Below are 230,686 nucleotides of genomic sequence, written 5' to 3'. Positions count from 1 at the left end.
TTGTACTGGGATTGCTCTTGAAGCTGATCTTGCAATACCCGGCGATCCGGATCTTAGAAGTCTATGGTCCCATGGTAGCGACGATGATCGGATTCAGTTTGACGTGCTATTTGAATCTGCGGAAAATGTATAAGATCGCACGCTTCAACTATCCGTTAACATTGCGCCGGACTGTCTTGATCCTTTTACTGACCTTTGTCATGCTGATCATTGCGTTTATTACCCGCCAAGTCGCGGACTTGTTCTTGAATACCGATAGCAAGAGCCAATCATTTATCATGATCTTGTTAGTTGCCGGCACTGGTGGTTTCAGCTATGTCTTTATGGCGTTGAAAGTCCGATTGGCAGATAAACTGTTAGGTCCTTCGGCAATCAAGATGCGAAAAAAATTACGAATAAAATAAAAGAGCGTCTTACGGCAAATGCCGTCTGACAGAAAAATCCGAACGAGAAAGATCGCTCCTGCAGTCGACAAGTCAGCACAAACATCGATGATCAGGAGCTTTCCGACAGCGTTCGGGTCTTTTTTTATCGAGCAGACAGTTTTTAGAAATTAAGGAGTGAAATGAATGCGTTTGGATAAATTTTTAGCGGATATGCAGATCGGCAGCCGCAAAGAAGTCAAAAAATATATCAAAGATCGCCGGGTAACGGTCAATGGACAGGTGATAACTTCCGACAAGATACAGGTCGCGGACCATGATGTAGTCACTTTTGACCATCAGCCGGTCCAGTATCAAAAATATTTTTATTATCTGCTGAACAAACCGCAAGGAGTCGTTTCTGCAACGACAGATCCGCGAGATAAGACTGTACTCGATCTTTTGAAAGACAAAGATCAGCGGGATGATCTGTTTCCGGTTGGTCGTTTGGATAAGAATACTGAAGGACTGCTTTTGATCAGTAACGATGGGGTATTAGCCCATCAGCTATTATCCCCCAAAAAGCATGTTGAAAAAGAATATTATGCAGAAGTAGCTGGGATTTTGACTGTAGAAGATGTCGCCGCATTTGCAAAAGGGATCATAATCGATGGCAATGAACAAACATTGCCGGCGGAGATGACTATTTTAGCTGTAGACCCTAAACAAGAATGTTCCCAGATGCGTCTGATCCTTCATGAAGGGAAATTCCACCAAGTCAAACGGATGGTCAAAGCTGTGGGGAAAGAAGTCACTTATCTAAAACGTGTCAGAATGGGAGATTTATCGTTGGATGAAGAATTGGCATTAGGTGACTATCGCCCTCTTACTGAAGCGGAACTTGCGTTATTGAAAAATGCTGTAAAATAAAAAATCCAGTAGTGAATGCCTTAAGAAAATCCTAACTGTCTTTAAATAAATTTATATAAGACGTAATATAAAGGGGATTTTGTCACTGTTGTGTAACAAAAGAAGCGTTATGTTTCAAATAGATAGAGCGAGTGATAATAAAATGTAATCGCCCTGTTATCCTTTTTATAAAATTTCATGTTAAATTATGCAAAGTGAAAAAATTATGAAAAGGGGACTATTATTGAAATTTAAAACAACTATCGTTTTAGCTGCATTAGTCATGAACCTGGGAGTTTCTGCTACGGCCTTCGCCTCGGAAACCACCGATCAAATAAATAGCACACAAAAAGCATTAACGGCCGATCAAAAAACATTGGCTGATTTACAACAACAAATCAAAGACATTGACCAACAAACAGCAGACTTGGCAAAACAAAAACAAGAAACAGAGAATGCCGCTGAGGAAGCTGCTGAAAAATTGAACAACCTGAAAGAGGAATTACAGACCATTACTCTTGAAGAAACAGAAGCACAGTCCACGATGGCCTCAGATATGTATTCTGTATCGCCTCAATCTTCAGCAAATAATTATTCTCAACGCGTGTTGACAGCTTTTAGAAAATTGAATGATTTAACAGAACAGAAAGAAAAATTGACTGCCGAAAAATCCGACGTACATACTTCATTAGCTACTTTACAAGGAAAAATCGAAACTTTTGCTGATCAAGCGGCTGAACTACAAGCCAAAAAAGCGGAGTTGACAGAAAAAGTCAAAGACACCGATGCCGCGATCAAAAAAGAGAACACGGCAATAGAAAAATTGAAGAAGACTGAAAAAACGGAAAAAGCTAAAGCAGAAGCGGAAAAGAAAACAGCAAAAACAGGATTTGCTTCTCCGTTGGCAACTAAATTATCTGTCAGCAGCGGCTTTGGCGGCCGTCAAGATCCTACTGGTTATTCCGGCACCCAGCATGATGGGATCGATTTACCAGGGGCTTACGGACAAAAAGTCATGGCTGCTCGCGACGGTGTCGTGGAAATGGCAGGAACGGATCCTAGTGCCGGTAATTACGTCATCATCAAACATGACAATGGTTACTATTCTTACTACATGCATTTGAGCAAAATCAGTGTTTCAAAAGGTCAAAAACTCAACGTCGGTCAAACTGTCGGCTTGATGGGTTCTACCGGAAATTCTACCGGCGTTCATTTGCATTTTGGATTAAGTAAAGCGGTTTGGAGCGGATTTGTCGATCCATCTTCATTCTTAGGATTGTAATAGGAATAAACACACTTAGCGGAGCGTTAAGCTCAACTAAGTGTGTTTTTTTACAGCATAAAAGTTGTTCTCAAATAGAGACTATTCTACCAAAGTCCCGGTCCCGCGGTGATTTCCATCTTTTCCTTGGTGAAGGGATGGACCAGAAACATCTGATAGGCATGGAGCTGCAAACGTCCGGTTGGCTTGCCGTACAAAGGATCGCCGATGATGGGATGACCGATACTTTTCAGGTGGACCCGGATCTGATGCGTCCTGCCAGTATCCAACACGCAAAAAATCTCACTTTGTTTTGGATCGGCATGATGGACGGTTATGTGAGTGACAGCTATCTGTCCGTGTCTTTCATCAATGATCCGTTTGCGGCGGTCGTGACGATCGCGGCCGATCTTTTTATTGATGGTGAGATCTCGGGTCAGTTTGCCGGCAACGATTGCTTGATAGCGGCGATAGATCTTTTTTTGTTCCAATAGACGTCCTAAAATCGGCAGGACCAAGGGATTTTTAGCAAATAAAACAACGCCGCTGGTTTCTTTGTCTAACCGATGGACAACATAAGGCCGTTGTTGTTTTTGATGAAGATAAGCTGCTAGATCATTGAAAAGCGTCCCGGTTTCTTGAGGTTGATTAGGATGTGTTTTGATGCCGGCAGGTTTATCGACGATGATCAAATGCTCATCTTCATATAGGACTGCGATATTCTCAGAATCCCCGAAGACAACTTCTTGGTATTGATAGTCTTCATCTTCGAACTGCAAAAGCAGAGTATCGCCGGCCGTGACCTCTTGATGAAACATCGCCGGCTGTCCGTTAAGCCAGACGTTTTTGCGGATACGCAAAAAATGCCGGACTTTACGAGGAACTAACCACTCTTTTTCCAGCAACTCCCGTATGGTGATCGTTGGTTGGTTTTTTGGTAATGTGATTTCGAATTTCATCAGATGATCCTTTCTGTTAAATTTCTTCTAAAGTATAGCATTTTTAGAGGATATTTAAGAAAAAAATAACTTTTTTCCGGAAATTAAATGATATGATTATTTTCATATGAGTGAATAAATCCAGATTCCGTCTTAAGACGCATTTCTTTATGGATTTGTTATGATACACTCAGGAGAAATGAAACAAGGAGTCTGAATAAATGGATTTTCAAAAAATACTTACGAAAATCAAAACGGGGCTGGCTGTTTTTTGGCGTTGGCTCAAACCGTATTTGATTCAGTTTCATCATTGGCGCAAACGGATCTGGAAAAAATATCATGTCAATAAAATCATCATTTTAGTGGGCATGGTCGTCGTCTTGATCACGAGTGCCTATCTATTCTATTTGGCAAAGCAGGTCAATGTCGACCGTTTGGAGTCTGATTTGAAAGAATCGACAGTGGTATACGACAAAGATGGTGATGAAGCCGGTAAACTCTATGCCCAAAAAGGTACGTATGTCGATCTGGATCAGATTTCGCCTTATGTGCGAGATGCCGTGATTTCCACTGAAGATCGGAATTTTTATCATCATCACGGGTTCGATATCATGGGGATCTTACGGGCCGCAGCACGCATGGTGATCAATCGAGATACTTCCGGCGGCGGTGGTAGTACCATCACTCAGCAATTGGCAAAAAACGCCTATCTGACTCTCGATCAGGATTTCAGCAGAAAAGCCAAGGAACTGTTTTTAGCCATCGAGATCGAAAAGAAATACAGCAAAGATGATATTTTGACTATGTATTTGAACAATTCCTACTTCGGAAACGGGGTCTGGGGAGTGCAAGACGCTTCACGGAAATATTTCGGAGTCAATGCCAATGAGCTTTCTTTAGGGGAAGCCGCGACACTGGTAGGAATGCTTAAAGGACCATCCATCTATAACCCTATCGACTATCCGGAAAATGCCAATAGTCGGCGTGATACAGTTTTATCTGTCATGGAAGAAAACAAAAAAATCACCCAAGCACAGGAAAAAGAAGCTTCGGCTGTCAATATCGCAGACTACGTCAATGATACCTATGATCAATCAGAATCCGGGTATAAGTACCCGTATTATTTCGATGCCGTGATCGACGAGGCTGTTAACAAATACGATATCAGCGAAACAGATATCATGAACAAGGGCTATAAGATCTACACCGCGTTAGATCAAAATTATCAGGTGCAGATGGAAGCTACGTATAAAGATGATTCTGTCTTTCCGCCAAATGCCGCAGACGGCGCGATGGTCCAATCTGGTTCTGTCGCATTGGATCCTAATTCCGGCGGTGTTCGCGCACTGGTAGGACGTCGGGGCGAACATGTTTTCCGCGGTTTCAACTTTGCAACTCAGATGAAACGCTCTCCCGGTTCTACTATTAAACCGATCAGTGTCTATGCACCAGCACTTGAGGCCGGCTATCATCCAGATAGTATCTTGAAAGATGAAGAACTTTCTTATTATGATGTAAAAAACTACGACGGGACATACTCCGGCGAGGTACCAATGTATCAAGCGGTGGCTTGGAGTTTGAATGCGCCAGCGGTTTGGCTTTTGCACGAGATCGGGATGAATAAAGGCTACAAAAAAGCGGAAGAATTCGGCTTGTCACTGTCAGAAAAAGACAAGTATTGGGGCGGTGTCGCATTAGGCGGATTGGAAAAAGGGGAATCCCCATTGACGATGGCCAGTGCATACGGAGTTTTTGCTAACGGCGGCAAACGCTACGATCCGCATCTCATCACCAAAATCGTTGACTCGCAAGGGACAGTGATCGTGGATAACAATGATCCAAAAGCGGAACAAGTGGTCTCAAAAGAAACCGCAGATGAAATGACCAGTATGCTGTTGGGAACATTTTCAAACGGGACGGCAGCTCAAGCGCAACCTTACGGCTATACAGTAGCCGGTAAAACAGGGACTACCGAAACCAACTTTGATGCTACCAAAGCCAATGACCAGTGGATCGTGGGCTATACACCGAATGTCGTGATGGCGACTTGGCTGGGTTACGAAAAAACCAGCAAGGATCACTATTTAAGCGGGACTAGCGGTGATGTCGTAGGTCAGGTCTTTCGATCGATGGCACAAAATATTCTGCCATACGTTCCCGAAAGTTCATTTACAGTGGCCGACGCATATCAAACCGGCGGAAAAGTCGTAGCTGCTGATGAAGCTGACACAACAGAAGACAACAGCGACTGGGACAAATCAGTAGATGAATTCACAGAGAATGCCAAAAAAGGACTTTCTGAATTTGGTGACCGAGTAAAAGAAGGGGCAAAAGACCTTATCCGCAATATTTGGGGAAAAATTTCAGGCGATTGACCTTTTTATGTTACAATAAAAGAAATCAGATAAAGCGAGGAAATATCATGGCAAACATTTATGATACAGCGAACCAATTAGAACGCGAAATCCGTCAATCAGAACAATTCCAAGAATTAAGTGCTTCTTTTGACCGTCTGAAAGCCAATGAAGAAGCTTATAGTATCTTCAAAGAGTTTCAAGCATTGCAACAAGAACTGCAAACGAAAATGATGGCTGGCGAAGAAGTTTCTGAAGAAGATGCTCAAAAAGCGCAAGCAATGGCTGAAAAAGTCCAAAAAGAAGACTTGATCAACCAATTGATGCAAACAGAACAAGCCTTCAGCACAGTAGTCAATGATCTGAACCGGATCATTATGGGACCCGTTAGAGAATTGTACGAAGGTTAAACTTTTTTAAAATAAGACAGCACCGGAAATCAAATTTTCTGGTGCTGTTTTTTTGCAGCTTTCAGTGTAAATTCTGCCCTATAGTTTTTAGGTATTATTTTTTACGGATAATTTCCAGCAATCTAGAGATCATACTTAATAAACCATAAATTAGACTGATTAATAAAATCACTTTAAAAAAATTGAACATAAAAGCGATGTTAAACGCATATTTGATCCAAAGAATCCATAAGAACAAAGCTAAGAGCCATTTCTCTTTGGTAGATAATTTACTGATAAGAAGCCATTGCAGGAAATCTTCATTGGTTTGTTTCGTTTCTCTAAATTCATTTTTTATTTTTTTGAACATATTTTCTGCCTCCTTTTTTCAGAGGTATCTGTAAGTTGGGACGCATTCTTTTTTCTGTAATTGCAAAGTAGTTCCAGCGTAAATGAAAATCTTCAGTTGTAGTTGCTTATTTCTACACCGAATCTTGAGTAGCGTTAGCAGAGGTTCTAAAGCGATCCTTTGAAAATCCGGCATAAAAAGTGCAGATTTCATGAGTAAATACTCAAAACTTGATTAAAAACCAGCCATATTCAGCTTGATACCTTTCAGGAACGTGGTATTCCAGGAAAGTTGCGAGTAGAATAGAAGCAGTGAAAATTTGAAGGAGTGATCATTTTGAAAATTCTAATTGCTGGTGCGGGGGCGATGGGCAGCCGCTTTGGTTTGATGTTGCATCAAGGAGGCAACGATGTGATGCTGGTCGACGGCTGGCAAGAGCATGTCGATCAGATCAAAGAGCACGGATTACAAGCAGACTACAACGGTGAAGATGTTGTCGTTGACCTGCCTATCATGGCTCAATCAAACATTGACCAGCCGTTTGCGGCAGATTTGGTCATCCTCTTTACAAAAGCAATGCAATTGGAAGGCATGATGCAGGCGATTCGCCCATTGATCCATGAAAAAACCAATATTTTGTGTCTCTTAAACGGGATCGGACATGAAGATACCATCGAAAAGTATGTGCCGTTGGAGCAGATCTTTATCGGTAATACGATGTGGACAGCTGGATTGGTAGGTCCTGGCAAGGTAAAACTGTTTGGCGATGGATCTATCGAGCTGCAAAACTTAGCACCAGGTCATGAAACTAATGCAAAAGAATTGGCAGCTGCATTATCAGAATCAGGATTGAACGCGAAATATTCGGAGAATATCCATTACTCGATTTATCGTAAAGCTTGTGTTAATGGAACAATGAATGGTTTATGTACATTACTGGATGTAAACATGCATAACTTTGGAATGACTTCCCCAGCTCGCGACATCGTGACAGCCATCGTTGCGGAATTTTCCGCTGTTGCGGCTGCTGAAAATGTTCAACTGGATGTGGCTGAAACAGTAGGTTATGTGGAGCAATGTTACCCAACTGAAAAGATCGGGCTTCACTACCCTTCTATGCATCAAGACCTGATCAAAGATCATCGGTTGACAGAAATCGATTATATCAATGGTGCTATTGTACGAAAAGGAGAAAAATACGGTATTGCTACACCGTATTGTCGTTTCCTTACACAACTGATCCATACAAAAGAAGAGCTGTTGGACGCAAAATAAAAATAGTCCAAACTCAACGGGTAAATAATAAAAGAATTGAAAAGCAAAATCGCCGATCCGCTGCAAGATGAGGGATCGGCGATTTTGCTTCCTGTTTATTGATGAAAATTATTCTTCAATGGGTGTTTCCTCTGACTGATAGACAGTTGTGGCAGTCCCATGAAGAAGAACAAAGGTAAGACTTGCTAGATATCCCACTAGTGTTGGAACCACCCATCCTAAGCCAAGATCAGCAAATGGCAGATGAGTATGATACGCAGATAAAACTTGAGCAACCAATGCTTGTTTGCTGACTACGGCTGGCGAACTAGCCAACATATCTAATACAGCAGGAACCGCTGCAAAGAGCATGGTAACTTGATACACCAATGGATTTTTTTTGAAAAGTTTAGCGGTCAATGAAAGCAGGATCAGTGCTAATGAAAGTGGATATAATAGCATCAATACTGGCAACGACCATTGGATGATGTTATCCAAACCAGCGTTCGCAACAACAAAAGAGACAAAAGTCGTCAAACGCAGCCAAGTCATATAGCTGACTTTAGGAAATAACTTGTGGAAATCTTGAGCAAAGGAGACTACCAGTCCCATGGCTGTTGTGAACACTCCTAATGTAACAAGGGCACCTAAGAAGACTGTACCGAATCGACCAAGATAGTGGGTCACGATTTGTGAAAGTGCTGTTCCGCCGTTTGCGGAAAGATTCATTTGGTTCAGACTCATTGCACCAAGAAGAACCAATCCGAAATAGATCACAACTTCAAGGAGCACACTGACGGTTCCTGCTTTCGCAGTTAATTCTGTTACTTGTTTGTTTTTGAAGCCTAGATCGCGAACTGCGTGAACGAAAGTAACACTTAACGCTAAAAGTGCTACGGCATCGACTGTGTTGTAGCCTTCCAAGACACCGCTAGTCAAAGCGTTTGATTGATAAGCTCCAGTGGCCGTTTGATCTAAAGCGCCCATTGGATTAAACAGCGCAACGACGAATACGACAGCTAAAAGAACTAAAAAGATCGAGTTTAAATATTTTCCGACATATTTCACTAAACGAGTTGGATGAACAGTCAAGAAATAAGCGAGTCCGAAAAAAGCGGCTGAGAATAGTAACATACCAAGTGATGTATATTTTTCAGGAAGAAATGGTTTAGCAGCCATTTCAAAAGCAGTTGCTGCTGTCCGAGGTGTTCCAAAGAATGGTCCGATTGTTAAATGCACTAATACTAAAAATAAAGCGGCGTACCATTTTCCGACAGGTTTTGCCAAGTCGTAAAGACCATCACTTTTTGTCACGACCACCGCTAAAATTGCCAAGAGCGGGAACAAAGCTCCGGAAATCGCGAAACCGACACCGGCACTCAGCCAATTTGATCCTGCCATTTGACCTAAATGAACTGGAAAGATCAGATTACCTGAACCAAAAAACATCCCAAAAATCAATGAACTTACTACCAATAGTTGTTTCCATGAATATGATTTTTTTGTTTTCTCCATAAATAATTCCTCCATTGTTTGTAAATAAATAATCTGTACGATTCTTGCTAATCGGAATATCACTAATATCAGTTTCCATAGAAACCACCACCTTTCATTGATAAAAAAAGAGCCCTTTTCCCAAAATAGGGAAAAGGGCTCTGGTTATTTCAGAACGGTACCACCTTTTAATATAGCTCAAAAAAGCTATCTCTCATTTCACGGACGCTTTCAAAAGTTATCCGCTAGCCTGATAATGGTGGCCGCCACAATGCTCTACGTTTTCGACATTGGCTCAGAAATGATGTTCGTCTACTCGATTTATTGTCATTTTTCACTGTCATGACTCACTGGAAATAAATACTTGAATAGCTACTGTTTTCCTCGTTGCTTTATGATATGAATTTGTTGAAGTAATAATAATATGGTCGTTTAAAAAAAGCAAGTGTTTTTTCAAAAAAATTTTTATTATTCAGAAAATATAGAATCGGCGGGCGGGGAAAGCCCAGTATATTAACTGAATTCGATAGAAAAGGCAGCAAAGTAAAAATAAGCATTGTAGCAAGCGTAGGCTTATAGTATAAATGATTCAAATAATTAGCTGTCAGTGACAAATATGTTGAAAAAAGCTTGATGAATTCCTTCAACTAGAAACGATGTAGTCATCTTGTTAAGAGAGTGTGCAATAAAATGAAAAACCTGATTGATCGGCATATCATGTTTTTCAATCAGGTTTTTGGCAAGATAAATTGTCTTATTTTGCCGCTGTTCAGCAGTTTTTGCTGCTTAAAAGTGTTACTTAGCAATCATTTCTGATTTTTTTGTAAACCATTTGGAATCGGCAAAAGCAACGATATTATTTGAGATATACAGCATATAAGTGATCATCAAGACCCAGACAGGATGTCCATTGATGGCGGTTTGGATCCAAAGCATAATACTGATCAGACTTTGGAGAGTCCACAGGTAATATTGAGCACGATAGCGTTGGACACATAGAACAGCTCCTGTCAGACCGATGGACGCACTAAAAGCATCTAAAAAGGCTTGAGGAGAATGCAGGATTTTTGTATCTAAAAGATAGCAGGCGATAAAAAAGACAATAAATATCCCGATAAATCCGATAATTCCTTTAACCTTCAATTTTCTTACTTCAAGTTCTTGTTCGTTCCAGCTATTTGAAAAGACAATGGGCAGATCCAATAAAATGATATAAGCTAACTGCATGACGATATCTGAATAGTTGTGCGTCTTCAAAGCGACATAAACCAACATCAGTGCCGAAATAAACCCTAACAGCCCATTGATCGATTTGCCGTTTGTGATAGCAAGAGTACAGGTGAACCCGATGATCCCTGCAAAAGTTGAAGTAAGCGAAAGCAAGCTGAATCCGCTATAAAAGCCAATACTCAACTGGATCAGTATCCCGATGACCCATAAGACTCGGCTTGATCGTCCCCACCCGGAAAATCCTGTTTGATAGTATTCCAATGTAAAGACTTTTTTCCCATTTGCTAAATTCATAGATAAACTCCTTTATATAGTAAATTTCCGATAATTTTTGACTATAACAAACTTTGGCATCTTAAAAAGCGATCAGCAACTGAATGGATCCGATTCAGTTGCTGTCTTTTTTTTGTAAACGTTATTTTATAATAGTCATCTGTGTATCCACATGTAAAATTATCTTCTGATTATTTTGCCACAAGACCCAATATATGCTTATTGAATTAAAATATCAACACTATATATTGATATTTTTTATAAAATAACTTTTATTTTAATAACTATGATCTCCTGATTTATGTTTTCTTCATAGAGATAAAATAAAGGAAAACGTTTTTTTCTCTTAGAAAAAAAGAATCGATAAAAATCACCTAAAAGATTAAGCAGGTGATTTATCTTCGAAAAAGATAACTGATTTATTTTCATGATTCCGCTGCTGGAAACGAGCTAAGATGGAAGAGGCGCAAGTGAGAGAAAAAAACGGAAGAAGCGTACAATTTTGTTAATTGAAAATCAAGCTTTTTCTTAGTTGGTATGCGAACAAGTTTTCGTGTTTTGCTGACGTAACAGCCTAAAAATGGTATGATAGTAGAAAACAATTCGCATGAGGTAGAAGGATGGTACGTTTTATTCACGCGGCAGATCTGCACGTTGACCGTGCCTTTGAAGGTCTGGCGAATCTCAATAAAAAAACACATAAAATATTTGCACAGATCAATCAGCAAGTATTGATCAATCTTGTTACGGCAGCTGTATCACAAAATGTCGATTTTGTTTTATTAGCTGGCGATACATTTCACCAAAATAAGCCTTCACTAAAGACGCAGCACTTCTTTTTTGAACAGATCCAACGTTTGGCCGAAAAGAAGATCCCTGTCTATATGATCTTCGGAAATCATGATTATTATGATCCGCAACGGTATTGGTTTGCTTTTCCTGAGAATATCCGTCTTTTTACCAGCGAAAAGGTAATGACTTTTGAAGGAAAGACCAAAAACGGTGAAACCTATGCAATCAGCGGCTTCAGCTATACTCATCCTTGGATCGAAACTTCTAAGGTCAGTGAGTTTCCTAAACGCCGCGCGGTGGATCTGCACATCGGTATGTATCATGGCGACAGCAATGGCGAGCGTTACGCACCATTTTCCATCAGTCAAATGCAGAAAAAAAATTACGATTATTGGGCGTTGGGGCATATCCATGTACCGACTGTCTTAAAAGAACAGCCGCCTATCTTATATTCAGGTACGACACAAGGACATAATAAAAAAGAAACAGCGACCGGTATCCAATTGGTAGAATACAATGGAAGCCGCTGTGTACGGCAAGAAATCAAAGTAGAAGAACTGGCTTGGGTTCATACAGAACTCTCTCTGGCAAAAGTCAGAAATCAACAAGAAGCCTTGGAGGAAATCAGCAGATATCTAGAGCAACAACCGGAGAATACTTTGCAGTCATTGCAGGTGACGGACTCCGAGCACTTGGGAAATGAGTTTCTGGCAGAGTATCAGCTGCAGGAAGTGATGGATTATGTCAATGAGCGTCCCTTGCAAAAAGAAAAGCAGATCATATTGTATGAAATCACTAGCCGCCAGACAGCGAGCGAAAAGCTTTTTCTGCCTGCCAGCGGTGAACTGTTGCAGTTGCTGTTGACGAATTACCAAGATCAGGCATTGTTTGAAATGATCCATGAAGAATTATTGACCCACACGATCGCTGCTAAAGCGCTAGATAAACAGCAATATCAAGAAGATGTTTTGAAAGCTGTCCGGCAGTTTATCGATCAGGGATTTGAGTGGGAGGAAGACAAATGAGGATATTGCGGGCGGAAATCGTCGGTTTTGGAAAATATCGGCAAAGGACCTTTGACTTTACATCCGGCAACCAGCTGTTATACGGGGTCAACGAAGCCGGCAAATCGACATTGTATCAATTTATCCAAGCAATGTTATTTGGCTTTCCGGTAAAACGGGGCAACAAGAGGGACTATGCGCCTAAAGACGGCACCAGTTTTGGCGGACGATTATGGCTGGAGTTTCCCGTAACTGGAGAAGTCTGCATAGAGCGCTATAAACAAGTTGATCGCGGACGCGCAAAAGTCATGATCGGTGAACGAATCGGCGACGAGCGGCTGCTGAACTCTTTACTGGCGCCATTGAACCTTCAATTATTTCAAGAAGTATTCACGTTTCAGCAGGAACAGCTGTCACAGCTGGATGCACTGCAAGAAAAGGAACTCCATGACGCGTTGATCTCATTAGGGATCTCCGGCAGTAAACAATTACTTGAGAAACGTCAAAGCTATATATCAGACGCGCAAAAACTTTTCAAACATAAAGGTCAAAAACTGCCTCTTAATCGAAAATTGTTGGATTGGCAAGCCCTTGACCAAAAGATCCATGAGAAAGAGCAGCAGGAATCAGCGGTACAAAATTACTACACACAATTAGCGGAAACCGATAAGAAACAAGAAAAATTGACCGCTAAGATCTCAGCCGCTGAGGAAAATTTAACGATCTTGAAAGAACAACAGCTTTATTGGACGCAGTATGAAGAACTGCAGCGTTTAAAAAAACAGCTCCAACAAGTAGATAGTCATGTGGATCAAGCTGAATTGGCTTCTTTTTATCAAGAATATCAGCGTCTGGAACAACAGATCGCTGAAAGCCAAGAAGCATTGGATAAAGCGTTGTCCCAACAAGAGCATTCAGAAAAATACAAGTTTTATCTGGCGAATGAACGAAAGATCACGGAATTGCTCCAAGAGAAAATCACGGCAGCCCGGTTGACCGATGAATTTCGGCAAAAGCTTCAAGAACAGAGCGAAGCCATTGAAAAATTAGACGCGTGGGAAAAAACATATCCGTGGGACCCTACGCATCTGCCACAGCCTTTGCCGACAAACTTTTTTGAACAGATCAAGAAAGCGGAGGAGAAACAGCAGCTTTTACAAGAACAAACGTTGAAGCAAGATTGGCTGATGGAGCAAAAAAAACATTTAGGGACGGCTCAGCCGACTGCTGATAATCAGCAGCTTATGTACAGCTATGGACTCTTCTTCGGTGCAGCGGCAGCGTTGTTAGGGGGGATCGCCACCAGTCATCGCTGGCTGCTGATTTTAGCAGGCATCTTACTAGCTGCTGGAGTATTTATTTTTAAAAACCAAAAGCAAGCCGCAACCAAAAGAACATCTAACAACGAATTAGGGCATGTTGAAGAACAGCTTTTAGAGATCGAAAAGACGATCACTGATTTGCAAAAACAACGGCAGACACACATCAGACTTATTGAAAAAAGTATTCCTGATTATAGCCAATGGACTGATGAACAAAAAAGCCGGCTTCCTTGGTATCAGCAGGACGTAGAAGATTATTTACAAACAACTGCCGACTTGGAAAAAATCGATCAACAATTGGAAATGCTGGATCAAAATTATCGGGCGTTGATGGAACGCTTCAACTTTTTACAAGACTGGTTGCCGTTAGCTGATTTGGAACTGGCTCAGCGGATGAACCAGCTTCAGCATTTTAATGATGAAATGAATGAATTGAAACTGCAAAAAACACATCGTTCCAGTATTTTGTTGAGTCGTCAGTTGGAACAATACAAAGAAAAAAAAGCCCAGCTAGTAGCTGATAAACAAGTTTTGTTGAAACAAGCCGGCATCAGTCAGCCTTCAGAGATCCCGTGGTGGTTGGAACGAATGCAGGATCAGGCAAAAGCTTGGCAGCGAAAAAAAGAGCTGGAGGAACTTTTGCGTACTGTTTATCCAGAGGAACTTTCTGCGGAAACACTGCAAGCGCGTTTTACTGGACTAAATGAACAGTTGACGGCTGATCGGCGACTTTTATCATCTATTTCCCAGGAAAATCAAAGACTGCAGCTGGTGATCCAGCAACTGCAGGTAGATGGCACATTAGATGAGCTGTATCAAGAGCGCAGCCGACTGCAAGCCGAGATCCAGGAATTGGCTCTTTCATGGGGGACACAGAAGATGCTGGCGGCTTTCATCAGTGATTTGACTACGGAGCTTTCTGAACAGCAACTGCCTCAATTATTGTTGACAGCCAGCCGATATTTGGCACTATTGACAGATCAGCGCTATCAAAAAATATCATTAGATGATGGGCAGCTTACCTTGAAAAATAAACAAGAAAGCTTAAGACTTTATGAATTGTCCACAGGAACCAAAGATCAAGTCATCATGGCGATCCGTTTCGGCTATCTGGCATTACAGCAAAACCAGCCTATTTGTCCGGTGATCATCGATGATGGTTGGCTGCATTACGATAGCCAGCGCAAGCGCCGTTTTGCCGCGTTGTTGAGAGAATTTGCTAAAAAATATCAAGTGATCTGTTTGTCTTCTGACGCAGAAATGGTAAGCTTATATCATGAATACCAACAGCCAGTAATGGAAATGGGGGAAAACGTATGAAAAAACTTAGAGAATTGGCGGTAGATGAAGAGTTTCAAGCTTTCGTCTTGATTAAGAACGCTGATGTGCGAGTTGCCAAAAACGGGAAAAAATTTATCGCGTTCACCTTCCAAGATACATCAGGAACAATCGATGGAAAGTTTTGGGACGCTTCAGAAGAGGAGATCGCGCGCTTTGAACCGGGGAAAGTCGTAGCTTTGCAGGGCAAGCGGGAGCTGTATAACGGCAACCCGCAAGTAAAGATCTTCCATCTGCGTCTAGCAAAACCGGAAGAGCCTAGCGAGCCTTCTGCATATATGGAACGAGCACCTTTGAAAAAAGAAGCGATGGAAGAAGAGATCAATCAAACATTGTTTGAAATCACTAATCCGCATTGGAATCGGATCGTCCGCTTTTTATTAAACAAATATCAAAAAGAATTCTTTGAATTTCCAGCGGCAAAACGCAATCATCACGCATTTGCCAGCGGTTTGGCGTATCACACCATCACCATGCTGCGTTTGGGAAAAGCCATTGTCAAAGAATATCCAGAACTAAATGCTTCCTTGTTGTATGCAGGGATCCTTTTGCATGATTTAGGGAAAGTGATCGAATTGACAGGACCGATGTCTACGGAATATACATTGGTAGGCAATTTGGTGGGACATTTGGTTTTAGTCGATGAAGAGATCACGAAAGCTTGTATCGCTTTGAAATTAGACGAGAAAGACGAAGACATCGTAGTTTTGCGGCACATGGTCTTAGCCCATCACGGGTTGCTGGAATATGGCTCACCAGTCCGCCCCCGGATCATGGAAGCAGAGATCTTGCATCAGATCGATCTGATGGATGCTTCGATGCAGATGATGCTGACTTCTATCAGACAAACGACACCGGGAGAATACACGGATCGAATCTTCGGTATGGATAATCGCAGTTTTTACGTACCAAAAGATGTATAAAGCCTGTGTAACAAAAAAAGTTCAACGGAATGGACTACTCGCTGTGATAGCGAATGTTCATTTCCGTTGAACTTTTTTATTTGAATCAAAAAGGATTATTTAGAAGACTCTGTTGAAGCTTCAGTTGATGCTTCGGTAGAATCCGTTGCGCTTTCTTTTGTAGAAGATTCTTTTGCAGAACTGTCTGTATCAGAGCTTGTTTTTGTATCAGCGGCATCGATATATCCTGATAAGATGTCTTTAAAGGCATCTTCTTTGATTTTGACATTTGCATCTTTCAATGTTTGACCGATCACTTTTGCAGTGAATGTAGAATCGTTCAACTTCGTTTGTTCCGCGATTTCGTTGATTTCATCTTTGTAAGGGTCCATGTCATTGCCTTTGTCTTTGTTTTTCACCATTTTCACTACATAGTAGCTTGTTTGGTAAGTAGTAGCATCCGTTGCAGTGATCACGTCAGAAACTTCACCGTCTTTTAATTTAAAGGCTGCTTCTTTTACTTCAGCAGGAACTGTTGAGGTTTGTGAATCAAACTTGATTTTTCCGCCGTCTTCTTTTGTTGCGGAATCAACAGATTTTTCTTTGGCGATTTTAGTAAAATCGGCATCTTTTTTGCTAGCATCTTTTTGGACTTCTTTTGCTTCATCTTCGCTGCTTAAAACGATGATTTGTGCTTCAACTTCTGGATGGAAAGAATCCCACGCAGCTTTTTTGTCTTCATTCGTCAATTTGATGTTTGCTTTAAGACCAGCTTCTAATACTAGGTTTTGGCGCAAATATTCTTTGAATGTTTTGGTTGTATAGCCGGCAGCTTCTACTTGTTGTTCAAAAGTATCGCCGAGGTTTTTCTTTTGTTTATTGTATTCATCGTCGACCATTTTATCAGTTACTTTATCGCCGTATTTATTGTCAAAAGCTCTATAAATAATCATATTACGAACAAGACTTTGATTAGAAGATTCATTTTTTGCTTCATTGTAAAAATCTTCGACAGTGATTTTGCTGCCTTTCATTGAAGCAATCTCTTGATTGTTTCCTGAACATGCTGCCAAGGTAAAGACGCTCATAGCTCCAAGTGCAGCCAATAGTAATTTTTTCTTCATTCTGTTTAGCACTCCTGTTATCTACTTAGATTTTTCACAAGTATAACTATAACATACTCTAATTTGAAGTGGTAGAATTCCTAAGATGTTTCGCACAAATTTCATAGTTTCATCAATTTTCAGCAGTTTTCTCAGGTTTTTCTGGAGCGAGCACTTCAAGCTGCGCAACATGTTCATTTATACGAGTAACTTGCTGGCGGATTTGTTCGATTCGGGGTTCCGCTTGGAATTTGAATGATTCGACATCTTTTTTCAATCCATCCTGAAGTACCGGCAAGGTTTCTGCCGCTGTTTGTCTGGTAGTCACGACAGCTTGTTGGAATCGTTGCAGGCTCTTGTTCAAGTCTAATGTTGTATCCGCTGCTTCTTCCAATTCCGCTGTCAATTTTTTACGGGTCTCATTGCCGCTGCGAGGCGCCAATAATAGTCCGCCGACTGCGCCGACTGTTGAACCGAACAATAAGCCTTTGATAAAGTTTTTCAACATCTATTTCACCTGCTTTTTGATTTTTTCAGCGATCGCTGTCAATTCTTCTGGTGTATATTGATCCATATGATTGCCAAAATGCATAGAAAAATCATCGTTTTTGCTGTAACGGGGGATCAAGTGGAAATGAGAATGAAAGACCGATTGATAGGCCAATTCTTTATTATTGTTGACGATATTCATGCCTTCAATCTCTGGAAAGGCTTCTTCGATCGCTTTAGCTATTTTAGGGATTCGTGCGAAAACATCGCTGGCTAACTTTTCATCATATTCAAAGATATCAGTGACATGTTTTTTCGGCACAACTAATGTATGACCGGGTGTTACTTGGGAGATATCTAAAAACGCATAGACTACGTCGTCTTCGTATATTTTATAACTTGGGATTTCTTGATCGATGATTTTGCAAAAAATACAATCTGTCATGGAGGTCATCCTTTCAAAATATTTTCTTAGGTTTACTTTACCATAACTTTCTGGGATTGTGAGAAATCAAGCGTGGAAACTGGCAATTTTGGCGGTTTTTTTTGGTATAATGATTTCAATGAACAATGGAGGAAAAAAGATGACATTAGAAGTAAAAAATTTAACAGGCGGCTATAGTCAGCTGCCGGTTTTAAAAGATATCGACTTTACCATCAATGACGGCGAACTGGTAGGTCTGATCGGCTTGAATGGTGCCGGAAAAAGTACCACCATCAAAGAGATCATCGGGATTTTACAGCCGCAAAAAGGATCGATCCAGATCAATGGGCTGACGTTGAAACAAGACCCTGAACAATACCGCAAACAAATTGGCTATATTCCTGAGACCCCGTCCTTGTATGAAGAATTGACATTACGAGAACACATCGGGATCACTGCGATGGCCTATGACATTCCTCAAGAAGTAGCGCAACAACGAGCGGCAAAGCTTTTGAAAACATTCCGACTGGAAAACAAGCTGGATTGGTTTCCTGCTAATTTTTCTAAAGGAATGAAGCAAAAAGTAATGGTACTGTGCGCCTTTTTGATCGAGCCCAGCTTGTATATCATCGATGAACCTTTTTTGGGGCTTGATCCACTGGCGATCCACGCTTTGTTGGAATTGATGAATCAAATGAAACAAACTGGTGCTTCCATCTTAATGTCCACTCATATTCTGGCGACTGCAGAAAAATATTGCGACCGGTTTGTCGTCTTGCATGAAGGAAAGATCAGAGCGCAAGGAACGATCGCTGAATTGCGGAATGAATTCGGGCTGCATGAAGCGTCATTAGATGAAATCTATATTGAGTTGACTAAAGAGCAGGTGGCCGATCATGAATGAGTTGTTCTCTAAAAGACTGCAACTTCATCAAAAACAGATGATGAAATATCTGCGCTACGTCTTCAATGATCATTTTGTGCTGATCTGTACATTTTTAGCCGGCGGATTGGGGTTATATTATTCTAATGCGTTGAAAGCATTGCCGGAGCATCCTTCGTTTTTATTTAGCTGGTTGATCCTTTTGGTGTGGCTGTTGATCCTGCATGTAGGACGTTTTGTCAGTTTGGCGAAACCTGCAGATCTGGTTTTTTTACTGCCGAAAGAAAATCAGATGAAAAACTATCTCCAGCAGGCTCTGCGCTATTCCTGCTATCTGCCTTTTGTATTGATCGCGTTGGTTTTGGGAGTCACGATGCCGCTAGCGGTAGTAACGACGGATCTGGAGTTTTCTCACTATATTTGGCTGCTGCCGACTTTGTGGGCGTTGAAAGTCGCGCATCTGCAATGGCAGCGTTATGGACTGTTTTTTGAAAGCCAGTCTAAAAAGAAAAGTTCCTATGCAGTATGGCTGACAGCAAGCTTTGGTGTGTTGACAGTCAGTTTGTATCTGTCGCCGATCATCGGTCTAATCTTAGGTGTGGCGACAGCAGTCGTGTCATGGCAAGTTTTATGGCAGCGTCCCACATTGACTTTGCACTGGGAAAAGATGATCCAGTTGGAAAAAAATCGCCTGCATCGGATCTATCAGTTTATCAATCTGTTTACCGATGTTCCAGAGATCACCGCCAGTGTCAAACGTCGCAAGTATCTAGATGGACTTTTAGAGCGGATTCCCAAGAAGCAATCCAATACGTATTTTTATTTGTTTGTTCGCCGGATGGTTCGAGGATCTGAATACAGCGGGCTGTATCTGCGGTTGGTTTTATTGGGAGGAGTGTTGCTGTATTTCAGCGAAGAACGCTGGTTCAGTCTTGGGATCGGCGGTTTGTTCTTGTACTTGATCGGATTCCAGTTAGTCCCTTTGTATAACCAATTTCGTTATATGGTGTTGACGCATCTGTATCCCGTCAAAAAAGAACAGCAGAAAACAGCGTTGCAGAAATTGTTGGCTATCTTATTGGCAGTCGCGGCAATCTTGTTTGCGGCAGTCGCCGGTATCCAGTTGAATGAATGGTCTGATCGTCTGATCGTCTGGTTGGGCTATGGGGTGATCGTTGTCCTCTTCATTCTTTTTTATCTGCCGGCCCGTTTGAAAAAAATCGATGAATAACAAAAAAAGATTGAGACAGTGTATCTGTCTGATAGCAACTATCTATTCGAACTAATTATTTCAGCGCTCCCATACATTTCCTTAATGAATGTATGAGAGCGCTGTTCTATATAGAACGGATGATTTTGATCAGTCTTGATTTGTGTCTCAATCTTTTTAGGCAGCTGCCGGTTGTTCATCGGACAGTTGGAATTGTGTTTCATATAAATGAGCGTATAGACCGCTTTGTGCTAGTAATTCGCCGTGAGTTCCTCGTTCTACGATCCGGCCATGTTCCATGACAGCGATCTGATGAGCAGTGCGGATCGTGGATAAACGGTGGGCGATTACGATGCTAGTGCGGTTTTTCAACAATTCGTTCATGGCTTTTTGGACATACATTTCAGAAAGCGCGTCTAAAGCGGAGGTGGCTTCATCCAAGATCAACAATTTTGGATCTTTCAAGATCACACGAGCGATTGCTAAACGCTGCTTTTCACCGCCGGAAAGTTTGACGCCGCGACTGCCGACTTGGGTATCATAGCCGTCAGACAGTGCTTGGATGAATTCGTGGATATACGCGGCTTTAGCAGCTGCAATCAATTCTGCTTCGGTAGCGTCAGGTTTAGCGTAAAGCAAGTTTTCGCGGATACTGCTGTTGAAAAGATAAGCTTCTTGAGTGACGATCCCGATTTGATCTCGCAAGCTTTTCAAGGTGAATTCTTTGATGTCGCGGCCATCGATCGTGATCCGGCCCATCGTTGGATCATACAAACGAGGGATCAGGCTGGTCAATGACGATTTTCCGGCTCCCGATGGTCCGACTAGCGCCAGCATTTGTCCTGCCGGTACAGCTAGGTTGATATCTTGCAGAGTCGGATTTTTTTCATAGTCAAAAGCGATATCTTCAAAAGTGACCTGCCCGTTTTGGATCACGATATCTTCAGCGTCTATCTGATCGGTGATTTCAGCTTTCATATCGGTATATTCGAAAATACGATCGAACAACGCAAAAGAGCGCATGAAGTCTACTTGGATATTGGACAACTGCGTTACAGGATTATACATCCGTGAAAGCAAAGTAGCGAAGGTCAGGATACCACCAATCGTGATTTGTCCTTTGATCATCAACATTCCGCCGATCAAATAAACCAGCATCGGTCCGATCGTTGTAAAAACGGACATAGTCATTCGGAACCAACGCCCGGCAACAGCTTCTTTCAATTGTAATTTTGTCACATCTTCATTCGCAGTCGCAAATTCAGTGTAGGCTTTTTTCTCATTGGTAAACAGCTTCATTAAAGTACTGCCGCTTGCGCTGAGGGTTTCTTGGACATGCTGATTGAGGCGGCTGAGTTTTTCTTGGCTTTGGCTGGTGATTTTCCAGCGGATCTTTCCGACTTTGCGAGTAGGCAAGATAAATAGCGGCAATGTCAGCACACTGACCAAAGCCAAGATCGGATTAAGAGAGATCAATGCCACCAGTGTCGTTCCTAAAATAAACACACTAGTCAAAGCATTGACGACAGTTGTCTGGAAAATCTGTTGGATCCCATCCACATCACTAGTCAAACGGGTCAAGATCTCCCCTTCTTTGACATCATTGAAAAAACGTTGCGGTTGTCGGCTTAGATTCGTATAAAGCTGGTTCTTGATATCATAAGTGATTTTTTTTGAGATCCAAGTGCTCAAATAGCCTTGTGCTACTTGAAGCAGATTCAAAAAGACGGTTGCGCTGATGGAAAGACCAACTAGGAGTGCAAGAGTCCCTAAATTTTTATCAGGTAATGCCTTATCCACGATCTGTTGTAATAAAATCGGAGGGACAAGACCTAAAACAGAAGTAAACAGGATTAAAAGGATCACTGTAAATAACTGAAGTTTATAGTTAGCAAAATAAGAAAAAATGCGACGAACAAAAGGCATGGTTAATTTTGGTGTTTTTGATGGATCGATGTCAAAGCGCATCTTTGGCATAAACATTCCCCTTTCGTCGTACCATTGGATTTTTGTTAGGTACCTAATTATTATACGACGGAATAAAAGAAAAGTCAATTAGTTAGGTGCCTAATTAATTGACGAGTTAAGAAAAATTTATTATTATGGAGGAAAATCGGAGGGATATTAATGCCTAAGGAAAATCAACTGTTTGAAGCGTTTCAGCGAGCCAATCGACTGTTGAAACGTCAAATTTATCAAGCGCAGCAAAGCAATGGAGAGGAATTCTCTCATGGACAAACAAGGTTGTTGCGGATTTTAGCGCAGCAGTCTGGCGCTTCGCAAAAGACACTTGCCGAACTGATGAGGATCCGTCCGGCTTCATTGAGTGAGTTGTTGACAAAGCTGGAAAAAAAAGGCTACGTCAGCAAAGAACAAAATCAAAAAGATCGCCGGGTCACTAATTATTTTTTAACACCCCAAGGACAAACGTTAGCTGATTCGTTAGAAAGTGTCCGCAGCAGTTTGGGAGTGGAGTTTTTCTCCATACTGTCAGAAGATGAAAAAGCATCGCTGACTGAAATCTTAAACAAATTGAATCAACAAGAAGAATGAACACCTGAACAAATTTTGCGAAAAATATGGATGCGAAATAATTTGTATATCCTGCCATACTTGAAAAAAACGAACGTATATCCGCTTGACGCACATGGATTCACCGACTACAATGAAGGGTACTGTGGAGAATGTTGAAAGGAAGAGAGCTCGGATGGAAATTCAGTTGGATCATGAATGGCGCATGCGTCCTATCAAAGGCGATACGGGCAAAGCGTATGTCGGTCTGCGTGAGAAAGAAAAAGTCTTCATCAAGCGAAATACCACCCCGATGCTGGCTGCTTTGTCTCGTGAAGGCATTACTCCTAAATTGATTTGGACAAAACGAACCGGAAACGGTGATACACTGACAGCGCAAGAATGGCTGGAAGGACACATCCTCGATCCAGAAGAGATCGGTCAGCGAAATGATGTGATGGATGTCTTGTACCAGCTGCATCATTCAAAATCATTGAAACAAATGCTGGAGAGGATCGATGATCGGGTCGTCACTCCTAAAATGATGTTGAAAAAGTATGAAGAGGATCTGCCTCCTGCGCTTTTGCAAAACCGCTTTTTGAAGCTGGTTGTGGATTATTTGCGAAAAAATATCCCGGCATTCGATCAGGAAAAAAAGGCTGTCGTTCATGGGGATGTCAATTGTCGGAATTGGCTAGTCTGTCAGCATTATTTATATTTAGTCGACTGGGATTCTATTATGTTTGCTGATCCAGCGGTGGATATCGGTACGATTTTGGGACATTATTTACCGATTTCTTCGTGGAGTCACTGGCTGATCAGTTATGGCGTGCAAGCTACCTCAGATAACTTGGATCGCGTGTATTGGTATGCACTAATGTCGATTTTGCAAGAGATCAAAAAGTACTATCTGCGGGGCGAATTCAAAACGATGAATGAAGAGATTTTACAATTAAAACGTGTTTTTAGCGGCTAGAGATCATGATATAAGTCAACGCTAATCAAAAAATACCCGCATGGTATAAAACTGTCTGTCGTAAACAACGATGCTGATTTGCGACAGATGAGACTCCCGCTGCAGGAGTGCTGCCTCGGATAATAAGTTGATGGACTTATATTGCGGTCTCTTTTTTATTGAAAGAGAGGAAAAAATGAGAGTAAGAAAACGAAATGGTGCGGAAGAAATGTTGGCTGCACACCCAGAGATCGTAGTTGCTGATCCAACAGCTTGGAAAGGACGCTGGCATGAGCGTTTTGGTAATGATCGTCCTATCCATATCGAGATCGGTATGGGGAAAGGCCGTTTTATCACCGGTATGGCAGAAAAAAATCCTGAAATCAATTATATCGGAGTAGAAATGCAAGTCAGTGTGGTTTCATTTGCATTAGATAAAGTGCTTGAAAAAGAACTGCCCAATGTTCAGCTGCTGCATGTAGACGGTTCTGCGTTGACAGAATACTTTGCCGATAGTGAAGTGGACCAGATCTATTTGAACTTTTCTGATCCATGGCCTAAAAAGCGTCATGAAAAGCGCCGATTGACCTCACCGGCATTTTTGAAAGTCGATCAAGAGATTTTGCGTCCGGCAGGAGAGATCCATTTTAAAACGGATAATCAAGGGTTGTTTGAATATTCCCTTGCCAGTTTTTCAAAATTTGGGATGACGATCCAACAAGTTTGGCTGGATCTGCATCATAGTGATTATGCGGACAATATCATGACTGAATATGAAGAGAAGTTTTCCACACGTGGACAGCGGATCTATCGGGTCGAAGCTCGTTTTGCGGATAAGACGAAATAATAGGTGATTTCGTACTGATAAAAAAGTGATTCGTTGTTTTTCTTGTATAGACATACAAAATTTCTATGAGATAGTATTATGAACGGTACTATTCAAATAGAGAATTTGTATGTCTTTTTTGTTTTTTTATACTGATAATAAAAAATATTTTCTATTTTCCTTCATCTAAAAAATCAACAGAAAAGTACTTTCTAAAATCTGATATAAAGCAATTAGTTCTTTTGTGTGATTATACGCCATAAAACAATACGTTTATTATTTAAAACGATTAAAATTAAGGATAAATACTTGATGTTTTGATCATCCTCTTGATAAGATGAGTCTACAAGGAAATAAGGAGGAGAATATGAAAAATAAATATTTGTTAGTTGGAATCAGTATGTTATCTATAAGTTTACTTGCAGGATGTTCAGGAAATGATATGTCATCCGATCAATCCACGAGTCAGACACAGAGTACGTCATCAAGTATCAGCCAATCCACAAGTGCAACTGAGACATCGGACACAGCTAGTCAAGAAAATGGAAAACGAACAGTTTCAGTAGAAGATGCCATTAAAGCATTTCAAGACACATACCCTGATGCAGATATAACTTCACTTGAATTGGACACATCTTTTGGCAAATATTTTTACAAAGTTGAAGGTTTAGATGACAGTAAAGAATACGAAATACGAGTTGACGGGGAAACTAAAAAGATTGAGAAAGAACGCGAAGAATCGCTGGATGATGATGAGAAAAATGGCGAAAAACGCAAAGATAAATTAGCACTTACAGACTTACTAAGTATAGAAAAAGCAGCTTCGATTGCTGAAAAAGAGGTAGGGTCTGGACAAGCTACTGACTGGGACTTAGATCAAGAATTAGGGACCACTTATTGGGAAGTAACTGTAGAAGATAACGGCACAGAGACCAATGTAAAAATGGACGCGCGAACTGGTGAAATCTTGGAAAAAGAAGTTGATGACTAGAGATTGCCAATAGTCAGGTATACGGAATGTAGAGAAAGGCTGGTATTACTAACCTTTTTTATGGGAATTATGACAAAGACAACAAATTGATGTTTTTGCGACTTTAAAAAGGAGTTCAAAAAATGAACAAAACTACTCGTGAAGAGATAAAAGAAAAGTTAGTTGCTGACAAATTTTTTGCAAAAAGCAACTGGGGATTGAAAATTCGCCAAATACTTCTGACATTGCTGGCATGGTGTGGCCTGCTTGTTCCCTTTGTCTGGTTCCTTTTGCCAAGTATTTTCAAAAACGATGATATAGGATGGGATTTTTATGTCTCGGCGCAAGAAATCTTAAGACTTGAAAACCTCGGGCTGTTTTTTCTAATTGCTTTTTTTGTAATAGCAGTCATTTCAATCATTTAACCTTCCGGAATAATTACCGTTTTAGGAATACATTGAGAAAAGAAAAACAGTATGACGAAACTCTCCTAGAAAAACGCAAAGAAGCACTCGAGGCGTTTTATACGGAACGTTTCGGCAGCAAAGAAGAGCGTGAAAATATTTGTTACTACTCTGTACCACCTGAAAAAAATATTGATGATGATGAGATTGCCAAACTTTTTCAAGATAAGGAGGTGCCTTTATGACTATCAATACAGGGATCCCATTCATTGATGGACTTATTTCCTTTATGTTGTTTGTATTGATTACCTATCCTATCTTGGGTGGATTTATTTGGTTTATCGGCAGTCTTTGTTATACGTTTTTATTTCGTTATCGTCAATTGGATTGGGCCGATATTCCTACAGAAATCGAACCAATGATCACGATCATGGTACCGGCCCATAATGAGGAGATCGTGATTGAAAATACGATCGAATATTTGATGAATCATTTAAATTACCACAATTATGAAGTGATGGTCATGGATGATGGTTCAACAGATGATACACCGGTCATCCTTGAAAGATTGAGAGAAAAATATAGTAAACTGCGGGTGATCCGTATCGAAAAAAACAAAGGAAAGGCACATGCGTTTAATATCGGTGTCGGATTTGCAAAAGGCAAGCTGATATTGAGCAATGATGCTGATACGTTACCAGAACCGGATGCATTGACAAAATATGTCAATTATTTCTTACGAGAAGACAGTACGAATATTTCAGCTGTCACTGCCAATATGGATGTACAAAATCGCTCAACATTATTAGGAAAATCGCAGACAGTCGAATTCTCCAGTATCGTAGGAGTTATCAAAAGAACCCAGATCGGTGTATTAGGTGCTATCTATGCATACAGCGGAGCCAATACTATCTATCGTAAAGACGCACTGTTCGATGTTGGCCTTTTCCGTCAGAACCGAGCGACGGAAGATATCAGTATCGCGTGGGATCATCAATTTGATGGCTGGCTTTCATTATTTGCTCCTAAGATCATCTTTTTTATGGAAGTTCCTGAAACCCTCAAGATGCTCTATCGCCAACGAAAGCGTTGGGCCAAAGGAGGAACTGAGGTCTGGCTGACCAACATACGGCGAGTTTTATTACATCCCTTTAAAAATATCGGACGCAGTTTTTTATTTTTGGATCAGACATTGAGTATCTTATGGACCTTCTTTTTCTGGATCTCAACGGTGATTTTCGCAGGAATATTCATTTATAATCTGGTTTTAGGAAATTATCAGATCATTCTTCACTTGCTTACAGGAGCATTTACGTTTGTCTGTTTTGAAATGATCGCTGGTCTGTTGCAATTATTGGCTAGTTTACTGGTAGATGATGAAGGCAGCAAAATCAAATATTTTTTATTTGCACCACTTTATATGCTGTTTTTTTGGATGATGAATGCAGTAACGATCGTCGTAACGTTTATTCCGGCAGTCAAAACAATCTTAGGTCATGGGTCGGGTGTATGGGTCAGCCCGGAACGACAGAAAAGAGAATGACACAAGGATAGAAACTTAAACAAAAGGAAACAAGGAGAGCTAAAAAGTTTACTACTTATTTTAGCTCTCCTTGCTTTTTGGGATGGATTAAAAATCTAAGGTGCGAAAAAAGTATATTTTAAAATGTAAAAAAGTATAGACATTTAATCGTCTTAGAAGTATTATATAGACATAGTAGTTCTGCTTTTTTTAAGCTTTTAGAAAGCGTTTCACAGAAAGCGGAAACAACAGGAATGGAGGGAGAATATGTTAGGTTCGATTGAAGCAGGTGGAACAAAGATCGTTTGCGCAGTAGCTGAAAAAGAAAATGTAAACGAAATCATTGATTCGATAACGATCGCTACAACAACACCGCAAGAAAATCTGCCTCAGATCATTGCTTTTTTCGGTAAATACACGCTAGATGCATTAGGAGTTGGTTCTTTTGGGCCAATCGATGTCGATACATCCTCTGAAACGTATGGGTATATTACCAATACACCTAAGCTTGCTTGGAAAAATTTCAATTTTTTGGGAAAACTAAAAGAGGCACTTGATTGTCCGATTTTTTGGACAACGGATGTGAATATCGCTGCATTTGGCGAATTGTCTTATGGAGCAGCTCAAAAATACGAAAACTGTATTTATTTGACAGTTGGTACCGGGATTGGCGGCGGTGTAGTAGTGAATGGGCATATCTTGGAGGGAAAAGGCCATCCCGAATTAGGCCATATCTATGTCAATCAAAAAGCAGAAGATACCTTCGCAGGGGTCTGTCCTTATCATCATAATTGTTTGGAAGGATTGGCATCAGGACCGGCGATCGCTTTGCGGACAGGACAAAAAGGTCAAGAACTGACAGAAGATCATGAGGTCTGGGAAATAGAAGCGGACTATCTAGCGCAAGCTTGTGTGAGTTATACATTATCTTTTTCACCGGAAAAAATTATTTTAGGCGGCGGAGTTATGAAGCAGAAGCAATTATTCCCGCTGATCCGCAAACACTATCAGCACTTATTAAATAACTATGTATCAGTAGGCGACCTTGATGAGTTCATCGTACCGTGTCAATTACAAGATCAATCAGGGATCATCGGCGGTCTGGCTCTTGCGGATACATTGATAAAGGAGTAGAAAAATGAATTTAGAATTTCCAAAAAATTTCTGGTGGGGCGCTGCTACGTCAGGACCGCAATCAGAAGGACGTTTCAACAAAAAACATGCGAATATGTTTGATTACTGGTACGAGATCCAGCCGGAAGAATTTTACAATCAAGTAGGACCAGACACTGCTTCGAATTTTTACAACAGTTTTCGTGAAGATATCGCGTTGATGAAAGAGATCGGTTTGAATTCAATCAGGACTTCTATCCAATGGACGCGTTTGATCGATGATTTGGAAGCGGGTACAGTTAACGAAGATGCTGTCCGTTTTTATAATGAAGTAATCGATGAGTTTATCAAAAATGATATTCGTCCAGTGATCAACCTGCATCATTTTGATCTGCCAGTTGAACTTTATCATCGTTATGGCGGATGGGAATCAAAACATGTCGTGGATCTATATGTAAAATTCGCGGAGCGTTGTTTTGAATTATTCAGTGATCGTGTCGTAGATTGGTTTACTTTCAATGAACCAATGGTGATCGTTGAAGGAGAATACTTGCACCAATTCCATTATCCTAATCTTGTAGATGGGAAAAAAGCGGTACAAGTCGCTTATAACATCCAACTAGCATCTGCCAAAGCGATCGCTCGTTTTCGTGAATTGAATCGAAATCCAGATGGCCGTATCGGGATCATTTTAAATCTGACACCACCATATCCAAAAAGCGATGCCCCTGAAGATTTGGCTGCTTCGGAATTTGCGGATCTATGGCTCAATCAATTATTTATGAATGCATCCACATTAGGAGAGTTTCCTGAGAAATTGGCAGCAGTCCTTGAAAAAGACGGCATGCTTTGGGATGCTTCTCAAGAAGAATTAACAACTATCAAAGCAAATACTATTGATTATTTGGGAGTCAATTACTATCATCCTCATCGAGTACAGGCACCGGCTGTTTCGCCAAACAGTTTGACTGTCGATTGGATGCCGGAAAAATATTTTGATGAATATGAAATGCCGGGACGTCGAATGAATGTAGACAAAGGTTGGGAGATCTATCCTAAAGCAATTTATGACATTGGGATCAATATTCGAGACAACTACGGCAATATCGATTGGTTCGTTTCAGAAAACGGCATGGGGGTCTCTCGGGAAGAACGCTATTTGAATGAAGCGGGCGTGATCGAAGATGATTACCGCATCCAGTTTATCCAAGAACATTTGTATTGGCTGAATAAAGCGATGGCGGAAGGATCCCATTGTTTCGGTTATCATTTATGGACACCGATCGATTGCTGGTCATGGAAAAACGCTTATCGCAACCGTTACGGTTTTATTTCTACAAATATCCATACACAAGTCAAAACTATCAAAAAATCAGGACATTGGATCAAAAATGTTGCGGAAACGAATCAAGTGACATTAGAAGATACCCTGATAAAAACTATTGAAAATAATTAATGAGGTGGAAAAAATGGCTAAAAAAACGATTATGCTGGTTTGTTCAGCAGGAATGAGCACGAGTTTACTTGTAACAAAAATGCAAAAAGCAGCGGAAGAAAAAGGAATGGATGCAGATATCTTTGCAGTAGCGGCGTCTGATGCAGACAATAACTTAGCTACTAAACCTGTAGATGTACTTTTATTAGGACCACAAGTCCGTTTCATGAAAAACCAATTTGCGGAAAAGTTGGATCCAAAAGGAATTCCATTTGATGTGATCAACATGGCGGATTACGGCATGATGAACGGAGAAAAAGTACTTACACAAGCTGAAAATTTGATGGAAGGGAAATAGACACATGGAACAACAAAATCTTGAAGCGATCATGGGCTTGATCATGTACGGCGGCAATGCCAAAAGTGACGCGATGGAAGCCATCCAAGCTGCAAAAGAAGGCGATTTTGAAACTGCTGATCAAAAAATCAAAGACGCAGAGGCCTCATTGGTTGAAGCGCATCATGCGCAAACCAACATGCTGACACAAGAAGCACAAGGAAATCATATGGAAGTGACTTTGTTGACTGTGCACAGTCAAGACCATTTGATGACAGCGATAGCCTTTACCGATCTAGCCAAAGAACTCATTGACATTTACAAAAAAATGGCAAATAAATAATATATAGGAGGGATCAGGGCAGGAAGGTGTTCTGATCCCTCTTCTTTTATAGCAGAATCGGAATAGACTTTTGTGAGTTAAATAAGTTATTATCTAAGTATGTAAACCAGTGATAAGAGAGGTGATTTATTATGAAAAAATATATCCATATTTCTGGGGATTTGAGAAATAAGATATTGGCGGGAGAGTATAAATCAAATGACAAGCTGCCTTCTGAAAAAGATCTGGGGGCACACTATGAAGCCAGCAAGATGACCATCAAACAGGCATTGGATATTTTAGTGTCTGAAGGCCTGATCATCAAGCGTCGCGGTTCAGGAACGTTTGTTAAAGACTTGTCGAAAAAAGAAATCGACCGTATCGCGATCATCAATCAATTTCGAGGAAAAACAGCTGAGAATCCGGATAAGCAAGTAACCAGTAAAGTGCTTGATTTTTCAGTAGTCAAAGCAGATCCGTTTATCCAGAACAAATTGAATATTTCCGAAGATGATTTTGTCTATCATATTTATCGTGTCCGCTATCTCAATGGCAGCCCAACGGTTATTGAAGAGACTCATATGCCTATCGATGTAATTCCGGGTTTGAAAAAGGAAACATTACAGGCCTCCATCTATGAATATATTGAAGAAGAGCTGCACCTGAAGATCCAAAGCGGCCATCGAACTATTACAGTCCGTAAAGCAACTGATTTTGAAGCAGAAGAATTGGCGTTAGAAAAAGGAGATCCAGTCGGTGTCGCTGAACAAATCGGCTATCTTGTCACTGGAGCTGCCTTTGAACATTCGGTTTCCGTTCATCGCTATGACAAATTTGTGACGGAAATGATCTTAACCAGAAATTGATTTCTTCAAAAGATCTCCTTAAAGATTATCTTTAAGGAGATCTTTTATTTCGTTATTTAAACATTTTTTTATTAGCAAATCGTTATCAAAACTGGTGAGACTTCCTATAAAAGAAAGCGGATTAAAATTAATATAATTTATTTATGTTATAAAAATATACTTTTATTAAAAAAGTATAGACTTATATAAGATACCATGATATTATTACATTTGTAATCGATTACTAAAAGAAATAAGAGGAGTGGATTTTTGTGAATGGGTTCATGGATAAAATCAGTGAAAAAATTATGCCCCTAGCAAATTGGCTGGGACAGAACCGTTATTTGACAGTGTTGCGTGACGCATTTATGTTAGCGTTTCCTTTGACTATGTTCGGATCGATCGTAGTCGTAATCAATAACTTGCCGTTTTTCAACGACGCTACAAAAGGAACGTTGTCTAATTTATTCGGAAACGGACAAAACGCAACAATGAGTATTATGAGTGTATTTGTAACGTTTGGTATTGGCTATTATTTATCTAAATCATATGATGTTGAAGGAGTTTTTGGAGGCGCTGTCTCTCTTGCTAGCTTCTTGATATTGACACCTTTCTTTACAGTAACAGAAAGCGGAGAAACCGTTGGGAATATTTTAAGCCTTGACCGTCTTGGTGCTAAAGGGATGTTTATCGGGATGCTTGCATCATTCTTAGCGGCTGAAATTTATTGCCGTATTACAAAACGCGGGTGGCAAATCCGCATGCCTGACGGTGTTCCGCCAGCAGTTACCAAATCATTTGCCGCATTGATCCCAGCGATTTTGACATTGAGTGTTTTCTTGATCATCAATGCCATCGTAACGGGTGTATTTGACGTAAACTTGCACGACGTAATCTATGAAGTGATCCAAAAACCATTGACTGGTTTAGGAAGCAGCTTGCCAGCGACATTGATCGCATTGTTCTTTGTTCAATTTTTATGGTTCTTTGGTTTACATGGTCAAATCATTGTCAACTCAGTGATGGACCCAATCTGGAACACATTGATGCTGGATAATTTAGACGCGTATAAAGCTGGCGATCCATTACCTCACATCATCACAAAACCATTTATGGAAACATTCACTGTTGGTTTAGGTGGTTCGGGTATGACGTTGGCAGTAGTTGTGATGTTAGTCTTTATCATGAAGAAAAAACAATACAAAGATATCGGTCGTCTAGCATTAGGACCTGGTATCTTCAACGTAAACGAACCTATGATCTTCGGTTTGCCAATCGTCTTGAACGCAACGATCTTGATTCCTTGGGTTTTGGCTCCATTAGTAGTGACAACATTGAACTACTTTGTAATGGTAGCAGGACTTGTGCCAGCTCCTACCGGTGTTTCTGTTCCTTGGACCGTTCCGATCATCGCCAGCGGTATCTTAGCGACAAACTCTTGGCTGGGCGGATTACTGCAAGTGATTGACTTTGTGATCGTAGCAATCATTTGGTTCCCATTCTTGAAAGTATTGGACCGTCAACCAGACGCAGAAGTTTAAAAGCAACTGACGACCGCTACATAGTGGTCGTCAGTTTTTTTGTAAAGTGAATGGTATTATTTTCTGATATAGAAAAATAATCGAAAAGATAACTAACAACTCCAATTAGGAAACCAGCGAACGGATTTGTGTTTACTTGTGCTATCAGTTAAAATGATAGACATCAGATGAATTTAAGAAAGGAGTAAACACATGGAAAACAAAACGCTGGTAGATAAAACAGTAGATAAGATCATCCGCTATATCAATGAGAATGATCTGGATGTGGGTATGAAGTTGCCTAATGAGTATGAACTGTCTCAGCAATTAGATGTTGGTCGCAGCACAGTACGGGAATCGGTAAAAGCATTGGCCTCAAGAAATGTATTGGAAGTGCGTCAAGGCGCTGGTACCTTCATCAGCAGCAAACGAGGAATCGCGACTGATCCATTAGGTTTTTCGTTGATCAAAGACCAAGATAAAATGATTTCAGATCTATTTGAGCTAAGATATCTGCTGGAACCTAAAATGGCTGCACTAGCTGCAAAACATGCGACAAATGAACAAATCGAAAAAATGAATCGATTGAGAATTGAGATCGAAGAATCCTTTTATCAAAACGATAAACGGCATGTTGAATTGGATATTGATTTCCATACGACGATTGCAGAAGCAAGCGGCAATGTCGCACTGTTTCATATCGTACCGATCATTAACGAAGCAATCGCCTTATTCAATAAAAATTATGATATCCAGCACCTCAAAATCGAGACGATCGATATGCATAAAGATATAACTGAAGCGATCGGAAAACACGATGAAACCGGCGCATTGGATGCTATGACGATTCACATGGCAAACAACCGCAAACAATTAAATGCGATTATTCATCAAAAAAATGAAATCGGTAACAAATGATATTGACAAGTCATCTGATGTATTTTATAGTACATACATCAGATGACTTTTTCTTTTGGCAGAAATAATTATCCACAAAAATTCTTATTATTTAAAAACCCAATATTGTAAGCGTTGTATTTCGTGCGTTTGTGAAAGTTTTCTGATAAAAGATACGCAGTGAGTTATTGGGAAAAATGAACTATCCAGCAAGAAGGACATACGTTTTTAAGGAAAAATATAATTTACAGTTCCAAGACGTGTGACCAAGTAGTAGACTGAAAGGGGAAGAATTAAATGGAAACAGGTTTTATGGATAAATTGGCAAATATATTAGGGAAATTTGCCACAAAAATCAATAGTCTGCGCTACATCAAGGTGATCAAAGACGCATTTGCTTCATTGATCCCTGTCATTATCACAGGAGCATTCGGGACATTGTTTTCAGCGATGGTTTTTGATTCGGAAAATGGATTGGCACAGATCAATGCTCTGCGGTTTTTAGAGGATTTGAAACCGATATCTTCAGCTATTAGTTATGTGACATTGAGCTTTTTAACCATCTATGCGGTATTTTTGATTGGGATCGAATTGGCGAAATTGAATAATGTCAAAGGGATCTTTCCGGGAGTCGTGGCAGTCATGTCCTATCTTTCGGTGAATCCGACAGTCTATGAATTTGTTAATAATGATACAACAGTCATAGCGGAAAATGTTTTGGCAAAACAGTATACGGATACGAAGGGTTTGTTTTTAGGGATGTTCGTTGCGATCATCTCCATTGAATTATATTGTTGGTTAGGCCGTCAAAAGAAATTGCAGTTAAAGATGCCTGAGACGGTGCCCGCAAATGTGGCTTCTAGTTTTTCGGCATTGTTCCCAACGATTTTAACAGTTGCGATCATCGCGACACTAGGCTTTATTATCAAGGCAATCACCGGTTCTTATGCCTATGATATTATTTATAATATTATTCAACGGCCTTTAGAAGGCGTCGTTCAAGGTCTTCCTGGAATATTGCTGCTGATGTTTATTGCTCAAATCTTTTGGGTTATCGGGATCCACGGAAATCAAATGGTCAAACCGATCCGCGAGCCATTATTGCTGGCAGCGATCGCCGTCAATACCGAAGCGTTTGAAGCTGGTAAAGAAGTACCAAATATCATTACGATGCCATTTTGGGATATGTATATGAATATGGGTGGTTCAGGTGTCACGATTGGGTTGCTAGTCGCGATCTTATTAGTCGGAAAACGGGAAGATATGCGTCAGATCACAAAGCTTTCTTTGGCGCCGGGAATCTTCAATATCAATGAACCTGTGATCTTCGGAATGCCGATCATGCTGAATCCGATCTTGGCGATCCCATTTGTCATCACACCGCTGATCACTGGTACGATCGGATATATAGCAACAACAATGGGCTTTGCTGCCAAAGCAGTCGTGATGGTGCCGTGGCCAATGCCGCCGATCGTCAACGCATATTTGGCAACAGCAGGTGATATCGGAGCGGTCATTACACAAATCGTGTGTATCGTAGTATCGATCTTGATCTATCTGCCATTTGTAAAAGTCATGAATCGTACACGCAATGAAGTTGCTTAATCAAGGAGGACATTATGAAAATCGCTATACCTGAAAATTTTATTATCGGCGCCGCTTCGTCGGCTTGGCAAACAGAAGGCTGGCATGGGAAAAAAGATGGACAAGATTCATTCCTAGACAGCTGGTATAAAGAAGAAACTTTTGTGTGGCATAATGGATATGGTCCAGCAGTGGCTACGAATTTTATGGAAAAATACCAAGATGATGTCGATCTGATGAAAGAGATCCACTTGACACATTATCGTACGTCGATCAACTGGGCACGTTTTTTCACTGATTATGAAAATCTGGTAGTTGATGAAGAATACGCGCAGCACATCAGCGACATGGTGGATGCATTATTGGCCGCCGGTGTGGAACCGATGCTTTGCTTGGAACATTATGAACTGCCGTCTTATTTAATGGAGAAATACGATGGCTGGTCATCAAAAAAAGTCGTTGAATTATATGCAGAGTATGCGCGGATCGCTTTTGAACGTTACGGTGATCGGGTCAAACATTGGTTTACCTTCAACGAACCGATCGTTGTGCAAACTCGCTGCTATTTAGATGCGGTACGCTGGCCTCATGAACAAAACACGAAAAAATGGATGCTGTGGAACTATCACAAAGTTTTAGCGACAGCAAAAGCGGTAGCAATCTATCACGCCGGAAATTATGGCGGCAGGATCGGTTGTGTGCTGAATCCGGAGATGGTCTATCCTCGTTCAAATTCAGCGGAGGATCAAAAAGCAGCAGAGATGTACGATCTGTTCTTCAACCGTGTCTATTTTGATCCAATGGTCAATGGTGTGTATCCGCAAAAATTGATCGAGCTTTGCCAAGAACACGAGATCTATTTTGATCCGACGCCAGAGGAATTGGCGATCATCAAAGAAAATACAGTTGATTTTTTAGGGGTCAATCAGTATTATCCGAAGCGTGTGAGAGCTCCTCGTTATCAATGGAATCCAGAAATGCCATTCCATCCGGAAATGTACTATGAAGTATTCGATCTGCCAGGGAAAAAAATGAACAATTCCCGCGGCTGGGAGATCTATCCGCAAATCATGTATGATATGGCGATGTATCTGAAAAATAATTATCATAATATTCCTTGGCTGGTAACTGAAAACGGCATGGGTCGGGAAAATGAAGAAAACTACCAAAACGAACAAGGTATGGTAGAAGATGATTACCGTATCGATTTCATCAGCCAGCACTTGCGCTATTTATTGAAGGCTGTGGCAGATGGCGCCAATTGCGAGGGCTATATGCTCTGGGCCTTTACTGATTGCGTGTCGCCAATGAATGCCTTTAAAAATCGTTATGGTCTGGTTCGTATCGAATTAAACGAAGAACGTACCCGTTCTCTGAAAAAATCCGCGTATTGGTACCGTTCGTTGATCGATGATCGCATACTGGAAGCAGAAGAGGAAAAACTTTATAGATAATATGGCGGGTAGAAATTGATCTTTGATCGATGTCTGCCCGTTTTACATGAAACTATTTTATAGATGATCGCAAGTAAAAGCAGTCAGCTTAACAAATGAGCAGGAACTTTTCAGCTATCTGTCGAGAAGGGAAGTGGGAAAATGGAACAGTATTTTTTAGGGATCGATATCGGCACGACCGCCATCAAATTCGGCGTGATCGCTGAAGACGACGTACGATTCAAAACAGCTGTCGAATTAGCCACCTATTATGAAAACAAACAAAACTATCAAAAAGCAGAGGATGTCTTGCAAGGAGTCATTGAGGGCATCAAACAAATTCCTGAATCTTTCAGAGAGAAAATCAGTACTATCGGATTCAGTGTCCCGATGCACAGCTGTATGCCAGTAGTTGACGGCAAGTATGAAAAAATATTTATCTGGTCTGATAATCAAGCAGAAGAAACAATCGAGGCATTCAAAAAAACACCAGAAGCAACCCGCTTTTATTTAAAGAGCGGGACACCGATCCACCCAATGTCGCCCTTTGCTAAGATTTTGTATTTCCAGCAAACTAAGCAGTATGGCCCCCGGACCCGATATTATGGTTTTAAAGAACTGATCCTGAACTTTTTTACAGGCAGTTATCGGATCGATCGTTCGACAGCTTCGGCGACTGGATTGTTCCATACAACAGAATTGACATGGGATGAAGAAATCTTGGACTATTTAAAAATCCAAGAAGATCAATTGGCTGAGATCGTAGACTCGACAGCAATGTTTCCCATCCAAAAAAACGTTGCGGAAGAATTGGAACTCAACGCAGGTACAATGATCTTGGCTGGGGCCAGTGACGGGTGTTTGGCGGCGTATGCCAGTTACCGTTCGACTGGGATCAGCGACAGTTTAACGATTGGTACGAGCGCCGCTATCAGAAAAGTGACGGATCATCCCCATTTTGAAAGCAGTCAACAGAACTTCTGCTATTATTTGAACGAAGAATTCTATGTAGTGGGTGCGCCCTCCAATAACGGCGGATGTGTGTTGGAATGGGCACAAAATCAGCTTTTTGATGAAAACTTTTTTGAACAGCTGCCAAAGTGGCTGGAAAAATCACCGCAAGGAGCAAACGGCTTGCGCTTTCATCCGTATATCAATGGCGAACGGGCTCCTTTTTGGCGTAATGATGTATCAGCACAGTTGAAATATCTGACCATCAAACATACGAAACAAGACATTGCCCGCAGTATTGCAGAAGGAATCTTGATGAATCTCAAAATATTAGCCAAAATGGTGGAAACAAGTGACCATCTAGCTATCAGCGGCGGTTTTTTTAGAACGGAAGCTTTGGGTCAATTGACAGCAGATATTTTAGGCGCAGACTGTCTGCTTTCGGAAAAAAATGAACCTGTTTTTGGTCTGTACTATTTACTATATCCGCAAAAAAATCAGCGGAAAGACCCTAAACAGCACTTTGTCAGCGATCCTGCTGCAAAAGAAGAGTACGAACAACTCTTTTCGACTTATTTTGAATAGGCGAACAGCAGCTTGTCATTCGAAAAACCGGCTATTCTAAAAAAATTCTTAACCTCAAATAAGATGCTAGTCTTTTATCATCGTTTGGATTATAATCTAGTCTAATTGATGAAAAGGGAGTGTAGAAATTGGATTGGCAAACACTTTTTGCGCTTGTCGAAGAGAACTGCGAAAAGGTCGTTCCTATCGAAATGGCAAGCGGGCTTTGTTATGTCTATCAAACACGAAAAAAAGGTTTTCCTTTTAGGAATGTTGTTTATTGTCAGAAAAAAGCTTTTGCGGCAAATGAATTGGAAGAAATCGTGACATTTTTGAAAAAATACGGGTATCATCCAGAGGTGCAAAACGCTCTGACAGAAGCCGAAAAAATTGGTATAAAGTAGACAGAAGTTTGACATTCTGATTTTGAAACTGGTCGAAATATTTCCGTATAAAATAAAAACGAGCCTCTCAGCGCTAAGCTGAAAGACTCGTTTTTTTTATTCTGCTTGGTAAGTTACTTCGATATTGTTATCTACTGCTTTTGAGTAAGGGCAGATATGAGAAGTTTCTTCTATATATTTCTGGGTTTCTTCTTTTGAGAGACCTTCGACGTGAGCGATGATCACCACAGCGATATGCAAGCTGGTTGGATCACTCATATCACCTAATAAACTGACTTCTGCGCGGACACTGCGAGGTTTATCTCCCAGACCATCACGTTCTAGCGGAAAGGACATGGCACCGTTGAAACATGCGGAGAATCCGGCAGCGAATAATTCTTCCGGATTTGTGTAGCCCTCTTTTTTGGTCATCGTTGTTTTTACATTCAAATAACCTGTTACTGAGTCGCTTTCTCCTTCGCGGCCACCTTTATTGACAACAGTTGCAACTGATAATTTTTTAACCATTTTACTCATCCTCTCTATTTAGCTTACAAAAATATTATACGTAAAATAAATGATTACTGAAAATTATATGCCTAATTCCACTGGAAGAGCACTGATTGGAACGAAAAATAAATATTCTGGTATACTTGAAAAAAGGATAACAGAAAAGCGGACGGATAAAGAAAACGAATAGTCGCAGCAGCTTATTACAAGGAGAAAAATATAACAAGCCAGCGATAAAAACGAAATGATTGACGAATCCAACAAACCATACGATAATACGTTCACTAAACTTGGTTATCGGAGGGGAAAAAATGCCTAAAACAAGGATCGAAGCTTTTACAGATGCCGTGATCGCTATCGTGATGACGATTCTAGTCTTAGAATTGAAAAAGCCTGAGGGAGATACTTGGAAAGCTTTTGAAGGAACAGGCCATCAGTTTGTCATCTATTTAATCAGTTTTATTTTACTCGCTATCTACTGGAACAACCATCATCATATGTTTCATATCGTTCGAAAAGTTGATGGTTGGGTACTGTGGGCGAATAATTTTTTGATTTTGATGATGAGTCTTTTTCCATTTGCAACAGCATGGGTGGGAGATCATCCAACTTCCCTTGCACCGCAATTATTGTATGGAATGATTCTTTTCGGAGCCGATCTGGCGTATTTGCTCGTTGGATTGTCACTGGTACGGGTCAATGGCAAAAATTCAGCTGTGGGACGTTTATTTAGCCATTATCATAAGATTTATGTTACATTGCTATTGAATATAGTAGCGCTTTTTGCTGGATGGCTGATCCATCCTATGAGTGTTTTGGTAGTCAATGGCTTGATGCTGTTATTATGGTTTATTCCAGAGAAGAAAATTGAAAAAATCAATTAAGGAGGACATTCACATGATGGAGTTGTTTAAAGGGCAAGAGGAATTTTTAGAGGATTATAAAAAAGCTGCAAAAAACTACGGCAGTGACAAAGAGATCGTGGATGCGGTCATGGATCAATTAAACGAACAGCAAATGAAAGATCAAGAAAATTTGCAATTTGTTCTATCAGCTGAACAATCAACTGCAGATAAAGCAATTATTTTTCCCTTTACGAAAGAGTTATATTCTGAAGATCAAGAAGCAACCATCTCCACACGTTTTTGCTATGCAGGAACAGACTACCGTCCGGAAATCGAAACCGATGAACAACCTTAAAGAAAATCTCGCGTTTTGACATTCTGATAGTAAGATGTTAAACTTTGGGACGCTTAGATGAAGAAATCTTTTTAGTATTGACTGTTAACAAAGGATGCAGATAAGATTTCCGCATACTGATCGGCTAAAGTGATGATCTGGAGGCTATCAAAAAATTGATGGCACGCAGAAATTCGGCTTTCAAAAGCAATCATAAGCTATAGACAATTTTGTCTATGGCTTTTTTTATGAGAGAAGGAAATAAAATGTTGAACTTGACCAATATCACCCAGCAATTCGGGGAAAAGGTATTGTATGAAAATTTGAATCTACAGATCAATAAAGGGGAACATGTGGGATTGATCGGACAAAACGGCGCCGGCAAAAGTACACTAGTCAAAATCATTACTGGCGAGCTTTTAACGGATGAAGGTCAGGTAGAGTACCCTAAAAACAGCAAAATCGGTTACTTGGATCAATATGTCCAAGTGGATGAACAGCTGACGATCATGGATTTTTTAAAGACCGCTTTTCAAGAAGAGTTGACGAAGGAACAAAAAATCGTATCATTGTATACGGAATATTCGGAAACGCTGGAAGACAAATTGCTGGAAAAAGCCGGACGTCTGCAAACGGAACTAGATCAAGGGGACTTTTACCAGATGGAAACGGTGATCCAAGAGATGGCTACCGGTCTTGGGATCGATGTCTTGGGACTGGATACCCGGTTGGAAAATCTCAGCGGTGGGCAACGGTCTAAGATCATCCTAGCTAAACTTTTGCTGGAAAAACCGGCGATGCTGGTATTGGATGAACCTACCAACCATTTGGATGATACTCATGTCCAATGGCTGACACAATTTTTACAAGACTTTGCCGGAACCTTTCTAGTGATCTCTCACGATCGCCACTTTTTGAATGCAATCGTGACCCATGTGGCGGATATCGAATTCGGCCAATTGACAAAATACACGGGGAACCTGGATCAAGCGCTGAAACAAAAAGAAGTCAATCGCGAATCTTATCTGCGTCAATACGCGGCCCAAAAACGTCAAATCGAAAAAACGGAAGCATATATCCGCAAATATAAAGCCGGTTCCCGCTCAACCATCGCGAAAAGTCGGCAAAAGCAGTTGGATAAAGTTCAGCGTCTGACACCGCCGGCAAGCACAGCGAAGCCTCAAATCGTATTTCCTTATCAAGAAATCGTCACGACATTTGCATTAGAGACCGATCAATTGGAGATCGGTTATGATCGGCCGCTGCTTCCGCCGATCGATCTGTCGCTGCGTTATGGAGAAAAGGTGGCCATTCGCGGGTTCAATGGGATCGGTAAATCGACGCTGTTGAAAACATTGATCGGTGAGCTTTCACCGCTAAGTGGTGGGTTCCATTTTCCAGAAAATACCATCATCAATTATTTTTCCCAAGAATTGTCATGGGAAAATCCATTGGCGACACCACTTCAGTATTTGAGTGATCTGTTTCCAAAAGCTACCGTCAAAGAATTGCGGCGGCAGCTGTCCCGTGCCGGTTTAGCCAATCAATTGGCACAAGAGCCGCTGCGTTTATTGAGCGGCGGCGAGCAAGCAAAGGTCAAATTTGCGCAGATGACGATGCAAAAAAGCAATTTTTTGATTTTAGATGAACCTACCAACCATATCGACCAAGAAACAAAAGAGAACCTGCAGCAAAGCTTTGAAAGATTTGCCGGTACTGTGATCGTGGTTTCCCACGAACCCGGCTTTTACGATGATTTTGTTCAGCGAGTGATCGATCTGCAAGAATGAGGAGGGAAAATAATGTTTGATATTTTTGATGAGATCAATCTGACTGTAGTTGAACTGCCGATTGAAATCGAAGAAGAAAAACCTGTCTATCGAGGATTTATCCGGGAACTGCCTTTTATCAGCGGCGAAGGCAGTTCCCGCCAAGAGCTCTATCGCCAATTAGCTGAGAAATACCAAGAATACAGCGAAACCCAAGAGCCTGTCCAAGAAGAAATGACTTCTTCATTACTGTCGTATGAAGAATTATTGAAGTATTACGATGGAGAATCGTTCGACGGGTTTCAATTGCCCCATCAATAAAATCAAAAAAGCCTCCTACAGTTGATGTACGTACGCTCCGAAGTCTGCCATAAAAGGCGATCGGAGCAGTCATCAACTGCTAGAGGCTTTTTTACTGTTATGGAAGTTTATTGTTCTTTCCTATTGAAAAGGATGTTTCACGATAAAATCGCAAAGTCATCAGTGTTTCATAAAGTGCCAGCAAGATGAAGATGATGGCGATCAGCAAGACAGCTTTATAGCCGATCCAATGGTAACAAGCGATAGAAACGACACCGCCGGCAATAAAGGATAAGACGACCCGCAAGAAATGCATGAAGTTTTCCCAATCTTTTTGTTCCTTAGTTTTTAGATAATCATAGAGATTCGTTGCGACACCTTTTAAATTCCCGGTTGTAAATAGATTCGTGTAGGCACGGCCGTTGATCTTGTCAAAGGCGATCCACTGTATGGCCGCGGTAAAAGCGATCAGCACTGTTACCAATGCAGGATAGACATTGACAACTTTCAAGCTGATCACAAAAAAGATCACTGCTTCATAATAGAGAACGAACAGCCGCCAGAAATGCCAATTTTTTTTGCGGAAATAATCAATGGCAAATTTCGCTAATAAAATCCCAACGAAGAAAAAGAGTGTAGAGAGCAGTTTTTTGCCGACACTGGCCCAATCACCAGAAAATCCGTGGATGATCGCCAAAACCAGATTTCCGGTTTGTGCCGAAGCAAAAGCATCATAGTGGATATAAGTATAGGCATCCATCGCGCCGCCGATAAACGTCAGCAGCAGTCCGACAAATTGATCTTCATGAAAAGAGTGTTTCATTGTTTCACCAACCTAAGTTATTATGGAAACTATGTTACCACAATTTTTCTGAAAAGAATGCAGAAAAAATATTTTTACTTATTTTCAATCAAAAAAGCAGCAGACTGTCAACCAGTCTTACTGCTCAAATATTCATAAAATTAGGTTTTAAAATCAGTTGTTCGTTGCCAAAGCATTGACGATCGCGGCATTGAAGGAGTCAAGATCTCCCGGATTGCGGCTAGTGATCAGATGATAAGATTCATCGAAAACTACAGGATCGTCTTTGACTACTGCACCGGCATAGGCTAGATCCGGCATGATGGACTGATACCCAGTCAGTGTCAGATTAGGCACTAATTCTGTTTGAATGAAAAGCTGTGGTCCATGGCAAATCGCAAATACTGGACGCGGTGATTCTAAAAAGTCTTTCGTCAATTGGACATAGCGTTCGTCTGTCCGCAACTGATCTGGAGAGAAACCTCCCGGGATCAATAAAGCGTCAAAATCTTTCCAGGAAATTTCATCAATCGATGCATCAGCTTTAAACGTTTCCCCTTTTTTGCCCTTTACCGTTTCTTTTTCACTGATGATCACTACTTGATGCCCAGCATCTTCCAATGCTTGTTTTGGTGAAGTAACTTCGATATCTTCCACGAAATCTGTCATGATTACTGCTACCTTACTCATCAAAATGCCTCCTTGAAATTATTTTGTTGCTACTATTAATGATAGAGAAATACTTCTTTTTTTACAAATCATTTGAATGAAAATGAAAAAAGACGGCTGATGCCGTCTCCTTTTAACTGCTGGGTTTTTGCTAATTTATTCTTGGATCAATATTGCCTGTACGCCTTTGCCGGCAAGGATACGGGCCGCGTTGTAAGGATTAAGTCCTTTGCGATAGGTGATATAGATCTTTTTATCTGTTGGGATCTCGTCAAGTCGCTCCCGTAAAACACTCAGTGGGATATTTTTCGTCGCGTTGACAGTACCGGACACCGGTTTGTCAGCTTCGCGAATATCTAAGAAGAAGGCTGTCTTAAAATCTTCTTCGGGGATCTCATCGCGAGCGATGGAGATGACAGTGTTGGTCAATTGATTGATCGCGACATAGCCGGCAGTATTCAATGGATCACGAGTCGTTGAATATGGCGGGGAGTAAGGCAGTTCCAGATCAGGCAGATCAAAGACTGTCAGATTACCGGTGATCGCAACAGACAGTTCGCCGATACGTTTGTCGACACCATTTTCACCAACTGCTTGCCCGCCTAAAATCTTACCGGTGCCTTCTTCAAAAATCAGCTTTAGATTAAGACGCTTAGCATCTGGATAGAAATAGGCATGATCAAACGGCGTAATAAAGACTGCTTTATAATTGGTGATCCCATTTGCTTCCAACATATGCTCAGTATAGCCCACGAAACTGGCAGTCAAATCAAAGATTTTCGCTACACCAGCGCCGATAAAACCGCGATAAATCAAAGGGTTTCCACTGAGGATATCTGCCAGTAAATGACCTTGGCGATTGGCTGCGCTGGAAAGCATACTTGGAGTAGGCAATCCGGTGATCCGGCTTTTTGTTTCGATCACATCTCCAATGGCATAAATGTCCGGTTGATTGGTTTCCAATTTCTCATTGACGATAATATGTTGATCTGTTCCTAATTCGATCTCGGCAGATGTTGCTAATTCATTATTAGGACGAACGCCGGCAGAACAAATCACTATATCTGCTTCAATCGTTGTACCGTCAGACAAATGCAATGTTTGTCCGTTGTCAGCAACCTCTGTTATTGTGGTATTCAGCAAAATCTCTACGCCATGCTTCTTCAATTCCGCATCAATAATTTCAGCGATTTCTGGATCATAAGGATAGGCAACTTGATCAGTTTGCTCAATAATTGCAACCTCCATTCCCCGATGACGGAAGTTTTCGGCAATCTCTAACCCAGCCATGCCTGCACCGATGATCACAGCTTTTTGAGGCAGTTTTTCAGCGATGAACTGTTTGATGTCTGCCGCATTCGTAACATTTCGCAATACAAATGTATTTTCTGCATTTTTGATTCCTTTGATATCCGGCAGAAATGCGCGGGCGCCGGCAGAGATCACCAACTTGTCGTAAGTTTCCTGATATTCTTCACCGGTTTGGAGGTTTGTGATAGTCAGTAGTTTTTTGTTCGGATCGATCTTAGTCACTTCATGGAAGACCCGTACGTCAATATTGTTTTTTGTTTTTAAAATTTCCGGCGTACGTTCGATCAATGAATCAAGATCAGTGATGACATCTCCCAAATAATAAGGTAAAGCACAGCTGGCGTAAGAGATGTGTGCTCCCCGTTCAATCATTAAAATTTCTGCATTTTCATCTAAACGTCGCAATCGGGTGGCAAAAGAAGGGCCACCGGCTACGGCACCGATCACTACAAATTTCATTTTATTCCTCCTTAAGTGAATCTCGCTTTTAGGTAATAGTACAATGTATGCGTATACTCAGCAACTATTTATACTTGAAGCGGTGCGTGTTTTTTCAAAATAGCACGATTAAGTAAAAGAAGTTAATGTTCATTTGATTGCAACGATTTTTTAATAATTATATTTAAATTTATTAATTTCGCTTGTTTTTTTGCAAAAATAAGAATAAACTATTCTTTGTCAATTTTCTGAAAAATTTTTTAATTTTTTTCAAGTAACGTAAAAAGGAGAAACACATATGAACCAGGAAAAAACGTTTATAGGTCAGCCGCGAGGATTATCTACCTTGTTCTTTACTGAAATGTGGGAACGTTTCAGCTATTATGGGATGCGCGCGATTCTTTTATATTTTATGTATGATGCTGTATCCAATGGCGGACTAGGTTTATCTAAACCAACTGCTGTCGCTATCATGTCTATCTATGGATCTTTAGTTTACATGTCCAGTATTGTCGGAGGTTGGATCTCTGACCGCTTGTTAGGTTCTTACAAGACCGTCTTCTACGGCGGCGTCTTCATTATGTTGGGACACATCGTTCTGGCTACACCGTTTGGCTTGCCGGCGCTATTTATTTCCATGATCTTGATCGTTATCGGGACTGGGATGTTGAAATCAAATGCTTCTGGTATGGTGGGACATTTGTACGCGCCAGAGGATCTTCGCCGCGATGCCGGTTTCTCGATTTTCTATATGGGGATCAATATCGGTGCGTTGCTAGCTCCGATCATCGTTGGTACATTAGGACAAAAAGTCAATTACCATCTAGGATTTTCAATTGCTGCTATTGGGATGTTCTTCGGTTTGCTGCAATATGTGATCCAAGGGAAAAAATCATTGGCGCACATCGGTCAAGAACCAACTCATCCACTGCTTGGGGAAGAAAAGAAAGTCTTTACCCGCAATATTTCATTAGGTTTATTGTTTGTCGTAGTTTTATTTGGCGGAGCAGCATTACTGGGAAGCCTAACAGTTGATTTCTTTATCAACAGTATTAGTGTACTAGGAATCTTCTTGCCGATTTATTACTTTACAAAAATGTTGCGCTCCAAAGAAGTAACATCTGAAGAAAAGAAAAAAGTGCGGGCATATATTCCTTTGTTTATCGCTGCCATCATTTTCTGGTCTTTAGAGGAACAAGGATCTTCGATTTTAGCGCTGTTTGCTGCAGAAAGAACACAAGCGACTATCTTCGGTATTACGATCCCAGCTAGTTTGTATCAAACATTGAATCCACTGTTTGTCGTTATTTTGACACCGGTTTTTGTTGCGCTATGGACGAAGATGGGCGCACGTCAACCAAAAACAGAAGTAAAATTCGCTATCGGGTTGATTATGGCAGGTCTGTCTTTTGTATTACTGATGTTCCCAAGCATGCTGTTTGGTGTTGATCATCGTGTAAGTCCTATCTGGCTGATCTTGAGTTTCTTCATTATGATCGCCGGAGAAATGTGCCTGTCACCTGTCGGATTATCCGTAACGACAAAATTAGCACCGAAAGCTTTTGAAGCACAAACATTGGCTATCTGGTTGTTGGCTGACGCTTCTTCTCAAGCGATCAATGCACAGATCGCACGCTTTTATACACCTTCTACAGAAGGAATGTATTTTGCCGTTGTCGGAGGAGTCGCAGTGATCGGTGGATTGATCCTTTATGCTGCAAGAGGTTCAATCCGTCAATTGATCGGTAATATTCATTAAAATAATCTACGTAAATATGAAAAAAGCTCCGACGATTTCGTCGGAGCTTTTTTGACACTATAATTGATATAGGAACCGAATATACGGCTCTTTCTATTTTTCTGATTCTGGTGTTTGATTATTCAAATCAGTACGTACGACTAGAACATCACAAGCAGCGTTGCGGATGACATATTCGGACACGGAACCGATAAACAAACGTTCGACAGCATTCAGTCCAGTCGCCCCTAACATGATCAAGTCAACGCCATGTTCTTTTGGTAATTGTTTTGCGATGATTGGCTTAGGTGACCCGTATTCGATCACTGTTTCAATATCTTGACAGTCTTGGCCTTTTGCAAAGTTGACATAGTCATCTAAGGTTTTTTTTGCCATTTCCGTCGCTTGTTCTGCCAACATACCGTCAAAAGAAGAAACAGTTTGAAAAGCTCGCGTATCGATAACGTGGGCAATCACTAGCTTCGCTTGATTCCGTTTCGCGACATTCACCGCTTTTTTGAAAGCTAATTCTGCTTCGTTGGAGCCGTCGACAGCCACCATGATCGTTTTATATTGTTGTAACATGTTATCACTCTCCTTGCCCTTTTCTTTTATTGTAGACCACTTCGAAAAAAAGGGAAAGAATTTCACTAGATTACTACTTCATTTTTTTAGAAAAAAGGATACTAAATACGGCTGAGACCAGCAACATCAACGCTAAAAAAAACAAAGTGATGATTTTATGATTGAAAAAGGCGATGAAAATCCCCAAAATCCCCAAAAATCCGTAAGCCAAGCCGAATGTTTGAAAGTATGCTTGGTTTTCTTCATTTTTAGGAATCAGCGTAAAGAAGATTTCTTGCTTTTTAAGCAGAAAATAGCTTACGCAAAATAAAATAACTACTGCAAATAAAACCAACCCAATAATCATGTAAATGCTCCTTAAAAAAACAGATTTTTTCAACTTCAAGTATAATGAAAGGTCACAAGAATAGCAAATCGATAAAGCTGTGTTTATTTAGACATAAAAAAACAACCTGTCTAAAGACAGGTTGCGCATTCTATAAAGAATGGGTAATATCCGTTGATGCCGTTATTCGTCCCGTAGTATTGATCCCGCGAATTGTAGCAGGTGGGTTCCACGGTCTAAGTTTCGAACTACCAAAGGAAAAGGCATGTTACCAACTTTGACACAAGACGGATCCCAAGATATCAATAAAAATGTTCGGTCAACACACAAATGGGATAACTCGTACATCACAGAATTCCCACCTCAATAGTAGCACATGAGATAAAAAGTAGCAACAAGAATGATCAAAAAAATGTAAGCGATATCTTATCGGTTAGTTGGAGTGCTTTTTCGTCTTCCGGTGCTGTTTGCGCCATTCATTGATCCGCTGATACTGCTGACCCAGTGCTTGTTCATATTTTCCGGTATGTTTAGGATGATAATAAGAAGCATCTTTGATTTTATCTGGTAAATATTGCTGATTGACCCAAGCGTCTTCGAAGTCGTGAGGGTACTGATAACCAACACCGCGATTCAATGACTTTGCGCCTTGGTAATGGCTGTCTCGCAAATGATCCGGCACATCTCCAGTGTTGCCGGTCCTGATATCTGCGATAGCGTCATCAAGCGCGCTGTAAGCAGAGTTGGATTTAGGGGATAGACATAGATCAACGACACAATCAGCTAACGGGATCCGAGCCTCTGGTAATCCCAAACGTTCTGCTGCTAAGACAGCATTGACTGTTCTGGCAGCGGCAGGCGGATTGGCTAGCCCGATATCTTCATAACCGATCACCATCAAACGCCGGCAAATGATCGCCAGATCGCCAGCTTCCACCAAACGTCCCAAATAATGCAAAGCCGCATCCACGTCGCTGCCGCGGATCGATTTTTGAAAGGCAGAGATCACATCATAATGAGCGTCGCCGTCCTTATCATGAGTCAATGCTTTTCGTTGGATACATTCCTCAATGATTTCCAGTGTCAAATGGATCTTTCCGTTTTCATCTTTCGGAGTAGAACGAACAGCCAATTCCAAACCGTTCAATGCGCTCCGCAGATCGCCATTGGTAGCGCGGGAAAGATGCAGTCGCGCATTTTCATCAATGACTACTGGATAGTCTCCCAATCCCCGCTCGCTGTCAGTCAATGCAGCATCGATGGCTTTTAAGATGTCTTGTTCATTCAATGGTTTGACTTCAAAGATCTGGGTCCGGCTGCGGATCGCCGGGCTGATGGTGATATAGGGATTTTCAGTAGTAGCGCCGATCAGGATAATCCCGCCGCTTTCTAAATGGGGCAATAAAAAATCCTGTTTTGTTTTATCCAAACGATGGACCTCATCCAACAGCAAAATGACCGTTCCGCTCATTTTCGCTTCTTCTGCGACGATTTGCAGATCTTTTTTGGTGTCGGTGGCAGCATTCAGCATGCGAAAGGCATATTTCGTAGAGCCGGCGATCGCGCTGGCGATGCTGGTTTTTCCAGTTCCAGGTGGACCATAAAGAATCATGGAAGACAGCATTTTAGCGTCTACCATTCGGCGAATGATCTTGCCGGGACCGACAAGCTGCTGCTGGCCTACGACCTCATCAAGGGTACGGGGACGCATCCGGTAAGCTAATGGTTTTTGCATACTGGTTTCCTCATTTCCAAATAGATTCATTATACTAAGCATATCACAGTTGTTTAAAAAGAATGCTTATTTGTTAACATTGAGTAGCAGACGTAGCAACTGACCCGACAATTGTGTAAAATAGATATGGTGAAGAAAATGAATGAAGCGATCGAAATATTTAATACGCAGCCGACAGAGGAGGTTGCCAAGTATCTGATTGGGATGTATTTGGAACATGATACACCTCAAGGAAAAATCGGGGGCTATATCGTCGATTGTGAAGCCTATCTGGGTCCAGACGATTTAGCAGCTCATAGTTTTGGCATGCGGCGGACGCCGCGGGTACGAGCGATGTATGAAAAACCGGGTACGATCTATCTTTATACGATGCATACCCATTTGATCTTGAACATGATCACTCAACCGGAAGGAATGCCCCAAGGAGTTATGATCCGCGGGCTTGAACCGGCAGCAGGAATCGAACAAATGATCCTTAACCGGAAAGGCCGTGAAGGAGCTGAACTTGCGAATGGTCCGGGAAAACTAGTCGCGGCTTTAGGGATCACGCCTGATTTTTATGGACAATCGATTTTTACCAGCAAGCTGCATATCCTGCCGGAAAGAAAAAGAGTGCCTAAAGAGATTTTGGCATTGCCGCGGATCGGTATTCCCAACAAAGGAATCTGGACGGAAAAACCGCTGCGTTTTGCAGTTAAAGGCAATCCGTATATTTCACAGCAAAAAAAATCACAAATAGAAAATGATTGGGGATGGCAACATGGCTAAAGACAAAGAAACGATGTTGGATTATCTGGACAAACAATTGACAAAAACGATCACTGAATATGAGACAGCTCTGGATTGGGATTCAAGAAACCATACGGTGGAAGTTGTTTTCCGTTTATTTGCGGAAAATCCTGAACAACTGACGATTGATGATGCAGAAGGTGTGGCTTCAGAAGAAGAGATCATCGAATTTGAAGATGGTATCTTGCTTTATGATCCGAAAAAATCTTCTTTTGATCCAGAAGAGTATTTAGCGGTGATTCCTTATGAAGGAAAGAAAGGCGCTTCAAAAGCCCTTTTGAGCAGTATTGCGGTATATTTGAAGGAAGTATTGGATGAAGGTCAAAGTGATCTGCTGGACTTTTTAACAGAAGAAGACCAGGAAATATTTGAATTGAAGTGGGACCAAGAAAAATTTGCGTCAATCACGGCGGCTTATCCTGAAACGGAACAGACGACTTTTGTTCCTTACCCAAGTTTTTAATGAAGGAGCAAAAACGATGAAATGGAATGAAGTAAAAGTAGAAACAGCCAGCGAAGCGGTAGAAGCTGTCGCTAATATTTTGATGGAAGCCGGGGCAAGCGGCGTAGCCATTGAAGACGCGTTGGATGTCGAGAATTTTCAAAGTGACGGATTCGGGGAGATCTTGGATCGGGAAACCTACACGACATTAGAAGAAGGCGCGATCGTCAAAGCATATTTTCCAGAAACGACCTTTTTGCCGGAGATCCTGCCGTTTATTAAAGAAACGATCCAACGCTTACCGGAATTCGGATTAGCGATCGGTAAAAATAAAGTGACCGTTAGCGAAGTTTCTGACACGGATTGGGCAACGGCTTGGAAAAAATATTACCATCCCGTACGGATCAGCCGCTATTTGACTATCGTACCCAGCTGGGAAACGTATGAAACAGCTGACTCTGAGGAAAAAGTGATCACATTAGACCCGGGCATGGCATTCGGTACCGGGACCCACCCAACCACTCGTTTGACGCTGCAAGCGTTGGAAGTGACATTGCGAGGCGGAGAAACTGTTTTAGATGTGGGAACTGGTTCAGGCGTGTTGAGTATTGCCAGCAAATATCTGGGGGCAGATACTGTCTATGCGTTTGATTTGGATGAAGTGGCGGTGCGTTCCGCTAAAGAAAACATGGCCCTGAATCCTGTTGCTGATGATGTCCAAGTGTCTGCGAACAATCTGTTGAACGGAATCGATACGGAAGCAGATGTGATCGTCGCCAATATTTTGGCTGATATCATCTTGTTGCTGAGCGATGATGCTTATCGATTGCTGAAACCGACAGGAACATTGATCGTATCAGGAATCATTGAAGAGAAAAAACAAATGGTCATAGACGCGATGACCGAAGCTGGTTTTATAGTCGATCAAGTCTTTTCTCAAAAAGACTGGTATGCGATCATTTTAAAAAAAACTGAGGAGTAGAAGATGCAACGATACTTTTTAGATGCGGATCATCAGGAAAATATCATTATCAGCGGTGAGAACTATCATCATATCGCAAGAGTTATGCGAATGGTGCCAGGAGACAAAGTATATCTGGTTTTTCGCCAGCAAGAAACGATCATTGCTGAAATCGATGAGATCACAGAAGACACAGTCTTGCTTCATGAAACGGGTAAAGAGACCCAAACGAAAGAACTGCCGGTGGCAATCACTATTGCCAGCGGCTTTCCAAAGGGCGATAAATTGGAATGGATCGTCCAAAAAGGAACTGAGCTTGGCGCGGCAGCTTTTATTGGCTTTCCCGCGGAAGCTTCTGTCGTAAAATGGGATCAGAAAAAATTAGCGAAAAAAGAGCAACGACTGCAAAAAATCGCACAAGAAGCAGCGGAACAATCCCATCGGCAAGTCCAGCCGGCTGTTAAGCTGATGGATAAAACTAGTTTTTTTGCGGCTTTGTCAGAATATGATGTAATCTTGGTAGCCTATGAAGAAGCAGCCAAAAAAGGCGAGTTGGCTCATTTGGCGCAAGTCTTGCAAAAAGTAGAAAAAGATACTCGAATCTTAGCGGTTTTCGGACCAGAAGGCGGCATCATGCCTAAAGAGATCGAGAAGCTGACAGAAGCCGGCGGGATCTTATGCGGATTAGGACCGCGGATTTTGCGAACAGAAACAGCACCGCTTTATTTATTGAGCGCTGCCAGTTATCAATTGGAGTTATTGAAGGAGTGAAACTGGATGTTTTTACGGGAGATTATTAGTTTGCGGCTTTTAGATCCTACATTGACTGATTGGGATTTTAAAGATCTTTTGCTGACACTGCCGGAACAAAAGATCAAAGAGATTGTGGTTCTTCCAAGTTATTTGCGCAGAGCTAAACAATTGCTGTCTCTGACTGATATCAAGATCGGGACGGTGATCGATTATCCGTTGGGAGCGGGGACTTTAGGAAAAAAAGCCTTTGAAGTCGGACAAGCGTTTCAAGACGGCGCGGATTTTTTAGAATTGACTGTCAACGCAGAAACACTACTGGGGTCAGAAATCACAGAACTAGAAAGTTCTTTAGGCTCTTTGGCACTTGCGTGGGGGGAGATCCGGTTAAAGATCAATACTGGTGATATGAAGGAACTGACGAAAATCGAAAGCGCGGAACGTATCAAAAAGCTAGGGTGGAAACGAGTGGTTTTAGATGGTATCAAAACCTCTGAGGCTGCACTTCATGATGCGGAGATTTTTGAATACGACGGCGGCAAGCAATTAGCGGTCCAAATCAATCTCCAGTCTGCTGATCCGGAAACGATCAAGGAATTATCTGCCCAAGGTGTAGATTACTTCGGTCTTTCTTCCTTAAAAACTGTCGATCTGACACTAGCAGTCAACAGTTAGCGAACAATTGAAAAACTATGTCTGAAATTGTATAATAGCGATAATAATCTGCAAAGTACCGCTGTTCAGTGGTACTTTTGATTTATTTTAGAAAAAGGGGGCTTGCATGATGTCAAAGGAAGTGGTTTTGTCTGGACCAGGTGTGATCAAATTGGTCGGACATTATATGAGCAAGGAACATGTGGCATTTGTTCAAAAGGCATTAGATTATGCAACTGAGGCCCACAAAGATCAGTTTCGCAAATCCGGCGAACCATACATCATCCATCCTATCCAAGTGGCAGGGATTTTAGCGGAATTACGCATGGATCCTCACACCGTTGCAACTGGTTTTTTACATGATGTGGTAGAGGATACAGATGTCACTTTAGATGATTTGAAAAAAGAATTTGGTGCCGACGTTGCCATGCTGGTAGATGGCGTTACTAAATTAGGAAAGATCAAATACAAATCCCATGAGGAACAGTTAGCAGAAAATCACCGTAAGATGTTATTGGCGATGGCGCAAGATTTACGAGTGATCATGGTGAAACTGGCGGACCGTCTGCATAATATGCGGACATTGAAGCATTTAAGGGAAGACAAACAACGGCGAATCGCAAAAGAAACGTTGGAAATCTATGCGCCGCTTGCCCATCGGTTGGGGATCAGCAGAGTAAAATGGGAACTGGAAGACAGCGCACTGCGCTATTTGAATCCACAGCAATACTACCGGATCGTTCATTTGATGCAAACAAAACGGGAAGAGCGGGAATCTTACATCACAAAAGCGGTGGAGGAAATCCGTGTCGCAACAGAAGATCTGGATATTTACGCAGAGATTTACGGCAGACCAAAACATATCTATTCGATTTATCGGAAGATGAAAGATCAAAAGAAACGATTCAATGAGATCTATGATCTGCTAGCCATCCGAGTGATCGTGGATTCCATCAAAGATTGTTATGCGGTGTTGGGTTCGATTCACACGAAATGGAAACCAATGCCAGGACGTTTTAAAGACTACATCGCGATGCCAAAAGCCAATATGTATCAATCTCTCCATACGACTGTTATCGGTCCCAGCGGCAATCCTGTCGAGATCCAGATCCGGACGCACGAGATGCATGAAATCGCAGAATTCGGGGTAGCGGCACACTGGGCCTATAAAGAAGGAAAATCCGAGAAAGTCAAACCTGATGCGATGACGCAACAGGTCAGCTGGTTCAAAGAAATTTTGGAATTGCAAGACGAAAGCTATGACGCATCGGAATTTATGGAAAGCGTCAAAGGAGATATCTTCAGTGATAAAGTCTACGTCTTTACACCAAAAGGCGATGTGACCGAGTTGCCGCAAGGGTCAGGACCGTTGGATTTTGCCTACAGTATCCACACAGATATCGGCAGCAAGACTACCGGTGCGAAGGTCAACGGCAAGATGGTTCAGCTGGATTACAAATTGAAAAATGGAGATATCGTCGAGATCTTGACTTCTCCTAATTCGTTTGGGCCTAGTCGCGACTGGCTGAAATTAGTGGCAACAAGCAAAGCTAAAAATAAAATCAAGCGATTCTTCAAAGCGCAAGATCGGGAAGAAAACATCAATAAAGGACATGAAGCAGTTTATAAATGTCTGCAAGAGATGGATTTTGTGCCGAAAGAGATCCTGAATAAGAACAAAATGGCCGAAGTGCTGGAACGTTTCAATTATCAAACAGAAGATGATCTGTACGCGGCGGTAGGTTATGGTGAAGTAAGTCCAACAACTTTAGCTAACCGTTTGACAGAAGAAGAACGCCGTGAAAAGAAACTGGAACAGCAAAAACAACAGGTCAAAGAGCTGGTCAACCAGCCGAAAAAAGAAACTGAGAAAATGAAAGTCCGTCACGAAGGCGGTATCGTTATTGAGGGTGTCGATAATTTATTGATCCGCATCAGCCGCTGTTGTAATCCGATCCCAGGAGATAAGATCGTCGGTTACATTACAAAAGGCCGCGGAATCTCGATCCACCGAAGTGATTGTCCAAATGTACAAACAGAAGAAGCGCAACAGCGTTTGATCGAAGTAGAGTGGGAAGACACCTCTAATGTATCAAAAGAATACGACGCGGATCTGGAAATCTATGGGTATGATCGTTCGGGATTATTAAATGATGTCTTGCAGACGATCAATGCTATGACGAAAAAACTCCAAAGTGTCGAGGCGAAAACCAATAAAGAAAAAATGGCTACCATCAGAATCACGGTGGGCATTCAAAATGTCCAACATCTAAAAACGATCGTTGATAAAATCAAGCAAGTGCCGGACGTTTATAGTGTGCGGCGAACGAAAGGATAGAAGAACGTGCGGGCAGTTATCCAACGGGTGCGTCAAGCGAGTGTCAGCATCGAAAACCAAATCGTCGGCGAAATCCAAGCAGGTTTCCTCGTTCTATTGGGGATTCATGAAAACGACAATGAAGCAGATGTCGATTACTTGATTCGAAAAATCTCAAAAATGCGGATCTTTGAAGATGACCAGGGAAAAATGAATCTGGATATCCATACGATCAAAGGCAGTATTTTGAGTATCTCTCAATTTACGTTATTTGCCGATACTAAAAAAGGCAATCGCCCTAGTTTCGTCCAGGCAGCAAGACCTGAGAAGGCGATCCCTCTTTATGAACGGTTCAATCAAGGGATCGAAGCTGCTGGAATCCCTATTGCTACAGGTAAATTTGGTGCCGATATGCAGATTTCTTTGATCAATGATGGTCCGGTAACGATCATTATCGATTCCAAAGAGTGACCTGTTCTATTTAAGAATCGCAGAAAACTAAAATAAAAGATCCGAACGAAAGTTGAAGAATATCTTTGTTTCTGGCAGCTGAACAAAAGCAGCTGCGAAAGTACATTCTTACTAGCGTTCGGATTTTTTTACGTTCTTTATTTTATCTGTCTTACAGCACAAATCACTACTAGACGGAACGATCGGTTTCGCGGTATTATGAGAACAATTACATTGAGCAACCCAGAAATTGCAACTCTAAGGAGAGAACATAAATGGATTACCCGTTATTGACGAAGCAGATGCCCCCCAGAATAAAAGCTGTTTGGCGCAAAAATACTTATTTGACCATCGGGATTTTTTTATTGATAGGAATCGCGGTAACAGCTGCTTTGGCGTGGTTCGATCAATTACAAGGTGCTTGGGTCTGGATCTTGAGCGGCTATTTTTTGCTATTGCTGTTGAGCGGAGCGGCTTCTTTGATCTTGATCCCTTACCGTTATAGATTCCATCGGTATGAGATCACCTCGGAAGATATTGCTTTTCAAAAAGGATTTATTTTCCGCTCCCTTACTTATGTCCCTATGAATCGAATCCAGCACGTGGAAACCGAGCAGGGTCCATTTTTACGACAAGAAAATCTCATGGAGATCGTGATCCATACAGCTGCTACCAGCCATCATATCGCTGGACTGGATGTACAGGAAGCGATGGAATTGCGTCAGCAGATCATCGAACTGATAAAGGTGGTACAAGAAGATGTCTGAGAAAAAACGATTCCATCCATTAGCGCTAGTCCTTTTTCTGTTTCAAGAAATCAAAAATTGGTTCTTTCTTTTCATAGTGGTTTTTATCAATGGGGGACGCTTAGCAAAGCAAGGATGGTTGGGGATCGCTGCTATTTTAGTACTTATCGCAGGGATCGTCGGCATAGCGCTGGTGAGATATTTTACGCAGGCGTATCAGATTTCTCCGGAGAAAATCATTATTTATTCAGGCGTGTTCCGTAAACATGAAACAGATATTCCTTATGAACGTATCCAAACAGTCAAACAGAAACAATGGTTTTTTCTGCAACCTTTCCATATCGTAGAACTGCTGATCGAAACTGCTGGGGGTGGATCTACTGAAAAAGCGGAGGCATCGATGCCGGCAGTCAATGAAGAACTGGTCCATACGATCGAAAATTATCGTCTTCGCAAAAAAACAGGAACAGCCGATCTTGCAGCAGAAGCGGTTGAACCAGAAGTTGAAGAATCCGGGTATACGTATCATATAACGAATGGACAGATCCTGCTTTTTGGTTTGACGGATCTCAGCATGCTGACAGTTGCGATTGCAGTTGCCGTTTTTTTTAATGACTTTATTCCTGCTGATTGGGTAGAACAAGCCGTATCTGCGTCGGAAAAGCTGATCAGGGCCGGCTGGCTGTTAGTAGCAGGACTTGTTGCGCTGTCCGTATTGGTATTGGCTGTTTTATCAGTGATGAAAAGTTTTTTCCAATACTATAATTTCAAGATCAGCCGCCAAGAAACTACATTGACTATCGAAAGCGGTCTTTTAGAACGGCGTGTCCAAAAGATCCCATTGAAAAAAATTCAAGGTATCAAGATCCGTCAGCAATTGATCCGTAAGTTATTAGGTATCTCTTCTGTTGAATTATTGTTGGCAGGAGGACAAGAAGAAAAGGAAAGTGCCAAAATTTACTTTTTGCCGATCATCGCAGATGCACAGTTGTATGACAATCTTCAAGCGCTACTACCGGAATGGGAATTTACGAAACCGCGGATCCGATACGCGTCTCGTAAAAAAATATGGTACTTTTGGCGTTGGCCGCTGCTTGTTTTGCTGCCGGTCATCTTGCTGGGTTTCTATTTTAATTTTTGGGCAGGTCTTGCGATAAGTCTGTTATTGTTGGTATTGCTGCTGGTTGCTTGGCTGGAAGCCCATTATCAAGGATATGCCATTCAGACTGCGTCTCGGATCTGTATCCAAACATTTACCGGCTTGTCAAAAGTCCAAACAGTCGTGGAGAGAGAAAAGATCCAATCATTTACGGAAAAAACGACACGCTGGTTGTTCAAGAAGAAGATCGGACATATCAAATTTTATTTAAAGACCGGTACTTCTGCGGAAAGAGTCGCGTTGAGTTTTATCGATAAAACAGCGATCGATGAGCTGAAACATTCTTTTTTAGCTGATCGAACAATCAACCGGTTTTGAGCACTTAATAGATCCTCTTAAAAAACAAACCATCGCTGGTGGAAATGTTATTTTGAGGGTCTATTTTTCAGGTTCTTTTTTTAGTCAGCAAGTCAAGAGTGGTATATAATGAATAAACAATTTGAAAAAGGAGCGATCAAGATGGATACATTGTTTTACGATACTTTTACAGCTGGAGAAGATTACATCGCAGCTTCTACTGATAAGGGTCTGGCTTATGTAGGATTGGCAAAAGATGCGGATGTTGAACTGCCGGTATTTTTTAAAGGTTATCGCTTTGTCCAAGATGCCCCCAAAAACGAAGAAGCTGTCCGCCAGCTCAAGGAATATTTTACAGGAAATCGCCATTCGTTTGATTTGCCATTGGATATGAAAGGAACTGACTTTCAAAAATCTGTCTGGCAACAGCTGTTGAGGATCCCATTCGGGCAAGTACAGACCTACAGTCAGTTAGTGCAAAATATCAAAAATGAAAAAGGCGTGCGTGCAGTAGCAAATGCGGTAGGCAGAAATCCATTGATGATCGTAGTTCCTTGTCATCGAGTAATCGGAAAAAACGGCAGATTGACCGGTTTCCGCGGCGGTGTAGCTTTGAAAAAACAATTATTGGAACATGAAGGTGTTTTACATGTCAAAGACTAGCTGAGGGGCAAGCAAGACAGATTTCTCTGATTATATTATAATTATAATAATAGTAAGCGCTTTAATTATATGATTGGAGGAACTGTATATGGCAACTATCAATCGTTTTACAAGATCGGATATTTCTCCGAAAAATCCTTTATTTTCAAGTTTCAAAACTATGATCGAGTCGGCTTTTTATGGCAATAATGTCTATGAAGTAGCTGACTTAAAAGAAGCTTATGAACTAGCAAAAGATGCACCGGGAACGACGGTAACAGACATGCCTGTCATCCATACCCAAGAGTTGGGATTGCCGGAAGACGCGAAAGTATTAGTCGCCAACGACGGCAAAATAGTAGGAAGAACCGCGGCTGCCCGCAGGATCATTGGTCAACCCGGAATCGACGCGGAATATTATCGCGGAATTTTACGAGAAGCGCTTTATCAAGGAACCATGCGTAAATTTTACTCCGGCAAAGCCGTGGTGGGACTAGATCCGGAATTCATGGTACAAAGCCACTTGATGATCGCGGAAGGCTTCGAGATGAATTTCTACTCCTATCTGTTGAACTTTCAAATCGTTACTCAAGGGATGTCTAAGCTTTATCAACGTTCAACGGCTTATTCAGAAAATGATCTTTATGTGTATGCTGATCCATATTGGAGCCATCCAGACTTTCCTAACGGTTTGGCGTTATTCGACCCTGCCCATAATGTCGCGGCGATTTTAGGATTGCGATATTTCGGAGAATTGAAAAAAGCGACATTGACGTTGGCTTGGGGGACAGCGCATCGTAACGGGTTTGTTGCTTGTCATGGTGGAATGAAACAATATCATTTGCCTGATAGAAAATATACGATGGCCGCATTTGGTCTTTCCGGTTCCGGCAAATCAACGATCACATTGGCCAAACACGGAGACAAATATCATGTAGATGTGCTTCATGACGACGCCTTCGTCATCAATAAGGAAAAAGGCAGTACGACCGCACTGGAGCCGGCTTATTTTGATAAAACACAGGATTATCCTTTAAGTGATCCATCAGTCGATTATTTTTTAACTTGTCAAAATGTTGGCGTCACACTGGATGAAAACAATCAAAAAGTCCTTGTGACACAAGACATTCGCAATGGCAATGGTCGGACTGTCAAATCCCGTTATGTTACACCGGATCGGGTCGATTATCTGGCAGAAAAAATCGATGCGGTTTTTTGGATCATGAAAGATGACAGTCTGCCGCCGGTGGTAAGAATCGACGATCCTGTGCTGGCCGCTGTTTTCGGTTTGACATTAGCGACGAAACGCTCGTCAGCTGAAAATGTCGTCGGCAACGTCAATCTGGAAAAATTGGTGATCGAGCCTTTCGCCAACCCTTTCCGCTGTTATCCATTAAGAGAAGATTACGCTGATTTCAGAGATTTGTTTGCCAAACAAGAGACTGCTTGTTATATTTTGAATACCGGCTTTTATGGCGCTAAAAAAGTCACTCCGCAAGTCACTTTAGGCGCTATCGAAAAAATCGTTGAAGGAAAAGCTGATTTTGTTGAATTTGGTCCGCTAACTGCCATGAGCTACCTGCCGATTGAAGGATATGAAGTCGAGTTTACTGATACTAACTATCTGGATCAACTGAAAAAACGGATGGAAAGCCGTCTTGAATTTATAACGAAGCAAAGCACCGCTGATGACGGCTACAACGCGTTGCCGGAAGAAACATCCTTATTGATCCAACGTCTGATCGAGCAATTAGAGGCGGGAGTCAAAAGCTAAAGGCTGTGAACACAATCAACTGTCATCAATAGATAGAAAGAAGAGCACGTATGAGTGAAAAAATCGAATGGCGCAAATCAGAGCCAAGATACAAAACGAAAAAACCAGAACTGCTTTTATTACCGCAACAATCATATTTTATGATCGACGGTCTCGGGGATCCGAACAAAGAAGATTTTCAAAGACGTGTAGCGGCATTGTATCCTGCCGCTTATGCGATCCGCATGAGCCAAAAGAATGATTGGGAGATCCCGGATTTTCAGTTATACACGGTATATCCTTTAGAAGGCTATTGGACCGTTCAAGAACAGTATTATGGACAAGAGCTGCAAAAAGATCATTTTGCCTATACGCTAATGATCAAACAACCAGATTTTGTGACTCCTGCAGTCGCCGCAGAAGCTTTGGAACGGGCAAAAAGCAAGATCCCGGAAGACTTGTTCTCAGAGATCCGTTTTGAGACAATACTGGAAAAAGAAGTAGCGCAAGTCCTGCATATCGGCAGTTTTGATGATGAGCCTGCAACGTTTGAACGCCTGCATCAGTTCATCGAAGAGTCCGGGTATCAGCGAATATCTAAAGATCATAAAGAAGTCTATCTGAGTGATCCGCGGAAAGTAGCGCCAGAAAAGTTGAAAACGATCCTGCAAGTAGAAGTTGCGAAAATTTAAAATTCTTCTTTATGGCAAGTGTATCTGGTTCGCTTCTTTTGGCGAGGCGTGATAAGCTTAAGTCATAAAAGAAAGGAGGCGCTTTTTCTATGCCAAAAGATTTTGACGATAAATTGGCTAAACTAGCTAAAGACTCTAAAGGGGACAACTTTGAAAAAATTGATGAGATGGAGAAAGAGCTGAATTTAGACGAAGAAAAGAAAGAAGAAGACACTGTTTTAGAAGAAGTTATCAAAGACACTCCGGCTGCCGGTGCAGATCAATTACGACCTAAATAATAAATGACTGAGGGACTGCCTTTTTATAGGCAGTCTTTTTTATTTGCTATTTTAAGTAAAAAATACTTAAAAAGAGCTGTAATTTGTTTCGCTTTTTGCTATACTTTTGTAAAGCGATTTCAATGATAAGATCAAAAGAGATGAGGCGAGCGAAAATGGAACTAGAAAAAAATGAATTATTGTCTTTGAAAAACGGCTCTGACATACGAGGTGTCGCGATTGCTGTAGAAGATTTTCCGGCAAATCTGACTCCTGAAGCTGTTACACTGATTGCTAACGGATTAGTCAGTTGGCTGAGAAAAGAGGAAGCTCTTTATCAAGAAGGAAAATTAACGATCGGTGTGGGACAAGACAGCCGAATCAGCGGAGATTCTCTGAAAAAGGCATTGATCCAACAGCTAACCGCACAAGGCGTTCAAGTGATAGATTTTCAATTGGCAACGACACCGGCGATGTTTATGAGTACTCAATATCCAGAATTCAACTGTGACGCCGCTGTGATGCTGACAGCTAGTCATTTGCCTTATTACTATAATGGTCTGAAAATTTTTACCAAGCAAGGCGGAGCGGAGAAAGAAGATATCCAGTTTATTTTGGAACATCTTCAAAAAAATGAGAATGGCCATCAAGGAACTGTCACAACAGCCGACCTCATTAGCGTGTATATTGATGATCTGGTAAAAAAAATCAGCGACAGTACAAACAGCCGACAACCATTAGCGGGATGTAAGATCGTTGTGGATGCGGGAAACGGCGCCGGCGGTTTTTTTGTGGATGTACTGCAGCGCTTGGGCGCGGACACGACGGGTTCACAATTTTTAGAACCTGACGGCAGATTTCCCAACCATATTCCCAATCCAGATAACGATGAGGCGATGGCAAGTATCAAGAAGGCTGTTTTGGATAACCAGGCGGACCTTGGTGTGATCTTTGATACTGATGTGGATCGTGCGGCAGTAGTAACCGCTAGCGGCAGTACGCTGAATCGTAATAATTTGATTGCTGTTTTGAGTAAGATCGTTTTGTCGGAACATCCCGGCACCAGTATCGTCACCAATTCACCGACATCTGACCATCTGCGGACGTTTATCGAAGCCCTAGGAGGCAAGCAGGTTCGTTACATCTCCGGCTATCGAAACGTCATTAATAAAGCCATCGAATTGAACAAAGAAGGGATCGACTGTCAATTAGCTATCGAAACCAGTGGACACGCTGCCTTTAAAGAAAATTACTTTTTGGATGATGGCGCGTATGTTATCGCAAAAATATTGATGCTTTTACCAAGTCTCAAAAAAAATCAGCAAACATTGGATTCGTTTCTTCAAGAACTGAAACAACCAGCTGAGACGGTCGAAGTCCGCTTTCCATTGAGAAAAGACGATTATCGCCAACTGGGAGAAGAAGTCATCCAAAAATTGGCTGACTATCAAGTGACCGGCTGGAAGATCGATCCAGAAAACCATGAAGGAGTCAGAATCCGTTTAGAAGAGCCATTTGGTTCCGGGTGGTTCTTGCTGCGAATGAGCCTTCACGAACCTCTGCTGGTGCTGCAGGTAGAAAATGATGTCCAAGGTATCATTCCTAAAGTACTACAGGAATTGAACGTTTTCTTGGAGGAATTTCCGGAAGTGGATCAAACGAAACTGCTTTCAAAAATCTGATTGACAACGATTCCATTAAAGTGCATTATTAAGGTAGAAAAGGTTAGGAACGGGTGGTTTGATGAGTATTTATGTGATCGTTGGTTTGACTATTTTTACTTATAGCGTTAATTTTTTAGTATATTTTTATCTAAAACATCGGCCGAAAGCGGATTGGTTCGAGCGATTGTCGATGTATTTCGGTGTAAATATGAGCTTGTTATTAGCCGATGGATTCTTTTTATTCCTAGGAAAGATTGTTGAAGAAGGAATTTTAGTGATCGAATAAATCAATCAATAGAAATTGTGCCGTATGTCTGGCAGATCAAGAAATAGTTGATTTGTGAAGACCGACAGCACAGTTTCTTTTTTGTTGTTCTATGAACTTTTATTAAGAAAAGGACGCTAGGTTGGTCTTGTGTAAAAAAATTTGTTACTCTTGAAACAAATGATGGCTAGGAGAGAGAAAAAAATGGCAAAAATCATGATCGTAGAAGACGAAAGTGTGATTCGTCAGCTCATTATGGAAGAGTTGAAAAAATGGCAATTTGAGGTATTCGGGACAACCGATTTTGAAAAAGTGTACAGTGATTTTGAAGAGCAGGCGCCCCAACTGATACTTTTGGATATCAATCTGCCAGTATTTGATGGTTATTATTGGTGTCAAAAGATCCGGGAAGTATCAAAAGTACCGATCATTTTTATTTCCAGTCGCAGTACCAATATGGACATGATCATGGCGATGAATATGGGCGCAGACGATTTTGTCACAAAGCCTTTTGAGATCGATGTTCTGATTGCAAAGATCAATGCACTGCTGCGCCGATCCTATAATTATGCCGCAAGCGACAATGAGACAGTAAAGCATAACGGATTGGTGCTGAATATCGATAACAGCACCGTCACAGTCAACGGTACAGTAATCGACCTCAGTAAAAACGAGTATCGCTTGCTGTACATCCTCATGAAAAACCATGGCAAGATCTTATCACGGGACAAATTGCTGCGAGCGTTGTGGGAAGATGAACGTTTTGTAGATGACAATACGCTGACTGTCAATATCAATCGTCTGCGCCGCAAGATCCAACAGGCCGGCGTTGAAGACTATATCGAGACCAAAGTCGGTCAGGGCTACATCGTTCCCTAATGGTAAGAAGGAGACAGCTTATGACAATAACGAAATACATGAAAGACCAGTGGCTGATCTTTGTTGGTTGGGGATGTTTTGTCCTGATAACGGCATTTGTCATGTGGTTATCACCGAATCTGCAGATCGATTGGGGGAATATCGCTTATTTGGTTTTGCTGGAAGGTGTAATGCTGTTCTTTTTTATGGCGGGTCATTATTTTTATAAAAAGCGCTGGTGGGAAAAATTAAACAGCGATGAAGCAGAAGGCACGATGCAAAACTATATGACTGGTGCTCGGAATGAAGAAGAAAAAATACAGCAGGATTATATCAATCAGCTGATCCGCGAACACCAAGGCGCTATGCAGCAAGTAGTGGTCAGTCAGCAGGAACAAAAAGACTATGTAGATTCATGGGTCCATGAGATCAAAGTTCCTTTAGCCGCGTCGCAATTGTTGCTGAGATCTATTGAATTTGATATCTCTGACGATAAATACAGCCAACTAGAAACAGAACTTAAAAAAATCGACGAATATGTGGAACAGGTATTGTATGTTGCCCGTTTGGATAGTTTTGCAAAGGATTATTTGATTCATGAGACATCATTGAAAGAGACCATCCAGCCAATCATCCGTAACCAAGCCAGTGTTTTTATTCAGAAAAAAATCCAATTCTCGATTGAAGGGGAAGATCAGATCGTTTTGACTGATGCCAAATGGCTGAGTTTTATCTTCCGACAATTAGTATCGAACGCGTTGAAATATACGCCGGAAAATGGTCAGATCGTCGTTCAGATCTCAAAAAAACAGCAGGGTGTGGCTCTTCAGCTGATTGATACGGGGATCGGTATCCCGGAAGAAGATCTGCGCCGGATCTTTGACAAAGGGTTTACCGGCAGTAATGGTCGGTACAGCGAGACTCATTCCACGGGTCTTGGATTGTATCTGGCGAAGAATTTAGCGGAACAATTAGGAGTGGAATTGACTGCTGATTCTGCTGTTGGCAAAGGGACGACGATGACTTTGTATTTCCCGACACTTTCCTTTTTTCAAGAAAATTTATAAAAGGCACCTATAAGGGCAATTTTTTTCTTGTTTGGCAAACGTTTTCGTTGTTAAACTAGCGAAGTATGTTTAAAAAAAGGAGAATTGTATGGAACTAATTATAGCTTTAGTCCCTATGTTTGCATGGGGAAGTATCGGATTAGTCAGCGGGAAAATGGGCGGCGATGCCAACCAACAAACCGTAGGAATGACTATTGGTGCCTTTGTATTTTCGTTAGTTGTTTTTGCTGTAAGTCAACCAACATTGACTACATGGATCATCTTTATCGGTTTTGTGTCAGGTCTTTTTTGGGTAGTCGGTCAAAATGGTCAATTCCATGCGATGCAGTATATGGGAGTTTCGGTTGGACTTCCGTTGTCGACTGGTATGCAGTTGATGCTGAATACAGTGGCCGGCGCTATCTTCTTTCATGAATGGACAGGCGCTCGCGATTATGGTCTAGGGATTCTTGCATTGATCTTGTTGGTGATCGGTGCCTATCTGACTTCAAGACGCGATCCGGAAAATAATCTGCAAAGCGGTAATAAAATGCTGGATTTTGCAAAAGGATTCCGTGCGCTGATCATTTCAACATTAGGTTATGGTGTTTATACGATTTTGATCACCTGGGCCGATTTAGATCCAATGGCGATCATTCTGCCGCAAAGCGTAGGGATGCTTGCAGGAGCGTTGTTATTTACACTTGGTAAGATCCAATATAATAAATTTGTTTGGCGCAATACTACTTCTGGACTATTGTGGGGGATCGGAAATGCATGTATGTTGTTGACGATCCAAGTTGTTGGTTTAGCTGTAGGTTTTTCATTGTCACAAATGGGGATCATCATCTCTACTTTGGGCGGAATCTTCTTACTAGGAGAACGGAAAACGAAAAAAGAAATGATTTATGTGATTTTGGGTTGCCTTTTTGTTATTTTTGGTGGTATCCTTTTAGGATATATGAAGGCCTCTTAAAGAGAATTCTGCCTCAAATAAATGGAGGGTGTTATGGATCTTTTCAGAAAAAAAGAAATTACAGTTGAACAGCCAAGCTACATGAAAAAAAGCTTAAAGGTCAAAGATTTGATCATGTTGGGGATTGGAGCGATCATTGGCACCGGGATCTTCGTTGTGACCGGTGTCGCTTCTTCCGACATGGCGGGTCCGGCGTTGACGATCTCATTTGTCTTAGCGGCGATCGTCGTCGGCCTATCAGGTTTGAGCTTTGCTGAATTTGCTTCCCGCGTCCCTGTTCTAGGAGGACCGTATGCGTATATCTACGTGGTTTTTGGGGAGCTGGCAGCTTGGATGACCGGCTGGTTTCTGTTGTGTGAATTTTTATTAGCGGTTTCATCGGTAGCGTCCGGCTGGTCTGGATATGTGCAGGGCTTTTTGAACAGCTTGGGGATTCATCTTCCGCAGGCGTTGACTGCCGGGTATAATGCGGAAAACGGGACTTATATCGATTTGATCGCTGCATTGGTAGTTGTTTTTGTTACTTTTTGGGTAAGCCAAGAAACGAAAAAAGCTTTGCGCTTGAATAATCTTATGGTGTATGTCAAATTCGGTATCATTGCCTTATTTGTGGTTTTCGGACTCTTTTTTGTGAAACCGGATAATTGGCAGCCGTTCATGCCGTTTGGTTTTTCTGGTGTCTTTGACGGAGCTGCATTGGTTTTCTTCGCCTTTTTAGGATTTGACGCTGTGGCAATGGCAGCCGAAGAAGTCAAAAATCCGCAAAAGGATGTACCAAAAGGAATCATCGGTGCCATTGGGATCGCTACGTTATTATATATCGTTGTGACATTAATCTTGACCGGGATCGTTCCGTATACTGAATTAGGAGTCAAAGACCCGGTAGCTTTTGCGATGCGCTTTGTTGGACACGGATTTGTCGGATCAGTCATTTCAGTTGGAGCGATCCTTACGTTATTGACGGTTACGATTTCGATGATGTATTCTTTGGCGCGTTTGCTTTATGCCATCAGTAAAGACGGTCTGCTGCCGAAATTCATGCAAAAAATCGATCCGAAACATCGGACACCAAAGAACGCTACGATGGTGGCTGGCGTGATCGCCTTAGTGTTTGCCGCGGCTTTTCCTTTGCAGATGCTGGCCGAATTGACGAACATCGTCGCACTGGCCTATCTAATCATGGTTTCTTTGGGAATCTTGAAATTGCGTAAAATGATCGGCAAACCAAAACCAGGCGAATTTAAAATGCCGTGGGTACCCGTCCTGCCATGTATTTCGATCCTGTCATGTCTGTTTTTAATGTCTCGGTTAAAACCGATGACATGGATCATTTTCGCTATTACATTAGTCATCGGACTGCTGATTTATTTCCTATATGGCTATCGCAATAGTTCGCTGAATAAAAAATAAAAAAATCGCACTTTCCGGAACTATTTCAGGAAAGTGCGATTTTTTTTATTAATTGTGTTCAGAAGTCATATCCAGTAATTTCTGTTTCAGATCTTCTTCCATCGTACCAAGTTCGATCTCAGCGGCACGGCGTTTTTCTTTACCTTCTTTTTGGATCCGTAATGTTTCTTGGATCGTTTCCACTAAATCATTTTGGGTTTTTTGCAATGTCTCGATATCAACGATCCCTCGCTCATTTTCTTTTGCTGTTTCAATGGCAGAGACTTTCAGCATCTCTGAGTTTTTCTTCAGTAAATCATTCGTAGTCTCAGATACTTGTCGTTGCGCGGTCACAGCGTCTTTTTGGCGAAGTAAGGTCAATGCGATCACCACTTGGTTTTTCCATAATGGGATAGCGGTGTTGATTGAGGCTTGGATCTTTTCAGCCAACGCCTGATTGGTATTTTGGATCAAGCGGATTTGAGGCGCTTGTTGGATCGTCACTTGACGAGCAAGGCGCAAGTCATGGGTCCGTTTATCCAAACGATCTAAAAATTGGGTATAATCGTTGGCGATCTGCGCGTCCATTTGATCGCCGGATTGCTGCGCTTTTTGCATTGCTTCAGGAATGATCTTGGTTTGCAGTTCTTCCATTTTCAATTCGCCGGCTGCGATATAGATATTCAGCGCGTCAAAATAGTCTTTGTTTTTATGATAAAGTTGTTCCAGCATCAGATTGTCTTTTAATAGACCGTCTTTTTCTTTTTCCAATTTTACCGCGATCTTGTCGATCTGCGCACCGATTTTTTGGTATTTAGCGGTGATCTCATAGATCGATTGTTTGACTTTACCAAATACTCGTTGAAAAATATTGCCTTCTCCTGCCCGCAATTCATCAGGATTGGCTTCTTGCAGCCGATACATCAGTTCAGTCAAAGAGTCTCCTACTGGACCGATATCTGCAGCTTGGACATGGTTGAGCATTGATTGTGAAAAAGAGCTGAGTTTTTCTTGCGCGACAGCTCCATAAGTAATGACTGCTTGCTGATCGGTAGGATCGATCTTAGTTGCCAGTTCCTGCGCTTGTACTTGTCGTTCAGGGGGCAATTTATCGATCAAGCGATTCGCTTTTTGTTGTTCTTTCAATGCGGCGATCTCTGTTTGCTGGGTCTCAGTCAAAGATCCGACAGGTGTTGAAAAGGGATTGTTCAATAAGTCGTCTAAAGTCGTGTCGACGTCTTGGGTTTTGGGTAATTGTTCCGTCATTTTCTTTCCTCCTAAAAGAGCCTTCAGTAATTTGATTAGTTTAAGTAAAACAGTGTGTCTTAGACTGTGATAGAGAAAACATCCGAACGTAGAAGTACTCCTGCATTGCGGCAGGTCCTCGCCGCTGAAATACAACGATCGAGAAGTCGACTATCGTTCGGATATTGATTTTTGCTGGGGCACAAGCCCTCAGCCCTTCTTATCCATTATCTCGTTTTAAGCTTTGTTTGGCAATCGAAAGTTCGATATCGATATCATCTAAATCATCAGCGACAAATTGCTGATAATCTTGGCTGATCAACGCAGCCATCTGATCGATGATTTGAGAACTTTCTTCGATTTTGTCGTAGGTTTCTTTACTTTTGATCTCATGGCTGTTGATCTCGATAAATTTATCGGTCAGATCCACCATGTTTGGCAAGTGTGTATAAAGAAAATGGCTGGCAGAATGCAATTTTTGCGGTTCTTTGACCAATTCTTTGAACAGAGCCTTGGCAGCTCGCAACGTGTCATGGCGCAAATCGATAGCTTTCAATTTTGCACTGTTGTTGATGTTTCCTTGCAGATGTTGGATTTGCGATTTCGCTTGATTCATTGTTTCCCTGAAAAAATCGATCTCGCTTTCACTCATACCGCTTTTAAGGTAATGAGCTTCTTTTTCCTTCGAAAGGGCGGGAAGTTCTTCTTTTTTCGTTGGTTTTTTTCGTTTTGCACCAAAAAAGATCAATATGATACCTCCAATAAGTAAAATGCCGGGCATGACATGAAACCCATCCATCTCGGCAAATAAAAGGAAAAGGATTCCTACTGCAGCGAGCAATGTGAGTAACAGTTTTTTCATTATCTAATCCTCCTGCATGATAGTTGAGTATTTCTTTATGAGATTAACTTTACATCATTATTCTAGCATGTAAAGGTTAAGAAAAAAATCAGACTAGCGATTGATTTTTTCGATTTAGGAAAATCGTAATCTTTATGATAAAATTAAACGCATTGGATCAAAAATTTGTGTATACTACAAGAAACGATAGAAAGTAGAGAAAGTAGGGAAAAAAATGCTTTCCTTTGAAGATTTTGAGGAAAAAACGATCCGCCGAAAAGAGATCTTCCATGGCAAGATCATTGATGTCGCTCTGGATGATGTTCGTTTGCCAGACGGCGGCACAGCCCAACGTGAATTAGTATTCCATCCTGGCGGTGTGGGGATCATCGCTATCATTGATAACAAGATGCTGTTTGTCAGACAGTTTCGCAAGCCCCTTGAACGAGTGCTGTTGGAGATTCCGGCAGGGAAGATCGATCCTGGAGAAGGTCGTCACCCAGAAGAGACTGGTCGGCGGGAATTGGAAGAAGAGACCGGCTATCGCCCAGGAAAAATGACTCATGTCGCATCCATGTATCTATCACCGGGATTTGCCAATGAGCTTTTGCATTTGTATCATGCAGAAGAATTGGAGAAAGTAGAAAATCCGCTGCCCCAAGATGAGGATGAAGTATTGGAGCTTTACAGACTGTCTTTAGCTGAAGCAAAACAAGCGATCGCTGACCAAACTATCTGCGACGCCAAAACGATCTTCGCGATCCAATATTGGGAGCTTGAACAATTAAAGAAAGGCGGTAATTAGCAATGGCCAAAGAACCGCTAGTTACTCGATCACAATTACGAAAACATCGGCAGCAAGAGACACCTATAGAAAAAACGAGGCCGAACCCAACGCCTAAGATGGTGAAACAATCAGAAAAAGAGTACCAAAAAAAAGAGAAAGAAATCTCCAACTTTTATCGTAAAGAGAATAAAAAAAATAAACCCATCACCAAAACCAGAAGCGGTGAAAAACAAAAATCCCGCGCTATGAACAACTTTTTGATGAAAGCGATCGTGATTGTTTTCTTGCTGATCGTAATCGTGATGATGGCTGTCTTTTTCTTATAATAAGCATACATAAAAAATGGAGGTATACAGATGAAAATCGGAATTATCGGTGCAATGGAACAAGAGATCAAGATCTTGCGAGAAAAAATAGAAGCACCTATTTCTTGGGAACGGGGCAATGCTCTGTTTATTTCAGGAACATTAGGACATCATGAAGTGATCGTGGTCCGCTCGGGGATCGGAAAAGTCGCAGCATCTATCACTACCAGCCTGCTTATCCAGAAATATGGTGTGAATATGGTGATCAACACCGGATCTGCTGGAGGAATCGGCAAAGGTCTTTCTGTTGGCGACATAGTGATTTCTGACAAGTTGGCTTATTTTGATGTAGATGTGACCGGATTTGGTTATCAGCCGGGGCAGCTTCCAGGCGGGATGCCGCTATATTTTGAAGCGAGCCGTTATTTGATCCAAACTATGACTGAAGCGGCGGAAAAAACGCAGCTGAACGTCAAAAAAGGATTGATCGTCACAGGAGACACGTTTGTCGATCATCCTGAAAAAATCCAAAAAATCTTGGCTGACTTTCCAGACGCTTTAGCTTGCGAAATGGAAGGAGCGGCGATCGCGCAAACTGCACAGCAATTCAAGATTCCGTTCTTAGTAGTGCGGGCTATCAGTGATACCGCAGACCATCAAGCAACACAAAGCTTTGATGAATTTATCGAGGAAGCCGGGAAACGTTCCGCCGAAATGGTTATTGAATTTGTGAATCATCTAAAATAGGAGGGAAAATAATGAAGGCATTGATCTCCATCGACTACACGTATGATTTTGTAGCAACAGATGGCAAGTTGACGACAGGTGAAGCAGGCCAGCAGATCGAATCTTTTTTAGTAGACAAGACAAAAGAGTTTATTGAAGCAGAAGAATATGTAGTTTTCGCTATTGATATGCATGATCCGCAAGATGACTACCATCCGGAAAATAAATTATTTCCGCCTCATAATGTGGAAGGCACATCTGGTCGCGAATTATACGGACAGTTAGCGGATGTTTATCAACAAAATCAAACCCGCCGAAACGTTTATTGGATCGATAAACGCCATTACTCAGCTTTCAGCGGCACAGATTTGGATATCCGCTTGCGAGAACGAGGGATCACGGATCTTTATCTGACAGGCGTTTGTACAGATATCTGTGTCCTGCATACCGCAGTCGATGCCTATAATCTAGGGTACAAACTGCATATCTACAAAGATGCTGTAGCCAGTTTTGATCCAGTCGGTCATGAATGGGCATTAAGACATTTTGAACAGACATTAGGCGCAGAGATCATTGGATAAAATGATGAAAGCATACTCCTCGTGAATTTTTTGATTCTCCCTTATACTTAAATAAAAAGGGGGAATAGAAAATGAGTATTTTTGATCGTTTGAAGGATGGCTTTGATTTATCGGATATTCCAGGGATCTTATCTGATCTGCAAAAAAGCGGGATCAATTTAGGTGATTTGCTGAATCAGGACTTTTTACAAAAATATACTGATTTTGGACAAAAAGACAATCTGTTATCAAAAATCGGTGTCCAAAATACCAACCAGATCACAGATGTTTTGAAAAATCCTGAGAAAAAAGCAAAAGCGGACGAAGTAGTCAATCAGAATTCCCAATTTTCTTCATTAACCGAACTGATGGAAAAAGCACTGAAAAACCAAAAGAAATAAAAACAGCGTAAAAAGCTGGGACCGCGGTCCAAAAGCAATACCCGAGAGACAGAGTAAATTACTGTCCCTCGGGTATTTTTTTCTGATTTATCTGAGTTTTTCGCTGGCAGTTTCCGCCAATGTCAGAAATTCCTCTTTATGATCAAGGGGTACGGTCCCGTCTCCCATTACAGGAGAACCGCCGCCTTTTCCAGACAGCTGTCGGTTGATCGTTTGGATCAATTCTCTGACAGAGAGTTTGTCAGCTGATGCGATTCGCAAATGGTAACGTAAAATCTCGTCTTCTTCAGTGAAAACAGCGATCAGGGCATTAGGTGTTTTTTCAGCTAATTGCTGTGCGGCCTGACGCAACAGCTTTCCATCAATCTTGTCGCCATGGCTGACGACGAAATGAGGTGTCCGCTGGTTGCCATTATCCACCAGCTCTTGCAATTGAAAGACCGCCAAACGATCCTTTAATCCCTTGATCTCTTGCTGCTGAGTACTGATAAATTGCGGCAGCTCGTCAACGGAGATGTTAGCGGAAGAAATAGCTTCTTGGATTAGTTCTTGCTGTGTCTGATAGTTTTTTGCCGCACGGTTACCACAGGAGAAATGGACCGTCGTGCCTTTTTTTGTATGTTTGATTTTATCCAATAAAATTATCTGGATCTCGCTGGTATTTCTTACATGGGTGCCGCCGCAGCCGATCGTGTCGAAACCATCAACAGCGATCAAACGCAACCCAAGAAAATACGTTGGCGGATGGGTCAGATGCGGCAGCGAAGTCAGCTGATCAGCAGCAGGGTATAAGATCTTCACTTGTCGATGAGCCTGGATGATCTGATTGCTCTGGACAATTGCCCTTTGGAGTTCTTTTTCCGACAATTGCTGACCGCTGATCTCAAAGAAAGAATCGTTTTCGGTGATCTGCTCCTGACGGATATCAGCGGCAAAAAGATTTTCACAGGCACGGGCGAAAAGATGCTGACCGGTATGCTGCTGCATAAAATCAAAGCGGCGCTGCCAATCGATTTTAACAGTGACCGCAGTATCCGGCAGCGGGTTTTCGAGATAATAGCGGACTTCTTCCGACTCCTTGCTCTCCTTGATGGCTAAGACCTTTTTGTCATTGATCCAAGCAAGATCCGCCGGTTGGCCGCCTCCGCCAGGATAAATGATCGTCTCAGCTAATGTCACATAATAATCATTTCCGTCATAGTTTTGCGAGGTGATCTGTGTTTGGCAAATCTGTTGATAACTGTCATCAAGATAGATTTTTTTCATAGGGTATCACCAGATATGAACGCGTTTTTCAGGATCTAGATACATCTCATCATTTTCAGAAATTCCAAATGTTGTATAGAAATCATCTAGATTTTTGACTTGAACATTCGCCCGTAATTTTGCAGGTGCGTGGACATCAACGGAAAGCAATAATTGTTGGTATTGCTCCCGAGCTTTGGTGCGCCAGATTTTTGCCCAGTTGATAAAGAAGTCTTCCAATGAGACATCTTTTTCTTTTTTCGCGGCCTCTAATGCACAACTCAAACCGCCGGCGTCGGCGATATTTTCAGAAACGGTTAATGTACCGTTGACTGTTCCGCCGGCAAATGGGATCCCGTCGAATTCGTCGATCATTTCTTTTGCTAATTTTTCAAAATGAGCAAGATCTCCTTCTGTCCACCAGTTATTCAAGTTGCCGTATTCATCGAATTTTGCGCCATTGTTATCAAAAGCATGAGAGATCTCATGGGCGATCACGGCACCGATGCCGCCATAGTTGGCGCTGGCAGATTGTTCCAAGCTGTAAAACGGCGCTTGCAGGATCGCAGCCGGGAAGACGATGATATTTTTAAATGGGTGATAATAGGCATTGACTGTCGATGCGCTCATTTCCCATTCATTGCGGTCCACTGGCTTATGGTATTTGCTGAAAATGTATTCCCGAACGATCCGGCTGAACGCGCGGGCATTTTCGACTAAAGTACCGCCTTCTGCTGCCGGCTTGGTAACGAACTTATCGTAAAATTCTGGGATCGCTTCAGGATAACCGACTTGGATACCGAGTTTATTTAATTTTGTGACTGCTTTTTCGCGTGTTTGCTGGCTCAGCCACGTGTTGTTTGTCAGGCGATTTTGATAGACCTCGATCATAGAACGCACCATATGTTCGACATCTTTTTTGGCTTTTTCGCCAAAATATTTTTTCCCGTAATAATCACCGACGACTTGACTAAAGCGATTGGTCGCTAAATAGTAAGCGGCTTTTTGTTGGGGTGCGGACTCGTCGATCCCGGAAAGATAACGGCTGTAAGTACCGCCTAATTGTCGTAATTCCTCGCTCAAGATGCTGGTGTAAGAAAGGCTTGTTTGTACCAAAAGCCAATTTTTCAGTAATGAGAAAGTATCAGGATTGACGATACTTTGGAATGCTTCAAAGAAAGCCGGCTCGGTAACGATGACTTCACTTGGTTCGTCATGGATCAGATCAGTCACTAATTTTTGCAGTTGCAATTCGTTGGAATATGAACCAAATTCCGCAAAAGTTTTAGGATTGTAGTTTTTGCTGTAATCCGCGTTTTCTTCTGAACTGCGAACGTGAGGGACGATCAAACGGTCGAATGCCAATGCGTCGGTTACGATAGCTACGGCGTCTTCATGAGATTTGCCATATTTTTCCAACACTTGGATCGTCATGTCTGAAAAGACACCCAACAGCGCAGGACCTTGAGGATGATTTTCTTCATAATAGGTTTTATCCGGCAAGATAGTTGATGCTGGATAGGCGTAAACGACATTTTTTTGTGTATTTTGCATATCTTGATCAACATCTAAAGAAAACGGCAGCGGCATGCCATCTAGGACCCATTCAGAGAATTGCGGATTCAAGTCTTCCAGCTTATTCAGAGCTTCGATTTTATCCAATAGCGATTTTATCGGCGAAGCCCCCAGCTTGTCGCGGGTTCCATAATCGTTTGCCAATTTGTAGAATTCGACAGCGTCTTTCATGCGTCCTTCAGGGATAGATTGCGAACCATTTGCCATATTTTCAAATTCTGCCATCAAGACTTCTTCAATATCTTGGACGAGATCTTGGAATCCGCCGGTAGCCGGCTTGTCAGCAGGGATTTTTGCTGTTTTGATCCACTCGCCATTTACATAATCATAAAAATCGGTCTTCAATTCATTAGTCATTTATCATCGCTCCTTCATTTTTTTATTATCGTACAAAAAAGTAAATTTAACAAGAAGCCGCTATTTATTCATAAAACAAAATTCTTCTACTTAATGATCGGTTAAATCAGTAGCTCTGAATATCTGGAAAGCCGCTGAGAAATGACAAGTGTCTGCTGTTCATCAATAAGAGTGGCCGCATTCCTTTTCCATCGTCAGAAACGTTTTATGATAGTCGCCAGTGCCAGTTTTTTGTATAATGAGGAAAAAGAGGTGAGGGAATGGAAGCAATAGAAGCAAACGAATGGATCGGTATACCAGAAGAGCGCTTTGCCCGGTACCGTCATTGGAAGACGCCATCCGGTTATCTTTGCGGAACTTATGCGTCAGCAGTGTTTTTAGCTTACTATCAAGATTATATTGATAAAGAGATTCTCCCAGAAAAGTTAAGAAGGAAAAATACGACCCAAAATCAGCCGCTAGTGGATATGCTGCAAGTTATGATTCAGCGGCATGGACTGCCAACATTGCCATTACAAGTAGGACATGGTCTATCAAAATTTTTTGACTTCTACAAATTGCCTTATCGCGCCCGTACCACGACATTTGGCGGCTGGCATCGAGCGGTTAAGCGGATCAATCAAGGAAAACCAGTAGTCATAGGCCTCTTAAAAGGGTTGGGAAGTACGTACGGCAATCATTGGGTAGTGGCGTATGCCTATAAGGAAACTGCTGACGGCAAACGTTATCTGAAAGTCCATGATAATTGGGGCAATCATCATAAAGTCATTCCGGCTTCATGGATAAATGGAACAATTTCATTACCTTAATGAAAATTTCTTGTAAAGTATGGTAGAATAAGTGGGAATAAACTCGAATCACTCCTTACGTCTGATGATAATCGAGAGGATTTGTTTCTGACGTTAGGAATAGAAAAAACTTTTTGGAGGCAAAAATGGTTGAGAAAACTCAAGACGAATCATTGAAGATCTTTAGTTTGAATGGTAATCGTCCCTTGGCAGAAAAAATCGCGAATGTTCTGGGAACCAGTTTAGGTCAATGCGCGATCAAACAATTCAGTGATGGCGAAATTTCGATCAGTATCGAAGAAAGTGTCCGCGGTGCGCATGTCTATTTGATCCAAGCTACCAATCAGCCGGTCAATGATTATTATATGGAGTTGTTGATCATGATCGATGCGTTGAAACGTGCCAGTGCCCAAACGATCAATGTCGTGCTGCCTTATTATGCCTACGCTCGTCAAGACCGTACAGCGAAACCACATGAACCAATCACCGCTAAATTGATCGCTAACATGATCGTTGAAGCTGGAGCGACACGGGTTTTGACTCTTGATCTGCATACAGTCCAAGTCCAAGGATTCTTTGATATTCCTGTCGATAACTTGTTTACAATGCCGTTGTTTGCTCATTATTACCGTAAGTTAGGAATGACCGGGGATGACTATGTTGTTGTCTCGCCAAAAAATTCCGGTGTCCAACGTGCACGGAGTTTGGCTGAATATCTTGATACAACTATCGCCATCGTCGATCAGGAAAAAACGGAAGAAAGCGACGGTTATGTGATCGGTGATGTCAAAGGCAAACGTTGTATCATGGTAGATGATATTTTGAATACAGGAAATACATTGGCAAAAGCCGCGAATTTATTAAAAGAAGCCGGCGCTGAAGAAATCTATGCCTGTGTTTCTCATGCATTATTGTCTGATCCTGCGAAAACTATTTTAGAAGAAGCGCCTATTGAAGATATTTGTGTGACAGATTCTTGCTGGACCGCTGAAGAACGGCATCCTAAACAGCTTACTTACATTACTTGTTCAGAGTTGATGGGAGAAGCCGTGAAACGGATCCACGAAAATACACCGATGAGCCCATTGTTCAAATTAGAAGAAAAAGACTATCAATAAACGGGAGCCGCTGATTTTTTCAGCGGCTTTTTTGTGTCTGCAGAAATTCAGACGGGCTGATATCAAGCGAAATCTAAAGATCGGCTGTTTTGCCACTGTATTGCGCTGAGAATAGTCTATTACCAACACGCTTACTTTTTGGTTTCCTTTTTATTCTGTGCTAGAATAAAAGTAATGAGAAAAGAAAAGGTGAAGTGAATGAATCAAATCTACTTAGATCATGCGGCTACTACACCGATGCACCCAGAGGTCATCGAAGAAATGAGTCGCTTGATGCAAGATATATATGGAAATCCTTCCAGTATCCATAATTATGGACGCAAAGCCCATGAACAGTTAGAAAATTTCAGAGAAACAATCGCCGCTAGTTTAGCGGTCAAACCCCACGAAATCATTTTCAACAGCGGCGGAACCGAGGGTGATAATACGGCTATCATCGGTACTGCTTTTTCCCGCCAAGAACACGGCAAACATCTGATCACGACAGCGATCGAACATCCGGCTGTTTTAGAAACCATGAAATATTTAGAAAAAGAAGGCTTTGAAGTGACGTACTTGCCGGTGGATAAAAAAGGACAGCTGCAACTAGCTGACTTTCAAAAGGCACTGCGAGACGATACCATTTTAGTTTCCATCATGTATGCCAACAATGAAACAGGAAATCTTTTGCCGATCAAAGAAATCGGCGAGATCTTGAAAGATCATCCAGCAGTTTTCCATACAGATGCTGTCCAAGCCTATGGAAAAATCCCCATCACTCCTTATGAAGACCATATCGATTTATTAAGTGTTTCAGCCCATAAGATCAATGGACCAAAAGGTGTCGGCTTTTTATATAAAAAAGACGGTATCAATATCCCGGCATATCTTCATGGCGGAGAGCAGGAAGAAAAACGCCGTGCCGGCACGGAAAACTTAGTAGGGATCGGCGGAATGGCGAAAGCCGTTGAACTATTGACACCTGAGGTCCAAGCCGAAAATCGGGAAAAATATCGAGAATTTGCGGACATCATTTTCCAAACACTGGATGAGCAGCAAGTGGCTTATCATTTAAATGGCGATCCGGAACACAAACTGCCTCACGTATTGAATCTGTATTTCCCAGACGTCTCCAATGATCTGCTGTTGATGAAACTGGATCTGAAAGGAACTGCGATCTCTACCGGTTCTGCCTGCACAGCAGGTAATATCGAGCCTTCCCATGTTTTAGAAGCCATGTATGGAGAAGACGCGCTGATTGTTGATCAATCCGTCCGTATCAGTTTTGGATATGGCAATACCAAAGAAGCGATCAAAGAATTTGCCAGCTTATTAGCTGAAACCGTCAAAAAATCATTATGACAAAACGGTCTTTTTCGGTGAGGGACTAGTAAAAGATCTGTAAAACTTTTATAATTAAAGCAAGAATAATTATTGGGGTGAATGAGATGGCATTTCAGGAAACGGCAACAGTTTTAGGAGCAGAGACAAAATATAAGATCAATCCTTCCGCAAAAAGATATACATTGCGCGATAACGGCTTTACCGAAACCAATGGCGGTAATTTTCAATTGGTCCGTCCGTTAGAAGCGACACCGCAAAGCAAAGAAGGATTTAAATTGAAGATCACAGTATCAAGCGACATCAAAACATTGAAGATGTCGATCACGACTGCCAATGGGTTAAAGGCTGTCAATTTATTCAAAGATGATACTCATAAAATGCTGCAGGATAAATTCTACTTCTTGATGGATGGATTTATCAGCCGCGGTCTGTTCGAAAAAATCTAATCAAAACCAGCAGGACTTCTTTTGGAAGCTGCTGGTTTTTTGTTAGGAAAGACGAGGCTTGTATTTTGTCTCAGGGTATTTTCTCCAGTATACTTGAAGTGAGGTGAGTCAGATGACAGAACAGATACAAAAAGTAATGCTCGCAGATAAAAAGCATTTTCCGATTGGCTTAGGTACTTGGCATATGGGGGATGACAGAAATAAGCGTCCTTTAGAATTGGAAGCGCTGCGAACAGGTATCGAACAGGGCGCTACGATCATTGATACAGCAGAGATGTATGGTGAAGGCAATGCCGAAAAATTAGTCGGAGAAGCGATCCAGCCTTTTGACAGAGAATCATTGTTTTTGATTTCTAAAATCTATCCTTGGAATGCATCCCTGAAAGCATTGCCGCAACATTTGGACAAAAGCCTGGAACGATTGGGAACAGATTATTTGGATTTATATTTATTGCATTGGACAGGAGATATCCCGTTGGCAGAAACCGTGGCAGCGATGGAAGACGCGAAAAAAGCCGGTAAGATCCGGCATTGGGGCGTATCAAATTTTGATGTGTCAGATATGGAAGAATTGTGGCAGATCCCTGATGGAAAAAACTGCGCAACGAATGAGGTCCTTTACAATCTCGGCAGTCGCGGGATCGATTTTGATTTACTGCCTTGGATGCGGGAAAAACAACTGCCCTTGATCGCTTATTCGCCGATCGCACAAGGAGATAGTCTAGGAAATGATTTTACAAAAAATCCTGTTTTGAAAGAAATCGCTCGTGCCCATGACTGTTCGATTTTTCAAGTCTTATTAGCGTGGACATTGCGAGGAGGAGATACGATCGCGATCCCTCAATCCAGCAATAAAAAACATGTTTTGGATAATATCGCCGCCGCATCTTTGACATTGACGAATGAAGAATGGCAAGCCATCGAGACGGCATTTCCCAAACCGGACCACAAGCAACCGTTAGCAGTTTTATAAGGAGAAGGCTATGAGATTTTTTACTTCTGATACCCATTACTTTCATGCCGCATTATTAGGTAAAAATGACTTTGCTCCGCGTCTGTTTTCAACAATGACGGAAATGCATCAAACAATGATTAAGCATTGGAATGATGTGGTCAAAGAAACGGATACTGTCTATCACTTGGGAGATGTCGCCATGCATCCGAAATATGAAAAAGGTTTTGGGGAAGTCTTGGAACTGCTGTCGCAATTGAACGGTAAGATCGTTTTTGTCAAAGGCAATCACGATACCCGGGCTTTTTTCAAATTTTTAGCGGCAAATGATCCTAAACTGCCATCCGGTGAAGAAAAGTTTTCTTTCGAAGATGTGGGCGTGCTGATCAAATTCAATCATCATCAATATTATTTGACCCATTACCCTATCCTGCTGGGCATCACAAAAAATATCCGCAATCTCCATGGTCATATCCATCATTATAGTCTGCCGATCGCGGAGAATATCAATGTGGGTGTGGATACACCGGAGTTGGAACTTTTACCGGAAAAACATCCTTTCGGCGCTCCGCTGTCTGAGCATCAAATCGATCTCATCATTTCTGCTAAAACTGCGGAACTGGAAAAACTCTACGATGATCAGCAACGTTGGGAATTTTTTGAAGATTTTTTTGAATGATCCAACAAACCCTGATACCAGGTGATGGTTTCAAAAAAATGACCATCAACTGGTATCAGGGATTTTTTGCGTTTTATTTAATTAAAAGAGCGGGAACAGCTAAGAAATTCCAAAGAAAACCACCAATAGATGAAATTCTGCGAATTCTGTTGTATAATGGCAAATACTGAAAAGTTGCGACCTTCAAATCGTAGAGTTTTCGGAATCTATAATGAAATGATGGTGAAGAACATGACAGACAACAGTCAAACACGAGTTGTCGTTGGCATGAGCGGCGGGGTGGACTCGTCGGTAACGGCCCTTTTGTTGAAAGAACAAGGGTATGATGTCGTTGGGATTTTTATGAAAAACTGGGACGACACAGATGAAAACGGTGTGTGTACAGCCACCGAAGATTACAAAGATGTCGCAAAAGTTGCGGCGCAAATCGGAATCCCTTACTATTCTGTGAATTTTGAAAAGGAATATTGGGACCGGGTCTTTGAATACTTCTTGGCAGAATACCGTGCCGGCAGAACGCCAAACCCTGATGTAATGTGCAACAAAGAAATCAAATTCAAAGCTTTCTTGGATTATGCGTTGGAATTGGGCGCTGATTATGTAGCGACTGGCCACTACGCCCAAGTTGAAAAAGATGAAAATGGCGTGGTCCACATGCTGCGAGGCGTGGATCAAAACAAAGACCAAACATACTTTTTAAGCCAACTTTCTCAAGAACAATTAAGCAGAACCATGTTTCCTTTAGGCGGCATGGAAAAATCCGAAGTGCGGGCGATCGCTGAACATGCCGGATTAGCTACTGCTAAGAAAAAAGATTCAACCGGTGTCTGCTTTATCGGTGAAAAGAATTTCAAACAATTTTTAAGCAACTATCTGCCTGCTAAAAAAGGCAAGATGGTGACATTAGACGGTGAAGAAAAAGGCGAACACGATGGCTTGATGTATTACACGATCGGCCAACGTCAAGGTCTAGGAATCGGCGGCGGCGGAAAGACCCAAGACCCATGGTTTGTTGTAGGCAAAGATTTGGCTACGAATACCTTATATGTTGGTCAAGGATTCCATCATCCAGCATTGTATGCGGATCGTTTGGATGCCAGCCAAATCCACTTCACTACCGATGATCCAAAGGTGAAAGAATTCAAATGTACTGCGAAATTCCGTTACCGTCAACAAGATGTAGCAGTAACAGTCCGTTTATTGGATGATGACCGTGCAGAAGTTATTTTCGACGAACCTGTCCGCGCCATCACACCAGGACAAGCTGTTGTTTTCTATGACGGCATGGAATGCTTAGGCGGCGGTCTGATCGACCATGCCTACAAGGCAGAAAATGTTTTACAATATGTCTAATAAAAAAAGAGAAAACCGAAAAACCGGTTTTCTCTTTTTTTAATGTTTTTGCGGTTGTTCTGCCACATCAGTCGATTCTGAATAAATTTCGGTTTCGTGTTCCGCTTTTTCCTTGATCTCGGCGGTATTGTGCCGTACTAATAAGAAATTAGCGAAAACTAGAACAGAGGTTGAAAAGAATACGCCGCGATAGCCCAGCATACTGGATACAGATGAACCGATCAATGGACCGATCACATTTCCGGTCGCTTGAAAGGATTGATTGTAACTGAAGATCCGACCGGCTGCCTGTTGTGGTGAATATTTAGTGATCAACGATTGGACAGCAGGCAAAAGACAAGCATCAGAGATACCGATCAAAAAGCGCAAAGCGGCCAATTGCCAAACATTTGTGACAAACGCCATCGGCAAATAAACCAGCATCGCCATCAATAGACCGATCGCCAAGATCCGTTCACTGCCGATCCGATCTCCCAAACGACCAAAGCGGGGTGCTGCGATCAACGTAGCGATACCAGGGATCGAAGCGATGATCCCGCTGATCAGTGTGACATTGCCGTGACCGTGCAATAATTGCCGAATATACAAACTAATGATCGGACTGATGGAATTATTTGAAGCTTGGATGATCATAGTAGTAATGAACATTCCGATGATCACATGAGGATATTTGAGATTTTTAAGGATCTCTTTTGCTGGCTGCATGTCTTTTTTCTCTACTGGTGTAAACTCTTCATGGACAAAGATCAGGCTCAATAAAAACACAAGGGCTAAAATACTTGCAGTAATGAAAAATGTGGGACGGTAACCGAAAGCTGAAGCGGTCACGCCGCCTAACAGCGGACCCAACAATGTCCCGGTGACTGACCCTGTCGCTAATGTCCCTAATACCTGACCGCTTTTTTCTCGAGGCGTCCCTGTAGCTACCAGTGCGGTAGCGTTACTGATGTAACCGGAAAAGATCCCTTGCAGAAAACGCAACGCGACTAATTGATAAACGGAAGTGACTGCTCCCATCAGTCCGATAACGACTGCCATCCCTAGTGATGCTCTCAAAAGCATCAATTTACGCCCTTTTTGATCGGCGAGTTTGCCCCACCAAGGTGAGATGATAGTAGTTACTAAAAAAGTCGAGGAGAAGGTGATCCCGCTCCAAAAATTCAATTCCTGATTGGAAAAATGACCTAATGTATCTATGTACAACGACATGAAGGGCATGACCAAACTAAAACCGATACCTGCCATAAAGGTACCAAACCACAAAACTACCAAATTTTTCTCCCATGGCGCTCGTGGTCGAGCGATCTGAGATTTGATTTTTGCTAACAAAAAAAAGCCTTCTTTCTAAAGATTCTGCTTTTTTAGCATAAATCAGAATTTTTCTCCCGGCAAGCCTTTGACTTATGGTAAACTAATTATTGATATAATTTTAAGAATAAAAGGCGATTTTATATATTTAATGCACATTTCTTGCGCAAGACGGGTATAGTGAGTAAGATAAACTCGTAAATCAAACGGGGGAGCGATTAGATGTACCAAGTTATTATGATGTATGGGGACAATGAACCATGGTGGTTTTTTGAAGAATGGCAAAATGATATCGTACGAGAAGCAACCTTCGAAACATTTGAAGAAGCGCGTATTTTTTTTGAAAATGAATGGTACCTTCAAAGAAACAAGTTCAATCATTTGAATGGTAGACAGAATTATCTTTTTGCTTTTTGGAATGATGGGGACGAACGCTGGTGTGAAGAATGCGATGATTATTTGCAGCAATACACCGGTCTGGCTCTTTTAAAAGACTACCAGCCAGTTACAAACGAGAGCGGAAAGGAATTTTATGAAACAATTAATTCTAGCGGAAAAACCAAGCGTTGCCAAAGACCTAAGCAAAGTATTGGGAGCTAATCAAAAACACAAAAATTATTATGAAGGACCCAATGTTATCGTGACATGGGCCCTTGGTCATTTATTGGGCTTGAAAATGCCGGAAGATCTTAACAAAGACTGGCAGACTTGGCAAATGGAGACACTGCCGATGATCCCGAAACAATTGGGGATCAAAGCATTGCCGAAGACCGGTCACCAATTAAAAGCCATCAAACAGCTAGCACAACGAAAAGACGTATCCGAAGCGGTGATCGCAACGGATGCCGGAAGAGAAGGAGAACTGGTTGCTCGCTGGATCTTAGAATGGGTCCGTTTTGACAAACCAGTCAAACGGCTATGGATCTCTTCTCAAACCGATAAAGCCATCAAAGAAGGTTTTCGCAAATTAGCGCCTGCAAAAAATTATGATTCACTGTATCAGTCAGCGATCGCCCGTGCGAAAGCCGATTGGCTGGTAGGATTGAATGTCACCCGCGCATTGACGGTCAAGTACCAAGACAACTTGAGTGCTGGTCGGGTTCAGACGCCAACGCTGGCATTGGTACGGGAACAAGAAAAGCAGATCGAATCTTTCCGACCACAAAGTTATTATGTGATCGAATTAGCAGTCGGTGATGAAAAAGCGAAACTTGTGCAAAAAAATCCTTATCAATTAAAAGAACACCAAGACGCGCAAAAACTTGTAGATGAAATGAGTCGGCAAAACGGCCGCGTAGTTTCAATAGAAGAAAAAATCAAAACCGAAGCGGCACCGCTGCCTTATGATCTAACAGAGATTCAGCGGGAAGCCAACCAGCGTTATGGCTATTCAGCGAAAAAAACATTGTCTTTGGTACAAAGTCTTTATGAGATCCATAAGATCGTGACCTATCCGCGGACTGACAGCAAGTATCTGACGAATGATATGAAAGATACGATGAAAGAGAGGCTGCAGGCAGTCAGCGATTTTGCGCCGGAAGTTAAACAATATTTGAAAACCGGCAAAGTCGTACAACAAAAAGTGTTCAACGACAGCAAAGTTTCTGATCACCATGCTCTTTTACCGACAGAACAAAAGCCCCGCTATGAAAAATTGTCGACAGACGAACAGCGGATCTATAATATGATCGTCCGCCGTTTCTTGATGCTGTTTGCACCAGTCCATAAACGCAGTCAGCAAAAGATCACGGTGACATTTGAGAAGGAAACCTTTATCTTTACCAATCATACGGTGCTGGAAGCCGGTTGGAAAGAAGCGGAAGCTGCAACAGAACATTCTGTTGTTTGGCAGGAAGGTCAGCGAATCAAGCCGAACTTTTCTATCAAAAAAGAATTGACCACCCCGCCAAGACCGTTGAATGAAGGTACTCTTTTAGGGAAAATGGAAAAGGCCAATCTAGGTACGCCGGCGACCCGGGCGGAGATCATCGAAAAACTGATCAAATCAGAATTGATGGAACGGGCTAACAGCAATCTGGCGGTGACACCAAAAGGCAAACAATTATTGTCATTGGTCAATCCTTCTTTAGTAACCCCGGAACTGACCGCTAAATGGGAAAAAGAGCTGGAAATGATCGCCAAAGGCAGCTACTCCAGTCAAAAATTCCTACAGCAGATCGAAACAGATACCAAGCGTTTGGTGTCAGAGATCAAGCAAAGCGAAAGCAAATACCAAGATTTTTCTTTGACACAAAAGAAATGTCCGGAATGCGGTTCTTTCTTGAAAGAAAAGAATACCCGAGACGGCAAGATCTATGTCTGTTCCAATACAGAATGTAGCTACCGCCGCCGCAAAGAACCGAAGCTTTCCAATCATCGCTGTCCGCAATGTCATAAAAAGATGGAGATCATCGAAGGAAAGAACGGTGCTTTCTTTAAATGCAAATTCTGTTCCATCACTGAAAAGATCCCGGATAAAAAAGAACGCAATAAAAAACTCAGCAAACATGAAGAACGCCGTCTGCTGAAAAAAATCAACCAACAAGCCGAACCGGAAGAAAGTCCATTAGCCGCAGCATTGAAAGCCGCGATGGAAAAACAGTAGGCTTTTCAAAATATAAAAGAAACCGAGCGACAGAGATATCTGCAAAAAGCAGTATCTGATTGTCGTTCGGTTATTTTTTTTATGAAAGCAAATCTGTGACCACTCAAAAAAATGATCAAACCAGCTGTGATTGGAATTGCTGATAAAATAATCCTTTTTTTGCCATCAATTCATCAAAGGTACCGAATTCCCGGCATTTGCCTTTTTGAATGACAGCGATCTTATGATAATTACGTTACACATTTTTATTACAATCAACTACACTGTCATAAGATAATTCGTTTGCAATTTTAAATTTATTTGAAAGTAGTTAAGAAAGCAGCAAGAACGACCAAAAAGCCCAATGCTTAAAACAGCATCGGACTTTTTTAGTGAGGTATATAGTATATAGAGAAAAAAGGGGAGCAAAATTAAGGAAGCGTGATAACTTCTTCTGTTTCTTTGTCGAAGAAGTGACCTTTGTTGATGTTGAATGCCAATTCAATGGTTTCGCCTGGTTTATGGAAGTCCCGAGCATCAACTTTTGAAATGAATTCTGTATCACCAGTTTTGGTATACAGCATGGATTCAGCACCTAATAATTCAGATACCACGACTTCAGCTGAAACTGTTGCTTCAGGTGAAGCATCGATTGCTACTTGTTCGCTGTGGATATCTTCTGGACGAATACCGAACGTCAATTGTTTTCCTTCGTAGCCTTTTTCAACTAAGACTTTGTTTTTGCCTTCAGGGATCCGCAATTTCAAGCCGAATCCGTCTGAGATAACACCGTTGTTAAGAGTTACATTAAAGAAGTTCATTGCTGGTGAACCGATAAATCCGGCTACGAAAACATTTCTAGGTGTATCGTATACTTCTTTTGGTGTACCGATTTGTTGGATGAAACCGTCTTTCATGATAACGATCCGGTCAGCCATAGTCATCGCTTCGGTTTGGTCATGGGTAACGTAGATCGTTGTTGTTTCCAAGCGTTGGTGCAATTTCGCGATTTCTGCACGCATGGCAACCCGCAATTTCGCATCCAAGTTAGACAATGGTTCATCCATCAAGAAGACTTTTGCATCACGTACGATGGCACGTCCTAATGCGACACGTTGCCGTTGTCCACCGGAAAGAGCAGCCGGTTTGCGGTCTAGGTATTCCGTCAAGCCAAGGATCTCAGCCGCGTTTTCAACCCGTTTTTTGATACTTGCTTTATCGTATTTACGTAGTTTCAATCCGAATGCCATGTTGTCAAAGACAGTCATGTGTGGATATAACGCATAGTTTTGGAAAACCATTGCGATGTCGCGGTCTTTTGGTGCGACGTCATTCATTACTGTTTCCCCGATCGTCAATTCCCCTTCGGAAATGTCCTCCAACCCGGCGATCATTCGCAGTGTCGTTGATTTTCCGCAACCGGAAGGACCGACGAAAACGATAAATTCACGATCCTTGATATCTAAATTAAAGTCAGTAACAGAGTAGTTCTCTGCATTATCATACTTTTTATAAACGTGATTCAAAGCCATTTGTACCATGTAGCATTCCTCTTTTCTTTTTTCTTATATATCAACTATAAATGAAAGCGCTGTAAATAGTAAGTGGCAAGTTGCACAAAATAACGGTTACATTATTGTGCAACTTGTGGGAAGGAAAGCAAAAAGGACTATAATGTAAAATCCTCTAGCTATATTTCCGGTCAGGATAGCTTATTACAGGACATGGATTTGATAGCAGTTGTTTTAAGGCTTAGGTGTGTAATAATGTCAATCATTTGCCACCATTATCGATATCCTTGATAATAGAAAGAGAAAGTTGAAAAAAAGCAATAAAGGTAAATTTGACTAATATTAAAAACAGCAGTATGATTGCGATGTATTTAAGTCTAATTTACTTTTATTAATCAAAAAGGAGATTTTCTTATGACGACAAAGTATGATTCAAAAGAGTATTTGCAGAAAATCGATGCGTGGTGGCGAGCGGCTAATTATATTTCCGTTGGTCAATTGTACTTGAAAGACAATCCCTTGTTGCGGCGTCCCATTAAAAAAGAAGATGTGAAGATCCATCCGATCGGTCACTGGGGTACGATCGCAGGACAAAACTTTATTTACGCCCATTTGAATCGGGTCATCAATAAATATGATCTGAATATGTTTTACATTGAAGGTCCAGGACATGGTGGTCAAGTGATGGTTTCCAATTCTTATCTAGATGGAAGTTACAGCGAAATCTATCCTGAGATCACGCAAGATGAAGCGGGATTAGCTAAGCTATTCAAACGCTTTTCATTCCCAGGGGGAGTCGCTTCTCATGCGGCACCAGAAACACCTGGTTCGATCCATGAAGGTGGCGAATTAGGCTACTCTATCTCTCATGGAACTGGTGCGATTTTGGATAATCCTGATGTGATCGCAGCGGTAGTAGTCGGCGACGGCGAATCAGAAACAGGACCGTTAGCAACAAGCTGGTTCTCTAATACGTTTATCAACCCAGTCAATGACGGGGCTGTTTTGCCCATCTTATATCTTAACGGCGGGAAAATCTCCAATCCAACGATCTTGGCCCGCAAATCAGATAGCGATCTGCGTAAGTATTTTGAAGGAATGGGTTGGGAACCGATTTTTGTCGAAGGAACTGATCCCGAAAAAGTACATCCATTGATGGCGGAAAAAATGGATCGTGCCATCGAAAAAATCAAAAAAATCCAAGAATTCGCTCGTTCAGGTGTCGCCGAAGAAGCGAAAATGCCTCAATGGCCGGTCTTGATCGTCCGAACACCAAAAGGCTGGACAGGTCCGAAAGAATGGGACGGCGAACCGATCGAAGGGGGCTTCCGTGCCCATCAAGTACCGATCCCAGTCGATGCTGAACACATGGAGCACATTGACGCGTTAACAGATTGGTTGAAATCCTATCGTCCGGAAGAACTATTTACGGAAAATGGTCAATTGAAACCAGAGATCCAAGAATTGTCTCCTAAAGGCGAACGCCGGATGTCTATGAATCCGATCACTAACGGCGGTCTTGATCCAAAACCATTGAAGATTACAGACTGGAAAAAACATGCTATCGATACCTCGACGCCTGGAGCGGTCATGGCACAAGATATGATCGAATTCGGGAAATTCGCGGCTGACCTGATCGAAGCCAACCCAGATAATTTCCGAATCTTTGGACCGGACGAAGCGAAATCCAATCGCTTGAACAAAGTCTTTGATGTGACGAACCGTCAATGGTTGGAAGTGAAAAACGATGCCTATGATGAATGGATCTCGCCAGTTGGCCGGGTGATCGACTCACAATTGTCAGAACATCAAGCAGAAGGTTTCTTGGAAGGCTATGTTTTGACTGGCCGTCACGGTTTCTTTGCCAGTTATGAATCCTTTTTACGGGTCGTAGATTCCATGATCACACAACACTTCAAGTGGATGCGTAAAGCGAAAGATCAATCTTGGCGGAAAAACTATCCTTCATTGAATTTGATCGCTACTTCCAGTGTTTTCCAACAAGATCATAACGGCTATACCCATCAAGATCCTGGTTTGTTGACACATTTAGCTGAGAAAAAACCGGAATTTATTCGGGAATATCTGCCAGCTGATGCTAACAGCTTGATGGCAGTCATGGCAGAAGCGCTGAGTTCGGAAGAAAAAATCAACTTGATCGTATCTTCTAAACATCCGCGTCCACAATTTTATTCAGTGGAAGAAGCAGAGACATTGGTTAGTGAAGGCTTGAAAATCATCGATTGGGCTTCAACTGATAATGGAGGAGAACCGGATATCGTTATAGCGGCCGCTGGAACGGAACCAAATTTGGAAAGTTTGGCAGCTGTCACATTGCTTCATAAGCAATTCCCAGAATTGAAGATCCGTTTTATCAATGTAGTGGATATTTTGAAACTGCGTCATCCATCTATCGATCCGCGAGGACTGACTGATGAAGAATTCGATCGCTATTTTACAAAAGATAAACCGATTATTTTTGCTTATCATGGCTATGAAGGAATGATTCGTGACATCTTCTTTAAACGTCATAATCATAATCTCCATATCCACGGCTATCGCGAAAACGGCGATATCACTACACCATTTGATATGCGGATCCTGTCTGAATTGGATCGCTTCCACTTAGCACAAGACGCCGCAGCTGTTGTATATGGTGAAAAAGCGGATGAATTTGTCCAAAAAATGACGGATACAGTGAATTACCATCACGATTATATTCGGGAAATCGGTGCTGATATCGACGAAGTCAATGATTGGAAATGGGCACCGTTGAACTGATGCAACCAAAATAAAGGCTGGCTTTAAGTCACCGAAACAAAAGATCCAACCTGCATACATCAAATTGCGAAAGCAATGTATACAGGTTGGATCTTTGCGTCTGAAAATCTTTATCTGATTTTTTATTTTTATCGTCGTTCTTTCAAACGGGTTTTGCGAGTTTTTCCTAGGATAAGAGGTACAGTTTCATATTTTACTTCACTGTATTCCAGACCAAACCATTTCTTAGGACTGATGGTATGGCTCTTGATGAATAGTTTCGCCTGCATGATCTGACGTTCCCAGTGATCCAGTACGATATTGTTGGATAATTCTTCTTGGATCAATATAAATTGAAAATCTCCAACTTCACGATTTGGAGTCAAGGAATATTTTTGCGGCTGTTTAGGCAGACGCCCTTCTTTCATCAAATCGTGGATGATCTGTCGGATGTAGACATTGACTTCTTGTTTGCTGCGGAAGCCTAAATAAAGCTTGACCTTAACGACAAAATCCGTTCCCATCGTATCAACAGAAAATTCTTGTGTATAAGGCTCATCAGTGACTTCTACATTGACGAACCAATAAACCTTCGCGCGTTTCGGTTGTTTGTCTAGGATAGAGTAAAGAAATTGCCGTCCGATTTGGTCGCCTTCCATTTTAGGAACCAAAAATACCACATTTGTTTGGTAGAAAGGCAGTGAGTCATCGTTTCGCAATTGCGCCAGTTGCGGCAGATAATCTTTCAGATCGACTTCTTCTGAGACCCTTTCTTGGATGATATTGCTTCGTTCCCAGATCGTCATTAAAATCAAGATGACAGCGGCGATAGCCACAGCAACGAAACCACCGCGGAAAAATTTCGTGACACTGGAAATGAAGAAAACTGATTCAATGATCCCAAAAAACAGGGTTGTTGCTAAGGAAAAGATCCGTGAACGTCCAGTTTGAACTAAATAGAAATAAAGCAGGACCGTAGTCATCAGCATAGTAACAGTAATGGATAGTCCGTACGCCGCTTCCATATGGGAAGAAGTACGGAAAGTCAAAACGACCACTGAACAAGCCAACCACAAAATCATATTGACTGCCGGAATATACATTTGTCCGATAGATTTTCCGGGATAAATGATTTTTAAGCGAGGCAGTAATTTTAATTTGATAGCTTCAGAAACCAAAGTGAATGAACCGGAAATCAAAGCTTGCGAAGCGATGATCGCCGCGATGGTAGCAAAACCAACACCGAAAATCATCCAGCTGTCTGGCAGCATTCTGAAAAATGGATTCAATTGTTCGATGGCTTGGATCTCAGGATCTTGATAGGCTTGCAATAACCAAGCCGCCTGTCCTAAATAATTCAACATCAAGCAGACCTTGATATATGGCCAGCTGATCCGAATGTTCATTTTACCGACGTGCCCCATGTCGGAGTAAAGGGCTTCAGCACCAGTAGTAGCTAGAAAGACGTTTCCTAAAATAAACAAGCCTAGTTTATTTTCAGGACTAGTTAATAAACGAAACGCATACCACGGATTCAATGCTCGAAAAACAGAAAGGTCGTGACTAAAATTCATGATGCCGACAATCCCTAAAAACGTGAACCACACAAACATCACCGGTCCAAATGCTTTTCCCACATTGTCGGTACCAAAGCGCTGTACAGCGAATAAAACCAAAAGGATGACCAATGTGATCCCTACAATGACATTTTGATCCATTCCAAAACGTTCAAAAAAAATCGGAATGCCTCGCAGACCTTCAACCGCAGTCGTTACTGTGACGGCTGGAGTAAGAACACCATCGGCCAACAACGCGGCCCCTCCGATCATGGCAGGGATGATAATATATTTCCCGCTTTTACGGATCAATGTGTATAAAGAAAAAATGCCGCCCTCACCATGGTTATCAGCATTCAATGCAATCATGACATATTTGACGGTCGTCAATAAAGTCAGTGTCCAGAAAATCAATGAAACGGCGCCAAGAATAAAGTCGGGGTTGATACTTTTTAGCCCGCCATTTTCCTCTACAATAGCTTTCATAACATAAAGGGGGCTGGTTCCGATATCACCATAAACCACACCCATCGCTACTAAAAGTCCGGCAAAGGACCATTTCTTCGCTTGTTTGGTCATTGTATAATCCTCCTAAGATTTCAAGTGTTACTTATAAATTTATCTATTTTTATGAAGAAATAAGTGCCAAATCTTCAATAACAAACATTATCTGAAATTACTCAATTTATGTCAAATATTTACATGTAAAAGCATAAATAAAATTATTTGCTTTTGTATAGTTACATTGGACCTAAAAATGAGAGTACAAAATGAAAATTGTGATAAAATTCACTATTTTTTCTTTAATAGTGATTGCTTTTTTTTTCAGATATCGTAAAGTAAAAAAAGTATGAAAAGAGGAGAGACGTGAACAAATGCACACACCAGAAGAAATTATGAATTTAAGCATCCAATATGGAGAGAAAAAAATCAAAAAACCTTTGCTAGCGAAATTGATTCTAGGTTTTATCGGCGGAGCGATGATTTCCCTAGGATATTTGGCGTATATACGGGTTTCGGCTTCCATTCCGGAAAATATGGCCAGCTTAACGAGTTTGGTGGGGGCTTCGGTTTTTCCGATCGGTTTATTGGTCATTTTATTAGGCGGCGGTGAACTTATTACCGGGAATATGATGGCAGTAGCGATCGCGTTCATGGACAAAAAGATCCGCTTTTCCGAGTTGATAAAAAATTGGGCGATTATTACAGTGGCGAATATTGTTGGCGCTATCTTTGTGGCGTATTTCTTTGGCTATTTGGTGGGATTGACTCATTCAGGACCTTATCTGGAACAGCTGATCGATATCGCCCACCACAAGATCGAAGTATCTGCTCTTCAAGCAATCGGATCAGGAATCGGCTGTAATTGGTTCGTAGGTCTGGCACTGTGGCTGTCTTACGGAGCCAAAGACGCAGCAGGGAAAGTATTGACCATTTGGTTTCCTGTAATGATCTTTGTTGCGATCGGATTCCAGCATAGCGTAGCGAATTGCTTTGTGATCCCGGCGGCCATTTTCGAAGGGCAAGCGACTTGGTTGGAATTTATTTATAATTTTGTCCCTGTTTATATCGGCAATATTATCGGCGGCTCGATTTTTGTTTCGGCATTCTATTATTTAAGTTATAAACATCATTAAAAAATTTTTCATCAAGGGTTCAAAAAAAGGGTTCAAACTTTGATAAAAAGCGGTGTGTACCCTAAATGATCCAAAATTTTTTCAAAGTCATGAAACGTCATGATCAACGTCGTGGAATTGATGTTCGGATGAAACCCTACAGTATCTTCGCGGTCGATGGATTCATCAATGACAACGGTGATCTGATGATCCTGATCATGAGGCAAGGCTAATGGTGTCACTGTTCCGGCAGGGACATGCAGCAGCTTTTGCAACTCATCTTCGGAAAGAAAAGATAAACGTTTTTCGGATAATTCTTCCGCTAACAACGCTAGATTTGCTTGTTTTTCATCAGGAAGGATCACGAGATAGACACGCTTGCCTTTTTTTGCTTTTAATACTAGATTTTTGACTTGAGGACCAGGCAATTCAAAGGGTACATTTTTTACTGAAGTGATCGCCGGATGATCCACTCGTTGATAAGAAATCTTTAAATGAGCCAATAAATCATAGGCTTCTTTTTCTGTCGCTAACATAAAAATTTCCTCCTAAGAATAAAAATAGTTGACAATCAGTAAAAATCCATGTAAATTATTATCAACTTAATACTACGACATCGAAAAGAAGAGTAGCAAGTAAATTGGTTTTTAGAGAGTCTCTGGCAGGTGAAAAGAGATAGCCGTTAGTTGTGAAACACATCTTGGAGTCGAATTTCTGAACATAGTAGGATTTTCCGGGAAAGCCCGTTACAGCTGCAGTCATTGATAGATGACTAGTTAAGTTCAGCGACCGCGAGGCGTTGATAAAAAAAGGTGGAACCGCGTAATTTACGTCCTTTAGTCTTTTGACTAAAGGACTTTTTTATTGCTAAAATCGTAGAAGATACTATGATGGTCTCATCACCACTAGTTGACAGAATGATTGCTGGAGATCTTCTTTGTAGAAGATAAACTGAGGTGGGACCACGTGTAAAAACGTCCTCTGGCATTTTGTCAGGGGACGTTTTATTTTTATCAAAGAATGTATGTTGGAGGAGAAATCATGGAATATTTAGTTTCATTAATGCCGCAATTATTGAGCGGTGCAGGAATTACATTGAAATTGTTTGCTTTTACGCTTTTAGGATCAATACCACTGGGAATTATTTTAGCATTTGCGTTAGTCAGTCACTTCCCGCCGCTGAAATTTTTAGTTCAAATTTATGTTTGGTTGATGCGGGGAACGCCATTATTGCTGCAATTGATTTTTATTTTCTATGGACTGCCATTAGCTGGGATCGTATTTGATCGTTTTGATGCCGCAGTATTGGCCTTCATTATCAATTACGCGGCCTACTTCGCTGAGATTTTCCGCGGTGGGATTCAGTCTATTTCAACAGGACAATACGAGGCGGCGCAAGTACTGCGTTTGAGCAAATGGCAAACCATTACGAAAATCATTATTCCACAGGTGGTCAAGATCACCTTCCCATCTGTCGGTAATGAGATCATTAATTTAGTTAAAGATACATCGCTGGTTTATATCTTGGGTCTCTCAGATGTTATGCGGATCGGCAAGATCGCGATGGAACGGGATACGACACTGTTGCCATTAGTCGGTGTCGGTTTGATTTATCTTGTAATGACAGGAGTCTTTACAGTCTTGATGAAAACTATTGAGAAGAAAATGGATTATTATCGCTAAGGAGGAGAAACCATGTTAGAACTAAAGCAAGTCACAAAATCATTCGGAAAGAAAAAAGTGATTGATCAATTGGATCTGACGATTCCAGACGGCAGTATTTTAGCGATCGTGGGACCTTCCGGCGGTGGGAAAACTACTTTGCTGAGAATGTTGGCAGGTCTGGAAAAAGTCGACAGTGGTCTTTTTCTATTAGATGGCAAAGCTTTCGATCCGACAGCTTTGAACGAGCAGGAACAAGTAGTAGGGGTCGTTTTTCAAGATTTCCAATTGTTTCCGCATCTCAACGTCTTTGAAAATATCACTTTGGCACCGAAAATGGTCTTAAAAGAAAGTAAAGAAATCTATACAAAAAAAGCGCAGCACTTAGCGCAACAGCTGGGACTGGAAGAACATTTGGAACATTATCCCTTCCAACTTTCCGGCGGACAAAAACAGCGGGTGGCGATCGCCCGGGCGATGGCGATGAATCCAAAAGTTTTGGCCTACGATGAACCTACCAGCGCTCTTGATCCAGAGTTGCGGCAGCAGGTGGAAAATCTGATTTTGGATCTGAAAAAACAAGGTGTTACGCAAATCGTGGTCACTCACGATTTAACATTTGCGGAAAATATCGCAGATAATCTTTTACGAGTAAATCCCAAAAAGGAGGAAGAAAAATGAAGATGAATAAATTAGCAGGCTGGTTGGCAGTTGGTTTGGTTGGTTTAAGTTTGGCGGCGTGCGGAAGCGGCCAAAAAGAAGAAAAAAGCGCACGGGATACTACAAAAGAAGTCGTTGTCGGGTTGGACGATACCTTTGTGCCAATGGGCTTCAAAGATGAAAAAGGCGATCTGGTAGGATTCGATATCGACTTGGCAAAAGCTGTGTTTAAAGAGAGTGATATCAAAGTCACTTTCCAACCGATTGATTGGTCAATGAAAGAAACGGAATTGGACAACGGCACGATCGACTTGATTTGGAATGGTTACAGTAAAACACCGGAACGGGAAAAGAAAGTTCTGTTTTCTGATCCTTACATGGAAAATGACCAAGTGTTAGTAACGCCAAAGGAAAGCAAGATCACGTCATTTGATGGGATGAAAGGAAAAATATTGGGAGCGCAAGAAGGTTCCTCCGGATATAGTCTGTTTACAGAACAGCCTAAAGTCTTGAAAGATCTAGTCAAAGACAACGATGCAGTTCTTTTCGCCAGCTTCAATGAAGCATTTATTGACTTGGAAAACGGCCGAATCGATGGTCTATTGATCGATGAAGTATATGCAAATTATTACCTGACTCAAAAGAAACAATTAGATGATTACACTATTACAGAAGGACCATTCAAAAGCGAGGACTTCGCGGTAGGTGTCCGCAAAGATGATCAAAAATTGGTGGATAAGGTCAACCAAGGATTGAAAACTCTACAAGACAACGGCGAATTCAAAAAAATATCTGAAAAATGGTTCGGGGAAGATGTGACACCGAAGTAACCCCCATTTCTCACAAAGAGGCGAAAACAAAACTTTTGTTCGCCTCTTTTTTTTTGTATAATGGAAGGTGATGAAATGAGGGATCAAAAAAATGGCACAAAAAAAACGCCAGAAGAAAAGAAAAACAAAAAAAGAGATTCAGCAGCAAGAAAAATTGATCATGATTTTGATTGGTCTGGTATTTGTTTTGTTTGCCGGATTCGGCTTATTTAAATTAGGGTTTCTAGGAACTTTGTTGGCTAATACTTTTCGGATAATCGGCGGCAACACGTATCCGATCTTGTGTTTAGTGCTTGCAGGATATGGGATTTGGCTGATGCTGAAGACGACAGAGGCAAAAATCACCAACTATCGCCGTTTTTTTGGCAGTCTGATTTTTTATCTAGGGGTCTTACTGATGCTGCACGCTCATTTATTCAGTAAATTGCAAACCAGCCAGCCGAATATTTTACAAACGACTTGGCAGGCGTTGTCCAGTGATCTGCGTACCAGCCAGATCCAACAAAATGTCGGCGGCGGATTAGTCGGCGCGATCTTGTATCAAGCCAGTTATTTCTTGGTTTCGCAAATCGGCAGTTATCTGATCGCTTTTATTTTATTAGGGGTCGGCGGCTTTCTTTTCAGTATGATGAGCGGTCATCAAGTAATCGATGGTCTGCAGACGATCAGTGAAAAACTGCAGCAATTCTTAGCAGAAGATCCTGATAAAAAAGCCCAGCGTGAAGCGAAAAAGCAAGAGAAAAAAGCGGCGAAAGAAGCACAAATCGCTGCAGAACGCGAGCGGGTCATTGCGGAAATGAAGGAAAAAGAAAAAAATCAGGTCCGACCACTGCAAGATGACGAACAGCAGGAATCAGAACCGTTGGCAGAACCGGAACAGTTGAGTTTTGTTCCGATTGATAGTTTCCAGCAAAATATGCCGGCAACAGAACCAGTCCATAAGCCAGTTGATGATGTACCGGAAGACGACGGCGAGGATCTGGATTTTGAGATTTCCGAAGAAGCGGAAGACCAAGATTACGAATTGCCTACTTCTGTCTTATTGGATACCATCCCGGCGACAGATCAAAGTGATGAGTATTCTAAAATCGAAAACAATATCGGTGTGTTAGAAAATACCTTCAAAAGTTTTGGTGTGGATGCCAAAGTTGTCAAAGCCAGTTTAGGACCGGCTGTTACAAAATTCGAAGTACAACCGGCTGTTGGTGTCAAAGTCAGCAAGATCGTCGGTTTGACAGATGATATTGCGTTGGCATTAGCGGCAAAAGATGTTCGGATGGAAGCACCGATTCCCGGAAAGTCATTGATCGGGATCGAAGTGCCTAACAGTACGATCAGTATGGTCTCTTTCCGAGAAGTGATCGACGCTCAGCCCAATCATCCAGATCAACTGTTGGAAGTACCTTTAGGACGGGATATCTCCGGACGAGTACAGACTGCTGATCTGACGAAGATGCCCCATCTGTTGATCGCCGGTTCCACCGGGAGTGGGAAATCGGTAGCTATCAACGGGATCATTACCAGTATTTTGATGCGGGCCAAACCTCACGAAGTCAAATTGATGATGATCGACCCTAAAATGGTGGAATTGAATGTCTATAACGGCATTCCTCACTTATTGACACCTGTGGTCACTAATCCCCGCAAAGCAGCACAAGCTTTGCAAAAAGTCGTCAAAGAAATGGAAGAACGTTACGAAAAATTTGCAGCTACAGGTGTCCGCAATATCACTGGATACAATGAATTGGTGAATGAAAAAAATTTGGAAGATGGCGAGAAACGGCCGATTTTACCATTTATCGTTGTGATCGTTGACGAGTTGGCTGACTTGATGATGGTTGCCAGTAACGAAGTGGAAGATGCGATCATCCGCTTGGCGCAAATGGCGCGGGCAGCTGGGATCCATATGATCTTGGCGACCCAACGGCCAAGTGTCGATGTCATCACCGGGATCATCAAAGCAAACGTACCGTCGCGGATCGCGTTTGCGGTCTCCAGCGGGGTGGATTCCCGGACGATCATCGATTCCAACGGTGCGGAAAAACTTTTAGGACGCGGGGACATGCTTTATCTGCCAATGGGCGAGAATAAGCCGATCCGGGTTCAAGGCGCATTTATCTCTGATCATGAAGTAGAACGAGTGGTAGAGTTCATCACGAATCAGCAAGGTGCCAATTACGAAGAGAAAATGATGATCTCAGAAGAAACCACAACATCCAGCGAACAATCTCAAGATGAATTGTACGATCAAGCAAAAGCTCTGGTCATCGATATGCAGACAGCCAGCGTTTCCTTGCTGCAACGCCGCTTTAGAATCGGCTACAACCGTGCGGCACGTCTAGTGGATGAACTGGAAGAACATGGCGTAGTGGGACCATCAGAAGGCAGCAAGCCGCGGAAAGTATTGATGGAACCAGCACCAGAAGAAAGTGTTGACCCAATGGAAAACCAACCTTGATCTAATTATTTGCTGAAAATTTGAGGCATATATAATCGACAATAGAGAATTTTTACAAATAGAGAGTGGAACTGTGATATCAGGTGCTGATTTCAACTGTCCGAATGGGAATATGAGAAGCCTAAAGGTGAGTCATTTGCTGTTCAGATATATGAAATCGAGTCGCTTGTATCAAGGTTCCACTCTCTTTCAGTCTCTGGATGGATGTTTTTATGGGACAGAAGGACTATGATCAATAGAGCGCTAAAGAACAAGTATAACAAAAATGTTAGTTGATTGTTATTTGCATCAATGGTCAGTGAGAGCTAGTTCTAATAGACTATAAAAAAAGACAGAAATGGAGCAATGATATGTTACAAGTAAAAAAATTAAAAAAGATCTATGGTGACACGGTAAAATACGAAGCACTAAAAGAAATCGATCTAACGGTTGCAGACGGTGAATTCGTTGGTATCATGGGTCCTTCTGGTTCAGGAAAGTCTACGCTGCTGAACCTGTTAGCAACGATCGACCATCCGACTTCTGGTACCATCGAATTGAACGGAAAAAATCCTCATACGATGGATCAAGAACAGATCGCCCGGTTCCGCCGAAAAGAATTGGGATTTGTATTTCAGAATTTCAACTTGATGCCTACATTGACTGTCGAAGAAAATATGGTCCTTCCTTTAACATTAGACGGAGAAAAAGTAGCAGTGATGCAGCGTTCAGCCAAAGAAATCGCGCAACGACTAGGGATCGCTGATCTCATGGGCAAACGGATCCCGGAAATCTCCGGAGGTCAGCAACAGCGGGTCGCCGTAGCGCGGGCAATGATCCATCGTCCTAATTTAGTATTAGCCGATGAGCCTACTGGTAATTTGGATACAAAATCATCAAAAGATGTGATGCGTTTGTTGCGTCAACTGAATCAAGAAGACCAAGCGACGATTTTAATGGTGACCCATGATCCATTAGCGGCAAGTTATTGTCAACGGATCATTTTCATCAAAGACGGTTCGTTGGTTCATGAGATTCGTAATACAAATGGACAAAAAGAATTTTACGACCAAATCATCGACGAATTAGCGCATGTTGAGGAGGTCGAAAATGAATTTTAATCAATTTGTGTTTCGGAATACGATTCGCAACAAGCATTTATATTTAGCCTATTTTTTTAGTACTGCAATGTCGGTAATGGTCTTTTTTGCATTTACCGCATTAGCGAATCATCCATCGATCGTCGGTGGTGCTTTGGATAAACGGGCAGATAGCGGAATGACGGCAGCAGCAGTGATCATTTATCTTTTTGCTTTTTTGTTTGTGTTTTACTCGATGGATATCTTTATCCAGTCTCGCAAAAAAGAGTTCGGCTTGATGATGATCCAAGGGATGAGTCCTAAACAACTGAAAAATATGATCTTCATTGAAAACTTAGTGATCGGCTTTTTTGCAACAATCACTGGGAGTATATTAGGGGTCGGTTTTACACAGCTGATCATTTTGCTGGCTAACCGCCTGCTGCATTTAGATTTTGCGCTGTATTTCCCATCCCGGACGATCCTGATCACTATCGCTTCTTTTGCAGTATTGTTCTTGGCGATTTCTTTTTTGATCCGGACTCGCCTGCCAAAAATGAGTGTTCAGGAATTATTGAAAGCCGGTGATCTAGGCAAAGGCAAGATCAAATTTTCCACCTTCAAAGCAGTTTTAGGGATCTTATTGATCGTGATCGGCTATATCGTCGCATTGATTGTACCTGGTGTAGCTGTGATCACAGTCATGCTTCCGGTGATCGCCATTGTAATTATCGGTACGGCGCTATTTTTCAATCAAGCCAGTGTCATGCTTATCGAAGCTTTAAAGAAAAACGTGCAGCTGTTTTGGAAGAAGACGAACATGATCGTTTTCTCCGATCTTTCTTTTCGGATGAAAGATAATGCTCGTTCATTTATTTTAGTAGCGATCATTTCAACCGTGGCTTTTGCCGCTATCGGTACATTGTATGGCTTAGAAAAGATCTTATTAGGAACAATCCAAAATGAGCCTTTTGAAGTAGAGCTGATGGACAAACCAGCCGTTACAGAAAAAGGAGCGGACACGATCGATGCTATATTTTCTGATGAAAATGTATCGGCCGACAAAGTATTAACTTCGGTGTATTCTATCGAAGACAAACAATTTTTAACAGAATCAGACTATAATAAATTGGCGAAGCTGACTGGGGAAGCGACAATTTCTGTAAAAGATAAAGCGGTCAATCTGATGCCAGAAAATCCGCAGATGGGGTCTTCTGACGAAACTACAGACATCAATACGATCACTGTCGCTTCACAAAAACTGCAAGTCTCTAAACATATCAAAACATCATTGATCTCTGTCTACATGCCAACATATGTGGTACCAGATCATACTGATTTTGGGCAAGTGCAGGCGACAAAACGCGCTGTATGGGTCACAAAAGACGCTTCCCGTGACTCATTGATTGCAGTTGGGAAACGTATGGAAAAAGAACTAGATACTTATGCTTCCGCAAAAACATACATGGAACAATCCATTATTGATGGCTATGCTCCGATTCTTTTTGTGGGCGTGTTTATCGGCGTGATTTTCTTTGTCTCAGCGGGCAGCTTCTTATACTTCCGCTTGTACAGCGATTTAGCGAAAGACACGGAAAAATTTGCCATGATCTATAAAATCGGTTTGACAAAAAAAGAACTGAAAAAAATGATCAGTCAGCAAGTGGGAATCTTATTCTTTACACCAATTATCGTTTCAGTCATCCATGGTGGTGTCGCATTGACAGCCATGTATCATATTTTCGATATGGGGATGCAAAAAGAAGGATATTTTGTATTAGGCTTGTTTATTGCCATCCAAGTCGTTTACTATCTCTTAGCTCGTCATTTCTATTTCAAAAAAGTATATGCTAGTTTGCAACAAAACTGAGTTGTAAACAAGTTCATAGGAAGATAAATAAAAACTCTTGATCCATGTATCATATATGGTTCAAGAGTTTTTTAAGTCAGATGAAGGAGCTAAACCCTATTAAGAAAGTATCGTTTTTATCATGATACATAAAGTGTATCAGTCATGTTCAAACAAGAATTATTTGAGTAAAATAAGAGAATCTTCAAGGTTTTCTTTTAGTAAAATCAGATGACCAATCTTTTTACTGGATCGATTTGCAATCGCTTCGGGAATCGGGTATAGTATGTAGCGAAGTTTGTGAAAAGAGGGACAATCTGTGAACACATCTATTTATGGTCTGACAAAAGAAGAATTGATCGACTGGCTGCAAGAGAACGGTGAGAAGAAATTTCGTGCCAATCAATTATGGGAATGGCTTTACGAAAAACGTGTGATGGAATTCTCAGAAATGACGAATCTTTCAAAAGGGCTGATCAAAAAATTGGAAGACAGTTTTGTGATCAATCCGTTGAATCAATTGATTCTTCAAGAAGCGCAAGACGGTACCGTCAAATATTTATTTGAACTGCCGGATAAACATATGATTGAAACTGTCTTGATGCGGCAAGAATACGGCATGTCTGTTTGTGTGACTACACAAGTCGGCTGCAATATCGGCTGTACGTTTTGTGCCAGCGGATTATTGAAGAAAAAAAGAGATCTGACAACTGGTGAAATCGTTGCTCAAATCATGATGGTCCAGCACTATTTTGATTTGCAAGAAAACGACGAACGGGTCTCTCATGTAGTGGTTATGGGAATCGGAGAGCCTTTTGATAATTATGACAATGTGATCCGTTTCTTGCGTGTTATCAACGACCCGAAAGGATTAGCGATCGGTGCCCGTCATATCACAGTATCTACCAGTGGTTTAGCACCCAAAATCAAAGAATTTGCTGACAACGGATTACAAGTGAATCTAGCAATCTCATTACATGCGCCGAATAATGACGTGCGGACATCCATTATGCGGATCAATCGCAGTTTCCCAATCGAGAAGTTGATGGAAGCAGTAGACGAGTATTTGGCTAAGACTAATCGCAGGATCACCTTTGAATATATCATGCTCCATGATGTCAATGACCGTCCAGAACATGCGAAACAGTTGGCGGATTTGCTAAAAGACAAGAAAAAGTTGGCGTATGTCAATCTGATCCCTTACAATCCAGTAAGCGAACACGATCAATATTCCCGCAGCAAAAAAGCGGATGTCTTGAAGTTCTATGATGTTTTGAAGAAAAACGGAATCAATTGCGTGATCCGCAAAGAGCATGGTACCGATATCGATGCGGCTTGCGGACAATTACGCAGTAAACAAATGAAACAAACAGTCCAAGGATAACAGTGAGCTAAGAAATTTATAGCTGAAAGCAAGTCGTTTAGAATAATAAATGGCTTGTTTTTTTGCAATCAACTGTTAAAAAATAATAGTGGTTCAATAAAAGATAAAGATCCTTAAAAAAAGCCGAGTAAAAATCAAAGGCAGGTTTTTTCAATGAGCAAATCAGTAACGGATTTTTTGTCAGACTGGTAGAATTTGAAATTAAAGGGGGCGGATTCTTTGATTATTACGGAATTTGATCGAGAAGATAAGGTATTGCGAGGACAGCTTGCAGAAGTACTGTTGCAAACGTGGCCCAAAGAATATAGTGAAGAACCGCTAGAAAAGGTCGCAGAATTATTAGCTGATGATCGGATCGCTGTTGCGGCTTTGGAAGAAGATGAATTAGTAGGATTTATCGGCGCGATCCCACAGTACATTACAACTGGTTGGGAGCTGCATCCATTAGTTGTTCGCGATACCTATCATCGTCAACGAATCGGGATGCGATTGGTAGATTTTTTGGAGAAAGAAATCACTTCTAAAGGCGGGATCACGGTTTATTTAGGAACAGATGATCTAGGACATGAAACATCCTTAAGTGACGTCGATCTTTATCAAGATACCTTTGAGGCAATCAAAAACATCAAAAATTTAAAAAATCACCCTTATGAATTTTATGAAAAACAGGGCTATAAAATCGTCGGCGTGATCCCTGATGCGAACGGTTGGCAAAAACCCGATATCTTAATGGCGAAACGTCTGATCGAGAAAAGTGAAAACGAATAAGTGCGGATTTTTTATTAGAAAAATCACTTTAAATGATAAAAACCACATCTTAACATGAACTAGGCGACCAGTAGAAAAAGCGGCCGGCTCATAAATTAAATCTAAAATACCTGGAACTATGTATGGTTCTTTCAATGCGTTTCGTGCGTAAAGCGTGGCAGCATTGGAACAGCGAAACTTGTCACAATCAGTTTTGTGACAAAGTACATAGTTTGGGTGTTTTTTTGTGTTTGATTTGCTTTTTAGTTGGAATCGAAGAGGAACCCGCTGTACATTTTTGCTAAAAGCGCATTTTTCGGCAAAAAAAATCAATTATTTTAAATAAAACACCTTTTTTAAATAAATTCTATGATACACGCAAATGATAGCGCTATCTTAAAGAGTGATTTGATGAGAATAATGATAAAATGATGTTTTTTTATACATTTAATATTAAATTACTATTGCTTTTTTAATAATTATTAATTAAAATTCTATTCAACTTCAGAAATTGCTAAATTTTCTGAAAATTATACTCAAAGGGGTCATGCTCATGAAAAAGAAAACGTTGTTGGGGCTCGTGGCAGTCTGTGGTTTTGTTTTAGCTGGCTGTTATGGCGGAGGTACTGCGAAAGAGGAATCAGCAGAAGGTACAGGCAAAGGCGGTTCAGAACAAATTTTTAATCTTGCCGTTCCTCAAGAAATGCCAAGTGCTGATTTGTCAGTAGCCACTGATACCATCAGTTTCACTGCATTGAATAATATTTATGAGGGTATCTATCGTTTAGACAAAGATAGTAAACCGATCCCTGCCGGAGCTGCCGAGGAAGCAGAAGTCAGCGAAGACGGCTTGACGTATAAAATCAAATTGCGTGAAGATGCAAAGTGGTCCAATGGTGATCCGGTCACAGCAGCTGATTATGTCTATGGTTGGCAACGAACAGTCAAACCGGAAACAGCGTCTGAATATGCTTATTTATACGAACCAGTGGAAAATGCGGCTGACATCACAGCAGGCAAAAAAGATCCATCAGAATTAGGTATCAAAGCAGTTAATGATCATGAGCTGGAAATCAAATTGACGAAACCAACGCCATATTTTGATTACCTGTTGGCTTTCCCATCTTTCTTCCCGCAAAATCAAAAAGTCGTGGAAGAAAATGGCAAAGAATATGCATCAGCAAGCGATAAAGCTGTTTACAACGGTCCATTTACTTTAGAAGGATTTGACGGACCAGGTTCAGATACTGAATGGTCATACAAGAAAAACGATACGTATTGGGATAAAGACACCGTTAAATTATCAGAGATCAAAGTAAGTGTGGTCAAAGAATCTTCAACAGGATTGAATCTTTTTGAAGACGGTCAAGCAGACGATGTTATCTTGAGCGGTGAGTTGGCACAACAAAATGCCAACAATGATGCGTTTGTTTCTGTAAAAGAAGCCCGCACCAGCTATTTGGAATTTAACCAACGGGATGAAAAATCTCCATTCAAAAATGCAAATCTACGAAAAGCTGTCTCTTATGCTATTGACCGTGAAGCTTTAGTTGATAAAGTATTAGGTGATGGTTCCGTGATCTCTACCGGATTAGTTCCTGCTGATTTGGCGAAAAGTCCAGACAGCAATGAGGATTTTGCTAAAGAAGCCGGCGAATTAGTTTCTTATGACACTAAAAAAGCTAAAGAATATTGGGAACAAGCCAAAAAAGAACTGAAAATCGATAAACTTGATTTTGAATTAATGGCATCTGATGATGATTCATCGAAGAAAGTCATCGAATACATCCAAAACGCATTGGAAGAAACTCTGGATGGCGTCAAAGTTACACCAACACCAGTGCCATTCTCTGTTCGTTTGGATCGTTCAACCAGCGGCGATTTTGATATCGTATTAGGCGGTTGGGGAGCAGACTACTCTGACCCAAGCAGTTTCACTGATTTGTTTGTGACTGGCAACTCTTATAACCGCGGTCAATGGAGCAATCCAGATTATGACAAAGCAGTCAAAGAGTCATCAACGACCAATGCAGGTGATCCAGAAAAACGTTGGCAAAATCTATTAGACGCCAACAAAATCATCGGTGACGATATGGGTGTCGTTCCAGTCTATCAAAAAGCTGAAGGTCATTTGATCAACCCGAAAGTCAAAGGCATCGTACACCACAGTGCCGGCGCTTCTTGGGATTACAAATGGACATACGTTGAAGAGTGATCCTCCCAAATAGTCGCTATTCATAAGTTTCGAATCAGTTAGTCAAAAGTGTGGGATCATGACATAAGACAATGCTAAACAAAAAGTACCTAAACTATATAAACGGCCGTTAGCAAACCAATAAAAGTTGCATCGTCCATTGCACTGTCAAAGCGGTGCATCATATAGTTTAGATACTAGCTTGATCAAATGTCACGATCCCATTTTTTATTAACTTCCTAAAAGAAATTGGAGCAGCAGCAATAAAAGCGACAAGCCAATCAACATTCCGGCAATAATCAGCCAAAAGCGATAGACATGTCTGCCGACTTCTGAAAGAGGCATGTAGTTAGATTTTTTCTTTTGGTCTCTTCTTAAGGCCTCATGCATTGAACGTTGGAAGGTATCGAAGAAGCCAGAAGAAAAAATCCATAACAAACTTCCGATGATCAAAAAAGGCAGTCCGGCTAAAAACAGTGAGTCAGACAAATGAACAAGTGTGAAACTTTGCTGGAAAATGTGCCAGATCATAATAATGACAATTCCTATGCCTGCTAAAAGATAAGGTAAAAATCGTTTATTCATGGCGGGACTCCTTATTGTATATTCACTTATAATGTAGCGAAACCATCAATGAAAGTCAAAGACTAGGAGGAAACAAATGTGAACAGCTTCATCAAATACTTTTTAAAACGGCTGCTTTTTGGCGTGATCACTTTATGGCTGATCGCGACCATCACTTTTTTCTTAATGAAATTATTGCCTGGTACACCATATACTAACGCAGAGCGTTTGAGCCCGGAAACCATTGAGATGCTGAATAAACAAGTGGGGTTAGATAAACCGGTAATAGTGCAATATAGCATTTATTTGCAAAACCTGCTGAATTTTGATTTTGGGATCTCTTTCCAATTCAAAAATCAACCAGTAAATGCACTTTTGGCTGATCGGATCGGACCTTCTTTACAACTAGGTCTGCAAGCAATCATTTTTGGTACATTGTTTGGGATCATTCTAGGAACAATCTCTGCTATGAAGCAAAACTCATGGGCAGACACCTTGGCTACGTTAGTCGCGATCTTAGGCCGTTCGATCCCTAACTTTGTTTTCGCTGTTTTGTTACAATATATTTTTGCCATCAAACTCCATGTACTGCCTATCGCAAAATGGGAAGGGTTCATGTACACGATCTTGCCGACGATCGCTCTAGCGATGTCGCCGTTAGCAGATTCCGCCCGTTTCATCCGTACCGAGATGGTGGAAGTCATGCATAGTGATTTCGTGGAATTAGCCAGAGCGAAAGGGCTCAGTCGCTGGGAGATCGCCTTTAAACACGGTCTGCGAAACAGCTTGATCCCGCTGCTTACATTATTAGGACCATTAGCAGTCGGATTGATGACCGGTTCGCTGGTTGTAGAAAATATTTTTGCGATTCCCGGCATTGGGGAACAATTTGTCAAATCCATCACGACAAATGACTACCCGACGATCATGGCTGTTACGATCCTTTATTCCGGGATGCTGATCTTTGTGATCTTGATCGTGGATATCTTATACGGCATCGTGGATCCTAGAATTCGTGTGTCAGAAGGGAGCAGAGGCTAATGGAATTATCTAAAGACGTTAAATACACAGATCTGACAGAGATCCCGACTTCAGAATTCGAACTGCTGCAAAAAGACACTGTCCAAGAACGTGAAGCGATCGCCATGCCTTCCTTGACATTCTTGCAAGATTCGTGGCGGCGGTTGAAAAAAAATAAAGCTGCTATCTTTTCGCTGACGTTATTAGGGATCATTATCTTGATCGCCTTTGTTACGATCTTCGTTTCACCGCACAGTCCCACAAAACAAAACGTGAATTACATCAACTTGCCGCCAAGAATCCCTGGTATCGATATTGACGGATTGAATGGAAAAGCGATGGTGGGCGGCGAATTAGTAGATAAATACGCCCAAGCGAAAGTTCCTGACAATGTCAACTTCTTCTTCGGTACTGATGGTTTGGGCCGGGATGTGTTGAGCCGCTTGTTTATGGGGACTCGGATCTCACTATTGATCGCTTTTGTCGCCGCTATGTTCGATATTGTGATCGGTGTTACTTATGGATTGATCTCGGGGTTGAAGGGCGGGACAACGGATAACCTGATGCAACGTTTCTTGGAAGTTTTATCCGGTATTCCGAATCTTGTCGTGATGATTTTGATGCTGGTAATGTTCAAACCCGGCTTTTTCTCAATCGTTGCCGCGATGGCGATCACAAACTGGATTCCGATGGCTCGAATTGTTCGAGCCCAGACTCTGAAACTGAAGGATCAAGAATTTGTCTTAGCCGCTCAAACATTAGGAGAAAGCAACCTAAAGATTGCTTTCAAACATATCTTGCCGAATATTTCCAGTGTGATCATCGTTCAGATGATGTTCAGTATCCCAACAGCGATCTTTTTTGAAGCCTTTTTGAGCTTTATCGGGTTAGGATTAACGCCGCCTTCTGCTTCATTAGGGATGATGTTAAGTGATGGGTACAAGACATTTCAATATCTGCCATATCTATTATGGATTCCTGCAGTAACACTTTCAGTGATCATGATTGGATTCAATCTGTTGGCTGATGGCTTGCGGGACGCTTTCGATCCGAAAATGAAGGAGTGAGAAATTTGAAAAAAGCGCTAGAAGTAAAAGATTTAGAGATCTCATTTGACACATACGCTGGAAAAGTCCGAGCGATCCGTAATGTCAGTTTTGATTTGTATGAAGGAGAAACATTGGCGATCGTAGGAGAATCCGGCAGCGGAAAATCAGTGACAACCAGAACGATCATGCGCCTATTAGCAAGCAACGCCAATATCGATCATGGATCGATCCTCTTTAATGGGGAGGACCTGGTACAGAAGTCAGAAAAGCAGATGCAAAAGATCCGCGGCAAAGAGATCGCAATGATCTTCCAAGATCCTATGACTTCACTTGATCCTACTATGACGATCGGCAAACAAGTTGCCGAGTCTTTATTGATCCATAATAAGATTTCGAAAAAAGAAGCGATGGCAGCTGCATTAGAGTTGTTGAAATTAGTCGGCATCCCGCAAGCAGAAAAACGCCTAAAAAATTATCCCCATCAGTTTTCTGGCGGGCAACGGCAACGGATCGTGATCGCTATTGCACTGATTTGTTATCCTAAGATCTTGATCGCTGATGAACCGACCACTGCATTGGATGTAACGATCCAAGCGCAGATTTTAGAACTATTGAAAGATATCCAGAAAAAAATCAATACATCGATCATTTTTATCACCCACGATCTGGGTGTCGTAGCGAACGTTGCGGATCGAGTGGCGGTCATGTATGGCGGCAGGATCGTGGAAGTCGGAACGGCAGAAGAGATCTTTTATAACCCGCAGCATCCATATACATGGGGACTGCTAGGTTCGATGCCAACATTGGAAAGCGAGAACGAACGCCTATACGCAATCCCAGGTTCACCGCCGGATTTGTTGAAACCGCCGGTAGGAGATGCGTTTTATCCTCGTAATGAATACGCGCTGAAGATCGATACTCAGCAGGCGCCGCCTTTCTTTGAAGTATCACCGACTCATAAAGTGGCAACTTGGCTTTTGGCTCCACAAGCACCGAAAGTGATCCCGCCAAAAGAGATCCAAAATCGATGGGAGAAATTCCAAGAACAAAAAAAACACGCGACAGCTTAAGGAGGAAGCCAGTTGGAAAAGGTATTATTGAAAGTAGACGGTTTAAAGCAGTATTTTAATGTAGGCCGTAAAGATGAAGTAAAAGCCGTTGATGACATCAGCTTCCATATCTACGAAGGCGAGACATTCGGTTTGGTAGGAGAATCCGGCAGCGGCAAATCAACAACTGGCAGAACCATTATTCGATTGAATCAGCCGACAGGTGGTGTGGTGGATTTCGACGGGATGGATGTCACGAAGATTAAAGGAAAAGCCGCCCTCAAAGAATTTCGCCGCAATGTTCAAATGATCTTTCAAGATCCCTATGCCTCATTGAATCCGCGGATGAAAGTTCGAGACATCATCGCAGAAGGGATCGATATCAACGGGTTGGCTAATTCTTTGGAAGAACGAAACGCACGTGTGGACGAACTGCTGAAGATCGTCGGACTGAATCCCAGTCATGGTACTCGTTATCCTCATGAATTTTCCGGCGGACAGCGGCAACGGATCGGTATCGCGCGGGCATTAGCGGTAAAACCTAAATTTATCATCTGTGACGAACCGATCTCAGCGTTAGATGTTTCCATCCAAGCGCAAGTGGTGAACCTTCTGCAAGATTTACAAGAAGAACACAATTTAACTTATTTGTTCATTGCCCACGATCTGTCCATGGTAAAACACATCAGTGATCGGATCGGTGTGATGCATCATGGAAAATTATTGGAAGTCGGTACCAGTGACGCCATCTATCATCACGGCGTACATCCGTATACTGAAAGCTTATTGTCAGCGATCCCGTTGCCTGATCCGGAGTACGAACGGGGCAGAAAACGGATCAAATACCAAGCGGAACCAGAAGACGGCCGCAGTCGGAGCATGCACGAAATCGAAGCGGGGCATTATGTTTATTGTACAGATGACGAAGTGAGCTTTTATCAGAAGAAGCTGCAAAAAAAGAAAGAAGGCAATCAGATCGCAGTATAGGGAGTGTTGGTTAGATGGAAGTATTGAAAGCATACAAATTTCGGCTCTATCCAACACAACAGCAACGGCGTTTCTTTATTGAAACATTCGGCTGTGTCCGTTTCACCTATAATACATTGCTGAAATATCGACAAGAATCCCACAAACCAAAAAATGTCAGGCTGACACCGGCTAGGCTAAAGGAAGATTTTCCATTTTTGAAAAAGACCGATAGCCTTGCCTTGGCAAATGCACAGCTCAACTTGGAACGGGCATTTCGCAATTATTATAAAGGACATGCCGGCTATCCTAAATTGAAAACCAAACGCTGTATCTGGCAATCCTATACGACGAACAACCAGCACCATACGATCTATTTTCAAGATGGAAAGCTGAAGCTGCCAAAGCTCAAGACATTGGTTTCATTGAACAAGCATCGTGAAGTACCTGGTCAGATAAAATCGGCGACGATCTCGGCTAAAAACAACCGAATCTTTTATGTCTCGATCCTTTGTAAAGAGAAAGTTGTTCCGCTGCCGCTGACCAAGCGATCTGTTAGACTGAATTTTTCTAAAACCTGCTTAGTAGAAGCTTCAGATTCGGAATTGTCTTTCCCTGATTTTTCGCAAGCGGAAATCGAAGGCAAATTGCAGAAAGCTGAACGGAAGCTAGCCGTTCGCGGGAAAGCTGCTCGTAATCGTCATATTTCTCTTTCACAAGCTAAAAACTATCAAAAGCAGAAAGAAAAAGTCAGAAATCTGTATACCCATTATTACGAACGTAAAAAAACGTATCTCAATGAACTGTCGATGCAGATCATCCGTACTTATGACGAAATCTATGTCGAAACAAACAACAAACGTGTCAATGCAACAGGACCATTTACTTCTTCAGATTGGTTCCATTTCATTCAAAAACTGAAATATAAAGCAGTCTGGTATGGTAAGACAGTCTATCTAAATGAAGAAAACCGATCAAAAATCGGCTGATTTATAAAAGCAATAAAACATGAACTGGAAGGAGCTCCAGGGATCGCCTAGGGTATAGAAAAAATTTAACAGGAATTTTTGTTTCTAGGAAAGCTGCTCACTAATTATGATAAACCAAAAAACATCTCGAACGAGTGAAAAGATATTCGTTCGAGATGTTTTTGTAGTTTCTTATCCTTCTTCAGGAATGATTTCATCTTTCAAGCGGTAGATTTTCGAAGGACGGCCGATACCTACCGGACGTTCGCCGATCTCTTCGAAATATTGCAGCATGGCTTTTTTGAAGTTGGAATGATCGATACTGCGAAAATCGATTCCTAAAAATTTCGCGAAGACTTTGCGGGCTTCAGTGATGGTGAAGGAGTCTCCTAAGACTTGCAGCACTAACGGTTCATGTTCCATCTTGTTGGCGACACGGTTGAAGGCTTTCAAAATAATCTCACTATGGTCGAATGCCAGTGTATCTGGACCAGAAGATGCACCGGTTTGAAGATCTAAAATGATCTCGACATCGCCGTTGGTCAAATGGATATTATTGCGCTTGCGCTCTAATGTGAACCACCGAACTTCGGCCGCGTCATCACCGGCGCTCAACGGTTCTTCACCGATAAACGCCAGATAGCTGACAGTCACTACCCAGCCGCGAGGATCGCGATCCGGCCGGCTGAAAGTGTGGAGCTGTTCGATATTGTGAGTAGAAATCTCAACGCCGGTCTCTTCTTTTGTCTCCCGGATCACACTTTCCCCTGTGGATTCTCTTGGTTCGACAAATCCGCCAGGCAATGCCCAGGAGTTTTTATAAGGATGGCTTTTTCTTTGGATCAAAAGAGTTTTGATCTGATCTTCTTCTTTGTTGTAACACATCAAGACCATATCGACCGTCAATGCCGGTTTTTCATAATCAGGATGTTCTTGACGTTTGTACCATTGAAGAAAATCTTCTTCGCTTGCTTCTTGTTCGTAATAAAGTTTTTCCTCAGCTTTTGAAGAAAATCGTTTCATTATAATAGCACCTCACTTGTTTTAAGTCGCTGATGGTTCTGTTAATGAGTTCATTGGAAAATAAAGGGGATCACCAGATTGAATAGGAAGAAAGCCAAGTAAAAAGGCAGTGCTTTTTTCACTTGTTCCCGCAGGCTGAGCAACCCGCCGATACCGATAAAGATCAAAAAGACGATCCTCATAAGTTGAGTGATAGTTAAAAAAGGCATCAACCCGCCTTGCAGATTGAAATAGCCGTAAATCTGCTGATAAAACCCGCAGAATAAGAGATGTAAAATTGTTACGATCAAGATGACCGCAAGAAACTTTCGATGTTTTTTCGTCATAAACAACTTCCTTTGTCTGATTCTTTTCCTATTATACCAAACATTTCTAAAACTGCAGATGTTAACTGGGAAAGAATCGGTAATTTACTTGAAAATTCTTAAACAAAATATAATTTGTGGTATACTATCAGGGAACATATTCACGAAAAGTGAGAAGGAGGAAACACGCCCGTGGCTGAAAAAGATACGTTTTATATTACGACGCCGATTTACTATCCAAGTGGTAAATTACACATTGGCAATTCTTATACAACGATTGCCTGCGACGCGATCGCCCGCTATAAGCGATTGATGGGCTTCGATGTATTTTATTTAACAGGGGTCGATGAACACGGCCAAAAAATCGAAAAAAAATCTGCAGAACTAGGTGTCTCTCCACAAGAGTACGTTGATAAAATGGCAGCTGATGTCCAAAAATTGTGGAAAACATTAGGGATCAGTTACGATAAATTTATTCGAACGACAGATGATTATCATCAAAAAGCAGTTCAGCAGATTTTTGAGCGCTTGTTGGAGCAAGGTGACATTTATCTTGGAGAATATGAAGGCTGGTATTCCGTTTCTGACGAAGAATTCTTCACTGAAACGCAATTAGCAGAAGTATACCGAGATGAAGAAGGCAATGTGATCGGCGGGAAAGCGCCAAGCGGACACGAAGTAGAATTAGTAAAAGAAGAATCCTACTTTTTCCGTATGAGCAAATACGCAGATCGCCTGTTGGCTTATTATGATGAGCATCCGGAATTTATTCAGCCGGAATCTCGCAAAAATGAAATGATCAACAACTTCATTAAACCAGGTTTGGAAGATTTAGCTGTTTCTCGGACAACACATACATGGGGTGTCCCAGTGAAATCTGATCCAAAACACGTGGTGTATGTCTGGATCGATGCATTATCCAACTATATCACTGCTTTAGGCTATGGATCTGATGACGACAGCTTATTCCAAAAATATTGGCCGGCAGATGTCCATATGGTTGGTAAAGAGATCGTGCGTTTCCATACGATTTATTGGCCGATTATGTTGATGGCTCTGGAACTTCCTTTGCCTAAAAAAGTATTTGGACATGGTTGGTTATTGATGAAAGACGGTAAAATGTCTAAATCAAAAGGCAATGTTGTTTATCCAGAAATGCTTGTCGAGCGCTATGGACTGGATGCATTGCGCTATTACTTATTGCGGGCCGTGCCTTTTGGCAGCGATGGTGTCTTTACGCCAGAAGATTTTGTTTCCCGCGTCAATTACGATTTAGCCAATGACTTAGGAAATCTATTGAACCGCACGATCGCCATGATCAATAAATATTGTGACGGGATCGTACCGGACTATGCTTCCAAAGTAACAGCTTTTGACAGTGAATTATCTACGACTGCCGCAAACGTGATCGGAAACTATCATCAAGCGATGGACAAAATGGAATTCAATACAGCGCTGAGCGAAGTCTGGAGCTTAATTTCTCGGGCAAATAAATATATTGATGAAACTCAGCCATGGGTCTTGGCAAAAGAGGAAGAACGTCAAGCAGAGTTGAACAGCGTGATGATCCACCTTGCGGAAAGCTTGCGAATCGTTGCGATCTTGCTGCAACCGATCATGATCGAAACACCAGCGAAGATCTTTAACCAATTGGGATTAGAATCAGAAACGATGAACCTGCAAGGTCTTCATTTTGGCGAATTCCCAAGCAATACAAAAGTCGTAAGCAAAGGTACACCGATTTTCCCACGTCTTGAGATCGATACAGAAGTAGACTATATTCAAAAGAAAATGTCAGAAGGAGTCCAAACAACAGAAGAAACTGTGAAGTGGAACCCAGAAGAAACTGAATTGGTATCGGTAAAAGACAAAGAGATCAAATACGATGATTTCGATAAAGTGGAATTAAAAGTCGCAGAAGTGATCGACTGCCAGAAAGTCAAAGGCGCGGACAAACTGCTGCAATTTCGGTTAGATGCCGGCGATAAACAAAATCGCCAGATCCTTTCAGGTATCGCTGAGTTTTATGCTGATCCTGCTGAATTGATCGGCAAAAAAGTCGTGATCGTAGCAAATCTGAAACCACGCAAAATGCGGGGACAAATCAGTCAAGGAATGATCTTATCAGCAGAAGACGAAGCTGGAAATCTAGCAATCGTTGAAGCACCTAAAGGCATGCCGAACGGATCGATTATTGCTTAAAATAACTAATTAAAAACAGTTCAATTTCAAATTGAACTGTTTTTTTATTTGCGAAAATATGCGTATTTTTGTCTTTAAATATGATTTTTTTCATATTTTTTGAAAAAACGTTGACCTTTATTTGCATTATTGATAGCCTTTTCTTTGGAGAGTTAAAATAATGAAAGGTAGGGAGATTATGAAAAAAATACGTTTGATGTGTAGAAGTCTGTTGGCTCTAGTGGTACTTGCTGGGATAGCTGTTCCTAGTACGATAGCGATAGCAGATACAGTTGAGACAACGAATACGTCAATAACTGAAACGCTTGAGTCAGCAGATACAGCAACAACAGGTGATCCGCAATCACCAGCAGATTCTGTTGCGAGCAGCGAAACGTCAAGTACGTCTTCATTAAGCGAGGACTCTGGATCGTCCCAAACAGTTTCAGAAACAGAACCAAGCATCAATCAGGAGGCAACAACGGTCCCGGTCCAATTGTTAGGGATCAATGATTTTCACGGGGCTTTGAGTACTACTGGGAGAGTATCATTAGGTTCGGAAACTCATGAAAATGCTGGGACTGCTGCGTTGTTAGCTGGTCATTTAGATTACGCGGAGGCACAATTTGAGGCAGCAAATCCAAACGCGCAAACTTTCCGCGTCCAATCAGGGGATATGGTGGGAGCCAGTCCTGCAAATTCGGGATTGCTTCAGGATCAACCGACAATGAAGATTTTGAACCAGATGGGTTTTGATGTGGGGACTTTGGGAAATCATGAATTCGATGAAGGATTAGCCGAATTCAACCGGATTTTATTAGGACAAAAACCAGAACCTGGGAAATTTTACGACATCGTCTATGACGATAATTGAAATTAGATTATTTTGGTTTTTTTCGTTATAAAACAATCATAAATACCGCTTAATAAAGGATAAACATATTTTCGTATGTTTTTTTATTTTGTTTTTAAAATCTTATTTTTCCTAAAAGGGGCAAAAAAGGGGCAGAGTCATAGCTTTTCAAGCTTAGTGTTCATCGTTTCTTCCGTCTTTTTAGTCACATGCAGATAGATTCTTTGAGTCAATGAGCTATCATTGTGACCGACACGTTTTTGGATTGCATGCAAGGGTACACCTAGCTCAGCAAGTTTTGAGATATGTGTGTGTCGCAGAATATGCGATGTAATCTGTTTTTCAATTCCCAGCTCTTCACCAATCCTTCTCAAATACTGATTGAGTGAGGTGTGGATAATCGGTGTACCGCTCTTTGAGCAAAAAATAAAGTCCTTTTCAATTCCGGCATTGATCTCTTTCAATTCTTCCAATATCTCCAAAGCACGTTTTGGTAAATAAACATTTCGGATACTAGACGATGTCTTCGGTGTATCACTCTTTTTCATATCCTTAAATTTTCGCCGCTGATACATTAATGTACCTGTGATTTTAGCATATGTTCCTTCTTCGGTTTCGATGATATCATTTCGAGAAAGCGCAGCAGCTTCGCCGTATCTCATGCCAGTCAGATACATCCATTCGATCAATGCCGCATAGCGTCTATTATGAGTTTTCGCATAGTTCAAAATATCCTCGTACTCTTCATCAGAAAGCAATTTTTCACTTAACTTTTCAATCGGTGCACGTTTGTACTCAACTACTAGTCCTTCCATCGGATTGCTGAGAATATATCTCTTTTTTAGTGCATAGCTGAAAATCATGTAAAACTTCCCGCGAATCGCACTGACATAGCTATTAGATAGATTCCGCTCATAGAGCAGTTTATCAAACCAATCAGATAAGTCATCTCGTGTGATCGCAGATATATGATAATCAAAAGAAAAATCCTGTTTTACAGCCGTGAAAATACGCTCAGTGACCACGTAGGTGGATTCTTTCACGCGTTGCTTATACATGATCTGCCACTCATTAATAACTTCTCCTAACGTTACCCCAGACTTAGAAAGTTTATCATTGTTTGTTCGTTCGTCTATTTTTTTCGTTAATGCGTAAAGAGCTTCTTTTTGTGTGTCGCGCGACTTATTTTTGTAAGTCAAACTGACCTTTTTTCTTTTGCCTGTTTTTGGATCAATATACCGCTCGCTAAATTTGTATGCGATCTTTCCTTTTTTGTCTTTGACTTTTTCAATCCACACTTACATTCACCTCTATTTTTCTTACAAGATGATTCTTGGATCTGGCACGAAGGTAACTACGCGACCTTCAACGTGTATATCTGCTTTTTCTTCTTCGGTATCAAAGCTCATTGTTCGATAGTCAGGATTGGTGCTCTCGGGCCTAAGGATGATAGTGCCGTCAAGATTATAGAATTTTTTCATCGTTGTCTCTGTGCCGTTTATTCTAACGATTGCTATTTTGCCGTTTGGCACTTCAGTTTGAGGATTAACAACCGCGATTGTATTTTCAGGAATGATCCGATCCATACTGTCTCCATGCACTCTTAGGCCGTATGCGTTTGGAAATTTCTTCAATATCCAAGCTGGTACAGGCACATCTTCTGCAACTTCATAACACTCTAAGGGGTAACCAGCTTTCACTGATCCTAAAACTTTTAAGGTTGTTTCATCGACAAATAAATTTTGAGAAATAGATAGGTCAGGCAGCTCCCCTCTGTTGACTCCTAAAAAGTCTGCAACTTTTAATATATCTTCAACATTCATGGCGATATCTCCGGACTCATATCTAGAAATAGTTGCTTTAGTTACGTTTAATAAGTTTCCTAAAGTTTCTTGATTTACGCGCTTTTCTTTTCTTTTTTGCTTCAAATATTTGACTGCTTCATAATTTTCTGGGAACATCCTAAACCCTCCTCTAAGACTTGAGCGTTATATAACCAACTTTTTTAACTTTTAAATAATATTGCCTTTCGCACTTCTATAATATCTTGTTACGTAACAAGAAACAAACAAAAGTTATTTTGAAAATAATTTCAAAAACTATGTTGCGCTAACGTAACTTATGTGTAATAATAACTTTGTAGAAAGGAAGGAGGTTTGAAAATGATTCCTGTTAATAAGTCTAAACTTCATGAAAAAATGAAAGAGAAAAAAATGGTTGATGCTGATATGGCTCGGCAACTAGGGATTACTCGAGCGACGTATTCTCGGAAAATGTCCGGTATTATTGTGGTCTCGCTACCTGAATTCATCAAAATGATGAATGTTTTAGAAGTCAAAGACGAAGAGTTGTCATCTTTTCTTTTGCGCAAATAGTTACGTAAAAGAAACAAATAGTTACATTTTTTCATGAAAATGTAACTTATCCACAATATGAAATAGCGTGAAACATTACAAATAGTAACTTTTAAATTCCAATAGTTAAATTACGTGAAACATTTTGCGCTTTCATTTTTAATAACAAGCGAAAGGAGAATAGGAATGCCAAAAATGGATAAACAAGACTTCATGAAGAAGTACAAATACTCCGATTCGACGTACAAGCGACGGATGGCAGTGTTAAAGAGTACAGAGCATTTTTCAAGAGCTTATCAGCGAGTGACAGCTAAAGAGGTACGAATTGATACAGATCTATATGATCAATTCTTAGCGTATCTAGCACTTAATCGACTGCGGACGAGAAAAGTGTCTGTTCCGGACTTTCTAGAGAAAGCAGGAAAAACGATATGATTCTGTGGAAAAACATCTTAGCCATCGCAATTTTTAGCACGCTGTTTATGACAGCAATGATAATCATCGAAAGGAGAAAGAAATGACGAAAAATCAAAAGAAATTGGTAGACAACCTCGACACGATCGGAGTGATCCTTTTACTTCTGATCTTGGCACCAATTGAACCAAGAGCGAGTTACTTGATTCTGGCTTACTTCGTTTCTGTGGGCGCATTGGAATTTTGGTTTAAGCGGAAAGAGGATCGGTAACGTAGAAAATTTAAACCAGCGCAAAATTGCGCCCGTCGATTGAAAGGAGAAAACAGATGAATCAATTAGAAAAAACAATCACCAGTTTAGAAGTGGCTGAGATGGTCAGCAAAGATCACAACAACGTCATGAAAGATATCCGCAGAATCATCGATCAATTAGGAGAGGTAAAAAGTTACCAGTCCTATTTCGTCGAATCAACTTACACTAATTTACAAAATAAGGAGCTACCTTGCTACTTATTGACAAAACGTGGCTGCGAACTTTTCAGCACACGAATGACTGGATCGAAAGGAACTCAATTCGCTGTTGCTTATATCGAGCGATTTAACGAGATGGAAACAGCGATCAAAGAACAGGCGCTCAAAATTCCTACAACGCCGCAAGAAGCCTTGGAACTTATGTTTGAATTCCAAAAAGATACGAAAGATAAAGTTGATAAAGTTGAAGAACGAGTTACGGATCTTGAAGAAAATACTGTACTCAGCGCAGGAGATTACAGCTACATCACACGCCGAATCAATCAGCGAGTAGCAGAAGTAGCGCGTGGGTTTGGGAAACTGACAAACAAGCAACGCGGAGAGCTGCATCGCGATATCAACAGCGGTGTCAAAGCAATCACAGGCGTTAGCACGCGTACTCAATTGCGCCAGAAAAACTTCCAACAAGTCTTGGACTATATCACCGATTGGGAGCCTTCGACAGCAACGAAAACGATCGTGCGTCAAATGTCTTTGGATCTGGAGGATTGCGATGACTAGAGCAGAGGCATTAAGAATTGGAAAAATAATTGCAGATCGATGGTGGCGTGAAAATCAACGGAATATCCGGACGCGTCAAAACATCGAACGCATGAAAAAAGCGATTGACCGCCGGCAAGCATAGTCAATCGCATACTAAATAACATTTACCTAAAAATAGCATAAGAAAGGACAGAAATCAATGGATAGCAAAACAGCAAACGCATTAGATCGATATTTAACCTGTCCGCCGGACGAGGAAGAGTATGTAGACGATACGCCGCGTGATTGGGAAGGCAACGAGATCCACAGCTATAGCCAAGTTTACGAATTAACGTTTATGACAACCTACATTGATCCTGTGACTAAGGCGCTTACCACATCCACAAAACTTGCAGTCGCAACGGACGAGAGCGGTAGTTTACCAGATTGTCTAACGGAATACGGTATGGAAAACTTAGCAAATTTCCGGGCTTATAGTGGCGAGGAATGGCTTGCGGATTGGAGGAGAAACGCAGATGAATCAAGAAGAAATTTTTAAAAGCTTATTCACACTTGATGTAAATGGACACACGGAAAAAAAGAAGTCTGGAAATACAACATTGACTTATCTTTCTTGGGCGTGGGCTTGGTCTGAGGTGAAACGTCTCTATCCCGAAGCAACCTACGAGATTTTGAAATTTGAAAACAATTTACCTTACGTTTATGACGAAAACACAGGGTATATGGTTTTTACCAAAGTGACGATCGGCAAGTTAACACACGAAATGTGGTTGCCTGTTATGGACGGTGCCAATAAAGCGATGAAAAATCAGCCTTACACCTATCAGGTTAAGGAATATAAAAATAAACAGTGGACTGGAAACTATATCGAAAAGAATGTTGAAGCGGCAACTATGTTTGACGTTAACAAGACGATCATGCGTTGTTTGGTAAAAAATCTAGCGATGTTTGGCTTAGGTCTATATATCTACGCCGGAGAAGACTTACCGGAAATGCCTTCTGCTACGAAAGAACAGATCGAAGAACTGAAAGCCTTGTTTGAAGAAGCAGCAGCTTTGAAAAATCGCGCGCCAAAAACGTTTGAAAATCAAGTCCTTGCATATTTTCAATACGGTGGGAAGTTAGAAGACGTCAACGAAACGATGTATGAACAAATCAAAAAGTATACAGAAAGCGGAATTGAACAGATGAAAGCCGCTAAAGAAAACAACGAGAAGTGATGGAAATGTTCAATGAAAAATATTCCGCAGTCATAAAAAAACTAGACTTTCAACGCTTGACGGTTGACATCAACGAGGAACTAAATATCGAACGCCTCAAAACGATGTACTTCGATTATGACGGCGATCGTGAGATTGAATTCCGGTTTACTGATCCGCGTCGATTCACAGCGGAACAACGCCGATTTATATACGCGTTGCTGGGCGATATCTATGCTTTTACCGGTGAACCTATTGAGAGTCTTAAAGACTATTTCTATCACGTCTACGAAGCTCTCACAGGCTCAAAAATCAGTTTAGCAGATGCCTCGGTAAACACGATGACCGATGCGACACTACTTGCTGATATCATTCTCGATTTTGTGTTCGAGTGGGATATTCCGTTTAAAAAAGGCTATGAGATCTTGCCAGCGAACCAGGAATACTTTTTCTACAAGTCGATTGTTTGCCGAAAATGTTGTATCTGCGGTAAGCCTGCGGATATTTGTCACATCGATACAGTAGGGATGGGGAATAATCGTCGGAAGATAGATCATACAAAACACTATTTTTATGCCGGATGTCGTATCCATCATGGCGAAGAACATCGAATCGGAACACAAAACTTTTTGAACAAATATCAGATTATCCCAACCAAACTGAACGAGGAGACAATCAAGCGGTTGGGGATTTAGGAGGGAGATAGTATGTCGAATCGCAAAGGTATAGGAAAAAAATTACGTTTTGAAATATTTAAAAGGGACTCCTTTAAATGCCAATACTGTGGGAAGTCAGCGCCGGATGTGATTTTAGAAGTCGATCATATCGTTCCTGTCTCTAAAGGTGGAGACAACGACAGTAGCAACTTGATTACTTCCTGTCGAGACTGTAACAGAGGGAAAACCAACATCGAATTATCAGATGATTCAGCTCTTGCTAAGCAAAAGCAACAACTAGAAGAGCTGAACGAAAGAAGAATACAGCTTGAGATGATGATCGATTGGCGGCAGAGCCTTAAAAAGATGGATGATGATGTGATCGATGTCTTGGCAGAAGAATTCGAAGAGGTCACAGGGTATGAGGTTAGCGAAACTGGGAAAAAATCGATAAAAAAATGGCTGAAACAATACTCTTACATTGAGCTATCAGAAGCTATTGATAAATCTGCTTTGAGTTACGAGGACGCCAGCCAAGCATTCAGCAAAATTCCGAGTGTGGCTTACTGGTCTAAAAATCCACAGGATGAGTTGATGAAAGAACTTTACTACATCCGCGGCATTATGAGAAACAGATTTAATTATGTTGACGATAGACTAGCGATTGTCGCTTTGAAAAACGCTTGTCAATCAAGCGATGATATAGACGAATTGAGAGAGATTGCGTTAAACGCAAGTAACTGGACGAGTTGGAAAAGGATGATGGAAGAAAGGGGATTTTCAGTTGAGTATTAAAAGAATTGTCGACACTCAGTTTTGGGAAGATGGGAAGGTGATTGACAAGTTTTCTGTCGAAGACAAATTCTTCATGTTGTATCTCATGACTAATCCTCACACGACACAACTAGGGATATACAAACTTCCTAAGCGATTGATCAGCTTTGAAACTGGATATACGGTTGAGGTTGTAGCGGTGTTATTGCAACGATTCCAAGATAAATATAAGAACATCGTCTATAACGACGACACGCAAGAAATAGCTGTTCTTAATTCCTTAAAATACAGCGTTGTAAAAGGGGGGAAGCCTGTTATTGATCTGTTGGAAAAGGAACTTACGAAAATAGACGATACAGAATTGATAATTCGTGCTTACAACCATCTTACTGGTTTTTGGAATAAGTCAATTCGAGATTTTGACCAAACGATAAAATCCGCTTTTGAAAAAGAGATGGCAAAAAGAAAAGTAGCAAAAGAAAAACTTAATGATAATGAAAATGATAATGAGAATGATAATGAGGAATCGTACCACGATTCGTATAACGATTCGTACCACGATTCGTCAAAGCCTTCGAAAAAATCTCAGGCTAAACCCGTCCGTCACAAATACGGCGAATATCAAAACGTCCTTTTTACAGATCAAGACCTTGAAAAACTCAAAACAGAGTTTCCAAGTGATTGGCAAGAACGGATCGAACGGCTATCGGCATACATGGCATCAACAGGCAAGACTTACAAGAATCACCTAGCAACGATCCGGAACTGGGCTAGGAAAGATAAGACACAGCCTAAGCCGCAGCAGAACTACGGGCAGCCGGTGAAGAGAGAAACACTTCCGGATTGGGAAGCACAGAAGGCAAATTTCAAAAGCGATCCTGAACGGAAAGCTTACATCGATCAGATGATGAACGAATATTTCAAGGAGGAATAGCGATGATTAATCAAGTAGTTTTAGTTGGGCGATTAACAAAAGATCCTGATTTACGGTATACAGCAAGTGGTGCGGCAACAGCAAGTTTTACGCTTGCTGTGAACCGCAATTTCACTAACCAAAGCGGAGAACGTGAAGCGGACTTCATCAACTGTGTGATTTGGCGCAAGGCGGCTGAAAATCTAGCCAATTACGCGAAGAAGGGTTCGCTGGTCGGTGTCACAGGACGTATCCAAACACGTTCTTATGAGAATCAACAGGGGCAGCGTGTGTATGTGACTGAGGTTGTAGTCGAATCGTTTAGCCTGCTAGAAAGCAAGCGTGAGGGTTCGAATAGCCAAACGTCAGGGCGTTCGCAGGGTGCAGAGGGGAATTATTCCCGTAGCAGTCAAAGTAGTTACAGCGCAACGTCAGACCCGTTTTCAGGCGCAGTCGATATTGATGAATCAAATTTGCCGTTTTAGGGATAAATGTACTAAGGCAAGACAAGAGGGGGACAGTATAACATGCTTAAAATCTATTACAACAACAAATCAGCCATCGTCGCTGACGAAAAAAATCGCACGTTCCGGCATGCAAGCTTAGAGGAAGCACGTCTTTTAAAAGGACACAGCAGCTATCGTGCGGAACTGCATTATGTGGAAGAGTATTTTCTAAATATTGGGTATCGGGAACCAGGGAAAGAAAAGGATCTCTTAGAAATATTCTGGTCCAATGTGGACTGGCATCGAAAAAATAAAGAAATGACATGGACTGAGCTGATTAGCGGGAATACGTCACTGGCGAAAAATAAAAAGCTGAATGCAACGTTAAAGACCGTACAGGAGATCGCGAAGGTACTGGATATCGATGATTATGCGATTTTGTTTGAAGAGGTGTAGGGGCTATGACAAAAAAGAAAGAAATTTTATTTTGCGATTATTTCGAAAACTGGATTGAAACATATAAAGTCGGCGCTATTGCAGATGTCACGTTGAAAAAATATTACATGACCGCAAAGCAGCTAAGAAGTATCTGCCCTAAACTATTCATGTCGGATTTTGACAGAAACGAGTATCAGAAAATTATCAATGAGTATGCCAAGACACACGAGAAACAAACGGTTACTGATTTTCACCATCAAATCAAAGGTTGTATCGTGGACGCGTTTCATGATGGGATCCTGGCGAAAGATCCTACTTATCGGGCGGTGATTAAAGGCAGAGAGCCTAGAGAAAAACGACCAAAATTTCTGCAAAAAGAAGAGCTGACAAAACTGCTCCACTCGCTGGATCTCACACACGGAATCAATCGAGATTGGTTTATCTTGCTGCTGGCAAAAACAGGTATGCGATTTGCCGAATGTTTGGCTATCACGCCGGCTGATTTTGATTGGACCACTAACCATTTAACTATCGATAAGACGTGGGATTACAAACGGACGACCGGCGGGTTTAAGAAAACCAAAACGGAAAGTAGCGTACGAAAAATCGCAATTGATTGGCAGATTGTGGGGCAGTTTAAGCCACTTTTGAATGGGTTACCACCAAATGAGCCAATCTTCGTCGAAAAACTAGAAAACGGGCAATATAAGCGGCAATATAATTCCACTTATGTCAATTACATGGTGACGAAGTGTAAGACGCTAGGAATTCCGCAAATAGGGCTACATGCCCTACGCCACACACATGCTAGTGTCTTACTAGCCGAAGGCGTGTCTATTCAAACGATTTCTTCCCGATTGGGGCATGCGGATGTGGGAGTGACACAAGAGACTTATGCGCATGTTTTAGACGAGCTGAAGAAAAAAGACGATCAAAAAATGATGAGTGTGTTGATGCAGATAGCTTAAAGAAAAAGTTTGAGCCTTCAGCCAAATCCATGAAAAGAAGGGAGGGACGGGATACTGGTATTGAAATGCCGAGCGAAAGTTTAGTCCGGAAGCTAAATATTTTGCCATGACGCATCCTTAAAAAATAATTCATGGATTTAGTTGAAGGCTCAAATGGAAAGGAAAAAAGAATGCTGACTACAGAAAAAATAAATGAACTTCTCGAAATTAACGAGTCGTATGAAGCGCCACATAAAATGTTGATGCTGCTAATGGACGATGAAACGAGAGACAAGCTTTTCTTGAGCTTTTTAGAAAACGAATCAGATCTGTCTTATGAATGGTTCCAGCATTATTTTGAAGCAGAACACGCCGACAGAAAAGTGAAAAAACAAGATTTTACACCAAATTCAGTTAGTAAATTGTCAGCGTTGCTTGTCGGGAAAGCTGATAAATATTTTGAAGCGACTGCCGGTACAGGTGGAATGATGATCCAATTTTGGAATGAAAATCCGGCCGCTTTTTTCGAAGCCGAAGAATTATCCGATCGCGCGATTCCATTTTTGCTCTTTAATATGGCAATAAGAAATATGGATGGAATCGTGCGGCATATGGATAGTCTGAGTGGCGATCTAAAAGCAACTTATTTTCTAAATTCCACGAGTAACCGCTTTAGCATGATCAGAGGTGAACTATATGAAAGGACGAACATGGACGGAAGATGAAATCGATTATCTTATTTCCTTCAGCCAAGATCCAAGCGGAGAAACGACAAAAGATGTAGCAAAGTATTTAGGACGATCTCATGCAGCTGTTAAAGTGAAACTATCCAAATTAAGGAAAGCTTATCCATATGTTAACTATTTGGAAAAACGGTTTTCGGATAGGGACGTAGAAATAATCAAAAATTCTCTTCGCAACGGTATGACTCAAAAAGAAATTGGCAAAGTCTTAGGTGTGGATGAAATTAGCGTTAGAAATAAAGTCAAACATTTGGGGCTGAATAAGACGATTACTCATCCAGATACATTAAAAGAGTTAGACGGAGAAATCAGAAGGTTGGCATCATTGGGGTATACGCGGCAAGAGATTGCGGATCGCTTGAAACTAAAATATGTGACAATTAAATATTTCGTACGTTCAAGAAAAATCCTTTGCGAAAATGCAATGAGACAAACAAGCAACGCTCAAAAAGAAGCCCATCAAAAATTTATGAATTTTGCAACAAGGAGGTATTAGCTTGAATTCTATTATTATGAATCCGCCATTTTCAGCAAGTTGGAATCAGAAAATGGATGAAAGGTTTGAGAACTATGGGTTAGCTCCTAAAACCAAAGCGGATTATGCGTTTTTACTACATGGATACTCAAAATTAGAAGATGGAAGCACGATGGCTATTGTCTTACCACACGGAGTGCTTTTCAGGGGAGCGGCAGAAGGAAAAATCCGGAAAAAGTTACTCGAAGAAGGAGCGATTAAAGCGATTGTTGGGCTTCCTGCAAATATCTTTTTCGGAACCCAAATTCCAACTGTTCTGATTGTTCTTGAAAAAGGAAGGCAGGATAAATCGGTACTTTTCATTGATGCTTCAAACGATTTTACAAAAGGGAAAAACCAAAATGTTTTAGAGGCTAATCATATTGATAAGATATTAGATGTTTATCATCAATGGAGAGATATAGAAAAATATGCTCATGTGGCAACAGCTGATGAAATTGCTGAGAATGATTTCAATTTGAATATTCCAAGATATGTCGATACTTTTGAAGAAGAAGAACCGATCGACATCGTGAAATTAAGCGCTGAAATACTCGAAATTGATCGGCAAATTGAAGAGAACGAAAACAATTTTCTAATGATGTTGGATGAACTGACGGGGGATGAAGCAGTCATCGATGCTACGAAATCTATATTTACTAGCAAGCGATGTGGACAACTAGATTTGTTCCGCTAACGGAAGATATTATGGAATAGGAAGAAGGAGCAAGAATGGCAAGTAAAAAAATAAAGTGCGAATTATACAACGATAATTTCCAAAATCGGAAAAAATATAATGTACCACGGGCACAATTAGTAATCGCTGATATTCCGTACAATTTAGGAAATAACGCTTTTGCAAGCAATCCAAGCTGGTACGTGGGTGGAGATAATAAAAAGGGTGAGTCAAAAAAGGCTGGCAAACAATTTTTCCCAAGTGACAAAAATTTTAATTTAGTTGAGTATATGCACTTTTGTAGCAAACTGTTAAAGCCAGAACCAAAAGAACGCGGCAAAGCGCCGGCAATGATTATGTTTTGCTCGTTTGAACAAATGGCGCCATTGATTGAAGTAGCTAAGCGATACGGATTTAAAAATAGTTATCCTTTGTTTTTTATCAAAAAGACAAGCGCCCAGGCGTTAAAAGCAAATATGCGAATTGTAGGGGCGACGGAACACGCAATTGTTTTTTACAGAGATAAACTGCCTAAATTTAACAATGCATGGCAGCAGGAAGAAACTGGTAAAAAGATGATTTTGAATTGGTTTGAGTGGTCGAGAGATAATGCAAAAGAGATCCCAAAAATTCATCCGACGCAAAAGCCGGTGAACGTCTTGGAAAAACTAATTAAGACTTTCACAGATCCGGGAGACGTGGTGATTGATCCTTGCGCGGGTAGTGGTTCAACATTGTTAGCAGCAAAGTTGAACGGCCGGCATTCTTACGGGTTTGAAATCTATAGACCCTTTTACCTTGATGCGATTGAAAAAATGCTACCACTTGGAGACGAACAAGTGCAGCAAATTGATCTATTGGATTGCGCAGAGGTCCGCTAACGGAAGATTTAAAAAACTAAAGAGAAGAGGAAAATCAATGAAAGTATTTTTTGATACAGAATTTACGGGGCTACATCAGGATACAACGTTAGTCAGCATTGGTTTAGTAGCTGAGAACGGTGAGACGTTCTACGCAGAGTTAACGGATTATGATGGAAAACAGTTAGATAGTTGGTTACAAAAGAATGTGATCAATAATCTTTACTTAGCAGATATTATTCGAGGTATTGGGAGTAAATGGAACCCCACTACCAAAGAAACCGTTGTACGAGGAGATCAACAATTTGTAGCACAAGGCTTGAGAGAATGGTTTAAAGAGCTAGGTGGTTGGGTAAATCCAAATCCTCCAGTCGAAATATGGTCAGATTGTTTAGCGTATGATTGGGTCTTGTTTAATGATTTGTTTGGTGGTGCTTTTAGCATTCCAGAAAATGTTTATTATATTCCATTTGATATTTGCACCTTATTTAAAATGAAGAACATTGATCCAGATATCTCACGAGAAGACTTTATTGATGAAGAAGTTACTGGCGTTAAACATAATGCCCTTCATGATGCCAAAGTTATCAAAGCGTGTTATGAAAAATTAGTCCACTAAACACCAAATTAATCGATTGACTGACCGACATTTCTGGCGGTTAGTTGCCAATAAACATTGATGTATCAATGATAATATTCGCGTGACATTCGCGTGACAGGAGGAGCTTATGAAGAAACAGGAGCTATTGAAGATTTTAGAAGAATGGAAAGAATTTAGAAAAAATAAAAATCATGAATTGCAATACTATCAATTAGCCGAAGTGATTCAACTAGTTGAGAAATTAGACGAACCGCAGAAGGTCAAATTGCCAAAAGCGGCTGAACCGTGGTTAAAACACGCGCAATATTCAACTGATGTAATTGATCTGTTCTCAGCAGTCGAATACGCAACGGATTCTGACGGATTTATCAGCGAAAATTGGCAATGGTCTGGTGATTTCTACGACTGGCTATCTGAGGATGCTGACACGCTTTATCTGTTGTGCGATGCGCTTAGATACGGCTACGAGATCGAGAAAGAGCCACGATGGGTTGTTAAAGATAATGATGGTGAGTATGTTTATGATTTGCACCTTTACACTGTAGATAAAACTGCGCATAGTAGCAACTGCTCTGGATTTGACGCTTTACTTTTTACCGACAAATCCAAAGCCGAAGCAGTAGCGTTATTAGTCGATGGGAGTGTGGAGGAAGTATGAAATACTACGTTTTGAAAGAAAAACTGGGATATGTGGATGGATTTAATATTAATGACGGTCTGTCAATCAAACTATTTCTTACACCGGATATCATCTCTCCCAAAAAAGAACTGCTGACTTTGATAGCAGATATGTGGAATGGCTATTCTACGCGCACGGTTCACGTGGTTGAAGTAATGATCGAGGAGGTAGCAGAATGAATGATTTTACATTATTTCTAGTATTGGTCATAATCTTTTTTCCTGATAGTGCTATTTACGATAAAAATAAAGTGTGCCGTTTTAAGTGTACTGGAGTCCTTTACGGAATAGTGCGATTTTTTTATTGGATTATGTCGGAGGAGGAATGAATGTGAGTGAAGAAGCAGTAAAGATATTAAAGGATTTTTTGGAAAATCCCGACGATTATTTTTCAAAAAAATATCCGCATGTACCGCTAGCATTTTACGGGAGCATTAAGCTAGCGATAAAGGCGATAGAACAGCCAATACTCAACATAGATCAGCAAATCGTGTTGAATTGGCTGAAGGAAGAATACAAAAGAAACACACGGACATCTCCGTTTGGAACGGTATATGGTGTTGTACGTGAACACGAACACGTGATTAGATCTCGGCTTTCCAAAGTAGAGCAAGCCCAAGTTTTACAGGTGTTCTCAGCTTGGGCTTTGGAACAGGAGGAAGAATGATGATCCTCGAATATACTAAAAAACTTTCCGGTTGCACAAAGCAAGAACTCATCTTGTTATTGCAAGGCGAAGTTGAAAATCGGCAGAAGCTAGTAAAGCTATTAGACAAAGCATACGAGGACTGCGAGAACGATGCCGAAGACGCGGCATATCCGCATTATCAGTCTCAGTACAAGCAAGGTTATCTACGTGGGATAGAAACTGCTGAAAATATTGTCCGGAACTTTTACAAGCTGGAACAGGAGGAAGAGTGATGATAAAATTCAAGGAATTTTTAGCACCATCTATTGATGCTCAGATAACTGATTTTTTTAAAGATCAGGCAGAAAAAAATCCAGATGACGTTTTTGAATATTTAGATTTAGTGGCTATTAACAATGACCGAATAATGTTGATCTATCGTCAAACAAACAAAAGTGTATATCAGTTTCAGTCTTTAGTAAAAAGTGTGCAGTAATTCCGCAATCGTCAGCGATAGCAAACAATCCTGAGCTATTGGAGGGAAGGTAATGAGAATAGTTTTCCACCTCTTTGATTTAAAAGACAATTCATTTAAAAAATTTTATTTCCGTGGGTGGGATGGTCGAAAGCCAATATTTTGCAAAAGCAGAAAATATGCTAAAGAATACTGGACGAAAAATATGGCAAATGAAGATATTGAAAAATTAAAGAGAGCAGAATCGCCGAGGGCTAGAACGCTCGCCGTAAGATTGGAGGCATCCGAATGAACAACCGGCACAGACGAATAGCAAGGCTACAAGCACAAGAAGACGCTAGAATCCTCGAATGGGGTGCGCTTCAGGCATTAAAAAAGCAATACCCTGATGTGAAAGCACAGACGTTCGCAGAGGCGATAAAGATCGTGCCTGCTGAGGAATTGGCGGTTAATAATGATTGGTGGGAGGACGAGTGAATGAGTAAGAGAATAATACTAGAGGTGCCCGACGAAACAAAGGGAGGCACGATAACTATTTTGGTAGAACAAACTAACAGAAGTTTGTCGCTAAAAACCTGCGGGATTGAGACAAAGGATATTTTCGATGGCAGTGTGATAAAGGTTGATATCGAAGAGGTAAATCATGAATGATAGACACAGGAGAGTGGCACGACTTAAAGCGCAATATATCCATCAGAAACGGCGGAAGTTAATTATAGCCTATAAAACGATGGCCGAACCATTTGAGAAGGCTATGAAAGTAGTCAATGAATCAATAAGTCGAATCCAAAGAAAATAGGGAGGACGAGCATGGAAGAAATACAGTACATGAAACTAACAGATGAAGACCTAGATCGTTTGGCAGATCGTGTGTGTTCAAGACTAGTAAGTTTGCAACGGAACGAGTTTAAGAAAATGCGAGAGTATACGTTCCACAATACGCGATTATTACTAAGCAATTATAGAAAGCTCAGTGCTCATGTAAAGAATGTGGAAGAACAACTCGAAGAAGACAAAGAAACATTCTGGGATCATCGCTATCTCACTCTTAGCTCCCTTATGCAGAATAAAGCGAAAACAGTCAAGATCATGCGAAACGTTGATAAAGCTTTAGCTGAGTACAAGCAAGAGTGTGCTGACAACGGAAGTATCAATTATAGCATTCTTGATCTCAAGTATTTGGCAAAGCGTAGTATGAGCGATGAGTTAATCGCCAATCGCTTTAATATCGATCGAACTACCGTCAATCGGAAGACGAAGGAAGCAATCAATGAATTGTCTCCAATACTCTACGGAGTCGGCGCATTGGATATAAAGTAGCTTGCACAAAACGTGCACAAAACGCGCACCATCGTGCAACAGTTGCCATGTTAGAATGATAAAGTAGATTAAACCAGCAAGCAGACAACCAACCATGACATGACAGATTTCTCCTTTATTAAACAAGCGTGTCTGGCTTGCTGGTTTGTCACTGTGGCGGAAAGGATAAACGCTAAGTCCTAGTTGGGAAGGCGAGTGCACTTGCTAAGGAGTGAAACTCAACATGCAAGGTTCGATTCCTTGCCAGTGACGTAGGTAGGATATTTGTTCGCACAAAGCTAGTGTGATACGCATCCTGCCTAATGCATGCTAGGAGGTAGCTCCTCCGAGTTGACGTGTAGCTCAGTTGGTAGAGCGGTAGACTTTTAATCTACAGGCGCAGGTTCGATCCCTGCCACGTCAGTTAGAAACAATCTTAGGATTGGCTGTATTAAGTAGCGTGCTGCTGAAACAGTTTAAGGATTTAGATCACCTGCGAAAGGAGCAGAACCATGTACATTGAAGAAGACGAATTAAATGAATTGCGAGCTATCGAAGGAATACACCGAGATGATGTTGCGATGATTATTGACACTAGCGAAGACTACGATGATTTAGTCAATGAATTAAGATCTTATTTTAAAATAGATGAAAAGTATTATAAAGAAAAAGCTTTTTGGGAATCCGTTGTTAAAAGGGCAATGGATAAAGAGGACTAAGATCACTCGTTGAGTGGTCTTTTTATTTTGTTTGGAGGTGAGGTCATGGCGAAGTACACAGAATGGTTAACCGAAGAAGGATTAATTAGAATTGAAGGTTGGGCACGTGATGGCCTTGCCGATAAACAGATTGCTGAAAATATCGGAGTAGCCTATTCGACGTTTCGAGAGTGGGTAAAAAAGTTTCCGGCACTTTCGGCATCCTTAAAAAAGAGTAAAGAAGTGGCTGATCGTCAAGTTGAAAATGCTTTGTTTAAACGAGCCACAGGTTTCACTTATGTTGAAGTAACCAAAGAAAGAATTGTTGATACCGGTCAAAAGAAGCGGCATGATGGCGAATCCGAATTGACCCAGGAAGAGTGGGAAGTAGCACAAGCGTATTTTAAATTTCACTGTGCCTACTGTGGCCAAGAAGATGAAATGACTAAAGACCATTTAGATCCATTAAAAAACCACGGAAAATTAACTGCAAGTAATGTAGTTCCAGCGTGTAGATCTTGTAATTCAAGCAAGAAGGACCATCAGTGGCTTGCTTGGTTTCAGCAACAGGATTTCTATGATAGGGACCGAGCTCAGAAGATTACCGAATACATCAATTTTGTTTTGAGCTTGCCCAAGAAAAAGAATGACGGCTTGGGAAGATTGGTAGTGACTAAAGAAGTGATTAAACAGGTTGCTCCGGATACAGGCGCAGCTGCTTTCTGGCTGAAAAACCGTAAACCGGATGTCTGGCGTGACAAAAAAGAAACAGAACTATCTGGATCTATGGCAATTAGTAACCCATATGCCGGGCTAACCGAGGAAGAATTGAGAAAGCTGGCAGCACGTGATGGATAAAATAGCCGTGGGCGCTAAATTGGAATTGTCACGCCGTTTCTTTTGGGACTACTGTCAAACCACAGCGTCTTCTTTTTACAAATCTAACCGCATATTTTTAAAAGACCTCTGCTACGAATTGCAGGGGTTTTTGTCTGATGATGATCACGATGTATTAATCATCAACGAGCCACCGCGTCATGGTAAGTCACGAACCGTTGGAAAGTTTGTTGAATGGGTCCTCGGCAATGACCAATCAAAAAAAATTATGACCGGTTCCTATAATGAAACGCTATCGACTACTTTTTCCAAAGGCGTTCGAAATGCTATTCAAGAAATTAAAGCAGACGAAGAACGCATCGTCTTTAGCGACATCTTTCCTGACGTGACTATTAAACAAGGTGATGGAGCTATGAACCTATGGAGTTTGACGAATGGTTACAACAACTATTTGGCTACGTCTCCAACGGGTACCGCCACAGGTTTTGGTGCAGATATCATCATCATTGATGACTTGATCAAAAATGCAGATGAAGCCAACAATGCTATGGTTCTTGAAAAACATTGGGATTGGTTTATCAATACAATGCTTTCAAGGCTAGAAACTGGCGGAAAAATCATCATCATTATGACGCGCTGGCATAGCAATGATTTAGCCGGAAGAGCGCTAAAAGAATTGCCGCTATCTGACTATCGTATAAAACATGTCAATATGCCGGCATACGATGAAAAAACAGACACGATGCTTTGTGAAGAGATCCTTTCGAAAAAAGAATATCAACGGAAAACGAAAACGATGGGCGCTGATATCGCAGCGGCTAACTATCAGCAAACGCCAATCGATATCAAAGGGCGACTGTATCAAAAGTTCTTGACTTACGATACATTGCCGGACAACATCATCAAGATATGGAATTACACCGACACCGCAGATAAGGGTGCCGATTATTTTGCGTCTCCGGTTTTTGTTGAAACGTCCGATCATCAAGCATATGTGATCGATGTCCTATATACCAAAGAGCCAATGGAAGTGACAGAAAATGCGCATGCTTCTATGATTGTCCGAAATAAAGTCAATCATGTCCGAATAGAGGGAAATAATGGTGGGCGTGGTTTCCGTCGCAATTCTGAAAGGCGGACAAAAGAGCTTGGATACTTTGGGGCATACTTTGAGGATTTTCATCAATCAGACAACAAGCAATCACGCATCTTATCAAACAGCGCTTGGGTGGAAAACAATGTTTACTACCCTTCCGATTGGGCTACAAGATGGCCGGAGTTTTATCTGGCGATGGTGGCGTATCAACGAGAGGGAAAAAACGCTCATGATGATGCACCGGATGCTATCACTGGCATAGCGGAAACAATCCAAATGCAAAATCCACAGAATTTAAAAGAGCGAATGGACGCAGCCAAGTTCTACTTTGGCTAGAAGGGAAGATTGAAGTGAGAAAAAATACAACATTTTTGCGTAACCACAGGTATCACAAAAACGCAAACAGCGTCTTCCGTATGGCGCAGGAGGACTTTGACAACGCAGAATTCGAAAGTAAAGCATGGATTCACCAGTTGCAAAAATTTGTTAACAGACATAAAAGCTGGCAACTGCCGCGCTTGAAAGAACTGAAACGGTACTATCTGGCGGATAACAACATCAAATATCGTCCGGCAAAGACCGACGAGTTTGCAGCGGATAATCGCATCGCAAGTGATTTTGCACGGTACATCACCATCTTTGAGCAAGGGTACATGTTGGGGAAACCCGTCCAATATAAAAACGAAACGTTGCAAGATGAAATCGAGGAATTTAATCGGCGAAACAACGAAGCGTACCACAACGCATTGATCAAAACAGACCTCTCAATCTATGGTCGAGCTTATGAGCTGCTGACGGTCAATCTTGATGCAAGCAAGAAAGCTTTTGTGAAACTCGTAAAGTTAAATCCGGAACAGACTTTCGTCGTTTACGATGACACAACAGATAATAATTCGCTGTTTGGGGTGTATCACTACTCTATCGACTACGGCGACAGCATCCGAAAAGATTTTATCAATATGTACACCAGAGATGCGGTTTACACCTACGTCAATGACAGTCGAGACAAAGAGGGGATGCACTTCGATGATTTTGACGATCATGCGCTTAATGGTGTCCCAATCAACGAATACTCGAACAACGAAGAGCGTACAGGAGCATACGAGCCTGTCCTCGATTCCATCGATGCCTATGATCTATCGCAGTCTGAGCTTGCTAACTATCAGCAAGATACCATGGACGCGATTTTGTTAGTGGTGGGTAATCCATACACAGGTACAGCGCCAAATGATTTGGACGAGGAAGGGAACGTGGTGCCGAACTCTCGTCTTGGCGTGGCGTTGGCATTTAAACGGGCGCGGCTAATGTTTCTAGATGACAATCCAAATCCGAACGGTGCTAAACCTGACGCGAAGTATTTGATCAAAGAATATGACACAGAGGGCGTAGAAACGTACAAGAAACGGTTGGTCAATGATATACTGCGATTTACCTTTACGCCTGACACGCTCGACAGCAACTTTAGCGGCACGCAGTCTGGCGAGAGCATGAAATACAAATTGATGGCCGCAGACAATCGTCGAGTGATGCAGCAACGGCTTTTCGAAAAAGGTCTGATGCGACGCTTGCGGTTAGCAGTCAATATCTGGCGTATCAAAGGCAATGATTCTGTTGCTTACGATTCCATCAACGAAACGAATGTCGTATTTACGCCGAACACGCCGAAGTCTGATGCTGAGATCGTCGATTTAGCTCAAGCGCTAATCGGTCAAATCAGTGATCAAACCATCGTAGAGATCCTATCGACAGTGACAGGGATTGATCCTGAGCAAGAAATGGAACGGATGAAAGCGGAAATGGGAGAAACTCCTGAACCGCGTAGGCCGATAGAAAGTGAGATGGAAACGAATGAAGGCACGAAAGAAACCAGTGATCGTTGATGTAGTATTGGCGGATGATTGGAAGAAAGTTAAATCTTTTGTAGGAGAGTCCTTCTTACATGACCCTTTAACAGACTCCTATGGAATCAAAACTCTTGAAGGAGTGATGAGAATCTCTCCAGGAGATTATATCATCAAGGGAGTAGAAGGAGAGTTTTATTCATGCAAACCGGATATTTTCCATAAAACTTATGACATCCTGAAAGAAGTAGATTTGTCCATTGATCCTCTAATCGGAAGTAAACAAGCGGCGGAACAAAGTCTGCAAGAAGCTGCCCAGTGGATATCAGAACTGGAAGACATCACTCCGTTTAACAGGCTACTCAACTTAGGGAGCTGATTAAATGGCAAAGAGTAATCAGCAATACTGGAAAGATCGTATGGACGAGATCCTCGCTTATGTGGATCAATCGGACATCAATTTTTTTGACGAGTTGCAAAGCATCTATCAAGAATTCTATCGCGAAACCAACAAAGAGCTGTTTGCTTTTTATGCTAAATACGCAAAGGATAATAAGATAACTTTGCAAGAGACACAAAAACGGCTCATGCGGGAGGATTTGAGTGATTACAAGGCAACAGCTGAGCAATACTTCAAGCAGGCAGAGAAAGATCCTGAGTTGTTGAAGCGGCTCAATGCAATGTACACAGCCGCCAAAGCAACTCGACTAGAAGCGCTCAACTTCCATATCGAGTGGTTGATGGGTCGCTTAAATGGCAAGCTACAAATGTCCTTTAAAACATACTTGGAGCAAACGGCGAAATACGTCTGGAAAAAGGTTGTCTTTGGTAATTCACCATCAACGCTCAGTCCGCATATCCTGAAAGAGATCCTCGGCCGTCCATGGAACGGTATCAACTACTCGCAATCTTTGTGGGGCAACACTGATAAATTGGCTGAGGACTTGCGGAAAATCTTCTTGATGGGATTTAAAAAAGGGTTGGGTCCTGCGGAAATGGCGCGTCTGTTGCGAAAGAAATACAACGTGCAACGTGCGCAGGCAGAAACAATTATCCGTACTGATGGCACAAATGTCATCAATAATGCGACTGCTGAACGATACCGGCAAGCTGGACTAACGAAGTACCAGTTTTGGGCGCATATCGACAGCCGAACCACTGAAACCTGTAAAGATCTGCATCGAGATATTTTTCTGTTGGAAGATTATCAACCAGGACTGAACGCTCCGCCGATGCATTACGGTTGTCGGTCATCAATCGTACCAGACGATGAGGAGCTAGGCATGGAAGAGGATTTCCAAGGGAATACAAAACGCAAAAATGAAGAATACGCCAAGCGTAAGAGCAAGTGAGGGTGAAGCTAGTGAAAGTGTACAAAGTATCAGCAAAACACTGTTGGGGTCCTTGGAAAGACTTCCGCTTTATTTATGCCGGATCTAAAAAGCAGGCAATTTTAAGCGCGTTAGAAGAGATCGATATCCCAGAAGCCCAGAACGAGAAAATCTTAATCACTGTTAGCCAAGAAGGCACCATCAACGATCTAACGAAAAGAAAGCATTAGTCAATCCGGCTAAGGCTTTTTATTTTGTCCAAGCGTGATGACATTAAAAGCATCGGAAGTGTAAGCATTGATCCACTTAAAAAGCTATTGGAAGGAGAACCACCATGAAAAAATTGAATTTAATGAGTATGAGATTGCAGTTTTTCGCTACCGATACAGGTTCCGAGGGTGGCCAACAAGGAGCCAGTGATAACGGAGGACAGGACTCAACAGAATTGAATGTCGATTCGCTGACTGATGATCAGTTGGCAGCTATCAAAGAAAAGTTTGGATTGAAAGATGATGAGGATGTTAATTCTATCATCAAGTCCAAACATGCTAGATGGCAAAAAGAATTGGAGCAAGAGAAAAACGAAGCGGCCCGTTTAGCGAAACTTTCTGAATCAGAACGTCAGCAAGCGCTGATTGAAAAAGAGAAGGAAGACTTCGAAAAAGAAAAAGCGGAATTCCGGAAAGAACAGCTCTTTGTCGAAAAGGGCAAGCAATTGACAGCTCAAGGTATGCCTGCGGAGTTTGCTCATCGCATCGCCGGTGAAACAGCAGAAGAAATCTTGGATGATGTCAAAAACTTCCGCGCTGAATGGGATAAAGCCGTAGAAGCGAAAGTCAATGAGCGTCTTGCTTCGAAAACGAAAACACACGTCAACACTGGCGGTACGTTGACTAAAGCAGAAATCATGAAAATCAAAGATTCCGCAGAACGTCAACGTTTGATCGCGCAAAACAGAGACTTATTTTAGGAGGAACTAACATGAGAAACATGTCAAAAACTAACAAAGAAAACATGTTGAAGATGGATTTGCAGTATTTTGCTGCGGAAACAGATTTGACGACTATGGATGATCTAGGCGATATCAAGTCGATTGATTTTGTCAATCGCTTTGAAGCTGGAATCAAAGAATTATTGGAACTTTTAGGCGTTACACGTTTAGAAGCCTTGTCAACCGATATGAAGATCCAAATGTACAAATGGACCACAGCATTGAAAGATGGAGCAGTCGCTGAAGGGGAAGACATTCCTTTATCTAAAGTCACTCGTGCGAAAGACAAATCTTATCAAGTGACGTTTAACAAATGGCGTCGTGCGGTGTCTGCTGAATCGATTGCTCGCCATGGTGCATCAGTTGCAATTGACCAAGCGGATAATAAACTACTGCGTCAAGTACAGGGCGGCATCAAAACAAAATTTGTTGAATTTATGGGGACAAACCCTACTGCGATTGAAGCTGTTGGTTTGCAAAAAGCCTTAGCACAATCTTGGGGTAAATTAACCACATTCGAAGAATTTGACGGTGCTGAATTTGTTTCTTTCATCAATCCGATGGACGCTGCGACTTACTTAGGTGATACCAAGGTTCTTGCTGACGCAACAAACGTCTTTGGTATGACGTTGTTGAAAAACTTCTTGGGCGCGAACAACGTTGTAGTGTTGAACGCTATCCCTGAAGGCAAAGTTTATTCCACAGCTGTGGATAACATCGTATTAGCCTACTTGGATATGAAAGCATCTGATCTAGGAGATATCTTTGTGGACTTTGTGGATGAAACAGGATTTATCTCCGCTACTCGCGGACGTACTTTGCGTAATGCGACTTATGAATCTTTGTTCATGAATGCGATGGTATTGTTCCCAGAAATTCCAGCAGGCGTGGTTGAAGCGACGATCACAACGGAACCTGTAACGCCGCCAGACGAGGGCGCTGGTGCATAAGGAGGATGATGCTTGATGTTAGAAGAAATCAAGCTGTTTCTTGGGATTACTGACAATTTACAAGACGATTTGCTAGACTTGATCATCGAAGACAGCAAACAGCGTATCTTGTCAGTAATCAATCAATTTGCATCGAGAAATGGGACTGACAAAATCACAAGTATTCCTACTGATTTAGCATACATCCATCGCGATGTCGCAATCAAAAGATTTAACAAACGGAACAGCGAAGGAGCGTCCTCAGACAGTGAAGAAGGGCGCTCTTTTACGTGGGAGCCGTCTTATCTCGACGAATATCTTGCGATTTTTGATGAATACACACAACCAACTATTCGAGCAGGCAAAGGGATAACGAGGTGGGTATGATGAATTACTCTCAGCGTGTCACACTCGTCGAAAATATCACCAAGCCCGGCTACCTCGGAGAAGAGATTGCGGGAACGAAAAAAACGGTTGTGCCTTGTGCGATAGGATCTCTGACGAATAATGAACAGATCGGTATTTTCGGCAAATACAATCAAGCGGCTTTCAAACTCCATCTTCAAGGAATCCATAAAGATTTTGAGAGTATAGAGTTTGAAGGTATCGAACGCTCCATCTACTCAAAGAGATATCATCGCAATTCTACGGTGGTGGTCTTAACATGAGTAAAACAGTCAGAATCGTTGGGATGGATCAATTTATCAAAGAGGTCTATCGAAAGCAAAGCGGTATCGATCAAGCAGTTAGTCAAGAAATCGCACGTTCTGTGCTACGTGTAGAAAAGCGAGCGAAAACGTGGGCGCCTTGGGACACAGGCTGGTTAGCAAACAACATCTATTCGCAGATGACACATTTGTTGACTGGCGAAGTTGTTTCGCCGGTCGAGTATTCGATCTATGTCGAAGACGGTACGCGGTACATGATGGCTCAACCGTTTATGTATCCCGCATTGAAAACAGAATGGCCGATACTTCGAAAGAACTTACAAAAATTAATGGGGGGCTAATGATGTACTCTCCAAACACAGAATTTCTAAAGGGGGTTTTAGATAGTCTAGCGGCTACTAAAATCCCTGTTCATTTCAAATTGCCTGATGCAACGGTCAAAGAACCGTTTTTCGTTATCGGCAATCGCATCGATGATGATACTCCAAGCTCAAAGTTTGGAGCCGTCATTGACACGACATTGACGATAGATCTGTTCTATCCGATTGCAAGCCGCACTCAACTTGAAGAAGCGATTTTCCAAGCCAAAAAAGCATTAGGTCAACGCAGGAACATCACTTCTGATATCCGGATTGACGACAGCATCGGACGAGAGGTCTATCACGTCATTTTTAGAGTAACAGACTATATTTTTTAGGAGGAAACAAACATGGCAGAAGTATACAATGGAGTTACAAAACCAACCGGCAAGCCGATGTTGGCCAAACGAATTTGGTATTTTTTACAAAGCGTGGATGCGCCAGTAGGCTCACCAGCCTTGCTACCAGCGCACCAAACAGAAGGCGGCGTCAATTATGGCGGCGAAAACATCGATGAGCAAACAAAAATGGGTCGTGTCATCATTAAACAGACTGATGAACATACGATCTCTATCAGTCAATATTTCGTGCCTGGGGACGAATCAAACAAAGTCGTCATTGATGCCAAAAAGACTGGTAAATCAGTTAAAGTTTGGCGTGTTGAGGTAGATCCTGAATTGGCTGAAGAAGTCGCAGAACAAGATTATAAATTATATCCTGCACAATTTGGCTATGGCATGCCTGAAGAAGTCGATATTCCTGATGGCGATGAATTAGTAGAAGTATCTTACGATTTGAATATCATCGGATCTTTGCAAGATGGGAAATTCCCACTGACTGATGAAGATGTCGCAATGCTTGAAGCACTTTATGAATATCAAAACCCTGGTGAAACGACTGGCGACTATGACGCTATCAAAACGACACCAATTCCTTAAGACGCGATCTTTATCGCGTCTTTTTACTTTTTCAAGAATGGAGAGTTTATATGTCCTTTAAAATTACGGTCAAAGAAAAAGAAGAAAATATCAAATTTAACTATCGTCTGTATTTCAAGGCGAACAAAAAATTAGCAACGAAAGACAAAGAGGGAAATTCGCAAAACGATGGCGCAGGCGTTCTTTTTGTTCAAGTCTTGGAAAAAGACGATGATGCATTAGTCAACTTGATCCAGCTCGTCAGCAATAAGGCTACTGAAAATGATGCAGTAGATGCGATCGATCGCTATGTGGGAAATCTAGTCGCTGATGGACTTGACGAAGAAAAAGCGTATGAACGCATCTTCCAAGATCTGAAAGAAGAAATGCTTGCTTCTGGTTTTTTCGTGAGCAAGATCCGCAAGTATATCGCGATGTTGCAGAAAGCTCAGAAGGCACTGGAAACCCGCGGGGAAGACGAGAAATTTCAAGCGAAAGAATTGAAAGAGCTAGCAGATCGGATACAGAAAGAGATCTCATCGTCAACTGCGCAAGATACGGACTAACAGATATCGAAATGATCATGAGTTATTATCTGTGGGAGCTTGAAGCGGTTTTGGAAGGATTAGCCTTGCGTGAATTGGATAAACAGGAACAAAACGCAATCTTCGGCTTTAATCTACGCTACATCCTAAACGCGAAAAAACCGCAATTAAACAAAGTGATCAACAAGCAAAAAGCGGAAAACAAAATCAAAAAGAGATTCAACCGCACGCAGAAAAAACTCGTAAGGAGTAACAAGCGGTTAGAAAAAGCACTGAAAGCATTAGAACACTTCAAGAATAGGGGGTGACGGTTTGGCTGGAAATTTCACAGGGGCTGTTAAGGCTCTGGTCGGCGCGGATACATCGGATTACAAAAAAGCGATGTCGGATGTCGTCAACGCAACAACTAGTGCGATGAGCAAAGTGCAATCCTCGATGACGAATAGCACGAACAGCGTAGTCTCTCGTGTCGGCAACATCATGGGAAAACTCAACACGACTATCCCTAGCAAGCTATCTTCGCTTGGTGGCGTGATGACTGCTCCTTTTTCGAAAGCTGGCGGTGCAATTCAACGCGTGGTAGCTGGTATCGGCGAAAAAATTCCCCAACCCTTTAGGGCGGGATTTAGTAAAGTTAGCGGATTCGCTGTTGATGCGACATCAAAGACAACAAGTGCTTTGGGAAAAGTCGTTACTAAATCCACAGAATTAGGCACAGCTGTCGGTAGCAAACTGACCAGCGCGTTTAATAACGCTGGTTCGAAAGCTGCTAGTGCCTTGAACAACATCGGAAACGGATCTAACAAGGCTGTATCGGCAACTGAAGGTCTGATCAAAAAAGCGATTGGCTTGGGTGCTGCGTATGTAGTCGCTCAAAAAGGTATTTCTGCAGTCATGAACGGTGTCGGAGAGCTGATTGGCGATTTGAATCAAGGATCGGCGACTTGGAAGACTTTTAATGCCAACATGGAAAACATCGGCAAAGGGAAGAAAGAAATCGCGGCAGTACGTGATACGTTGCAAGACTTCGCAACGAAAACCATCTATTCCGCATCAGAAATGGCTACCACATACAGTCAGTTAGCCGCTGTTGGTATAAAAAATACTGATAAGTTAGTAATGGGTTTTGGTGGTCTAGCCGCTGCAGCAGAAAATCCGACGCAAGCTATGACAACATTGAGCCAACAAGCAACACAGATGGCTGCAAAGCCGATGGTGCAATGGCAAGACTTTAAGTTGATGCTTGAGCAAACGCCTGCTGGTATCGCGGCAGTTGCTAAAGAAATGGGTATGTCTACATCCGAGATGGTAACAGCAGTCCAAGACGGTAAGATCAAGACGGAAGACTTTTTCGACGCGATCACTAAAGTGGGCACGAACAAGACGTTCACGAAGATGGCGACCGAGTACAAGACGATGGGTCAAGCCATGGATGGGCTGAAAGAAACACTAACAAACAAGTTGCAACCATCTTTTGATAAGTTGTCTCAAGTCGGTATCGATGCGATCAGTAAAATCACTGATAAAATCGGTGATTTCAACATGGATAAAATCAATCATGCGATCGATAGTGTGATTCCTATTTTGGATCATTTCATTAATGGTACGAAGCTGTCAGGCGATTCGCTAAAAACGATGCAGAGTATTATTTCGGGCATGATGCCTATTTTAGCTGTATTCGGCAGTGCACTGACATTAAGTGCGGCGCTACCTGCTATCCGGACATTATCAACTGGATTTATGAATTTTTCAGGTATATTAAGCGGTCCAATCAGCTCAGCTTTCGGTCTTGTTTCTGGAAACGTCAGCGGTCTAATTAGTCTATTTCCTAAAATCGGTGGTGGACTTTCTACCGCATCGAGTGTCGGCATGGGCGCGTTGGGTGGTATGACTTCCGCAATGGCGGCAATCATGCAAGTAGCATTAGCCTCAGTGGGTCCTGCGGCAATTCTCGGTTTAGTTGTGGCTGGTCTAGGTTTGGTCAATCAAAAATTCGGAACACAGATCGATGAGTTGCTGAACATGGTCACAACTAAAGGACCGGAAGTGATTAGCAAGTTTGTTTCTGGTATCACGTCAAAAATTCCGGAATTAATTGCAAGCGGTACGGAGCTGATAGCAAAATTAGCGAATACGATTGCTACGATGCTGCCACTCATTGTGCAAGCTGGTGTCGATGTTATTGGATCGTTAGTAGGCGGGATTGCGAACAACTTGCCGTCGCTGATTAGTTCAGCATTGACAATCGTTACATCGATTCTTACTTCCATTGCAAGCGCATTACCGCAGCTGATCGTTATGGGAATGGATTTACTTTTGAGCTTAGTAAACGGGATCGTTTCGAACATTCCGCAGATCGTCAGCTCTGTTCAACAGATCTTGCAAGCGTTCGTAGGAAATATCACAGCAAATCTGCCGAATATCATTCAAACAGGTATTCAAATCCTGTTAAATTTGATCAATGGTATCTCTCAGCTGTTGCCTCAATTATTGCCAGTTGCTTTAAGTGCAATTTTGACGCTGATCCAAGGCTTGATGTCGAATATTCCAATGCTGCTTGATGGGGCGGTTCAAATCATCCAATCGTTGTGTAATTTTATCGTTCAAAACCTGCCAATGATCCTACAAGCGGCCGTTCAAATCCTGCAAGCGTTGGTAAACGGAATCGTTCAAAACTTGCCGAATATTATTTCAGCTGGGATTCAAATCATTATTTCGTTAGTGACATCGATTATTCAAATGTTGCCTTCTATTTTGTCCGCTGGTTGGGAAATCATCAAAACGCTGGCAAGCGGTATTTTAGAAGCGATCCCGAATGTCCTGAAAGGCGCTTGGGACGGCATCAAAAACGGATTTTCAACGCTTTGGGACACGATCACTGGCAAGACGAAGACTAAAGGAACTGAGGTCACGACTAGTACAGCGCAGACAACTAAACAGATGGCTACTGACTTTAATGCAGCAAACATCAACGTATCGAGTTCGATGACATCGTTGCAGCAAAGTGTGTCAACGTCTGCGAATACTGCGAAAAACAGTGCGGTAACAGCCGCTCAAACGGCGAATAAACAAACAAGTACAGACTACTCGAAAATGGCTAGCAATATCGGTCAGTCAGTCGGCAGTGTGAAAACGGACGTGTCGAAAAACATGTCTAGTGCGACAGCGATTGCTACGGATCAAGCTGGAAAAATGTACAAGGGTGTCACCAGCAATGCGTCAAATACCAATACGGGGTCGTCTAAAGAAATCTCGGCGATGGCGCGTAATGTCGGTTTGTCGATGAACAACATGGAACGGACTGCATCTTCAGCGATGAACAATGTCGTGAAAAACGTCAACACTGGCTTTTCGAATGTTTCGAAGGCAAGCAGTCAGTCGATGAACAACGTTACTCAAACGATGAGCAGCTCGATGAATAAATTGTCTTCAACGATGAGTAGCGGAATGAATAAAGTCGCAAATACGATCAAATCAAGCTTGAACAGCGTCTTGAATCAATTCAAGAATTTCTCAAACTCGTTGAGTAGTGCGGGATCAAATGCGATGAGTAAGTTCAATTCTGGTCTTTCTCGTGGAGCAAGTAGCGCATATAACATTGCGAACAACATCAAACAAAACGTGACAAACATCTTTAGCTATATTGCACCACGAGCCGAAACATCCGGTTGGAATACCGGTATTGGCTTTGGTAATGGGCTATCTAGCTCCGCAAGCTACGTATATTCAGTAGCGAATAGAATCGCAAGCAATGTGAGCAGGACGATTCAACGAGCGTTAGATATCCATTCGCCGTCGCGTGTAGCAGCGTGGATAGGGGAAATGTTCGGTAAAGGTCTCGGACTTGGATTGCAATCGATGTATGGCTATGTCGGAAGGCAAGCGCAAGGCTTTGCGGATATCATCCAAGGTAAGCAGTATGAGGCGCAAGCATTGCTAACTGCCGATACCACGTTTACCAATCGGAACCTAAGTACCGTTACTTACGAGATGGACGACGAAGTCCGAGATAGCGAACTGAGAGGAGAAACGATCGAAGTTCATAACGAGATTGTTGGCGACAAGATCTACACGTATGTAAAACGGAAAGAAGCACGCGAAAAGACCAATGATGAATATTTCAGATAGGAGGAAAGTAAGTGGATGCTTTAATTGATAAAGATGGAGTGAAAACAACGCTTTCCTCCATCGGAATACTTGTGACTGATTTTGAGGACAGCGCACCAACTCTAAAAGTGAATCGCAAAGAGGTTACTAATCGAAGCGGATATATCTTTACTGGTGCGACACATCAAGTCAAAAAAATGACAGTCACAGGCAGGTTTCTAGTGCCAAACACGTTGGCTTTAGAAGAAAAGAAAGACGAAATCAATGGGCTTATCTCAAACGATGAGCCTTTTTATATTACTAAAATGCTCCCAACATCAGATGATTTATACCGTTTTGAATTACCAGGACAAGCGACTGATTTAGATTTGTTGGCTATTCCGCACGTACCCTATAAGTATCGTTACAAAGTAATTGTCAGCGGCGAGATCGATTATAAATTTCTCGGTAAAACGTCTGCAGGCCTGCTGATGAGTTTGTCGATTAATTTAGAGACAGCAGAATTGCCGTTCGGCGAGACTGTTCCTAGAAATATCGTTGCCACTACATCAATCAGCTATGCTGGCACTGCTAAATGTAGTCAGCTTGAATGGCCGTGGATGGTCCGATTGACCGCTAATGCTTCACAAAGCGGTGCAATTTCACTGATGATCGGTGATCGTACATTCATTTATCAAGCTGTCACGCCTTTAGCAAGCGGCGATGTTTTGCTGCTGAAAGGGATAGAAACAACGCTAAATAGTTTTAATGTCAATGATAAGACAAACTTTGAACACTTCATCCTGAAACCTTCCGCAAGTAAATCGATACAGGTATCGACGAATTTCAAAGGCACGATCGAGTTGCTGAACTTTGTCGAGCTGTATAGATAGGAGGGGGACAATGATCAATTTTATTGATGAAAATGGCAAACAGCATTCCGCGTTAGTCGAATGCAAACGAAAAAAAGGTGTCAATGGTGAAAAATCACTTGAAGGCACAATCTACACCAACGAAAAGATTTTAGAAGGTATCGGTCGTGGTTGGCGGTTGCAATTTCAAGGAGAGATGTACTGTCTGACCTTCGTTCATCCAATCGATGAGGGTGATCGCATCGTTGTCGAATTCGACGCGGTACACGAATTTTTCTTTGATTTTAGCAAGTCCATCATTTATCGAGAGCTGAACGGCTCCAATACGATGACTGCCTATCTGGATTTTATCTTCTCTGGCAGTGGCTATGACTACCGACTAGAAGTTGATGTCAATGCGTTTGAAAAGCAGAACTTTGGCATGAAAAACCGATTGACGCTTTTCAAAGACATCATTTCAAGCACTGGCTTAGAATTTTCTGTTAACGGAAAGGTCGTCCGCATTTTGCAAGAAGTCGGCACAGACCTTTCAACAATCGTCAAAAAGGGATTTAATCTCAATCAACTAAACATCGAAAAAGATGCAGGCTCCTTTATCACGTACAAACGCGGATATGGAGCTTATTTTGATGAGGGAGATCACTCCAAAGGACGCTTGACAGTTGAGTACCTCAGCCCGCTTGCTGAAATCTACGGCAAACTCGAAGGCGAACCGGTCATTGATGAACACTATAAAGTCGAGGATAACTTGAGAACGCGTCTGCAAAAAGACGTTGAAGAATCCTATGGTATATCCGCAGAGATCGACATGGAAGACCTGACCAAAGCCGGCTACAGCTACGAACAGCCACACGAAGGTGACTACATCATGGCAATCAATGATGACTTGGGCTTTCGCCAAAAAATCCGCATTATGTCGTATGTTACGGAATTTGATACCGAAGAAAATATCATCAAACATGATGTATCCTGTGGATCAGCGAATTTGGTTAGCAAGGTATCCAGTGCCGAGAATGACTTCAAAGATCAAGTGCAAGCTGATTTGGAAAATGCGGTCAATAACGCCAATTCTGCTTTGATCGCGGCTAATGGGAAAAATAAAGTTTTCACCGGTCCCGATGAACCGGAAGCCACCAGCATTGGTGATATTTGGTATCACGAGATTGGCGAACAAACGATCATGAAATATTGGAACGGCTATGAATGGGTACCATTTATCAATCCGGATCAAATCAAAGACCAAATCATCGAAGCAGAAAAAGGCATTGAGGACGCTAAACAAGATGCCAATAATGCGGTCAATCAGGCTAATCAAGCCGCGGCTGATGCTGGATTTGCTAAGGACGCTGCGCAAAATGCTGTTGATCAAGCTCTAAATGCAATCAGTCAAGCTTCTTCCGCATCTGAAAGAGCGCAAGAAGCTATTCAAAACAGCGTCAATGCTGTTAATCAAGCACAACAAGCCTTGAACGATACAACTGAGCTGTTAAATACTGTTGACGACATGCAAGGAACAATCACGAGTATCTCGACAGTGGTTGATGAGGTTAATAATCAGTTAGCTGTTAAAGTTGATCAGACAGATTTTGACAAGCTAGCTGGCACTGTCAGCTCTCAAGGCACGTCAATCACCGCAAATGCGAATGCGATTGCATTAAAGGCTGATTCCTCTACGGTCAACACCATCAAGGGGACTGTCGAGAGTTTGCAAAGCGAATTGTCTGTTCAGGCAGGACAGATTACAGGCTTAGTCAGCAAAACGGATGGACTGACTACGGATTTGGCGCAGTTGCAGATTGAGGCTGGAAAAATCGGGACGACTGTGGCGCAGGTGCAGAATACGGTCGATGGGATAAATACTGATGGATCTAACTTCTTGAAAGGCACCTCGAATGCTGACAAATCTACCGTTAGAAATTGGGACTTTGATTTAATCCGACCGTTAAAAGTTGGCGATTACTACACTTTTTCTTTCAATATGAAAGGATCGGTTCAAGCGGATGTTTTGATATATTTGAATGATGATACGGGGCAAAACAGGATTGGTGCTGAGTCCGTTAGTGCTTCGACCAAAACGATAACTACTTCTGTTCAGCATTTTACGTACACATTCAAAGTCACTAAATTTCCTGATGCTGTAAATCAAATAAGAATGAGGGTTTACAGCCTAGACAATGCAACTGTCACATTGACAGGAAATTCCGCTATGTTGAAATCGGGAAAATCAGAAGCTAGTTGGGCGTTGCCACCCGAAGAGCTAGTAACAGTTGCCAAATTTTCAAGCCTCGAACAAACCGTCAACGGATTTCAAGCGACCGTTACAAATCAAATCAGCGGGCTAACGTCACAGCAAACACAGCTTGCCAATCAGATACAATCGACAGTTACTGACCTCGAAGGCGTTAACTCAGCTAATAATCTCTTAACTGGGTTTACTTTCTCGAACAACAAGGACGTGAATCTGACGACCGGGGAAGTTACCGCTGGATCAAGAACAATAGTTGATGACTTTGTGCCTGTGCAACCAAACACGCAATACACCTTTTCTCGACCTGAAAAAGTTAAGAATATCGGTTTCCGAGGATATGCATCGAGCAAAGCTTACATTGGAGCCGTTACAAACTCGGCTGGAGCTGAAAGGATTACAACTTTCACCACTCCATCAAACTGTTATTTTATTAAGTTTATCGATGAGTCCAACAAGCTGACAAAAGGATACAGGTTGCAAGTTTCAGCCGCTACGCAATCCCAAATTACACAATTGGCAACCGATATCAATCTACGCGTCCAAAAAGGCGAACTACTCAGTCAAATCAATATCCAGGCTGGCCAAACGCTGATCCAAACCGGCAAGCTCTACCTCGATGCTGCTACTGTCCAATTCAGCGGACAAGCGTTCATCCCTTCTGCGTCGATCGTCAATCTGTCGGCGGATAAGATCAACACGGGGACGCTGAATGCGTCGATCGTCAATGTGACGAACATGAACGCAAGCAACATCACTACCGGAACATTGAATGCGAATCGCATTGGATCAAAAACAATTACTGCGGATAAAATCAACGTGACATCTTTGTCGGCAATCGTGGCGAATCTCGGGACGGTGACAGCTGGAACGTTGAACTCCGTGAACATCAATGCGGCAGTGATCAATGGTGGAGAAATTATTTCCCCGTTGTTCAAATTTCCATCGATGAGCTTCCATACGCCGAATAGTTCGTTTGGTGATACGGTTTCGAAAGGAAAAATGACGCCAAAAGGCTTCTTTATGGTCAGTCAAACTTATCATTCTGTAGACGGACAGTTGGAATATATTGATTTATTAATGATCACATCCACAAGCGTAACCGTAGAACAATGGGCGGCTTACAATAACCAGACGAAAAAAGCTGCTTACGGATTTTCTGGAACACCAAATGTATCAACCTATTCAGGAAAACCAACAAATTACACTTACGCTATAGACATGACATCTTAGGAGGAAACTATGAAACAACAATTTGATTTGAAAAATGCAGAATTATCGATGGTCTACAACGCGGTATACGACATACCGGTCGTTAATTCCAAAATCAATCGTGGGAAATTCAAACTCTTGACTTTGATCAAGAAAAAAGTGGATGAATACCAAGATGATTTGGATAAAATCTTACAAAAATACGCGCTGAAAGACGCGGAAGGGAACTTTTTGCCTGGTCAAAACGGGAAAAAATATAAAATGCCGGAAGATACGAAAGAGGCGGATGAAGAACTGAAAGAGCTGCAAAAAGAAACTGTGACGATCGTTTATGGCGAATATTCCAATCGGATTAAAGACATTGTTGATTTTTTAGACAGCTACGAAGGTCAACTGGACGGCAAAACAGGCGAAGGCATCTACACGTTGCTTGAAGCGATCGAAGAAGGAAAATAGGAGGAAGAGAATATGAAAATTCCAATGAGCAAAATCACTTATCAATTAGACGGTGAAGGTGTAGCAAAAAGCATCATCGTCGAATACAGCACGTTTGACATGAACAATAACTTAACTGCCAAAGTCGAGATCTTGCCGGAACATCTCTCAGAAGGGCAAGTGATCGATGAAGTCAGTCGGAAAGACGCTGACGCCTTAGCGCGTAGCATCATCAATAACTGGTTAATAGGTGCAGACGCTTAGTCTGCTCTTTTAACTTGCTAGGAAGTAGGCGAAGCGAAACGAAATCATCGGAGAGGAAGCCTAGTTTTCTAGGCTTCTTTATTTTTTAAGATAAAGGTGGAGAGGCAATGGCAAATGGGAGTGGTGAGGAAGAATTATGGCGAGAAGTTCTCCAGCGGCTAACTGCAATCGAGAGCAACACCAAAGGATTAGATGAAGTGTCAAAAAAAGCAAATGAAGCTCATGCAATGTCCGTTACTAACAAAGAGGACATTAAAGAGCTGAAGGAAGCGCAGAAAGCTAATCGAAATTGGTTAATGGGTTTACTGGCCACTGTGATCGGCTATGTCATTATGAACTATTTATTTAAATGAGGAGGAGGAACACAAATGAATGATCAAATGTTGAAATTACTAGCAGTTGCAACAGTCTTAGCACCAGTCGTATCTGGGATCGTGCAGATCATGAAAAAATATACCATTGCAGAAGGCAAGCTGTTGCCAGTTTTAGGTGTATTCTGCGGAATCGTCATCGGTGGTCTGTGGGGTGTCAGCTTTGCGCCTAACGAAGTGATTGCCTATCTGTGGTCTGGGTTAATTGCCGGACTGGCATCAGTTGGGGTGTTCGAGTTGGCTAAAGGTCCTGAAACAGTAGATAAAGATGATCAAGAAAATAATATCCAATAGGAGGACATAGATCATGGCAGAACATTTAATCGTTTACGGCCACGGACAAGGTGATCCTGGTGCGGGCGGAAACGGCTATCAAGAAGCGACATTTACCCGTAATATCTTGGGTCCGCATTTAGAAAAATATGCGAAACAACTCAAGAAAAACAAGGTCAAATTTTATGATAAATCACTGGACATGTACCAACAGACACAAACTGGTAAAGGTGCCTACTCCGTATCAACCAAAACAGCAAGCGTGACTGAGTTGCATTTGGATGCTGCGTCTTCTAGTGCCACAGGTGGACACGTCATTATTTCCAGCAGTTTTAGTCCAGATAAATACGATGTAGCAATTGCAGCGGTCATCGGTAAATATGTCGGCTGGTGGGGGAGTGTTAAAAATACGAAAGGCATTAACAAACGATCTGACCTGCTAAATCTAAATGTGTTTGCTAAGCGTGGGATCAGTTATCGTTTGGTGGAACTAGGATTTATCACAAATAAAAACGATGTAGATAAATTAGTCAAAAATATAGATGCTGTGGCAAAAGATTTGATCGAAGCAATTACAGGAGAAAAGATTAGTGGAACGGCTAGTAAACCGGCAGCTGCCAAACCAGTAGCAAAGCCTAAACCAACTCCTGCTAAACCTGCTGTCATCCAACTCAAAGTGGACGGACAATTTGGCAATGCGACTGCACGGCGTTTGCAAGAATACTTCAATACCGCCGGAAAGGATGGCATTATCAGTCACCAATACAAACAAAAATACAATCAAAATATCTATGCGGCTCAGTTTGATAAGACGTTGATTGGATCAAATGTGGTTGTAGCCTTGCAAAAATGGCTAAAAGTAGAAGCTGATGGCTTATGTGGTAAGGCAACTATTATCGCCCTCCAAAAACGCATGGGAACAACGGCTGACGGCTTTATCAGTCCAGTTTCAGATTGCGTCAAAGAGTTACAACGCAGACTAAATAAAAATAAGCTGTAATCAAAAACCCTCTTACTCGTTGAGTAGGAGGGTTATTTTAATAAGATAAAATTCTCAGTTTTTGATATTTCATATAATGAAATACCCCTTTAGTTTTTAAAAATAAGCTATTTTTTAAAACTATACCACAAATCTATATATAAACAATAAAAAAGACTTTATTATTTTGAATATAAAATAAAAAAATAAGCCCACCAATCGGCAGGCTAATATTTGCTCTCGAAAATAAATCCTTGGTGCGCAAATCAATCAGTATTTTTTTTAATTCAATGCAGACCATTTCTTCTGCTCATGAAACTCCACGTTCCGAATCTCATCATAATCCACTTTTTGACCGTTAACATAAATCCCCAACTCATCAAAACCTTGAATCTTTCCGATAACATCAGGGGAGTAGAGACCCTCCTCGTCAACTTCTTCTTTTTGTATCGCCACCGACTTGTTTTTCAGTTTTGCTTCATATAATACGCGATCGATCTCTTCCTTATCCATGATCTCTTTCGCCGGCCACACGACTTCACGATCTGATTTTTCCTTCTTTAATGCTGCGGTGTGATCCGACAGGAAAAAGCCGCTGTCCCATTTTAAAATTCCTCTGTCTTGATACTCGTCTTGATTCATACTAATCAAACTCCAGTTCATCTATCGTATCGTTCAGCGATTCATACATTTCTTTTTCTTCCATATATTTGTCCCAAGCTTCTTCGATATTAGCAGCATAAACGGGAGCGTCAGGTTTTACTTTGTTATAGACATTCTCGGCTAACTGATTCCACATGCCTTCGACGGCACGTTCAACTTTGGCTTCATCCCATCGTTTCTTCGGAGGTCTGTTCTTGTTTTTCTCATTTTGATACTCAGTCGCTTTGGTTATAAATAATTCGTAACTTGATAATTTTTCTTCTAATAAAAGCTGGAATTCTTTGAATTTCATGATTATCACCTCAATAAAATTATACAAACAAGCGTTCGTATTCAAAAGCGAACAAAAGTTTAAATTTAGTGATATAATTTTGTGGAGGAGTGAAGACGATGAACCAATACGAACAATTAATTCAAGACCTAGTAGACGGAAAGATAGATAAAATAGAAGTCGAACACGATTTAGTGATGCTCTTTCGAGATGCATGGATTAAAAGAGAAGATCGGAAGTATGTAGTAGGCGAGGCTCATTTAGGTGGTCACGTGACGTATCGGTATGATCCAACGGTATTATGATAATTAAAGGGACAAAAAAGGGGCAAACTTTGAACAATCAAAGATACCCCACAGAATTATTAAAACTCGAAAAAACACGATTTACCATTGATAAATAAGGGAATATACTTGACAGACATCTGACTGAACAATTTAATACGACATTGTCTATGAGTATAACGAGAGACATTCCCCAGATGACTTGAAAGGCAATTTCGATCTTGTTATCGCGAACGTCGTTGATAACGAAGGGAACATTCCTTACAACTGGCAACCTTATACGGTTAGATCAATGAATATTGGTGAAAAAGAGGTAAAGGTCGGCTTTATTGGTATCGTTACGACAGAAGTTCCTAGTCTGGTTTTGCGGGAACATCATATCGATTATACTTTTCTTGATCCTGCGGAAACTATCGCTGCCTATTCTCAAGAACTGAAAAGACAAAACGTGGAAGCAATCGTGGTATTAGCGCACACATCTTCAGAACAGTCGGGAACGGACAGTGTGAGTGGTGAATCTGCAATGATTATGGAAAAAGTCAATGATATTTATCCAGAAAATAGTGTCGACGCTTACTTTGCCGGACATAACCATGCCTATACTAATGGGTTAGTGGGAAATACACGAATCGTTCAATCTACTTCGCAAGGGAGAGGTTATATCGATCTGCAAGGAGAAATCGATCTGGAAAGCGGCGACTTTGTTGAACCGCCGACTGCAACTGTCAATCCAGTCATACCGAAGGAGGGAATCGATCCGAATCCAGCTATTCAAGAAATCGTCGCTGAAGCAGATGAGCTTGTCGCAGAAGTTACTGAGAAAAAAATCGGAACTGCTGCAACGGCTGAAGATATTTCACGTAGTACAAACGATTTGGGGGAATCTCCGTTAGGCAATTTAATAACGGATGGGCAAGTTTTTATGGCAAAATTAAATGGGATAGATGCTGATTTTGCTATGACCAATAATGGAGGTATTCGAGCAGATCTAAGTGTTGGATCGGATAAATCTATTACTTGGGGCGCTGCTCAAACAGTTCAACCCTTTGGTAATATCATGCAGATCGTAGAAATGACCGGTTCTCAGATCCGTCAAGTCTTGAATCAACAAACATTGGGTACACAAGTTGAAGGAGAGCGGGGTTATTTCTTACAGGTTGCCGGTTTGAAATATACGGTAACAGATAATCCAGATGTGACAGATTTATCTCACCGTTATATTGTCCACGAAATGACAAAAATGGACGGCACACCGATTGAAGAGGATGGCAAGTATAATGTAGTTATCAATGATTTTCTGTTTGGTGGCGGTGATGGGTTTACCGGATTTCGAGAAGCTGTATATAAAGACGCGATGCAGCCGGATACAGAAACATTTGTAGGTTACATCGAAACATTGGAGGCGATGGGTAAAAAAATTGCTGCCTCTATTGAAGACCGTAAAGTATACAAATCTGCAGAACAAATCGAAGCAGAAGCAATCGAAAAAATCAAAGCAGCTACTACTTTTGAAAAAGTGACAGAAGCTGATAACTTACTGAGAGGAAAAACCCTTGCTGGAGCCGGAATCGTAGTTGGTATTCAAACAAAAGCGAAGAGTGCTGCAAAAGAAGTTGTCAGCGATATCGTTGGTGAGGATGGATCTTTTCAGCTAAATATCACTTCGTTGCAAGCGTCAGTCGGAGATCAACTACGGATCAGTGTCACTTCTGAAGGCTATACGGCAGACTTTACGGTGGAGGTTCTGACTGCAGAAACGGCAGATTCGTCAACAACTGAACCAAGTGATACGACAGATTCTAGTGATTCCAGTGATCTGACAACTGATGAATCTGGAAAAGATAATAGTGATAAAGATCCTTCGAAAGATGGACCGAATACTGATGACCCTAAAAAAGAAAGCGACGATAACAAAAAGTTGCCACAGACTGGTGAAAGTCAACGCTCGTGGATTGTTATTGCAGGTTTCTTACTTCTGGGAACTGGTGGATATTTGATTTACCGAAAAACAGCATAAATAAAAAGAGACTGTGATATAAGTTGAGTTTGATCAAACTTATCCGAGCTATTTGATGCCTATATTTTGTCAGGGATGGATCGAGCTGTAGATTTGATGTATTCGTAACGAATACATCAAATCACAGACAAAATCTATAGATAGGTCGGATATATTTTGAGAAACTTATATCCAGCCTTTTTTACTTAGATGAATACGGTTTACACGGGCTCAAAATCATTGCTCAAAAAGATTTTCTCCTATATAATGTGTTTTGTAATTATTTTATGATTCATGAGGGAGTAACTGGCAGCATACGCTGTGGCAACGTCACCAATCCTGAAAGAAATTTCTGGTGTTGCCTTAATTAGTGAGACTTATGTATGTTCGTTACATACACAGGTCTATTTTTTTTAATTTTTGAAAAAATGATCTGTATGGAGCGGCAAAAAAACAAAGGAGGAGAAACATTGTCAGAAGAAACGAGTAAAAAAGAACAAATGAGAAAAGCCTTCTATTCGCAGCCTGACAGCGAAGTGTTGCAAGAAATGGGGACTACCCCAGAAGGACTTTCCAGCACGGAGGCAAAAGAACGTCTGTCTCAATATGGTCCAAATGAATTGGATGAGGGCAAGAAAAAGACGATGTTCCAAAAATTCATCGAGCAGTTCAAAGACTTGATGATCTTGGTGCTGTTGGTAGCGGCTGTGATTTCCGCTGTTGTTTCTCATGAAATCGTTGATTCGATCATTATTTTAGCGGTAGTTATCATCAATGCGATCATGGGTGTCGTACAAGAAGCAAAAGCAGAAGAAGCTATCGAATCATTACGAGAAATGTCAACGCCTAATGCGAATGTTCTACGGGATGGACACACAGTAACAGTCAAAAGTGATGAACTAGTTCCCGGAGATATCGTTTTATTAGAAGCCGGGGATGTTGTTCCAGCTGATATGCGTTTGATGGAAGTCAACTCGTTGAAGATTGAAGAAGCCGCTTTGACTGGGGAATCTGTCCCAGTAGAAAAAGAATTAGCCATTCTTGAAGGCGATGAGATCGCAATCGGCGACCGGATCAATATGGCCTATTCAAACAGTAACGTCACATATGGCCGCGGGAAAGGGATCGTTGTCAATACCGGTATGAATACTGAAGTCGGTAAGATCGCCGGTATGTTGGCACAAGCTGACGAAACAGAAACACCATTGAAAAACAACTTGAACCATTTAGGTAAATTCCTGACAGTTGCGATTGTTGTGATCGCTGTAGTGATGTACTTTGTCGGAACATTCTTCAATGACACTTCTTGGGTAGATATGTTGCTGACTTCCATCTCATTGGCGGTAGCTGCGATTCCAGAAGGTCTGCCAGCGATCGTAACGATCATCTTGGCATTAGGTACACAAGTCATGGCAAAACGTAATTCGGTCATCCGTAAATTACCAGCTGTGGAAACACTAGGTTCGACAGATATCATCGCTTCGGATAAAACCGGTACATTGACGTTAAATCAAATGACAGTTGAAAAACTGTACGCAAATGATCGTCAGTATGATGCGTCTGAAAATATTCCTGAAAGTAATATGGCGATGAAGATCATGAACTATGCAAATGATACTAAAATCGCGCAAGACGGCAGCTTGATCGGTGACCCTACCGAAACGGCATTAGTCCAATTCGGTAATGAACAAGGATTCGATGTGACTTCTAAAGTCAAAGAACAACCTCGTGTAGCGGAAATTCCTTTTGATTCTGACCGTAAATTGATGACGACAGTCCACAAAGAAGCAGAAGGACGTTACTTAGTTGCAGTTAAAGGTGCGCCGGATGTTTTATTAGGACGTACTAAAGAAGTATTGCTTTTCGATGAAGTCAAACCTATGACTGATGAAGAAAAACAAAAAATCTTAGACAACAATAAGGACATGGCCAAACAAGCGTTACGTGTTTTGGGTATGGCTTATAAATACGTCGATGCAGTTCCTGAAAACATGGAATCTGAAATCGTGGAAAATGATTTGATCTTTGCTGGTTTAGTAGGGATGATCGACCCTGAACGTGCGGAAGCTGCTGATGCGGTACGTGTCGCTAAAGAAGCCGGTATCCGTCCAATCATGATCACTGGTGACCACCGGGATACAGCAGAAGCAATCGCCGGACGTCTAGGAATCATCAAACCAGGTGATGATGACGCCGTATTGACTGGTACAGAATTAAACCAAATGTCTGACGAAGAATTCGCCCGCAATGTTGAGAAGTATTCTGTATATGCACGGGTATCACCTGAGCACAAAGTACGAATCGTAAAAGCATGGCAAAAAGAAGGAAAAGTCGTTGCGATGACCGGTGACGGTGTCAACGATGCTCCTGCGTTGAAACAAGCCGATATTGGTATCGGTATGGGTATCACCGGTACAGAAGTATCAAAAGGCGCTTCTGACATGGTCTTAGCTGATGATAACTTCGCGACGATCGTTGTAGCGGTAGAAGAAGGACGTAAAGTCTTCTCTAATATCCAAAAAGCAGTCCAATACTTGTTAGCAGCCAACTTAGGTGAAGTATTGACGTTGTTCTTAGCGACATTATGGGGCTGGGATACCTTGCTTCCAATCCACTTGCTGTGGATCAACTTGGTAACTGATACATTCCCTGCTATCGCATTGGGTATGGAACCTGCAGAGAAGAATTTGATGCAGCATAAACCACGAGGACGCAATTCAAACTTGTTCTCTGGCGGTGTTATGAGCAGTATTATCTATCAAGGGATCTTAGAAGCGGCAACAGTTCTGTTCGTATATTGGTCAGCGATTCAATGGCCAGTCCACACAACTTATGCTGAGATCCACTCAGATGCCTTGACAATGTCCTTTGCAACCCTTGGTTTGATGCAGTTATTCCACGCGTTCAACGTGAAATCAGTTCATCAATCATTGTTCAAAGTGGGAGCCTTCCGTAATAAAGCCTTCAACTGGGCGCTTCTGTTATCATTTGTCCTGATGATGGTCATCATCGTTGTTCCAGGATTGAATGATATCTTCCGTGTCGCTCATCTTGATCTTTATCAATGGGGAATCGTCCTTGGTTCATCCTTTGCGATCATTCCAATCGTAGAGATCGTCAAAGCGATCCAACGAGGAATGGGCAAAAGCTAAATAATGACAAATCAAAAGTACAAAATCTTAGGATTTTGTACTTTTTTTGATGGTAGAAAGAAACAACTAGGCAAGATAGCAGGATTTTAATTTAACTCTTTTCTTGCGGCGGAAAAAATGGGACAATAGGAACAACAAAATAAGAAAGTAGGGATGGATTCGTGAGACCCAATTTAGGATTTTACGTACAAACGATCAATGATATCGTGCAAAATACAGAGACGATCGGAGAAAAAATGAATCCGAATTATGAAAAAATTCGAGCTGCGATCGACGATGAAAAAATAAACGAATTATCGGCGGAAGAAATCAAAGAGACCGCTGAATTATTCACTGAGGGAACTGAAAAATATAAAGAAATGCTGCAGCAAATCAGCCGTTTGCGTCCGCCGGCAAAAGTCATGGGGATCCATAAAAAATTTGAACGTTCATATATGAAATATGTGGCCGGCTGTGAAGAAATGATCGCCAGTCTAAACGCAGAAGTTGTCGATGTAGCGGCATTTGACGCTTCTGAGCAAAAACAAGATGAAGCAACTGATGAGATCTCATTTTCGATCCAACGCATGACCAATCTGCTGCTTAAATAAAATTAAAACAGAAAACGAGAGTTATCTAATTTAAATGTAACGTTATTTTTAGGACGTGAAAGAGAAAAGGTCGTATACTTAATTCATAACCAACAACAACCTTTTTATTTTTCATTTTACTCCTTATAAGAGTAATTACTCCTTTTTCCATCGGGCCTAACCAACCCGATGGTTTTTTATTATGTTATTAAATGATTTACATCAGTTTTTTTAATAATTAATATTGGATCGTTTATAGTGTATAGGCCAATTTTTTTGTAGTAAAAAAGTTTTCAATGATTGCACAATGTACTGAGAAATGCTATTCTTGTTTTATCTAATACGAAATGAGGGATCCTGCATTGAAAATTTAACCAACTTGATCGAAGCTGCATTAAGATTACATTTGTCGATTCATTTTTTGACGGGTGTAGTGTGCAGATTTTCAGGATTGGTTATGTTTTTCGAATGCGGGATCTTTTTTTTGATGCCGTGATGTGGAAAAAGCCTGTCCTGAAAATAGGAGAGGCTTTTTTTATCGAGGTGATCGACTATGACAACGATTGAAATAAAAAACTTAACGTTTGGCTTTGATAGTCAAACAACGAACCTTTTTGAACAAACAAATTTGACCATCGACACCAATTGGAAACTTGGTTTGATCGGGCGGAATGGTCGCGGCAAAACGACACTGCTGAATCTATTGAGAGGAAAACTTCCTTACAGCGGAACGATCCAGCATCAAGTATCCTTTACTTACTTCCCACAGCATATCGAGGACAAGATGCAGTTGACCTATTACGTCTTGCAGGAGCTGTCTTCGTTTGAGCAATGGAAGATCGAACGGGAATTGAATCTTTTACAAACGGATCCTGAGATCTTGTGGCGCCCCTTTGAGAGTTTATCCGGCGGGGAACAGACCAAAGTCTTGTTGGCATTGCTGTTTGTGGATGATGTGAATTTTCCGCTGATCGATGAACCCACCAATCATTTGGACATCGTAGCCCGGAACCAAGTAGCGGATTATCTGCGAAATAAGCGGCGAGGCTTTATTTTGGTCAGTCATGATCGGCATTTTGTCGATGAAGTGGTGGATCATATTTTATCCATTGAACGAAGCCAACTGGTGATGTATCAAGGAAACTTTTCTACCTATGAAGAACAAAAAAATCTGCGGGATCATCATGAACAAGATGAAAACACGAAGCTGAAAAAAGAAATCGGCCGCTTGAAACAGACCGCGGCGGAAAAAGCTGAATGGTCACGGGGAAGAGAGAAAGATAAATACGGCGATCCAAATAAAAAAGGCAGCGGAGCCGTTGCTGACACTGGGTTTATTGGTGCTCGGGCTGCCCGAACGATGAAGCGTTCCAAAGCAATCGTCAAACGGATGGAGGATCAAGCAGCGGAAAAAGAAAAGCTGTTGAAAAACATTGAATTTGTTGATCCATTGACCATGAATTTCCAGCCTACTCATCGCAAGCTGCTGCTGCAGGTGGAAAACCTGCAGTTAAGCTACGACAAGCCGTTGTTTGCACCTATCAGCTTTGACTTGGAAAAAGGACAGCGGATCGCGTTTAAAGGGCCTAACGGATCAGGAAAATCTTCCATCATCAAGTACCTTCTGGGAGAATTCGACGGAGAAGCTTCCGGGGAAATATTGCGACCTCAAAATCTGAATATCAGCTATGTACGGCAAAATTACGAAGACAATCGCGGAACGCTGATAGAATTCGCAAAAGAACATCAGCTTTCTTATGAAGTCTTGCTGAATAACCTTCGGAAATTAGGTGTCGAGCGCAATGTCTTCAACAATCCCATTGAACAAATGAGCATGGGACAGCGAAAGCGTGTTGAACTGGCAAAATCTCTTGCTACACCGGCGGAATTATTTATCTGGGATGAGCCGCTGAATTATCTGGATGTCTTCAACCAAGAACAGCTGGAACAGATCATCCATGAGGTGCAGCCGACGATGCTGATTGTGGAACACGATGAAACCTTTTTGGAAAATGTCGCCACGAAGATTATTTCTTTAAAATCTGAGAAAACAAAATAAGTGCATAAAAAAACTATCCGAATGACTATTCATCCGGATAGTTTTGCTTTACACGATTGTTAATTTTCAACGTTACGAACATAATCGTCATAATAGCGGACAAGGTCTGCTTTTAATTGTTGATATTCTTCTTCGCTGTACTCTTTGTCTTCGATCTTACCATTGAACAAAGGCATTTCCAGCTCTTCTTTTAAACGTGTCAACACTTCTTCTTGATTCATGGAAGCTCCCTCTTTCATATTCTTATAAAAGTTGAAACGCGGCAGTCAGCGCTTCATAGTCATCCTGCATTTTAGTCAAACGATTTTGCAGAGATACCAGGTCGTCATCGTCGTGGAATAAGACTTGTTTCAATTCAAAATAAAAGATATTGAAGGCTTCAATAAACTCTTCGACTTCTGCCGTCTGCAATTCTTTATTCTGGTCGCAGCGGATATAGGCTTTTTCTGCGAGAGCGTAGGCTTCCGCAGTAGTCAAAATCGCTAGAGATTCATTGTAGTGGCGTCCCAGTACCAAATCATAGATCGATTGGCACTTGCTCAAAATATGTGAAAAATCTTTTAGTAACAATTCAACAGGGGTTTTAGAAAACATCAAATTCCTCCATTATTTTTCAAATAAGACGCAGACGCATTCAGGGGCATACACATCTTTTTGGATCATCGTCAATTTACCGCTTTCGCTGTCGCGGCGATATAATGTCAAATTGTCGCTGTTTTGGTTTGCACACACCAAGTATTGATTGGTAGGATCTAACGCGAAATCTCGAGGGAAATCGCCTTCCGATGATACCCGTTGGATAAGGGATAACTCTTCGCCGTTATTTTCAGTTTGGAAAACAGCGATGGAATTATGCCCGCGATTTGATCCGTAAACAAAACGACCATCGTTAGATACTCGGATCGCAGCACCGCTGTTGAATTCATGGAAATCTTCCGGCAGTGTCGAGATTTTTTGCAGCGGTGTGAAAGAGCCGTCTTCTTTGTTGTAACGCAAAACAGTGATAGAACTGTCTAATTCACCAAACAAATACGCGATTTGTTGATTAGGATGAAACGCTAAATGGCGAGGGCCGGTTTTATCTTCTGCAACATAGACCGAAACTTCAGTAAGTTTGCCCTCGATCGATACATCGTAAGTATAAAGACGATCTGTACCTAAATCGCAGACAGCTAAACGACCGTCAGGAGTCAGATCAGTATAGTGGACATGGGCTGAATCTTGGTTTTCGTGACTGCCTGTCGGTTCGTCATGGTAAAGCGCGTCTGATGCCGCTAATGATCCATCTGCCAAAATTCGATAGACATTCACTTCGCCTTTATGATAATTCGCGCCGTAAACCAGTTTGCGCGGCTCGTCGACTGCCACATAACATAACGGAGCGCCTTCTTCTGTCACCGCATTCAAAAAAGTGAACTCCGGATCATATGCCCCGCAACCGCCTTTATCTTCAACGGATGTTACGGTATAAGTGTACTTGCTTTCGCTGCGAGCTAGATAAGTAGGGCTGTTTTCTTCTGTAAGTAATTCTAATTGTTCCAGTGTTTCTTTTTCAGTATCTAATACAATAGAGTAAATACCTTTGCTTTCGCGACGTGTATAGGTACCAAGAAATATTTTTTTCAACATAGTTCTCCCTCCTAAAGATAATTACTTTTTTATTTTACCATATAAAGATTGACGGCGTTCATCAGATGATCGTCTATGTTATAATATTTTTAAATGCAAGAAAGGGGTTTATAAGTTATGAAAGAAGGAAAAATCATCGCAGTCGGAAAAGACGCTATCGATGAAAAAGAAAAAATATTACTATTCTTCGGCGACAAGGCGACAGAAGGGTTGAGACGTTATTCCATCATCCAAGAGATCTCTGACCCGCAAGCCATTACTATAAAACCAGGCGATCAAATCGCGTTTGATCAAAAATCTTATGTCGTGACCTTCGTGGGAAATATCGCGAACCAAAACCTGCACTCGCTGCAGCATGTAACATTTGTTTTTGATACAGTACCGGAAACAAATGTGATCGCTAACGGTATTTATCTAGCGCCGGACGAACTGCCTGAGATCGCAGTCGGTATGACGGTGACTTATCCATAGAAGGGAAGATGAAAGTATGGAGCAAAAAGAAAAACGGAAATTTTCCTGGTTCTGGAAATGGTTTTTAAATAATCAATTTGTGACAGCTTTACTGATCATTTTATTGGTTCTTTTGATCCTCAACGCGTTTACGAAAGTCGCGTATTTATTTAAACCAGTCATGGAATTTATCGGGGTCGTCAGCTTGCCGATCGTGATGGCAGGAATTTTGTATTATTTGATGAATCCGGCTGTCGATTATTTGGAAAAGAAGGGAATGAAGCGGGTATATAGCATCACACTGCTGTTTCTGCTTTTGGTAGGCCTGATCGTTTGGGGAATCGTAGTGATCATACCAAAGATTCGAGAACAAACATTGAGTTTTGCCAATAATTTTCCAGATTATTTGAATACTATCGATAATAAAGTGACAGAGATCTTGAACGATCCGATTTTTTCACAGATCCAAGATCAAGTGGAATCATACGGGGATAAAGTGACCAGCTGGCTGACGACATTTATCCGGGACTTTTCCAAGTCTACCATCGAAAATATCGGACATTTTGTCGGTGCCGTCGCTACCGTCATCGTTGCGATCATCACGATGCCGTTTATCCTGTTTTATTTGCTGAAAGACGGACGCAAGTTGGCACCGTATTTTGTTAAATTTCTGCCGATCCGTTTGCGAAAACCAACTTATCAAGTATTAAAAGAAGTTAATGATCAAGTATCTTCTTATATCCGCGGACAGCTGACTGTGGCATTTGCTGTGGCGCTGATGTTTATTGTCGGATTTGCGATCATTGGGCTGGATTATGCTATCACGTTAGGGTTGATCGCGGGTGTCTTGAATTTGGTTCCTTATCTTGGTTCGTTTTTAGCAATGATCCCTGCCGTCTTTTTGGCAATCGTTATCGGTCCATTCATGCTGGTGAAAGTATTGATCGTATTTGTCGTTGAGCAGACGATCGAAGGACGTGTCATTTCGCCGCTGGTCCTAGGAAGTCAACTATCGATCCATCCGGTGACGATCCTGTTAGTCTTGCTGACATCAGGGAAGTTATTTGGAATCGTGGGAGTGATCTTGGGGATTCCGGTATATGCTGCTGCCAAAGTAGTGATTACACATTTGTTTGAATGGTATAAAAAGATCTCGGGACTATATGAAGAAAAGATCGAATTAACGGAAAAAAAGGATCAAACTTAGACAAAACATACAAGCAAGGCAGAACAAAATAACCGAATGAGCCAAATGCTGTCAGAAACAGCGCGGCTCATTCGGTTATTTATTATGAAACTGACCGTTTATTTTTTAAAACTCTTTTGCCAGTGTTTTGACTTCTTCTAAAGCGGAACGCAAGATTTCTTCTGCATGCTCTGGATCATAATCCAAGCCTTCAATGAAGAATTGTTGGACGGAATCCACACCCAAGAAATCCATGATCTTTTTCACGTATTGAGAAGCGGCATCTTTACCGTTGTAGTAGCCGCCGTTGGATTGCAGATGCATGACTTTTTTGCCGGTAGATAATCCTTTAGGTCCTTCTGCCGTGTAGCGGAAAGTTTTGCCAGCAACACTGATCGCATCGATCCAGATCAATAAACGAGGGGGAACATTCAAGTTCCATAGAGCATTTGCAATCAAAACTTTATCTGCTGCAAGGAATTGATCGGTATATTCATCAAAACGACGGATCTTTTCTTGTTGCACAGGTTCTAAGTCTTCAAACGAATGACCGCCCTTTAAAAAATTCCAACCAGATAAAAGATCCTGATCGATTTCAGGGATATCAGAAGTATATAATGGCAAGATCTCGATCGTATCTTCTGGATGAGTTTCTTGATAAGCTTCTAAAAATGTATGAAATGCCTGCATCGAACGAGATTCTTCTCGTGATAACGGATGGGCTTGTACTGCTAATAATTTTGTCATGATATATGTATTCCTTCTTCCTTTTTTTTATGAGGGCCCTTTTTTGCCCAAAAAACTAACCGCCTGCCATGAGCAGACGATCAGCGATAACCTAACAACTTTATTTTGTTTGAAGCTAAGCAGCTGTATGCCATAAAGCACGCATTCCGCCGATAACGTGGACCGCCTTGAAACCATGGTTAGTCAAATACTTCGCGATGATTTCTGAACGTCGTCCGGAATAACTGATGATATAATAAGTTTCTGCTGGATCTAATTGATCCAATCGGTTAGGGATGCTTGTAGATGGGATCGATTGAGCTGTTGCCAAATGATTCAGTTCGAAATCAGTTTGGTCACGGATATCGATGATAGAGATATCTTCGACAGAACGCAATGCGTTAAAGTCCTGTAAGGAAATAAAATTCATTTTAATTTACCAACTTTCATTTTGTAAGATGGTAGAATTTTAGTCCATTTTCAGAAATGTTGCAACCTTTCTAAAAGCTTTTAAAGAAACGCCAAAATAAAATTCAGGTTTTCTTAAAAATCGCAAGTTATGCCTTTATTTATCATCATTATACACTAAAATTTATCGAAAAACTGATAAATAATTTCCAGGTCATCCATCTCCTGAGTAATCTTTTGACCAATGGTAGTATCTTTTACTTTGGTTCGTTTTTCCGCTACGGCTACCAATCGTGAAACGGATAAAATATCTGTCCCGTTTTCGACAGCATCTGTGACAGAGGTGAAGGGCTGGTGGGCAGCCAGCTGCATGCCGTAGCTGTTTGATAAAAGCGTGTAGCCGGCGATACCGGTGGTTTTTTGATACCCTTTCGCATAACCGCCATCGATCACGATCAATCGACCGTGGGCTTTGATGGGATTTTCCCCTTGTTTTTCTTTGACCGGTGTATGTCCGTTGATGATGTGACCTGTTTCCGGTAATCCAAATAGTTTCAGGATCTCTTGGCAGATCTCTTCTTCATTTCGCAAACGATAATAGGGATTCTTTTTCTCTACGTGTGTTTTTGGATCAAGCAGATAATAACGTTCAAATGTCGTCATGGCTTCTTTGCCAAAAAGAGAAGAACATTCACCCATCCACAAATACCATAACAGATCTGTTGCAAGATCTGTCCGTTGATCCGGTTCGCGGTAGCTTTTGCGGATCTGCTGTTCATAATAATCCAGTAGTTCTTTACCAGCATAGGTGACATTTTCGATCCGCAGTGATTTCAGATCACCATTTTCATGAAGAGGGATGCAGCCGTGGAACAATAAATTATTATTGTAGCACAGGTACATACCGCCTTTTTCCATCAAAAAATCCATATGCCGCCGTAATTTTTCCGAATGTTGAAAAGCAGTCAGCAAACGATCCACCAAATTTTCTTCTTCTAAGGTCAATGCAGTCGGTTGTTTGGGGTCGATCGTCGGCGCATGAAAATCATTCAACGGATAAGTCTGCTGATTCAAATGAATCGTTTGGTTTTGGTAGTCGATATATTCTAATACGTTTCGCGGCTGTAATAAAAAGCATGGCCGACGTTGGATCAGTTGGCCTTCTAACTTGAATTGTAAGATAGCGGCCGCCTGCTGGACTTGATTAAGAAGACGAGCTTCCTCTGCATGACAAGGCTCTTCATCGAATTTTGGCTGAAACGCCGGTAGCGGCGCATAGTATTTCTCGCTGTAAGCAAAAAGCGGTCGCAGATTGATCCCATAACGATCTTCTAAGATTTCCAGATTGCCGTAACGGGCGCTGATCCGAATCAGATTCAAAGCCGCTACCGCGGAACCGGAAATAGCGGCGATCCAAACAAGATCATGATTGCCCCACTGAATATCTACTGAAGGCAGCTCCATCAAACGTTCGATGATGAAATCCGGTTGAGGTCCTCGATCGAAGATGTCGCCGACAACGTGGAGATGATCTACCACCAACCGCTGGATCGTATAGCCTAATGCGGTGATCAGTGCTGGTGCTTGTTTTAGTTGGATAATTTTTTCAATGATCGCATCAAAATAATCGACTTTATCTTTTTGCGGATCAGACTCGCTGAGAAGTTCTTCTATAATATAGGCAAATTTTTGAGGAAGAGCTTTACGGACTTTGGAACGAGTATATTTTCGCCCCGCATAATTCGTGACTTTTAACAACAGCGGCAAAACGATACGGAACCACGCTGTTGTTTCTTCGTCTGTTCGTAATTCTTGGATTTTCTGGATCTTTTTTTCTGGGTAATAGATCAACGTACATAGTTCAGTCAATTGCTCTTGTGTAAGCTCAGGCAGGCATTCAGCGACTTTTTCTTTTACGCTTCCGGAACCATTTCGCAACACGTGATCAAAGGCGGGGAACTCGCCATGGATGTCGCTGACAAAGTGTTCCGTACCTTTCGGCAGATGCTGGATGGCTTCCAAATTGATCAATTCCGTCAAAACAGCTTCCTTTTCAGGAAAGTTCGCTTTTAATAAACGCAAATATTTTTCTTCCATAATACCTCTCGCTTTGTTTTGTCTTTACTGTTAAATATAGCAAAAGGAAAGTGAAATGTATAGTTGTTGATAGCCCTTTAAAATAGTCATATTTACCAATATGCTATAAATGGTATACATGTAATAGCGGTCTGTTTTTCGCGATATCGGCTGTTAGGGAGATAAATCGTTGAAAATACACCAAATTCCAAAATAAATTTATGGAAAAGAGCTTTGTTTTTTGCAAAAAATCCTGTTTTGTGATAGTTAAATGGATTTTCAAGGGATATCATTTGCGAGTTTTTGAATTTGTCAGTAAAATGTTGATGGGATAGAAGGGGGCAATAGGTATGGCAGAATTTACTTTAGGTGAGCGGACTCGTGTGAAGACCGTTGCTATTCGTGTAAAAGACCGAGATAAGATGATCAAATTTTATCGAGATGTGGTTGGTTTTTCATTAAAAAGAGAAGAGAATGAATTGGCGATTTTTGGTACAGCCGAAAGTCAAGATGAATTATTATGGTTGGAGGAAAGTCCTCGTGCCAATGACCATTTTGGGGAAATCAAAAAATTAAAACGGCTGCGGTTAGTTGTGCCGATAGCAGAAATCGGAAGCTTATTGAAACGGTTGAAACAGCAAAATGATTGTGAATATACCCCTTACGAAAAAGCTTGGGGAATCTTGACCAATGATCCAGAGGGCAATCCTCTAGAATTTTATTACAAAGAAACTGCCGAACAGCAAGGTGCTCCAGAAGAATTATTAAAAGAAGCTTCAGACGAAAATGCAGATCTTTCTGAAAATATTCGTTTTGGCAAAGTCCATTTGCATACAAGCGATCTGCAAAAAGAAAGCAAGTTTTTTACAGATCTGCTGAAAATGACAGTTCCTGAAAACCTACAATCCTGTGATAACGAGCAATTTATCATAGAACTGACAGAAGCAAAGGGCGGAACTATCGATTTGAAAACCCATGAAGTGTTAGGATTGGATTTTTTGAAGATAGCGGTCTCAAAAGAAGATCTGCTATTTTTAGAAGAACAGTTGACGTCTTCTGGAATAGAGTTTTATGCGGATAAAAAGAAGAAGATCCTGACGGTATATGATGCAATCGGTATCGAATGGTGGTTCGTAACATCTGATAAATGATTGGTTGATTTTTGCTATTATTTCAAATGCTTTTAAGTTGAAGAATGTACAAAAAAAGATTGTGACATAAGTTTATCAAACTGATATGTATCCGAACGATATACAGGTTCTTAAGAACTTATGTATCGGTCGGATACATTGATCAGCATTGATTTATGTCACAATCTCTTTTCAGTTACTCTTTGATTTGCAAAAGTCGGCTTAGTACCAACCGTTTGCTAACCAGAATGATTTTGCTGCTTCCCAAGAACCGTAACGGCTAGAAACGTAGTTGTCAGCAACACGTTCTTGGTTTGCTGCGGAATAGTCACCATTTAGGTATGAAGAATCCAATTGGTAACGACCATAATAACGACCATTTTGGGCTGTATAAGAACCGCTTGATTCTTTTTGTGCGATCCATTCTTTAGCAGAGCTTGTAGTTGCAGAACTTGTTGAAGTAGTTGTTTTTGCTGCTGCTTTTTGAGTTGTTTGGGTCGTTTGTGTGTTTTGATAAGTTGTTTGTGTTTTTTGTGCAGCTGGTGCAGGAGCTTGTGCTGCTTCTTGAACTGGTGTTGCGTCTACTGTACCATCAGCATCGATCGTCAATTGTTGACCTACATAGATCAAGTTGCGGTTAGCGATATCGTTGTCATCTGCGATAATATCGATCAAGCTTCCGTCTCCAACAAATGCTTGAGAGATAGAGTAAAGAGTATCTCCGCTTTTTACTGTATAAGTTTCAGCTGCATCTGCTTTTGAGCCAAATGAAAATCCTAAACCTGCCGCTAGAAGTCCGCCAAATAACAATGTTTTACTTAACTTCATAAAAAATATTCCTCCGTATGTGCTTAGGTCAGATTCACTAAGCTGATTGTGTATTTCTCGAATACAAGTGATACTTTAACATGGATTCATATTTCATTGGTAAAAGTAAGATGACGTTTATTCACAAAACGATGATAAATGTTACGAAAAAGGTTGTATTTTTACTTTCTTGTAATATTTCAGAAAACGGGAGAGGGTTTTTCCGCTAAAAACCCCAAAACAGATTGAAATAAATCAAAGTCCTGTCTTTTGACAAGCAACTGAAGAAAATCTTGTTGGAATGTGATAATTATTGCTTATCACACTGCGAAAATACTTATCACAAGACGGTAAGAATAAGATTGACTATAATAAATTTTATACCTATCATTAAATGATTCGTTCATATAATAGAAGAAAAACTATGGGAAGTTGCTGGAAATCACTATCCTTTCCCAGATATAAGGAGAGAACTTATGAAAATCAATAATTTATTAAAAATTGCTGTATTAGGAAGCGGAGCGTTGCTTTTGTTGGCTGCTTGCGGAAATTCTTCCAAAGAAAGCAAATCAGAAGAAAAAGTATTAGTTGTTGGAACGGAAGGAACTTACGCACCGTTTTCATTTCATGATGATAAAGACAAGTTGACCGGCTTTGATGTGGATGTAGCAAAAGCAGTCGGAAAAGAAATGGGCTATAAAGTAGAATTCTTTGAAGCACCATGGGATTCTCTGTTAGCGGCGTTCGATGCAGGGAAAACCGATGTGATCTTGAATCAAATGGGGATCACTGATGAACGGAAAGAAAAATATGATTTTAGTGTTCCTTACACTTTTTCCAAAACAGCGTTGATCACGAAAAAAGACAATCAAGAAATCAAGAGTTTTGATGATCTAAAAGGTAAAAAAGCTGCGCAGTCGCTTACCAGCAATTATGGTCAAGTCGCTGAATCGTATGGTGCTGAATTAGAAAGCACTAGCGGATTTGACCAAGCGATCGAATTGGTGTTGCGAGGCCGGGCGGATGCTACATTAAATGATGACGTGGCATATTATGATTATTTGAAACAACATCCAAAAGCTGAGATCCAAATCACAGCAACCTCAGACGATGCTACAAAGATCGGCATCCCTGTCAAAAAAGGCAATGAAGATTTGTTGAAAAAAATCAACCAAGCATTGGAATCATTGCAAAAAGACGGTACGTTGACCAAGATCTCAGAGAAATATTTCAATGAAGATATTACTAAGGAGTAAGAGATAGGTATGGATCGAATACAAGAAATAGTTATAAATGCCGCCGGACCGATCTTTCTAGCCGGTCTGAAAGTGACGATTCCCTTGACGCTGGTCTCGTTCGTGTTGGGATTGGTATTCGCGACACTAACTGCTATAGGTCGTTTATCAAAATCGAAAATACTAAACAATATTTTTGCTTTTTATGTTTGGCTGTTTCGTGGAACACCGCTGCTAGTCCAATTGTTTATCGCTTTTTATGGGTTGGCACAAATCGGGATCGAGTTGGATAAATGGTTTGCGGCCGCATTGACACTTTCGCTAAACACCGGTGCCTATGCGTCAGAACCGATCCGCAGTGCGATCTTGGCGATCCCGAAAGGTCAGTGGGAGGCGGCTCAAGCGATCGGAATGGATCAAAAAACGCTTTTAAGACGGATCATCGCACCGCAAGCAGTACGGATCTGTCTGCCGCCTTTGTCAAACACCTTTATTTCATTAGTGAAAGACACATCGCTAGCTTCCACCATCACTGTGACAGAAATGTTCATGGTCAGTCAGCGGATCGCTGCACGTTTTTATGAACCATTGACGCTGTATATCGAAGTCGCTGTTTTCTATTTGCTGTTTTGTACAGTATTGACTTTACTGCAATCACAATTAGAAAAATGGACGTCCCGTTATACCGTCATTTCATAGGAGGAACTTATGTCGATCAAGATTCAAGCAATCAGCAAAAAATTTAATAATGTAGAAGTGTTAAAAAATATCGATTTAGAGATTCGGGACAATGAAACTACGGTGATCGTCGGTCCTTCCGGTTCAGGAAAGTCAACACTGCTTCGTTGTATGAATTTATTGGAGATCCCAGACAGCGGCAGTATCAGCATCGGAACGCAGCAAGTTGATTTTTCTAAAAAATTAGGGAAATCCGAGATTTTGGCGTTTCGTCGCCGAACCGGCATGGTCTTTCAAGGCTTCCATTTGTTTCCTCATCGAACTGTTTTGGAAAACATTACAGAAGGACCGATCTATGTTTTAGGCAAGAAAAAGCAAGAAGCAGAAGAACAGGCACAAATGCTTTTGGATCAAGTAGGACTAGCAGGAAAAGCTCAAGAATACCCTAATTATTTATCAGGTGGACAACAGCAAAGGGTCGCAATCGCCCGCGCATTAGCCCTTGAGCCGGAATTTCTGTTGTTCGATGAGCCAACCAGTGCGCTGGATCCAGAGTTGGAGTTTGAAGTTTTGAAAGTCATCTCTAATCTGGCTAAAAACGAACGCTCACAGATCATCGTTACTCATAATATGAATTTCGCCCGACGTGTCGCCGATCGGATCTTGTTTTTAGAAAACGGCAAAATCGCTTTTGACGGTACACCGGAAGAATTCTTCCATACAGATAATGAACGGATCAAACGATTCATTTCAGCAGTGACCTTTGAGGTAGAATAAGAAAAGTCTAGATCACAATCCAAAATCCCAACGCAGAAGACCGTTTTTCGTTTTGAAAAGTGGTTGTCAGCTGTCGTTGGGATTTTTTTGTATGTTTCATCAGGAAAAAATGGAAATGTTTCAAGGCAATCGGTTGAGTTATCGAGCTTTTTCTCGTACACTCAACATTAGATAGTTGAATAGATCAGGTGCAAGGCCTGATCAAAAGGGGTGTGAGAAATGTTTGCGAAAACCCAAAAAATGATTTTAGACAAAATGGAACAAGGTGTTTATCCCGGTGTCGTCTATGAGATGATCCACGATAAGAAAAAAGAGCGGGGTGTTTACGGTGACGCGGCGATCCTGCCTGAAAAAGTCCCTATGAAAGCAGAACTGCTTTTTGATGTAGCCTCATTGACGAAAGTAGTTTGTACAACGACAGTCGTGTTGAAATTGTGGGAAGCAGGCAGAGTAGATTTCGATCAACCGTTACAAAAATATCTGCCGGATTTTGCCAATTCAAAGATCACATTGCGGCATTTGTTGACCCATACCGCAGATATCGAAACTTGGATCCCTAACCGTGACCAGTTAGACAGTGAAGGACTGCGAAAAGCCTATTTAGGTTTGCAAAATGGCAAAAATATTGGCAGAGAAGTGAAATATACTGATGCCGGAACGATCCTTTTAGGTTTTATGTTGGAAGAAATCTACCAAAAACCAGTGACGGAAGTGTTTCAAACAGAAGTTTTGACGCCGCTGGCTATGTCAAACAGCAGTTTTACTCCCGTCGTTGAAAAAACTGTGCCCACACAGCAGCAGTCAGACGGCAGTATCTTACGCGGGATCACCCATGATCCGAAAGCACGAGTCTTAGGAAAACACGCGGGCAATGCCGGACTGTTCACTGACCTGACTGATTTGGAAAAATTTGCTGGGATGTATCTTGATTGGGGAATGGTCAACGGGCAGCCATTTTTGAAAAAAGAGACGATTCATTATTTGCTGAAGGATCAAACACCGACAGGCAATGGGCAGCGTTCTCTTGGATGGGACCTGAAATATATGGGAGAAAACCAACATCCTACTCTGTTTCATACCGGATATACAGGGACTTTTCTGTCGGTGGATCCATTAGAGCAGACTGCTTTTATCTTTTTGAGCAATCGCATTCATCCGAATGATTTCCGTGAGGATTATATTCGTGAAAGAGATGAAATTTTGGCGGTTTATCAAAAAGAAAGACTCCGCTAAAAACAAAAAATGCTATAATAAGTTGAGTAAAGAAAGGAGCAATACCATGGAACCATTATTTATGAAACCTGTTTTTCAAGAAAAAATCTGGGGAGGCAGCCGTCTGCGTTCTGTTTTCGGTTTTGACATCCCAAATGATAAAATCGGTGAGGATTGGGCAATCAGCGCGCATCCCCATGGCGTAAGCGTTATTGAAAACGGTCCATTTAAAGGAAAAAAACTGACAGAATTATGGGAGGATCACAAAGAACTTTTTGGAAATCCCAGCGAGCCGGTTTTCCCATTATTGATAAAAATTCTTGACGCTGAAGATGAATTATCTGTGCAAGTTCATCCAGACGATGCATATGGCATGAAACATGAAGGTGAACTAGGCAAAACAGAATGCTGGTACATCATTGATGCTGAACCAGGAGCAGAGATCGTTTATGGTCATACCGCGAAAACCCGCGAAGAATTAGCGGATATGATCCACGACGGTCGTTGGGATGACCTTTTGAAACGCGTACCAGTCAAAAAAGGTGATTTTTATTATGTTCCTAGTGGTACGATCCATGCTATCGGTAAGGGAATCATGATTTTAGAAACCCAACAAAGTTCTGACACCACGTATCGTGTATATGACTATGACCGAAAAGACGATCAAGGGAATACACGGGAACTTCACATCCAACAATCCATTGATGTGACAACAGTACCAGCCCTTAAACCAGTAAATAATATTACTGAGATCCGACAAGGAAAATCATCAGTGATCACTTATTTGAAAACGGATTTCTTCAATGTTTATGAATGGCAGGTCCAAGGACAACTTACGATCGATGCCCATGCACCATATACATTGATGACAGTGATCGACGGATATGGTCATCTAGTTGTGGACGGCCAAACTTACGAACTGAAAAAAGGCGCCAGCTGCATTTTGCCAAACGGAATCAACCGTTGGCAGTTAGAAGGCGAACTGAAAATCATCGCTTCTGAACCAGGAAACAAATAAAATCTTAGTCTTAGCAGATAAAAAAGACAGACCATTTTTGGTCTGTCTTTTGCTTTTATCCTGTCATTGATTGTTTTTGATTTTTCGCAAATCTAGAACGGTTTCTCGACGAATAAGTTTGTGAGGAACGATCATTTGGATACCGGAAGAGCCTTGTTGATTGATCTGTTCCATCAATTTTTGTGTAGCGATCTTGCCTAATTGAGCCACGTCAATATCTACGCTTGTCAGATAAGGATGGGTCAATGTAGAAAAAATCGAGTTGTTGAAGCTGACTACAGAAAGATCATCAGGCACTTGATAGCCGAACAAGTTCACCAGTTGCATCACCCGCACCGCGAAAAGATCATCGATCACTACTAGACCGGTAGCTTGTGTTTCTTTCAGTACTTCTTCAAAATTGACATAATCTTCCGGTCCTTCGAAAGTGATCGCAGGAAAGACTGGTAACTGAGCGATCATCAAGGCCTTTTGATAACCGAAATACCGTTCAAAATACAAATTTTCCCGCGTGACATTGGTGATGAACAAGATCCGTTCATGTCCGTTTTCAATCAGATGTTCGGTCGCTTGTTTCCCCAGCAATTGGTTGTCATTATCTACAAATACGATTTTGTCTTCATTTTTATAGGCTTGTCCGATCAATGCGAAAGGAATTTTATTATTAAACAGATAGTCGATCACAGGATCATGATTGTCGGAGTAGGTCAAAATAAAACCGTCTACTTGTTTTTGCAGATGCATTCGTTTGACATTTTCCAAAAGAATATCGAAATCAGGAGCGGAAGCGACTGCTACTGACATTTGGAAGCGGCTTGCTTCTTCATTGACAGCTTCGATAGTTTCCAGATAAAAGGGGTTGCCCAAACGTTCCTTGGAATCCAGCGGCGGCAGAATGACTCCGATGGCACTGGAGATTTGTTTTCCTAAGTTGCGGGCGGTCATGTTAGGAACGTAACCAAGCTCTTCCATAACTTGCCGGACTTTTTTCTTTGTCTCTTCTGATATGCTGGGATGATCATTGATCACGCGCGAGACAGTAGAAGTAGCAACCCCCGCTTTTTTTGCTACATCTTTGACGGTGATACTCATCGGCTTACGCTCCTTTTTTCTGTTTATCATAACAAAGTTTTTCCGAGGTTTCTATTACAAATAAAGAAATTCTGGATTTTCTTCTGATGCTTTATTCTCTGGGATTTCCACAGATAATTCATCTTTCAATATAGCTGGTTTTTCGTAAAGAGCGACTTCTAACGGTTCTCCTTCGACTAATTTTAAACGCACATTTTCTTCTGTGACTTTGACAGCAATCAAACGACCGCGATAATTGATATGGAACGCGTAATTTTCCCAAGTTTTCGGCAAGAAGGGTGCAAAACGCAATGACTCATGATCGGTCTTCATTTGCGCAAAACCTTGCACGATAGCCAGCCAACTGCCAGTCATGGAAGTGATATGCAGACCGTCTTCGGTATCGTTGTTGTAATTGTCCAGATCAAGCCGCGCTGTTCGTTCATACATTTCCAATGCTTTTTCTTCCATGCCCAACTCGGCCGCCAAAATAGCGTGGATACTAGCAGAAAGGGAAGATTCATGGACCGTCATCGGTTCGTAAAAATCAAAATTTTTCTGTTTTTCTTCCGGACTGAATTGATCTTGGAAGAAATAGATTCCTTGCAGGACATCCGCCTGTTTGATGAAGCAAGAACGCAAGATGCGATCCCAAGACCAGTTTTGATTCAATGGCAGATTAGAAGGATCAAGCTCTGATACCGGCATCAGATTTTTATCTAAGAAAGTATCATGCTGAACGAAGATCCCTAACTCTTTATCTTCTGGGAAATACATATTATCGATGATGTCTTGCCATTTTACTTGCTCTTCATCGGAGATTTCAACCAATGCCGTCTTTTCAAAGCGGCGGTAATTTTCTAATGTATAATCCAAGACCCAGACAGCCATTTTATTGGTGTACCAATTATTGTTGATATTGTTTTCGTACTCATTAGGACCAGTGACACCGTGGATCATGTATTTTTGTTTTCGTTTGGAATAATGAACTCGGTCTGCCCAAAAACGTGCGATAGCAGTTAAGACTTCCAATCCTTCTTTTTCCAAATAGCTTGTGTCGCCAGTATAGTTGGTATAATTGTAGATGGCATACGCGATAGCACCGTTACGATGGATCTCTTCAAAGGTGATTTCCCATTCATTGTGGCACTCTACACCGGTAAAAGTCACCATTGGATAAAGAGCACCCTTCAATCCTTGTTGTTGTGCATTGTGGAAAGCTTGCGGCAATTGGTTATGACGATATTTCAACAAGTTCAAAGTAACTTCTGGTTTGGCCAAAGCGAGATAAAGAGGCACTGCATACGCTTCTGTATCCCAATACGTAGCGCCGCCGTATTTTTCGCCGGTGAAGCCTTTTGGTCCGATATTCAACCGTTCATCATCACCATAGTAAGTAGAGAATAATTGGAAGAGATTGAAACGGATCCCTTGTTGTGCGACAGGGTTGCCGCCGATTTGTACATCAGCTAATTCCCAACGTTTTTTCCAAGCGTCGATCTGTTCGGATTTTAATTCTTCATAAGATTGATGGTATTGCGCGAACAAGTTATCAGCGGTTTCGACCTGCTCTTCCGGCAGCACATCACGGCTGGTCAATATGATCACTTTTTTATCTAAAGTGATAGTTTCGCCAGCAGCGGCTTGAAATTCGAAACGGTCACTGGCCATCAATGGGGTTGCGGTAGTTTCAGCACATTTTTCTTGATGCTGCATCGCGGCCGTAACTGTAAAACGTTCGATCTCAAAGCGGTTAGGGATGGTTTGGACAGTCAGATAGGTCATGTCATTTGTCACGCCGCAGTCGACACCTTCCCAGAACAATTCATCATAATTGCTGTCTTCATTGCGAACATTATTATCAAGCTGTGAAAGGACAGTGATTTTCGCGTCACCTTCTAATACTTCGGCTTGCATCCGGATCATCGCCAATTCTTTTTTGACGATACTCAAGAATCGTTCAAAATGGAAACGGACCTTAGCTTCTGCTAATTCTACAGTAAAGGAACGAGACAAGATCCCTTTTTCCATATCCAGTTCAAGATAAAAATCTTGAGGCGGGATCAGATTCAAATCGACTTTTTTATCATTGATAAAAAGATCCATCTTAATAAAATTGACTGCATTGATGACTTTGCCGAAATATTCTGGATAGCCGTTTTTCCACCAACCGACACGAGTCTTATCTGGATACCAGACGCCGGCCAGATACGTTCCTAAATGATGGTCGCCGCTGTAACTTTCTTCAAAATTTCCCCGCATCCCCATGTAGCCATTACCGATACTTGTTAAAGACTCTTGCAGCCGGCGATGCTCTTTACTTAATTCGGTTGTAGAAACTTTCCAAGGATCGATGTCGAATAGACGCTGGATCTGTTTCATTTGAGTTCCCTCCAATAGTCTGTTTGTTTACTTAATACTAAACGCAAACGGTTGCATAAGTCAAGAGGGATTTTTGAAAAAGTCAGAAAACTTATTTTGAACATCATCAAAAATAAGCAATAAAACCAATCATGATATAAGCTTTTTATAAAATTAGACTCTAAAATAAAATACTCAATCAGCAAAGAAGAAAAGAAATAAAATCACTTTGTTAACGAAACCGATTGCGTTAAGCTGTCGATTTTTATCAGAAATAAGTAAAAAGATCAGTGCCTGTATCTTCAAAAGAATTTTTAAAACATAGCTAGCAGCTAAAAATAATGGTACTCTGAGAATAGGCAGTGAAAAAGGGGCTTAGAAAATGACAAAAATTTTGACAGTGGATTTGAATAAAAAGTCCGCAGAAGAAGTACTAGAAGAATTAGCTGAAAAAATCATTGCGGAAGATTTTGATCTCGTCTGTTTAGAAGGCGTTTTTCAACAGGCGGAAGCATCACCGGGTTTTGTGGATGGATCCTATTGTTCTACCGGCAATGAAGCGATGATACGCGAGGATAATACGGCGTTGCGTTTAGTCGAGCTGCTTCAGATCCAAGACAGCGAGTATTATTGGACTTGGACGAATGATTTGGAGGCTGTAGAAAATCTGGAAACAGGCAGAGCGCTCCTATCTAAAGAACCGATCTTACCAAAGGAACTTTTAGTTGATGCCGCCAGCTCTGCAAGTTCTCAACAAAAATTGCTGACGGGACTTACTGAAGCGAATGGCAAGATGCTGCAATTGCTCATCGGAGATTTTTCTCAGGAAAAGGCGGATTCTTTTGATCAGCAGAAACTGAGTTCATTTTTAGAAGAAAAGAAATATCCTGTATTGCTTACCGGTACGTTTTCCGATTTGGAGGCTGCAGCAATAAGCAAGGATCTGACGTTGCAGGCAGTCAGTTATCCGATAAATGTTCAAGGAATGGAAGATACTGCTAAACGAAAAATGTACGAAGAAATTGCTTTTCTGACTTCACTTGAAGTGGAAAGTCACCAACTGGCTTTACTTGCGGAAGTGTCGGATCTTCCATTATATGGAAAAATAGTTATAACAAAATAAAAGAACTTGAGCCACAATAAGGTTGTGGTTCAAGTTCTTTTTTAGGCGATTTCTTCTAATGTCGGCAGAACTACATCTTTGCCGTATTTGTTTTCCAAAGCGGTTTTCAACAGACGGTAAGCCAGTTGTTCATTGCGAGCTAACAATGGTCCGTGGAAATAGGAGCCGTACACATTTTTGTAGATAACTCCTTCTGATTGATCTTCACCGTTGTTTCCGTGTCCGTCCACTACTTTGCCCAATGGTCGTTCGCCTTTTCCTAGGAAAGTCCGACCATTATGATTTTCAAAACCATAATATGTTTCGTTGAATTCTTCGTTGTGGATCACGATATCTCCGATAAAGCGGTTGTTGTCTTGACTCAATGTATAGTGATCCAACGCACCGATTCCTTCGATTTTTTCACCTTGGGCGCCCATATAGTAATGTCCTAATAATTGATAGCCGCCGCAGATCGCTAACATTACGCCTTCATCTTCGATATATTTGATCAATGCTTCTTTTTTGTCTTGGATATCTTGAGAAACGATCAACTGTTCAAAATCCTGACCGCCGCCAAAGAAAACCAGATCATATTTTTCAGGATCGAATTCCTGATGGATACTTACGACTTCGGTAGTCATATCGATACCTAATTTTTTAGCAAAATATTGCAGCATCAATAGATTTCCGTTGTCGCCATATGTGTTCAAAAGATTGCCGTAAAGATGGGCGAGGGATAATTCATACTTACCCACGATCCATTCCTCCTTTGATATAACCTTTTTCAGCTAATTTTTTCCGTAATTGCAAGACAGCTGTATATGTCGCCAAGATATATACATGTTCTGTCGGCAGTGACTTGATGTCTTCGATCACTTCATCGAGGTCTTTGGTCTCAGACAAATTCTCTTCTGGGATACCAGCGACTTTAAGACGCAGTGCCATGTCTTCATGCCGTTCACCGCCTGCGATCACTTTAGGGATATCCATCGCAGCAAATGCTTCGTGATTTCCGTCCCAGATCCAACTGATATCGATTCCGTCAGCATAATTGGCGTTCAAAAGACAGACTAAAGAAAATTCATAAGGTGATAAGCCGATCATATCAATAACTTGATTGAGACCAACCGGATTTTTTACTAACACCAATGTGCATTTTTTGCCGTCGATCTCGATCACTTCTTGACGTCCGAAGACTTTTTCATCATAAGCTAGCCCAGCTTTGATTTTTTCCGGTGCGACACCGTAATACTCAGCAACTGCTGTCGCGGCCAACGCATTATAAACATTGTACATACCGCCGACTGCGATCCCATATTCTTGACCATCGATGATGAAATCAGCAGAAGTATTGTCCATCGCCACCATTTTAGTCAAACGGTAGTCCAATTCAGGACGGTGGAAGCCGCAATTTGGACAATAATATTTACCAAGATTTGCATAAGTGATCATTTTGTAATGCAGGATGTGATGACAGTTAGGACACAATACGCCGTCAGTATTGTAGTGAGCCATTTGTTCTTCATCCGGCAAATGATCAAAACCATAATATTTGCGGGGATTGACCGTCTCTAATGAATTGAAGATTGGTGAATCGCCGTTGCTTAAGATCGTCGCATCAGGTGATTTTGCCGCACCTTCTACGATCAAGCGATAAGTAGTATAAATTTCACCGTAACGATCCATTTGATCTCGGAAAATATTCGTAAAGACGAATAATTTTGGTTTGATGTATTCAGTGACTTTGCTCAAGCTCGCTTCATCGATCTCTAATACGGCAAAGTTCTTTTGCCCTTTTTTTGGTTTGGCAGAAAGGAAAGTCGATACGATCCCCTGTACCATATTGGCACCTGTGGGGTTTGTCAGGACTTCATCATATTCCTGCTTCAAGATATTCACAGTCAAAGCCGTTGTTAAAGTTTTCCCGTTGGTCCCCGTGACAACGATCACTTCATAATCTTCTGAGAAATGCTGTAAAATATTAGGATCGATCTTCAGCGCTAGTTTACCAGGATAACTGGAACCGCCCTTCAGAAACGTTTTTAAAAACCATTGTGATGTCTTGCCGACTGTGATCGCCAGTTGACTTCGTAAACCCATATATATTTGCCTCCAGTTGAGTAAGTAACATTGTTGTAAAAATAAGTCAATTTATCATACCACAGTATGAGAAAAAAGTGACCGTTGTGTTTTTGTTTCCAGTGAAAGCTTAGAGAAAATTTTCCTTTATCAGCCGATAATGATCTGTTCGGTAGGATATTCGTAACCTAAATCTCGTGTTTCTTTCGGAACGAACAGCAACAAAGTATAGAGCATTCCGATCCGTCCGATGAACATCAAGATCGCAATGATCACTTTCCCAGTAGTCGTCAGATCGCTGGTGATCCCCAGTGATAAACCGGTAGTACCAAAAGCCGAGGTGACTTCCACGATGATGGCGATCAAAGGCTGATCTTCGATTGCTGTTAAGAAAAGAACGCTGAAAAAGCACATTCCTAAAGAAAGCATAAAAACGACTACTGATTTGCGGACATCTGTCTCGCTGATCCTGCGACCAAAAACGTTGATGTTGTCTTCGCTTTTTAAGAAGGAATAAAGATACAGTCCAATGATCGCAACTGTCGTCGTACGAATACCGCCGCCGACAGAACTGGGACTGCAGCCGATAAACATCAACAGTGAGAATATGATCAGTGTCGTGGTTTGAAATTGATTGAGATCATGGATCTGAAGACCGGCATTCCGAGTTGTCATAGAATAAAAAAGGCTATTGATCCATTTCGCACCAGGAGTCATGCCGGCAAATAAATGATTGTTTTCCAACATATAAATCAACAATGCTCCGCCAATAAATAAAATGACAAAAGCCAATACAGCAATTTTGGTAAATAGAGAGAAACGAAAAGGCAGCTTGCTCTTGTGCCGTTTTCTCTTATATAAAAACCATTCCCGTATGTCCATCAAGACCGGAAAGCCGATTCCGCCGATAAAAATCAAGATCATAATGGCGATCAAAAAGAAATAATCGTTGGCAAAAGGCCGGATCGAGTCGCCGGTAACGTCAAAGCCTGAGTTGGTCACAGCGGAAATAGATTGATAAAAACCATAAAAAATCGCGTCCCGCCAATTTTGATAATAACCTCGGATATAAAAATAAATCGAAAAAAGCACTCCAAAAGCAGCCTGCGCTGCTAAAAGTATGACAAAAGTCGTGCGGATCAATCGAACGATCCCGCTAAGCCGAGGCTGATTCATATCGGTCATGATCAATTGCCGCTGTTTTAGAGAAATTTTTCTTTTTGATACGATAAAAAAGAAAGTAGAAATCATCATGATCCCCAAACCGCCTACTTGAAATAAAATTTCCAGCAGCAGAACTCCGCGATCATTGAAGATATGATTGATATTGAAGGTTGACAGCCCTGTTACACTGACGGTACTGATGGCCATAAACAACAGATCAATAAAAGAAGCTTTGGAACCTGGCTGTCGAAAAATCGGCAAATAAAATAGGATCAATGACAAAATAGTCATTATCAGATAATAAAAAACGATCACTTGGATCGATGAAACATTGTTAGCAATAAAAAAGCGGCTTTTCCGCAAATTGCGCTGAAATAATCTCCGGATATCCATGGAATTCTCCTAACATAAAATTCGATAACTTAAGTATAGCAAACTTGTTCAAATTACGATATTTTTCCTTGTTTGTGTGAAATATCATTTTTTCTAAGGAATTTGTTCTTAAAAGAAATATTATTATTTGAACACAATTAATTCACAAATTCCAGTTATTCTATATCCATACCAACAAACAACCCAAACACTTTTCATTTTTAACTCCTTCCCCGCCTTTGTAAAAGGGCGGGGCCTTTTTTGCCACTCTATAAAAAAGAGTGGTTTTTTTGTGGAGAAAATCGCTATAATAGGGCAAAGCGAGGGATGGATATGGTGGAGTTAAAAGTAAATACAACAGTAGCACCAAAACAAATTGCGGAGATCTATCAAAGGGTTGGTTTTGACAAAGCAATCAACGATGAGAAGCGACTTCAGCGAATGTTGAGGGAAACACCTTTGATGATCAGTGTGTGGGATAATACGCGATTGGTAGGCTTTGTCCGCTGTTTGACAGATTTTGAGTATTTTTGTTATATCAGTGAATTGGCAATTCTTCCTGAATATCAAAGACAGAAAATCGGCAGTTGCTTATTGGCGGAGGTCCAGAATTATCTGGGGGAACGTGTCATGCTGACGTTGCGAGCAGAAGCAACAGCCCAAACGTTTTATCAAAAAATCGGATACGAAAAAACAGCCAATATGTTTCGAATTCATCGGGAGGGATAGTCATGATGACCATTGAAAAAAACAAAAAACTTTCTATTAACGAGATGCGCAGGATTTTTGAAAATTCTGGTATTCGACGACCAATTCACGATTTGCAACGATTAAAAAGAATGCGAGACAATGCTAATATTTTATACACCGCTTGGCAAGACGGAAAAGCAGTAGGTCTATTAAGAGGTGTTTCAGATGGTTCTTACTGCTGCTATATTTCTGATTTGGCAGTGGATAAAACTTATCAACGGCAAGGAATCGGTAAAAAGCTAGTGACGACATTAAGGCAAGATTTGGGTTCTAAGATTTCACTTGTGCTGCTTGCGGCACCTGAAGCAATGAATTATTATCCTAAACTTGGCTTTGAACAGGTGACAGATGCCTTTAAAGTGCTGAGGAAATATTGATTCATAACGGGATATTTTTTATAAAATCAAAGGAAAAGTTTTCAAAAAGCAGTTTTTTATCTCTAAAGTTTTTACTCAGATAACTTGTTAGATAAAAATATACGAACTCTTTCCCCGCCCTTGCGAAAGAGCGGGGCTTTTTTGCTGCTCTTTGAAAAAGAATGTACTTCTTATACCCATTTAAAGTCATCGAGAAGATACTACTGAATCTTGCATTTATTCAAGAAGATTTCCACACGGTTCCTATTTTTTTGTTTTGATTTTTTTCTTACTTTTGCTATGATACGGAGGCAAGCAAAATAGAAGAAGGTTATACAATGACAAAAAAATATACAAAGACGTTTCAAATAAATTACCCCGATATCGACCCATTTCAACAGCTTAAACTTTCCCGATTGTTTGATTTTTGTACAGTAGTTTCTTATGAACAAAGCGACCTTGTTGGGATCGGCCCGGCTTATCTATCACAACGAGGGATCAATTGGATCATTAATGAAGCGGAATGCTGGTTTGAGCGATTTCCACGGTATAAAGAGACCATCACTATCGATGTGTATGCCACAACGTACAATAAATTTTTTATCTATCGCCGTTTTGATCTCTTTGCGGAAGATCATCAGCAAATCGGTAGTATCTTGATGTCGCTTTCGCTGCTGCGATTAGAGACTCGCAAAATCTATCCAATTTCAGAAGAAGTCGGTGAAGCATTCGGCGCAGAATTTTCTAAACGGTTGTATCGCTTTAAACGAGCAGATAACAGTCAATTACCGGAAAATCCCGTGCACCAAATCCGGCCTAAGTACAGTCATTTAGACTACAATCAGCATGTTTATAATATCTATTATTACGAATGGATGCTGGACAGCCTGCCAATGGAATTCTTAAAGGAAAATCAAATCAAAGAGTTAGCGATGCGTTTTGAAGAAGAGATTGCGTTGGATGAACCGGTATCAGTCGTTTCCGCCATCACAGAAGATGAACCGATCACAACGGTCTTGGCGATAAAATCAGCGGAAAAAGAAAAAGCGATCGCAACGATCGTTTGGCAAAACGTTAATGCAAGGGAGGAAAATAAATGGAGTATGAACTTGCAGAATTAACAGAAGCAAAACGGCAGATCGATTCAACACTGCACAAGCTGTACGAAACGGTCAAAACCTTTGAGGCAAAAGAAAACGCGGCACGTTATAAATCTCAGATCACGTTGGCGAAACGGCGCATCAAAGCGTTTGAGATCGCGGTTTCTTTTATAGAGGCAGAAATTGCCAGAAAGTCATAAATAAAAATTTTTTCGAATCATTATATAGAAATTTTTATAAAAAGATCCACAGAAAAAGCGTTTAAAGAAAAGAGGGATTCAAATGAAGATCGCGATTTTAGGGTTTTCCGGCAGCGGAAAATCCACACTGGCTAGGTATCTTTCCAATACATTGAAGCTTCCTGTTTTGCATCTTGACACTGTCCAATTTACAAGCGGCTGGCAGGAACGAGAGCGATCCGAAGCCAAAGCGATCGTCGCCTCTTTTCTTGAAAAAAATGATTGGATCATTGAAGGTAATTATGGGAGCTTTTATCAGAAAGAACGCTTAGAACAAGCAGACTGTATCTTTATTCTGACATTTTCTCGATGGGCATCCTTACGCAGAGTGATCGCCCGCAGAATCAAGTATCACAACCAGACACGCCCTGATATGGCGCCAGGCTGTATTGAAAAAATCGATAGAGACTTTTTACGGTGGATCTTGTATGAAGGCAGAAGTACTGAAAAACAGCAGCATTTTGCGGCAATCGCGCAAAACTATCCGGAAAAAACACATGTCATCAAGAACCAGCGGCAGTTGGATGCTGTCTATCAAAGAAAAAGCTGAATCGGCAGACTGACAAAAAATTTGAAGAAAAAATTATTGTTGGAAAAAACGCGGGCAGACAACGTTCCTTTGACGTATCAGAAATTTTAGGACTGTAAAAAACTCTGAATTTCCGATATAATACCAAAGGAGTAAAGCGGAGGATAAAAGATGGCACAATTATTTTTCAAGTACGGTACAATGAACAGCGGCAAGACGATCGAGATCTTAAAAGTCGCTCATAATTATGAAGAACAAGACAAGCCGGTTGTGATCATGACCAGCGGCTTGGACACTCGGGCAGGTGTCGGAAATGTCTCCAGCCGGATCGGTTTGGAACGAGAAGCGATTCCTATTTTTGAAGAGACTGATGTTTTTACATTGATCCGTGAACTGCCATTCACACCTTATTGTGTTTTGATCGATGAAGCGCAATTTTTATTGAAAAAACATGTTTTGGATTTTACGAAAGTCGTAGATGAATTGAATATTCCCGTGATGGCATTTGGCCTGAAAAACGATTTTCGCAATGAACTGTTTGAAGGGTCAAAATATTTGCTATTGTACGCGGATAAAATCGAAGAGATGAAAACGATCTGCTGGTTCTGTCACAAAAAAGCAACGATGAATCTGCATTATATCGATGGAAAACCGGTCTATGAAGGCGACCAAGTCCAAATCGGCGGGAATGAAGCATATTATCCTGTCTGCCGACACCATTATTTCCATCCTGAGATCAAACGATCAGAAAAGGAGAGCAAGAATGTACGATCAATTACAAGCAATTGAAGATCGCTATGAAGAATTAGGCGAATTGTTGAGTGATCCTGAAGTCATTTCCGATACGAAACGCTTTATGCAGCTTTCTAAAGAAGAAGCCAATACACGGGAAACCGTAGAAGTGTATCGTCGTTACAAAGAAGTGGTCCAAGGAATCAAAGACACCGAAGAGCTTTTAGGAGAAAATCTGGATGCGGAAATGGCGGAAATGGCCAAAGAAGAATTATCCGATTTAAAAAAAGAAAAAGAAGTATTAGAAGAACGAATCAAGATCTTGTTATTACCCAAAGATCCTAACGACGACAAAAATATCATCATGGAGATCCGCGGCGCTGCCGGCGGTGACGAAGCGGCATTATTTGCCGGCGATTTATTCAATATGTATCAAAAATACGCGGAAGCACAAGGCTGGAGAGTCGAAGTGATGGATGCCAATATCACCGGTATCGGCGGCTACAAAGAAGTCATCATGATGATTACCGGCGAGAACGTCTACTCAAAATTGAAATACGAAAGCGGCGCACACCGAGTACAACGGGTACCGTCTACTGAATCACAAGGACGGATCCATACCTCCACAGCGACGGTCGTTGTCATGCCTGAAGCGGAAGAAGTGGATGCCGATATCGATGAAAAAGATATTCGGGTAGATATTTACCACGCGTCTGGTGCCGGCGGACAGCACGTCAATAAAACAGCTTCCGCAGTTCGTTTAACACACATTCCTACTGGTATCGTGGTAGCGATGCAAGACGAACGCTCACAGCTTAAAAATCGCGAAAAAGCGATGAAAGTTTTACGAGCACGGGTCTATGATCAGATCTCGCAAGAAGCTCAAAGCGAATACGACGCTACTCGTAAATCGGCTGTCGGAACAGGAGACCGTTCGGAACGGATCCGTACCTATAACTTCCCGCAAAACCGCGTAACTGATCACCGGATTGGTTTGACGATCCAAAAACTCGATCAAATCTTAGCTGGGAAATTAGACGAAATCGTTGATGCGTTGATTTTGTATGATCAAACATCGAAATTGGAAGAAATGCAAAATGGTTAAAAAAACGTATCGAGAAGTCCTGACACGGGCTTCTTCTTTTTTAGAAGAACAGGGGAAAGAAGGTTATGGGATCCAATTTTTGTTTTTAGAACGAAAAAATTGGACAAAAACCGACTGGCTGTTGAAAATGAATGAGGAGATTTCTCAAGAAGACGAGAAACAGATCCAAGAAGATCTCGCCGCACTTTTGCAAGATCAGCCGCCGCAATATCTTTTAGGCTACGCTGATTTTTATGGACATCGTCTGCAGGTCACACCGGCGACATTGATTCCTCGACCGGAAACAGAAGAACTTGTGGAATTGTGCTTAAAGAAAACCTCAGAGGAGGAGCTGAAAGTCGTAGATGTCGGCACCGGTACCGGCGCGATCGCCATCAGCTTGAAACTGGCGCGGCCAGCTTGGCAAGTGATCGCTACTGATATTTCCGAAGCCGCGCTGACTGTTGCGAAACATAATGCCCAACAGCTGCAAGCAGACATTGATTTTCGTTTAGGAGATACTTTAGCACCGCTCCCAGGTGAAAAGATCGATATCTTGATTTCCAATCCCCCTTATATCAGTGAAGCAGAATGGGAGATTATGGACGAAAGTGTGCGGATGTACGAGCCTAAAACGGCGCTATTTGCGAAAAATGACGGTCTGGCGGTCTATCAAAAATTGGCGCTGGAAAGCCGTGATTTATTAAAGCCTGACGGAAAGATCTTTTTGGAGATCGGCTTTCAGCAAGGAGCAGCGGTCAAAGAGATTTTTAGTAAAGCCTTCCCTAAAAAATCAGTTCAGATTTTTCAAGATATGGCAAAACTTGATCGGATGATTGTAGTCAGTTGAAAGGACTTGTGGAAAAAAACTTTTTCAAAATGTTTCACATTAAAAAAACAAAGCAGCATCAATAGTTCCACAAGTTAAAAACTTATCAACAAGGTTATGCACACTTGACAAATGATTTATCCACAAAATGTGGAAAAGAAAAACGAAAATGTTGAAAACTAAGTCATTTTATGGAAAAAGGTTGTGAATAAACTGTGGAAACAAAAATATATGAAGAAAATGAAATAGCCGCTGCGGCACAAAAAATCAAAGAAGGAGAGCTGATCGCTTTTCCCACAGAAACCGTCTATGGATTGGGAGCTAATGCGCTTTTGCCTGAATCAGTAGCACAGGTTTTTAAGGTAAAAGGGCGGCCTAGCGATAATCCGCTGATCGTTCATGTGACAGATTTTCAGCAAGTGCTTCCATTTGTGGATAAAATCCATCCATTAGCGGAAAAAATCGTTGAAAAATACTGGCCTGGACCGTTAACATTGATCTTTTCCATCAAAAATGGCGTTTTACCGGCAGTTGTCACTGGCGGGTTATCCACAGCGGCATTTCGAATGCCTGATAATAAAAAAACGTTATCATTGATCAAAGAATCTGGTGTGCCGCTTGTCGGTCCTAGCGCGAATACCTCAGGGAAACCAAGTCCCACTACCAGCGAGCATGTGTATCACGATCTTAAAGGAAAGATCGCTGGTATTTTAGAAGATGGCGCGACAGCGATCGGCGTAGAATCAACAGTCCTTGATCTCAGCGATCCGACAAAAGCACCATTGATTTTACGACCGGGTGCAGTCACTAAAGAAGATTTGGAAAAAGAGCTGCAAACAACGATCAATGTGGACAAACATTTGGTCAAAGAATCGGAGACGCCAAAAGCGCCGGGGATGAAATATAAACATTATGCTCCGGATACGAAAGTGCTGATGGTAAAATCAGAAGATTGGCCGGCTGCCTTAGCATGGATCAAGGACAAGAAGATCCGTGCCGGGGTGATCGCAGGACCTCAAATCGCTGAACAGATGCGTTATGATACCGCCGCGGTCTACATGTATCCACAAGATACCGTTGATGCCGCCGCCAAAGGTTTGTTTGCAGGACTAAGAGCGCTTGACGAATCATGGATCGATCTGGATGTGATCTTAGTGGAAGTCTTTCCGGAAACCGGATTAGGGACCGCTTATATGAACCGCTTGAAAAAAGCCGCTGCACAAAATTATTTTCAGCCAACAGCTGAAGAAAACTAGCTTATTAATAAAATGACCGAACGAAAGTTGTTGCATCCTTTCATTCGGACATTTTTTATTTTTATTTCGTGTGCTGTTGTTTGGCTAAGATTTGTTCAAATTCTTCTCGGTCATTTTCTAAAAAGTGGGGCAAATATAAAGGAATTTCATCAAAAAAATCTCCTTGATCCGCGTAAGCAGATGGGTCCAATGAACCTTCTTCAGTAGCGATCTCAAACAGCATCCGGTTTGGTTCGCGGAAGTATAGGGATTGGAAGAATTCACGATTTTTCACGCCGGAATTGTTGAAGTTCCGCTGATTCAATAATTCATCCAACTCATGTAGTCTTGCCACATCTTTCACACCAAAAGCGACATGATGGACACCGCCGATACCAAGATCCGCCAACGGACTGTGGATATCGTGGATTAAATGAACTTCTTGATAAAATGTTTCTTCTTGATTTTCCAAAACGGTGACTTGTTTCTTTGTATCGAAAAATCCAGTCTCACCTTTTCGTACCCAGCCTAATAAATCCGTCAGCTCTTTTTCAGTAGCTGCAGGATATTGGACCCTTAGTTGGATTGCATCGATCCCTAAAATCGCGTGCTCTACAGGAATATCTCCATGTTGGAATGGATAGTAATCGCTGGCGCTTTCAAATTCCCGCAACGGTGTCAATGACATTTGGGTGTTATCAGGAGCCTCAAAACGCAGGATTGGACGGCCGTTGAAAGTTTCGATTCCATAGTGGCAAATATCTGCCGCTTCCAAACGTTCTTGCCAAAATTCCAACGATGCTTCAGAAGGGACTTTTAAAACAGTCCGTTCGATATTGTTGGTACCGAATTTATGGTCTTCTCCTTCACGAACTTCAAAAAAAGTCAGTTCAGTACCGATCCGTTGATGGTCATCGGAGAAAAAGAGATGATACATGGTATGATCGTCTTGATTGATCGTTTTCATTAGTAATTTTAAGCCAAGTGTATTATGATAAAAATCGAACGTAGGTTTAATGAAACGATTTAAAATCGAAATGTGATGGATACGTGCATTCATACAAAAAATCCTTTCTTTTAGGAGGTTATTATGGAAAAATTTTTTCAACAAGGCCAAGATGAGACGTTAGTCGTGGCTTTTCATGGAACTGGCGGAAATGAATATCAACTGCTGTCAACGATCGCAGCACTCTATCCAGATGCCAGCGTTCTCAGCTATTTAGGAGAATCCGGCAACGGATCAGACCGCCGCTTTTTTGCCCCTCTAGTCGCTGGAAAACTGGATCGTACCGATTTTGAACAGCGAACAGCTGATTTTCTCGAAAACGAATGGCCCAACGTAGAGAAAAAGAACAAAACGGTTTTGATCGGCTATTCTAACGGTGCCAATTTCATCCTAGGGTTGCTGGAAAAAGCGCCACAACTTGCTGATACGGTTATTTTACTTCATCCAAGTAATTTCGTCTATCAATTCGAAGCGACAGATGCCGCAACCGATATCGTCCTGACAAGCGGTGCTCAAGACAGGATCAGCTTGCCTGGTGAAGCATTGGCATTGTCGCAACAACTAGAACAAGTCTTTCCACATGTCCATTTCCTTTTGCTGGACGGGGAACATACGGTAAATCACGATGAAGTCGATCGTTTGAAGAAGTATTTGAATGAACATGAATAAGAAGCTCCGTTTCAAGTCCGCTGTTTGCGGATGCTTGAAACGGTTTTTTTGTATCCGTAAATTTGCCATGAGTGACTTTTAGAAAGGATTTCAGACCTCCCCTTCTGATTTTCTATCTAAAAAAATAAAGCGCTTTAAAAAACGTTGACATTCCTTTTCAAACTCGGTATATTTTAATTAATAAGAATAGTGGATAGTGATTGTTTCAGTACAAGCTAAACCTAATTTGCGTGAAATCAGAGGCGTTTTCATGCTGATTAGGCTTTTTTTATGGAAAGGAGTTCAGAAAAGTGCGGATCGAGAAGATTTTAAATAACAATGTAATCGTATCGAAAGATCAAAGGAACAATGAGATCGTCGCAATGGGCAGAGGATTAGCGTTCAGGAAACGCATCGGGGATTTTGTTCAATCGGAAAAAATCGATAAAATCTTCCATTTATCTGATACATCGACTTCTCAGAAGTTTCAAGAATTAGTCAATGATATTCCTATAGAGTATCTGGCGCTTGCCGATGAAATCGTTGAATATGCAAAATCCACTCTTGAGATCGCATTGAATGACTCAGTTTATATTTCGCTGACCGATCATTTATATACTGCTATCGAGCGTTGCAAGAATGGTATTCAAGTACCCAATATTTTGTTATGGGACATCAAACGCCTTTTCCCAAAAGAGTTTGGGGTAGGAAAGCGTGCAATAGAGAAAATCAGTCAATATTATCATACCCAGTTGTCGGAAGATGAAGCAGGGTTTATCGCGCTTCACTTAGTTAACGGACAAACCGACAGCAGCCAAGAGGATATGTACGAATTCACCAAAACTTTGCAAGACATCTTAAATATCGTCCGCTATTATTTTAAAATCGATTTTGACGAAGATTCTGTCTATTTTTATCGGTTCACCACTCATCTGCGGTTCTTTTTATCGCGGGTCACCAGTCAAACGATCCATGATGGAGAAGTTGAAGAGGAACTATTGCAGATCGTTACTAAAAAATATAGTAACGCATTGCGATGTGTTGAGAAGATCGATCAATTTCTCAAAGACAAATATGCATATCAGATGTCTAGCGATGAAAAAATGTATTTAACGATTCATATTGCGCGTTTAGTGCAAAAGAGTCGTTGAGGATAACTAAAGGAAAGGAGGATCAAAGAGAAATACCCAAGTAACGAAGCGATTTGCGCAGAACCCATCTGCCTGCGTGATCTTAAACAAGATCGCGGCTTGGATAGTGACATTCAGTTGGCTAAACCTTCAATCAAAATAAAATTGGAGGAATCAAAATGGGAAAATATCATGAATTAGCGAAAAAGATCGTAGCAAATGTCGGCGGCAAAGAAAATATCAATAGTTTGACCCACTGTATCACCCGCTTACGATTCAAGTTGAAAGATGAAGGACAAGCAAAAGATGACATATTGAAAAATATGGACGGCGTCGTGACAGTCATGAAAAGCGGCGGACAGTATCAAGTAGTTATCGGCAATCATGTGCCGGCTGTATTCGAAGATGTAGTAGAGATCGCCGGAATCACCAATGAAGGCGCAGAAGATTCATCTGATCAAGGAATCTTCAATCGTTTGATCGATATCATCAGTTCCGTCTTTCAGCCGTTTCTAGGGGCATTGGCAGCCAGCGGGATGATCAAAGGGATCAATGCTTTGTTGGTTGCGACGGGAGTTTTAACGACAACTAGCGGTACGTATCAGATGCTCAATGGCATCGGAGACGCGTTGTTTTACTTCATGCCGATCGCAGTAGCTGTAGCAGCGGCGAAAAAATTCAAATTCAATCAATATGTTGGCTTGGCAATTGGTGCGGCGCTTGTTTATCCAAGTCTGCAGTTGGACGCTTTTTCTGCAGCAGGGGAACCGATCATGACACTGTTTGACGGCAGTTTGTTCGCTAGTCCTGTCTACACTACTTTTTTAGGTATCCCATTAGTCGCAACGAACTACACAAGTTCTGTAGTACCGGCGATTTTTGTCGTTTGGATCGCTAGTAAGTTTCAAAAGGTTGTGCGAAAGGCTCTGCCGGAATTACTTCATGCCTTTTTTGTTCCATTCTTTGTGTTATTACTCTCCGTCCCTCTTGGATTTTTGGTGATTGGTCCAGTGATCAGTCTTTTGACGAATTTATTGGCGGGCGGATTTGATGCGCTGATGAACTTCTCACCGCTTCTTTTTGGTCTTGTTTTAGGTACAGTGTGGCAAGTATTGGTTATTTTTGGACTACATTGGAGCGTGATTCCAATCGCTATGATCCAGCTGTCGACTTTAGGGTATTCGACATTAGTAGGTACATTTGGTGCAAGTTTTGCCCAAACTGCAGCTGTATTTGCGATGTATTTCAAACTGAAGAATCCAAAAGAAAAAGCGCTAGTTATCCCGGCTGTGATTTCCGGAATTTGTGGTGTGACGGAGCCGGCAATCTATGGACTCTCACTACCTAAGAAAAAACCATTTATTTTCTCGATGATTGGCGGCGGGATCAGCGGCGCATTCATGGCGGCGATGGGCGTTAGAAGCTACAATATGGGTGGTTTAGGTGTGTTTGGCTTTCCTAGTTACGTGAATACTGAAACCGGCGATATGAGTGGGATGATCTATGCATTGATCGCCGTTGCTATCGCTTCGGTGATCGGCTTTACATTGACATTCTTCTTCTGGAAGGATGACACAGTGGAAGAACCAATCCGTGAGACAGCAACGATCGCTAAAGAAACCATTGAAACACCATTGCAAGGAACTATCGCACCGTTATCTCTGGCAAAAGATGAAGCATTTTCTCAAGGAGCATTAGGTAAAGGTGTTTTGATCTATCCTGAAAAAGGAGAAGTGGTGGCACCTTTTGATGGTACAGTGATGACACTGTTTCCAACGAAACACGCTATCGGTTTAGTTTCAGAAGGCGGATTAGAATTACTGATCCATATTGGTTTGGACACCGTTCAATTAGATGGAAAATATTTCGAAGCACATGTCCTGCAAGGAGAGCATGTGAAGAAAGGTCAAAAATTAGTCACCTTTGATATCGAAGCGATCCAAAACGCAGGGTACAGCGTGGAAACACCGATCATTGTGACCAATGCGGAGGATTATCTGGATATTTTAGAAAATCAAGAAAAAGCTGTCGCAACAGGTGATGAACTGATTACTGCACTGATCTGATCAGTCTTTTAATCAAAAACAAGCGGATAGATATAGCTTAAAAATATCTGTCCGCTTGTTTTTATCTGATGTGTTCAATTAGGCAGAAAAGAATCATGGATCAATGAAGCGACAGGTTTTTCCTGCATGATGGCGGAAGATGTCGGCCGTTTGTCGATTTCTTGTCCGATCTGGATCAAATGATTGAGATTCTGCTGATAATTATCAGCGAAAGTACAGCTGTACAGCAGGTCTAAAAGATAGCAGACAGAAGTATTGATGGTAAAATTACCGATTTTGGAATATAGGCGTTCTCTGGTCGTAAGATGTAAAACCCCGTCGCTGACTTTTGCTAAAGTGTTCTCACCGATACTGGTCAACGCGAGGATCGGTACTTGATTTCTCTTTAAAAGATCTACAGTCTGCAGAATCATTTTATTTTCACCGGTATAAGAAATAAGGATGGCACAAGTATCTGCCGAGCAGTTGGATGCTTCGTAAGCGGATTCACCGAAAGTGGTCACGATCTCAACATCTTTTTTGATTCGCTTCATTTTCAAGGCGAAATCCTGTGAGATCAGCGTATTCGCATTGCTGGCAAAGATCTTGATCTTCTCTGCTTTCAGTAACAATTGCTTTGCTTGCTGCAGCGTATCATGAGTCAGCAACGAGAGGGTATCATCAATAGTGGTCCGTTCCAATGTCGCCAACTTATTGGCAATCGTCATCAATCCATCGGTGGCAGAAAAAGGCAGGTTCGCATCTACCTCAGTAAAATGACTGTGAAGATAGTTTTGTTCGGTCAAAAAAACTTCCCGCAGTTCCAACCACCCGTCGTAGCCAAGTTTTTTGGCGACACGGATCAATGTGGAGGGATGGACGAAAGTTGCTTGAGCGATCTCCTTGATGGTCATTTCGCCGATTTTTTCTGAATGATGGGAAATATACTCGATCACCGCAGATTCAGCGGCAGAAAAATCGGTTTGTTTCATTTTTTCACTTAACAGCATGGGTTTCTCCTTTTTACATAGATCCTTTATAGTTTGTAAATCTATCATACTGTATTTATGGATCAAAATGGGCAAAAAGCCCAAAAATGTAAACGCTATTTACAAAGTGTTGATTGAAAAAATATCGATTCTGTAAATACTATTTGAACTTTAAGAGGAAATATTGCAACTGCTATTTACAAAATTGATAATTAAATTGTAAACAAAAAGAAGGGAGCAAGAATATGACAGGAATCAAAATTGCAACGATTGGCGGCGGCAGCAGCTATACACCGGAATTGATGGAGGGCTTTATCAAACGTTATGATGAATTGCCGATCCGGGAAATCTGGTTAGTAGATGTAGAAGAAGGAAAAGGAAAATTAGAAATCGTTGGTGAGATGGCACAGCGGATGTGGGATGCCTCACCTTATGATGTCAAGGTCTATCGGACATTAGACCGTGAAGAGGCGTTGAAAGACGCTGATTTTGTAACGACACAATTTCGGGTAGGCCAGCTGAATGCCCGAGTTAAAGACGAACGCATCCCGGCTTATTATGGCATGTTGGGGCAAGAAACCAACGGCGCCGGCGGGATGTTCAAAGCTTTCCGTACGATTCCGGTGATCTTAGAAATCGTGGAAGAAATGAAACGCCTTTGTCCGAATGCTTGGCTGATCAATTTTGCTAATCCAAGCGGAATGGTGACTGAAGCGGTGATCCGTTACGGAAAATGGCCGCGGGTCATTGGATTGTGCAATGTGCCGGTGATGGCTATGATGACGGAGCCGGATCTTCTGGATACTCCAAAAGATGAATTGATCTATAAGTTCGCTGGATTGAATCATTTCCATTGGCATAAAGTCGCTGACAAAAAAGGCAATGATGTCACACAGCAATTGATCGATCGATTATATGACGAAGACAATGGATTGCCGAAAAATATTTTTGATATTCCTTTTTACAAAGAACAACTAGAGCAAATGCAGATGATTCCATGCGGTTATCATCGCTATTATTATCGTGAAGAAGAAATGTTGGATCATGCCCTGGAGGAATATCAAACAATCGGAACACGGGCCCAGCAAGTCAAGGAAACCGAAGCAGAACTGTTCGAACTTTACAAAGATCCACATCTGGATCACAAACCAGAACAGTTGCAAAAACGCGGCGGGGCTTATTATTCTGATGCAGCTTGCGAAACCATCGCTTCCATCTATGCCAATAAAGAAACTCAAATCGTAGTTTCAACTATCAACGACGGTGCAGTCCCTGATCTGCCGGCGGATTGTGTAGTGGAAGTCACTGCCTATGTCGGCGGACAAGGAGCTCGAAACGTTGCTTTCGGACCATTGCCGACAGCAGAACGCGGTTGGCTGCAAGTAATGAAGAACATGGAATTGGTGACTATCGAAGCGGCAGTAACTGGTGATTATGGTACGGCTTTACAGGCCTTCACTATCAATCCGTTGATTCGTTCTGGAGAAACAGCGAAGCGGATCATGGACGAATTGTTTATCGCTCATAAAAAACATCTGCCGCAATTTTCAGCGGCAATCGAGAAATTAGAAGCAGAAGGAATTACGGTTCAAGACGAGATCGCCCGCACGATCGATGAACCCGCAGTGACTGTCGAATAGATTTAGGAGGAAGAACAAATGGGATTTAGAAAAGATTTCTTATGGGGCGGCGCGACTGCCGCAAATCAATGCGAAGGCGGCTATGCAGAAGACGGTCGAGGATTAGCCAACGTGGATGTAGTTCCCATTGGCAAAGACCGTTTTCCGGTGATCACTGGTGAAATGAAGATGTTCGACTTTGATGATGAACATTTTTACCCAGCAAAAGTCGCTATCGATATGTATCATCGGTATAAAGAAGACATCGCGTTATTTGCGGAAATGGGTTTTAAAACCTATCGTCTGTCGATCGCTTGGAGCCGGATTTTCCCTAAAGGTGATGAAAAAGAACCTAACGAAGCTGGCTTGCAATTTTACGAAGACGTCTTTAACGAATGTAAAAAATACGGCATCGAACCATTGGTGACTATTACCCATTTTGATTGCCCAATGCATTTGATCAAAGAATACGGCGCTTGGCGTTCACGGGAATTAGTAGGTTTTTACGAAAACTTATGCCGAGTGATCTTCAATCGCTACAAAGGACTGGTCAAATATTGGCTGACCTTCAATGAGATCAACATGATCCTGCACGCGCCGTTTATGGGGGCTGGTTTGTATTTTGAAGAAGGCGACAACAAAGAACAAGTCAAATACCAAGCTGCCCATCATGAACTATTGGCCAGTGCGATCGCCACAAAGATCGCTCATGAAGTCGATCCGGAAAATAAAGTCGGCTGTATGCTGGCGGCAGGTGCCAACTATCCATATAATTGCAGACCGGAAGATGTTTGGGCCTCCAGAAAAGCGGATCGAGAAAATTATTTCTTTATCGATGTTCAATCGAGAGGGGAATATCCGGCATACGCCTTAAAAGAAATGGAACGCAACGGAATCACTATTGAAATGGAAGACGGTGATCTGGAGCTGTTAAAAGCTCATACCGTTGACTTTATCTCTTTCTCTTATTACTCTTCGCGGGTTTCTACGACAGATCCGAAGCTATTGGATCAAACAGCGGGAAATATTTTCGTATCAGTAAAAAATCCTTATCTTGAAGCCAGTGAATGGGGCTGGCAGATCGATCCATTAGGTTTGCGGATCACCATGAATGATCTGTATGATCGTTACCAAAAGCCGCTGTTTATTGTAGAAAACGGCTTAGGCGCGGTGGATGAACCGGACGAAAACGGCTACGTGGCAGACGACTATCGTATCGATTATCTGGCTGCTCATATCCAAGCCATGAAAGATGCAGTAGAACAAGACGGTGTAGATCTTTTAGGCTACACCACATGGGGTTGTATCGACCTAGTTTCTGCCGGCACGGGAGAAATGAAGAAGCGCTACGGATTCATTTACGTGGATCGGGATAACGAAGGAAACGGGACTTTGAAACGAACCAAGAAAAAATCTTTCGATTGGTACAAGAAAGTCATCGAAACCAATGGAGAAGACCTTAGCAATCAGTAATAACTGAGGATCTGAGTTAAATAAATATCCGAACGACAGATGAGAAAAATCTGCATGTCTTGCGGTAAGGACCGTTAGACTGCAGGAAACTCTCTGGCGCTCGGATGTTTTATTTTCAACTATTTTAACCGGCACATTATTTCCAATCTCCTAAACTAGACGGATATTTTTTTATTTGTTAATATACCCTTATAGGTATTTTAAAAAAGAGTGGAGGTTGTGAGAATATGTTTGGATTTTTTAAAGGAACATCAAATATATCAACAAAAGAATTAGCGGAAAAATTAAAGGATAAGAATAAATTGATCGATGTACGCAGTCGTGATGAATACCGCATGGGGCATATTCCGAGAGCGGAAAATATCGAATTGAATAAAATCGCAAACTATAAAGGAAAGACGGATCAGCCGATTTATGTGATCTGTCAATCAGGTGCCCGCAGCAGTCAAGCCGTGCGTATTTTACAACAAAAAGGATATCAAGCAATTAATGTTCGCGGCGGCATGAATCAATGGAATGGACCGGTCAAAGGAGGAAAATGGGCATGAAAATCGTTATTGTAGGTGGTGTTGCTGGCGGAATGTCTGCTGCGACACGTTTGCGTCGTTTGATGGAGGATGCGGAAATCGTTGTTTTAGAAAAAGGACCGTACGTTTCTTTTGCCAACTGCGGACTGCCGTATCATCTATCCGGAGAGATCTCCCAAAGAGAACAGCTGATCGTTCAAACACCGGAAGCATTGCAGCAGCGTTTTAATTTGGATGTACGGCCAGAACATGAAGTGATCGCTATCGATCCTGAAAACAAACGTGTAACGGTTCGGTATAAGGAAACAACCATCGTTGAAGAGTACGACAAATTGATCCTATCTCCTGGCGGAAAACCGTTTATTCCTGAGATCCCAGGAATAACTGCCGCGGAAAATGTTTTCACCTTACGGAACATTCCGGATCTGGATAAGATTATGGCTGCTTTAGCAGATAAAAAAATCCAAAAAGCGACTGTCATTGGCGCGGGCTTTATCGGTCTGGAAGCAGCAGAAAACCTGAAAAAGCGTGGGTTAGAAGTAACAATCGTTGAAAAAGCACCACAAGTTTTACCGCCATTAGACGAAGAAATGGCCGCTTTTGTCAAAAATGAGCTTACGAAACATGGGATCGAGATCATCACCAATCAATCGGTTGCTGCATTTGAAGAAGGTGGCAAACAACTGATCCTTGAAAACGGGGAAACAGTACAAAGTGATTTAACAATTTTAGCAGTAGGTGTACAACCGGAAAATCATTTAGCGAAAGAGGCAGGACTAGAGCTGGGATTTCGCGGGGGTATTTTAGTTGACGAAACCTATCAAACCAGTGTTCCGGATATTTATGCGGTGGGGGATGCGATTGTCGTCAAACAGCAAATAACGGGCCAAGATACGTTGATCTCACTTGCATCGCCGGCAAATCGCCAAGGCCGGCAAGTAGCGGATATCATTGCTGGATTGCCGCGAAAAAATCAAGGAAGTATCGGTACTGCGATCCTTCGCGCATTCGACTTGACGGCGGGGATGACAGGTTTGAATGAACGACAAGTTCGTCAACAGGAACTTGTTCACCAAATCGTCCATGTTTCCGGAAAAGACCATGCTGGATATTTTCCTGATGCAAAAGAGATACTGCTGAAATTGATTTTTGATCCCAAAACCGGGGAAATCTATGGTGCGCAAGGAATCGGCGCAAACGGTGTAGACAAGCGGATCGATGTCTTGGCGACTGCTATCAAAGGCGATTTGACGATCTTTGATCTGCCGGAGTTGGAATTCACTTACGCACCGCCTTTTGGTTCCGCCAAAGATCCGGTCAATATGTTGGGCTACGCAGCTATGAATATCGCAGAAGGTCTTAGCGAAACGATCCAATGGCATGAATTGACTAAAGCGCAAAAACAAGGCAAAATACTCTTGGATGTACGCAGCGAAGAAGAGTTGTCTCAAGACGGCCGCTTACAACAAGCCGTCAATATCCCGCTGAATCAGTTAAGAACGCGTTTGGATGAATTAATAAAAGACCAAGAGTATATCGTCAGCTGCCGCAGCGGTCTGCGAAGCTATATCGCCGAACGAATCTTGAAGCAGAATGGATTTAGCGTCCAAAATCTTGATGGTGCATTCGCGCTGTATCAAACAGTCCGTCCAGATGAAATCATTTATGAATAGGAGATACAAAGTATGGAATGTGATAAAAATATTCTCAATCGGTTGAAACGGGCGGAAGGACAAGTTCGCGGTGTCCAAAAAATGATCCATGAAGAAAAAGATTGTGTGGATGTCATTACCCAGTTGAGTGCGGTCCGTTCCAGTATTGATCGCATCATGGGGATGATCGTCGCGGAAAATCTGAAAAATTGTCTGGAACATCCTCAAGAAGATGCTCAGTTGCAAGCAGAGAAAATCCAGCAAGCAATGATGATGGTCATTAAAAAATAAAGACGGTTAAAAAATAGGATCTTATAAGTGAAATCAGTTAATTAAATAACTACCTTTTTATAGACAAAATATCTGACAAATCACAAAAAATGCGGTAGTGTTAGTATGTAATACTACTAAGGAGGCATATATTTATGGGTTTAAAGGATACGTATAAATTAGCAAATGGTGTAGAGATCCCTGTTGTAGGATTTGGAACTTGGCAAACACCAGATGGTCAAGTAGCCGAAGATTCTGTTTTAGCGGCTTTGAAAGCTGGGTATCGTCACATCGATACTGCTGCGGCTTACGGCAACGAAGAATCAGTTGGCAGAGGGATCAAGGCAAGCGGGATTCCTCGCGAAGAATTGTTCGTAACAACAAAATTATGGAACAAAGATCATTCTTATGATTTGGCCAAACAAGCCATCGAAGATTCTTTAACAAAACTGGGCTTGGATTATTTAGATCTATATTTGATTCACTGGCCTAACCCAATCGATTTCCGTGATAATTGGGAACAAGCGAACGCTGATTCTTGGCGGGCAATGGAAGAAGCGGTAGAAGCAGGCAAGATCCGTGCAATCGGCGTATCTAATTTCATGCCTCATCATTTGGATGCTCTTTACAAAACCGCTAAAATCAAACCAGTAGTCAACCAAATCTTCTTGAACCCAAGTGATCTACAACCAGAAGTGGTTGCTTACAATGAAGAACATGATATTCTAAGTGAAGCTTACAGCCCACTAGGTACTGGTAAGATCTTTGAAGTCGCTGAATTAAAAGAAGTCGCAGAGAAATACAACAAAACTGTTGCGCAAGTTGTCTTGCGTTGGAGCTTACAACATGGTTTCCTACCTCTTCCTAAGTCAGTTCATGAAGATCGTATCAAAGAAAATGCGGAAATCTTTGATTTTGAATTATCCGAAGATGATGTAAAATTGATCGACGGACTTCGCGGAGTAGCTGGTTTATCCAAAAACCCTGACGAAGCGACATTTTAATCCAATAAGAACCGCCGGAATAAAATTTCCGTGAGATCTAAATTTACACTATAGAAGTAAAGAACCCGTTTCATATGGCTTAAAAGCCAATTGAAGCGGGTTTTTTCAATATAAAGTTGTTTTCTGCATTTGTTCACTATCGTATCGATTCAACATAATTGCTTCTTTTAGTCATACAAGGAACTTTCATAAAGTAGAGTGGGAAGTTTTATTTTTTCTAAGTCTACTTTATAAGGAGCATACAAACCGCCTATTCATCAGTCTTTTTTCTAATCTGTTATGCCTGTTTCAATCCAAAACGTCATCGCTGTTTTGGATTTCGCCGGCTTCTAATTCAAAATCAGGAGCTGGATGGAGCTTTTCCGGCACATCAGTCCGATAACCAGTCACTTCATCGTGTGAATCATCAGGTTCCATTTCCTGCAGGATCTCATCAGGCAGGTCATCTTTGATCCGGTAGCCTTCAGCTTGTGTAGCGTCCAACAGGGAAAGCAGATGTTCCCAAGATTCATTCGTTAAGACAACGACATCCAAACCTTCATCATTTTGTACGGAAACCACCGACTCTAATTCACCGCCGACATTTGCTAAAATCTCTTCTAAAGATAAATCAACGTTCTCTACTTTGATCTGTTGTACCATAGGATCCCTTCTTTCAAAAAAATTCTCTCTCTTTTAGTGTAAGCTAAAAAGGAGATTTGTGAAAATAAAATGATCATTGCTTCGATCGTACATCTGCATTGGACGTATATTTGTAGCGGAGTAGTTACTAAAAAGTAACTAATTGCCGAAAAAAAGGTTTATCTGTACAATAGAAATAGAAAGCGAGGGACTGTTATGAAAACGTATAAGAATGTTTTTATTGGTTTTGGTAAAGGAGGTAAAACTCTTGCTAAAACGTTAGCTAAGCATGGTGAAGAAGTATTAATGATCGAAGAATCTGATCAAATGTATGGTGGGACTTGTATCAATATCGGCTGTATCCCTTCAAAATCGCTGATCGTCAATGGCGAACGCAATATTCCTTTTCCTGAAGCGGTAGCTAAACGAGGAGATCTGACTGGCCGTTTGCGCAATAAAAATTTCCATATGATCGCAGACGAAGAAACTGCTGAAGTTTGGAATGGGAAAGCGCGCTTTACTGCGGACCATGAATTATCAGTTACAATGGCAGATGGTGAAGTTCGTGAAATCAAAGGCGAACGTATCTTTATCAACACGGGTTCAACACCAAATATTCCTGCTATCAATGGGATTGCTGACAGCAAATATGTTGTGACATCAAAAGAAATCATGGAATTACCAGAACTGCCTAAACGATTGACGATCATCGGAGCCGGTTATATCGGATTGGAATTTGCTTCAATGTTTGCCAGCTATGGTTCACAAGTGACTGTCATCGACAATCATGAAACATTTATTCCTCGAGAAGATCCAGATATTGCTAAAATGGTCTATCAAGATCTGACAGAAAAGGGAATCCGTTTTGAATTAGGCGCGAACCTTTTAGAAGTGAAAGATACTGAAAATGGTGTGCAAGTGCGCTATGAAAAAGACGGCGAAAAAACCATTGACGGAGATATTTTACTAGCTGCTACTGGTCGTAGACCTAATACTGAAGGATTAGGCTTGGAAAATACCAACATCACAGTAGCCGCAAACGGTGCGGTGTCGGTAGATGACTATTTGCGGACGACCGCTGAAAATGTTTGGGCGATCGGAGACGTCAAAGGCGGATTGCAATTTACCTATATTTCTTTAGATGACTATCGAATCATTGAAGATCAATTATTCGGCAATGGGGAACGAAAAGTCAGTGATCGTAAAAATGTACCTTACACTGTTTTCTTAACACCGCCATTGTCAAATGTCGGTTTGACAGAAGCGCAGGTTAAAGCGCAAGGCTATGATTACAAAGTGTTCCAAATGATGAGTGCCGGAGTGCCTAAAGCACAAGTCTTAGAAGATCCAAAAGGAATGTTCAAAATCATCGTTGACCAAAAAACACAACAAATTTTAGGTGCGTCTATCTACGCCGAAGAATCCCATGAAGTTATCAACATGATCACTTTGGCTATGAATGCTAAATTACCATATACGATGCTGCGAGATCAAATCTACAGCCATCCAACGATGACAGAAGCATTAAACGATGTATTGAAATAACAAGGTCGCCATAAAAGCGCCGAGATATAAAAGAACCCGCTATCAAACTGTGAAATACAGAGCGATAGCGGGTTCTTTATGTTGTATCTATTCTTTTCTTTTATGACCTTTTTGATTGTTAGTTGCTGCATTGCAGATGTGAGTTTCCCCAGTCCTTCATTTGTTTGACGATAAAAAATAAGCTTTTCCCTTTTTCCGTCAAATAATATGTAGATTCAATCGTATTGTTGTACGTCATTCGCTGATTTTCAACGATGCCATTTTCTTCCAACAATGCCAACTGTTGTTTGACCATCTTAGGCGTACTGCCCAGATGCCGCTGCAACTCGCCAAAGCGCAGTTCATGGGCGTAAAGCTCTTCGATGATGGAAGGTACCCATTTTTTTCCTAATAAACCTGCCAAGGCTTCCGCAGGACAAGTAAAATGATTGTCGGGTGAATAACCATATACGCTGCTCATGCTTATACTTCCTTCCTTGTACAAAATTCTAAAACGGATCATTCAATAGGGCTATTCTCAGATGTTTCTGTGAAGATAAACCCTTGCTGTTTTAAAAATGTAATGGTGTCGACACGACGAGGTGAGCGGAAATAGTCCAACATCTTTTGGGACCAATCTGTTTGCTGCTGATTGCTGGAACGTTGCGCATAATAACGGGCAGTTTGCTGATTATAGTTTTCTAAAAGATCAAAATTTACAGCTTGATAACTATCTATGCTGACAATCTCTTCAGCGGGCAAACGTTTTTTGACTTGATTCTTATTTTTAGGATAACCAATGGATAGTCCAAATAAAGGAAACGTGTAAGAAGGCAGATCCAGCAAATCGGCAATTTTGAAAAGGTCATTGCGAATGCCGCCGATATAGCAGATACCTAAATCATTGGCTTCGGCATAGTTCACCATGTTTTGGGCTGCGATGGTAGTGTCAACGATCGCTACTGTTAATGATTCTATCGTTTTTAGATTTTCAATCTTATCTGCTTGGTCATAGTGGGCAAGCAGCTGAGCATGTCGATTCAGATCGGCTACAAAAATATAAAAGACACCGGCATTTGCTACATATCCTGGACAATTTGCGATATCTTCGATCAGTGCAAGACGTTTTGGATCTCGTATTTCAATCATCGAATAGGCTTGAACAAAATTAGAACTAGATCCGCTTTGTGCTGCGGCTACTAGATTTTTTTTGACTGAATCCGGTACTTTCTTTTCCTGAAAAGAACGAACAGATGAATGATTCAATAGAGACGTAAAAAGTTGTTCCATAAAAATTCCTCCTTTTTTCCATTGATTATCTTAGCTGAAAAAAGCTTAAAAGAAAAATGAATTGTTTGCAACGGAAAAAGTATGAAGAAAATATTGGGAGAATCCACCATAAATACCGGTTATTTAAATATGCTTTGAGAAATGATGATTTTCCAATAAAAAATAGTATGTTACAATGAAAGAAAATAAATTTGTTCGGACAAATTAACTGCAGGAGAATCGAAATGGAAAAGACAAAATATCAAAAAATCGCCGATGAGATCAAAGCAAAGATCGAAACCGGTGTTTATAAACAAAATGAAGCGATCCCACCAGAATTACAACTTCAAAAAGATTATGCTGTAAGCCGCCATACCGTCCGTCAGGCTATTGGTTTATTAGTGAATGAAGGGTATCTGAGAAAGGAAAAAGGGTCTGGAACCTATGTGGACCAGACCTATAAAACAACAGCGACACCAAAAGAGACCAAAACCATCGGAGTAATCACTACCTATTTATCGGATTATATATTCCCTACGATTATCCGCGGCATCGAAAGCTCTTTGCGTAATCAGGGATACTCATTGTTATTAGCCAGCACAAACAACGATTATCAGCAGGAAAAAGAATGTCTAGAAAAGATGATTGAAAATGGCGTGCAAGGGTTGATCATCGAACCAACAAAAAGCAATCAGTACAATCCCAATCTAGCTTTGTACGTTCGTTTGCGGGAACAAAAGATCCCGATGGTCATGATCAATGCAGCTTATGAAGAGCTGGATGCGGCATCGATTCGGGTGGATGATGTCAAAGCCGGCTACATTGCTACGGAGACATTGATCAACAATCAGCATAAAGAAATTATCTTAGTAACAAAAATCGATGACTTGCAAGGAAAATACCGGATGAAAGGATTCATCCAAGCTTGTGAAGAGGCGAATATCCGATTTTCTTCAGAAGATATCATTACCTATACGACGGAAACAAGAAAACAGGTTTTTGATTCTGTTTTGAAACGATTAAAGACTATACCTTCCATCTCGGGAATTGTTTGTTATAACGACCAAATCGCCAGTTTTTTGATGGACAAACTCAGTGAAGAAGGATATCGCGTTCCAAACGATTTATCGATCATCGGCAATGACAACTCTTCATTAAGTAAAATCGGAAAAATAAAACTGACTACACTAGAACATCCTAAAGAAAAAATGGGAGTCGATGCGGCTAATTGGATCGTTAAAACGATCGCAGAAGGGAAAAACGAGCCGGATATCGTGTATACACCCCAATTGATCGAAAGAGATTCTGTTATCCGGCATCATTGATACCAATAGGATGTTTTCATACAAAAAGACGTTTTTTATTGAGCATGCAACGATGCTGACAATACTTTTTATAACCACCGAAGCCGAGGATTTTTCGGCTTCGGTGTTTTTTTTCTAAATGCGGAAATGTAGATAAAAAAATAGGACCATGATACAAATTGCTTCCATCCAGCTATCAAACGATAATTGGATTAAGTTCCCTATATCATGGTCTACTATTGTTTTAGTCAGTTATTTTTATAAGCACTTTTTAGCGGAATTATAAATCGATATATCCAGCTAATGCATCTTTTAATTCTTGATCTGTAATTTTAATATTTGATTCTTTGAGGACTGTTTGGATAACGCCTTGCATGATTGTGGTATTACGTTGCCAATCTGCGTAAACTTGTTCTTTCAAGTCTTTTTTATGGTCTTCGTACTTGCCTTTTTCAGGTTTTTCGACCAGTTTGATGACTTCATATCCATTTGAAACTTTAACTGGTTCGGTAGTGTATTTTCCAGTCTTCAGTTTGTAGGCAGCATCTTTGAATGAAGAATCATACGCTTTGTCAGTAGCTGTTAATTTTATAGTTCCTTCGTTATTTTTAGATTTGTTATCAACCGAGTATTCTTGTATTAGTTTGGCAAAATCTGTTCCATTGTCTAGTTCTTTTACAACAGATTTGGCAGTCGCTTCGTCTGTTGTCAGCAAGTGTTGAACGGTCAGTTCAGGCTGATAGTTTTCCCACTGTTTCTTAAGTTCGGACTCAGGAACTTTTTTCAGTTCTTTTAATGCAACAACAGACAGCAGATTTAAACGCAAATTTTGTCGTAACGATTTTTCGGTGAAATTATTTTGAGCTAAAAAAGACTTGAATTGTTCACCATATTGCTTTTGATATACCTGATATTCTTTTTCAACAGCTTTTTTAGGAACATCTTCTCCATATTTTTGCTGAAAGGCATCGTAAATCAGCATATTAGCCAAAATCGTTTTGCTGGAGGGCGTTTCTTTTAGTTCCTCGTAAAAATCGGCTTGCGTGATTTTACCGCCATTATAGCTCGCGATCACTTCCGATTTTGCATCGTCTTTTTTTGTTGCTGTGCAGCCAGCCATTACTGTACTGGCAGCAAGAATTGTTAACATACCCAAACTAGAACGCTTTATTTTTCCCATTATCTAATCTCCTTATGTTCCTGCAAATAATTTGTAGTTCACATTCTACTTAGTTTGATTTGAAAAAGCAATGCAATTCTTTCGATAAATATGTATTTTTTGCTGAAAAGGATTTTCTTATCAAAAAACAGAAAACAAAAGATAGAATATAATTTTTACTATGATTTTTATTTTAATTATAGTTATTATTTAATAATTATATTTGAGAAAATCGAAAACAATAATTTTTGTTATGGAAAAATGGATTGAAATGAATCATCAAGTTAAGAAAATAATCATACCAAAAAGAAGCGCATATAACGGTTTTATTCATAATTTTACTGATAAAACCAATAAAAACCGAATTTATTATCTGAATATTTAAAATTTAAAAAATAGGTTGAAAATTTTAAAATTAGTTCTATAATCTAGATTAATATTATTTTTTAATAATCATAAATTATTATTTTTTAATATTAGCAAGAGTGTTTTTGTGAAGGGTTGGAGGATTGCGAATGAAAAAAAGAGGGAAATATTATGCGTTGGTACTTAGCAGTACAGCGGTTTTAAGCGGACTTGCTGTGGGAACATCTGCTGAGACACAGGCACAAGCTGCGATAAATGAAGAGGTCCAAAGTACTCGATCAGCATCAACTGCGGTAGAGGCAGTCACACAGGTAGACGCTAAAACAGCAATCGCGGCACAATTAGCCGCTAAAGGTGTAGATTATGAAAATCTTACTGCTGAGCAAGCGGATGATATGTATGTCGATGTTATCGTACAGTTAGCTGAACAGCCAGCCGCTGAAAACGGTACTTTGGTTAAAAATTATTCAAGTACTGCAGAGATCCAGCAGGAATCAGAAAAAGTAATCGCAAAACAAGCAAAATTAAAAGATCAAGTACGAGCGATCACTCATCAAGGTGTTGGTGAAAGCTATGGTTATGTGGTCAACGGATTCTCCACAAAGGTCAAAGTGAAGGATCTCGATAAGTTGAAGCGACTTTCCGGTGTGAAAGCTGTGACTGTTGCTAAAGTTTATTACACAACTGAAGTACATGCGAATAGCATGGCAAATGTACAGACTGTCTGGTCCAATTATAAATATAAAGGTGAACAGACTGTTGTTTCAGTTATTGATACAGGGATTGATCCTAATCATAAAGACATGCGTCTAAGCGATGAAAAAAACGTCAAATTAACGGAAGAAGATGTCGAATCTTTTACTGAAGAAGTAGGACATGGTGCCTATTTTACTCCTAAAGTTCCTTACGGTTACAACTACGCGGATGGCAATAGTCGCTTTGTTTACGATGATGATCCGGTGGAACAGCACGGAATGCACGTAGCAGGGATCATTGGTGCGAATGGTACCGGGAGCGATTCGACCAGTTCGGTTGTGGGTGTAGCTCCTGAGGCACAATTATTAGCGATGAAGGTATTCACAAACTCTGATACGTCCGCTACGACCGGAACAGATACCGTTGTTGCGGCAATCGAGGATTCCGCGAAAATAGGAGCCGATGTATTGAATATGTCACTTGGTTCAACTGCCGGCTATCAAACATTAGAAGATCCAGAAATAGCAGCGGTACGTAATGCCACTGAAGCCGGTACAGCAGCAGTTATATCAGCTGGGAATGCCGGTACGACGAATTCTCTCACAGACGGAACGAGTGTTGACTACTTTGGCGGAGATCCCGTGGCGAGTGATATGGCAACAGTCGGTTCTCCAGGTACTGCGCGAGATGCCTTAACTGTGGCATCTGCAGAAAATGTAACCACGACAAATCCTGTATTGACACTTTCTTCAGACGGTGAAGTTATTTTGGATCAAGAAATCGTCCAATTATCTCCTCAAGCAGATACGAATGTATTTGATGGCAAGAAATTTTATGTTGCACGAGATGCAGCAGGCAATGTTGGTCTCGGCAAACCGGAGGATTACACAGATGACGTCAAAGGAAAAGTCGCAGTTGTGAAACGTGGTGATTTGGCGTTTACAGAAAAACAAGCAAACGCAAAAGCTGCTGGTGCGGTAGGATTGATCATTGTAGATAATAAAGGTGATATTACTGAAGATACACCATTGACTTCAATTCAACTTGATCCGACTCTATCGACATTTGGGTTATCGACAAAAGACGGTGCTTCGTTAATTACTTATTTAGAAAACAATCCATCTGCTGTTTTCACCGCTAAATTTACTGCGAAAGAGTCTGATAATGTTTTATATGACGCTGATAAGATGTCTACCTTTACATCATATGGTCCAACACCAGACCTTTCATTTAAACCAGATATCACGGCACCTGGTGGACAAATCTGGTCAACACAAAATAATGATTCTTATACTAATATGTCAGGAACATCGATGGCCGCACCATTCACTGCTGGATCTCAGGCATTATTGATGCAAGCAATCAAGAATAAAGACAATCCATTTTATGAACAATACCAAAAAATGTCCGGTTCAGAATTGACGATGTTTTTAAAAGCAATCCAAATGAATACGGCAAAACCAATCAATGACGATAAATATGACAACGCAATCGTATCTCCACGTCGTCAAGGTGCTGGTTTATTGGATGTAGATGCTGCAATTACAGCACTTGAAACAAACCCAACTACAGTTGTTTCGCAAGAAGGATATCCTGCGGTAGAGTTACGATCATTTAATACCAAAGAAAAAGCTTTCACACTTACTTTCACAAATCGAACAGATAAAAGTTTGACTTACCATATGGAAGAAAATGAGGATACGGACGCGATCTATACTTCAGCGACAGATCCTAAAAGTGCTGCTTTATATGATAAAAAGATTGAAGGTGCTTCAATTACAGGAGAGAATCCAGAAATCGTTGTACCTGCCGGTGAATCTGTATCTGCAACTTTCACACTTCAACTGCCAGATGGATTTAAAGAGAATCAGTATGTGGAAGGTTATTTGAATTTCGCAGCTTCTGATGGAACAAGTCTCAATATGCCTTACATGGGATACTATGGGAATTGGGATAAACTTCCAATTTTTGATAATCTCGTTGATAATGTATATACAGGATTCACCCAGTTGATTGGTTCAGATGGAGTTCAAATGGGTTATGATTTCGCGTCACAAGAGGTATTACCGGAAGCTATCGCATTTTCACCAACGGAAGATAGTGCCAGAGCCTCTTTTGAAGGACAATTTTATACATTCCGTAATGCACGGGATATCAAAATTGAAATTCTCGATGAAAAAGGCAATGTAGTGGCACAGCCTTCTGAATATGCTAGTGCTGAAAAAGCTTATTGGTATGCAAACGAAGGCCGTTGGGTACTGCCAACATTCTCTGGTTGGGATGGTAGTCTCTACAATCAAGAAACTGGAGAATATGAAGTAGCACCAGATGGTCAATATACTTATCGGGTATCTGCACTGCCGGATCAAGGAAGTGAACGTCAAACAATCGAAATACCAGTGAAAGTTGATACCCAAGCGCCGGAATTACGAGGTTTCGATCTTGTGGCGCAAACAACGGACAAAGGAACACAGTATTATTTGACTGCTGAAGCGAAAGATACATTTAGCGGACTTGATATCAATCAATTTGCAGCCACAATGGTCAATGGCGTATTGTATCAAGGAACCTATGAAGTAATTGGTAAAGCGGAAGAAGGCTTTACTAAGGTTCGTGTACCGTTAAGCGAAGAGCAAGCGGCAACATTAGCTGCCGGTAACAATAATTTGGAGTTATACGTAGAAGATAATGCAGCGAACTATGCGGATGAGTTAGGAAAAGCTCAAAAACCTGGAGAAGTTTCCTTTGGGTTGGTTTTAGATGGTCCTCAATTACCAGAGGTGTTGTCAGAAGCAAACGATGCTGTGGAACCAAATGAAGATGGAACGTATTCTTATACTATCAGTGGAAGCTATCCACATGAGTTGTTTGGAACATATGTTGACAAAAACGGCGATGTACAATCACTAGAAGTCAAATATGATGCCGATCAGCAAAACTTTGTAGTAAATGTTCCTCTTGATGCAGCTGATTATGCTTTATCTGTAAACTTATACACGGATGCTGCACATCAACATCCAGTCAAAGAGCTGAAGACACAAGTGCAACTAGCGCAACCAACTGTCACATTCACTATTGATAACGGCGCAACAGGAACTTCTGAAGATCACGTTACCGTAACAGGGACAGTCAGCGAAGATGTAACAAATGTCACAGTCGTAAATGGTGATCAAACGGTTGAAGCAACTGTTGAGGATGGCAAATTTACTGCAACGGTACCTATAGTAAATGGCGACAACGAACTCAGTGTCGTAGTAACAGATGCTGATGGCAACGAAACAACGAGCGAACAAACAGTCAAATCAACAACCAAAGATAAAGATCCGTTGACAAATGCATTCACCTTTACTAATGGAGTAAAATTGGGCGCTAACTATGTCTTTTCTGATACACCATATTATGATGCAGAGAGCGGAACAGTTACTGTGGAAGGTACATTGAAACATAACTATCAAGAATTTGAGATCATTGATGCTAGCGGTAAAAATTATGTAGAACGTTCAGCGGATGGAACGAGCTTTACAGCGGTTCTTCCTGTAGGACAAGTTGGACAAAAACCATTTACGATCGTATTGAATGATTCTTATTATGAAATAAATAGTTATCAAGAAGCGCTAAGCTTTAGTTTAGATGTCGTATTGCCTACTTTAACGCTGGACAATCCAACTGAAGAACCTGTTTATACTTCTGATCCTACCTATACCCTCAGCGGAACTGTTTCAGATAATCTGAAATATCTTGATCTTTATGTAAATGGCGACAATATAAAAACAAGTTGGGGCGATGTCAGTTTCAATGATTCTGAAGGAAACAAGCAGACATTTACTCAAGATGTCCAATTGAAGGAAGGCAAGAATGTTCTTGAAGTCGGTGTTGCGGATTACATGGGAAATGTAGTTTATCAAACGGTAGTAGTTTATTATGAACCTCAGACCTCACGCGATGCGGCGAAAGCTGAATTGACTGCTTTGGTAGACAAAACAAAAGCAATAGATGGAGTTTACACTGAAGAATCCCTGTCAGCCCTAGCAGAAGCATTGACTGCAGCTGAAGCGGTATTAGCGGATCCAGATGCAACATTAGCTTCTATTGCAGAAAGCCAATCAGCATTGCAAACAGCATTTGATGGACTGGTTGTCAAACCGGAAGCAACAGAAGACCCATTGGCTGATGCGAAAGCAGCGTTGATTGCTTTAGTAGAATCAGCACAAAAACAAGAAGGTGAATATACTGCTGATAGTGCAGCAATATTGCAGCAAGCCTTGGAAGCAGCGAAGACAGTCATCGCCAAGGAAGGCGCAACTGAGGAAGAATACGCAACTGCCCAAACTACATTGCAAGCAGCAATAGACGGCTTAGTATTGCAATCAACAGCTGATGCACAAGCAATCCAAGCAATAAGAGCAGAATTGGAACAACTAGCTGCACAAGCTGAACAAACTGTTGCACAAGCTGCAGATTACACACCGGAAACAGCTTCCGCATTGTCTCGGGCACTTGCAACCGCCAAAGCACTTCTTGCTGATCCTGCAAGTACGGCGGAAGAACTTACGAATGCCAAAACAGCACTTGAACAAGCCTTGGCATCGCTGGTGGAAAAACCAACAGAACCAACGGAACCATCAGACTCAACAGAACCAACGGAGCCATCAGAGTCCGCAGAACCAACAGAACCAACAGAACCATCTAATACCGCTTCATCAGAAGACGAGCCAGTAACTACACCTTCGTCAACAGATGAAGATGCAGAAGGTAAAGTTGGCACGACGCCAACGACTGATCCAGAAAACAAAACTCCTAAAGCAGGGGCTGAAGGAGACAATGAAGCTGGCAACACAGGTGATTCATCTACTGACTCATCTGATGTTGGAACAGGGGTTTCCAGTGATGTAAACAATGGTTCCGGTAATCATTCTGGAAAGACAACTGCGCCAAAAGCTCAAGTCCCATCTAATGGTAATAACACGAATATCGCTGTTACAAGCGATACAGGCGGTAAAAAATTACCTAAATTGAGCGACGCAATCGAGAATAATCTTGTAACAGCAGGTATCGTCGCATTATTGACAAGTGTCTTCGGTTTCTTTACCTTACGGAAGAAAAACAAAAAAACTTCTGATAAAAACTGAAGCGGCCCATTCTAAAAATTTTCTTTCATCTTGATGGTAGAATGATCAATTACAAAAGATATCTTCCTGTAAAAATAAAGAACAGAGGTTTGTTTTTGAAACAGGGAGGATACAACTATCAAAACTCATCTCAGAGTGCTCAAGAGCGGTAATCCCGCTTTGTAGGAGATGTGTTACGACACTGAGGCTGGACAGAAATGTCCGGCCTCGGTGTTTTTTGTATTGAGAGGAGATCTTTTATATACAAGAAAGCTATTCAGCAAATGATTGTTCGTTTATATGTACGTACAAAACCTTAAAATTATATTGACATGTACGTACACAAAAAGTACAATATGAGTATCAGTTAGATCACAAGGAGGGGATCATTATTACAACGAATGAAATGAAAGCCCAAACAAAACTCGACATCATGGATGGACGAACATCGTTAGGAATCGAATTCGGTTCAACGCGTATCAAAGCAGTACTGATTGGTTCGAACTTTACGCCGATCGCATCAGGCAGTTACGAATGGGAAAATCAATTAGAAAACGGTATTTGGACCTATTCTTTGGATGACGTCTGGAAGGGCTTGAGAGTAAGTTATCGAAAAATGGCAGCGGAAGTTTTCGAAGAATATGGCGAAACATTAACAAAGATCGGATCGATTGGCTTTAGTGCCATGATGCATGGATATATGGCTTTTGATAAAGAAGATCGTTTGTTAGTTCCTTTTAGAACTTGGCGCAATTCTATCACTGAAGAAGCGGAGAAGAAATTAACGGAAGTATTTCAGTATAATATCCCTCAGCGTTGGAGTATTGCGCATCTTTATCAAGCTGTTTTAAACAAGGAGCAACATGTAAGCGATGTCAATTTCCTGACTACATTGGCCGGATATGTCCACTGGCAGCTGACAGGAGAAAAAGTTTTAGGGATCGGCGATGCATCAGGTATGTTCCCTATCGATATCGAAACAAAAAATTATAATCAGGAAATGGTCGCTATTTTTCAAAAATTATTGGAAAAAGAAAGTGTTGAACTGGATCTGAACACGATATTGCCAACAGTTTTACTCGCAGGAGATCAAGGAGGAACGCTGACGCAAGACGGTGCGTATCTGATCGATCCGACTGGTACGCTGCAGCCGGGTATCCCGCTTTGTCCGCCGGAAGGAGACGCCGGTACAGGGATGGTGGCCACTAACAGTGTCGCTAAACGTACTGGAAATATTTCAGCAGGAACTTCTGCGTTTGCGATGATCGTTTTAGAAAAAGAATTGCAAAAAGTGTATCCAGAAATCGACATGGTCACAACGCCGTCCGGTGATCTGGTCGGAATGGTCCATACAAATAATTGTTCTTCAGATATCAATGCTTGGGTCAAAATCTTTGAAGAGTTTACCCAAGCACTGGGTTTAGATGTCAGTCGAGAAAAACTGTTTTCGGTATTGTTCCAAGAAGCACTAAAAGGCGACAGTGATTGCGGCGGATTATTATCTTACGGCTATTTTTCCGGTGAAAATATTACTGGTGTAAGCGAAGGCAGACCGCTGTTTGTACGTAAACCAGACAGCAATTTCAATCTGGCGAACTTTATGCGGGTTCATTTAGCCAGTGCATTCGGTGCAATGCGGATCGGTATGGAGATTTTAAAAGCAGAAGATATCCAAATCGATCGATTGATCGGTCACGGCGGTATTTTCAAAACTCCGGAAGTTGGGCAGCGGATCTTAGCGGCGGCAATGGAAGCGCCGGTCACGGTCATGAAGACTGCTGGAGAAGGCGGCGCATGGGGGATCGCTTTGTTGGCAAGCTATATGAGCAACAAAGACGGCATGGACTTGGGTTCTTTCTTGGATTATCAAGTATTCGGTGAAGATCAAGGAGTAACGATTGAACCGACAGAAGAAGATCTGAAAGGATACGAAATCTTCGTTGAACGGTATCGCGAAGGGATCGCTATTGAGAAAAGCGCTGTCGATAAATTGATTTAATAATGGAGGAATACGTAAATGTTAGAACAGCTGAAAGAAGAAGTGTTTCAAGCGAATTTGGAACTGCCGAAACACGGACTGATCAAATATACATGGGGAAATGTCAGCGCGTTCGATCGAGAGACCGGCTATTTTGTCATCAAACCAAGCGGTGTCGGTTATGAAGAGATGAAAGCCTCCGATATGGTGGTCGTTGACTTAGAAAACAATGTCATCGAAGGCGATTTGCGTCCTTCTTCAGATACACCTACCCATGCGGTATTGTACAAAGCTTTTCCGGAAATCGGCGGGATCGTCCACACACATTCTACTTGGGCAACGATCTGGGCGCAAGCTGGTTTGGATGTACCAGCGATGGGAACTACCCATGCGGATACATTTTATGGCTCGGTTCCATGTGCACGCTTTTTGACACAAAAAGAGATCGATGACGGTTACGAGCATGAAACCGGCAATGTCATCATTGAAACGTTCAAAGAACGAGGGATCAAACCGATGGAAGTGCCAGGTGTCTTGCTTCATGGTCACGGCCCCTTTACTTGGGGCAAAGATGCTAAGAGTGCAGTGATGAATGCGGTGGTATTAGATGAAGTTTGTAAAATGAATCTATTCACCCGTCAATTGAATAATTTTGCGGAGGAATTGCCGCAACGGATCTTAGATAAACATTACTTACGAAAACATGGAAAAAATGCCTATTATGGTCAAAACTAATATGAAGGAGCGAAAACAATGTTAGAAATCGGTAAAAAAGAATTTTGGTTTGTTGTGGGGTCACAGCATTTATATGGTGAAGAAGCACTGCAATCAGTACGCAAAGATGCGGAAGAGTTGGTAAAAGGGTTGAATGATAGCGATAAATTACCTTACCCAGTCGTTTTAAAAGAATTGGCTGTAACAGCTGACACGATCACTTCGATCATGAAAGAAGTCAATTATCGCGATGAAGTTGCCGGAGTTATCACGTGGATGCACACCTTCTCTCCAGCAAAAATGTGGATTCGCGGAACAAAATTATTACAAAAACCATTACTACATTTAGCGACACAATTCAATGAAAGTATTCCATGGAAAACCATCGATATGGATTTCATGAACCTAAACCAATCTGCTCACGGAGATCGGGAATATGGTTTTATCAACGCCCGCTTGAAAAAGCAAAACAAAATCGTTGTCGGATTCTGGCAATCGGAAAATGTGCAACAACAAATCGCAGAATGGATGGACGTAGCGGTTGCTTACAATGAAAGCTTTAATATCAAAGTAGCTCGTTTTGGCGACAATATGCGTAATGTTGGAGTTACTGAAGGAGATAAAGTAGAAGCACAAATCCAATTTGGTTGGGTCGTTGATTACTTTGGAATCGGTGATTTAGTTCAAGTGATCGATGAAGTGACAGACGAAGAAGTCGATGCATTATTTGAAGAGTATAAAGAACTTTACGATTTTGATTACGGCGACTATGATCAAGAAACATGGGATGCTCATGTCAAAGTCCAAGCCCGTCAAGAGATCGGCTTGCGCCGCTTCTTAGAACAAGGCGGCTACAACGCATTTACGACAAACTTCGAAGACCTGTACGGCATGCAGCAATTGCCAGGACTAGCTGTTCAACGTTTAAATGCGGAAGGCTATGGCTTTGCTGGCGAAGGAGATTGGAAAACTGCGGCTATTGATCGCATGATGAAAATCATGGCTCACAACGAAAGCACTGGATTTATGGAAGATTACACATATGAATTGGCACCAGGAAAAGAAGCAATCTTGGAATCACACATGATGGAAGTCGATCCAACATGGGCCGCTAATAAACCAAAAATTGTTGTATCGCCACTTTCAATGGGAGACCGGGAAGATCCTGCTCGTTTAGTATTCGACGGAAAAGCCAGTGACGGTGTTGTCGTATCAATGGCTGACTTTGGCACTCATTATAAACTGTTGATCAATGAAATCACTGCCTTCGAGCCAACAGAAGAAGCGCCAAAATTACCGGTTGCCCGCGTATTATGGGAAGTAAAACCAAACTTCCATGACGGCATCCATGCGTGGATCGAAGCTGGCGGCGGCCATCATACAGTCGCATCATTGAATTTGACCACTGATCAGATTTTGACTTGGGCAAAATTAGTCGATCTGGAAACAGTCGTTATTAGATAAAGTAGTCAATAAGCAAAAGCCCATCAACTTTTTCTCTGGGAAAAGCTGATGGGCTTTTTGAGCTAGCAACTGAAGAATTTAAAATTTCAAAGAAGTTTTTTTGAAAAAATACGTTTTTAACTTTCAGTTAATAAATCTTTTTTATGCTTGTTTTGTAAAGCAACGAAAGAAGGTTTTAGTATGGAAAAACAAATCAAATCTATCTATTTTATTGAAGAAACGGAAAAAATCGAAGGAAGCTATATTGAAGTTCGGAAACTTTTTGTAGCAGAAAACCAGAAAAGCGCATTTGATGAATATGACCGCTTAGTAAAAAAACGCCCAGGCAAATCTTGCGGGCTGATTCTCAGTGAGTACTTGATCAAAGCAGAAAGCCGTCTAATGCAAAAACTTTTACTTGCTTGGCAACAACTGCCGGCGGACTTTTATCGCAAGATCAATATCCTTCATTACACACCTATTGCTGAATATTGCGGGTAGCTTCCGGCTTCAGATTGGTAAAGAGGAATCTTTTTAACAAAGTAACAGTCTTTAGTTTTCTAGGGATTTGATCTAACGATTTTTGATGAAAATGAACAAAGCAATGATTCTTTTGATAATCGATGAACACAGATATGTTCTAAATCCTGTTGTTAAGCACCTATTAAATAAAATTATTAAAATCGAAACTTCACCCTGACGAGATAGCTGTCTAATCTCTGATGGTGAAGTTTTTTGTTGAACAAGCCAAATTTAAAAAATGTTTTTTTATGGTGATTCTTATAACTTGAAAACTTTAAATTTTTGAATTATCATAAATATAACGAAACCGGTTGCGTTAAAGATGAAACTTTTATTCAATCTAAAAACCTATTTAAACAGCTATAAATTCCTTTTGTTAATATAATTAATAATAATATATTGAATAAAATCAAAAATAGGGTTGACACTCAATGTAATCGGTTGCATAATGGTGGTAACGAAGATGAGGAGGAACGGAAATGAAGAAAAATACTTGGAAAAAACTTGGATTGTTGACATTTACAGCTGCAATGGGTGTTGCGTTATCAGCATGTGGAAACGCCTCAGATAATGCGGGCGGAAATACCAACGCTGACAGCGACAAAACAGAGATCGATATTTTTCAATTTAAAGTTGAATTTAAAGATCAGTTTGAAGAATTAGCAAAAAAATACGAAGAAAAAAATCCAGATGTTAAAATCAATATTGAGACTGTAGGCGGCGGTAGTGATTATGGTGCTGCGTTAAAATCTAAATTTTCTTCAGGGAACGAACCGAATATCTTCAATATCGGTGGACCAGAAGATGTTAATATGTGGATCGACAGTTTGACTGATTTAAGTGATACCGAAGCTGCGAAACAAGCCTTAGACGGTACGTTGACTGGCGCTACAAAAGATGGAAAAGTTCTTGGACTTCCATATAACATCGAAGGTTACGGCGTATTATATAATAAAGAAATTTTTGAAAAAGCAGGGATCGATGCTTCCAGCATCAATTCATTAGACGATTTAGAATCTGCTGCTAAAACATTGGAAGAGAAAAAATCAGAATTAGGGATCGACGCACCTTTTGCTTTAGCGGCGAAAGAGCAATGGATCACAGGGCTGCACGCTTCTAATGCTTTCTTGAATGCTGAATTTGATAACGATGTAATGAAAGCGTATGAATCCAAAACTGTTGAATTCAAATATGGCGATCAATTCAAAAAATACATCGATATCAGTAATAAATATTCAGTACAACCAACAAACAGCTTAGACTATTCACAACAAATCGAACAATTATTCTCAAATGGCAAAGTAGCTATGACTCAACAAGGAAACTGGGTATATCCTACAATCGAAGGTATCAATCCTGATTTAGCAAAAGAAAATATCGGATTATTGCCTATCCCTATTGATGGTGTAACAGAAGGAACAATTCCTGTCGGCGTACCAATGTATTGGGGCGTAAATCCAAAAGGGTCAAAAGAAGAAATACAAGCATCGAAGGACTTCTTGGATTACTTATATACTTCTGATGAAGGAAAAGATATCATTTTAGAAGATTTCAAATTCGTGCCGGCGTACAAAGGTTATGACACCGATAAAATTTCTGATCCATTATCAAAAGATGTTTACACTTACTATACAGATAACAAAACAACTGGTTGGGTCTTCATGGGCTATCCTGCTGGATGGGGCGAACAAACTGTAGGCGCTCAAATCCAAAAATATGTTGCAGGAGAAGCTTCATGGGATGAAGTAGTGAAGACAGCGCAAGATAAATGGGCTGAAGAAAGAAAGTAAAACATTTATTCTGCACGAGAGAAAGTTGCGGCTGCCTCTCGTGTTTTAATTAAGGGGGCATCATTATGAAATACCAAAAGAAACATTGGTTTTATATTTTTTCGGCACCAGTCATTATTGCATTGACGCTAGTTGTAATTGTTCCATTTCTTTATGGAATTTATTATTCCTTTACTGACTGGGATGCTGTAGCAAGAGGCAACTTTGTTGGACTGGAAAATTATCGAAAAGTTTTCTCTGATGGTGGTTTTTGGCAAGCCATTTGGTTTACAGTGCGTTTCTCAGCCGTATCCATCATATTGATCAATTTGATCGGTCTGGGTTTGGCATTGTTGGTAACAAGCAAATTCAAAGGCTCTAATCTATTGCGGACGATTTTCTTTATGCCTAATTTGATAGGTGGACTTATACTTGGTTTTATTTGGCAATTTATTTTCATCAGTGCCTTTTCAGCAGTAGGCGACGCAATCGGCAATGCCGGACTTAAAACGTGGCTTTCGACGACACAGACAGGCTTTTGGGCTATGGTGATCGTTATGTGTTGGCAAATGTCCGGGTACATCATGGTTATTTATATTTCATATCTTCAAGGAGTCGATGAATCATTATTAGAAGCAGCAGATCTTGATGGAGCAACTGAATGGCAAAAATTCTGGAACGTCCGTTTTCCGCTCATCATGCCTGGATTCACTGTCAGCCTATTTATGACACTTTCGAACTCATTTAAGTTATATGATCAAAACTTATCTTTAACAAACGGCGGACCGTATAATTCGACACAGATGGTCGCTATGAATATTTACAATACGGCCTTTCTGGAAAACAAAATGGGATATGCACAATCAAAAGCAGTTATCTTCTTTTTATTTGTTGCAATCATATCATTGACGCAAGTATATCTAACGAAGAGAAAAGAGGTTGAAGCATAATGCATAAACAAAGAGCTGCTAAACAAATAGGAAAAAGTATTCTTGGTTTAATCTTAGGTTTGGTTTGGTTGATTCCTTTTTATTTGATGCTGACAAACTCTTTTAAAAGCAAACAAGAAATATTCACGAATCCATTAGGGACACCCGATAACCTTACTTTTGAAAACTATCCCGAAGCATTTCTGCAGTTAGATTTCTTGAAAACTTTATTAAATTCTTTGATAATTACAGTTGTAAGTGTAGGAGTGATCATCATCTTTTCTGCATTGTGTGCCTATGCTTTGGAACGAACAAAGTCTAAGTTCAGCGGTATTTTATTTATGTTGTTCGTGGCCGCAATGTTGGTACCGTTTCAATCTGTGATGATTCCTCTAGTTTCATTGTTTGGTAAAGCACAGATGCTGAATCAAGTCGGGATTATTTTTATGTATCTGGGATTTGGTGCAAGCATGTCGATCTTTCTTTATCATGGAGCATTAAAATCGATTCCTAAAGCACTAGATGAAGCAGCTATTATTGATGGGGCAACCCGTTTCCAAGTATTTTGGCGAGTGATTTTTCCAATGCTCAAGCCAACAACGGTGACAGTAGCTGTCTTGAATACTATGTGGATTTGGAATGACTACCTATTACCATCTTTAGTTATCAACTCTCCGACGACACAAACGATTCCTTTAAAAATGTTTTTCTTCTTTGGACAATACACAAAACAATGGCATTTAGCTTTAGCAGGCCTTGTAATCGCTGTGTTGCCAGTAATCATTTTCTATTTTGTGATGCAAAAACAAATTATTAAAGGTGTGGCAGAAGGAGCTGTGAAATAAGTTATTTAAGGAGCGAAAATATGATTACATCCGCAATCTATCATCGACCAGACAGTGAGTTTGCTTATCTTTATAAAAAAGACCTGATGCATATCCGTATCCGGACAGCCAGAGGGGATATCAAACAAGTAAATCTTTTACATGGTGATTCCTATAGTCTTCATGAAGAAAAATTTTATCAAAGACCACTTGCTATGACAAAATATTTGTCTACGGATCTTTATGATTACTGGGTAGCTGAAACAAAAGAAAAATATAACCGGATGTCCTATGCCTTTGAAGTCATCGGATTTGATGGCATCAGAGTTTTATATGGCGATCACGGAGTCTATCCTTTTGAAGAAGAGTATCTGACTATGCCCAATAATTATTTTAAAATGCCTTATTTTCACGAAGCCGATCGTTTCAAGGCGCCGGAATGGGTGAAAGAAACAGTTTGGTATCAGATTTTTCCCGAACGATTTGCCAATGGAGATCCTAACAATGATCCAGAAGGGACACTTCCGTGGGCTTCGAAAGATCCTGATCGTCAGGACTTTTTCGGCGGGGATTTGCAAGGTGTGATAGATCATTTAGATCATTTGGTCGACTTGGGGATCAATGGCATCTATTTTTGTCCGATTTTTAAAGCGCATTCTAACCACAAATACGACACGATCGATTATTTAGAGATCGATCCGGCGTTTGGAGACAAAGAACTTTTCAAACAGCTGGTAGAAGAGTGTCATAAACGAGGAATCAAAGTCATGCTGGATGCGGTCTTCAATCATTTGGGGGATACATCGATGCAATGGCAGGATGTTATCAAAAACGGCGCAGATTCACGATACGCGGATTGGTTCCATATCCATGAGTTCCCAGTTTCCTATAAAGAAGAGGAATTCGAGCATGCTTCAGACATCACGTATGATGTGTTTGCATTTACTCCTCACATGCCTAAATTGAATACTGCTAATCCTGAAGTCAAAGCACATCTATTGAATATCGCCAAGTACTGGATCGAAGAATTTGATATCGATGCGTGGCGATTAGATGTAGCGAACGAAGTGGATCATCAGTTTTGGAAGGAATTCCGCAAAGTCTGTGATGAAACGAAAAAAGATTTCTATATTTTAGGCGAGATCTGGCACAGTTCCCAAAGCTGGCTTCAAGGGGATGAATTTCATGCTGTGATGAACTACGCTTATACTGATGCCATCATGGAATTTTTTGTTAAAAATAAAATATCCATGTCTAAGATGATCTCAGAAATCAACAGTCAGTTGATGATGTATCGGCAGCAGACAAATGAAACGCAGTTCAATGTGCTGGATTCCCATGATACACCGCGGCTTTTGACTGAAGCAAACGGCAACAAGGACTTAATGAAACAAGTCTTGGCGTTTACCTATATGCAACCAGGAGTCCCTTGTGTCTATTACGGCGATGAATTTTCCATGACCGGCGGGATGGACCCTGACTGCCGCAAATGTATGGATTGGGAAGGCGATCAAGAAATGTTCCGTTACTTCCAAAAATTGATTCACTTCCGAAAGAACAATCATTTGGTTTTTTCTGAAGGTACTATGGTATGGCAAAAGATAGTGGAAGAAGTCGGTTTGCTGGAATTGGAGCGAGAACTGGCTGAAAAACAGATCGGTGGTATTTTCAATACGGGCGATCTTCCGCAGCAGGCAGCTCTGCCAGAAAATATCCTGTTGTCTAATTTGACAGAAGAACTTGAAGGCGAATTGTTGATCAAGCCGAACGGTTTTGTGATCTTCGAAAAATAAAAAAGAAATCGATCAATGAAGGATGGACGAAAATGAAGAAAAATTGGTGGCAAGAGGTCGTAGTATATCAAATCTATCCCCGCAGTTTTATGGATTCCAACGGTGATGGGATCGGTGATTTGCAAGGGATCATTTCTAAATTGGACTATCTTGAAAAACTAGGGATCGGCGCTATTTGGTTATCACCGGTCTATCAATCACCAAATGATGATAACGGCTATGATATCTCCGATTATCAAGCGATCATGACAGAGTTTGGCGATATGGCGATAATGGAGGAATTGATCGCTCAAGCCAAACAAAGAAACATTGAAATCGTCATGGATCTGGTGGTCAATCACACTTCTGATGAACACGCGTGGTTTGTGGAAGCCCGCAAAGGAAAAGACAATCCTTACCGGGATTACTACGTATGGGCAGATCCTGTTAATGGCAGTGCTCCTAATGGCTTGCGCTCAACGTTTTCAGGACCCGCATGGGAATTTGATGAAGACAGCGGTCAATATTACCTGCACCTTTTCAGTAAAAAACAGCCGGATCTGAATTGGCAGAATCCTAAAGTCCGTCAAGAAGTCTATCAAATGATGAATTTTTGGATCGACAAAGGGATCGGCGGATTCCGCATGGACGTGATCGATCTGATCGGCAAGATCCCTGAACAAGAGATCACCGGCAATGGTCCGCAGCTCCATGAATTTTTACAAGAGATGAATCATCAGACATTCGGCGGGAAAAATCTGCTGACAGTCGGTGAAACATGGGGAGCGACACCGGAAATCGCTAAATTGTATTCCGGATCTGACCGAGATGAATTATCGATGGTCTTTCAATTTGAACACATCGGCCTAGATGAGATCCCTGGCAAAACAAAATGGGATTTCCAACCGATGCAAGTTCCTGACTTGAAGAAGGTTTTCACTAAATGGCAGACTGAATTGGCTGACGAAGGTTGGAATTCCTTATTTTGGAACAATCATGACTTGCCCCGCATCATTTCCCGCTGGGGCAACGACCAAAAATATCGAGTAGAAAGCGGCAAGATGTTCGCGATCCTGCTTCATATGATGAAAGGAACGCCTTATATCTATCAAGGGGAAGAGATCGGGATGACCAATCGTCCGATAACAGATGTTTCTCAAGTGGAAGATATCGAAAGTGTCAATATGTATCATGAATGGTTAGAACTTGGACATGATAAGGAAATGCTCATTGAAGCAATCAATCGCAAAGGCCGGGACAATGCGCGGACGCCAATGCAATGGAACGCAGAAAAAAATGCTGGTTTCACCACAGGAACACCATGGTTGTCTGTCAATGACAATTATCGTGAGGTCAATGTGGAAGCGGCTTTAGCAGATCCGGATTCGATTTTTTATACTTATCAAAAGCTGATCCAACTGCGAAAAGACAATCCCATCATGATTTGGGGATCTTTTGAACTGTTGGAAACGGAAGCGGAAGTTTTTGCTTATTACCGTCACTGGGAGAATGAAACGTGGTTGGTAGTCAATAATTTTTCTGATAAGCCGCATCGATTAGATCTGACAGATGTGACAGTAGCTGACGTGATCATCCAAAATTATGACGACACTATCACAGATCTCAAACAAATGACATTGAAACCTTGGCAGTCATTTGTGGTGAAAGTGGTGAGATAAATGGCTGAAAATTGGTGGAAAAACGCGATCGGTTATCAAATTTATCCACGGAGCTTCAAAGATTCTAACGGTGATGGGATCGGCGATTTGCAGGGAGTGATCGAGAAGCTGCCTTATTTGCAAGAATTAGGGATCGATTTCATCTGGCTGAACCCGATCTACGCTTCACCCAATGTTGACAATGGCTATGATATCTCTGATTATCAAGCGATCCAGCCGGAATACGGAACGATGGAAGATTTCAAGGAATTACTGGAAAAAGCCCATGCCGTGGGAATTCGTGTGATCTTGGATCTGGTAGTCAATCATACCAGCGATCAACATCCTTGGTTTATCGAAGCGAAAAAATCCAAGGACAGTCCCTATCGAGATTTTTATCATTGGCAAGACGCTACTGAACAAAAGCTGCCAAATGATTGGCAGAGCTTTTTCGGCGGCTCGACTTGGACGATCGATCCAGAGACTAATCAAGCGTATTTCCATGTCTTCGCTCCTCAGCAGCCGGATCTGAATTGGAAAAATCCAAAAGTACGGGACGAGATCTATCAGATGATCCGCTGGTGGTTGGATCTGGGAATCGATGGATTTCGCCTAGATGCTATCAGTCATATCCAGAAAGCTGATTGGAAAATGAAAATCAAAGACAATCCTTGGGCACCGTTCATGAATGTATCTGGGATCGATGCGTATATGCAGGATTTGAAGGCGCTATTTGATGAATACCCCATCATGACCGTTGGCGAGGCCAGTGGTGTCACCAGTAAAAAGGCTGTCGATTGGACAAAAGAAGAAGGCTATCTGGATATGATCTTTGAACTAGAGCATAATGTTCGCAAAGGTATACCTGGACAAGAGCGGATCGATCTTTTAGGCTTCAAAAAAGTACTGGCCCGTTGGCAAAAGCATCTGGAGCATGAGGGCTGGAACGCGTTATATATTGAGAATCATGATAATCCTCGGTTTAATACCGTTTTAGGAAATGAAACAGCTAAATCAGCCAAAGCGTTGGCTGTGATGTATCTCTTCTTGAAGGGCACGCCTTTTATTTATCAAGGACAAGAGCTGGGTATGACGAATTTTCCTTTCACTGCTATCGAACAAGTAGATGCGAAAGACAGTCACAGCTACTATAACCGCTTATTGGCAGAAGGCGTGTCAGAAAAAGAAGCCTTGGCGATCGTCACTCGTTGGACACGCGACAATTCTCGAACACCCATGCAGTGGGATGAAACGAAAAATGGCGGCTTTACCAGCGGCAAACCATGGCTTTCTGTCAATCCTAATACAGCTGAAATCAATGTTGCGTCAGAGCAAGATGACGATTCTGTTTTGAACTTTTATAAACAACTGATCGCCTATCGTAAAGACGAGAAGATATTTACAGAAGGCGGTTTTGATTTGATCGCGGTCAATGATCCAGATATTTTCGCGTATGTCCGCAGTAATCAAGAGAAGAAAGTACTTGTGTTGGTGAATGTCAGTGAAAAGAAACGGCATTTAGAATTACCAAAGCGTATTTATAGCAAAAAATGGCAGTTGAAAATCAGTAACGGCGGGCAGAAACCAATAGCGAAGCAAATGACGTTTGAGCCTTATGATGCGCTGGTTTTTGAATCTGTTAATCAAAAATAAGATAGCAATAAATGATCTGAGATCGCGGCAAAAGCCGTGGTCTCTTTTTTCGGTTATACTGATAGTAAGAGGTAATCCTTACATATCGTTCAGTAAAACGAGTGGCATATTTTTACAACTTAATTGCCTTTCATTTATTAGAAAAGTAGGCTTTTGCGGATCATTCGGGTATAATGAACAGCAGAAAATTGGAGGAGTCTAAGATGGAAACAAAACAAACACAAGGTATGATGTCGGTGATCGCGGCGTTGATCGCCAATATCTTAGTTGCGATCAGTAAATTTGTCGGGTATCTGCTAAGCGGCAGTGCGGCGATGCTCAATGAAAGTATCCACAGTGTCGTTGACTGCAGCAATCAGGCACTGTTATTGGTGGGAAACAAACGAGCCAACCGGGGGCAAAGTGAATTGCACCAATTCGGTGAAGGACGTGCCAAATATTTCTTCAGCACGATCGTTGCCACGATGCTTTTCTTCGGAGGCGGCGCATTAGGTGTCATGGAAGCGGCGGAGAAACTGCTTCATCCCGCTCATGAAGTAGATAATCAATGGTTGGTCATTATTATATTGGTAGTAGGCATGATCATCGAAGGTTCATCTTTGCGAGTAGCTTTTAAAGAAATCCATGAATTGAACGTGGAAAAGCTGCCGTTGTTCAAATTTTTACGGGAAAGCCGTCACAGCGAGATCTTGATTATTTTTACGGAAGATTTTTGTGCGGTGATCGGTCTATTTCTAGCGTTGTTGGGAACAGGACTGACGATGCTGACAGGGAATGCGATGTTCGATGCGTTGAGTGGTCTGTTGATCGGACTGTTGCTGATGTTTGCGGCAATCTTTTTAGCGCGGGAATTTTACAGTTTGATCGTGGGCGAGAGTGTTACAAGTACCGATCTGAAAAAAATCCAGGCCGCATTTGTTCGCCCTGACGTTGAGCGCTTAATTGACATCAAAACTGTTCATTTGGGACCAACAGAGATCTTGATCGCGGCTAAAATCGATATTGAGGATACTCAAGAAGAAAAAGGCTATGCGATTGTCAATGAGATCGAAAAAGTGATCCGGGCCGCTTTGCCGGATAAGAAGGTCTATATTTATATCGAGACAGATGAATATGTTCCTAATTATCACCGGGATTAAAAGAAGATGAAGAATTTTTCTTTGTCCCTAGCGTTATCTTTTCCGGTTTGCTACAATGGGAAAGGACTATTTACATTAACAAGAAAGAAGGATTTAAATGATTTCAGCAAGTGATTTAAGAGCTGGTATGACTTTTGTACAAGATGGCAAACTGATCAAAGTTTTGGAAGCTAGCCATCACAAACCTGGCAAAGGAAATACCGTTATGCGTATGAAATTGAAAGATGTGCGTTCAGGAGCAACGTATGATACTACATTCCGTCCAGAAGAAAAATTTGAAAAAGCTCATATTGATACCAAAGCGGTACAATACCTTTACACAATGGACGACACAGCGTTTTTCATGGATCTGGAAACCTATGAACAATATGAGATCCCAGTAGAAACAGTAGCTGACGAAATGAAATACATCTTAGAAAACATGGAAGTGAAGATCCAATTCTTCGGCAGCGAAGTAATCGGTGTACAATTACCATCTTCTGTCGTTTTAAAAGTCGTTGAAACACAACCATCTATCAAAGGTGCAACAGTTACCGGATCCGGTAAACCAGCAACAATGGAAACTGGTTTAGTAGTCAACGTTCCTGACTTTGTCGAAGCAGGCGAAGAATTGGAAATCAATACCGCTGAAGGAACTTACATCAAACGTGCTTCAAAATAACAAACAGAGTCGAATCATTAGGGTTCGGCTTTTTTGATGGAAAAGCAATAGGAAAGGTAGGTGGCACAAGTGGATTATGTGATAGTAGGGCTGTTTGCTTTTTTGGGAAGCAACGTGCGGTATTATTT

232 protein-coding genes, 1 tRNA gene, 1 other RNA gene, 2 pseudogenes and 1 other annotated feature (2 of these 237 cut by a window edge) are annotated in these 230,686 nt (G+C 41.4%); of the genes and pseudogenes, 187 read left to right on the top strand and 49 right to left on the bottom strand.

The genetic code is table 11. From position 1 onward, the window contains the following. The 3 genes from EFB00_RS05145 to EFB00_RS05135 all read left to right on the top strand — a co-directional run. Window positions 1-404, top strand: partial view of a putative polysaccharide biosynthesis protein gene (locus tag EFB00_RS05145; RefSeq protein ID WP_122645837.1) — the final stretch only. Its footprint begins 1,237 nt before the window's first position; 404 of the gene's 1,641 nt are visible here — the last part of the coding sequence; its start codon lies beyond the left edge, outside the window; the stop codon is at window positions 402-404. A gap of 165 nt (window positions 405-569) precedes the next feature. Beyond that, window positions 570-1,292 carry a pseudouridine synthase gene (locus EFB00_RS05140; protein ID WP_122645836.1) on the top strand — a complete coding sequence of 241 codons (723 nt, stop codon included), beginning with the start codon at window positions 570-572 and terminating at the stop codon, window positions 1,290-1,292. A 223-nt stretch (window positions 1,293-1,515) separates the two neighbouring features. Beyond that, window positions 1,516-2,553: a M23 family metallopeptidase gene (locus EFB00_RS05135; RefSeq protein ID WP_241153410.1), complete on the top strand. Its 1,038-nt coding sequence runs from the start codon at window positions 1,516-1,518 to the stop codon at window positions 2,551-2,553. Between the two features lie 86 nt (window positions 2,554-2,639). Here EFB00_RS05135 and EFB00_RS05130 read toward each other — a convergent pair whose 3' ends face one another. Then, on the bottom strand, window positions 2,640-3,491 hold the full coding sequence (locus tag EFB00_RS05130; RefSeq protein WP_122645834.1) for an RluA family pseudouridine synthase: 852 nt from the start codon (window positions 3,489-3,491) through the stop codon (window positions 2,640-2,642). A gap of 200 nt (window positions 3,492-3,691) precedes the next feature. Here EFB00_RS05130 and EFB00_RS05125 point away from each other — a divergent pair, with 200 nt between their 5' ends. Continuing rightward, window positions 3,692-5,845, top strand: coding sequence for a PBP1A family penicillin-binding protein (locus EFB00_RS05125; protein WP_122645833.1), 2,154 nt, complete (start codon window positions 3,692-3,694; stop codon window positions 5,843-5,845). Between the two features lie 47 nt (window positions 5,846-5,892). Continuing rightward, window positions 5,893-6,234: a YlbF/YmcA family competence regulator gene (locus tag EFB00_RS05120; RefSeq protein ID WP_122645832.1), complete on the top strand. Its 342-nt coding sequence runs from the start codon at window positions 5,893-5,895 to the stop codon at window positions 6,232-6,234. Window positions 6,235-6,328: 94 nt separating this feature from the next. Here the strand turns inward: EFB00_RS05120 and EFB00_RS05115 are convergent, their stop codons facing one another. Next, window positions 6,329-6,583, bottom strand: coding sequence for a hypothetical protein (locus tag EFB00_RS05115; RefSeq protein WP_122645831.1), 255 nt, complete (start codon window positions 6,581-6,583; stop codon window positions 6,329-6,331). Window positions 6,584-6,898: 315 nt separating this feature from the next. Between EFB00_RS05115 and EFB00_RS05110 the strand changes: the two genes are divergently transcribed. Continuing rightward, window positions 6,899-7,837 carry a 2-dehydropantoate 2-reductase gene (locus EFB00_RS05110; RefSeq protein WP_122645830.1) on the top strand — a complete coding sequence of 313 codons (939 nt, stop codon included), beginning with the start codon at window positions 6,899-6,901 and terminating at the stop codon, window positions 7,835-7,837. A gap of 108 nt (window positions 7,838-7,945) precedes the next feature. Here EFB00_RS05110 and brnQ read toward each other — a convergent pair whose 3' ends face one another. Both brnQ and pnuC read right to left on the bottom strand, forming a co-directional pair. Continuing rightward, on the bottom strand, window positions 7,946-9,331 hold the full coding sequence (brnQ, locus tag EFB00_RS05105; RefSeq protein WP_122645829.1) for a branched-chain amino acid transport system II carrier protein: 1,386 nt from the start codon (window positions 9,329-9,331) through the stop codon (window positions 7,946-7,948). A gap of 774 nt (window positions 9,332-10,105) precedes the next feature. Further along, on the bottom strand, window positions 10,106-10,834 hold the full coding sequence (gene pnuC, locus EFB00_RS05100) for a nicotinamide riboside transporter PnuC (protein WP_122645828.1): 729 nt from the start codon (window positions 10,832-10,834) through the stop codon (window positions 10,106-10,108). A gap of 599 nt (window positions 10,835-11,433) precedes the next feature. Here pnuC and EFB00_RS05095 point away from each other — a divergent pair. From EFB00_RS05095 to EFB00_RS05085, 3 genes are read left to right on the top strand one after another with little or no spacing between them, the layout of a single operon-like run. Further along, entirely contained in the window at window positions 11,434-12,630 is a 1,197-nt protein-coding gene (locus tag EFB00_RS05095; protein ID WP_122645827.1) for a metallophosphoesterase family protein, read from the top strand. Further along, window positions 12,627-15,251 (top strand): AAA family ATPase, encoded by a 2,625-nt coding sequence (locus tag EFB00_RS05090; RefSeq protein WP_122645826.1) that lies wholly within the window; start codon window positions 12,627-12,629, stop codon window positions 15,249-15,251. The genes EFB00_RS05095 and EFB00_RS05090 overlap by 4 nt, the downstream gene beginning before the upstream one ends. Continuing rightward, entirely contained in the window at window positions 15,248-16,192 is a 945-nt protein-coding gene (locus tag EFB00_RS05085) for a 3'-5' exoribonuclease YhaM family protein (protein WP_122645825.1), read from the top strand. Before EFB00_RS05090 ends, EFB00_RS05085 begins: the two co-directional genes overlap by 4 nt. Window positions 16,193-16,287: 95 nt before the next feature. On the opposite strand, the gene EFB00_RS05080 is transcribed toward EFB00_RS05085, so the two are convergent. The 3 genes from EFB00_RS05080 to EFB00_RS05070 form a co-directional block, all read right to left on the bottom strand. Then, window positions 16,288-17,295, bottom strand: coding sequence for a peptidylprolyl isomerase (locus EFB00_RS05080; RefSeq protein WP_122645824.1), 1,008 nt, complete (start codon window positions 17,293-17,295; stop codon window positions 16,288-16,290). A gap of 112 nt (window positions 17,296-17,407) precedes the next feature. Further along, the gene (locus EFB00_RS05075; protein ID WP_122645823.1) at window positions 17,408-17,782 is read right to left on the bottom strand and encodes a YtxH domain-containing protein; all 375 of its coding nucleotides are present in this window, start codon (window positions 17,780-17,782) and stop codon (window positions 17,408-17,410) included. Continuing rightward, window positions 17,783-18,208 (bottom strand): HIT family protein, encoded by a 426-nt coding sequence (locus EFB00_RS05070; protein ID WP_122645822.1) that lies wholly within the window; start codon window positions 18,206-18,208, stop codon window positions 17,783-17,785. It abuts the gene before it with no gap. A gap of 139 nt (window positions 18,209-18,347) precedes the next feature. Between EFB00_RS05070 and EFB00_RS05065 the strand changes: the two genes are divergently transcribed. Further along, a complete protein-coding gene (locus EFB00_RS05065; protein WP_122645821.1) occupies window positions 18,348-19,091 on the top strand; it encodes an ABC transporter ATP-binding protein in 744 nt (247 codons plus the stop codon). Next, a complete protein-coding gene (locus EFB00_RS05060) occupies window positions 19,084-20,301 on the top strand; it encodes an ABC transporter permease (RefSeq protein ID WP_122645820.1) in 1,218 nt (405 codons plus the stop codon). The genes EFB00_RS05065 and EFB00_RS05060 overlap by 8 nt, the downstream gene beginning before the upstream one ends. A 156-nt stretch (window positions 20,302-20,457) precedes the next feature. On the opposite strand, the gene EFB00_RS05055 is transcribed toward EFB00_RS05060, so the two are convergent. Then, window positions 20,458-22,257 (bottom strand): ABC transporter ATP-binding protein, encoded by a 1,800-nt coding sequence (locus EFB00_RS05055; protein ID WP_122645819.1) that lies wholly within the window; start codon window positions 22,255-22,257, stop codon window positions 20,458-20,460. Between the two features lie 150 nt (window positions 22,258-22,407). On the opposite strand from EFB00_RS05055, the gene EFB00_RS05050 reads away from it, so the two are divergent. The 18 genes from EFB00_RS05050 (at window position 22,408) to EFB00_RS04970 (ending at window position 38,873) form a co-directional block, all read left to right on the top strand. Next, a complete protein-coding gene (locus EFB00_RS05050) occupies window positions 22,408-22,833 on the top strand; it encodes a MarR family winged helix-turn-helix transcriptional regulator (RefSeq protein WP_122645818.1) in 426 nt (141 codons plus the stop codon). A gap of 154 nt (window positions 22,834-22,987) precedes the next feature. After that, on the top strand, window positions 22,988-23,767 hold the full coding sequence (locus EFB00_RS05045) for a phosphotransferase family protein (protein WP_122645817.1): 780 nt from the start codon (window positions 22,988-22,990) through the stop codon (window positions 23,765-23,767). Window positions 23,768-23,942: 175 nt separating this feature from the next. Then, window positions 23,943-24,593, top strand: a complete 651-nt coding sequence (trmB, locus tag EFB00_RS05040; RefSeq protein ID WP_122645816.1) for a tRNA (guanosine(46)-N7)-methyltransferase TrmB — start codon at window positions 23,943-23,945, stop codon at window positions 24,591-24,593. A gap of 346 nt (window positions 24,594-24,939) precedes the next feature. After that, window positions 24,940-25,563, top strand: coding sequence for a PepSY domain-containing protein (locus tag EFB00_RS05035; RefSeq protein ID WP_122645815.1), 624 nt, complete (start codon window positions 24,940-24,942; stop codon window positions 25,561-25,563). A gap of 122 nt (window positions 25,564-25,685) precedes the next feature. Beyond that, window positions 25,686-25,967 (top strand): hypothetical protein, encoded by a 282-nt coding sequence (locus EFB00_RS13620; protein ID WP_241153409.1) that lies wholly within the window; start codon window positions 25,686-25,688, stop codon window positions 25,965-25,967. A gap of 32 nt (window positions 25,968-25,999) precedes the next feature. After that, entirely contained in the window at window positions 26,000-26,191 is a 192-nt protein-coding gene (locus tag EFB00_RS13615) for a hypothetical protein (protein ID WP_241153408.1), read from the top strand. Beyond that, window positions 26,188-27,489 carry a glycosyltransferase family 2 protein gene (locus EFB00_RS05025; RefSeq protein WP_122645814.1) on the top strand — a complete coding sequence of 434 codons (1,302 nt, stop codon included), beginning with the start codon at window positions 26,188-26,190 and terminating at the stop codon, window positions 27,487-27,489. Before EFB00_RS13615 ends, EFB00_RS05025 begins: the two co-directional genes overlap by 4 nt. 246 nt (window positions 27,490-27,735) lie before the next feature. Further along, the gene (locus EFB00_RS05020; RefSeq protein WP_122645813.1) at window positions 27,736-28,602 is read left to right on the top strand and encodes an ROK family protein; all 867 of its coding nucleotides are present in this window, start codon (window positions 27,736-27,738) and stop codon (window positions 28,600-28,602) included. Window positions 28,603-28,606: 4 nt separating this feature from the next. Continuing rightward, window positions 28,607-30,037 (top strand): glycoside hydrolase family 1 protein, encoded by a 1,431-nt coding sequence (locus EFB00_RS05015; RefSeq protein WP_122645812.1) that lies wholly within the window; start codon window positions 28,607-28,609, stop codon window positions 30,035-30,037. Window positions 30,038-30,050: 13 nt separating this feature from the next. After that, on the top strand, window positions 30,051-30,374 hold the full coding sequence (locus EFB00_RS05010) for a PTS sugar transporter subunit IIB (RefSeq protein WP_122645811.1): 324 nt from the start codon (window positions 30,051-30,053) through the stop codon (window positions 30,372-30,374). Between the two features lie 4 nt (window positions 30,375-30,378). Further along, a complete protein-coding gene (locus tag EFB00_RS05005) occupies window positions 30,379-30,696 on the top strand; it encodes a PTS lactose/cellobiose transporter subunit IIA (protein ID WP_122645810.1) in 318 nt (105 codons plus the stop codon). Window positions 30,697-30,827: 131 nt separating this feature from the next. Beyond that, window positions 30,828-31,541, top strand: a complete 714-nt coding sequence (locus EFB00_RS05000) for a GntR family transcriptional regulator (protein ID WP_122645809.1) — start codon at window positions 30,828-30,830, stop codon at window positions 31,539-31,541. 251 nt (window positions 31,542-31,792) lie between these two features. After that, window positions 31,793-33,061 (top strand): PTS cellobiose transporter subunit IIC, encoded by a 1,269-nt coding sequence (gene celB / locus EFB00_RS04995; protein ID WP_122645808.1) that lies wholly within the window; start codon window positions 31,793-31,795, stop codon window positions 33,059-33,061. Window positions 33,062-33,253: 192 nt separating this feature from the next. Beyond that, window positions 33,254-33,958: a FadR/GntR family transcriptional regulator gene (locus tag EFB00_RS04990; protein WP_122645807.1), complete on the top strand. Its 705-nt coding sequence runs from the start codon at window positions 33,254-33,256 to the stop codon at window positions 33,956-33,958. 276 nt (window positions 33,959-34,234) lie between these two features. Further along, window positions 34,235-35,542 (top strand): PTS sugar transporter subunit IIC, encoded by a 1,308-nt coding sequence (locus tag EFB00_RS04985; RefSeq protein ID WP_122645806.1) that lies wholly within the window; start codon window positions 34,235-34,237, stop codon window positions 35,540-35,542. A 14-nt stretch (window positions 35,543-35,556) separates the two neighbouring features. Then, window positions 35,557-36,975 carry a glycoside hydrolase family 1 protein gene (locus EFB00_RS04980; RefSeq protein WP_122645805.1) on the top strand — a complete coding sequence of 473 codons (1,419 nt, stop codon included), beginning with the start codon at window positions 35,557-35,559 and terminating at the stop codon, window positions 36,973-36,975. Between the two features lie 141 nt (window positions 36,976-37,116). Continuing rightward, the gene (locus EFB00_RS04975) at window positions 37,117-38,490 is read left to right on the top strand and encodes a gluconokinase (RefSeq protein WP_122645804.1); all 1,374 of its coding nucleotides are present in this window, start codon (window positions 37,117-37,119) and stop codon (window positions 38,488-38,490) included. Window positions 38,491-38,618: 128 nt separating this feature from the next. Continuing rightward, window positions 38,619-38,873, top strand: coding sequence for a hypothetical protein (locus EFB00_RS04970; RefSeq protein ID WP_122645803.1), 255 nt, complete (start codon window positions 38,619-38,621; stop codon window positions 38,871-38,873). Between the two features lie 96 nt (window positions 38,874-38,969). On the opposite strand, the gene EFB00_RS04965 is transcribed toward EFB00_RS04970, so the two are convergent. After that, complete coding sequence (locus EFB00_RS04965) at window positions 38,970-39,380, bottom strand: Ohr family peroxiredoxin (RefSeq protein ID WP_122645802.1); 411 nt, start codon at window positions 39,378-39,380, stop codon at window positions 38,970-38,972. Window positions 39,381-39,673: 293 nt separating this feature from the next. Between EFB00_RS04965 and EFB00_RS04960 the strand changes: the two genes are divergently transcribed. The 4 genes from EFB00_RS04960 (at window position 39,674) to EFB00_RS04945 (ending at window position 42,631) form a co-directional block, all read left to right on the top strand. Further along, entirely contained in the window at window positions 39,674-40,246 is a 573-nt protein-coding gene (locus EFB00_RS04960; protein WP_122645801.1) for a TMEM175 family protein, read from the top strand. Between the two features lie 13 nt (window positions 40,247-40,259). Further along, on the top strand, window positions 40,260-40,562 hold the full coding sequence (locus tag EFB00_RS04955; protein WP_122645800.1) for a DUF5960 family protein: 303 nt from the start codon (window positions 40,260-40,262) through the stop codon (window positions 40,560-40,562). A gap of 245 nt (window positions 40,563-40,807) precedes the next feature. Next, window positions 40,808-42,331, top strand: a complete 1,524-nt coding sequence (locus EFB00_RS04950) for an ABC-F family ATP-binding cassette domain-containing protein (protein WP_122645799.1) — start codon at window positions 40,808-40,810, stop codon at window positions 42,329-42,331. 12 nt (window positions 42,332-42,343) lie between these two features. Then, window positions 42,344-42,631, top strand: coding sequence for a hypothetical protein (locus EFB00_RS04945; RefSeq protein ID WP_122645798.1), 288 nt, complete (start codon window positions 42,344-42,346; stop codon window positions 42,629-42,631). A gap of 97 nt (window positions 42,632-42,728) precedes the next feature. Here the strand turns inward: EFB00_RS04945 and EFB00_RS04940 are convergent, their stop codons facing one another. The 3 genes from EFB00_RS04940 to EFB00_RS04930 all read right to left on the bottom strand — a co-directional run bounded on the left by EFB00_RS04940 (window position 42,729) and on the right by EFB00_RS04930 (window position 45,851). Further along, a complete protein-coding gene (locus tag EFB00_RS04940; RefSeq protein WP_122645797.1) occupies window positions 42,729-43,433 on the bottom strand; it encodes a YoaK family protein in 705 nt (234 codons plus the stop codon). A 153-nt stretch (window positions 43,434-43,586) separates the two neighbouring features. Further along, on the bottom strand, window positions 43,587-44,102 hold the full coding sequence (locus EFB00_RS04935) for a DJ-1/PfpI/YhbO family deglycase/protease (RefSeq protein WP_122645796.1): 516 nt from the start codon (window positions 44,100-44,102) through the stop codon (window positions 43,587-43,589). A 135-nt stretch (window positions 44,103-44,237) separates the two neighbouring features. Next, a complete protein-coding gene (locus EFB00_RS04930; protein ID WP_122645795.1) occupies window positions 44,238-45,851 on the bottom strand; it encodes an FAD-dependent oxidoreductase in 1,614 nt (537 codons plus the stop codon). Between the two features lie 277 nt (window positions 45,852-46,128). On the opposite strand from EFB00_RS04930, the gene EFB00_RS04925 reads away from it, so the two are divergent. After that, on the top strand, window positions 46,129-47,589 hold the full coding sequence (locus EFB00_RS04925; RefSeq protein WP_122645794.1) for a peptide MFS transporter: 1,461 nt from the start codon (window positions 46,129-46,131) through the stop codon (window positions 47,587-47,589). A gap of 93 nt (window positions 47,590-47,682) precedes the next feature. Here EFB00_RS04925 and EFB00_RS04920 read toward each other — a convergent pair whose 3' ends face one another. The 4 genes from EFB00_RS04920 to EFB00_RS04905 form a co-directional block, all read right to left on the bottom strand. Beyond that, window positions 47,683-48,153: a universal stress protein gene (locus EFB00_RS04920; RefSeq protein ID WP_122645793.1), complete on the bottom strand. Its 471-nt coding sequence runs from the start codon at window positions 48,151-48,153 to the stop codon at window positions 47,683-47,685. A 73-nt stretch (window positions 48,154-48,226) separates the two neighbouring features. Beyond that, the gene (locus EFB00_RS04915) at window positions 48,227-48,499 is read right to left on the bottom strand and encodes a hypothetical protein (protein WP_122645792.1); all 273 of its coding nucleotides are present in this window, start codon (window positions 48,497-48,499) and stop codon (window positions 48,227-48,229) included. 143 nt (window positions 48,500-48,642) lie between these two features. Further along, a non-coding RNA gene (ssrS, locus tag EFB00_RS04910) (6S RNA) lies at window positions 48,643-48,837 on the bottom strand. A 74-nt stretch (window positions 48,838-48,911) separates the two neighbouring features. After that, entirely contained in the window at window positions 48,912-50,213 is a 1,302-nt protein-coding gene (locus EFB00_RS04905; protein ID WP_122645791.1) for a replication-associated recombination protein A, read from the bottom strand. Window positions 50,214-50,339: 126 nt separating this feature from the next. On the opposite strand from EFB00_RS04905, the gene EFB00_RS04900 reads away from it, so the two are divergent. From EFB00_RS04900 to EFB00_RS04810, 19 genes are all read left to right on the top strand, one after another. Continuing rightward, window positions 50,340-50,981 carry a DNA-3-methyladenine glycosylase gene (locus tag EFB00_RS04900; protein ID WP_122645790.1) on the top strand — a complete coding sequence of 214 codons (642 nt, stop codon included), beginning with the start codon at window positions 50,340-50,342 and terminating at the stop codon, window positions 50,979-50,981. Further along, window positions 50,974-51,465 carry a DUF3013 family protein gene (locus tag EFB00_RS04895; protein WP_122645789.1) on the top strand — a complete coding sequence of 164 codons (492 nt, stop codon included), beginning with the start codon at window positions 50,974-50,976 and terminating at the stop codon, window positions 51,463-51,465. The genes EFB00_RS04900 and EFB00_RS04895 overlap by 8 nt, the downstream gene beginning before the upstream one ends. A gap of 16 nt (window positions 51,466-51,481) precedes the next feature. Beyond that, a complete protein-coding gene (prmA, locus tag EFB00_RS04890) occupies window positions 51,482-52,426 on the top strand; it encodes a 50S ribosomal protein L11 methyltransferase (protein ID WP_122645788.1) in 945 nt (314 codons plus the stop codon). Between the two features lie 3 nt (window positions 52,427-52,429). Further along, a complete protein-coding gene (locus tag EFB00_RS04885) occupies window positions 52,430-53,176 on the top strand; it encodes a 16S rRNA (uracil(1498)-N(3))-methyltransferase (protein ID WP_122645787.1) in 747 nt (248 codons plus the stop codon). Between the two features lie 6 nt (window positions 53,177-53,182). Beyond that, on the top strand, window positions 53,183-53,830 hold the full coding sequence (locus EFB00_RS04880) for a deoxyribose-phosphate aldolase (RefSeq protein ID WP_122645786.1): 648 nt from the start codon (window positions 53,183-53,185) through the stop codon (window positions 53,828-53,830). A gap of 109 nt (window positions 53,831-53,939) precedes the next feature. Further along, window positions 53,940-56,147: a RelA/SpoT family protein gene (locus EFB00_RS04875; protein WP_122645785.1), complete on the top strand. Its 2,208-nt coding sequence runs from the start codon at window positions 53,940-53,942 to the stop codon at window positions 56,145-56,147. A gap of 6 nt (window positions 56,148-56,153) precedes the next feature. Further along, entirely contained in the window at window positions 56,154-56,597 is a 444-nt protein-coding gene (gene dtd, locus EFB00_RS04870; RefSeq protein WP_122645784.1) for a D-aminoacyl-tRNA deacylase, read from the top strand. Between the two features lie 254 nt (window positions 56,598-56,851). Further along, window positions 56,852-57,343 (top strand): PH domain-containing protein, encoded by a 492-nt coding sequence (locus EFB00_RS04865; RefSeq protein WP_122645783.1) that lies wholly within the window; start codon window positions 56,852-56,854, stop codon window positions 57,341-57,343. Continuing rightward, entirely contained in the window at window positions 57,336-58,799 is a 1,464-nt protein-coding gene (locus EFB00_RS04860) for a PH domain-containing protein (protein WP_122645782.1), read from the top strand. The genes EFB00_RS04865 and EFB00_RS04860 overlap by 8 nt, the downstream gene beginning before the upstream one ends. 108 nt (window positions 58,800-58,907) lie before the next feature. After that, a complete protein-coding gene (locus tag EFB00_RS04855) occupies window positions 58,908-59,441 on the top strand; it encodes a methylated-DNA--[protein]-cysteine S-methyltransferase (RefSeq protein ID WP_241153407.1) in 534 nt (177 codons plus the stop codon). A gap of 88 nt (window positions 59,442-59,529) precedes the next feature. Further along, on the top strand, window positions 59,530-61,194 hold the full coding sequence (locus EFB00_RS04850; protein WP_122645781.1) for a phosphoenolpyruvate carboxykinase (ATP): 1,665 nt from the start codon (window positions 59,530-59,532) through the stop codon (window positions 61,192-61,194). Between the two features lie 50 nt (window positions 61,195-61,244). Next, a complete protein-coding gene (locus EFB00_RS04845; protein ID WP_122645780.1) occupies window positions 61,245-61,865 on the top strand; it encodes a GyrI-like domain-containing protein in 621 nt (206 codons plus the stop codon). A gap of 89 nt (window positions 61,866-61,954) precedes the next feature. Beyond that, the gene (locus tag EFB00_RS04840; RefSeq protein WP_122645779.1) at window positions 61,955-62,143 is read left to right on the top strand and encodes a hypothetical protein; all 189 of its coding nucleotides are present in this window, start codon (window positions 61,955-61,957) and stop codon (window positions 62,141-62,143) included. A 155-nt stretch (window positions 62,144-62,298) separates the two neighbouring features. Further along, window positions 62,299-63,804, top strand: a complete 1,506-nt coding sequence (locus EFB00_RS04835; RefSeq protein ID WP_122645778.1) for a phosphohexomutase domain-containing protein — start codon at window positions 62,299-62,301, stop codon at window positions 63,802-63,804. A 61-nt stretch (window positions 63,805-63,865) separates the two neighbouring features. After that, a complete protein-coding gene (locus tag EFB00_RS04830; protein WP_122645777.1) occupies window positions 63,866-64,072 on the top strand; it encodes a hypothetical protein in 207 nt (68 codons plus the stop codon). A 183-nt stretch (window positions 64,073-64,255) separates the two neighbouring features. After that, window positions 64,256-64,930: a two-component system response regulator SapR gene (sapR, locus tag EFB00_RS04825; RefSeq protein ID WP_122645776.1), complete on the top strand. Its 675-nt coding sequence runs from the start codon at window positions 64,256-64,258 to the stop codon at window positions 64,928-64,930. A gap of 20 nt (window positions 64,931-64,950) precedes the next feature. Then, window positions 64,951-65,976 (top strand): two-component system sensor histidine kinase SapS, encoded by a 1,026-nt coding sequence (gene sapS, locus EFB00_RS04820; RefSeq protein WP_122645775.1) that lies wholly within the window; start codon window positions 64,951-64,953, stop codon window positions 65,974-65,976. Between the two features lie 88 nt (window positions 65,977-66,064). Then, on the top strand, window positions 66,065-66,931 hold the full coding sequence (locus EFB00_RS04815) for a GRP family sugar transporter (RefSeq protein ID WP_122645774.1): 867 nt from the start codon (window positions 66,065-66,067) through the stop codon (window positions 66,929-66,931). A gap of 33 nt (window positions 66,932-66,964) precedes the next feature. Further along, a complete protein-coding gene (locus EFB00_RS04810; RefSeq protein ID WP_122645773.1) occupies window positions 66,965-68,341 on the top strand; it encodes an amino acid permease in 1,377 nt (458 codons plus the stop codon). A 48-nt stretch (window positions 68,342-68,389) separates the two neighbouring features. Here the strand turns inward: EFB00_RS04810 and EFB00_RS04805 are convergent, their stop codons facing one another. Beyond that, the gene (locus EFB00_RS04805) at window positions 68,390-69,586 is read right to left on the bottom strand and encodes a toxic anion resistance protein (RefSeq protein WP_122645772.1); all 1,197 of its coding nucleotides are present in this window, start codon (window positions 69,584-69,586) and stop codon (window positions 68,390-68,392) included. A 199-nt stretch (window positions 69,587-69,785) separates the two neighbouring features. After that, on the bottom strand, window positions 69,786-70,430 hold the full coding sequence (locus tag EFB00_RS04800) for a 5-bromo-4-chloroindolyl phosphate hydrolysis family protein (RefSeq protein WP_420889758.1): 645 nt from the start codon (window positions 70,428-70,430) through the stop codon (window positions 69,786-69,788). Window positions 70,431-70,641: 211 nt separating this feature from the next. Here EFB00_RS04800 and EFB00_RS04795 point away from each other — a divergent pair, with 211 nt between their 5' ends. From EFB00_RS04795 to EFB00_RS04775, 5 genes are all read left to right on the top strand, one after another. Then, complete coding sequence (locus EFB00_RS04795; protein ID WP_122645770.1) at window positions 70,642-71,211, top strand: NUDIX hydrolase; 570 nt, start codon at window positions 70,642-70,644, stop codon at window positions 71,209-71,211. Between the two features lie 2 nt (window positions 71,212-71,213). Next, complete coding sequence (gene macP, locus EFB00_RS04790) at window positions 71,214-71,519, top strand: cell wall synthase accessory phosphoprotein MacP (RefSeq protein WP_122645769.1); 306 nt, start codon at window positions 71,214-71,216, stop codon at window positions 71,517-71,519. Between the two features lie 30 nt (window positions 71,520-71,549). Continuing rightward, window positions 71,550-72,245 (top strand): 5'-methylthioadenosine/adenosylhomocysteine nucleosidase, encoded by a 696-nt coding sequence (locus EFB00_RS04785; RefSeq protein ID WP_122645768.1) that lies wholly within the window; start codon window positions 71,550-71,552, stop codon window positions 72,243-72,245. Window positions 72,246-72,256: 11 nt separating this feature from the next. Continuing rightward, window positions 72,257-72,805 (top strand): cysteine hydrolase family protein, encoded by a 549-nt coding sequence (locus tag EFB00_RS04780; protein ID WP_122645767.1) that lies wholly within the window; start codon window positions 72,257-72,259, stop codon window positions 72,803-72,805. Window positions 72,806-72,876: 71 nt separating this feature from the next. Then, window positions 72,877-73,185 (top strand): hypothetical protein, encoded by a 309-nt coding sequence (locus EFB00_RS04775; protein ID WP_122645766.1) that lies wholly within the window; start codon window positions 72,877-72,879, stop codon window positions 73,183-73,185. A gap of 87 nt (window positions 73,186-73,272) precedes the next feature. On the opposite strand, the gene EFB00_RS04770 is transcribed toward EFB00_RS04775, so the two are convergent. Both EFB00_RS04770 and EFB00_RS04765 read right to left on the bottom strand, forming a co-directional pair. Beyond that, window positions 73,273-74,451 carry an alanyl-tRNA editing protein gene (locus EFB00_RS04770; RefSeq protein ID WP_122645765.1) on the bottom strand — a complete coding sequence of 393 codons (1,179 nt, stop codon included), beginning with the start codon at window positions 74,449-74,451 and terminating at the stop codon, window positions 73,273-73,275. 6 nt (window positions 74,452-74,457) lie between these two features. Further along, a complete protein-coding gene (locus EFB00_RS04765; protein WP_122645764.1) occupies window positions 74,458-76,362 on the bottom strand; it encodes a M13 family metallopeptidase in 1,905 nt (634 codons plus the stop codon). 260 nt (window positions 76,363-76,622) lie between these two features. Here EFB00_RS04765 and EFB00_RS04760 point away from each other — a divergent pair, with 260 nt between their 5' ends. The 8 genes from EFB00_RS04760 (at window position 76,623) to mnmA (ending at window position 83,021) form a co-directional block, all read left to right on the top strand. After that, entirely contained in the window at window positions 76,623-77,171 is a 549-nt protein-coding gene (locus tag EFB00_RS04760) for a hypothetical protein (protein WP_241153406.1), read from the top strand. 125 nt (window positions 77,172-77,296) lie between these two features. Next, window positions 77,297-78,268 carry a ribose-phosphate diphosphokinase gene (locus EFB00_RS04755; RefSeq protein ID WP_122645763.1) on the top strand — a complete coding sequence of 324 codons (972 nt, stop codon included), beginning with the start codon at window positions 77,297-77,299 and terminating at the stop codon, window positions 78,266-78,268. Window positions 78,269-78,466: 198 nt separating this feature from the next. Continuing rightward, window positions 78,467-79,609: a cysteine desulfurase family protein gene (locus EFB00_RS04750; protein ID WP_122645762.1), complete on the top strand. Its 1,143-nt coding sequence runs from the start codon at window positions 78,467-78,469 to the stop codon at window positions 79,607-79,609. Window positions 79,610-79,695: 86 nt separating this feature from the next. Continuing rightward, entirely contained in the window at window positions 79,696-80,037 is a 342-nt protein-coding gene (locus EFB00_RS04745) for a DUF1831 domain-containing protein (protein ID WP_122645761.1), read from the top strand. 112 nt (window positions 80,038-80,149) lie between these two features. After that, complete coding sequence (locus EFB00_RS04740) at window positions 80,150-81,010, top strand: aldo/keto reductase (protein WP_164709429.1); 861 nt, start codon at window positions 80,150-80,152, stop codon at window positions 81,008-81,010. Between the two features lie 10 nt (window positions 81,011-81,020). Next, window positions 81,021-81,668 (top strand): metallophosphoesterase, encoded by a 648-nt coding sequence (locus EFB00_RS04735; protein ID WP_122645760.1) that lies wholly within the window; start codon window positions 81,021-81,023, stop codon window positions 81,666-81,668. Next, window positions 81,665-81,838, top strand: a complete 174-nt coding sequence (locus EFB00_RS13420) for a hypothetical protein (RefSeq protein WP_164709428.1) — start codon at window positions 81,665-81,667, stop codon at window positions 81,836-81,838. The genes EFB00_RS04735 and EFB00_RS13420 overlap by 4 nt, the downstream gene beginning before the upstream one ends. Window positions 81,839-81,899: 61 nt before the next feature. Further along, window positions 81,900-83,021, top strand: coding sequence for a tRNA 2-thiouridine(34) synthase MnmA (gene mnmA / locus EFB00_RS04730; protein WP_122647043.1), 1,122 nt, complete (start codon window positions 81,900-81,902; stop codon window positions 83,019-83,021). 39 nt (window positions 83,022-83,060) lie between these two features. Here the strand turns inward: mnmA and EFB00_RS04725 are convergent, their stop codons facing one another. Then, window positions 83,061-84,350, bottom strand: coding sequence for a multidrug efflux MFS transporter (locus EFB00_RS04725; protein ID WP_122645759.1), 1,290 nt, complete (start codon window positions 84,348-84,350; stop codon window positions 83,061-83,063). 201 nt (window positions 84,351-84,551) lie between these two features. Here EFB00_RS04725 and EFB00_RS04715 point away from each other — a divergent pair, with 201 nt between their 5' ends. Both EFB00_RS04715 and EFB00_RS04710 read left to right on the top strand, forming a co-directional pair. Next, the gene (locus EFB00_RS04715; protein ID WP_122645758.1) at window positions 84,552-84,929 is read left to right on the top strand and encodes a DUF1033 family protein; all 378 of its coding nucleotides are present in this window, start codon (window positions 84,552-84,554) and stop codon (window positions 84,927-84,929) included. After that, a complete protein-coding gene (locus EFB00_RS04710; RefSeq protein WP_122645757.1) occupies window positions 84,862-86,934 on the top strand; it encodes a DNA topoisomerase III in 2,073 nt (690 codons plus the stop codon). The genes EFB00_RS04715 and EFB00_RS04710 overlap by 68 nt, the downstream gene beginning before the upstream one ends. A gap of 410 nt (window positions 86,935-87,344) precedes the next feature. Here the strand turns inward: EFB00_RS04710 and EFB00_RS04705 are convergent, their stop codons facing one another. Then, window positions 87,345-88,454: an ABC transporter ATP-binding protein gene (locus tag EFB00_RS04705; protein WP_122645756.1), complete on the bottom strand. Its 1,110-nt coding sequence runs from the start codon at window positions 88,452-88,454 to the stop codon at window positions 87,345-87,347. Between the two features lie 384 nt (window positions 88,455-88,838). On the opposite strand from EFB00_RS04705, the gene EFB00_RS04700 reads away from it, so the two are divergent. Next, on the top strand, window positions 88,839-91,205 hold the full coding sequence (locus EFB00_RS04700) for a phosphoketolase family protein (RefSeq protein WP_122645755.1): 2,367 nt from the start codon (window positions 88,839-88,841) through the stop codon (window positions 91,203-91,205). Between the two features lie 128 nt (window positions 91,206-91,333). On the opposite strand, the gene EFB00_RS04695 is transcribed toward EFB00_RS04700, so the two are convergent. After that, window positions 91,334-93,319 carry a KUP/HAK/KT family potassium transporter gene (locus EFB00_RS04695; protein ID WP_122645754.1) on the bottom strand — a complete coding sequence of 662 codons (1,986 nt, stop codon included), beginning with the start codon at window positions 93,317-93,319 and terminating at the stop codon, window positions 91,334-91,336. A gap of 296 nt (window positions 93,320-93,615) precedes the next feature. Between EFB00_RS04695 and EFB00_RS04690 the strand changes: the two genes are divergently transcribed. Then, window positions 93,616-94,377, top strand: a complete 762-nt coding sequence (locus EFB00_RS04690) for a formate/nitrite transporter family protein (RefSeq protein ID WP_122645753.1) — start codon at window positions 93,616-93,618, stop codon at window positions 94,375-94,377. A gap of 32 nt (window positions 94,378-94,409) precedes the next feature. Here EFB00_RS04690 and EFB00_RS04685 read toward each other — a convergent pair whose 3' ends face one another. Next, on the bottom strand, window positions 94,410-94,892 hold the full coding sequence (locus EFB00_RS04685; protein ID WP_122645752.1) for a YbaK/EbsC family protein: 483 nt from the start codon (window positions 94,890-94,892) through the stop codon (window positions 94,410-94,412). 71 nt (window positions 94,893-94,963) lie between these two features. After that, window positions 94,964-95,196, top strand: a binding site (T-box leader). Between the two features lie 201 nt (window positions 95,197-95,397). Between EFB00_RS04685 and EFB00_RS04680 the strand changes: the two genes are divergently transcribed. The 9 genes from EFB00_RS04680 to EFB00_RS04640 all read left to right on the top strand — a co-directional run bounded on the left by EFB00_RS04680 (window position 95,398) and on the right by EFB00_RS04640 (window position 107,219). Next, window positions 95,398-96,039 carry an amino acid ABC transporter permease gene (locus EFB00_RS04680; RefSeq protein WP_122645751.1) on the top strand — a complete coding sequence of 214 codons (642 nt, stop codon included), beginning with the start codon at window positions 95,398-95,400 and terminating at the stop codon, window positions 96,037-96,039. Window positions 96,040-96,051: 12 nt separating this feature from the next. Next, window positions 96,052-96,699 carry an amino acid ABC transporter ATP-binding protein gene (locus EFB00_RS04675; RefSeq protein WP_122645750.1) on the top strand — a complete coding sequence of 216 codons (648 nt, stop codon included), beginning with the start codon at window positions 96,052-96,054 and terminating at the stop codon, window positions 96,697-96,699. A 2-nt stretch (window positions 96,700-96,701) separates the two neighbouring features. Continuing rightward, the gene (locus EFB00_RS04670) at window positions 96,702-97,508 is read left to right on the top strand and encodes an amino acid ABC transporter substrate-binding protein (protein ID WP_122647042.1); all 807 of its coding nucleotides are present in this window, start codon (window positions 96,702-96,704) and stop codon (window positions 97,506-97,508) included. Between the two features lie 91 nt (window positions 97,509-97,599). Then, window positions 97,600-99,966, top strand: coding sequence for a DNA translocase FtsK (locus EFB00_RS04665; RefSeq protein ID WP_122645749.1), 2,367 nt, complete (start codon window positions 97,600-97,602; stop codon window positions 99,964-99,966). Window positions 99,967-100,316: 350 nt separating this feature from the next. Then, window positions 100,317-101,066: an ABC transporter ATP-binding protein gene (locus tag EFB00_RS04660; RefSeq protein ID WP_122645748.1), complete on the top strand. Its 750-nt coding sequence runs from the start codon at window positions 100,317-100,319 to the stop codon at window positions 101,064-101,066. Continuing rightward, a complete protein-coding gene (locus EFB00_RS04655) occupies window positions 101,056-102,894 on the top strand; it encodes an FtsX-like permease family protein (protein ID WP_122645747.1) in 1,839 nt (612 codons plus the stop codon). The genes EFB00_RS04660 and EFB00_RS04655 overlap by 11 nt, the downstream gene beginning before the upstream one ends. Before the next feature lie 298 nt (window positions 102,895-103,192). Then, the gene (gene rlmN / locus EFB00_RS04650; protein WP_122645746.1) at window positions 103,193-104,257 is read left to right on the top strand and encodes a dual-specificity RNA methyltransferase RlmN; all 1,065 of its coding nucleotides are present in this window, start codon (window positions 103,193-103,195) and stop codon (window positions 104,255-104,257) included. A gap of 219 nt (window positions 104,258-104,476) precedes the next feature. After that, window positions 104,477-105,025 (top strand): aminoglycoside N-acetyltransferase AAC(6')-Ii, encoded by a 549-nt coding sequence (gene aac(6') / locus EFB00_RS04645; protein ID WP_122645745.1) that lies wholly within the window; start codon window positions 104,477-104,479, stop codon window positions 105,023-105,025. Between the two features lie 532 nt (window positions 105,026-105,557). Next, window positions 105,558-107,219 (top strand): peptide ABC transporter substrate-binding protein, encoded by a 1,662-nt coding sequence (locus EFB00_RS04640; RefSeq protein ID WP_122645744.1) that lies wholly within the window; start codon window positions 105,558-105,560, stop codon window positions 107,217-107,219. Window positions 107,220-107,429: 210 nt separating this feature from the next. On the opposite strand, the gene EFB00_RS04635 is transcribed toward EFB00_RS04640, so the two are convergent. Next, window positions 107,430-107,783, bottom strand: coding sequence for a DUF3899 domain-containing protein (locus EFB00_RS04635; RefSeq protein ID WP_122645743.1), 354 nt, complete (start codon window positions 107,781-107,783; stop codon window positions 107,430-107,432). 78 nt (window positions 107,784-107,861) lie between these two features. On the opposite strand from EFB00_RS04635, the gene opp3b reads away from it, so the two are divergent. Genes opp3b through EFB00_RS04610 form a run of 5 tightly spaced genes read left to right on the top strand, consistent with a single transcriptional unit; the run spans window position 107,862 to window position 112,835 of the window. Continuing rightward, window positions 107,862-108,803, top strand: a complete 942-nt coding sequence (opp3b, locus tag EFB00_RS04630; RefSeq protein WP_122645742.1) for an oligopeptide ABC transporter permease — start codon at window positions 107,862-107,864, stop codon at window positions 108,801-108,803. After that, window positions 108,803-109,849 carry an ABC transporter permease gene (locus EFB00_RS04625; RefSeq protein ID WP_122645741.1) on the top strand — a complete coding sequence of 349 codons (1,047 nt, stop codon included), beginning with the start codon at window positions 108,803-108,805 and terminating at the stop codon, window positions 109,847-109,849. Before opp3b ends, EFB00_RS04625 begins: the two co-directional genes overlap by 1 nt. A gap of 5 nt (window positions 109,850-109,854) precedes the next feature. After that, complete coding sequence (locus EFB00_RS04620; protein WP_122645740.1) at window positions 109,855-110,901, top strand: ABC transporter ATP-binding protein; 1,047 nt, start codon at window positions 109,855-109,857, stop codon at window positions 110,899-110,901. 12 nt (window positions 110,902-110,913) lie between these two features. Continuing rightward, window positions 110,914-111,867 carry an ABC transporter ATP-binding protein gene (locus EFB00_RS04615; protein ID WP_122645739.1) on the top strand — a complete coding sequence of 318 codons (954 nt, stop codon included), beginning with the start codon at window positions 110,914-110,916 and terminating at the stop codon, window positions 111,865-111,867. A 14-nt stretch (window positions 111,868-111,881) separates the two neighbouring features. Then, window positions 111,882-112,835: an RNA-guided endonuclease TnpB family protein gene (locus tag EFB00_RS04610; protein ID WP_122645738.1), complete on the top strand. Its 954-nt coding sequence runs from the start codon at window positions 111,882-111,884 to the stop codon at window positions 112,833-112,835. Between the two features lie 171 nt (window positions 112,836-113,006). On the opposite strand, the gene EFB00_RS04605 is transcribed toward EFB00_RS04610, so the two are convergent. Together EFB00_RS04605 and EFB00_RS04600 are read right to left on the bottom strand one after the other, a co-directional pair. Further along, the gene (locus tag EFB00_RS04605; protein WP_122645737.1) at window positions 113,007-113,837 is read right to left on the bottom strand and encodes an NUDIX hydrolase; all 831 of its coding nucleotides are present in this window, start codon (window positions 113,835-113,837) and stop codon (window positions 113,007-113,009) included. 50 nt (window positions 113,838-113,887) lie between these two features. Continuing rightward, a complete protein-coding gene (locus tag EFB00_RS04600; RefSeq protein ID WP_122645736.1) occupies window positions 113,888-114,163 on the bottom strand; it encodes a hypothetical protein in 276 nt (91 codons plus the stop codon). 171 nt (window positions 114,164-114,334) lie between these two features. On the opposite strand from EFB00_RS04600, the gene metG reads away from it, so the two are divergent. Both metG and EFB00_RS13805 read left to right on the top strand, forming a co-directional pair. Then, window positions 114,335-116,344, top strand: coding sequence for a methionine--tRNA ligase (gene metG, locus EFB00_RS04595; RefSeq protein WP_122645735.1), 2,010 nt, complete (start codon window positions 114,335-114,337; stop codon window positions 116,342-116,344). 178 nt (window positions 116,345-116,522) lie between these two features. Then, complete coding sequence (locus tag EFB00_RS13805) at window positions 116,523-117,197, top strand: metallophosphoesterase family protein (protein WP_164709427.1); 675 nt, start codon at window positions 116,523-116,525, stop codon at window positions 117,195-117,197. A gap of 137 nt (window positions 117,198-117,334) precedes the next feature. Here EFB00_RS13805 and EFB00_RS04585 read toward each other — a convergent pair whose 3' ends face one another. Beyond that, window positions 117,335-118,474, bottom strand: coding sequence for a tyrosine-type recombinase/integrase (locus tag EFB00_RS04585; RefSeq protein WP_122645733.1), 1,140 nt, complete (start codon window positions 118,472-118,474; stop codon window positions 117,335-117,337). A 21-nt stretch (window positions 118,475-118,495) separates the two neighbouring features. Beyond that, window positions 118,496-119,137 carry a LexA family protein gene (locus EFB00_RS04580; protein WP_122645732.1) on the bottom strand — a complete coding sequence of 214 codons (642 nt, stop codon included), beginning with the start codon at window positions 119,135-119,137 and terminating at the stop codon, window positions 118,496-118,498. A gap of 201 nt (window positions 119,138-119,338) precedes the next feature. Here EFB00_RS04580 and EFB00_RS04575 point away from each other — a divergent pair, with 201 nt between their 5' ends. From EFB00_RS04575 to EFB00_RS13595, 53 genes and pseudogenes are all read left to right on the top strand, one after another. Then, window positions 119,339-119,551: a helix-turn-helix domain-containing protein gene (locus EFB00_RS04575; protein ID WP_122645731.1), complete on the top strand. Its 213-nt coding sequence runs from the start codon at window positions 119,339-119,341 to the stop codon at window positions 119,549-119,551. A 165-nt stretch (window positions 119,552-119,716) separates the two neighbouring features. Further along, entirely contained in the window at window positions 119,717-119,965 is a 249-nt protein-coding gene (locus tag EFB00_RS04570) for a hypothetical protein (protein WP_122645730.1), read from the top strand. An 82-nt stretch (window positions 119,966-120,047) separates the two neighbouring features. After that, a complete protein-coding gene (locus tag EFB00_RS13415; RefSeq protein ID WP_164709426.1) occupies window positions 120,048-120,215 on the top strand; it encodes a hypothetical protein in 168 nt (55 codons plus the stop codon). 56 nt (window positions 120,216-120,271) lie between these two features. Next, complete coding sequence (locus EFB00_RS04565; protein WP_122645729.1) at window positions 120,272-120,976, top strand: Rha family transcriptional regulator; 705 nt, start codon at window positions 120,272-120,274, stop codon at window positions 120,974-120,976. Further along, a complete protein-coding gene (locus EFB00_RS13725) occupies window positions 120,969-121,100 on the top strand; it encodes a hypothetical protein (RefSeq protein WP_277424020.1) in 132 nt (43 codons plus the stop codon). The genes EFB00_RS04565 and EFB00_RS13725 overlap by 8 nt, the downstream gene beginning before the upstream one ends. A 57-nt stretch (window positions 121,101-121,157) precedes the next feature. Further along, entirely contained in the window at window positions 121,158-121,496 is a 339-nt protein-coding gene (locus EFB00_RS04560) for a hypothetical protein (RefSeq protein WP_122645728.1), read from the top strand. Next, window positions 121,474-122,178, top strand: a complete 705-nt coding sequence (locus EFB00_RS04555; protein WP_122645727.1) for a Sak single strand annealing protein — start codon at window positions 121,474-121,476, stop codon at window positions 122,176-122,178. The genes EFB00_RS04560 and EFB00_RS04555 overlap by 23 nt, the downstream gene beginning before the upstream one ends. A 5-nt stretch (window positions 122,179-122,183) precedes the next feature. Next, window positions 122,184-122,852 carry a putative HNHc nuclease gene (locus EFB00_RS04550; protein ID WP_122647041.1) on the top strand — a complete coding sequence of 223 codons (669 nt, stop codon included), beginning with the start codon at window positions 122,184-122,186 and terminating at the stop codon, window positions 122,850-122,852. A 12-nt stretch (window positions 122,853-122,864) separates the two neighbouring features. Further along, window positions 122,865-123,608 (top strand): HNH endonuclease, encoded by a 744-nt coding sequence (locus EFB00_RS04545; RefSeq protein WP_122645726.1) that lies wholly within the window; start codon window positions 122,865-122,867, stop codon window positions 123,606-123,608. Further along, window positions 123,598-124,521, top strand: a complete 924-nt coding sequence (locus tag EFB00_RS13605; protein WP_241153405.1) for a hypothetical protein — start codon at window positions 123,598-123,600, stop codon at window positions 124,519-124,521. Before EFB00_RS04545 ends, EFB00_RS13605 begins: the two co-directional genes overlap by 11 nt. A gap of 2 nt (window positions 124,522-124,523) precedes the next feature. Next, a complete protein-coding gene (ssb, locus tag EFB00_RS04535) occupies window positions 124,524-124,985 on the top strand; it encodes a single-stranded DNA-binding protein (RefSeq protein ID WP_122645725.1) in 462 nt (153 codons plus the stop codon). A 42-nt stretch (window positions 124,986-125,027) separates the two neighbouring features. Further along, window positions 125,028-125,402, top strand: coding sequence for a hypothetical protein (locus EFB00_RS04530; protein WP_122645724.1), 375 nt, complete (start codon window positions 125,028-125,030; stop codon window positions 125,400-125,402). A 5-nt stretch (window positions 125,403-125,407) separates the two neighbouring features. Next, complete coding sequence (locus EFB00_RS04525) at window positions 125,408-126,352, top strand: site-specific integrase (RefSeq protein ID WP_122645723.1); 945 nt, start codon at window positions 125,408-125,410, stop codon at window positions 126,350-126,352. A 170-nt stretch (window positions 126,353-126,522) separates the two neighbouring features. Continuing rightward, window positions 126,523-127,056 (top strand): N-6 DNA methylase, encoded by a 534-nt coding sequence (locus tag EFB00_RS04520; protein ID WP_164709425.1) that lies wholly within the window; start codon window positions 126,523-126,525, stop codon window positions 127,054-127,056. Next, window positions 127,028-127,570 carry a hypothetical protein gene (locus EFB00_RS04515; RefSeq protein ID WP_122645721.1) on the top strand — a complete coding sequence of 181 codons (543 nt, stop codon included), beginning with the start codon at window positions 127,028-127,030 and terminating at the stop codon, window positions 127,568-127,570. Before EFB00_RS04520 ends, EFB00_RS04515 begins: the two co-directional genes overlap by 29 nt. Window position 127,571: 1 nt before the next feature. Beyond that, window positions 127,572-128,285, top strand: coding sequence for an N-6 DNA methylase (locus tag EFB00_RS04510; protein WP_241153404.1), 714 nt, complete (start codon window positions 127,572-127,574; stop codon window positions 128,283-128,285). Between the two features lie 35 nt (window positions 128,286-128,320). After that, window positions 128,321-129,145, top strand: coding sequence for a DNA-methyltransferase (locus EFB00_RS04505; protein WP_122645720.1), 825 nt, complete (start codon window positions 128,321-128,323; stop codon window positions 129,143-129,145). Between the two features lie 37 nt (window positions 129,146-129,182). Next, entirely contained in the window at window positions 129,183-129,743 is a 561-nt protein-coding gene (locus EFB00_RS04500; protein WP_122645719.1) for a 3'-5' exoribonuclease domain-containing protein, read from the top strand. A 109-nt stretch (window positions 129,744-129,852) separates the two neighbouring features. Beyond that, window positions 129,853-130,383, top strand: coding sequence for a DUF1642 domain-containing protein (locus EFB00_RS04495; protein ID WP_122645718.1), 531 nt, complete (start codon window positions 129,853-129,855; stop codon window positions 130,381-130,383). Further along, window positions 130,380-130,583: a hypothetical protein gene (locus EFB00_RS04490; protein WP_122645717.1), complete on the top strand. Its 204-nt coding sequence runs from the start codon at window positions 130,380-130,382 to the stop codon at window positions 130,581-130,583. Before EFB00_RS04495 ends, EFB00_RS04490 begins: the two co-directional genes overlap by 4 nt. Window positions 130,584-130,734: 151 nt before the next feature. Beyond that, entirely contained in the window at window positions 130,735-131,070 is a 336-nt protein-coding gene (locus EFB00_RS04485) for a hypothetical protein (RefSeq protein WP_122645716.1), read from the top strand. After that, window positions 131,067-131,324, top strand: coding sequence for a hypothetical protein (locus tag EFB00_RS04480; protein WP_241153403.1), 258 nt, complete (start codon window positions 131,067-131,069; stop codon window positions 131,322-131,324). Before EFB00_RS04485 ends, EFB00_RS04480 begins: the two co-directional genes overlap by 4 nt. Beyond that, complete coding sequence (locus tag EFB00_RS04475; protein WP_122645714.1) at window positions 131,324-131,527, top strand: hypothetical protein; 204 nt, start codon at window positions 131,324-131,326, stop codon at window positions 131,525-131,527. Before EFB00_RS04480 ends, EFB00_RS04475 begins: the two co-directional genes overlap by 1 nt. 52 nt (window positions 131,528-131,579) lie before the next feature. Beyond that, complete coding sequence (locus tag EFB00_RS04470) at window positions 131,580-131,798, top strand: hypothetical protein (RefSeq protein ID WP_122645713.1); 219 nt, start codon at window positions 131,580-131,582, stop codon at window positions 131,796-131,798. Next, the gene (locus EFB00_RS04465; protein ID WP_122645712.1) at window positions 131,795-131,983 is read left to right on the top strand and encodes a hypothetical protein; all 189 of its coding nucleotides are present in this window, start codon (window positions 131,795-131,797) and stop codon (window positions 131,981-131,983) included. Before EFB00_RS04470 ends, EFB00_RS04465 begins: the two co-directional genes overlap by 4 nt. Then, window positions 131,984-132,157: a hypothetical protein gene (locus EFB00_RS13410; protein ID WP_164709424.1), complete on the top strand. Its 174-nt coding sequence runs from the start codon at window positions 131,984-131,986 to the stop codon at window positions 132,155-132,157. It begins immediately after the preceding gene. A 264-nt stretch (window positions 132,158-132,421) separates the two neighbouring features. Next, a complete protein-coding gene (locus EFB00_RS04455; RefSeq protein WP_241153402.1) occupies window positions 132,422-132,826 on the top strand; it encodes a hypothetical protein in 405 nt (134 codons plus the stop codon). 331 nt (window positions 132,827-133,157) lie between these two features. Then, a tRNA-Lys gene (locus tag EFB00_RS04450) sits at window positions 133,158-133,229 on the top strand. Window positions 133,230-133,317: 88 nt separating this feature from the next. Beyond that, on the top strand, window positions 133,318-133,524 hold the full coding sequence (locus tag EFB00_RS04445; protein ID WP_122645710.1) for a hypothetical protein: 207 nt from the start codon (window positions 133,318-133,320) through the stop codon (window positions 133,522-133,524). A 45-nt stretch (window positions 133,525-133,569) separates the two neighbouring features. Beyond that, window positions 133,570-134,034: pseudogene (locus EFB00_RS13775) on the top strand (HNH endonuclease); the annotation flags it as partial. Window positions 134,035-134,172: 138 nt separating this feature from the next. After that, a pseudogene (locus tag EFB00_RS13770) lies at window positions 134,173-134,361 on the top strand (HNH endonuclease); the annotation flags it as partial. Beyond that, entirely contained in the window at window positions 134,354-135,772 is a 1,419-nt protein-coding gene (gene terL, locus EFB00_RS04435; protein WP_164709423.1) for a phage terminase large subunit, read from the top strand. The pseudogene EFB00_RS13770 and the gene terL, both read left to right, overlap by 8 nt. A 14-nt stretch (window positions 135,773-135,786) precedes the next feature. Continuing rightward, window positions 135,787-137,316 carry a phage portal protein gene (locus EFB00_RS04430; RefSeq protein ID WP_420889749.1) on the top strand — a complete coding sequence of 510 codons (1,530 nt, stop codon included), beginning with the start codon at window positions 135,787-135,789 and terminating at the stop codon, window positions 137,314-137,316. Beyond that, window positions 137,285-137,656, top strand: coding sequence for a hypothetical protein (locus EFB00_RS13600; RefSeq protein WP_241153401.1), 372 nt, complete (start codon window positions 137,285-137,287; stop codon window positions 137,654-137,656). The genes EFB00_RS04430 and EFB00_RS13600 overlap by 32 nt, the downstream gene beginning before the upstream one ends. Window positions 137,657-137,660: 4 nt before the next feature. After that, the gene (locus EFB00_RS04420; RefSeq protein ID WP_122645707.1) at window positions 137,661-138,629 is read left to right on the top strand and encodes a minor capsid protein; all 969 of its coding nucleotides are present in this window, start codon (window positions 137,661-137,663) and stop codon (window positions 138,627-138,629) included. Between the two features lie 2 nt (window positions 138,630-138,631). Continuing rightward, window positions 138,632-138,838 carry a hypothetical protein gene (locus EFB00_RS04415; protein ID WP_122645706.1) on the top strand — a complete coding sequence of 69 codons (207 nt, stop codon included), beginning with the start codon at window positions 138,632-138,634 and terminating at the stop codon, window positions 138,836-138,838. A 104-nt stretch (window positions 138,839-138,942) separates the two neighbouring features. After that, window positions 138,943-139,578 carry a DUF4355 domain-containing protein gene (locus EFB00_RS04410; protein ID WP_122645705.1) on the top strand — a complete coding sequence of 212 codons (636 nt, stop codon included), beginning with the start codon at window positions 138,943-138,945 and terminating at the stop codon, window positions 139,576-139,578. Between the two features lie 11 nt (window positions 139,579-139,589). Further along, window positions 139,590-140,549: a phage capsid protein gene (locus EFB00_RS04405; protein ID WP_122645704.1), complete on the top strand. Its 960-nt coding sequence runs from the start codon at window positions 139,590-139,592 to the stop codon at window positions 140,547-140,549. 15 nt (window positions 140,550-140,564) lie between these two features. Beyond that, window positions 140,565-140,915, top strand: a complete 351-nt coding sequence (locus tag EFB00_RS04400; RefSeq protein WP_122645703.1) for a phage head-tail connector protein — start codon at window positions 140,565-140,567, stop codon at window positions 140,913-140,915. Next, the gene (locus tag EFB00_RS04395) at window positions 140,915-141,196 is read left to right on the top strand and encodes a hypothetical protein (RefSeq protein WP_122645702.1); all 282 of its coding nucleotides are present in this window, start codon (window positions 140,915-140,917) and stop codon (window positions 141,194-141,196) included. The genes EFB00_RS04400 and EFB00_RS04395 overlap by 1 nt, the downstream gene beginning before the upstream one ends. Next, window positions 141,193-141,537, top strand: a complete 345-nt coding sequence (locus tag EFB00_RS04390) for an HK97-gp10 family putative phage morphogenesis protein (RefSeq protein ID WP_122645701.1) — start codon at window positions 141,193-141,195, stop codon at window positions 141,535-141,537. Before EFB00_RS04395 ends, EFB00_RS04390 begins: the two co-directional genes overlap by 4 nt. After that, the gene (locus EFB00_RS04385; RefSeq protein WP_122645700.1) at window positions 141,537-141,893 is read left to right on the top strand and encodes a hypothetical protein; all 357 of its coding nucleotides are present in this window, start codon (window positions 141,537-141,539) and stop codon (window positions 141,891-141,893) included. The genes EFB00_RS04390 and EFB00_RS04385 overlap by 1 nt, the downstream gene beginning before the upstream one ends. Before the next feature lie 12 nt (window positions 141,894-141,905). Continuing rightward, a complete protein-coding gene (locus tag EFB00_RS04380; protein WP_122645699.1) occupies window positions 141,906-142,493 on the top strand; it encodes a phage major tail protein, TP901-1 family in 588 nt (195 codons plus the stop codon). Window positions 142,494-142,543: 50 nt separating this feature from the next. Then, window positions 142,544-143,038, top strand: a complete 495-nt coding sequence (locus EFB00_RS04375) for a tail assembly chaperone (RefSeq protein WP_122645698.1) — start codon at window positions 142,544-142,546, stop codon at window positions 143,036-143,038. Between the two features lie 11 nt (window positions 143,039-143,049). Then, the gene (locus tag EFB00_RS04370; protein ID WP_241153399.1) at window positions 143,050-143,325 is read left to right on the top strand and encodes a hypothetical protein; all 276 of its coding nucleotides are present in this window, start codon (window positions 143,050-143,052) and stop codon (window positions 143,323-143,325) included. Window positions 143,326-143,329: 4 nt separating this feature from the next. Beyond that, entirely contained in the window at window positions 143,330-147,145 is a 3,816-nt protein-coding gene (locus EFB00_RS04365; RefSeq protein ID WP_241153398.1) for a phage tail protein, read from the top strand. A gap of 11 nt (window positions 147,146-147,156) precedes the next feature. Then, window positions 147,157-147,996: a phage tail domain-containing protein gene (locus EFB00_RS04360; RefSeq protein WP_122645697.1), complete on the top strand. Its 840-nt coding sequence runs from the start codon at window positions 147,157-147,159 to the stop codon at window positions 147,994-147,996. Window positions 147,997-148,006: 10 nt separating this feature from the next. Then, window positions 148,007-151,453 (top strand): phage tail protein, encoded by a 3,447-nt coding sequence (locus EFB00_RS04355; RefSeq protein ID WP_122645696.1) that lies wholly within the window; start codon window positions 148,007-148,009, stop codon window positions 151,451-151,453. Window positions 151,454-151,462: 9 nt separating this feature from the next. Beyond that, on the top strand, window positions 151,463-151,888 hold the full coding sequence (locus EFB00_RS04350) for a DUF1617 family protein (RefSeq protein WP_122645695.1): 426 nt from the start codon (window positions 151,463-151,465) through the stop codon (window positions 151,886-151,888). A gap of 12 nt (window positions 151,889-151,900) precedes the next feature. Further along, the gene (locus EFB00_RS04345; RefSeq protein WP_122645694.1) at window positions 151,901-152,131 is read left to right on the top strand and encodes a hypothetical protein; all 231 of its coding nucleotides are present in this window, start codon (window positions 151,901-151,903) and stop codon (window positions 152,129-152,131) included. A gap of 107 nt (window positions 152,132-152,238) precedes the next feature. Beyond that, window positions 152,239-152,484, top strand: a complete 246-nt coding sequence (locus EFB00_RS04340) for a holin (RefSeq protein ID WP_122645693.1) — start codon at window positions 152,239-152,241, stop codon at window positions 152,482-152,484. A 15-nt stretch (window positions 152,485-152,499) separates the two neighbouring features. After that, complete coding sequence (locus EFB00_RS04335) at window positions 152,500-152,796, top strand: holin (protein ID WP_122645692.1); 297 nt, start codon at window positions 152,500-152,502, stop codon at window positions 152,794-152,796. Window positions 152,797-152,809: 13 nt separating this feature from the next. Beyond that, window positions 152,810-153,775, top strand: a complete 966-nt coding sequence (locus tag EFB00_RS13595) for an N-acetylmuramoyl-L-alanine amidase (protein ID WP_241153397.1) — start codon at window positions 152,810-152,812, stop codon at window positions 153,773-153,775. A gap of 261 nt (window positions 153,776-154,036) precedes the next feature. On the opposite strand, the gene EFB00_RS04320 is transcribed toward EFB00_RS13595, so the two are convergent. Continuing rightward, window positions 154,037-154,396 carry a hypothetical protein gene (locus tag EFB00_RS04320; RefSeq protein ID WP_122645691.1) on the bottom strand — a complete coding sequence of 120 codons (360 nt, stop codon included), beginning with the start codon at window positions 154,394-154,396 and terminating at the stop codon, window positions 154,037-154,039. A 1-nt stretch (window position 154,397) separates the two neighbouring features. Further along, window positions 154,398-154,709 carry a hypothetical protein gene (locus tag EFB00_RS04315; protein WP_122645690.1) on the bottom strand — a complete coding sequence of 104 codons (312 nt, stop codon included), beginning with the start codon at window positions 154,707-154,709 and terminating at the stop codon, window positions 154,398-154,400. Between the two features lie 98 nt (window positions 154,710-154,807). On the opposite strand from EFB00_RS04315, the gene EFB00_RS04310 reads away from it, so the two are divergent. The 5 genes from EFB00_RS04310 to EFB00_RS04290 all read left to right on the top strand — a co-directional run bounded on the left by EFB00_RS04310 (window position 154,808) and on the right by EFB00_RS04290 (window position 162,748). Further along, entirely contained in the window at window positions 154,808-154,993 is a 186-nt protein-coding gene (locus EFB00_RS04310) for a hypothetical protein (protein WP_122645689.1), read from the top strand. A 271-nt stretch (window positions 154,994-155,264) separates the two neighbouring features. Continuing rightward, entirely contained in the window at window positions 155,265-156,989 is a 1,725-nt protein-coding gene (locus EFB00_RS04305) for a 5'-nucleotidase C-terminal domain-containing protein (RefSeq protein WP_164709481.1), read from the top strand. A gap of 449 nt (window positions 156,990-157,438) precedes the next feature. Beyond that, window positions 157,439-160,120, top strand: a complete 2,682-nt coding sequence (locus tag EFB00_RS04300; RefSeq protein ID WP_122647036.1) for a cation-translocating P-type ATPase — start codon at window positions 157,439-157,441, stop codon at window positions 160,118-160,120. Window positions 160,121-160,281: 161 nt separating this feature from the next. After that, window positions 160,282-160,710 (top strand): hypothetical protein, encoded by a 429-nt coding sequence (locus tag EFB00_RS04295; RefSeq protein ID WP_122645687.1) that lies wholly within the window; start codon window positions 160,282-160,284, stop codon window positions 160,708-160,710. 532 nt (window positions 160,711-161,242) lie between these two features. Further along, the gene (locus EFB00_RS04290) at window positions 161,243-162,748 is read left to right on the top strand and encodes an Lsa family ABC-F type ribosomal protection protein (RefSeq protein ID WP_122645686.1); all 1,506 of its coding nucleotides are present in this window, start codon (window positions 161,243-161,245) and stop codon (window positions 162,746-162,748) included. Window positions 162,749-162,807: 59 nt separating this feature from the next. On the opposite strand, the gene EFB00_RS13405 is transcribed toward EFB00_RS04290, so the two are convergent. Genes EFB00_RS13405 through EFB00_RS04280 form a run of 3 tightly spaced genes read right to left on the bottom strand, consistent with a single transcriptional unit; the run spans window position 162,808 to window position 164,377 of the window. Further along, window positions 162,808-162,969: a hypothetical protein gene (locus EFB00_RS13405; RefSeq protein ID WP_164709422.1), complete on the bottom strand. Its 162-nt coding sequence runs from the start codon at window positions 162,967-162,969 to the stop codon at window positions 162,808-162,810. A 22-nt stretch (window positions 162,970-162,991) separates the two neighbouring features. After that, entirely contained in the window at window positions 162,992-163,342 is a 351-nt protein-coding gene (locus EFB00_RS04285; protein WP_122645685.1) for a hypothetical protein, read from the bottom strand. Window positions 163,343-163,354: 12 nt separating this feature from the next. Then, window positions 163,355-164,377, bottom strand: coding sequence for a lactonase family protein (locus tag EFB00_RS04280; RefSeq protein ID WP_122645684.1), 1,023 nt, complete (start codon window positions 164,375-164,377; stop codon window positions 163,355-163,357). A 117-nt stretch (window positions 164,378-164,494) separates the two neighbouring features. Between EFB00_RS04280 and EFB00_RS04275 the strand changes: the two genes are divergently transcribed. Both EFB00_RS04275 and EFB00_RS04270 read left to right on the top strand, forming a co-directional pair. Further along, window positions 164,495-164,848, top strand: coding sequence for a PTS glucitol/sorbitol transporter subunit IIA (locus EFB00_RS04275; RefSeq protein WP_122645683.1), 354 nt, complete (start codon window positions 164,495-164,497; stop codon window positions 164,846-164,848). Between the two features lie 16 nt (window positions 164,849-164,864). Further along, complete coding sequence (locus EFB00_RS04270; protein ID WP_122645682.1) at window positions 164,865-166,034, top strand: AI-2E family transporter; 1,170 nt, start codon at window positions 164,865-164,867, stop codon at window positions 166,032-166,034. A 105-nt stretch (window positions 166,035-166,139) separates the two neighbouring features. On the opposite strand, the gene EFB00_RS04265 is transcribed toward EFB00_RS04270, so the two are convergent. The 3 genes from EFB00_RS04265 to EFB00_RS04255 all read right to left on the bottom strand — a co-directional run bounded on the left by EFB00_RS04265 (window position 166,140) and on the right by EFB00_RS04255 (window position 169,244). After that, a complete protein-coding gene (locus EFB00_RS04265) occupies window positions 166,140-166,760 on the bottom strand; it encodes an NAD(P)H-dependent oxidoreductase (protein WP_122645681.1) in 621 nt (206 codons plus the stop codon). 115 nt (window positions 166,761-166,875) lie between these two features. Beyond that, window positions 166,876-167,169, bottom strand: a complete 294-nt coding sequence (locus tag EFB00_RS04260; RefSeq protein WP_122645680.1) for a rhodanese-like domain-containing protein — start codon at window positions 167,167-167,169, stop codon at window positions 166,876-166,878. A 155-nt stretch (window positions 167,170-167,324) separates the two neighbouring features. Further along, window positions 167,325-169,244, bottom strand: a complete 1,920-nt coding sequence (locus EFB00_RS04255; RefSeq protein ID WP_122645679.1) for a fructose-1,6-bisphosphatase — start codon at window positions 169,242-169,244, stop codon at window positions 167,325-167,327. A gap of 329 nt (window positions 169,245-169,573) precedes the next feature. On the opposite strand from EFB00_RS04255, the gene EFB00_RS04250 reads away from it, so the two are divergent. After that, window positions 169,574-170,374 carry a VOC family protein gene (locus EFB00_RS04250; protein WP_122645678.1) on the top strand — a complete coding sequence of 267 codons (801 nt, stop codon included), beginning with the start codon at window positions 169,574-169,576 and terminating at the stop codon, window positions 170,372-170,374. 201 nt (window positions 170,375-170,575) lie between these two features. Here the strand turns inward: EFB00_RS04250 and apf are convergent, their stop codons facing one another. Continuing rightward, a complete protein-coding gene (gene apf / locus EFB00_RS04245) occupies window positions 170,576-171,181 on the bottom strand; it encodes an aggregation-promoting factor (protein WP_122645677.1) in 606 nt (201 codons plus the stop codon). 455 nt (window positions 171,182-171,636) lie between these two features. Between apf and EFB00_RS04240 the strand changes: the two genes are divergently transcribed. The 5 genes from EFB00_RS04240 to manA all read left to right on the top strand — a co-directional run bounded on the left by EFB00_RS04240 (window position 171,637) and on the right by manA (window position 176,080). Continuing rightward, window positions 171,637-172,416 (top strand): amino acid ABC transporter substrate-binding protein, encoded by a 780-nt coding sequence (locus tag EFB00_RS04240; RefSeq protein WP_122645676.1) that lies wholly within the window; start codon window positions 171,637-171,639, stop codon window positions 172,414-172,416. A gap of 9 nt (window positions 172,417-172,425) precedes the next feature. Then, entirely contained in the window at window positions 172,426-173,094 is a 669-nt protein-coding gene (locus EFB00_RS04235) for an amino acid ABC transporter permease (protein WP_122645675.1), read from the top strand. Window positions 173,095-173,103: 9 nt separating this feature from the next. After that, a complete protein-coding gene (locus EFB00_RS04230; protein ID WP_122645674.1) occupies window positions 173,104-173,850 on the top strand; it encodes an amino acid ABC transporter ATP-binding protein in 747 nt (248 codons plus the stop codon). Window positions 173,851-174,069: 219 nt separating this feature from the next. Beyond that, window positions 174,070-175,083, top strand: a complete 1,014-nt coding sequence (locus tag EFB00_RS04225; RefSeq protein ID WP_122645673.1) for a serine hydrolase domain-containing protein — start codon at window positions 174,070-174,072, stop codon at window positions 175,081-175,083. 46 nt (window positions 175,084-175,129) lie between these two features. After that, the gene (gene manA, locus EFB00_RS04220) at window positions 175,130-176,080 is read left to right on the top strand and encodes a mannose-6-phosphate isomerase, class I (RefSeq protein WP_122645672.1); all 951 of its coding nucleotides are present in this window, start codon (window positions 175,130-175,132) and stop codon (window positions 176,078-176,080) included. A gap of 63 nt (window positions 176,081-176,143) precedes the next feature. On the opposite strand, the gene EFB00_RS04215 is transcribed toward manA, so the two are convergent. Both EFB00_RS04215 and EFB00_RS04210 read right to left on the bottom strand, forming a co-directional pair. Beyond that, window positions 176,144-177,202 (bottom strand): LacI family DNA-binding transcriptional regulator, encoded by a 1,059-nt coding sequence (locus EFB00_RS04215; protein ID WP_122645671.1) that lies wholly within the window; start codon window positions 177,200-177,202, stop codon window positions 176,144-176,146. Window positions 177,203-177,226: 24 nt separating this feature from the next. Continuing rightward, window positions 177,227-179,533, bottom strand: a complete 2,307-nt coding sequence (locus EFB00_RS04210) for a glycoside hydrolase family 65 protein (RefSeq protein WP_122645670.1) — start codon at window positions 179,531-179,533, stop codon at window positions 177,227-177,229. A gap of 361 nt (window positions 179,534-179,894) precedes the next feature. Here EFB00_RS04210 and EFB00_RS04205 point away from each other — a divergent pair, with 361 nt between their 5' ends. Continuing rightward, entirely contained in the window at window positions 179,895-180,635 is a 741-nt protein-coding gene (locus EFB00_RS04205) for an exonuclease/endonuclease/phosphatase family protein (protein ID WP_122645669.1), read from the top strand. A 41-nt stretch (window positions 180,636-180,676) separates the two neighbouring features. Here the strand turns inward: EFB00_RS04205 and EFB00_RS04200 are convergent, their stop codons facing one another. The 3 genes from EFB00_RS04200 to EFB00_RS04190 all read right to left on the bottom strand — a co-directional run bounded on the left by EFB00_RS04200 (window position 180,677) and on the right by EFB00_RS04190 (window position 184,253). After that, a complete protein-coding gene (locus EFB00_RS04200) occupies window positions 180,677-181,372 on the bottom strand; it encodes a type 1 glutamine amidotransferase (protein ID WP_122645668.1) in 696 nt (231 codons plus the stop codon). Continuing rightward, window positions 181,365-182,717 (bottom strand): Mur ligase family protein, encoded by a 1,353-nt coding sequence (locus EFB00_RS04195; RefSeq protein ID WP_122645667.1) that lies wholly within the window; start codon window positions 182,715-182,717, stop codon window positions 181,365-181,367. Before EFB00_RS04195 ends, EFB00_RS04200 begins: the two co-directional genes overlap by 8 nt. A gap of 129 nt (window positions 182,718-182,846) precedes the next feature. Continuing rightward, on the bottom strand, window positions 182,847-184,253 hold the full coding sequence (locus EFB00_RS04190) for a TrkH family potassium uptake protein (protein ID WP_122645666.1): 1,407 nt from the start codon (window positions 184,251-184,253) through the stop codon (window positions 182,847-182,849). A gap of 312 nt (window positions 184,254-184,565) precedes the next feature. Here EFB00_RS04190 and EFB00_RS04185 point away from each other — a divergent pair, with 312 nt between their 5' ends. The 9 genes from EFB00_RS04185 to EFB00_RS04140 all read left to right on the top strand — a co-directional run bounded on the left by EFB00_RS04185 (window position 184,566) and on the right by EFB00_RS04140 (window position 191,107). Beyond that, window positions 184,566-184,961, top strand: coding sequence for a GNAT family N-acetyltransferase (locus EFB00_RS04185; RefSeq protein ID WP_122645665.1), 396 nt, complete (start codon window positions 184,566-184,568; stop codon window positions 184,959-184,961). 2 nt (window positions 184,962-184,963) lie between these two features. Beyond that, window positions 184,964-185,359 carry a GNAT family N-acetyltransferase gene (locus EFB00_RS04180; protein WP_122645664.1) on the top strand — a complete coding sequence of 132 codons (396 nt, stop codon included), beginning with the start codon at window positions 184,964-184,966 and terminating at the stop codon, window positions 185,357-185,359. Between the two features lie 317 nt (window positions 185,360-185,676). Continuing rightward, window positions 185,677-186,459 (top strand): acyl-[acyl-carrier-protein] thioesterase, encoded by a 783-nt coding sequence (locus tag EFB00_RS04170; protein WP_122645662.1) that lies wholly within the window; start codon window positions 185,677-185,679, stop codon window positions 186,457-186,459. Continuing rightward, a complete protein-coding gene (locus EFB00_RS04165) occupies window positions 186,435-186,638 on the top strand; it encodes a hypothetical protein (RefSeq protein ID WP_122645661.1) in 204 nt (67 codons plus the stop codon). Before EFB00_RS04170 ends, EFB00_RS04165 begins: the two co-directional genes overlap by 25 nt. An 82-nt stretch (window positions 186,639-186,720) precedes the next feature. Then, window positions 186,721-187,227, top strand: a complete 507-nt coding sequence (locus EFB00_RS04160; protein ID WP_122645660.1) for a P-loop NTPase family protein — start codon at window positions 186,721-186,723, stop codon at window positions 187,225-187,227. Between the two features lie 150 nt (window positions 187,228-187,377). Continuing rightward, the gene (locus EFB00_RS04155; RefSeq protein WP_122645659.1) at window positions 187,378-187,995 is read left to right on the top strand and encodes a thymidine kinase; all 618 of its coding nucleotides are present in this window, start codon (window positions 187,378-187,380) and stop codon (window positions 187,993-187,995) included. Further along, window positions 187,970-189,043 (top strand): peptide chain release factor 1, encoded by a 1,074-nt coding sequence (gene prfA / locus EFB00_RS04150; protein WP_122645658.1) that lies wholly within the window; start codon window positions 187,970-187,972, stop codon window positions 189,041-189,043. The genes EFB00_RS04155 and prfA overlap by 26 nt, the downstream gene beginning before the upstream one ends. Further along, the gene (gene prmC, locus EFB00_RS04145) at window positions 189,036-189,872 is read left to right on the top strand and encodes a peptide chain release factor N(5)-glutamine methyltransferase (protein ID WP_122645657.1); all 837 of its coding nucleotides are present in this window, start codon (window positions 189,036-189,038) and stop codon (window positions 189,870-189,872) included. Before prfA ends, prmC begins: the two co-directional genes overlap by 8 nt. A gap of 194 nt (window positions 189,873-190,066) precedes the next feature. After that, a complete protein-coding gene (locus EFB00_RS04140; RefSeq protein ID WP_122645656.1) occupies window positions 190,067-191,107 on the top strand; it encodes an L-threonylcarbamoyladenylate synthase in 1,041 nt (346 codons plus the stop codon). 61 nt (window positions 191,108-191,168) lie between these two features. Here EFB00_RS04140 and EFB00_RS04135 read toward each other — a convergent pair whose 3' ends face one another. Next, on the bottom strand, window positions 191,169-192,146 hold the full coding sequence (locus EFB00_RS04135) for a VOC family protein (RefSeq protein WP_122645655.1): 978 nt from the start codon (window positions 192,144-192,146) through the stop codon (window positions 191,169-191,171). Window positions 192,147-192,176: 30 nt separating this feature from the next. Here EFB00_RS04135 and EFB00_RS04130 point away from each other — a divergent pair, with 30 nt between their 5' ends. The 3 genes from EFB00_RS04130 (at window position 192,177) to EFB00_RS04120 (ending at window position 195,936) form a co-directional block, all read left to right on the top strand. Continuing rightward, a complete protein-coding gene (locus tag EFB00_RS04130) occupies window positions 192,177-192,761 on the top strand; it encodes an alpha/beta hydrolase (RefSeq protein ID WP_122645654.1) in 585 nt (194 codons plus the stop codon). Window positions 192,762-193,051: 290 nt separating this feature from the next. Then, on the top strand, window positions 193,052-193,891 hold the full coding sequence (gene licT, locus EFB00_RS04125) for a BglG family transcription antiterminator LicT (RefSeq protein ID WP_122645653.1): 840 nt from the start codon (window positions 193,052-193,054) through the stop codon (window positions 193,889-193,891). A 158-nt stretch (window positions 193,892-194,049) separates the two neighbouring features. Continuing rightward, window positions 194,050-195,936 (top strand): beta-glucoside-specific PTS transporter subunit IIABC, encoded by a 1,887-nt coding sequence (locus EFB00_RS04120; protein WP_122645652.1) that lies wholly within the window; start codon window positions 194,050-194,052, stop codon window positions 195,934-195,936. 74 nt (window positions 195,937-196,010) lie between these two features. On the opposite strand, the gene EFB00_RS04115 is transcribed toward EFB00_RS04120, so the two are convergent. Continuing rightward, window positions 196,011-196,925 (bottom strand): MurR/RpiR family transcriptional regulator, encoded by a 915-nt coding sequence (locus tag EFB00_RS04115; RefSeq protein ID WP_122645651.1) that lies wholly within the window; start codon window positions 196,923-196,925, stop codon window positions 196,011-196,013. Window positions 196,926-197,149: 224 nt separating this feature from the next. On the opposite strand from EFB00_RS04115, the gene EFB00_RS04110 reads away from it, so the two are divergent. The 6 genes from EFB00_RS04110 to EFB00_RS04085 all read left to right on the top strand — a co-directional run bounded on the left by EFB00_RS04110 (window position 197,150) and on the right by EFB00_RS04085 (window position 203,449). Then, entirely contained in the window at window positions 197,150-198,544 is a 1,395-nt protein-coding gene (locus tag EFB00_RS04110; RefSeq protein WP_122645650.1) for a 6-phospho-beta-glucosidase, read from the top strand. An 18-nt stretch (window positions 198,545-198,562) separates the two neighbouring features. Continuing rightward, entirely contained in the window at window positions 198,563-199,996 is a 1,434-nt protein-coding gene (locus EFB00_RS04105; RefSeq protein ID WP_122645649.1) for a 6-phospho-beta-glucosidase, read from the top strand. 227 nt (window positions 199,997-200,223) lie between these two features. Continuing rightward, window positions 200,224-200,544, top strand: a complete 321-nt coding sequence (locus tag EFB00_RS04100) for a rhodanese-like domain-containing protein (RefSeq protein ID WP_122645648.1) — start codon at window positions 200,224-200,226, stop codon at window positions 200,542-200,544. Then, window positions 200,541-202,196 (top strand): FAD-dependent oxidoreductase, encoded by a 1,656-nt coding sequence (locus EFB00_RS04095; protein WP_122645647.1) that lies wholly within the window; start codon window positions 200,541-200,543, stop codon window positions 202,194-202,196. The genes EFB00_RS04100 and EFB00_RS04095 overlap by 4 nt, the downstream gene beginning before the upstream one ends. Window positions 202,197-202,208: 12 nt before the next feature. Next, on the top strand, window positions 202,209-202,466 hold the full coding sequence (locus tag EFB00_RS04090; RefSeq protein WP_122645646.1) for a metal-sensitive transcriptional regulator: 258 nt from the start codon (window positions 202,209-202,211) through the stop codon (window positions 202,464-202,466). 134 nt (window positions 202,467-202,600) lie between these two features. Further along, window positions 202,601-203,449: an aldo/keto reductase gene (locus EFB00_RS04085; protein WP_122645645.1), complete on the top strand. Its 849-nt coding sequence runs from the start codon at window positions 202,601-202,603 to the stop codon at window positions 203,447-203,449. Window positions 203,450-203,737: 288 nt separating this feature from the next. On the opposite strand, the gene EFB00_RS04080 is transcribed toward EFB00_RS04085, so the two are convergent. After that, window positions 203,738-204,091: a hypothetical protein gene (locus tag EFB00_RS04080; RefSeq protein ID WP_122645644.1), complete on the bottom strand. Its 354-nt coding sequence runs from the start codon at window positions 204,089-204,091 to the stop codon at window positions 203,738-203,740. A gap of 195 nt (window positions 204,092-204,286) precedes the next feature. On the opposite strand from EFB00_RS04080, the gene EFB00_RS04075 reads away from it, so the two are divergent. Further along, entirely contained in the window at window positions 204,287-205,615 is a 1,329-nt protein-coding gene (locus EFB00_RS04075; protein WP_122645643.1) for an FAD-containing oxidoreductase, read from the top strand. A 118-nt stretch (window positions 205,616-205,733) separates the two neighbouring features. Here EFB00_RS04075 and EFB00_RS04070 read toward each other — a convergent pair whose 3' ends face one another. Beyond that, window positions 205,734-206,075, bottom strand: a complete 342-nt coding sequence (locus EFB00_RS04070) for a winged helix-turn-helix transcriptional regulator (RefSeq protein ID WP_122645642.1) — start codon at window positions 206,073-206,075, stop codon at window positions 205,734-205,736. 38 nt (window positions 206,076-206,113) lie between these two features. Beyond that, on the bottom strand, window positions 206,114-206,884 hold the full coding sequence (locus tag EFB00_RS04065; RefSeq protein ID WP_122645641.1) for an NADPH-dependent oxidoreductase: 771 nt from the start codon (window positions 206,882-206,884) through the stop codon (window positions 206,114-206,116). Window positions 206,885-207,108: 224 nt separating this feature from the next. Here EFB00_RS04065 and EFB00_RS04060 point away from each other — a divergent pair, with 224 nt between their 5' ends. Beyond that, a complete protein-coding gene (locus EFB00_RS04060; RefSeq protein WP_122645640.1) occupies window positions 207,109-208,188 on the top strand; it encodes a GntR family transcriptional regulator in 1,080 nt (359 codons plus the stop codon). Between the two features lie 259 nt (window positions 208,189-208,447). Here EFB00_RS04060 and EFB00_RS04055 read toward each other — a convergent pair whose 3' ends face one another. Then, on the bottom strand, window positions 208,448-209,347 hold the full coding sequence (locus EFB00_RS04055) for a peptidylprolyl isomerase (RefSeq protein ID WP_122645639.1): 900 nt from the start codon (window positions 209,345-209,347) through the stop codon (window positions 208,448-208,450). A 494-nt stretch (window positions 209,348-209,841) separates the two neighbouring features. Here EFB00_RS04055 and EFB00_RS04050 point away from each other — a divergent pair, with 494 nt between their 5' ends. From EFB00_RS04050 to crcB, 14 genes are all read left to right on the top strand, one after another. Beyond that, window positions 209,842-215,517, top strand: coding sequence for a S8 family serine peptidase (locus EFB00_RS04050; protein ID WP_122645638.1), 5,676 nt, complete (start codon window positions 209,842-209,844; stop codon window positions 215,515-215,517). A 385-nt stretch (window positions 215,518-215,902) separates the two neighbouring features. Then, on the top strand, window positions 215,903-217,495 hold the full coding sequence (locus tag EFB00_RS04045) for a xylulokinase (RefSeq protein WP_241153395.1): 1,593 nt from the start codon (window positions 215,903-215,905) through the stop codon (window positions 217,493-217,495). Between the two features lie 18 nt (window positions 217,496-217,513). Next, a complete protein-coding gene (locus tag EFB00_RS13535; RefSeq protein ID WP_206423461.1) occupies window positions 217,514-218,209 on the top strand; it encodes an L-ribulose-5-phosphate 4-epimerase in 696 nt (231 codons plus the stop codon). Between the two features lie 18 nt (window positions 218,210-218,227). Then, entirely contained in the window at window positions 218,228-219,652 is a 1,425-nt protein-coding gene (gene araA, locus EFB00_RS04040) for an L-arabinose isomerase (RefSeq protein WP_206423460.1), read from the top strand. Window positions 219,653-219,832: 180 nt separating this feature from the next. Next, window positions 219,833-220,132, top strand: coding sequence for a hypothetical protein (locus tag EFB00_RS04035; protein WP_122645637.1), 300 nt, complete (start codon window positions 219,833-219,835; stop codon window positions 220,130-220,132). A gap of 500 nt (window positions 220,133-220,632) precedes the next feature. Beyond that, complete coding sequence (locus EFB00_RS04030) at window positions 220,633-221,943, top strand: ABC transporter substrate-binding protein (protein ID WP_122645636.1); 1,311 nt, start codon at window positions 220,633-220,635, stop codon at window positions 221,941-221,943. A gap of 65 nt (window positions 221,944-222,008) precedes the next feature. Beyond that, window positions 222,009-222,872, top strand: coding sequence for a carbohydrate ABC transporter permease (locus EFB00_RS04025; protein ID WP_122645635.1), 864 nt, complete (start codon window positions 222,009-222,011; stop codon window positions 222,870-222,872). Beyond that, complete coding sequence (locus EFB00_RS04020; protein ID WP_122645634.1) at window positions 222,872-223,696, top strand: carbohydrate ABC transporter permease; 825 nt, start codon at window positions 222,872-222,874, stop codon at window positions 223,694-223,696. Before EFB00_RS04025 ends, EFB00_RS04020 begins: the two co-directional genes overlap by 1 nt. A 20-nt stretch (window positions 223,697-223,716) precedes the next feature. Continuing rightward, a complete protein-coding gene (locus tag EFB00_RS04015) occupies window positions 223,717-225,468 on the top strand; it encodes a glycoside hydrolase family 13 protein (protein WP_122645633.1) in 1,752 nt (583 codons plus the stop codon). A 32-nt stretch (window positions 225,469-225,500) separates the two neighbouring features. Further along, entirely contained in the window at window positions 225,501-227,126 is a 1,626-nt protein-coding gene (locus tag EFB00_RS04010) for a glycoside hydrolase family 13 protein (RefSeq protein WP_122645632.1), read from the top strand. After that, on the top strand, window positions 227,127-228,758 hold the full coding sequence (locus EFB00_RS04005; protein ID WP_122645631.1) for a glycoside hydrolase family 13 protein: 1,632 nt from the start codon (window positions 227,127-227,129) through the stop codon (window positions 228,756-228,758). It abuts the gene before it with no gap. Window positions 228,759-228,961: 203 nt separating this feature from the next. Further along, a complete protein-coding gene (locus tag EFB00_RS04000; RefSeq protein WP_122645630.1) occupies window positions 228,962-229,897 on the top strand; it encodes a cation diffusion facilitator family transporter in 936 nt (311 codons plus the stop codon). 97 nt (window positions 229,898-229,994) lie between these two features. Next, a complete protein-coding gene (gene efp, locus EFB00_RS03995; protein WP_122645629.1) occupies window positions 229,995-230,558 on the top strand; it encodes an elongation factor P in 564 nt (187 codons plus the stop codon). Window positions 230,559-230,627: 69 nt separating this feature from the next. Next, window positions 230,628-230,686: the 5' end (the start) of a fluoride efflux transporter CrcB gene (crcB, locus tag EFB00_RS03990; RefSeq protein WP_122645628.1), read on the top strand. Its footprint extends 313 nt past the window's final position; the window shows 59 of its 372 coding nt (coding positions 1-59); the start codon lies at window positions 230,628-230,630; its stop codon lies off the right edge, out of view.

Origin of the sequence: Enterococcus mediterraneensis (assembly GCF_900604485.1) — a bacterium.
Lineage (GTDB): Bacteria > Bacillota > Bacilli > Lactobacillales > Enterococcaceae > Enterococcus_C > Enterococcus_C mediterraneensis.
This window is presented reverse-complemented; position numbering and strand designations above follow the sequence as displayed.

What these genes read in the sequence shown, in the direction of transcription:
- EFB00_RS04905 (WP_122645791.1), bottom strand. Translation starts at nt 50,213, where the DNA reads ATGCAAAAACCATTAGCTTACCGGATGCGTCCCCGTACCCTTGATGAG.
- EFB00_RS04795 (WP_122645770.1), top strand. Translation starts at nt 70,642, where the DNA reads ATGCTTTCCTTTGAAGATTTTGAGGAAAAAACGATCCGCCGAAAAGAG.
- EFB00_RS04500 (WP_122645719.1), top strand. Translation starts at nt 129,183, where the DNA reads ATGAAAGTATTTTTTGATACAGAATTTACGGGGCTACATCAGGATACA.
- EFB00_RS04280 (WP_122645684.1), bottom strand. Translation starts at nt 164,377, where the DNA reads ATGTTGAAAAAAATATTTCTTGGTACCTATACACGTCGCGAAAGCAAA.
- EFB00_RS04765 (WP_122645764.1), bottom strand. Translation starts at nt 76,362, where the DNA reads ATGACTAATGAATTGAAGACCGATTTTTATGATTATGTAAATGGCGAG.
- EFB00_RS04850 (WP_122645781.1), top strand. Translation starts at nt 59,530, where the DNA reads ATGGCAACTATCAATCGTTTTACAAGATCGGATATTTCTCCGAAAAAT.
- EFB00_RS04250 (WP_122645678.1), top strand. Translation starts at nt 169,574, where the DNA reads ATGGCAGAATTTACTTTAGGTGAGCGGACTCGTGTGAAGACCGTTGCT.
- EFB00_RS04475 (WP_122645714.1), top strand. Translation starts at nt 131,324, where the DNA reads ATGATAAAATTCAAGGAATTTTTAGCACCATCTATTGATGCTCAGATA.
- EFB00_RS04600 (WP_122645736.1), bottom strand. Translation starts at nt 114,163, where the DNA reads ATGACGAAAAAACATCGAAAGTTTCTTGCGGTCATCTTGATCGTAACA.
- EFB00_RS04950 (WP_122645799.1), top strand. Translation starts at nt 40,808, where the DNA reads ATGTTGAACTTGACCAATATCACCCAGCAATTCGGGGAAAAGGTATTG.
- EFB00_RS04015 (WP_122645633.1), top strand. Translation starts at nt 223,717, where the DNA reads ATGATTACATCCGCAATCTATCATCGACCAGACAGTGAGTTTGCTTAT.
- EFB00_RS04750 (WP_122645762.1), top strand. Translation starts at nt 78,467, where the DNA reads ATGAATCAAATCTACTTAGATCATGCGGCTACTACACCGATGCACCCA.
- EFB00_RS05025 (WP_122645814.1), top strand. Translation starts at nt 26,188, where the DNA reads ATGACTATCAATACAGGGATCCCATTCATTGATGGACTTATTTCCTTT.
- EFB00_RS04635 (WP_122645743.1), bottom strand. Translation starts at nt 107,783, where the DNA reads ATGAATAAACGATTTTTACCTTATCTTTTAGCAGGCATAGGAATTGTC.
- EFB00_RS04385 (WP_122645700.1), top strand. Translation starts at nt 141,537, where the DNA reads ATGATGTACTCTCCAAACACAGAATTTCTAAAGGGGGTTTTAGATAGT.
- EFB00_RS04520 (WP_164709425.1), top strand. Translation starts at nt 126,523, where the DNA reads ATGCTGACTACAGAAAAAATAAATGAACTTCTCGAAATTAACGAGTCG.
- EFB00_RS04320 (WP_122645691.1), bottom strand. Translation starts at nt 154,396, where the DNA reads ATGAATCAAGACGAGTATCAAGACAGAGGAATTTTAAAATGGGACAGC.
- EFB00_RS04665 (WP_122645749.1), top strand. Translation starts at nt 97,600, where the DNA reads ATGGCACAAAAAAAACGCCAGAAGAAAAGAAAAACAAAAAAAGAGATT.
- EFB00_RS04225 (WP_122645673.1), top strand. Translation starts at nt 174,070, where the DNA reads ATGTTTGCGAAAACCCAAAAAATGATTTTAGACAAAATGGAACAAGGT.
- EFB00_RS04830 (WP_122645777.1), top strand. Translation starts at nt 63,866, where the DNA reads ATGAGTATTTATGTGATCGTTGGTTTGACTATTTTTACTTATAGCGTT.
- EFB00_RS13620 (WP_241153409.1), top strand. Translation starts at nt 25,686, where the DNA reads ATGAACAAAACTACTCGTGAAGAGATAAAAGAAAAGTTAGTTGCTGAC.
- EFB00_RS13725 (WP_277424020.1), top strand. Translation starts at nt 120,969, where the DNA reads ATGACTAGAGCAGAGGCATTAAGAATTGGAAAAATAATTGCAGATCGA.
- EFB00_RS04455 (WP_241153402.1), top strand. Translation starts at nt 132,422, where the DNA reads ATGCGAGAGTATACGTTCCACAATACGCGATTATTACTAAGCAATTAT.
- EFB00_RS04625 (WP_122645741.1), top strand. Translation starts at nt 108,803, where the DNA reads ATGGAATTATCTAAAGACGTTAAATACACAGATCTGACAGAGATCCCG.
- EFB00_RS05090 (WP_122645826.1), top strand. Translation starts at nt 12,627, where the DNA reads ATGAGGATATTGCGGGCGGAAATCGTCGGTTTTGGAAAATATCGGCAA.
- EFB00_RS04515 (WP_122645721.1), top strand. Translation starts at nt 127,028, where the DNA reads ATGAAAGGACGAACATGGACGGAAGATGAAATCGATTATCTTATTTCC.
- EFB00_RS04350 (WP_122645695.1), top strand. Translation starts at nt 151,463, where the DNA reads ATGAAACAACAATTTGATTTGAAAAATGCAGAATTATCGATGGTCTAC.
- EFB00_RS04715 (WP_122645758.1), top strand. Translation starts at nt 84,552, where the DNA reads ATGTACCAAGTTATTATGATGTATGGGGACAATGAACCATGGTGGTTT.
- EFB00_RS04155 (WP_122645659.1), top strand. Translation starts at nt 187,378, where the DNA reads ATGGCACAATTATTTTTCAAGTACGGTACAATGAACAGCGGCAAGACG.
- EFB00_RS04985 (WP_122645806.1), top strand. Translation starts at nt 34,235, where the DNA reads ATGGAAACAGGTTTTATGGATAAATTGGCAAATATATTAGGGAAATTT.
- EFB00_RS04130 (WP_122645654.1), top strand. Translation starts at nt 192,177, where the DNA reads ATGGAAAAATTTTTTCAACAAGGCCAAGATGAGACGTTAGTCGTGGCT.
- EFB00_RS04185 (WP_122645665.1), top strand. Translation starts at nt 184,566, where the DNA reads ATGGTGGAGTTAAAAGTAAATACAACAGTAGCACCAAAACAAATTGCG.
- EFB00_RS04375 (WP_122645698.1), top strand. Translation starts at nt 142,544, where the DNA reads ATGTCCTTTAAAATTACGGTCAAAGAAAAAGAAGAAAATATCAAATTT.
- EFB00_RS05000 (WP_122645809.1), top strand. Translation starts at nt 30,828, where the DNA reads ATGAAAAAATATATCCATATTTCTGGGGATTTGAGAAATAAGATATTG.
- EFB00_RS04090 (WP_122645646.1), top strand. Translation starts at nt 202,209, where the DNA reads ATGGAATGTGATAAAAATATTCTCAATCGGTTGAAACGGGCGGAAGGA.
- EFB00_RS04395 (WP_122645702.1), top strand. Translation starts at nt 140,915, where the DNA reads ATGAATTACTCTCAGCGTGTCACACTCGTCGAAAATATCACCAAGCCC.
- EFB00_RS04695 (WP_122645754.1), bottom strand. Translation starts at nt 93,319, where the DNA reads ATGACCAAACAAGCGAAGAAATGGTCCTTTGCCGGACTTTTAGTAGCG.
- EFB00_RS04940 (WP_122645797.1), bottom strand. Translation starts at nt 43,433, where the DNA reads ATGAAACACTCTTTTCATGAAGATCAATTTGTCGGACTGCTGCTGACG.
- EFB00_RS04785 (WP_122645768.1), top strand. Translation starts at nt 71,550, where the DNA reads ATGAAAATCGGAATTATCGGTGCAATGGAACAAGAGATCAAGATCTTG.
- EFB00_RS04565 (WP_122645729.1), top strand. Translation starts at nt 120,272, where the DNA reads ATGAATCAATTAGAAAAAACAATCACCAGTTTAGAAGTGGCTGAGATG.
- EFB00_RS04050 (WP_122645638.1), top strand. Translation starts at nt 209,842, where the DNA reads ATGAAAAAAAGAGGGAAATATTATGCGTTGGTACTTAGCAGTACAGCG.
- EFB00_RS04810 (WP_122645773.1), top strand. Translation starts at nt 66,965, where the DNA reads ATGGATCTTTTCAGAAAAAAAGAAATTACAGTTGAACAGCCAAGCTAC.
- efp (WP_122645629.1), top strand. Translation starts at nt 229,995, where the DNA reads ATGATTTCAGCAAGTGATTTAAGAGCTGGTATGACTTTTGTACAAGAT.
- EFB00_RS04265 (WP_122645681.1), bottom strand. Translation starts at nt 166,760, where the DNA reads ATGACAAAATTATTAGCAGTACAAGCCCATCCGTTATCACGAGAAGAA.
- EFB00_RS04780 (WP_122645767.1), top strand. Translation starts at nt 72,257, where the DNA reads ATGAAGGCATTGATCTCCATCGACTACACGTATGATTTTGTAGCAACA.
- terL (WP_164709423.1), top strand. Translation starts at nt 134,354, where the DNA reads ATGGATAAAATAGCCGTGGGCGCTAAATTGGAATTGTCACGCCGTTTC.
- EFB00_RS05080 (WP_122645824.1), bottom strand. Translation starts at nt 17,295, where the DNA reads ATGAAGAAAAAATTACTATTGGCTGCACTTGGAGCTATGAGCGTCTTT.
- EFB00_RS04315 (WP_122645690.1), bottom strand. Translation starts at nt 154,709, where the DNA reads ATGAAATTCAAAGAATTCCAGCTTTTATTAGAAGAAAAATTATCAAGT.
- EFB00_RS04070 (WP_122645642.1), bottom strand. Translation starts at nt 206,075, where the DNA reads ATGAGCAGCGTATATGGTTATTCACCCGACAATCATTTTACTTGTCCT.
- EFB00_RS05060 (WP_122645820.1), top strand. Translation starts at nt 19,084, where the DNA reads ATGAATGAGTTGTTCTCTAAAAGACTGCAACTTCATCAAAAACAGATG.
- EFB00_RS04640 (WP_122645744.1), top strand. Translation starts at nt 105,558, where the DNA reads ATGAAAAAGAAAACGTTGTTGGGGCTCGTGGCAGTCTGTGGTTTTGTT.
- brnQ (WP_122645829.1), bottom strand. Translation starts at nt 9,331, where the DNA reads ATGGAGAAAACAAAAAAATCATATTCATGGAAACAACTATTGGTAGTA.
- EFB00_RS04160 (WP_122645660.1), top strand. Translation starts at nt 186,721, where the DNA reads ATGAAGATCGCGATTTTAGGGTTTTCCGGCAGCGGAAAATCCACACTG.
- EFB00_RS04290 (WP_122645686.1), top strand. Translation starts at nt 161,243, where the DNA reads ATGACAACGATTGAAATAAAAAACTTAACGTTTGGCTTTGATAGTCAA.
- EFB00_RS04285 (WP_122645685.1), bottom strand. Translation starts at nt 163,342, where the DNA reads ATGTTTTCTAAAACCCCTGTTGAATTGTTACTAAAAGATTTTTCACAT.
- EFB00_RS05085 (WP_122645825.1), top strand. Translation starts at nt 15,248, where the DNA reads ATGAAAAAACTTAGAGAATTGGCGGTAGATGAAGAGTTTCAAGCTTTC.
- EFB00_RS05055 (WP_122645819.1), bottom strand. Translation starts at nt 22,257, where the DNA reads ATGCCAAAGATGCGCTTTGACATCGATCCATCAAAAACACCAAAATTA.
- EFB00_RS04465 (WP_122645712.1), top strand. Translation starts at nt 131,795, where the DNA reads ATGAACAACCGGCACAGACGAATAGCAAGGCTACAAGCACAAGAAGAC.
- EFB00_RS04700 (WP_122645755.1), top strand. Translation starts at nt 88,839, where the DNA reads ATGACGACAAAGTATGATTCAAAAGAGTATTTGCAGAAAATCGATGCG.
- EFB00_RS04020 (WP_122645634.1), top strand. Translation starts at nt 222,872, where the DNA reads ATGCATAAACAAAGAGCTGCTAAACAAATAGGAAAAAGTATTCTTGGT.
- EFB00_RS04230 (WP_122645674.1), top strand. Translation starts at nt 173,104, where the DNA reads ATGTCGATCAAGATTCAAGCAATCAGCAAAAAATTTAATAATGTAGAA.
- EFB00_RS04190 (WP_122645666.1), bottom strand. Translation starts at nt 184,253, where the DNA reads ATGGATATCCGGAGATTATTTCAGCGCAATTTGCGGAAAAGCCGCTTT.
- EFB00_RS04815 (WP_122645774.1), top strand. Translation starts at nt 66,065, where the DNA reads ATGGAACTAATTATAGCTTTAGTCCCTATGTTTGCATGGGGAAGTATC.
- EFB00_RS04745 (WP_122645761.1), top strand. Translation starts at nt 79,696, where the DNA reads ATGGCATTTCAGGAAACGGCAACAGTTTTAGGAGCAGAGACAAAATAT.
- EFB00_RS13405 (WP_164709422.1), bottom strand. Translation starts at nt 162,969, where the DNA reads ATGAATCAAGAAGAAGTGTTGACACGTTTAAAAGAAGAGCTGGAAATG.
- manA (WP_122645672.1), top strand. Translation starts at nt 175,130, where the DNA reads ATGGAACCATTATTTATGAAACCTGTTTTTCAAGAAAAAATCTGGGGA.
- EFB00_RS04010 (WP_122645632.1), top strand. Translation starts at nt 225,501, where the DNA reads ATGAAGAAAAATTGGTGGCAAGAGGTCGTAGTATATCAAATCTATCCC.
- EFB00_RS05130 (WP_122645834.1), bottom strand. Translation starts at nt 3,491, where the DNA reads ATGAAATTCGAAATCACATTACCAAAAAACCAACCAACGATCACCATA.
- EFB00_RS04705 (WP_122645756.1), bottom strand. Translation starts at nt 88,454, where the DNA reads ATGGTACAAATGGCTTTGAATCACGTTTATAAAAAGTATGATAATGCA.
- EFB00_RS04210 (WP_122645670.1), bottom strand. Translation starts at nt 179,533, where the DNA reads ATGAAACAGATCCAGCGTCTATTCGACATCGATCCTTGGAAAGTTTCT.
- apf (WP_122645677.1), bottom strand. Translation starts at nt 171,181, where the DNA reads ATGAAGTTAAGTAAAACATTGTTATTTGGCGGACTTCTAGCGGCAGGT.
- EFB00_RS04875 (WP_122645785.1), top strand. Translation starts at nt 53,940, where the DNA reads ATGTCAAAGGAAGTGGTTTTGTCTGGACCAGGTGTGATCAAATTGGTC.
- araA (WP_206423460.1), top strand. Translation starts at nt 218,228, where the DNA reads ATGTTAGAAATCGGTAAAAAAGAATTTTGGTTTGTTGTGGGGTCACAG.
- EFB00_RS04100 (WP_122645648.1), top strand. Translation starts at nt 200,224, where the DNA reads ATGTTTGGATTTTTTAAAGGAACATCAAATATATCAACAAAAGAATTA.
- EFB00_RS04470 (WP_122645713.1), top strand. Translation starts at nt 131,580, where the DNA reads ATGAGAATAGTTTTCCACCTCTTTGATTTAAAAGACAATTCATTTAAA.
- EFB00_RS04480 (WP_241153403.1), top strand. Translation starts at nt 131,067, where the DNA reads ATGATGATCCTCGAATATACTAAAAAACTTTCCGGTTGCACAAAGCAA.
- EFB00_RS05010 (WP_122645811.1), top strand. Translation starts at nt 30,051, where the DNA reads ATGGCTAAAAAAACGATTATGCTGGTTTGTTCAGCAGGAATGAGCACG.
- EFB00_RS04065 (WP_122645641.1), bottom strand. Translation starts at nt 206,884, where the DNA reads ATGGAACAACTTTTTACGTCTCTATTGAATCATTCATCTGTTCGTTCT.
- EFB00_RS04915 (WP_122645792.1), bottom strand. Translation starts at nt 48,499, where the DNA reads ATGATTATTGGGTTGGTTTTATTTGCAGTAGTTATTTTATTTTGCGTA.
- EFB00_RS04000 (WP_122645630.1), top strand. Translation starts at nt 228,962, where the DNA reads ATGGAAACAAAACAAACACAAGGTATGATGTCGGTGATCGCGGCGTTG.
- EFB00_RS04405 (WP_122645704.1), top strand. Translation starts at nt 139,590, where the DNA reads ATGAGAAACATGTCAAAAACTAACAAAGAAAACATGTTGAAGATGGAT.
- EFB00_RS04085 (WP_122645645.1), top strand. Translation starts at nt 202,601, where the DNA reads ATGGGTTTAAAGGATACGTATAAATTAGCAAATGGTGTAGAGATCCCT.
- EFB00_RS04805 (WP_122645772.1), bottom strand. Translation starts at nt 69,586, where the DNA reads ATGACGGAACAATTACCCAAAACCCAAGACGTCGACACGACTTTAGAC.
- EFB00_RS04305 (WP_164709481.1), top strand. Translation starts at nt 155,265, where the DNA reads ATGAATATTGGTGAAAAAGAGGTAAAGGTCGGCTTTATTGGTATCGTT.
- EFB00_RS04920 (WP_122645793.1), bottom strand. Translation starts at nt 48,153, where the DNA reads ATGTTACAACAATATAAAACGATCATGGTGGCTGTCGACGGCTCCAAC.
- EFB00_RS04380 (WP_122645699.1), top strand. Translation starts at nt 141,906, where the DNA reads ATGGCAGAAGTATACAATGGAGTTACAAAACCAACCGGCAAGCCGATG.
- EFB00_RS04960 (WP_122645801.1), top strand. Translation starts at nt 39,674, where the DNA reads ATGCCTAAAACAAGGATCGAAGCTTTTACAGATGCCGTGATCGCTATC.
- EFB00_RS05035 (WP_122645815.1), top strand. Translation starts at nt 24,940, where the DNA reads ATGAAAAATAAATATTTGTTAGTTGGAATCAGTATGTTATCTATAAGT.
- EFB00_RS04075 (WP_122645643.1), top strand. Translation starts at nt 204,287, where the DNA reads ATGAAAACGTATAAGAATGTTTTTATTGGTTTTGGTAAAGGAGGTAAA.
- prfA (WP_122645658.1), top strand. Translation starts at nt 187,970, where the DNA reads ATGTACGATCAATTACAAGCAATTGAAGATCGCTATGAAGAATTAGGC.
- EFB00_RS04095 (WP_122645647.1), top strand. Translation starts at nt 200,541, where the DNA reads ATGAAAATCGTTATTGTAGGTGGTGTTGCTGGCGGAATGTCTGCTGCG.
- EFB00_RS04275 (WP_122645683.1), top strand. Translation starts at nt 164,495, where the DNA reads ATGAAAGAAGGAAAAATCATCGCAGTCGGAAAAGACGCTATCGATGAA.
- EFB00_RS13805 (WP_164709427.1), top strand. Translation starts at nt 116,523, where the DNA reads ATGAAAAAAATACGTTTGATGTGTAGAAGTCTGTTGGCTCTAGTGGTA.
- EFB00_RS04105 (WP_122645649.1), top strand. Translation starts at nt 198,563, where the DNA reads ATGGGATTTAGAAAAGATTTCTTATGGGGCGGCGCGACTGCCGCAAAT.
- EFB00_RS04310 (WP_122645689.1), top strand. Translation starts at nt 154,808, where the DNA reads ATGAACCAATACGAACAATTAATTCAAGACCTAGTAGACGGAAAGATA.
- EFB00_RS04195 (WP_122645667.1), bottom strand. Translation starts at nt 182,717, where the DNA reads ATGGGTTTACGAAGTCAACTGGCGATCACAGTCGGCAAGACATCACAA.
- EFB00_RS04770 (WP_122645765.1), bottom strand. Translation starts at nt 74,451, where the DNA reads ATGAAAAAAATCTATCTTGATGACAGTTATCAACAGATTTGCCAAACA.
- EFB00_RS04845 (WP_122645780.1), top strand. Translation starts at nt 61,245, where the DNA reads ATGAGTGAAAAAATCGAATGGCGCAAATCAGAGCCAAGATACAAAACG.
- EFB00_RS04055 (WP_122645639.1), bottom strand. Translation starts at nt 209,347, where the DNA reads ATGGGAAAAATAAAGCGTTCTAGTTTGGGTATGTTAACAATTCTTGCT.
- EFB00_RS04670 (WP_122647042.1), top strand. Translation starts at nt 96,702, where the DNA reads ATGAATAAATTAGCAGGCTGGTTGGCAGTTGGTTTGGTTGGTTTAAGT.
- EFB00_RS04525 (WP_122645723.1), top strand. Translation starts at nt 125,408, where the DNA reads ATGACAAAAAAGAAAGAAATTTTATTTTGCGATTATTTCGAAAACTGG.
- EFB00_RS05140 (WP_122645836.1), top strand. Translation starts at nt 570, where the DNA reads ATGCGTTTGGATAAATTTTTAGCGGATATGCAGATCGGCAGCCGCAAA.
- EFB00_RS04570 (WP_122645730.1), top strand. Translation starts at nt 119,717, where the DNA reads ATGCCAAAAATGGATAAACAAGACTTCATGAAGAAGTACAAATACTCC.
- EFB00_RS04555 (WP_122645727.1), top strand. Translation starts at nt 121,474, where the DNA reads ATGAATCAAGAAGAAATTTTTAAAAGCTTATTCACACTTGATGTAAAT.
- EFB00_RS04270 (WP_122645682.1), top strand. Translation starts at nt 164,865, where the DNA reads ATGGAGCAAAAAGAAAAACGGAAATTTTCCTGGTTCTGGAAATGGTTT.
- EFB00_RS04045 (WP_241153395.1), top strand. Translation starts at nt 215,903, where the DNA reads ATGAAAGCCCAAACAAAACTCGACATCATGGATGGACGAACATCGTTA.
- EFB00_RS04895 (WP_122645789.1), top strand. Translation starts at nt 50,974, where the DNA reads ATGGCTAAAGACAAAGAAACGATGTTGGATTATCTGGACAAACAATTG.
- EFB00_RS05115 (WP_122645831.1), bottom strand. Translation starts at nt 6,583, where the DNA reads ATGTTCAAAAAAATAAAAAATGAATTTAGAGAAACGAAACAAACCAAT.
- EFB00_RS04550 (WP_122647041.1), top strand. Translation starts at nt 122,184, where the DNA reads ATGTTCAATGAAAAATATTCCGCAGTCATAAAAAAACTAGACTTTCAA.
- EFB00_RS04205 (WP_122645669.1), top strand. Translation starts at nt 179,895, where the DNA reads ATGACAAAAATTTTGACAGTGGATTTGAATAAAAAGTCCGCAGAAGAA.
- EFB00_RS04545 (WP_122645726.1), top strand. Translation starts at nt 122,865, where the DNA reads ATGTCGAATCGCAAAGGTATAGGAAAAAAATTACGTTTTGAAATATTT.
- EFB00_RS04860 (WP_122645782.1), top strand. Translation starts at nt 57,336, where the DNA reads ATGTCTGAGAAAAAACGATTCCATCCATTAGCGCTAGTCCTTTTTCTG.
- EFB00_RS04495 (WP_122645718.1), top strand. Translation starts at nt 129,853, where the DNA reads ATGAAGAAACAGGAGCTATTGAAGATTTTAGAAGAATGGAAAGAATTT.
- prmC (WP_122645657.1), top strand. Translation starts at nt 189,036, where the DNA reads ATGGTTAAAAAAACGTATCGAGAAGTCCTGACACGGGCTTCTTCTTTT.
- EFB00_RS05005 (WP_122645810.1), top strand. Translation starts at nt 30,379, where the DNA reads ATGGAACAACAAAATCTTGAAGCGATCATGGGCTTGATCATGTACGGC.
- EFB00_RS04575 (WP_122645731.1), top strand. Translation starts at nt 119,339, where the DNA reads ATGATTCCTGTTAATAAGTCTAAACTTCATGAAAAAATGAAAGAGAAA.
- EFB00_RS04935 (WP_122645796.1), bottom strand. Translation starts at nt 44,102, where the DNA reads ATGAGTAAGGTAGCAGTAATCATGACAGATTTCGTGGAAGATATCGAA.
- EFB00_RS04605 (WP_122645737.1), bottom strand. Translation starts at nt 113,837, where the DNA reads ATGAAACGATTTTCTTCAAAAGCTGAGGAAAAACTTTATTACGAACAA.
- EFB00_RS04885 (WP_122645787.1), top strand. Translation starts at nt 52,430, where the DNA reads ATGCAACGATACTTTTTAGATGCGGATCATCAGGAAAATATCATTATC.
- EFB00_RS04560 (WP_122645728.1), top strand. Translation starts at nt 121,158, where the DNA reads ATGGATAGCAAAACAGCAAACGCATTAGATCGATATTTAACCTGTCCG.
- EFB00_RS04655 (WP_122645747.1), top strand. Translation starts at nt 101,056, where the DNA reads ATGAATTTTAATCAATTTGTGTTTCGGAATACGATTCGCAACAAGCAT.
- EFB00_RS04445 (WP_122645710.1), top strand. Translation starts at nt 133,318, where the DNA reads ATGTACATTGAAGAAGACGAATTAAATGAATTGCGAGCTATCGAAGGA.
- EFB00_RS04980 (WP_122645805.1), top strand. Translation starts at nt 35,557, where the DNA reads ATGAAAATCGCTATACCTGAAAATTTTATTATCGGCGCCGCTTCGTCG.
- EFB00_RS05075 (WP_122645823.1), bottom strand. Translation starts at nt 17,782, where the DNA reads ATGTTGAAAAACTTTATCAAAGGCTTATTGTTCGGTTCAACAGTCGGC.
- ssb (WP_122645725.1), top strand. Translation starts at nt 124,524, where the DNA reads ATGATTAATCAAGTAGTTTTAGTTGGGCGATTAACAAAAGATCCTGAT.
- EFB00_RS04025 (WP_122645635.1), top strand. Translation starts at nt 222,009, where the DNA reads ATGAAATACCAAAAGAAACATTGGTTTTATATTTTTTCGGCACCAGTC.
- EFB00_RS04965 (WP_122645802.1), bottom strand. Translation starts at nt 39,380, where the DNA reads ATGGTTAAAAAATTATCAGTTGCAACTGTTGTCAATAAAGGTGGCCGC.
- EFB00_RS04035 (WP_122645637.1), top strand. Translation starts at nt 219,833, where the DNA reads ATGGAAAAACAAATCAAATCTATCTATTTTATTGAAGAAACGGAAAAA.
- macP (WP_122645769.1), top strand. Translation starts at nt 71,214, where the DNA reads ATGGCCAAAGAACCGCTAGTTACTCGATCACAATTACGAAAACATCGG.
- EFB00_RS13595 (WP_241153397.1), top strand. Translation starts at nt 152,810, where the DNA reads ATGGCAGAACATTTAATCGTTTACGGCCACGGACAAGGTGATCCTGGT.
- EFB00_RS04840 (WP_122645779.1), top strand. Translation starts at nt 61,955, where the DNA reads ATGCCAAAAGATTTTGACGATAAATTGGCTAAACTAGCTAAAGACTCT.
- EFB00_RS04675 (WP_122645750.1), top strand. Translation starts at nt 96,052, where the DNA reads ATGTTAGAACTAAAGCAAGTCACAAAATCATTCGGAAAGAAAAAAGTG.
- EFB00_RS04235 (WP_122645675.1), top strand. Translation starts at nt 172,426, where the DNA reads ATGGATCGAATACAAGAAATAGTTATAAATGCCGCCGGACCGATCTTT.
- EFB00_RS04080 (WP_122645644.1), bottom strand. Translation starts at nt 204,091, where the DNA reads ATGGTACAACAGATCAAAGTAGAGAACGTTGATTTATCTTTAGAAGAG.
- EFB00_RS04355 (WP_122645696.1), top strand. Translation starts at nt 148,007, where the DNA reads ATGATCAATTTTATTGATGAAAATGGCAAACAGCATTCCGCGTTAGTC.
- EFB00_RS04740 (WP_164709429.1), top strand. Translation starts at nt 80,150, where the DNA reads ATGACAGAACAGATACAAAAAGTAATGCTCGCAGATAAAAAGCATTTT.
- EFB00_RS04490 (WP_122645717.1), top strand. Translation starts at nt 130,380, where the DNA reads ATGAAATACTACGTTTTGAAAGAAAAACTGGGATATGTGGATGGATTT.
- EFB00_RS05045 (WP_122645817.1), top strand. Translation starts at nt 22,988, where the DNA reads ATGGAAATTCAGTTGGATCATGAATGGCGCATGCGTCCTATCAAAGGC.
- EFB00_RS04930 (WP_122645795.1), bottom strand. Translation starts at nt 45,851, where the DNA reads ATGAAATTTGTAGTGATCGGTGCCGTAGCCGGTGGCCCTTCTTTTGCC.
- sapR (WP_122645776.1), top strand. Translation starts at nt 64,256, where the DNA reads ATGGCAAAAATCATGATCGTAGAAGACGAAAGTGTGATTCGTCAGCTC.
- EFB00_RS05125 (WP_122645833.1), top strand. Translation starts at nt 3,692, where the DNA reads ATGGATTTTCAAAAAATACTTACGAAAATCAAAACGGGGCTGGCTGTT.
- EFB00_RS04505 (WP_122645720.1), top strand. Translation starts at nt 128,321, where the DNA reads ATGGCAAGTAAAAAAATAAAGTGCGAATTATACAACGATAATTTCCAA.
- EFB00_RS04420 (WP_122645707.1), top strand. Translation starts at nt 137,661, where the DNA reads ATGGCAAAGAGTAATCAGCAATACTGGAAAGATCGTATGGACGAGATC.
- EFB00_RS04370 (WP_241153399.1), top strand. Translation starts at nt 143,050, where the DNA reads ATGATCATGAGTTATTATCTGTGGGAGCTTGAAGCGGTTTTGGAAGGA.
- EFB00_RS04135 (WP_122645655.1), bottom strand. Translation starts at nt 192,146, where the DNA reads ATGAATGCACGTATCCATCACATTTCGATTTTAAATCGTTTCATTAAA.
- EFB00_RS05050 (WP_122645818.1), top strand. Translation starts at nt 22,408, where the DNA reads ATGCCTAAGGAAAATCAACTGTTTGAAGCGTTTCAGCGAGCCAATCGA.
- EFB00_RS04880 (WP_122645786.1), top strand. Translation starts at nt 53,183, where the DNA reads ATGTTTTTACGGGAGATTATTAGTTTGCGGCTTTTAGATCCTACATTG.
- EFB00_RS04610 (WP_122645738.1), top strand. Translation starts at nt 111,882, where the DNA reads ATGGAAGTATTGAAAGCATACAAATTTCGGCTCTATCCAACACAACAG.
- EFB00_RS04170 (WP_122645662.1), top strand. Translation starts at nt 185,677, where the DNA reads ATGACAAAAAAATATACAAAGACGTTTCAAATAAATTACCCCGATATC.
- EFB00_RS04110 (WP_122645650.1), top strand. Translation starts at nt 197,150, where the DNA reads ATGACAGGAATCAAAATTGCAACGATTGGCGGCGGCAGCAGCTATACA.
- EFB00_RS04690 (WP_122645753.1), top strand. Translation starts at nt 93,616, where the DNA reads ATGCACACACCAGAAGAAATTATGAATTTAAGCATCCAATATGGAGAG.
- trmB (WP_122645816.1), top strand. Translation starts at nt 23,943, where the DNA reads ATGAGAGTAAGAAAACGAAATGGTGCGGAAGAAATGTTGGCTGCACAC.
- EFB00_RS05120 (WP_122645832.1), top strand. Translation starts at nt 5,893, where the DNA reads ATGGCAAACATTTATGATACAGCGAACCAATTAGAACGCGAAATCCGT.
- EFB00_RS04855 (WP_241153407.1), top strand. Translation starts at nt 58,908, where the DNA reads ATGAATAAACAATTTGAAAAAGGAGCGATCAAGATGGATACATTGTTT.
- mnmA (WP_122647043.1), top strand. Translation starts at nt 81,900, where the DNA reads ATGACAGACAACAGTCAAACACGAGTTGTCGTTGGCATGAGCGGCGGG.
- EFB00_RS04335 (WP_122645692.1), top strand. Translation starts at nt 152,500, where the DNA reads ATGAATGATCAAATGTTGAAATTACTAGCAGTTGCAACAGTCTTAGCA.
- EFB00_RS04735 (WP_122645760.1), top strand. Translation starts at nt 81,021, where the DNA reads ATGAGATTTTTTACTTCTGATACCCATTACTTTCATGCCGCATTATTA.
- EFB00_RS04990 (WP_122645807.1), top strand. Translation starts at nt 33,254, where the DNA reads ATGGAAAACAAAACGCTGGTAGATAAAACAGTAGATAAGATCATCCGC.
- EFB00_RS04030 (WP_122645636.1), top strand. Translation starts at nt 220,633, where the DNA reads ATGAAGAAAAATACTTGGAAAAAACTTGGATTGTTGACATTTACAGCT.
- EFB00_RS04660 (WP_122645748.1), top strand. Translation starts at nt 100,317, where the DNA reads ATGTTACAAGTAAAAAAATTAAAAAAGATCTATGGTGACACGGTAAAA.
- EFB00_RS13410 (WP_164709424.1), top strand. Translation starts at nt 131,984, where the DNA reads ATGAGTAAGAGAATAATACTAGAGGTGCCCGACGAAACAAAGGGAGGC.
- EFB00_RS05070 (WP_122645822.1), bottom strand. Translation starts at nt 18,208, where the DNA reads ATGACAGATTGTATTTTTTGCAAAATCATCGATCAAGAAATCCCAAGT.
- EFB00_RS05065 (WP_122645821.1), top strand. Translation starts at nt 18,348, where the DNA reads ATGACATTAGAAGTAAAAAATTTAACAGGCGGCTATAGTCAGCTGCCG.
- EFB00_RS04760 (WP_241153406.1), top strand. Translation starts at nt 76,623, where the DNA reads ATGGAAGCAATAGAAGCAAACGAATGGATCGGTATACCAGAAGAGCGC.
- EFB00_RS04340 (WP_122645693.1), top strand. Translation starts at nt 152,239, where the DNA reads ATGGCAAATGGGAGTGGTGAGGAAGAATTATGGCGAGAAGTTCTCCAG.
- EFB00_RS04060 (WP_122645640.1), top strand. Translation starts at nt 207,109, where the DNA reads ATGGAAAAGACAAAATATCAAAAAATCGCCGATGAGATCAAAGCAAAG.
- EFB00_RS04710 (WP_122645757.1), top strand. Translation starts at nt 84,862, where the DNA reads ATGAAACAATTAATTCTAGCGGAAAAACCAAGCGTTGCCAAAGACCTA.
- EFB00_RS04215 (WP_122645671.1), bottom strand. Translation starts at nt 177,202, where the DNA reads ATGATAAACAGAAAAAAGGAGCGTAAGCCGATGAGTATCACCGTCAAA.
- EFB00_RS04975 (WP_122645804.1), top strand. Translation starts at nt 37,117, where the DNA reads ATGGAACAGTATTTTTTAGGGATCGATATCGGCACGACCGCCATCAAA.
- EFB00_RS04685 (WP_122645752.1), bottom strand. Translation starts at nt 94,892, where the DNA reads ATGTTAGCGACAGAAAAAGAAGCCTATGATTTATTGGCTCATTTAAAG.
- EFB00_RS04900 (WP_122645790.1), top strand. Translation starts at nt 50,340, where the DNA reads ATGGTGAAGAAAATGAATGAAGCGATCGAAATATTTAATACGCAGCCG.
- EFB00_RS04410 (WP_122645705.1), top strand. Translation starts at nt 138,943, where the DNA reads ATGAAAAAATTGAATTTAATGAGTATGAGATTGCAGTTTTTCGCTACC.
- EFB00_RS04925 (WP_122645794.1), top strand. Translation starts at nt 46,129, where the DNA reads ATGAACCAGGAAAAAACGTTTATAGGTCAGCCGCGAGGATTATCTACC.
- EFB00_RS13420 (WP_164709428.1), top strand. Translation starts at nt 81,665, where the DNA reads ATGATCCAACAAACCCTGATACCAGGTGATGGTTTCAAAAAAATGACC.
- EFB00_RS04755 (WP_122645763.1), top strand. Translation starts at nt 77,297, where the DNA reads ATGGTTGAGAAAACTCAAGACGAATCATTGAAGATCTTTAGTTTGAAT.
- EFB00_RS05015 (WP_122645812.1), top strand. Translation starts at nt 28,607, where the DNA reads ATGAATTTAGAATTTCCAAAAAATTTCTGGTGGGGCGCTGCTACGTCA.
- EFB00_RS05020 (WP_122645813.1), top strand. Translation starts at nt 27,736, where the DNA reads ATGTTAGGTTCGATTGAAGCAGGTGGAACAAAGATCGTTTGCGCAGTA.
- EFB00_RS04165 (WP_122645661.1), top strand. Translation starts at nt 186,435, where the DNA reads ATGGAGTATGAACTTGCAGAATTAACAGAAGCAAAACGGCAGATCGAT.
- EFB00_RS04955 (WP_122645800.1), top strand. Translation starts at nt 40,260, where the DNA reads ATGATGGAGTTGTTTAAAGGGCAAGAGGAATTTTTAGAGGATTATAAA.
- EFB00_RS04530 (WP_122645724.1), top strand. Translation starts at nt 125,028, where the DNA reads ATGCTTAAAATCTATTACAACAACAAATCAGCCATCGTCGCTGACGAA.
- pnuC (WP_122645828.1), bottom strand. Translation starts at nt 10,834, where the DNA reads ATGAATTTAGCAAATGGGAAAAAAGTCTTTACATTGGAATACTATCAA.
- EFB00_RS04115 (WP_122645651.1), bottom strand. Translation starts at nt 196,925, where the DNA reads ATGCTGTTAAGTGAAAAAATGAAACAAACCGATTTTTCTGCCGCTGAA.
- EFB00_RS04400 (WP_122645703.1), top strand. Translation starts at nt 140,565, where the DNA reads ATGTTAGAAGAAATCAAGCTGTTTCTTGGGATTACTGACAATTTACAA.
- sapS (WP_122645775.1), top strand. Translation starts at nt 64,951, where the DNA reads ATGACAATAACGAAATACATGAAAGACCAGTGGCTGATCTTTGTTGGT.
- EFB00_RS04580 (WP_122645732.1), bottom strand. Translation starts at nt 119,137, where the DNA reads ATGTTCCCAGAAAATTATGAAGCAGTCAAATATTTGAAGCAAAAAAGA.
- EFB00_RS04180 (WP_122645664.1), top strand. Translation starts at nt 184,964, where the DNA reads ATGATGACCATTGAAAAAAACAAAAAACTTTCTATTAACGAGATGCGC.
- EFB00_RS05095 (WP_122645827.1), top strand. Translation starts at nt 11,434, where the DNA reads ATGGTACGTTTTATTCACGCGGCAGATCTGCACGTTGACCGTGCCTTT.
- EFB00_RS04775 (WP_122645766.1), top strand. Translation starts at nt 72,877, where the DNA reads ATGAGTATTTTTGATCGTTTGAAGGATGGCTTTGATTTATCGGATATT.
- EFB00_RS04260 (WP_122645680.1), bottom strand. Translation starts at nt 167,169, where the DNA reads ATGAATTTTATTTCCTTACAGGACTTTAACGCATTGCGTTCTGTCGAA.
- EFB00_RS13415 (WP_164709426.1), top strand. Translation starts at nt 120,048, where the DNA reads ATGACGAAAAATCAAAAGAAATTGGTAGACAACCTCGACACGATCGGA.
- EFB00_RS04255 (WP_122645679.1), bottom strand. Translation starts at nt 169,244, where the DNA reads ATGGAAGAAAAATATTTGCGTTTATTAAAAGCGAACTTTCCTGAAAAG.
- EFB00_RS04345 (WP_122645694.1), top strand. Translation starts at nt 151,901, where the DNA reads ATGAAAATTCCAATGAGCAAAATCACTTATCAATTAGACGGTGAAGGT.
- EFB00_RS04835 (WP_122645778.1), top strand. Translation starts at nt 62,299, where the DNA reads ATGGAACTAGAAAAAAATGAATTATTGTCTTTGAAAAACGGCTCTGAC.
- EFB00_RS04945 (WP_122645798.1), top strand. Translation starts at nt 42,344, where the DNA reads ATGTTTGATATTTTTGATGAGATCAATCTGACTGTAGTTGAACTGCCG.
- EFB00_RS13535 (WP_206423461.1), top strand. Translation starts at nt 217,514, where the DNA reads ATGTTAGAACAGCTGAAAGAAGAAGTGTTTCAAGCGAATTTGGAACTG.
- EFB00_RS13600 (WP_241153401.1), top strand. Translation starts at nt 137,285, where the DNA reads ATGAAGGCACGAAAGAAACCAGTGATCGTTGATGTAGTATTGGCGGAT.
- EFB00_RS04120 (WP_122645652.1), top strand. Translation starts at nt 194,050, where the DNA reads ATGGGAAAATATCATGAATTAGCGAAAAAGATCGTAGCAAATGTCGGC.
- EFB00_RS04240 (WP_122645676.1), top strand. Translation starts at nt 171,637, where the DNA reads ATGAAAATCAATAATTTATTAAAAATTGCTGTATTAGGAAGCGGAGCG.
- EFB00_RS04865 (WP_122645783.1), top strand. Translation starts at nt 56,852, where the DNA reads ATGGATTACCCGTTATTGACGAAGCAGATGCCCCCCAGAATAAAAGCT.
- EFB00_RS04005 (WP_122645631.1), top strand. Translation starts at nt 227,127, where the DNA reads ATGGCTGAAAATTGGTGGAAAAACGCGATCGGTTATCAAATTTATCCA.
- EFB00_RS04390 (WP_122645701.1), top strand. Translation starts at nt 141,193, where the DNA reads ATGAGTAAAACAGTCAGAATCGTTGGGATGGATCAATTTATCAAAGAG.
- prmA (WP_122645788.1), top strand. Translation starts at nt 51,482, where the DNA reads ATGAAATGGAATGAAGTAAAAGTAGAAACAGCCAGCGAAGCGGTAGAA.
- EFB00_RS04680 (WP_122645751.1), top strand. Translation starts at nt 95,398, where the DNA reads ATGGAATATTTAGTTTCATTAATGCCGCAATTATTGAGCGGTGCAGGA.